This is a genomic window from Streptomyces sp. NBC_00390 (assembly GCF_036057275.1).
GTDB lineage: Bacteria > Actinomycetota > Actinomycetes > Streptomycetales > Streptomycetaceae > Streptomyces.
The window spans coordinates 6,186,416-6,414,150 of the sequence record NZ_CP107945.1 but is presented as its reverse complement, the minus strand read 5'-3'; the positions used below and the strand labels follow the sequence as shown (position 1 = coordinate 6,414,150).

Genomic DNA, 227,735 nt, shown 5'->3' with positions numbered 1-227,735 from the left:
CCTTCGCGGCCTCGGACAGCTTCACCGATGCCTGCAGCTCGGCATCGGCGTTGATGACCCGGGCGCGCCGCTCACGGTCGGCCTCGGCCTGTCGTGCCATCGACCGCTTCATGGCCTCCGGCAGCGACACATCCTTGATCTCCACCCGGTCGACCTGCACACCCCAGCCGACCGCAGGGCTGTCGATCATCAGCTCGAGCCCCTGGTTGAGCTTCTCGCGGTTGCAGAGCAGATCGTCCAGATCGCTCTTGCCGATGATGGAGCGCAGCGACGTCTGGGCCATCTGCGACACAGCGAAGCGGTAGTCCTCGACCTCGATGACGGCGTTGGCCGGGTCGATCACCCGGAAGTAGACGACCGCGTCGACCCGCACCGTGACGTTGTCCCGGGTGATGCCCTCCTGGGCCGGGATGGGCAGGGTCACGATCTGCATGTTCACCTTGCGCAGCCGGTCGACCCCGGGAACGATCATGGTGAATCCGGGCTGGCGGATCTGGTTCCGCAGCCGTCCGAGGCGGAACACGATGCCCCGTTCGTACTGCTTCACGACCTTCGCCGCCGCGGCCACGTACACCGCACACACCGAGGCGGCCGCCACACCGGCCACCAGCAGTTCCTCGACCATCGGGGCACCCCCTGTCGTCCGAGGTGGATATCGCGAGGATGACTACCACGGTATGTCCGTTATGCCCGGCGGGGCGAACCCTCATTCCCGCACCCCGCACTCGCGGCCGCCGGTACCGGCGCGCTGTCGGCCTCCGCCCCTCAGGCGCGCCCGCGGACCAGGGCGAAGAGTTCCGCCGTGCGCCGGCGGCGGACCCGGGCGACCACGGCCAGCAGGACGAAGAAGACGACCGGCGTCACCGCGTACTGCCCGTCGAACACCACGACCTGGGTCAGGAACGCCCCGATCATCAGTCCCATCAGGGCGAGCGCCGAGAGGCCGGACAGAACCGGGATCACGAGCGCGATCGCGCCGGCCAGCTCCAGGGCGCCGACGAGGTACATGTACCAGTCCCCGTAGCCGATCCTGTCGAAGCTCTCGGTCGCCGAGGAATGCGCGACGAGCTTCGGAGCAGCGCTCGCGACGGCGAAGAACAGCGCGAGCAAGATCTGCAGGGCACGCACCGCGACGTCCGTACGGCGCCCCGGCCCTGCGGCGGTGGTGGCAGTGGTGTTCGCAGTGGTGGTGGTCGTGGCAGACATCGTGGTCCCCTCCGGTGATTTCTCCCGCGCTCGGCAGCGCGTTCAGGAGGTGGACGATCGCGACGCCCAGGACTCATCGCTGTTCCGGAAAGCGGGTGCATGCTGGAAGGGAAGAGGCGATGACCATGCGTACCGGGAACGAGCCGATCACCGCGCGCAGTCCGCTGCGGCTGCGCTTCTGGCTGAGCCTGTGGGGCCTGATCTGGGCGGCCGGGGGCACGGCGGCCTTCGCACTCGCCGGGCGCCCGGGCTGGGCGGCGGCGTGCGGGGTGCTGCTCGTGATCGTGACCGTGGACCTGGCGTTGGTGCTGCGCCATATCCACCAGGGGCCGCACTACCAGCCGGGCCGCAACATCCCGCCGTACGAGCCCGACCACGGCTGATGCGCCGCCGCCGCGAGCGGCAGCGGCGTCAGGCCCCGCCGTCGAAGCCGGCTGCCTTCAGATATTCGGGCTTGGGGTCCAGCGCGGCCGCCAGGCGGAAGTGCCGCTTCGCCTGTTCCGGCCGTCCTGCGCGCTCGAACGTCCGGGCCAGTGCGAAGTGAGCGAAGGCGTTGTCCGGCTCCCGCTCCAGGACCAGCTCGAACTCGAGCTCTGCCGGACGCAGCTGTGCCGCGGCGAAGAAGGCCCTGGCACGCAGCAGCCTGGCCGCCGTGTTCTCTGGGTGGGCTGCGATGACCGAGTCCAGCAGCTTCACGGCACCACGCGGATCACGCGCGGCCAGCAACTGCTCGGCCGCGCGGAAGTCGATGACGTGCGTATCCGGGTTGCTGTTCGCCACGGAGGCATCCTTCCCTTCGACGCCCGGTTGCAACACCGCATCCGGCAACGCTATTCCGGCCGCGCCCCGGTGTCACGGCCGCCTGCGGATCAGCCGGCGGACACCGCCCGCCGGGAGAGCTCCTCCCACACCGTGCGGACCTGCGGTTCCAGCTTCTCCAGCGGTCCGTCGTTGTCGATCAGCAGATCGGCGACCGCCCGCCGCTCCTCACGGGTGGCCTGTGCCGCCATCCGCGCCCGGGCCTCGGACTCCGCCATGCCGCGCAGCCGCACCAGCCGGTCGAGCTGTGTCTCGGGGGCCGCGTCCACCACCACGACCAGGTCGTACAGCGGCGCCAGCTTGTTCTCGGTGAGCAGCGGTACGTCGTGGACGACCACGGCGTCCGCGCCCGCAGCGCCCTGAAGTTCCGTGGAGCGCGCGCCGACCAGCGGATGGACGATCGCGTTCAGCGTGGCGAGGCGCTCGGCGTCGGCGAAGACGATGGTGCCGAGCTTCGGCCGGTCCAGGGTGCCGTCCGGCGTCAGGATGCCGGTGCCGAAGGCGTCGACGACGGCCGCGAGCCCCGGCGTGCCGGGCTCGACGACCTCACGGGCGATCCGGTCGGCGTCGATCAGCACCGCCCCGTACGACACCAGTAGCCGGGACACTTCGCTCTTTCCGGCTCCGATTCCGCCGGTCAACCCCACGGTCAGCATGGCGGCAGCCTACGCGAGCCCCCTCAGGCCTCACCCTCGCGCTCCGCCAGGAAGCGCTCGAACTCGCGGCCGAGCTCGTCGGCAGACGGCAGGTCGACCGGCTCGGCGACCAGATTGCCCCTGGTCTCGGCGCCCGCCACCGCGTCGTACTGGTGCTCAAGGCCCTGTACGAGCGCCACGAGCTCTTCGTCGCCCTCGCCGATCTGGCGCTCGATCTCGGTCTGGGTACGGTGCGCCTCGGTGCGCAGTGTGTGCGCGACGGCAGGCAGCACCAGGCCCGTCGCGGCCGTGATCGCCTCCAGCGCGGTCAGCGCCGCGTCCGGGTACGAGGAGCGGGCGACGTAGTGCGGCACATGTGCGGCGACTCCCAGCACGTCGTGGCCGGATTCCATCAGGCGGTACTCCACCAGCGACTCGGCGCTGCCGGGGACCTGCGCCTCGTCGAAGGGGCTGCGGTGACCGGGCATGAGGTCCGTGCGGTTGCCGTGCGGGGTGAGGCCGACGGGGCGGGTGTGCGGAACGCCCATCGGGATGCCGTGGAAGTTGACAGCGAGCCGTACGCCGAGCCGCTCGACGATCTGGCGCACAGCGGCCGCGAAACGCTCCCACTCGACATCCGGCTCGGGGCCGGACAGCAGCAGGAACGGCGCGCCCGTCGCGTCCTGGACGAGCCGGACGTCCAGCGTCGGGGTCTCGTAGCCGGTCCAGCGGTCACGCCGGAAGGTGAGCAGCGGACGGCGGGCGCGGTAGTCCACGAGCCGGTCGTGGTCGAAGCGCGCCACCACCTGGTGGGGAAGCGAACCCAGCAGATTGTCGACGATCTGCTCGCCGGTCTCGCCCGCGTCGATGTAGCCCTCGAAGTGGTACAGCATGACCAGACCGGCCGACTCCTGCGCGAGCGCCATGTCGACGACCGCCAGACCCTTCGGCTCCCATTCGTACAAACCCTGCGGATCAAGCACGGATACCGCTCCTCCTCGTGTCCTCACAGAAGAACGCGTGGTCGAGCAGGTGCATTCCCTGTTCCGCCGCCGAACACCCCACCGGCGTGGCGCAGTTCGCCGGCGAAGCGGCCCGCGAACGCCGTAAGGCCCGCTCCCCCAGGGGGAGCGGGCCTTACGTCAGCTGTCTACCAGCCCGGGGTCAGAGCCTCAGCTCTGGCCGCCGGCCAGCTTCTCGCGCAGGGCGGCCAGCGCCTCGTCCGACGCCAGGGCGCCGGAGTTGTCGTCCGACTCCGAGGAGTACGAACCGCCGGACGCACCCGCCGGGGCACCGGCCGGAGCGGCGGGGCCACCCTCGGCAGCGGCGGCCTCGTCGGCCTCGCGGGACTTGATGACCTGGGCCTGGTGCTGCTCGAAGCGCTGCTGCGCCTCGGCGTACTGCGTCTCCCACGCCTCACGCTGGGTCTCGAAGCCGTCGAGCCAGTCGTTGGTCTCCGGGTCGAAGCCCTCGGGGTAGATGTAGTTGCCCTGGTCGTCGTAGGACGCGGCCATGCCGTACAGGGTCGGGTCGAACTCGACCGAGGCCGGGTCGGCACCGAAGGACTCGTTGGCCTGCTTCAGCGAGAGGCTGATGCGGCGGCGCTCGAGGTCGATGTCGATGACCTTGACGAAGATTCCGTCGTTGACCTGGACGACCTGCTCCGGGATCTCCACGTGGCGCTCGGCCAGCTCGGAGATGTGGACCAGACCCTCGATGCCCTCGTCGACGCGCACGAACGCACCGAACGGAACGAGCTTGGTGACCTTACCCGGGACGACCTGACCGATCTGGTGGGTCCGGGCGAACTGCTGCCACGGGTCCTCCTGCGTCGCCTTGAGCGACAGGGAGACACGCTCGCGGTCCATGTCCACGTCGAGAACCTCGACGGTGACTTCCTGGCCGACCTCGACAACCTCGGAGGGGTGGTCGATGTGCTTCCAGGAGAGCTCGGAGACGTGGACGAGACCGTCGACGCCACCCAGGTCCACGAAGGCACCGAAGTTGACGATCGAGGAAACGACGCCGGAGCGGACCTGACCCTTCTGCAGGGTGGTGAGGAACGTCTGGCGCACCTCGGACTGGGTCTGCTCGAGCCAGGCACGGCGGGACAGGACCACGTTGTTGCGGTTCTTGTCCAGCTCGATGATCTTCGCCTCGAGCTCCTTGCCCACGTAGGGCTGGAGGTCGCGGACGCGACGCATCTCGACGAGGGAGGCCGGCAGGAAGCCACGGAGGCCGATGTCGAGGATGAGACCACCCTTGACAACCTCGATGACGGTGCCGGTGACGATGCCGTCCTCTTCCTTGATCTTCTCGATGGTGCCCCAGGCACGCTCGTACTGGGCGCGCTTCTTCGAGAGGATCAGGCGGCCTTCCTTGTCCTCCTTCTGGAGAACAAGGGCCTCGATCTCGTCGCCGACCTTGACGACCTCGTTCGGGTCGACGTCGTGCTTGATCGAGAGCTCGCGGCTCGGGATGACACCTTCGGTCTTGTAACCGATGTCGAGCAGGACCTCGTCCCGGTCGACCTTCACGATGACGCCGTCGACGATGTCGCCGTCGTTGAAGTACTTGATCGTCTCGTCGATCGCGGCGAGGAAGGCTTCCTCGTTACCGATGTCGTTGACCGCAACCTGCGGGGTGGTGGCGGTGGTCTCGGTGCTGCTCGTCATGTGGGAAAGGGCTCCGGTACGGACATTGAAGTCGTAGGTACTGCTACGCCGAGAGCCCGTATCGCAGCTGCAGAAGCCGGACAGCTTAGGAAGCGCCGATCCAGAACTCCTGGTGGCGCCTCGTGAACCGAGGGATACATACAGATGCGAGCGCGGCCTGCTCCGTCTGAGGCGCGCAGGCCCGCAGCGCAACTTGTAGCATACGGGGGCAGCCGGGCATGGTCAATGCGCGAAGCCGCACAGCGGGGGCAGAACCCCCCAAACCCGGCACAACTCATGTTTGCCGAGGCCACAAAGGCTGACTCCGGCCGCCATCGGCGTGCTGCACGCAAACTACAACGACGGTGACGATGAGCCAAGATTTCGAACCGGAAGCCACCCGCCGTATTGCCGGGGATCCGGAGAGCAGCCGGGCCAGCCGCGGCTGGTGGGACCGCAACGCCGACGAGTACCAGCTGGAGCACGGCGCGTTCCTGGGCGACGACCGGTTCGTCTGGGGACCCGAGGGCCTGGACGAGGCGGAGGCCGCGCTGCTGGGACCCGCCGGGTCGCTGAAGGGCCTGGACGTCCTGGAGATCGGCGCGGGCGCGGCGCAGTGCTCGCGCTGGCTCGCCGCGCAGGGCGCCCGCCCGGTGGCACTGGACCTGTCCCACCGCCAGCTCCAGCACGCGCTGCGGATCGGCGGGGACGTCCCGCTCGTGGAGGCGGACGCGGGGGCGCTGCCGTTCCGGGACGGCAGCTTCGACCTGGCGTGCTCGGCATACGGCGCGGTGCCGTTCGTCGCCGACCCGGTGACGGTGTTCCGGGAGGTCAGACGAGTGCTGCGGCCTGGCGGGCGCTGGGTCTTCTCGGTCACGCACCCCATCCGCTGGGCGTTTCCCGACGAGCCGGGGCCGGAGGGGCTGTCGGTCGCCGCCTCGTACTTCGACCGCACCCCGTACGTCGAGCAGGACGAGGCGGGCCGCGCGGTGTACGTCGAGCACCACAGGACCCTGGGCGACCGGGTGCGGGACGTGGTGGCGGGCGGCTTCCGGCTGCTCGATCTGGTCGAGCCGGAGTGGCCCGCGTGGAACAGCCAGGAGTGGGGCGGCTGGTCCCCGCTGCGGGGCAGCCTCATCCCGGGGACGGCCATCTTCGTCTGCGAACGCGCGTGATCCGTCCCGAGGGGCTCGGGCTTCCCGTCCGCAGCGCGCTGCCCGCCCTTGAGGCGGCTCTCGAGGGGCACGGCGCCGCAGTGCTGTGCGCGCCGCCTGGCACCGGCAAGACGACGCTCGTACCGCTCGCGCTCGCGGAGCGCGGCGCCCGGGTCGTGGTCGCCGAGCCACGGCGCATCGCCGCGCGGGCCGCGGCGCGGCGGATGGCATGGCTGCTCGGGGAGCGGGTGGGCGGCCGGGTCGGGTTCACGGTGCGCGGGGAGCGTGCGGTGGGGCGGCAGACGGTCGTGGAGGTCGTGACCACCGGTGTGCTGCTGCAGCGGCTGCAGCGCGACCAGGAGCTGCCCGGCGTCGACGCGGTGATGCTCGACGAGTGTCATGAGCGGCATCTGGACGCGGACACGGTGGCCGCGTTCCTGCTGGACGTACGGGCCGCGCTGCGCCCGGAGCTGAAGCTGGTGGCCGCCTCGGCTACCACGGACGCGGCCGGGTGGTCCCGGCTGCTCGGTGACGCGCCGGTGGTGGCGGCCGAGGGTGTCGCCCATCCGGTGGAGGTGGTGTGGGCTCCCCCGGCGCGTCCGGTACGGCCGCCGCACGGGATGCGCGTCGATCCGGCGCTGCTGGCCCATGTCGCCTCGGTGGTGCGACGGGCGCTGGCCTCTCATACCGGTGACGTGCTGTGCTTTCTGCCCGGTGTCGGGGAGATCGCGCGGGTCGCCGGACTGCTGGCGGGTGTGGACGCCGAGGTGCTCCAGGTGCACGGGCGGGCCCCCGCGGCCGTGCAGGACGCGGTGCTCGCGGGCGGAACGGCCCGCCGGGTGGTGCTCGCGACCTCGGTCGCGGAGTCGTCGCTGACCGTGCCGGGCGTGCGGATCGTGGTCGACTCGGGTCTCGCGCGAGAGCCGCGCACGGACCATGCGCGCGGGCTGAGCGCGCTGACGACGGTCCGGGCCTCGCAGGCGGCGGCACGGCAGCGGGCGGGCCGGGCGGGCCGCGAGGCACCGGGGGCCGTGTACCGCTGCTGGTCCGAGGCGGAGGACGCCCGGCTGCCGAGGTTCCCCTCCCCCGAGATCAAGGTCGCGGACCTGGCGGCATTCGCCCTCCAGGCGGCGTGCTGGGGCGATCCGGCGGCCACCGGTCTCGCGCTGCTGGATCCGCCGCCGGCCGGAGCGCTGGCGGCCGCGCACTCCGTACTGACCGCGATCGGTGCGGTGGACGGCACCGGCCGGGCAACCGGGCGCGGCGTACGGATGTCCCGGCTCGGCGTGCACCCCCGGCTGGCCCGCGCCCTGCTCGACGGCTCCGACGAGGTGGGTGCGCGCCGGGCGGCCGAGGTGGTCGCGCTGCTGAGCGAGGAGCCGCCGCGGGAGTACGGCGACGACCTGGCCGCGGCCTGGCGCACGGCCCGCCGCGGGACGGACGCGTACGGTGCGCGCTGGCGCTCGGAGGTGCGGCGGCTGGAGTCGTCGCTGACGGGGGTGGCCGTCGGTGCCGCCGCCCCTCCCGGCGCGGACGAGCGGACTGCGGCGCATGGCCCCGCGGCGGCCGCCGAACCCACCGCGGCACCCCCGCTGGCCGGGGACGGCTCCGGGCCCGTGGCCGGTACCGCCCGGCACGCCACCGAGGACCGCAGGGACACGGCCGACGCCCGGCCGGCGGGAGGGGGCCCGGCCGATACGGACGGGCGCACTGCCCCGGGCAGCCACGCCTTCCGCGCGGGCGGCAGAGCGGTCGGGCAGGCAGCCGGCGGCGGGTGGCATGCCGCGGACGACATCGTCGCCGGGTTCGTCACGGCGCTCGCGTTCCCTGAGCGGGTGGCCCGGCAGCGGGGCGAGGGCGCGTATCTGATGGCGTCGGGAACCGGGGGCGAGCTGGGTGACGGATCACGGCTCGGCAGCGCTGAATGGCTGGCGGTCGCCGTGGCGGACCGGGCCGCGACCGCCGCGTCCGCGCGGGTGCGGCTCGCCGCCGTGATCGACCGCGACACCGCCTGCCGCGCCGCCTCCCATCTGCTCGGCAGGGGCGAGGAGGTCCACTGGGAGGACGGCGATGTCGTCGCCCGGGACGTGGAGCGGCTGGGCGCGGTGGAACTGTCCGTACGGCGGCTGAAGGAGCCCGGCCCCGCGCTCGTGCGCGAGGCCCTGCTGGAAGGACTCCGGCGCGAGGGCCTCGAGCTGCTGCGCTGGACGCGCGAGGCACAGGGGCTGCGCGAGCGGCTCGCATTCGTGCACGGCGTGCTGGGCGATCCCTGGCCCGATGTCTCGGACGGCGCCCTGCTGGACCGGGCCGGCGAGTGGCTCGAACCGGAGCTGTCCCGCGCCCGCCGGCGGGCGGACCTGGCCCGGATCCAGGCCGGCCAGGCGCTGCAGCGTCTGCTGCCGTGGGCGACGGGTGACGCGGCCCGGCTCGATGAACTCGCACCGGAGCGCATCGAGGTGCCGAGCGGCTCACGGATCCGGGTGGAGTACGGCGGCGGGCAGCCGGTGCTGGCGGTGAAGCTGCAGGAACTGTTCGGGCTGAGTCGGACACCGGAGGTCGCGGGTGTGCCCGTGCTGGTGCATCTGCTCTCCCCGGCGGGCCGCCCCGCGGCCGTCACCGCGGACCTGGCGTCGTTCTGGCGGGAGGGGTACCGGGCCGTGCGCGCGGAGCTGCGCGGCCGCTATCCCAAGCACCCGTGGCCCGAGGACCCCTCGACAGCGCAGCCGACCCGGCACACCACGGCGCGGCTCAACCGCTGACTGCCGGTTCGGGAGTCCGGGCGCCGGCCGCGGGGGCGGGGTCGTCCGGGCGGCGCGAGCGGGCCTCCAGCCACAGGGAGAGCGCAAGCAGTGAGCAGCCGAGTGCGACAAGACCCCACGGGAGGTGCGACGTCATCAGCAGCACCAGCTGCCGCTGGGAGCTGACGAGGGCGACGGTGTGGTCGAGGTAGTCCTCGCGCATCTTCACGTGCCCGGCGAACGCGGTGACCTTGTCCCGGCCGCCGAGCAGGGTGCCGCCGCGCAGCTCCTCCTTGTGGATCTCCTCGCCGTTCACGGGCGCTCCGGTGACCGGTTCGACCCAGAACATGCGCTTGGTGGTGTACCAGCGGGTGGTGCCGGTCTGTTTTTCCAGTGTGGTCGCGTCGACGCCGGGGATCGGCATCTTCTTCGGGTACGGCACCTTGGTCCACGCGATGGTCTGCTCGAAGTAGTAGACGTCCAGGCCGCGGAAGGTGCGGGTGCCCTTGTAGTGGATGGGGGCGGACGTACGGGTCTGGGCGTCGAAGTACTCGTAGTCCCGCTTCTCGGTGAGGAACGGCCACTTGAACTCGATGCCCTCGCGCCGCACCGCGTCGCCGTCGACGGCTTCGCCGGTGGCGTGCACGGGTGCCTGGCTGTGCGCGTCGAAGATGTAGCGCTCGGGGATCTGGGAGACCATCCTGCCGTCGGGTCCCTGTACATAGGAGAGGCCGTCCCAGACGACGACATCGCGGCCGGCGCTGCGTTCGATCTTCCGGGACTCCTCCACGTTGCCCTTGAGGGTCTGCACGATGGTGACCTTCTCGACCTCCTTCGCCTGGAGGGTGCCGTAGTCGAGGAGAGTCGCGGGCTTCGCCTCGAGCACCATCTCCTGGTACTGACCGGGCGGGATCTTGGCGAGCCGGGGGAAGGCGTACCAGCGCAGCAGGGGCCCGAGGGCGGCGCAGAAGACGGCGAGAGCGACGAGGACGAGGCTGGCTCGACGGCGCATGGCGGTGGCCCCTACTTCTTCGGACCGGGGACGGTGGTCAGCAGTGGCTTCGGCGAGGTTCCGCCCTCGGGAGCGCCGAGGCCGGTGACGGCGAGAACCAGCGCCAGGGCGGCGGCCAGCCCGATGGCAGCGGCGACGAGGGCGCGCATGCTCGGCCTCCCGGTGTGCTCGGATCTGATGCGGCGTCAGGTCTGAGGCACCGTAGCAACGCGGTCGTGAGATGAGAACAGGCAGCGCAGAACGCAGTGCACCGCCCCCGCGCCGGGTGGGGCGGGGGCGGTGCGGTGGCTCGGTGCGCGTCGGTCAGGCGGTCACGGTGCGGGGGGCGGTGTGGTCGGCGTGGGGGCCGGCGTCGGCTCGGCCGGGGCCGTCACCTTCAGCTCGATGTCGACGAACGCGCCCCCGGCGGTGGTGAGCCGGAGCAGGAAGGTGCCCTCGGTGCCGTCGGCGAAGATCTTCGGGAGCTTGAGGAGCCCGTCCGCGTCGGTCCGAAGCTCCGTCAGGGCACGGACCGGCTTGCCGTCGGCGTCCTTGAAGTACGGGCCCTTGTCGCCCGGGGCCGGGTCCTCCACCGAGGTGATCATGGTGGCGGTGACCGCGACGCCGGAGGCGACAGCGCCCTCGTAGGTGGCCTTGACCTCGACCTCACCGGCGAACTCGGCGCCGGGGGCCGCCGTCAGCGCCTCACTGCCGGTCCGTTCGACCTTGTCGGCCTCGCGCTGGGTGACGGTTGCACGGAAGGTGACGGCGGGCAGCGTGCGGCCCTCCACCACGGCGCGCACGGCGAAGGGGCCGGTCTTCTCCCCCGCGACCAGTGCGGGGGCGGCGACCGTGCCGTCGAGCCCCGTGATCAGCGCGATGTATGTCTTGCCGCCGGGGAACCGCGTGTCGGTGTTGCCGATGATCTCGAAACGGACGGGCTGCCTCGGAAGGCCGGCACCCGCGGCGTTCTCCACCCGGACCGTGGCGCGCTCGGTGAACTCGCGGCCGGCCATCGCGGTGAGCGTGCCGGTGCCCGCGTCCTCGATACGCGCGGGGCCTGCCGCGGCCGGAGGTTTCGTCGGCTTGGTGGTGCCGTTTCCGGGCTTCTCCGGCTTCGGGGGCGTCGGCTTCGAGCTCGGCGGGGTGCCGGGCCGGGTGCGCGGCGGTGCGGGCTTCGGGTCCGGCAGCGGGCCGGCGCTGTCGGGTCCGTCGCCCGGCGGTAGCACACCCGTGCGGTCCGGGACCTCGTGCGTGCCCCGCTTGTAGTACTCGAACCAGGACAGAACCGTCCGCAGGTACTCCCGCGAGTGGTTGTAGCCGAGGATCGCCTTTTCCAGGTCTTCCCTGACACCCAGGTCCCGGCCGCCGTGGCACAGGTAACGGCCGGCGGCGAGCGCCGCGTCGTAGATGTTGTTGGGGTCCTTGCGGCTGTCGCCGTTGGCGTCCTGGCCCCAGGTCGCCCAGGTGGACGGGATGAACTGCATCGGTCCGACGGCACGGTCGTGGACGCTGTCGCCGTCGTAGGCGCCGTTGTCCGTGTCCGAGATGTTGGCGAAGCCGACGCCGTTGAGCACCGGGCCGAGGATCGGCGAGTCGGTGGTGCCGTTGGCGTCGACCCTGCCGCCACGAGCCTGGCCGGACTCCACCTTGCCGATGGCCGCGAGCAGTTGCCAGGGAAGCCGACAGGAGGGGTCGGACGCCGCGATGGTCTGCTCGGCCTGCTTGTAGGCGGCGAGAACGGTGGCGGGGATGCCCGACTCCGTCGGGCCGTTCGCCTGCCGGCCGGCCGAAGAGTCCGGCTTGTCGGGAACGTTCAGCGGCGGGAGGTCCGTGTAGTACGGGGAGTTGCCGGTGACCGGGGTACCGGGCGGCGGGTTCGCCTCGGCCATCTCCAGGCTCTCGCCCGACGGGGCGTGCGTGACGCCGGGCGCCTGCGAGGCGGAGAGCGCCGCGACCGCGGCCGCGGCCACTGCGGTCGTCGTGGCCCCCTTGCGCAGTCGGCGGCCGAAATGCGCTGCCATACGTATGTTCCCTCCCCAGCGGCTCCGCGCTCCCCAGCGCGCATACCCAGCCGACCCTAGTGCAACGCCGGGCCCCGGAACACCGGCTCCTGACCGCCGTTCACCAGTTCGCCACGTCACGGTCCCCGGATCGCGGGCCCGGCGCGTCACGCATACTGGGCAGTGTTGATCAACAGCAGTCACAGGGGGCCGGGCCATGCCGTTCACACTCAGCCATGCCGCCGCCGTGCTGCCGGGTGTCCGGCGCACCGGCACGGGACGCGGTCCGCTGATCGCCTCGGCCCTCGTCATGGGCTCCTTCGCCCCGGACATGACGTACTTCGCCGCGAGCCTGCTGCCGGGTGCGATGACGTTCGGGACCGTGACGCATGGGCCGCTGGGTGTGGTGACCGTCGATGCCGCCATCACCGCGGCGCTCGTGGGGCTGTGGCTGATGGTCCGTGAACCGCTGGTGGCGCTTCTGCCGTACGGGTGGCAGGGGCGGGTGCACACGTTCGTGCGGGGGCGTTCGTGGCGGGGCCGCCCGCCGATAACCACGGCGCTCTGGTTCTACGTCGCGGCGGTGATCGGGGCGACGACACATGTCGTGTGGGACGCGTTCACCCATTTCGACCGGTGGGGCATGCGGGTCGCGCCGGTACTCGGTGAGGTCGTCGGGGGATTCCCCCTCTACACGTACACGCAGTACGGGAGTTCGGCGCTGGCCCTGATCGTCCTGGTCTGGTTCACGGCCTCGGCCCTGCGGCGCCTGCCGGCCACCGTGCCGCCCCTGAGCGTCCCTGTGCTCGGGCCCGGCGAACGCCGGGCCGCCGGGGTGCTGCTGGCGGTGTGCGTGCTGGCGGGGACGGTCCACAGGTGCGTGCGCTGGTACGTGTACCGGGGTGGCATCGACACGCCTTTGGACATCATCCCGACGGCCTGCTTCGGCGCGGGTGCGGGACTGGCGGTGGGGATCGTCCTGTACGGCGCCGCGGTACGGCTCCGGGAGCGGGACACGGCCGGCGCGAGCCGCTGAGGGCAGTGCGGCCGGGGCGGGCTGCTCGGCACGCCCGGCCCCCGGGAGATGCCGCACACCCCCGGGAGCCTGAACGCCGCCGTCGACTCAGTGCGCTGCCGACTCCCAGTCCGGGCCCACGCCCACCGAGACGTCCAGCGGGGCGCGCAGGGACGCGGCCGAGGCCATTTCCCGGCGGACCAGTGCCTCGACCTGCTCGCGTTCGCCCGGGGCGACCTCGAGCACGATTTCGTCGTGGACCTGGAGCAGCAGCCGGGACGAGAGCTTCGACTGAGCCAGTGCCTGGTCGACCTTGAGCATCGCGACCTTGACGATGTCCGCCGCCGTGCCCTGGATCGGCGCATTGAGCGCCATCCGCTCGGCCGCCTCGCGGCGCTGCCGGTTGTCGCTGTTGAGGTCCGGGAGATAGCGGCGGCGGCCGAGCATCGTGGCCGTGTAGCCGGTGGCCCGTGCCTCGTCGACGACGCGGCGCAGATAGTCGCGCACCCCGCCGAACCGCTCGAAGTAGGTGTCCATCAGCACCCGGGCCTCGGCCGGCTCGATGCTCAGCTGCTGCGAGAGCCCGAACGCCGAGAGGCCGTAGGCCAGTCCGTACGACATCGCCTTGATCTTGCGGCGCATCTCCGCGTCGACCGCCGGGCGCTCCACGCCGAAGACCTGGGAGGCGACGGTGGTGTGCAGATCCTCACCGGAGGTGAAGGCCTCGATCAGGCCTTCGTCCTCGGACAGATGGGCCATCACCCGCAGCTCGATCTGGCTGTAGTCCGCGGTCATCAGTGACTCGAAGCCCTCGCCGACGACGAAACCGCGGCGGATCGCGCGCCCCTCGTCCGTGCGCACCGGCACGTTCTGCAGGTTGGGGTCGGTGGAGGACAGCCGGCCGGTGGCCGCGACCGTCTGGCTGAAGGTGGTGTGGATGCGGCCGTCGGCGGCGATCGTCTTGATCAGGCCCTCGACCGTGGAGCGCAGGCGGGCCTGCTCGCGGTGGCGCAGCATGATGACCGGCAGCTCGTGCTCGGTCTGGGAGGCGAGCCAGGCGAGGGCGTCCGCGTCCGTGGTGTAACCCGTCTTGGTCTTCTTCGTCTTGGGAAGGTTCAGCTCGCCGAAGAAGACTTCCTGCAGTTGCTTGGGCGAGCCGAGGTTGAACTCGTGGCCCACCGTGGCGTGCGCCTCCTTGACCGCCTGCTGCACGGCGCCGGCGAACTGCTGCTCCATCGCCTCCAGATGCGCGTGGTCGGCGGCGATTCCGTGCCGCTCCATACGCGCCAGCAGCACGGAGACCGGCAGCTCCACGTCATGCAGCAGCCCACCCGCTCCGACCTCCGTCAGCTTCTCGCCGAAGGTCTCACCCAGATCGAGGACCGCCCTGGCCTGCGCCATCAGCGCATCGGCCTCGGCCTGCTCGTCGGTGCCGAAGGCAAGCTGCCCGTCGGCGGCGGGCGGGGCCAGCTCACGGTGCAGATATTCGACGGAGAGGGTGTCGAGCGCGAAGGACCGGCGGCCCGGCTTGACCAGATAGGCGGCGAGCGCGGTGTCCATGGTGACACCGGCGATGTCCCAGCCGTGCTCGGGGAAGACCCGCAGCGCCTCCTTGACGCTGTGCATGACCTTCGGCCGGGCCGGGTCGGCGAGCCACGCGGCGAAGGCCCGGTCGTCGGCCTCGTCCAGCCTGGTCGTGTCGAACCAGGCGGCGGCCCCGTCGGCCCCGGCGAGCGCGATCTCGCTGACGCTGCCGACGCCCAGCGCCCAGCTCGCGACGGTGGCCACGCCGAGCGGCTGCCCGCCGTGCCGCTCCAGCCAGCCTGCGAACTCGCCGGCGCCGAGCACGGTGCCGTCCAGCTCGACCCCGGCGTCCGGGACGGGGGCCTCGTCCTCCTCCGCGCCCGGGTCCACGGCGAGCAGCCGCTCGCGCAGGCTCGGGTTGCGGATCTCCAGAACCTCCAGGAAGCCCTTCAGCGCCGATCGGTCGTACGGCGCGCGCTCCAGGTCCGCGACCGCCCTGGGCAGTTCCACGTCCCGCACCAGCTCGGTGAGGTGACGGTTGAGCTTGACGGACTCCAGGTGGTCGCGCAGCGCCTGGCCCACCTTGCCCTTGACCTCGTCGGCGCGCTCGACCAGCTCGGCGAACGAGCCGAACTGGTTGATCCACTTCGTGGCCGTCTTCTCCCCCACCCCGGGGATGCCGGGCAGATTGTCGGACGGGTCGCCGCGCAGGGCGGCGAAGTCCGGGTACTGCTGCGGGGTCAGTCCGTACTTCTCCTCGACCTTCTCCGGCGTGAAGCGGGTCAGCTCCGAGACGCCCTTGGTCGGGTACAGCACGGTGGTGTGCTCGCTGACCAGCTGGAAGGAGTCCCGGTCGCCGGTGACGATCAGCACCTCGAAGCCGGCCGCCTCGGCCTGGGTGGCGAGGGTGGCGATGATGTCGTCGGCCTCGAAGCCCTCCACCGCGAACCGCACCGCGTTCATCGTGTCAAGGAGCTCGCCGATCAGCTCGACCTGCCCCTTGAACTCGTCCGGGGTCTTGGAGCGGTTCGCCTTGTACTCGGGGAAGTCCTGCGAGCGCCAGGTCTTGCGGGACACGTCGAAGGCGACCGCGAAATGCGTGGGCGACTCGTCGCGCAGCGTGTTCGCCAGCATGGACGCGAAGCCGTAGATCGCGTTCGTCGGCTGGCCGCTCGCGGTCGTGAAATTCTCCGCGGGCAGCGCGAAGAACGCCCGGTACGCCAGGGAGTGCCCGTCCATGAGGAGCAGGCGCGGTCGGTTGTCTGCGGTCTTCTTCGATGCTGTCTCGGCCACGACCCCGATCCTGCCACGTACCACTGACAATCCCGACCGGTCCGCCCCACGGCCCGACGGCCCGGGCGCGGGCGCACCGGCGGTGCGTGACAGGATCTGGGGCGTACAGCAGCAGACGACGCTCAAGGGAGAGCGCGATGGCCAGCAAGCCGCCCGCAGGGGATCCGGTCCAGGACGCACCGCAGGTCGCGGCCCCGCAGCACGCGGCGGCGGGCCTGCCTGCCATCGGGCACACGCTGCGCATCGCACAGCAGCAGATGGGTGTGCGCCGCACCGCGCAGACCCTGCTCCGGGTCAACCAGAAGAACGGCTTCGACTGCCCCGGGTGTGCCTGGCCGGAGGGCGACAAGCGCCATGCCGCGGAGTTCTGCGAGAACGGCGCGAAGGCGGTGGCCGAGGAGGCCACCCTGCGCCGGGTCACCCCGGAATTCTTCGCCGCGCACACCGTCGCCGACCTCGCCTCGCGCAGCGGCTACTGGCTGGGCCAGCAGGGCCGGATCACTGAGCCCGTGTATCTGCCCGAGGGCGGCGAGCGGTACGAGGCGGTCACCTGGGAGCGGGCGTTCGCGATCCTCGCCGAGGAGCTCGGCGCGCTGGGCTCCCCCGACGAGGCGCTGTTCTACACCTCGGGCCGCACCAGCAACGAGGCGGCGTTCCTGTTCCAGCTGTTCGCCCGCGAGTTCGGCACCAACAACCTGCCCGACTGCTCCAACATGTGCCACGAGTCCTCCGGCTCGGCGCTGAACGAGACGATCGGCATCGGCAAGGGCAGCGTCTCGCTGGAGGACCTGCACCAGGCCGACCTGATCATCGTGGCCGGGCAGAACCCGGGTACGAACCATCCCCGGATGCTGTCCGCGCTGGAGCAGGCCAAGTCGTCCGGCGCGAAGATCATCTCGGTGAATCCGCTGCCCGAGGCCGGCATGGAACGGTTCAAGAACCCGCAGACCCCGCGCGGCATGTTCAAGGGCGTCGCGCTGAACGACCTGTTCCTGCAGATCCGCATCGGCGGCGACCAGGCGCTGTTCCGGCTCCTCAACAAGCTGATCATCGGTACCCCGGGTGCGTTGGACGAGGAGTTCGTGCGCGAACACACCCACGGATACGAGGAGTTCACCGCCGCGGCCCGCGCCGCGGACTGGGACGAGACCCTCGCGGCGACCGGCCTCGGGCGCGCCGAGATCGAGCAGGCGCTGGCGATGGTGCTCGCCTCGAAGCGCACCATCGTGTGCTGGGCGATGGGGCTGACCCAGCACAAGCACGCGGTGCCCACCATCCGCGAGGTGGTCAACTTCCTGCTGCTGCGCGGCAACATCGGCCGCCCGGGCGCGGGCGTCTGCCCCGTGCGCGGCCACTCGAACGTGCAGGGTGACCGCACCATGGGCATCTTCGAGCGCCCCGCCCCGGCGTTCCTGGACGCGCTGGAGAGGGAGTTCGGCTTCGCCCCGCCGCGCCGTCACGGCCTCGACGTCGTCAGGTCCATCGAGGCGCTGCGCGACGGCCGGGCGAAGGTCTTCTTCGCCATGGGCGGCAATTTCGTCGGCGCCGGCCCGGACACCGAGGTCACCGAGGCGGCGATGCGCCGGGCCCGGCTGACCGTCCATGTCTCCACGAAGCTGAACCGCTCGCACGCCGTCACCGGCCGGCGCGCGCTGATCCTGCCGACGCTGGGCCGCACCGACAAGGACGTGCAGGCGAGCGGACGGCAGGTGGTGACCGTCGAGGACTCGATGGGCATGGTGCACGCCTCCCGCGGCAACCTCACCCCCGCAAGCCCGCATCTGCTGTCCGAGCCGGCGATCGTGGCCCGGCTGGCGCGCGCCGTGCTCGGCCCCGCGTCGCGCACGCCGTGGGAGGACTTCGAGAAGGACTACGCCACGATCCGCGACCGGATAGCCCGGGTGATCCCCGGCTTCGAGGACTTCAACGCGAAGATCGCCCGGCCGGGCGGCTTCACGCTGCCGCACGCGCCGCGCGACGAGCGGCGCTTCCCGACGGCCACCGGAAAGGCCAACTTCACGGCGGCCCCCGTGGAGTTCCCCAAGGTCCCGGCGGGCCGGCTGCTGCTGCAGACGATGCGCTCGCACGACCAGTACAACACCACGATCTACGGCCTCGACGACCGATACCGTGGCATCAAGGGCGGCCGCCGCGTGGTGCTGGTGAACCCGGACGACGCCCGCGAGCTGGATCTCGCGGACGGCTCGTACACCGACCTGGTCAGCGAGTGGAAGGACGGTGTGGAGCGCCGCGCACCCGGCTTCCGGGTGGTCCACTACCCCACCGCGCGGGGCTGCGCTGCGGCGTACTACCCGGAGACCAATGTGCTCGTTCCGCTGGAGTCCACCGCCGACACCAGCAACACCCCGGCGAGCAAGTCGGTGATCGTACGGTTCGAGCGCACGGCGGGTGCCTGACCGCCCGGGAACAGACCCTCCCGTCTAAGCGTTCGCTCAGGCATCTGATAAGACGGTGCCCACAGCACACACCCGCAGGAGATCGGAGCACGGCCCCATGGGCGAGCAGACCACCGTGAAGTTCCCGCAAGCGGTCATCGACGAGTACGCGGAGCTCGGCATCGACCTGCCCGCACTCTTCTCCGCGGGGACGCTCGGCACGCGCATGGGCGTGCAGATCCTGGAAGCCTCCGCCGACCGCGTCGTCGGCACGATGCCGGTGGAGGGCAACACCCAGCCGTACGGGCTGCTGCACGGCGGGGCCTCCGCGGTGCTCGCCGAGACGCTCGGCTCCGTCGGCTCGATGCTGCACGGCGGAATCACCAAGATCGCCGTCGGTGTCGACCTGAACTGCACCCACCACCGGGGAGTGCGCTCCGGCCAGGTCACCGGCGTCGCCACCCCGGTGCACCGCGGCCGGTCCACCGCCACCTACGAGATCGTGATCACCGACGAGCAGGACAAGCGGGTCTGCACGGCGCGGCTGACCTGCCTGCTGCGCGACGCCCAGGGCTAGGCTGCCGGGGCCCGGCCCCGCAGCCCGCAGGTGGGCCCGGGACGGCTCCCGGGCCCGCTCTCAGCCCGCCGCGGGCTGCGGCAGATACCCCTCGGCCTGCACCGAGAACAGCCGCTCGTACACGCCGCCGGCCGCCATCAGCTCGGCGTGCGTGCCCTGTTCGGTGATCCGGCCCCCGTCGAGCACCACGATCACATCGGCCTCCCGCACGGCACTGAGCCGGTGCGAGACCAGCAGGCTCGTCCGCCCGGCGCGGTGCGCCCGCAGCCTCGCATGCACCTCGTACTCGGCCCGCGCGTCCAGACCCGCGCTGGGCTCGTCGAGGATCAGCAGGTCCCTGCCCTGCCGCAGCAGCGCCCTGGCCAGCGCGAGGCGCTGCCACTGCCCTCCCGAGAGCGCCGTACCGGCCTCCGGGTCCTCGTCCTCGCCCTCCCCGTCGGCGAAGAAGATCCGGCTGAGCAGGGTGTCGTAGCCGCGTGGCAGGGCCGTGACCAGCTCGTGCGCACCGGCCAGTTCGGCCGCCTGCCGGACCCGGTCGTGGTCCCCCAGCAGCTCCAGCGCACCGACGCCGATGTTCTCCCGCGCCGTGAGGTCGTAGTTCATGAAGTCCTGGAAGAGCACGCCCATCCGGCGCCGCAGCTCGTCCGGGGCGATGTCCCGCAGATCCGTACCGTCCCAGTGGACCGAACCGCGCACGGGGTCGTAGAACCGGCACAGCAGTTTGATCAGGGTGCTCTTGCCCGCCCCGTTGAGGCCGACCAGCGCGAGCGACCGCCCGGACGGGATGAACAGGTTCACCCCCCGCAGCACCCACGGATGCCCGTCGTCGTAGCGGAACCACACGTCACGCAGCTCCACACCGCGCCGCAGCGCCGGCAGCTCGCGCACCTGGGCGGGGCCGGGTCCGCGCGGCGGGGCGAGATCGTCGGGGAGGGAGGTGATCTCCGTGTGGTACGAGAACATCAGCAGCGCCTCGTGCGCCTGCGCAATGCCTGCCACCAGGGCGACCAGGGCGCCCTGCACCCCGGCGACGGCCGCGACGAACGCCATCACGTCACCGGCGGTCAGCCGCCCCGCCACAGCCGCGCCGACGGCCCACACCAGCCCGCCGCCGGCCACCACGGCGGACAGAGCGGACAGAGCGCTCTGCGTGGCCGCGTCCTTGCGGTCCAGGCGGCGTTCGGCGGACTGGATGCGGGCGAGCTCGCCGAGCATCCGTTCCTTGAGGAAGGTACCGAGCCCGAACAGCCGCACCTCCTTCGCCGCCCGCTCCTCGGTCAGCAGCGCGGAGTAGAAGAGCTCCTTGCGCATCGCCGTCGAGGTCGCGGCCAACATCCCCACGCGCCGGCGCGACAGCCACAGCTGACCGGCCAGGACGGGCACCGCCGCGACCAGCACAAGCACCGCCATGACCGGGCTGAGGACGAACAGCGTGGCGAGCAGGCCGGCCAGGGCGACGGCGTGACGACCGGTCTCGGTCATGCCGCCGGTCACCGGCAGCAGGGAACCGCCGGACGCCTGGGCCGCCATCCGGAGCCGGTCGAGATGATACGGATCCTCGAACCGTGACAGGCCCTGGAAGCCGTTGACCGCGGTGTGCAGCCGGTCCTGCAGGAACCGGTCCATCCTGCGGCCCAGTTCACCGCGCAGGTACTCGGCCAGATGCGGCAGGAACCCGACCAGCAGCCCGAGCCCCGCGAGCCCCGCCGCATACCACAGAGTGCGCTCACCCCCGCCGGCCGTGAGGTCGTCGATCAGGAGCTTGGTCAGCCAGGCAGTCGCCGGCGGAACGAGCCCGCCCACCACCGCGACCGGCAGATGCCCTGCCCACACCCATGGGGCGGCCGCCCAGCAGTAGCCCCATGCGGTACGCAGATGGCTCCCGGTGCGCCCTGCCCGGGGCCCGCCCGTCACAGCGCGGGCGCCACGGCGGGCAGCTCCGCAACGGCGATGCCCGCCCGGACGATCAGCCCTTCGCCGTCCACCTGAAGGAACGTCGGGAACGCCTTGATGTCGACGGCCTTCATCAGCCTCTCGCCCTCCGCACCGGTGACCACCGTCTGCACGCCCTCCAGCAGCCCGGCCAGCTCGTCCGCGGGGGTACCGACCACGATCGCCGAGGCACCTGTTGCCGCCGCCGATGCGACGAACTCGGGCGCCTGTTCGTGGCAGGCCTCGCAGCCGACGGAGAAGAAGCCGACCGTGCGCGGCGATCCGCCGGTGTGCTCGGCGAGTTCGGGGACCCGCCGTCCGACGAGCTCGGCCACCGGGTCCAAGGCGCCCATCGGGCCGGCGGCCTTTGCCAGTTGCTCGAAGCGGCTCTCGTGCTCGCGCAGCCGGCGCAGCACGGCGAGGACGAGGACGAGCTGGAAGACACAGAGCGCGGTGAGGAGCACCAGCGCGACAACGAGAAAGGCCATCAGATACTCCAGTCAGCGGGCCGGCCGGAGGCGCCGGCCGGGTCGGTCCACCGGACAGCCCGGCGGTCAGCGAGCAATCGGCGCAAGCGCCAGCAGGTCGTCCATGCGCACCACCATCAGGGCCCCGACCGCCGCCGTGACGCCCGCGATCGCCAGCCCGCCCGGATGCACCGACCCGGGCGCGGACGTCACGGCCATGGCTGCGAGACCCACCGCCGCGACGGCGGCGAGCAGCGCGTTGCGGATCACATGCGGTATGCCGAGCGGCATGCTGGTGGCGCCGAAGCACCGGCACGGCACCTGCCGCCCGCCCCGCCGCGCGGCCAGGATCCCGGCGACGAACGCGCCGAGCAGGACCATCGCCAGGGCGAGCCCCGCGCCCGCCGTCGCGGGAACGGCCAGCAGCACGGCCGTGACCGCCTCGGCCACGACCGTAGCCACGGCCACGGGGGCGGACAGCCGGCGGGGGAAGAGCCGCAGCGCGGTCAGCGACGAGACGAACGCGTCGAAGGACCCGCGGCGCCAGGACTTCCCGGCAGCCGCGGCGGCAAAGACGAGGACCAGCAGGAGACGGGCCGCAAGCCCGATGTAGTACACGCTTCAGCTCCTTGGTGTCCGGCCCCGGAGAGGTGCCGGCCCGCCGGCGGGGGAGCTGCGGCGGACCGGCGGTTCATGCGTCGGATAAGCACGACGTCAGTTGCAGTACGTCCAGAACTGACAGGGCGTGCACCCCGTCGTACCACCGACGATGTGGCACAGCTTCCGGTAGGCCCGGTTGTGCGTGCAGTAGCAGAACTTGTAGAAGCTCGTGTCCGCCTGGGCGGTGGCGCTCGGAACCAGACGCTCCAGCGCCCGGTCGCCCATCTTCCGCAGCATTCCCGTCATCGGCCCTCTCCCTGTCTCAGCACTCGCCGGAGCGGTAGCAGGCCCCGCAGCTGCTCGTGCCACCGACGACGTGGCACAGCCGGCGGTAGTAGAACGGCCCGCTGCAGTAGCAGAACTTGTAGAAGCTCGTGTCGGCCTGGGCGGTGGTGCTGGGCACCAGACGCTCCAGCGCCCGGTCGCCCATCTTCCGCAGAATTCCCGTCATCGTTCCTCTCCTCCTAGCACTCACCGATGCGACGGCAGCCACCGCAGGCTCCGCCGTTGTACGGACACAGCCGCTCGTAGGAGAACGGCCCGCTGCAGTAGCAGAACCTGTAGTAGCCGACCTCCGCCCGGGCGGTGGTGCTGGGCACCAGACGCTCCAGAGCCCGGTCCCCGAGCTTCGTGAGAATTCCGTTCACGCACTCCCCTTCCGTTTCACTGATGGTGTGAATGTGGGTGCGGCTCAGGACCCTACGAGCGGCCCGTACAGCCGGCCGTACAGCAGAAATACAGCCACCGGACCGTTGGCAATGGCATGCAAGCGAAGACCCTGCGGGCAGGGGATTGACACCCGGCGCTCAGCCGCGCAAGATCCTGATCACCATCAAAGAGGCCTAAGACGGGGGTCGTTGCCCATGGGATGGTTCGCCGCCGCACTGTGCGCGCTCCTCATGACAGCCACACTTGCCACCGTACACATACGCAAATCATTTCTGGTCGTCGCGGTGCAGGGCAGCAGCATGGCGCCCACCCTGCGAGACGGAGAGCGGGTCGTCGTACGACGCCGTCCACTCGCCCGGGTCAGCCGCGGTGACGTCGTCGTCCTCAAACCACCGCACACCAGCGGCCCGTACGCCACCGACCACGACGGCGCCGGGTGGAACATCAAACGCGTCGCCGCAGTGCCGGGCGAACCCGTCCCGGACGGCACCGCGGGCGCCGGCCCGCGCACGACCGTGCCACCCGGATCCCTCGTCGTACTCGGCGACAACCCCGACAGCATCGACTCCCGCCACCGCGGCTTCTTCCCCGGCGACCAGCTCCTCGGGACCGCGGTACGCCGGCTCGGCGGCAGCCGGATATGAGAACCGCCGCGGACAGCGACTGTCCGAGACCCGAAGCCGTCACCTTCCGCACACTCGGCACACTCGAACTGCGCGTCGCGGGCGCCCCGGTCCGTATCGGCGCCGACAAACAACGCGTCCTGCTGGCCATGCTCCTCGCCCACGACGGGCGGGCCGTACCCGTCCCCGTGCTCATACGCGAGATCTGGGGCGACGACCCGCCACCGTCGGCCGTGGCCAACCTGCGCACCTACGTGATGCAGTTACGCCGCCATCTCCCGGCGGGCGAAGCGCGGCTTGCCACCTCCCGCTCCGGCTACGTACTGCGCGTCGACGACACCGACTTCGACATCCCCCGCTTCCGCGCCAAGGCCGCGGACGCACGCCGCGCCGTCGCCCAGCGACAACTGCCCGAAGCCGCCGAGCTCTACACCCAGGCACTGGCCCTGTGGCGCGGACTCCCCCTGGAGAACGTCACCCAGGGCCCGGCGCTGCGCGGATTCACCCAGCACCTCAGCGAGCTCCACCTGAGCATCGTGGAGGAACAGGTGGGCGTCGAGACCGCCCTCGGCCGCCACGGCACCGTCATCCAGCACCTGCGTCACGTCATCAAACTCCATCCGCTGCACGAACGGCTCCGCGGACGCCTCATGCTCGCCCTCTACAGCAACGGCGATGTGGCAGCAGCCCTCGGCGCCTTCACCGAAGCCCGCAACGCACTGCGCGAAGAACTCGGCATGGACCCGGGCGAGGAACTCTCCCGGCTCCACCGGGCCATCCTGCGCCGCGACCCGGCCCTGCTGCCCGGACCGACCGCCACCGGACCAGCCGGGCCCACCGGGCCCGCCGGATCCGCCGGGCCCCAGAGCATCCCCCGCCAACTCCCCCCGGAATCAACGGTGTTCGTCGGGCGGCAACGGGAGATCGCAGCCGCACACGAAGCCCTGCGCGCCGGCCCCACCACCACCGTCAGCGCACCGACCGTCGTCTTCCACGGCCAGGGAGGCTTCGGCAAATCGGCCCTCGCACTGGGCGTCCCACCCCCGCACATCCCCGACACCACCGCCGAAGCCTCCCTGCGCTACCAGTCCATGCTCGCCGGCCGCCGCCTGCTGATCGTCGCCGACAACGCGCTCGACGCCTCCCAGATCCGGCCCCTGATCCCGGCCAACAACGCCTGCGCCGTCCTCGCCACCAGCCGCTCCAGCCTGCCGACCCTCCTCGCCACCCGCATCGCCGTCGGCACCCTCGACGAAACGAGCTCCGTCCAGCTCCTGGCCCTGATCGGCACCGGCGAACGCTTCGCCCGCGAACACGACGCCACCGTCGAACTCGCCCGGCTCTGCGGCCACCACGCCCTCGCACTGCGCATCGCCGCGGCCCGTCTGGTCGCCAGACCCGAATGGTCACTCGCAGGCTTCGCCGGCCGGCTGCGCCACCGGGCCCAGCGCCTCGACGAACTCCAGGCCGAAGGCCTCTCCGTACGCGCCTGCATCGCCCAGAGCTACCGCCAACTCCTTCGCACCCCGCTCACCGGCCGCGCCCGCTCCGCACGCGCCTTCCAGCTCCTCGGCCTCTTCGACCACGACGAGTTCGACCTCACCGACGCGGCCGCACTGCTCGGCACCGACACCCGCCAGGCCGCCGGCGCACTCGACGAACTGGTCGACGCCCAGCTCATCGAACCCGTCACCGAGAACACCTTCCGCATGCACGAACTGATCCGCCTGTACGCCGCCGAACTCGCCACGCCCGCAGGCATGCTGCCGCACCGCCCCCTGCCGGCCGTGGCACGCCACAAACAGCCTTACAGCTCCAGCGCGTACGTCAGCAGCCCAAGGCCCGGAACCGGCTCCCAGTCCCGCTCCGGAGTGCGCACAAAACCCAGCCGGTGGTAGATCCGATGAGCGGCGTGCATGCCGCTCTGCGTCGACAGCACCAGCCGTACACACCCCGGAACGGCCCGCGCCCGCTCCACACACGTACGCACCAGCGCCTCGCCCGCACCACGGCCCCGCGCGCGCTCGGAGACCGCCAGCATCCGGAACTCCGCCTCGCCCGCCCCCGCGATGTCCGCCCACGGCCCGCCGTCCGGCACGAACGCGACCCCACCGACCACCGTGCCCGGCCCGTCGACCGCCACATACACCTCGGAACCCGCAGCCCGCCCCGCGACATCCCGCAGCACCGCCAGATACGGATCGTCCACGCCGAAATCCAGCAGACCACCCCGCAGATAGGCCTGCGCCGTCAGCTCACCCAGCTCGGCATGCTCCCCGGGCTCGATCCTCCTGATCGTGATGTCCATGCCCCGCAGTGTGCCACCCTCCGCACAACGAGACAGGGCCGGGAAACCCGAAGGAATCCCGGCCCCGCCACCCAGTCACCGAACCGTCAGGCCGCGCCCTCACCGAGGTACGCCGCACGGATACGGTTGTCGGCCAGCAGCTCGCCCGCCGGACCCGACATCGCGACCTCGCCCACCTCCAGGACATAGCCGCGGTTGGCCAGACCCAGCGCCTGCGTGGCGTTCTGCTCCACCAGCAGCACCGTCGTGCCCTGCTTGTTGATCTCCTCGATGATCTCGAAGATCTGCTGCACGATCAGCGGCGCCAGACCCATCGACGGCTCGTCCAGCAGCAGCAGCTCCGGCTTGCCCATCATGGCCCGGCCGATCGCCAGCATCTGCTGCTCACCGCCCGACAGCGTGCCCGCAAGCTGCGAACGCCGCTCCGCCAGACGCGGGAAGAGCGTGAACACCCGGTCCATCTCGGCGGAGTCCACCGAGGAGAACCGGTATGCACCCATCTCCAGGTTCTCGCGCACCGTCATCGTCGCGAAGACCCGCCGGCCCTCGGGCACATGCCCGACGCCGAACTGCACCAGCTCGTGCGACTTGATGCCGTCGATGCGCTCACCGCGCAACAGCACCTCGCCATGGCGCGGCTGAAGCATGCCCGAAATGGTGCGCAGCGTCGTCGTCTTGCCGGCGCCGTTGCCGCCCAGCAGGGCGACGATCTCGCCCTTCTTGACCGTCAGGTCGATGCCCTTCAGCGCCTCGATGGCGCCGTAGAACACCCGCATACCCTTCAGCTCGAGCAGCGTCTCCTCGGACGACCCGGGCGTGCCGGTGTCCTTCTGCAGCTCAGTCGTGGTGCTCACTTGCCGCTCTCCTCGTCCGACTCGTCGCCCGACGCCTCGCCGGCGGACGCACCGTCCGGCACGTCGTCGCCCGACGCGTCACCGTCCGAAGCCTCGTCCGACGCGACCGCCGAGACGTCCGAAGACGCCACCGACTCCTCCTCCGGCGCCGACCGCTGCTCCCCTATGGCCGCCTGGACCACCTCGGCGTCCTCCGCCGAAGCACCCAGATAGGCCTCGATCACCGCCGGATGCTGCTGCACCTCGCTCGGCGTCCCCTCGGCGATCTTCTTGCCGAAGTTGAGGACCATGACCCGGTCCGCCACCGACATCACCAGACGCATGTCGTGCTCGATCAGCAGCACGCTCACACCCAGCTCGGTGTTGATCCGGCGGATCAGCTGCTCCAGCTCCAGCTTCTCCGTCGGGTTCGTACCGGCGGCCGGCTCGTCCAGCAGCAGCACCTGCGGATCCGTCGCCAGCGCCCGCGCAATCTCCAGGCTCCGCTGGTCACCGTACGAGAGACTGCCCGCGATCTCGTTGAGCTTGTCCTCGAGACCCACGAACTTCAGCAGCCGGTGCGCCCGCTCGTCACTCAGACGCTCCGCCTTACGCGCGTTCGGCAGACCCAGCATGATCGACACCGGACCGGCCTTCAGCCGGGTCTCCGCCGCGATCTTCACGTTCTCCAGCGCGGTGAGCGCCCCGAACAGCCGGATGTTCTGGAACGTACGAGCCAGCCCGACCCGGTTCACCAGGTGCGGCTTGCTGCCCAGCAGCGACTTCTCGTCACCGTCCTTGGACCGGAAAACAATCCGGCCCTCCTGCGGCGTGTACGCACCCGTCAGCGAGTTGAACAGCGAGGTCTTGCCCGCACCGTTCGGCCCGATGACCGCCAGCACCTCACCACGCTGCATGTTCAGGTTGACATGGTCCAGGCAGGTCAGACCGCCGAACCGCAGCGTCACATCGGACGCCTGCAGCACCACGTCGCCACCGGCCGCCGGCTGCGTAGGCGCAGCCGCACCGTTCTTCACGTCGGTGGTCATCAGATCTTGCCTCCTGCCGGCTCGGTCATCGCGTCAGCGTCACCGAGGCCCTCTTCCGCCATCTTCAGCTCACGCTGCCTACGGCGCGAAGGCCAAAGACCCTGCGGCCGGTAGATCATCATGACCACGAGCAGCGCGCCCAGGTACATGTACCGGTCAGAGGGCTCCACCACGTCCTTGAGCGCCTCGGGCAGCCACACCAGGATCGCCGTACCCGCCAGCACACCCGGGATCGAACCCATACCACCGAAGATGACGTACGCCAGGATCAGGATCGACTGCAGCAGCGGGAACACCTCAGGGTTGATGTACCCGTACTTGCTGGTGAAGATCACACCCGCGACACCGGAGGTCGACGCACCGATCGCGAACGCCATCAGCTTGAACTGCACCGTGTTGACACCGTTCGCGGCAGCCGCGATCTCGTCCTCACGAATAGCGGTCCAGGCACGCCCCACCCTCGAGTGCTCGAGGCGCGAGAACAGAATGATCACCAGCACGATGAAGAAGACCAGCAGATACCAGTACGGCAGCGGCTTGATCGACCACTTGTACTCGAAGCCGGCAAGGTCGATCGAGAAGTCCGGGATCAGACGGGCACCCTGCGGGCCACCCGTGATGCCGTCAGCGTTCTTCGCGACCAGATAGATGATCTCGTGGAAACCGAGCGTCACGATCGCCAGATAGTCGCCCCGCAGCCGCAGCGTAGGAGCACCCAGCAGCAGACCACACGCCAGACACGTGAGAACCGCGACCGGAATCACCCAGAAGTTGTTCAGCACCACCGGCGGCTCGATCGGCAGCCGGCCCGTCCAGAACGCCGTCGAGTACGCGCCCACCGCGAAGAAGGCGAAGAACCCGAGGTCCAGCAGACCCGCCCAGCCGATCACCACATTCAGGCCGATCGCCAGCAGCGCGAAGATCGCGATCTGGTCCACCAGCACCGTCTGCCACATCCGCGTCAGACCCGACGGAATCACCAGAGCCAGGACCACAACCACCGTCAGCACGCCGTAGCGCATCCGCTTGTCGCTCTGGAAACGCGCCCGCAGCGAACCCAGCGGACCGCCCGAAGCCGCCTGCGCCGACGACTTCGCCTTCGAGAAACCACCCTTGATGGGCTCGGCGAAGAACTCACGCAGCGCCCAGATCGCGACCGCAACAGCCAGCCAGATCCACAGACTCGCACCCGTGAACGTCGACTCCAGCGAGAAGAACACATCGCGGGTGTTGCCCTGCTCACCCGTCATCACAGCCATCAGCAGACCCAGGGCGATCATCGCCCACAGCCGCGAGAACCGCTCAGTCCGGTACCACGCCGTACGACGGAGCTTCGCCGCCGCGGTCGGCGTCAGATTCTTGGAAGTCTCCACAGTGCTCATGCCGCCCTCCCCACTCGCTCACCGAGGATGCCCATCGGGCGGAACATCAGCACCAGGATCAGGACCACCATGGCCGAGACGCTGCGCCACTCGTCACCGAGCAGCGGCACCGTCATCGTCTCCACGATGCCGATCAGGATGCCACCGAACATCGCACCGCGAATGTTGCCGATACCGCCGACGACGGCAGCGGCGAACGCGGTGATGCCCGGGATGAAGCCCATCGTGTACGACACCTGGTTCAGGTTGGCGAACAGGAAGCCCGCCACACCGCCCATGACGCCGCCGACGATGAAGGTACGAGAGATGACCTTGTCGATGTTCACACCCATCAGACCGGCGACCTCGGCGTCCTGCGCCACCGCGCGGATGCCCTTGCCGAGCTTGGTGCGGTTCACCAGCATGTCCAGCGCGACCATCATGACCACGGCCGTTGCGAACTGCAGCATCTGAGTGATGTTCACACCCGCGCCGAAGATCGAGAAGACCTCGTGGTTGTCGTACATCTCCGGAAGCGGCAGCGGGTCACGCCCGAACAGCTTGCCGGCCAGGTTGTACAGGAAGAACGAGGCGCCGATCGCGGTGATCAGGAAGATCAGCCGCGGCGCACCACGTCTGCGTAGTGGTCGGTACGCAACCTTCTCCAGGCCGTACGCCGTGAAGCCGCCGAACAGCGCCGAACCCGCCATCGCGAGAGCGACGAAACCGATCGAGGCCAGGGCGGACGGGTTGTCCCCCGGATTGACCAGCTGAAGGACGATGAGGCTGCCATAGGCGCCGAGCATGAAGACCTCGCTGTGCGCGAAGTTGATCAGCTGCAGCACACCGTAGACAAGGGTGTAGCCGATGGCGATGACGGCATACAGCGAGCCGAGCATCACCCCTAGGACGAGATAGTCCCAGAATTCCTGAAGGGACATGGAGCAAGACTTCCTTGTGGGAGCTGAGCAAGCCGCTTCGCTCGTGGCGACGAGGGCGGATTGCGGGCGGAACTTTCTGAAAAGCGGGGGCTGTTACCGCACTTCGCAATCAGGGGCCGGGAGAACTTCCTCCTCCCGGCCCCCGATCACATGGCGTCAGCCACTCAAGCCTCGGCGTCAGCCGACCAGCTCGTTGACGTTGCCCTGGTACGCGATCTTGCCGCCCTTGACCTGGTACAGGTACACGTCCGTGCCCTTGAACTCACCGTTCTCGTCGAAGGAGAAGGTCTTCGTCAGACCCTTGTACGACGCCTTCGCCAGAGCGTCGCGCAGAGCCTCACGCTGGACATCGCCCTTCAGACCCTTGACCTGCTCAATGATCATGTTGGTGATGTCGTACGCCTCGGCGGAGTACGTACCGGGGGCCCGGCCGAACTCCTTCTGGTAGTCCGCGGCGAACTTCTTGGTGCCGGCCTCGACCGTGGCGTCGGTGCAGGGGCAGGTCAGGAACCAGTTCTCGGACGCGTCACCCGCGAGCTCGACGAACTTCGCGTCGTTGGAACCGTCACCCGAGATGCCCGCGCCCTTGTAGCCGGCGTCCTTGAGCTTCTTCGCGAACGGAGCCAGGTCCTGGTAGTAACCGGCGTAGATCAGGGCGTCGGCCTTCGAGTTGACGACGTCCTTCGCGGTCGCGCTGTAGTCCGGCGTCTTCTGCGGGACGGACTTCTTGACGACCTTGACGCCGGCTTCCTTCAGACCCTTCTCGGCCACACCGGCCAGGCCCACGCCGTAGTCGGTCTTGTCGTCGATCAGGTAGACCGTCTTCGCCTGGACCTTCTTGGCGAAGTACGTGGCCATCGCGGCACCCTGCATGTTGTCGTTGGGGACACCACGCAGGAAGCTCTTGAACTCGTTCTTCGGGTCGGTCAGCAGCGGGTTCGTGGCCGACGGGGAAACCGTCACCAGACCGGCCTCCGCGTACAGCGGAGAGGCCGTGTTGGTCGCACCCGAGAAGGCGGGACCGACAACCGCGACAACGCTCTCGTCGTCGATGGCCTTCTGCGCGGCGGCCGTGGCCTTGTCCGGCAGACCCTGGTCGTCCGCGGCGACGTACTCGACCTTGAAGTCGAGGTCGCCCTTGGCGTTCGCCTGCTCGATGGCCAGCTTCACACCGTTCTGCATGTTCTCGCCCAGTGCGACGTTGTCGCCGGAGAGCGGGCCCTGGAAAGCAATCTTGACGGCGTCGCCGCTGCCGGAGTCACTACCGCAACCGGTCAACGCCAGAGCACCAACAGCCAGCGGAATAGCCAGCTTGACGATGGTCTTGTTCAGCACTAGGAACCCCTCGGAGCCGCGCGAACGATCTTGTCTGTGAGGGAAGTTGCTCTTCCTTCACAGGACACCGCCAGTCCGTGCGGTGTGCGGGGAATGTAATCGGGCGATAAGGCACACGGATAGGTGACCGCCCGATGTGTGATCGCCCTGTGACCTGAGTCATGCGCCGGAAACAGAACACTCCTTACCGGCGACCGGACATGTCAGCCGCGATCCGCAACTTCCCGACAACTCACACACGATCTTCATCGCGGTGCTCCGGGAGAATCCGGAAGGACACCGGGCCGACCGGAAACATCCTGCTCAGCCGCCCTGTGGCGCACATCGGGGACTCGTGGCCTGCCGTCCCCACCGCCACCACACAATGGCCGGAACAGGCCGCCTCGCCGCTCCTCGTGCCCTTCGGAACAACCCCTCCGTCTCACCGGAGAGCGGTCACACCCCACTCGCCGACGTGCACGGAGACCCTGCACACCCACCGTGAGCGCAGTGCCACGCGCTGCCGATGTTGTGTTCGCGTCACTGTAGCGCGGAGCACACATGTATTCGGCCGGAAACAGCAAAGAGCCCCCGATCGCCCTCCCGCTCACCGAGCGGAACCGGACCGGGGGCCCTGCAAACCCTCCCACGAACGGGAGCCACCGCCAGGAGCTACTGCCCCTTCGCCGCCTTCTTCTCCTCGGCGTCCTCGATGACCGCCTCGGCAACCTGCTGCATCGACAGCCGCCGGTCCATCGACGTCTTCTGGATCCACCGGAACGCGGCGGGCTCCGTCAGCCCGTACTGCGTCTGCAGAATGCTCTTCGCCCGATCGACGAGCTTGCGCGTCTCCAGCCGCTGCGAGAGGTCGGCGACCTCCCTCTCCAGCGCCTTCAGCTCGGTGAACCGGGACACGGCCATCTCGATCGCCGGCACGACGTCACTCTTGCTGAACGGCTTGACGAGATACGCCATGGCCCCGGCGTCCCGGGCACGCTCGACGAGATCGCGCTGCGAGAAGGCGGTGAGCATGAGGACGGGGGCGATGGACTCCTCGGCGATCTTCTCGGCCGCGGAAATCCCGTCGAGGACGGGCATCTTCACGTCGAGGATGACGAGATCCGGCCGATGCTCCCGGGCCAGCTCCACGGCCCGCTGCCCGTCCCCGGCCTCGCCGACGACCGCGTACCCCTCTTCTTCGAGCATCTCTTTGAGGTCGAGCCGGATGAGCGCCTCGTCCTCCGCGATGACGACCCGGGTCGTCAGCGGCGGGACGTGCGACTTGTCGTCATCGGCGGTGGGCTGGGGCGACTCGGGGGCGGTCACGGGGGCTCCTTGGTACGGCGCATATACAGCTCCCCATGAGCCTACCGAGCTGCGGTAAGGTGGGGTCGCAGCTGGTCAAGGGTAACCTTCGATTACGCGAGCCCCGGTAGCCCAATTGGCAGCAGGCAATGGATTCAAAACCCATACAGTGTCGGTTCGAGTCCGACCCGGGGCACTTTTCCTTCGATTCCAAGGTCGCGAGCAGAATCGCGGATCTTCACGTGAACGTGTGATCACTCCGGGAATCACCTCAACGCCGGCGTCGACTCGGCCAGGCTCGGCCTTGTGTACGACTTGGAAACGCGCGAGCGGGCCCTGGCGCTTGTCGCCGAGGGACGCAGCGTGAACTCGGTGAGCAGAGAGGTTGGCGTTTCTCGGGCGGCCATCCGCTCCTGGCAGGTGCGACTCGGGCCTCTCAACCGTGACTTCCGCTGTCCCCGGTGCCGCGAGACGCCCGTTCTGCCCGAGGCCCCGGCTGCGTACTCCTATCTTCTGGGCCTCTACCTCGGCGACGGCTGCATCAGCGCGGCCCGCCGGGGCGTGTACTTCCTCCGCGTCGCCTGCGCCGATGCCTGGCCCGGCCTCATCGACGCCTGCGCCGAAGCCATGCAGACCGTGCTGCCCGACAACAAGGTGTTCCGTGTCCAGCGCCAGGGCTGCCAGAACGTCACCAGCCACAGCAAGCACTGGCCCTGCCTCTTCCCTCAGCACGGGCCGGGCAAGAAGCACGAGCGCAAGATCGCCCTCGAACCCTGGCAGCAGGAGATCGTCGACGCTCACCCGTGGGAGTTCATCCGTGGCCTGATCCACTCCGACGGCTGCCGGGTCACCAACTGGACCACCCGCATCGTCGACGGCGAGCGCAAGCGCTACGAGTACCCCCGGTACTTCTTCACCAATACGTCGACCGACATCATCGGGCTCTGCACGCGCACCCTCGACCGGCTCGGCATCGAGTGGAAACCGCTCAACCAGAGCCGCGCCGCCGTCACCATCTCCGTCGCCCGACGCGCATCCGTCGCACTCATGGACGCCCACATCGGGCCCAAGTACTGAGACCACCCCCTCGAACCCTCGGAACCGAAAACACGTGGCGGCCGTGCCATGCCTCGGGCAGGCTCCGCCACGATGAGCGATGAATCAGAGGACGAGTGGGCGTACGCGCCTGTCGGCACACTCAAGGGGCTGCTGCAACGGGGGCGGGGTCTGGGCGCGCTTGAGGCGGCGCACGGTCCGGGGTCGGCCGGTGAGCTGGTGTACGAGGGCATCCGGCAGGACTGGCGTTGGGACTCGGTGGACGACCGCCACGTCTATCTGGCCAGGCTGGTCCGGGATCTGGAGCTGTCGCCGGCGCCGGTCATTGCCCGGCTGACGGGCGATGAGGACGCCTGCGAGCAGGCCACACGCGTGCTGGAGCTGCTCGCGAGGTCGGGGTCGGGGTCGGGGTCGGGGTCGGGGTCGGTCGAGTCTCGGGAGGCTCTGCGGTCCTACGTCCGGGAGGGCGAGCACTGGGTGGACGTCCTGGAGTCGGTGGCGCGCAGCTGGCCGGTCGAGTGGTGGGACGATCTGGCCGATGTCGCGCGGGCCCGGCTCACCGGGGACGAGCCGCTGCTGTGGCGCTGTGAACCGTGGGTGCGCTGGCGTCCTCGGTTCGGGGTCGCCGCGCGGCCTGGCCCGCTGGGGGTGCATACGGTCGAGGTGGGTCCGAGCAGTGGCCGGCTGCTCGCTCTGCTTGCCGATCCTGGGGCGGCCGAGGGTGCGAAGGTCGGTGCTCTGAACGCGCTGGCCGGCCGCCCGCCGGAGTCGGCGCTGATGTGCTTGGTGCCGTCGCTGGGCACCTCGGACGGTGAGCGGCCTCTGCCGTTGCTTTCGCGGGCGGTCGAGCGGCTCGGTGCGCTTGCCGTTCCGGCCGCTCGTGAGTGGGTGGCGGACGGGCGGCCGTGGCTGGCCTGGATCGGGATCGAGGTGCTGGCCGAGCACGGCGAGGCTGTGGATCTGCCGTTGTTGTCGAGGGAGCTGGCCGTGCAGTGGGAGGAGCGCTGCTGGTGCGGTCCCAAGGTGCTGGCGGCCGGTCTGGCGCGGTTCGGTCCCGATGCGGCTGAGGCCGCTCCCGTGCTGCGCCGGTTCTGGTTGGGTACTCCGCATTCCTATGAGCGGCCGGCCTTTGTGAAGGCGTTGGCGGCCATCGATCCGGCGGGTCTGGATCGGGTGTACACGGAGTCGCTGTGGGACTGCGAGTCGGACGCGCGTCTGCTCGGTGTCGCTTCGGCGCCGGATGTGCCGTGGGTCCGGGAGCGGCTCGCTCGGCTGCGGGACGATCCGATGGAGGAGCCGGAGGTCAGGGTCGCGGCCGGGAGGCGGCTGGCGGGGGCGTGAGCCGAGCTGGGCGCGGGGTGCACGGCTGCTCGGCGGTGTGGTCTGTGTGGTGGGGCGTGCGGTGGGTTCGGCCGGTGGCGGGGAGCCCCGCCCGGGTGAGCCGCTTGCGCGGCTCCGGTGGGCGGTTCAGTGCTGTGTCACTTCACACGCATGTCACTTCACGCATGTCACTTCACGCATGTCACTTCAGGCATGTCACTTCAGGCTTTCGCCGATGTGGTGGACGCGGACCAGGTTCGTGGAGCCGGGGACTCCGGGCGGGGAGCCGGCTGTGATCACGACGATGTCGCCTTTCTGGCAGCGGCCGATCCGCAGGAGTTCTTCGTCGACCTGGGCGACCATCGCGTCGGTGGAGTCGACGTGGGGGCCGAGGAAGGTTTCGACGCCCCAGGTGAGGTTGAGCTGGGAGCGGGTGGCGGGGTCGGGGGTGAAGGCGAGGAGGGGGATCGGGGAGCGGTAGCGGGAGAGGCGTTTGACGGTGTCGCCGGACTGGGTGAAGGCGACGAGGAATTTGGCGCCGAGGAAGTCGCCGATTTCGGCGGCTGCGCGGGCGACTGCGCCGCCTTGGGTGCGGGGCTTGTTGCGGTCGGTGAGGGGTGGGAGGCCCTTGGCGAGGATGTCTTCTTCGGCGGCTTCGACGATGCGGCTCATGGTGCGCACGGTTTCGACGGGGTATTTGCCGACGCTGGTTTCGCCGGAGAGCATGACGGCGTCGGTGCCGTCGATGACGGCGTTGGCGACGTCGGAGGCTTCGGCGCGGGTGGGGCGGGAGTTGTCGATCATCGAGTCGAGCATCTGGGTGGCGACGATGACGGGTTTGGCGTTGCGCTTGGCGAGTTTGATGGCGCGCTTTTGGACGATGGGGACTTGTTCCAGGGGCATTTCGACGCCGAGGTCGCCGCGGGCGACCATGATTCCGTCGAAGGCGGCGACGATGTCGTCGATGTTGTCGACGGCCTGGGGTTTTTCGATCTTGGCGATGACGGGGAGGCGGCGGCCTTCTTCGTCCATGATGCGGTGGACGTCGTGGATGTCGTGTCCGGTGCGGACGAAGGAGAGGGCGATGACGTCGGCGCCGGTGCGCAGGGCCCAGCGGAGGTCTTCGACGTCCTTTTCGGAGAGTGCGGGGACGGAGACGGCTACGCCGGGGAGGTTGAGTCCTTTGTGGTCGGAGACCATGCCGCCTTCGATGACGGTGGTGCGGACGCGGGGGCCGTCGACTTCGGTGACTTCGAGGGTGACCTTTCCGTCGTCGACGAGGATGCGTTCGCCGGGTGTGACGTCGGCGGCGAGTCCGTGGTAGGTGGTGCCGCAGGTGTGGCGGTCGCCTTCGAGGGGTTCGACGGTGATGGTGAAGTCGTCGCCGCGTTCAAGGAGTACGGGTCCTTCGCGGAAGCGGCCGAGGCGGATCTTCGGGCCTTGAAGGTCGGCGAGGATGCCGACGTTGCGGCCGGTTTCGTCGGCGGCTTTGCGGACGTGGTGGTAGCGCTCTTCGTGGTCGGCGTAGGTGCCGTGGCTGAGGTTGAAGCGGGCGACGTCCATTCCGGCTTCGACCAGTGTCTTGATCTGGTCGTATGTGTCGGTGGCGGGGCCCAGGGTGCAGACGATCTTTGCTCGGCGCATATGTCGAGCCTATGGCTTACCCGCGGGTAGAGAATTGGCCGCGCGTGACTACTCAACAACCTTTGCGTGAAAGGTTATTGACAAGTGTTGAATTGTGCACGGGGGCGCTCCGATGAGCATGAGCGATTTCCCCGTGCACGTGCGTCTTACGAGGCGCGAATGGCATGCGCATGACGTGGGGGCGAGGCGGTGGCCGGTCACAGCCGGGGTGGGGTCATGATGAAGCGGGCGTTGACCTGGGCGTGGACGGTCTGGCGCTGGGGTTCGAGGTCGAGGGCGGGGGCCGCTGTTTCGGGGGTGGCTGCGGCGAACGCGGTGCGCATCATGGGGCCGGGGACCGGGGGTGTGCCGTAGGGGACGGCGTTCTCCGCGCCGAGGTCGGCGAGCTCGACGAGGGCGGCGAGTTGTGCGCCGAGTGCGCCGGCGTATTCGCGGGCCCGCTGGACTGCTTCGTGTACTGCTCGGCGGCGGGCTTCACCGTGGGCGGGTGAGTCGGGCCGCAGTGACCACCAGGGGCCGGTGACTCGGGTGAGTTCGAGGTCGGCGAGGCGGGTGGTGAGTTCGCCGAGTGCGGTGAAGTCGGTGAGTTCGGCGGTGATGTGGACGCTGCCGTGGTAGGCGCGGATTCGTTCGCCGCGGCCGTGCTGGGTGAGTTCCGGGCTGATGGAGAAGGCGCCGGTCTCGAGTTTTTCGACGGCGTCGCCGTAGGACTTGATCAGGTCGAGGACGTCGGTGTTGCGGCGGGTGAGGTCCTGGAGTGCGCTTGTGCGGTCCTTGCCGCGGGCGCTGACGGCGACCGAGACGGTGGCGATTTCGGGGTCGACCTCGAGGTGGGCTTCGCCGCGGACGGCGACCCGGGGCATTTCGGGGGTGCCGAAGGGCGGGGACGGCAGCGGTGGCCCGGGTGTGTCGGCGGTCATGGGCAGCTCCCTGGTTCCGGGCGGTCGAGGTGGCGGTCGGGGCCACTCTCGCATCTGTCGCGGTCAGCGGGAGGACACCGGATCGAAACCTGTCGGGGGTGTTGCGGCGGAGCGCTGTTGGGCCAGAATCTACGCGCGTTGTGCATCGAATCGAAGGAGACGAAATGCCCCTGAACCGTAGGACGTTCCTGGAGCGGTCGGCCGCCGCGGGTGCCGGTGTGGCCGTCGCCGTGGGTACGGCTGTGCCCGCTGCTGCCGACGAGCGGGGCGGGCAGGGCCATGGACGTCCGCCGAAGCGGTACTCCTTCACGGTCATGGGGACGACCGACCTGCACGGAAACGTCTTCAACTGGGACTACTTCACGGACAAGGAGTTCGACGACAAGGCGCACAACGATGTCGGTCTGGCGAAGATCTCCACGCTGGTCACGCAGATCCGCAAGGAGAAGGGGCGGCGCAACACGCTCCTCATAGACGCCGGTGACACGATTCAGGGCACGCAGCTGTCGTACTACTACGCCAAGGTCGACCCGATCACCGCGAAGCGCGGCCCGGTGCATCCGATGGCGCAGGCCATGAACGCGATCGGCTATGACGCGGCGGCGCTCGGCAACCATGAGTTCAACTACGGCATTCCGGTGCTGCGGAAGTTCGAGGAGCAGTGCGACTTCCCGCTGCTGGGGGCGAACGCGCTGGACGCGAAGACGCTGCGTCCGGCGTTCGCGCCGTACAGCATGCACCGGTTGTGCACCCCGCACGGCCGTGATGTGAAGGTGGCGGTGCTGGGTCTGACCAATCCGGGTATCGCGATCTGGGACAAGCAGAACGTCAGCGGCAAGATGGTGTTCCCGGGTCTGGAGGAGCAGGCGGCGAAGTGGGTGCCGAAGCTGCGCTCGATGGGTGCGGATGTGGTGATCGTGTCCGCGCATTCGGGCTCCAGCGGCACGTCGTCGTACGGTGACCAGCTTCCGTACGTCGAGAACGCCGCGGGTCTGGTTGCCGAGCAGGTGCCGGGGATCGACGCGATTCTGGTGGGTCATGCGCACACGGAGATCGCCGAGTACTTCGTGACGAACAAGGAGTCGGGCAAGCAGGTGGTGCTGTCCGAGCCGCTGAAGTGGGGCCAGCGGCTGACGCTCTTCGACTTCGAGCTGGTGTGGGGCAACGGCCGCTGGACGGTCGAGAAGGTCGGCGCGAAGGTGCTGAACTCGAACACGGTCGCCGAGGACGAGAAGATCACCCGGCTGCTGAGCGATGAGCACCGGAAGGTCGTGGCGTACGTCAACCAGGTCATCGGCACCTCCACGGCGGCGATGTCGACGGTCGCGGCGCCGTGGCGGGACGAGCCGATCATCGATCTGATCAACCATGTCCAGGCGGAGACGGTGAAGGCGGCGCTGGCGGGCGGTCAGTACGCGGCGCTGCCGGTGCTGTCGCAGGCGTCGTGTTTCTCGCGGACGGCGTCGATTCCGGCGGGGCAGGTGACGATCCGGGACGCGGCGGGTCTGTATGTGTTCGAGAACACGCTGGAGGCCCGGCTGCTGACGGGTGCGCAGTTGAAGGACTATCTGGAGTTCTCGGCGCGATACTTCGTGCAGACGCCGGCCGGTGCGCCGGTGGACACCGCCAAGCTGACGAACGCCGATGGCACGCCGGACTACAACTACGACGCCGTCTCGGGTCTGACGTACGACATCGACATCGCGCGGCCGGCCGGGTCGCGGATCGTGGATCTGTCGTTCGGGGGCGAGCCGATCGACCCGGCGGCGCAGTTCGTGCTGGCGGTGAACAACTACCGGGCGGCCGGTGGCGGCAACTTCCCGCATGTCGCGCGGGCCCAGCAGCTGTGGGCGAACTCGGAGGAGATCCGGAACACGATCATCAACTGGGTGAAGGCGGAGGGCACGGTCGATCCTGCGCAGTTCGCGTCGGTGGGCTGGAAGCTGACCCGGGAGGGTGTGCCGGTCTTCTAGCGCTGTTCGATCGGGATGAGCGGGGGCGCCTGGCCTGGAATGCCGGGCGCCTTGCGCGTTTCCATGCCGAAGCGGGTGAAGGCGGTGCGTCGGGGCAGCGGGTAGGGCTCCTTGCCGGTGAGGGAGTTGAGGATGGCGGCGCTGCGCCAGGCGGCGAGTGAGAGGTCGGGGGCGCCGACGCCGTGGGTGTGGCGTTCGGCGTTCTGTACGTAGGCGGATCCGGTCACGGCCGGGTCGAGGACGAGGCGGTACTCCTCGTCGATGAGGGGGCGGCCTGCGCTGTCGCGGAGCATGTAGGGCTCGAGTCCGGCGAGCAGGTGGCCCAGGGGGCGTTCGCGGTAGCCGGTGGCGAGGACGACGGCGTCGGTGATGAAGCGGGTGCGGGTGCCCTGCTGGGTGTGTTCGAGATGGAGTTCGATCTTGGTGGTGGCGACCCGGCCGGCGGTGCGCACGGTGACGCCGGGGGTGAGGACGGCATCGGGCCAGCCGCCGTGCAGGCTGCGGTGGTAGAGCTCGTCGTGGATGGCGGCGATGGTGTCGGTGTCGATGCCTTTGTGGAGCTGCCACTGGCGCGGGACGAGTTCGTTGCGCACCGTTTCGGGCAGGGCGTGGAAGTAGCGGGTGTAGTCGGGGGTGAAGTGTTCGAGGCCGAGTTTGGAGTATTCCATCGGTGCGAACGCCTCGGTGCGGGCCATCCAGTGGATCTTCTCGGCGCCGGCGGGCCGGGCGCGCAGCAGGTCGAGGAAGATCTCGGCGCCGGACTGTCCTGAGCCGATGACGGTGATGTGTTCGGCGTCCAGCAGCTGTTGGCGGTGGTCGAGGTAGTCGGCGGAGTGGAAGACGGGGGCGCTGGGGGCGTCGGCGAGCGGGCGCAGCGGGTCGGGGACGTAGGGCTCGGTGCCGATGCCGAGTGCGATGGAGCGGGTGTAGGTGCGGCCGAGTGATTCCGCGTTGCCGTCGGTGTCGAGCTGGGTGAAGTCGACTTCGAACAGGGAGCGTTCGGTGTTCCAGCGGACGGCGTCGACCTGGTGGGCGAAGTGGAGGCCGGGGAGGTGGTCCGCGACCCAGCGGCAGTAGGCGTCGTATTCGGTGCGTTCGATGTGGAACCGCTCGGCGAAGTAGAAGGGGAAGAGCCGGTCCTTGGAGCGCAGATGGCTGAGGAAGGACCAGCGGCTTGTGGGGTCGGCGAGGGTGACCAGGTCGGCGAGGAAGGGGACCTGGAGGGTGGCGCCCTTGATGAGCAGGCCGGGGTGCCAGTGGAAGGCGGGTGCCTGTTCGTAGAAGGCGGTGGCGAGGCCGCCGGGGACGCCGTGGGCGAGGGCCGCGAGGGAGAGGTTGAACGGGCCGATGCCGATGCCCACGAGGTCATGGGGCTGTTCGGGGTCGTGGGCGCCGGGGGCGGGCGTGCCGGTCATCGGGGGGTGCTGCCTTCCACGAGTGCGATGAGGGTTTCGAGGTCACCGGGGGTGGTGTGCGGGTTGAGGAGGGTGGCCTTGAGCCAGAGGCGGCCGTCGGCGTGGGCGCGGCCGAGGACGGCGCGGCCCTGGTTGAGGAGGGTGCGGCGGATGCCGGCGGTCTGTTCGTCGGTGGCTTCGGTGGGGCGGAACAGGACGGTGGTGAGGGTGGGCCGTTCGTACAGGGTGAGGCCGGGGTTCTTGTCGACGAGGTCGGCGAACTGTCCGGCGGCGGCGCAGGTGCGGTCGACGAGGTCGGCGAGTCCGCTGCGGCCGAGGGCGCGGAGGGTGACGGCGATCTTGAGGATGTCGGGTCTGCGGGTGGTGCGCAGGGAGCGGCCGAGCAGGTCGGGCAGTCCGGCGTCGGTGTCGTCGGCGGGGTTGAGGTAGTCGGCGGTGTGGCCGAGGGGTGCGAGGGCTGCTCGGTCGGGTACGGCGAGCAGTGAGGCCGCGACGGGTTGCCAGCCGAGTTTGTGCAGGTCGAGGGTGACGGAGTGGGCGCGGTCGAGTCCGGTGAGCAGGGCGCGGTGCCGGGCGGAGAACAGCAGTGGCCCGCCGTAGGCGGCGTCGATGTGGAGTTCGGCGCCGTGGCGTCGGGTGAGGGCGGCGATCTCGGGGAGGGGGTCGATGCGTCCGGTGTCGGTGGTGCCTGCTGTGGCGACGACGAGGAGGGGGCCGGGCAGGTCGGTGAGGGCTTCGTCGAGGGCGGCGGGGTCGAGGATGCCGGCGGGTGCGGGCACGGTGACGGGTTCGGGCAGTCCGATGAGCCAGGCGGCGCGGTGTACGGAGTGGTGGGCGGTGGCGCTGCAGATGACCTGGAGGGTGCGGTGGCGTTCGCGGGCGAGGAGCAGGGCGAGCTGGTTGGATTCGGTGCCGCCGGTGGTGACGAGGGCGTCGGGGTCGGGGCCGTGGGGATAGACCTCGGCGGCGAGGGCCCGGGTGACGGTGGCCTCGAGCTCGGAGGCGGCCGGGGCCTGGTCCCAGGAGTCCATGGACGGGTTGAGCGCGGATGCGGCGAGGTCTGCGGCGGCGGCCAGGGCGAGCGGCGGGGTGTGCAGGTGGGCGGTGCACAGAGGGTCGGCGGGGTCTGCGGCGCCGTGCGCGAGGGCGCGGACGAGGGTGTGCAGGGCGTCGTCGGCGCCGCTGCCGTTTTCGGGCAGGACGGTGCCGAGGGCGTGGCGCATGTGGGCGGCGACGGCCTGGGGTCCGCCTGCGGGAAGGGGTCCGCCCCGGCCGGCCGCGCCTTCGGTGAGCGCGTCGAGTACGACGGCGATCAGCGGGCGCAGGGCATCGGGGCCGGTGGTTCCTCCCGCGAGGGGTGGCGGCGTACTCATGCGGGGTCCTTCGGGCTCGTGCGCGGCGGTCGCACCACCCTGGTCGTGGACCGGGTGGGGCGGCCGTCGTGCACAACGAGCGTGACCCGAAAGTGGTATTGCTTTGCGGAGGACGGGGGTTGAGGGGCGGGGTGCTGGTATGTGGGGCTTTCCCCGCCCTGTTCCCTCCCGCTGCGGAGGCTGTGCCGCCGTACGGTTACGCCCCGCGTACCTCCAGGGCCCTGCGCAGGTCGTCCAGTTGGTCGGCGAGCTTGCGGCGCAGCGCCGGGATCATGTCCGCGTCGCGCAGGCAGTCCTGGCCCAGGCGCAGTGTGTCCGGGTCGACCGCGTGGGTGGGGAAGGCGTAGCGGCCGGCGGCTTCGGCGATGGCCGGGCCTCGGCGGGTGGCGAGGGCGACCGCGTCGGGGTAGTAGCGGGCGACGTACTCGCCTACCAGGTCGGCCTGTTCGGGCTGCCAGAAGCCCTGGGCGGTGGCGGCGAACAGGTAGTTGGACAGGTCGTCCGAGGCGAACATGGCGTGCCATGCGGCCGCCTTGGCCTCGGGGGTGGGCAGGGCGGCGCGGCAGCGGGCGGCGCCTTCCTGGCCGGTGGCGCTGGGGTCGCGGTCCAGTTCGGCGGCGATGGCGCGCTCGTCGGTGGCGCCGAGGACACACAGACGCTTGAGGATGCGCCAGCGCAGCTCGGGGTCGAGTTCGGGTCCGCCGGGGACACCGCCGTCGGCCAGCCATTCCTGGATCGGCTCGGGCTGGGCGACGGCGTCGATGAAGTGGCGTACGGCGGTGAGCCGCAGGCCCGGGTCGCTGCCGTCCTCGGTGCGGCGCAGCAGGGCGCGGCAGATGCCGGTGAGGGTGGCGAGTGCGGCGGCGCGCTGTCCGGCGGGGAGGTAGCGGTCGGCGATCTCGGTGGCGGCGAAGGTGAGGACGCCCTGGACGACGGCGAGGTCGCTCTCGCGCGGCAGGTGGGCGGCGGCGGCCTCCAGGTAGGCGGCGGGGGCCAGCTCGCCGTCGCGGACCATGTCGCGGGCGGCGTTCCACACGACGGCGCGGGTGAGCGGGTCGGGGATGCCGGAGAGAGAGCCGAGGGCGGTGGCCCAGGAGATGTCGTCGAGGCGGACCTTGGCGTAGGTGGTGTCGCCGTCGTTGAGTACGAGCAGGGCGGGGCGGCGGCCCGGGTGGGTGTCAGGTGCGCCGTGGGGCACGTCCACGTCGAAGCGGTCACGCAGCACGAGGGTGCCGGGGCTGACGGGGTCGGTGTCGTAGGCGCCGACGGTGATGCGGTGCGGGCGGCTGCCGGTGTGGCCGACGGCCAGCTGCCAGCCGCCGGGGGTGTCGGTGACGGTGGGGGCGAGGGTGTCGACGCCGGAGGTGCGCAGCCAGGCGTCGGCCCACGCGTGCACGTCACGGTCGGTGGCCTGGGCGAGGGAGTCGATGAAGTCGGCGAGGGTGGCGTTGCCGAACTTGTGCCGGGCGAAGTGGTTGTTGATGCCGGCGAGGAAGTCCTTCTCCCCCATCCAGGTCACGAGCTGGCGCAGGGCGGATGCGCCCTTGGCGTAGGAGATGCCGTCGAAGTTGAGCATCGCGGAGGCGGTGTCGGGGACGGCGTCCGGGTCGGGGGCGACGGGGTGGGTGGAGGGCCGCTGGTCGGCGTCGTAGCCCCAGGACTTGCGGGCGATGCCGAAGTCGACCCAGGTGTCGGTGAAGCGGGTGGCTTCGGTGAGGGTCTGGTAGCCCATGTATTCGGCGAAGGACTCGTTCAGCCAGATGTCGTCCCACCACGTGAGGGTGACGAGGTCGCCGAACCACATGTGGGCCATCTCGTGGGCGATGACCATGGCGCGGGTCTGGCGCTGGGTGTCGGTGACGGCGGAGCGGTGGATGAACTCGTCGCGGAAGGTGACCAGGCCCGGGTTCTCCATGGCGCCGGCGTTGAATTCGGGTACGAAGGCCTGGTCGTAGGAGTCGAAGGGGTAGGGCTCCTCGAACTTCTCGTGGTACCGGTCGTAGCACTGCGTCGTGATCTCGAACAGTTCGTCGGCGTCGGCGTCCAGGTAGGCGCCGAGGGAGCGGCGCACGTGGAGACCGAAGGGCAGTCCGGCGTGCTCGGTGCGTACGGTGTGCCAGGGGCCGGCGGCGACCGCGACGAAGTAGGTGGACAGCGGCGGGGTGGTGGCGCAGGTCCAGCGGCCGTTGCCGTCGTGTGCGGCGATGCCGTTGCCGAGGACGGTCCAGCCTTCGGGTGCGGTGACGGAGAGGTCGAAGACGGCCTTGAGGTCGGGCTGGTCGAAGGCGGCGAAGACGCGCTGGACGTCCTCCATGAACAACTGGGTGTAGACGTAGGCCTCGCCGTCGCTGGGGTCGGTGAAGCGGTGCATGCCCTCACCGGTGCGGGAGTAGCGCATGCCGGCTTCGACGCTGAGGCGGTGCTCGCCCGCGGTGAGGCCGGTGAGCGGGAGCCGGTTCTCGGTGAGCGAGGCGGGGTCGAGGGGCTGTCCGTCGAGGGTGACGCTGCGCAGGTCGGCCGGCTTGAGCTCGACGAAGGTGTCCCCGGCGGCGCGGGCCGTGAAGTGTATGACGGTTCGGGAGTCGAAGGTCTCTTCGCCGGTGGTGAGGTCGAGGTCGACCTCGTACCGGTGGACGTCGAGGAGACGGGCTCGGGTCTGCGCTTCGTCGCGCGTCAGTACGGACATGCCGCCCATGCTGCCGGATGGGCGGGGGGCGGCACAGGGGGGGACGGTTCGCTGTCAGCGCACTCCGGCGCCCGCATTCCGGGGTGTGCGCATGTCAGGGCTGCTGCGGATCGTGCGGCCGGGGGCCGGCAGGGGGCTTGTCGGCGATCTGCTCGTGGTGGCGGATGACCTCGGCGATGATGAAGTTCAGCAGCTTCTCGGCAAAGGCCGGGTCGAGCTTGGCGTTCTCCGCGAGCTGGCGCAGCCGCTCGATCTGACGGGCTTCGCGGGCGGGGTCGGCGGGCGGGAGGTGGTGCTCCGCCTTGAGGTGGCCGACCTGCTGGGTGCACTTGAAGCGCTCGGCGAGCATATGGACGACTGCGGCGTCGATGTTGTCGATGCTCTCGCGCAGGCGGGTCAGTTCGGCGCGTACGGTCTCGTCGATGTCCCTCGTGGTCATGGTCGTCGAGCTTACGTCGGTCCGGTGGTGAGGGTCGGCGGGTGTTCAGGGTCCGGGACGCGGTTCCTCCGGTTGCTCCGGTGCCCCGGTTGCCGGGGACTGCGGTGAGGCGCGTGCGGGAGGGGCAGGCCGGGCTCGGGCCTGCCCCTCCGCCGTGCTCGGGTGCGGGTGTTACAGCGTGGCCGCCGCGGACTTGATGGCGGCGGCGAAGGTGGACACCTCGGTGTAGACGCCGGGGTAGTCGGGCCGGGCACAGCCCTCGCCCCAGCTGACTATGCCGACCTGGATCCACGCTCCGGCGTTGTCCCTGCGGAACATCGGGCCGCCGGAGTCACCCTGGCAGGTGTCGACGCCACCCTGGGTGTAGCCGGCGCAGATCTCCTCGTTCGAGACGAGTTCCGGGTAGGACTGCTTGCAGGAGGCGTCGGAGACGAACGGGACCGTGGCCTTGTACAGGTAGCGCTGCTGGCCGCCGCCCTCCCTGCGGGCACCCCAGCCGGCGACGGTGAAGGTGCCGTTGTTGTACGCCGACGTCTCGGCGATCTTGAGGGTGGGCAGGTTGACGGGCTGGGCGAGTTTGATCAGGGCCCAGTCCTTGCCGGTGCCGTTGTAGCCGGGCGCCCGGAAGACCTTGGTGGACCTGACCTTGATGGCGCTGGAGCTCTGGAGGTCGACGACTCCGGCGGTGGCGGTGATGCTGGTGTTGTTGCCGGTGGCGCCGACGCAGTGGGCGGCGGTGAGGACGATCTGCTGGGTGTACAGCGCACCGCCGCAGCCCATGGAGAGCCGGACCATGAACGGGAACTCGCCCTGGGCGGCGCGCGTGCCCCCGACGACGGGCGGGGCGGCGGCGGAGGCCGAGGTGGGCTGGAGGCTGACTGCGGCGAGGACGACGGCGCCGGCCGCGGCGCATCTCTTGAGCACACGCAGAAGCTGCTTCAACGGACTGCCTTTCGTGGGGGGTTGAGGCGTACGCCGTTGACGGACCCACGCAGCGGACATCATTTCTGACATGGGCCCGACAAGACGTGAACCGGATTATGAACACCGGATCGCGGACGCCACAAGAAGCGCCTTTCGGCCATCTGCACGGGCGCCGCCTCAAGCGCCGGAAGGGAAGAACCAGCCCGAACCAGCCACCCCCGGCGCTGTGGGCACACGCTCACCACGAGCCCGCGCACCCGTAGAGTTGGAGCGGGACCGACCGTCGTGCAGGGGGTACGGGGACGTGGTGAACGGCAGCGAGGTCGCACACGGCTTTCCGCACCTCGACACCGTGCGGGCGGCGATCACCGCGCTGTACCGGCGGCTGTCTCCCGACGGCGTGCTCTCCTACGCGCCCAGCGTGCTCCCGGCGGATGTGGCCTTCAGCGACCACGACGATCTGCATCTCGGCGCCCAGCGCGTGGCCCGCGCCCTGGTGCACCATCTACGGCTGCCCGACGCCCGGATGATCGTGAGCTTCCGCGAGATGCAGCATGCGGCGAGTGTCGAACTGACTGCGGGACCCGAGTACTTCATCGAGCTGAACGACCGCTTCCGCACCCATCGCCGGGACATCGGCGCGGCTCTCGCCCACGAGATCATGCATGTGCTGCTGCACCGGCTCGGCCTGTCGTTCCCCGGCACCCGGGACAACGAGATCCTCACCGACACGGCCACCACCTACCTGGGGGCGGGCTGGCTGCTGCTGGACGCGTTCCGGGAGGACGACGTCTCCAGCCAGAAGCTCGGCTATCTCACGCCCGAGGAGTTCGGCTATGTGCTCGCCGAACGGGCGCTCGCCTTCGACGAGGACCCCGCGCTCTGGTTCACGAGCCCGCAGGGCTACCGCGCATACACCGCGGGACGCGCACAGGCACTGCGCGACGCCCGGCAGCCTCCGCTCACCGTGGCCGGCTGGACGGGCCGGCACCGCTACGCCAAGGACCGTCGCCAGGCCCTGGACCGCGCGGGCCACCCGGGCCCCGGCCCCGCGGCCTACGGCTTCGAGCACAGCCCGGACGGGCTGCGGGTCTCCTTCCCCTGCCCCACCTGCCACCAGCGCATCCGGCTGCCGGTGCGGGGCCGGGTGCGGGCGCGGTGCGGCCTGTGCCGGACGATTCTCGAATGCGACACCTGAGGGCTCTTCCGTAGGGTCGGAGCATGGAGGACGAACGGGTGAACGAACCGGCCGGCGCTCCGGCGGGCGATCCGGCGGCGGACGCGGCGCAGGATCTCTTCACCGCGCTGTACGACGGCGAGGACGCGGTGGTGCGGCTGCTGCGTGCCGGCGCGCAGGCGGACGGGACCGACGAGGAAGGCCGGACACCGCTGTATCTGGCGGCGGTCTCCGGGAAGGCGGGCGTCGTACGGCTGCTGCTGGCGGCCGGGGCGGATCCCGACCGGGCCTGCGGCGTCGACGAGGGTGATCTTCCGCTGTGCGGGGCGGCGGCCAACGGCCACACCGAAGCGGTACGGGCGCTGCTCGCCGCAGGTGCGCGGCCCGACCTGCGGGAGGCGTTCGACTTCACGGCGCTGGCGTGGGCGGCGGGGCAGGGCCATGAGCACGCGGTGGAGGCGCTGCTCGAGTACGGCGCCGATCCGGATCTTCCGGGCCCGGGCGGAGAGCCGCCGCTGGTGCTCGCCGCGCGGCGCGGCTCGCCGTCCACCGTGCGGGCACTGCTGGGCGCGGGGGCGAGCGCACATGCCGCCGCGCTGGAGGAGGCCCGCCAGTGGCTCGGCCGGGATGTGGAGCAGGAACTGCGGGACGGGCTCCTCGGCGCGTACGGGAGCGGACAGGAGACCCTGACACGCCGGGTCGAGGAGGACGGCGGGGTGACCGTCGTCGTCGACGTGCTGCGCGACGGCGTGCCGGGGGCGGGCAACGAGCGCCAGACCGGCCATGGGGCGATCGCCACGGTCCTGGAGCAGGAGCTGGGGATGCGTACCCCCTATGCGGAGCTCGCCGAGCGGGCGCTGCGCGACGGCCGCCCGGACTTCGACAACTGGTCCGAGCCGGCGACGGCGCTGTCGCGGCGGGGCGACGAGGAGACGTTCCGGGCGGCGGCCGCGGGCTGCGCGAGCGACGACCCGCTGCGCCAGGCGTTCGCGGCGGATGTTCTGGCCCAGCTGGGGTTCATGTACGGAGCCGGGCCGGCGGCGGAGGGCGCGACGGCGCCTGCGGACCCGGCGGACGGGCCCATGTCCACGCCGGAGGGCGCGCCGGGGTCCCCGGACGGGTCGCGGACAGGCAAGGCGCAGCCTGCCGCGGCGGCCGGTACGGACGTCTGGTGGGGCGGCGGGGACGACGCCGAGGACGTACGGCGTCCGTTCGCCGCGCGTGCGCTGCCGTTGTTGCGGGAGCTGGCCCGGGAGGCCCAGGACGCCGAGCTGATCCAGTCGGCCGTGCTCGGGCTCGGGCACCAGGGAGACCCGGCCGCGCTCCCGGAGATCCTGCGGCACGCCGGACATCCGGACCCGGAAGTGCGCTACCGGGTGGTGCTGGCACTCGCGGGGCTGGTGCCCGCCGGCCATGCGGACGGCATCGCCGCGCTGATCACACTGACCCGTGACGCGGACACACGCACCCGGGACTGGGCGACCATGGCCCTGGCGGCCGTGCCGGACGATACGCCGGACATCCGCGAGGCGCTCGCGGCCCGTACCGACGACGCGGACCCCGACACCGCGGCGGAGGCGGCGCGCGGTCTGGCGATGCGCCAGGATCCGCGTGCGGACGAGGTGCTGACCCGGTTGCTCGCGGAGGAGGATCCGGACGGCTTCGCGTACGGCACCGCGATGGAGGCGGTGGGTCACATCCAGGACGAGAGGCTGAGGCGGCGCCTGGAGGGTACGGTCCCGCGTCGACGCTGACCGCTGCCGGAAAGCCCCGGCCGTCCTGCGACGCCGCGCGGGACGACACACGCACGCGGGGCGCGGCACGGACCGCGCCGCAGCTGCCAGGGATGGCAGGGCCCGACCGGTGCGGCCGCGGGCCGGCTACCGCAGGCGCAGTGCTCCCGGCGCCCGTTCCTCGAAGACCATCACGAGCAGGTCGAAGACCGTCGGGCCCTGCCCGGCCCTCGCCCGGTCCAGTTCGTGCTCGATCGCGGCCCGGTTCGACGGGTGGGCGCGCCGCAGCCTGAGCTCCAGCTGCCGTACGGTCTCCTCGTGCCCCAGCACGCGGCGGGCCTGCTGGTGGTCGCGCCACTCGATGACGAAGTCGCCGTCGTCCGGCGTCCCCATTCCGCCGCTCAGGCAGTCGGCGAGTGCGTCGAGGTTGCTGCCGAAGTAGCCGCCCGGCCCGTTGACGGCTTCACCGATGGCCTTCCAGAAGCTGTCCAGGCCGGTGATCCCCGCCCCGTCGATCACATACGTCGCGGTCACGGGGCGGAGGATACCGGGCCGGGAGTGCCGGTCAGCAGTCGTGGTCGATGAGGTCGAAGGACGCGTAGTGGTCGGAGGTGTAGTAGTCCTCCTCGTACGCCTGGCCGGTGACGATGCGCCGGGCGCCGCGGGTGGAGGAGCCCGGGGTCTTGACCGTGTACTCGTGGTAGTAGCCGGAAGAGTGTGAGGGCAGGATGCCTTCGCGGTTCTGGAAGACGCTGCCGTCCTGCCGGTAGGGGAAGGGCCCGCCCCGGTCGATGAGGTCGAGCGTGGTGTGGGCCTGGGAGGGCAGGTCGGAGTAGCAGATGTCACCGACCGCGGTGGTGACGGCAGTTGCCTGTCCGCCGATGAGAAGTGTCGAGACGAGAGCGGCTGCGCCACCGAGGGCGGCTATCCGTGGGGGGATTCGCATGGCCACCATTGATGCGCGTAGAATTTGACGCGTCAATGACAAGTCTAGAGAATTCTCCGGGAGTTAACCGGATTCCGGATCAACGTACGGCCGCCTTCACCGGCCCTCCTCCCAACTACCCCACGCCGTACACCGGATGAGGCGCCTGAGCATCCGTCAGCAGTTTCCGTACAGCTCCGCCCGCCTCCGACGGTGTCCAGCGCGCCCCCTTGTCCACGGTGGGTCCCGGCCGCCAGCCCTCCATGACCGTGATCCGGCCCGCTTCCGCTTCGAAGACCCGGCCGCTGACTCCCTCGCAGCCGGCCGAACCCAGCCAGACCACCAGCGGGGACACGTTCGCCGGGTCCATCGCGTCGAACGCGCCTGCTTCCGGAGCCGCCATCGCCTCGGCGAAGGTCTGCTCGGTCATCCGGGTGCGCGCGGCCGGGGCGATGGCGTTGACCTGGACCCCGTACCTGGCCAGCTCGGCCGCCGCGACCAGGGTCAGCCCGACGATCCCGGCCTTGGCCGCCGAGTAGTTGCCCTGCCCGAGGCTGCCCAGCAGGCCCGCGCCCGAGCTGGTGTTGACGATCCGGGCCACCGGTTCGCGGCCTGCCTTCGCCTCGGCCCGCCAGTGCGCGGCGGCATGCTTCAGCGGCAGGAAGTGTCCTTTGAGGTGGACCCGCATGACGGCGTCCCATTCGTCCTCGTCGAGGTTGACGAGCATGCGATCGCGCAGGAATCCCGCGTTGTTGACGAGCGTGTCCAGCCGTCCGAAGGTGTCGACGGCGGCCGCCACCAGGGAGGCCGCTCCCCCGGTGGTGGCGACGTCGCCCGTGTGGGCCACGGCGGCGCCGCCGCCCGCGACGATCTCACCGACGACGGCCTGCGCCGGTCCGGCCGAACCCCCCGTACCGTCGGGGCCGACACCGAGGTCGTTGACGATGACCTTGGCCCCCTCGGCCGCGAAGGCGAGGGCGTGGGCGCGGCCGAGACCGCGTCCCGCTCCGGTCACGATCACCACACGCCCGCCACACATACCCGTCATCTCGTCTCTCCTTCACCGCTGTTGCCGGCTGTCGCGGCATCGAGGAAGGCGGGGCGCTCGCCTCCGCCGTGCACCAGGAGGGAGGCGCCGCTGATGTAGGCGGCCCGCTCGGAGGCGAGGAAGACGGCAGCTTCGCCGATGTCGGCCGGCTCGGCGAGCCGCCCGAGCGGCACCGTGCGGCCGACGGCCTCGACGCCGTCCGCGTCCCCGTAGTGCAGGTGGGACAGTTCGGTGCGGACCATGCCGACGACCAGAGTGTTGACCCGCACCTCGGGGGCCCACTCCACGGCCATCGACCGGGCGAGGCTCTCGAGGCCCGCCTTGGCCGCCCCGTACGCCGCCGAGCCCGGCGACGGGCGGCCCCCGCTGACGCTGCCGATCATCACGACAGAGCCACGGACCGCCCGCAGATGCTCCCGGGCGGCGAGCGAGGCGGTCAGCGGGGCGGTGAGATTGAGTTCGATCACCCGGGCGTGGCGGTCCGCGTCCGCCTGCGCGAGCAGCCGCCAGGGCGTGCCGCCCGCGTTGTTGACGAGGGCGTCGAGGCGGCCGTACCGGGCCGCCACCGTGTCGAAGAACGCCCCCACCGCGTCGCCGTCCCGAAGGTCGAGGGGCAGGAACTCGACGCCGGGGAGCGGGACTTCGGGCGGGCGGCGGGCGCAGACGACCACCGTGGCGCCCGCCCGCAGGAACGCCCTCGCGATGCCCCGGCCCACGCCCCGGGTCCCGCCGGTGACGACGGCGACCCTCCCCTCCAGCTCCATCGGCTGCTACCTTCCTCACCTAACAAACGTTTGGTGGAAAGGTAGATGATCCGCTCATGGCTGTCTCCACCGCAAGCCCCATGAAGGGCGTTTCCCTCGTCACGGTCGACTTCCCGCCCGTCAACGCCCTGCCCGTGCAGGGCTGGTACGAGCTCGCCGACGCGGTGCGCACGGCGGGGCGCGACCCCGATGTGCGGTGTGTGGTGCTGGCGGCCGCGGGCCGCGGCTTCAACGCGGGCGTGGACATCAAGGAGCTGCAGCGCGACGACGGGCACGCGGCGCTCATCGGGGCCAACCGGGGGTGCTACGAGGCCTTCGCCGCCGTGTACGAGTGCGAGGTGCCCGTGGTCGCGGCGGTGCACGGCTTCTGTCTGGGCGGCGGCATCGGCCTGGCCGGCAACGCGGACGTGATCGTCGCATCGGACGACGCCTCCTTCGGACTGCCGGAGCTCGACCGGGGCGCGCTGGGCGCCGCCACCCATCTGGCCCGGCTGGTCCCGCAGCACCTGATGCGTGCCCTGTACTACACCTCGCGGACGGTGACCGCACAGGAGCTGCACACCCACGGCTCGGTCTTCAAGGTCGTGCCGCGCGCCGAGCTGGCCGCGGAGGCACTGGCCCTCGCCGGGGAGATCGCCCGGAAGGACGGCACCCTGATCCGGCTGGCGAAGGCGGCCATCAACGGCATCGACCCCGTCGACGTACGCCGCAGCTACCGCTTCGAGCAGGGGTTCACCTTCGAGGCGGGCCTCAGCGGGGCCGCCGGCCGGGTCCGCGACACCTTCGGGAAGGAGGCCGAGAAGGCCACCAGGGAGGTCCGGGAATGAGCGACAAGACGATGACCGCGGACGAGGCCGTCGCCCGGCTGCGCAGCGGGATGACCCTCGGCATCGGCGGCTGGGGGGCGCGCCGCAAACCCATGGCGCTGGTGCGGGCACTGCTCCGTTCCGGGATCACCGATCTCACCGTCGTCTCCTACGGCGGACCCGACGTGGGTCTGCTCGCCGCCGCGGGCCGTATCCGCAAACTGGTCGCCGCCTTCGCCACGCTCGACTCGGTGCCCCTCGAACCGCACTTCCGGTCGGCCCGAGAGCAGGGCGCCTTCGAACTGGCGGAGTTCGACGAGGCGATGTTCATGTGGGGGCTGCACGCCGCCGCGAACCGGCTGCCGTTCATGCCGGTCCGGGCCGGGATCGGCTCCGACGTCATGCGGGTCAACCCGGGCCTGCGGACGGTGACATCGCCGTACGAGGACGGGGAGACGCTCGTCGCCGTGCCCGCCCTGCGCATGGACGCGGCGCTCGTCCACATGAACCGCGCCGACCGGCTCGGCAACGCCCAGTACCTGGGGCCCGACCCGTACTTCGACGACCTGTTCTGCGAGGCGGCCGACGAGGCGTACGTCTCGTGCGAGCGGCTGGTCGAGACCGCCGAGCTGGCCAAGGACGCGGCGCCGCAGACCTTGCTGATCAGCCGGCACAGTGTCACCGGGGTCGTCGAGACGCCGAACGGCGCGCACTTCACCTCCTGCGTCCCGGACCACGACCGCGACGAGGCCTTCCTGCGCCACTACGCGAGCACGCCCTGGCCGCAGTTCGCCGAGCGCTTCCTGCCCGGGGACGAAGGGGCCTACCAGCGGGCCGTGACCGCCTGGCACGAGGAGCGGACATGAGGACCGCCGGCCGTTCCGAGTACTGCGTCATCGCCTGCGCCGAGGCCTGGCGGGAGAACGGAGAGGTCCTGGCGAGCCCCATGGGGCTGATCCCGTCCATCGGTGCCCGGCTCGCCAAGCGGACCTTCTCCCCCGGACTGCTGCTCACCGACGGCGAGGCGATGCTCGTCGGCCTCGACGGGACGGCGGAGGGCTGGCTGCCCTACCGGCGCCATCTCGCCATGGTCACCGGCGGGCGGCGGCACGTCATGATGGGCGCCAGTCAGATCGACCGGCACGGCAACCAGAACATCTCGTGCATCGGCGACTGGCACCGGCCCGCGCGCCAGTTGCTCGGAGTGCGCGGCGCGCCCGTCAACACCCTCAACAACCCGGTCAGTTACTGGGTCCCCAGACATTCCACCCGGACCTTCGTCGAGCGCGTGGACATGGTCTGCGGTGTGGGCTACGACAACGCCGCCGCGGCGGGCCCTTCGGCGACGCGGTACCACCGCATCCCGCGGGTCGTCTCCGATCTGGGCGTCTTCGACTTCGAGACCCCCGACCGCGCCATGCGCATCGTGTCACTGCACCCCGGGGTGAGCCTCGACCATGTCCGTGAGGCCACGGGATTCGACCTGGCCGTCACGGGCGAGGTGCCGTGCACCCGCGAGCCGACACCCGACGAGCTGCGGCTCATCCGTACGGTGATCGACCCCGCGGGCCTGCGTGAACGGGAGGTCGCGTCCTGATGGAGACCGCACTCACCAGGCTCACCGGGGCGCGCCACCCGATCGTCCAGACCGGGATGGGGTGGGTGGCCGGGCCCCGGCTGGTGTCCGCAGCCGCGAACGCGGGGGCGCTCGGCATCCTCGCCTCCGCGACCATGTCCGTCCAGGAACTGCGCACGGCCGTCCGCGAGGTGGCGTCCCGCACCAAGGCGCCGTTCGGGGTCAACCTCCGCGCCGACGCCGGTGACGCGCGGGAGCGGGTGCGGATCATCGTCGACGAGGGCGTACGGGTCGCCTCCTTCGCCCTCGCACCCTCGCGGGAGCTGATCGTCGAGCTCAGGGACGCGGGCGTGGTGGTGATCTGCTCCGTCGGGGCACGCCGGCATGCGGAGAAGGTGGCGGCGTGGGGCGCGGACGCCGTCATCGTCCAGGGCGGGGAGGGTGGCGGTCACACCGGCGATGTGGCCACGTCCGTGCTGCTGCCGCAGGTGGTCGACGCCGTCGGTGTCCCGGTGATCGCGGCCGGCGGCTTCCACGACGGCCGCGGCCTGGTCGCGGCGCTGGCCTACGGCGCGGCGGGCATCGCGATGGGCACCCGCTTCCTGCTCACCGCCGAATCGACGGTGCCGGACGCGGTCAAGGCGCGCTATCTCGCCGCGACCGTCAGGGACATCACGGTCACCCGGGCCGTGGACGGCCTGCCGCACCGCATGATCCGTACGGAGCTGGTCGACTCCCTGGAGAGCAGCGGCCGTGCACGAACGCTGCTGCGCGCTGTCCGCCACGCCGCGGCCTTCCGGAGGCTCTCCGGTCTGTCCTGGTCCGCGATGGTCCGCGACGGCCTGGCCATGAAACACGGCAAGGACCTGGCCTGGAGCCAGGTCCTGCTCGCCGCGAACACCCCGATGCTGCTCCGGGCGTCCATGGTCCAGGGCCGCACTGACCTCGGCGTGATGGCTGCGGGGCAGGTGGCGGGCGTGATCGAGGATCTCCCGAGTTGTGAGGAGCTCATCGGCCGCGTGATGTCCGAGGCGGCCGGGGTGCTCGGCGCGCTGCCGGAAGCATCTCCCCCGCCCCGCCCCTTTCCCCCGCCCCGCCCCTTCCCGTGACCGGCGCTGTGCTCCGGGTCCCGGTACGGCCTCCGGCCGTGTCCGGGGTCGACGGACTGGTGATCACCGGCCCAGGGTCCCCCGGACGAAGTCCGGGGGAGTGCGAGGCGCGGGGTCCGGGGCGGAGCCCCGGCGCCCGCGCCAGGCGGCTACGCCGCCGTGCGGCGACCGCCCTGCGCACCGCCCCGCGCCGGGCGGCCACCCTGACGCGGCTGTCCTCCCTGACGGGGCTGTCCGGACCGAGCGCCCTGGCCGCCACCGCTGCCCTGCCCGTCGCGCCGGGCACGGCTGCGGCCGCCACCGGCCTGTCCGGGCGCCTGCGCCCGGCGCCGCTGCGGCCGCTGCTGCTGCGCCACCGGCTGCGGCACCTCGATGGTGACCGCCACGCCCGACGGCTCGCGCGCCCCCGTGAGGCGGGCCAGCTCCTCGTCGCTGGACTTGATCCTGGCGGTGCGCGGGCTGATCCCGGCGTCCGCCATCAGCCGGGTCATCTCACGGCGCTGCTCGGGCAGCACCAGGGTCACCACGCTGCCGGACTCGCCCGCCCGCGCGGTGCGACCGCCGCGGTGCAGATAGTCCTTGTGGTCGACCGGTGGGTCGACGTTGACGACCAGGTCGAGGTCGTCGACGTGGATGCCCCGGGCGGCGACGTTGGTCGCGACCAGCGCGCTGACCTGCCCGTTCTTGAACTGCTCCAGGGTGCGGTTGCGCTGCGGCTGCGAGCGGCCGCCGTGCAGGGCCGCGGCCCGTACGCCGTTGGCCAGCAGCCGCTTGGCGAACCGGTCGGCGGAACGCTTGGTGTCGACGAAGAGGATCACCCGGCCGTCGCGGGCGGCGATACGGAGGGCGACGGCCTTCTTGTCGGTCTCGTCCGCGATGTGCAGCACATGGTGCTCCATCGTGGTGACCGCACCCGCGGACGGGTCGACGGAGTGCACCACCGGGTCGGTGAGGAACATCCGCACGAGCCGGTCGATGTTCTTGTCCAGCGTCGCCGAGAACAGCATCCGCTGACCGTCCGCCTCGACCTGCTTGAGCAGCGCCGTGACCTGCGGCATGAAGCCCATGTCGGCCATCTGGTCGGCCTCGTCCAGGACGGTGATCGCGACCCGGTCGAGGACGCAGTCGCCGCGCTCGATGAGGTCCTTCAGCCGCCCGGGCGTGGCCACGAGGACCTCGGCGCCGCGCCGCAGCGCGCCCGCCTGCTTGTTGATCGACAGGCCGCCGACGACCGTGGCGATCCGCAGCTGCACGGAGGTCGCGTACGGCGAGAGCGCGTCGGTGACCTGCTGCGCGAGCTCACGGGTGGGTACGAGGACGAGCGCGAGCGGCGCCCTCGGTTCGGCGCGCCGGCCCGCGGTACGGGCGAGCAGCGCAAGCCCGAAGGCGAGGGTCTTGCCGGAGCCGGTGCGTCCGCGGCCGAGGATGTCGCGGCCGGCGAGCGAGTTCGGCAGCGTGGCGGCCTGGATCGGGAAGGGGTCGGTGACGCCCTGCGCGTCGAGGGTCTTCAGCAGGGCGGCCGGCATGTCCAGCTCACCGAACGCGTGGACGGCCGACAGCGCCGGGGTGATGGTTTCCGGCAGCGTGAATTCCTGTGGGGGCGTCGGCGCGGCCTTGCGGGCGGACGCCTTCCCGGAGCGCTGTGCGGGGACCCTCGCGCGGGAATTGGCAGGGCGCGTTCGTGCCGGGCGTTCGGAGCGGTTCATGCGGAATATGCCTTCCTGGGCCTGTGGACAGATGCGGCCGGGGCCCGCACCGAGCTCGGTGCGGGCCCCGGCCGCGTGCAAACGCGTCCAGCGATCAGGCCGGGACGATGTTCTCCGCCTGCGGGCCCTTCTGGCCCTGCGTGACGTCGAAGGTGACCTTCTGGCCTTCCTGAAGCTCACGGAAGCCCGAGGTGGCGATGTTGGAGTAGTGGGCGAAGACGTCGGCGCCGCCGCCGTCCTGCTCGATGAAGCCGAAGCCCTTTTCCGCGTTGAACCACTTCACGGTGCCAGTTGCCATGTCAATCTCCTAAAACAGGGGCAAGCCGGGAATTCACACCGCGTGAATTCCCCATCGCCGCAATGACCCCCATCCGGAGAAGCCGGAAACAAAACGTGCGCCTGAGGAAGCTTCCCGTCAGGCGCACACAAAGTTCATGGGTACCAAAACTGCAACTACGTCACCGTAGCACATGCCGCTGGGCCGCTGCCGCCACCGCCCCTGTTCCTCGTGTCCCGGCCCGCCGCCCGCACGGCTGACCGGGGCGGCGCCCTTACACCCGCTCGATGATCGTCACGTTCGCCTGGCCGCCCCCCTCGCACATCGTCTGCAGACCGAACCTCCCGCCCCTGCGCTCCAGTTCGTGCAGCAGCGTGGTCATCAGCTTCGCCCCCGTCGCACCCAGCGGATGCCCCAGTGCGATCGCGCCACCGTTGACATTGACCTTGTCCGGGTCCGCGCCCGTCTCCTTGAGCCATGCCAGCACGACCGGCGCGAACGCCTCGTTGATCTCGACGAGATCCATGTCGTCGATCGTCATGCCCGTCTTCTTCAGCGCATGCGCCGTCGCAGGGATGGGCGCCGACAGCATGCGGATCGGGTCCTCGCCGCGTACCGACAGATGGTGGATCCGGGCGCGGGGGGTCAGTCCGTGCTCCGCGACGGCCCGTTCGCTCGCGATCAGCATCGCTGCCGCGCCGTCCGAGACCTGGGAGGAGCAGGCCGCCGTGATGGTGCCGCCCTCCAGGACCGGCGGCAGGGCAGCCATCTTCTCCAGGGTCGTGTCGCGGCGCGGCCCCTCGTCCCTGGTCACGGTGGCGTACGCGACGGTCTCCCGGTCGAACCGGCCTTCGTCGATCGCGCGGACCGCCCGCTGGTGCGACAGGAGCGCGAACTCCTCCATGGCGCGCCGCGTGATCCCCCATTTCGCGGCGATCAGCTGGGCCCCGTGGAACTGGTTGACCGGGGCGTCCCCGTACCGGGCCCGCCAGCCCTCACTGCCCGCGAACGGCCCCTGGGTCAGGCCGAGCGGTTCGGCGGCCTGCCGGGAGGCGAAGGCGATCGGGATCTGGGTCATGTTCTGGGTGCCGCCCGCGACCACCAGGTCCTGGGTGCCGGACAGTACGCCCTGGGCCGCGAAGTGCACGGCCTGCTGAGAGGATCCGCACTGCCGGTCGACGGTCACACCGGGTACCTCCTCGGGCAGCCCGGCGGCGAGCCAGGAGGTGCGCGCTATGTCGCCGGCCTGCGGGCCGACGGTGTCGAGGCAGCCGAAGACGACGTCCTCGACGGCGGCCGGGTCGATTCCGGAGCGTTCGACCAGGGCGCGCAGCACGTGCGCGCCGAGGTCCGCGGGGTGGACGGCGGCGAGGCCTCCCCCTCGCCTGCCGACCGGGGTGCGTACCGCTTCGACGATGTAGGCCTCGCGCATGACGTCAACTCCCTGTCCGGCCGAGCCGGTCACGTTCGTACGGCGATCCCGTCCAGCACCATCGACAGGTACTGCCGGGCGATCTCTTCGGGGCTGTGCTGTCCGCCGGGCCGGTACCAGGACGCCGCGACCCACACCGTGTCGCGCACGAACCGGTAGGTGAGCCGGACGTCGAGGTCGGCGCGGAAGGCCCGTTCGGCGACCCCGCGCTCCAGCGTGCCGAGCCATGCCTTCTCGAACTTCTGCTGCGAGTCGGTGAGATAGGCGAAGCGCGGCTGGGCGGCCAGATGGCGGGATTCCTTCTGGTAGATGGCGACGGCGGCGCGGTGCCGGTCGATCTCCCGGAAGGACTCGGTGACGAGGGCCTCGATGGTCTCCCGGGGTCCCAGACCGGCGGCGAGCACGGCGTCGTACCCCTCCCACAGCTCGGTGAGGAAGGAGGAGAGGATCTCGTCGAGCATCGATTCCTTGGAATCGAAGTGGTAGTAGAGGCTGCCGGCGAGCATGCCGGCCGCGTCCGCGATCCTGCGGACGGTGGTGGCGTTGTAGCCCTGGGCGGCGAACACCTCGGCGGCGGTGTCGAGGAGTTGCTTGCGCCGGTCGGCCGGGGCGGCGGTCACCTGGTGCTGCTTCTTCGTGGGAGGCACACGACCATTGTGGTGCCAGGCCCGTTCAGGGCGGTCGTGCCGGGTACGCGACGAGCGCCCGGAGCGGCCTCAGGCATGCTGGCTGCTGACGGAGAGGACCTCGCCGGTCAGGTACGAGGAGTAGTCGCCGGCGAGGAAGACGATCACGTTGGCGACCTCCCACGGCTCTGCGTACCGTCCGAAGGCCTCGCGCGCGGTCAGTTCCTCCAGCAGTTCGGCCGAGGTGACCTTCACCAGGTGCGGATGCATTGCGAGGCTGGGTGCGACGGCATTGACCCGTACGCCGAACTCGGCCGCTTCGACGGCCGCGCACCGGGTGAGCGCCATGACGCCCGCCTTGGCGGCGGCGTAGTGGGCCTGGCCGGCCTGGGCCCGCCAGCCGGCGACGGAGGAGTTGTTGACGATCACGCCGCCGCGGCCGCTCGCACGGAAGGCGCGCAGGGCGGCACGGGTGCAGCGGAAGGTGCCGTTCAGGGTGACGTCGAGGACGCGGGCCCACTGGTCGTCGGTCATGTCGGCGAGGGCTGCGGTACCGCCGAGGCCCGCGTTGTTGACGACGATGTCGAGCCCGCCGTGCTCCTGGACCGCCCTGTCGAACAGGGCCTGGACCTGCGTCTCGTCGGTGACGTCGCACGGCAGCGCGGTGACCGCGCCGGCCCCGAACTCCCCGGCGAGCGCCGCCTCGGTCTCCTTCAGCCGGCGCGCATGGGCGTCGGAGGCAAGGATGCGCGCGCCCTCCTCAAGGAACCGGCGGGCGGTCGCGCCGCCGATGCCTGCGCCCGCGGCGGCGGTGATGACGGCGGTGCGGCCCGTCAGCAGGCCGTGCCCGGGTACGTACTGCGCCCTGTCGTTCCTCACATCGGCACGTTAACCTACCAAACACTTGTTAGGGAAGGATGGAGCATGGACCTCGACCTCTCCCCGGACGAGCGGGCCTTCCGCGCCGAGGCCCGCGCGTGGCTCGCCGAGCACGTCCCCGCAGGACCGCTCCCCTCCCTGGAGACCGAGGAGGGCTTCGCGGCGCACCGTGCCTGGGAGGCGCGGCTCGCGGCGGACCGCTGGTCGGTGATCTCCTGGCCCGAGCGGTACGGCGGCCGGGGTGCGGACCTCGTGCGCTGGCTGCTGTTCGAGGAGGAGTACTACGCGGCGGGCGCACCTGGCCGGGTCGCGCAGAACGGCATCCACCTGCTCGCCCCGACCCTCTTCGACCACGGCACCGAGGAACAGCGCGCACGCGTGCTTCCGTCGATGGCGAGCGGCGAGGTGATCTGGGCACAGGCCTGGTCCGAGCCCGAGGCCGGCTCGGATCTCGCCTCACTGCGCTCACGTGCCGTGCGCACGGACGGGGGCTGGCTGCTGAACGGTCTGAAGACCTGGTCCTCGCGGGCAGCCTTCGCCGACCGCGCGTTCGGCATCTTCCGTACGGATCCCGCTGCCCCGAGGCCGCATCAGGGCCTCACGTACATGATGTTCGACCTGTCGGCGTCCGGCGTGACGGTCCGGCCCATCGGCCGGCTCGACGGCAGGCCCGCATTCGCGGAGCTCTTCCTCGACGACGTGTTCGTGCCGGACGCGGACGTGATCGGCGAGCCCGGCGCGGGCTGGCGGATCGCGATGGCGGCAACGGGCAACGAGCGCGGGCTGACCCTGCGCTCGCCCGGCCGGTTCCTGGCCGCGGCGGACCGGCTCGTGCAGCAGTGGCACGCCTCGGCCCCGGCCGCGGACACGGCGCTGCGGGACCGGGTCGCGGACGCGGTGATCGGTGCCCGTGCGTACCAGCTGTTCACCTGGGCGAGCGCGGCGCGGTGCGCGGCCGGCGGGCGCATCGGTGCGGAGTCGAGCCTGAACAAGGTCTTCTGGTCCGAGTACGACATCGCCCTGCACGAGACGGCGCTCGACCTGCTGGGCACGGACGGGGAGTTGGCGGACGGCGCGTGGTCGGAGGGGTACGTCTTCTCGCTCGCCGGTCCGCTGTACGCCGGAACGAACGAGATCCAGCGCGACATCATCGCCGAGCGGCTGCTCGGCCTGCCGAAGGGCCGCCGCTGATGCGTTTTCTGCTGACCGACGAGCAACAGGCGTTCGCCCGTTCGCTGGACACGATGCTGACGGCCGCGGACACCCCCGCGACGGCGCGCGCCTGGGCCGCGGCAGAGCCGGGACCCGGGCGCGCGGTGTGGCAGCGCCTCGCCGGGGCGGGTGTGTTCGCGCTGGCCGTGCCGGAGGCCTACGAGGGGTCGGGACTGCTTCCCGTCGAACTGGCCGTCGCCTTCGTGGAGTTGGGCCGGCATGCGGTGGCGGGCCCGGTGGTGGAGACGGTCGCCGCGGCGGTGCTGGTCGCCGAGCTGGGCGATTCGGCCCTGGCCAAGCGGCTGCTGCCGGGCATCGCGGCGGGCGAGATCGCGGCGTCGGTGCTGCTGCCCGGCTCGGGGCCGTACGCCTTGGACGCGGATGCGGCGGACTGCGTCCTGGTGGTCGCCGCAGCCGGACCCCGGCCGGACCCCGGCCGCCCCGCGGTACCCGAGCTGCGCATCGCGCCCGGGCACGGGTCCGTACGGGCCTCGGTCGATCCCGTGCGGCGGCTGAGCGTTCCCCTGCCGGGAGGTGAGGTCCTGGCGGCCGGGGCGGAGGTGGCCGCCGCAGCCGCCCGGGCCGGGCAGTGGGCGCGGCTCGCCACGGCCGCCCAGTCGCTCGGTGTCGGGCTGGCGCTGTTGGACCGTACCGTCGCGTACGTCAAGCAGCGCACCCAGTTCGGTGCCGCCATCGGCTCCTTCCAGGCGGTCAAGCACCGGCTCGCGGACACGCTGATCGCCCTCGAGTTCGCCCGGCCCCTGCTGTACGGGGCTGCGCTGTCCATGGACGGGGCCGATGCCGCCGCCGCCAAGGTGGCGGCGGGCGAGGCCGCGTACACCGCCGCCCGCACCGCCCTCCAACTGCACGGCGCCGCCGGATACACCGAGGAACTGGATCTGTCCCTGTGGCTGCGCAAGGCACGGCCGCTGCGGGACGCCTGGGGCACGCCGGCGCAGTGCCGGGCCGCCGTGCTGGCCTGACCGGCTGCTCAGTCGTCGCCGGCCGCTCGGTCGTCGCTGCGCGGCGGGCTGTCGTCGTTGCCGCGCCGCAGGGTCCGCAGCCTCCGGCCCGGACGCCAGATCTGTACGACGAGTTCGTCGCCGTCGACCCTGGTCCGCACCACCTCGGCGAGCTCCGCCCGGAACAGATGGAACGGCTGCGGCTCGCCCGCCTCCTGCGTGAACGCCGCCTTGGCCTGCGGGTCGGTCACCTCGACCGCCCGCCCGGAGACACGGACGTCCCCGCCGTCCATGGAGGTGCCGCTGCCGGGGTTCGCCTGGACGGCGAACCTCGGGTCGCGGCGGAGATCCTGCGCCTTGCGGGAGTTCGGCATCATGCCGAGCCACAGCTCGCCGTGGCTGAACTTCACCTCCAGCCCGGACACCCGGGGCGAACCGTCCTTGCGGAGCGTCGCGAGGACGTGGTGCGTGTGCTTTTCGAAGCGCTGCTGTGCGGTCGCGGCGCAGTCCGGTTCCGCGGCCTGGAAGTCTGCCCAACGGGAGGTCATGCCCCCATGGAAGCGCGGATACCCGACATCCTCTGTCGTGTTCGGCCCGCGTGTCCCGGCCGGACGCCACGGCGGCGCGCCGGTGTTCGGGCAGGCACCCTCAGGGATGCACCCTGAGCGTGACCACCGCCGCGTGTCCGTCCGTACGCAGCACTCCGGGCGAGCGGTCCAGGACCGCCGCGTCGTACGGGTCGAGCGTCACGGGCTCATCGGCGCCGAGCAGCGTGGTGCCGTCCAGTGCGACGACCACCACGGCCGCGTCCGCCGGGACGGGGAGCAGCAGGGCGCCCCGCAGCACCGAGGTCAGCGCGGTGACGCGCCCTCTGCGGTACATCACGTTGAGATTGACGACGGGGCCTTCGAGCAGCCGTCCCGCGGTCGCGACGTCGCCGGGGAAGTCGTGCGGCGCGCAGCGCTCGCCGACGCGCAGGTACTCACCGCCGACGGTGAGATCCATACCGGCGCCCTCGACCACGGTCAGGGTCCGGTCCACGTCCGGGAACGCGGAGAACGGGCCGTCCGCACTCACGTCCGCGAGGCTGATCCGCCAGTCGAAGTCGTCCATCGGCGCGCCTGCGGGTGATACGGCGATCTCCCGGGTCACCCCGCCGCCGTTCTTCCACGGCACGGCCGTACGGCCTGCCGCCCGCAGGATCCTCATCGCACGATGCCCTGTGCCCTCGCCGCCGCCAGCCACTGCGGGAACTCGCCGACCAGCCGGTCGTACAGCTCCGCGTCGGGGACCTGGCGCGGGTCGAGCCCGGCGTGGAAGAAGCCGGCGTTGTCGACGGGCCGCTTGGCCGGTACGGCGAGTTCGTCGAGCTTGTGCAGGAAGTCGAACTGCGTACTGCGCTTGTTGCCGAAGCCGACGAACTGCCAGAACAACGGCAGACGCGCGGCCTTGCACAGATAGCGCTCCGCGGCGTGCTTGCTGATCGGGCCGCCGTCCGTCTGGAAGACGACAAGCGCGGGTGCCGTGGAGCCGCTGTCGAGGTAGTGGTCTATGACCGCGTCCATGGCCAGGTGGTAGCTGGTTCTGCCCATGTGGCCGAGGCCCGCGACGATCTCGTCGACCCGGCCCCGGTGGTTCTCCAGGGCGATGTCGGTGACGGCGTCGATGTCGGTGGAGAAGAAGACCACGGGCACCGAGCCGTCGTCGTCGAGATTGGCCGAGAGGCCCAGCACCCGGTCGGCGAGCCCCTGGACACTGCCGTCCTTGTAGTAGTCCTTCATGGAGCCCGAGTAGTCGAGCACCAGGTAGACGGCTGCACGCTGCCCGTGCAGGCCGTGCTTCCGGAGGGACACGCCGGCGCTCTTGTAGAGACTGACCAGGGCCGGTGCCCGCTCCTCGACCTTGCGGAGGCTGATGGCCGGTCCGGGGATGCTGGCAGTGGCCATGCGGGGCTCCGTTTCCTCACGTTCCTCACGCCGGAAGGCGACTCAGCGTACCCCCGGGCGGGCGGGGAACCCGCCGGGTTCCGTCTCGCACGGCGCCGCGCCTGCCCTGCCGCGGAACGGCAACGCGGCGCCTGCCCATGTCCGGTCGGGGACGTGGCAGGCGCCGCGTTCGTGTCCGCACGCCGTTGTACGAGACGTTCTGTTCGCGCCGCGGTCAGACCGTCAGCGCGCGGTCCGTCGGGCGGATCGGGGCCGGGAGCGCGCTCGTCCCCGTCAGGAAACGGTCCACGCCACGGGCCGCCGAGCGGCCCTCGGCGATCGCCCAGACGATCAGGGACTGGCCGCGGCCCGCGTCGCCGGCCACGAAGACGCCGGCCACGTTGGTGGCGAAGTCGGCGTCCCGTGCGACGTTGCCGCGCTCGTCCAGCTCCAGGCCGAACTGCTGGACCAGACCGTTCTCCTGGTCCGTACCGGTGAAGCCCATCGCCAGCGTCACCAGCTGCGCCGGGATCCGGCGCTCCGTGCCCGGCTTCTGCTCCAGCCTGCCGTCCTTGAACTCCACCTCGATGAGGTGCAGCGCCTGGACGTTGCCGTCCTCGTCGCCCTCGAAGTGGGTGGTGGAGACGGAGTAGACCCGCTCGCCGCCCTCCTCGTGCGCCGAGGTGACCTTGTAGAGCATCGGGAACGTCGGCCAGGGCTGGTTGGTGCTGCGCTCCTCACCGGGCCGCGGCATGATCTCCAGCTGGGTGACTGAGGCCGCGCCCTGGCGGTGGGCGGTGCCCACGCAGTCCGCGCCGGTGTCGCCACCGCCGATGACGACGACGTGCTTGCCCTCGGCGGTGATCGGCGGGGCCACGAAGTCGCCCTCGACGACCTTGTTGGCGAGCGGCAGGTACTCCATCGCGAAGTGGATGCCGTTCAGCTCACGGCCCGGGACCGGCAGATCACGCGAGACGGTGGCACCCGCGGCGATGACCACCGCGTCGTAGCGCCGGCGCAGGGCGTCGGCCGGCATGTCGCGGCCGATCTCCACCTCGGTACGGAACTTGGTGCCCTCCGCGCGCATCTGCTCGATACGGCGGTTGATGTGCACCTTCTCCATCTTGAACTCGGGGATGCCGTACCGCAGCAGCCCGCCGATGCGGTCGGCCCGCTCGTACACGACGGTGGTGTGGCCGGCCCGGGTCAGCTGCTGGGCGGCGGCCAGACCCGCCGGGCCCGAGCCGATGACCGCGACGGTCTTGCCGGACAGGCGCTCCGGCGCCTGCGGCCTGACGTCGCCCGTGTCCCACGCCTTGTCGATGATGGAGACTTCGACGTTCTTGATGGTGACGGCCGGCTGGTTGATGCCGAGCACGCACGCCGCCTCGCACGGAGCGGGGCACAGCCGCCCGGTGAACTCCGGGAAGTTGTTCGTCGCGTGCAGGCGCTCGCTCGCCGCCGCCCAGTCCCCGCGGTAGGCGTAGTCGTTCCACTCGGGGATCAGGTTCCCGAGCGGGCAGCCGTTGTGGCAGAACGGGATGCCGCAGTCCATGCAGCGGCCGGCCTGCTTGCCGATGATCGGCAGCAGCGAGCCGCGGACGTACACCTCGTTCCAGTCCTTGACGCGCTCACCGACGGGACGGGTCTCGGCGACCTCGCGCCCGGTGGTCAGGAAGCCCTTGGGGTCAGCCATTGGTCGCCGCCTCCATCATCTTCTCGGTGGTCTCCTGCTCGGAGAGACCGGCGAGCTCAGCGGCGTCCTTGGCGGCGAGCACTGCCTTGTACGTGGTCGGGATGATCTTGCTGAAGCGGTCCACGTTCACGGACCAGTCGGCGAGGAGCTTGTCCGCGACGGTCGAGCCGGTCTCCTCCTGGTGGCGGCGCACGACATCGTGCAGCCACTGCTTGTCGGCGTCGGACAGGGTCTCGATCGCCTCCAGGTTGCCTGCGTTGACGTTGTCCGGGTCGAGGTCGACGACGTAGGCGATGCCGCCGGACATGCCGGCCGCGAAGTTGCGTCCGGTCTCGCCGATCACGACCGCGTGTCCGCCGGTCATGTACTCGCAGCCGTGGTCGCCCACGCCTTCGGAGACCACCAGCGCTCCGGAGTTGCGGACGCAGAACCGCTCGCCGGTGCGACCCCGGAGGAACATCTCGCCGCCGGTCGCACCGTAGGCGATGGTGTTGCCCGCGATGGTCGAGTACTCGGCGAGGTGGTCGGCGCCGCGGTCCGGGCGGACGATGACACGGCCACCGGAGAGGCCCTTGCCGACGTAGTCGTTGGCGTCGCCCTCCAGGCGCAGCGTGACGCCGCGCGGCACGAACGCGCCGAAGGACTGGCCGGCCGAGCCGGTGAAGGTGATGTCGATGGTGTCGTCCGGCAGGCCCGCGCCGCCGAACCGCTTGGTGACCTCGTGTCCGAGCATCGTGCCGACGGTCCGGTTGATGTTGCGGATCGCGACCTGGCCGCGCACCGGCTGGGCGTCCTCGGCCGTGGCCGCGTTCAGCGCCTCGGCGGCCAGCTCGATCAGCTCGTTGTCGAGAGCCTTCTCCAGACCGTGGTCCTGCTCGACGATCTGGTGGCGCACCGCGCCCTCGGGCAGCTCGGGGACGTGGAAGAGCGGCTCCAGGTCCAGCCCCTGCGCCTTCCAGTGCTTCACGGCCCGCGCGGTGTCCAGCAGCTCGGCGTGGCCGACGGCCTCCTCGACGCTGCGGAAGCCCAGCTCGGCAAGGATCTCGCGGACCTCCTCGGCGACGAACTCGAAGAAGTTGACGACGAACTCCGCCTTGCCGGAGAACCGCTCGCGCAGCACCGGGTTCTGCGTGGCGATACCGACCGGGCAGGTGTCCAGGTGGCAGACGCGCATCATGACGCAGCCGGAGACGACGAGCGGCGCGGTCGCGAAACCGAACTCCTCGGCGCCGAGCAGCGCGGCGATGACGACGTCGCGGCCGGTCTTCAGCTGGCCGTCGGTCTGCACGACGATGCGGTCGCGCAGGCCGTTCAGCAGCAGCGTCTGCTGGGTCTCGGCGAGGCCGAGCTCCCAGGGGCCGCCCGCGTGCTTCAGCGACGTGAGCGGCGAGGCGCCCGTACCGCCGTCGTGGCCGGAGATGAGGACGACGTCCGCGTGGGCCTTGGAGACACCCGCGGCAACCGTGCCGACGCCGACCTCGGAGACCAGCTTCACGTGGATACGCGCGGCCGGGTTGGCGTTCTTGAGGTCGTGGATCAGCTGAGCCAGGTCCTCGATGGAGTAGATGTCGTGGTGCGGCGGCGGGGAGATCAGACCGACACCCGGGGTGGAGTGCCGGGTCTTGGCGATCCAGGGGTAGACCTTCTGGCCGGGCAGCTGGCCGCCCTCGCCGGGCTTGGCTCCCTGGGCCATCTTGATCTGGATGTCGTCCGCGTTGACCAGGTACTCGCTCGTCACACCGAAGCGGCCGGAGGCGACCTGCTTGATGGAGGACCGGCGCTCGGGGTCGTACAGACGCTCCGGGTCCTCGCCGCCCTCACCGGTGTTGGACTTGCCGCCCAGGTGGTTCATGGCGATGGCGAGGGTCTCGTGCGCCTCGCGCGAGATCGACCCGTACGACATGGCGCCGGTGGAGAAGCGCTTGACGATCTCGGAGACCGGCTCGACCTCGTCGATCGAGATGGGCTCGCGGCCGCTCTTGAAGCCGAACAGGCCGCGCAGCGTCATCAGGCGCTCGGACTGCTCGTTCACCCGGTCCGTGTACTTCTTGAAGATGTCGTAGCGGCGGTTGCGGGTGGCGTGCTGCAGCCGGAAGACCGTCTCCGGGTCGAACAGGTGCGGCTCGCCCTCACGGCGCCACTGGTACTCGCCGCCGATGTCCAGCGCGCGGTGCGCCGAGGCGATGCCGGAGGCCGGGTAGGCCTTGGCGTGCCGGGCGGCGACCTCCTTGGCGACGACCTCGAGACCGGCGCCGCCGATCTTGGAGGCGGTGCCGTTGAAGTACTTCTCGACGAAGCCCTCGTCGAGACCGACGGCCTCGAAGACCTGCGCGCCGCGGTAGGAGGCGACGGTCGAGATGCCCATCTTGGACATGACCTTCAGCACGCCCTTGCCGAGGGCGTAGATGAGGTTGCGGATGGCGTGCTCGGGCTCCAGGCCCTCGATGAAGGTGCCGGCGCGGACCAGGTCCTCGACCGACTCCATCGCCAGGTACGGGTTGACGGCGGCGGCGCCGTAGCCGATGAGCAGCGCGACGTGGTGCACCTCACGGACGTCACCGGCCTCGACCAGCAGGCCCACCTGGGTGCGCTGCTTGGTGCGGATGAGGTGGTGGTGCACGGCGGAGGTGAGCAGCAGCGACGGGATCGGCGCGTGCTCGGCGTCCGAGTGCCGGTCGGAGAGCACGATGAGGCGGGCGCCGTCCTCTATGGCGGCGTCGGCCTCGGCGCAGATCTCCTCGATACGGGCGGCCAGCGCGTCGCCGCCGCCGGAGACCCGGTAGAGGCCGGACAGCGTCGCGGCGGTCATGCCGGGCATGTCGCCGTCGGCGTTGATGTGGATGAGCTTGGCCAGCTCGTCGTTGTCGATCACCGGGAAGGGCAGCGTGACGCTGCGGCAGGACGCCGCGGTCGGCTCCAGGAGGTTGCCCTGGGGGCCCAGCGAGGAGAGCAGCGAGGTGACGAGCTCCTCGCGGATGGCGTCCAGCGGCGGGTTGGTGACCTGCGCGAACAGCTGGGTGAAGTAGTCGAAGAGCAGCCGGGGGCGCTCGGACAGGGCCGCGATCGGGGAGTCCGTGCCCATGGAGCCCAGCGGCTCGCCGCCGGTACGGGCCATCGGCGCCAGGATCACGCGCAGCTCCTCCTCGGTGTAACCGAAGGTCTGCTGGCGGCGGGTGACCGAGGCATGGGTGTGGACGATGTGCTCGCGCTCGGGGAGGTCCTCGAGCTCGATCTCGCCGGTCTCCAGCCAGTCCGCGTAGGGGTGCTCCGCAGCGAGGGCCGACTTGATCTCGTCGTCCTCGATGATGCGGTGCTCGGCGGTGTCGACGAGGAACATCTTTCCGGGCTGGAGGCGGCCCTTGCGGACGACCTTCGCCGGGTCGATGTCGAGGACGCCGACCTCGGAGGACAGGACGACGAGGCCGTCGTCGGTGACCCAGTAGCGGCCGGGGCGCAGACCGTTGCGGTCGAGGACCGCGCCGACCTGGGTGCCGTCGGTGAAGGTGACGCAGGCCGGTCCGTCCCAGGGCTCCATCATCGTGGAGTGGTACTTGTAGAACGCGCGGCGGGCCGGGTCCATGGAGTCGTGGTTCTCCCACGCCTCGGGGACCATCATCAGGACCGAGTGCGGCAGCGAACGGCCGCCGAGGTGGAGCAGCTCCAGGACCTCGTCGAAGGAGGCGGAGTCGGAGGCGTCCGGCGTACAGACCGGGAAGATCCGGTCCAGCGTCTCGCCTCCGAAGAGGTCGGACACGAGCTGTGACTCACGGGCGCGCATCCAGTTGCGGTTGCCCTTGACCGTGTTGATCTCACCGTTGTGCGCGACGAAGCGGTACGGGTGGGCCAGCGGCCAGCTCGGGAAGGTGTTCGTGGAGAACCGGGAGTGGACCAGGGCGACGGCTGTGGCGCAGCGCCGGTCGGACAGGTCCGGGAAGAACGGCTCCAGCTGGCCGGTGGTCAGCATGCCCTTGTAGACGATCGTGCGGGCGGAGAGCGAGGGGAAGTACACCCCGGCCTCGCGCTCGGCGCGCTTGCGCAGCACGAACGCCTTGCGGTCGAGTGCGATGCCCGTGTTCTCACCTCCCCCGGACTCCGTCCGGGAGGTGCCCCCAGCCACGAAGAGCTGGCGGAAGGCGGGCATGGTGGTGCGCGCGCCGCTGCCGAGCAGGTCGGGGGTGACCGGGACCTCACGCCAGCCGAGGACCTCAAGGCCCTCCTCGCCGGCGATCGTCTCGATCCGTGAGACGGCGGCCGTGGTCGCGTCGTCCCCCTCGGCGGGGAGGAAGGCGATGCCGACGGCGTACGCACCGGCCTCGGGAAGCTCGAAGGCGGTGACCTCACGGAGGAACGCGTCCGGGACCTGCATCAGGATGCCCGCACCGTCGCCGGAGTCCGGCTCGGAGCCGGTGGCGCCGCGGTGCTCCAGATTGCGCAGTACGGTCAACGCCTGCTCGACCAGCTCATGGCTGGCAACACCGGTGAGGGTGGCCACGAACCCGACGCCACACGCGTCGTGTTCGTTACGGGGGTCGTACATCCCCTGCGGTGCGGGGCGACCGTCCATGGGCGACCAGGCGTCGGAACGCATCGGCTCTCCCGTCGTCGTCGTGGCATGTAGCAGTGCCGAGGGACGACGTTGGCCCTCTGCGAAATTTCGTGCAGGTTACATGATGGAGTGCTTCTCGGAAAGTGGATAGGCCGTTCCAACATGCGGACACCGCGAGGCGGTGGGAGGGGGTCACCGCCGGACAGATCGATGTCCGGTGGACCATCGCAGACAGGCTTCGTTGCCCACAGCGTCTACGGCTCATGCCCGGTGGTGAGGGAATCGAAACAGCCGGGTAACGGCTACTTATGTTGTTCCCTGCATAGTGTCTCACCCCTGGCCTGATCCGCGGAGGGGATGTACGTCACAGGGTCGGTCACGCGGGCCATGAACGCCAGCCCACCAGGCACTGAGCAGGTGCCGGAGCGGCAGCCGGCCGCGGTTCCCGGCAGGCGGCGGCCCCTCGCGTGACGCCTCCGCCCGCGCCGCGGACCGACGGACAGCGGCAGGGCACACACACGCGTCGACCGGGGTGGGGCGCACATGCCGGGGCGCATCGCCCGTGGGCGTCGGCCGGGCGGGCGGGGGCCGCCCTGGCGGCCCCCGCCCGCCCGGCCGGGGTACACGTACGCAAGCGCGCGGCCCCGGGCGCAGCCGGACGAGGGCCGCTGCCCGGGTCGGACCGCGGCGGGGGCGCCGCCCAGGTCAGACGGCGGCTCCGATGAGCATCCCCAGGCCGTAGGTGAACGCCGCCGCCGCGCCGCCCAGGACCAGCTGCCGCAGCCCGCTGAACCACCAGTTGCGTGCCGTCACCCGGGCCACCAGCGCACCGCAGGCGAACAGCCCCGTCAGCGCGAGCAGCACGGCCGGCCACAGCGCGCTCGCTCCGAGCAGATACGGCAGCACCGGCAGCAGCGCGCCCAGGGCGAACGATCCGAACGACGAGACCGCGGCGACGGCCGGCGAGGGCAGGTCGTCCGGGTCGATGCCGAGCTCCTCGCGGGCGTGGATCTCCAGCGCCTGTTCGGGGTCCCTGGAGAGCTGCATCGCCACCTCGCGGGCGAGCGAGGGCTCGACGCCACGCGCCACGTACAGCGCGGCGAGCTCCTCCATCTCGTCGATCGGGTGCCCCAGCAACTGGCGGCGCTCCACCTCCAGTTCGGCCTGGACCAGCTCGCGCTGGGAGGCGACGGAGGTGTACTCGCCCGCGGCCATGGAGAACGCGCCGGCCGCGAGGCCGGCCAACCCCGTGACGACGATGGTCTGCTGGGAGACCGCGCCGCCCGCGACACCGGTCATCAGGGCCAGGTTGGAAACGAGCCCGTCCATCGCTCCGAACACTGCCGGACGCAGCCACCCGCCGTTGACATCACGGTGGGTGTGGTTGTCGCGGTGTGCAACGTGAAGTGTGGCTTCGGTTTCGATGACGGACACAGCTCTCCCCTTTTTTCCGGCAGCGGCCCTGCCTGCGCCGCTCCCCCTCTGCACCCTCGAAACTACGCACGACGTAAGGGGCGCGCTAGCAAGGCAGGCTTTACTTACTTGGAGTCAGGCGGGTGACAGAAACGTTTCTTCCGACTCGTGGGCCTCGGGAGGTGGCAGGAATCCACGAACACGCGCTCTGCGCGCGAAAGGGGTGACGCGTTGAGGCTGCCTGCATGCGATCCCGTCTCTGCCGAGTCGGCCGCGCTCCGGGAGCGAGCTCGCGGCGCACTGCTCGGGCTGGCCGTCGGGGATGCGCTCGGGGCGCCGGCGGAGAACATGCGGCCCTCCGAGATCCGCCGCAGATGGGGGCGTATCGAGGGCTTCGTGAGCGACGACCCGGCCGGCACGGACGACACCGAGTACGCGATCTTCTCCGGGCTGCTGCTCGCCCGGCACGGCTCGGCGCTCACCGTGGCGCATGTGGAGGCGGCATGGCACCACTGGATCGCGGATCTGGACGAAGGACCGTTCCGAGGGGCGGGGTTCAGCGAACGCGGCACCCTTGAGAATCTGCGCAGGGGCCTCGCCGCCCCCATCTCGGCCCAGCACCGGCACGCCTGGAGCGACGGTCTCGCCATGCGGGCGGCGCCCTTCGGCGTCTTCGCGGCCGGCCGGCCCGCCGAGGCGGCCCGGCTGGTCGCCATCGACGGCTGCGTCAGCCACGACGGCGAGGGCATCTACGGCGGCCAGGCCGTGGCCGCCGGAGTGGCCGCGGCGATGGCGGGCGCGGGCCCGGCCGGTGTGATCGGCGCGGCGCTGTCGGTGGTCCCCATGGACTCGTGGACCGCGCGCTCCATGCGCCGCGCCGTCGTCGCGGCAGGGCGGGGGGACTCCGACCACCGCACCCGCGAACGGACGGTCCGCTCCGCGGTCGTCATCGGCGGCTACCCGTGGACGGACCTCGCCCCGGAGGCGGTGGGGCTCGCGTTCGGCGCGTTCGCGGCGGCGCGGGGAGACTTCCGTACGTCCGTGCTCACGGCGGTCAACATGGGCCGCGACGCCGACACGACGGCGGCGGTGGCCGGCGCGCTGGCCGGAGCGATGTCCGGGGCCTCCGCGATCCCGGCCGAGTGGGCGGCGGCGATCGGTTCGGTCAGGGGAAGCTGTCTGCCCTCGATGGCGGGCTACCACGTCCTGGACATCGCGGACCTGCTCACTCCTGACGACGACACCGAGGCCCTGTCATGACCCCGCGTCCCCTGGACCCCGACGGCACCCAGCCCCTGCCGGCCTGCGCCCCCGACGACCGGACCACGGCGGCGCCGCCGGTCGCGGACCCCGGCGGCGGGCGTGCGGCGCCGGACGACGGCCGGCCGCCCGGCAACCCGCCGCCCGCACCGGCCGGCCGGGAACCCGGCGGGACGCCGGCCCCTGGTGACCCGCCCACGTCCGCGGCCGCCCTGGACGAGATGCACCGGACTCCGCGGGCACCGAGGGGCGCCGGGCCCGGCCGAACCCCCGACACCGTGGGGGACCACCGCACCCGCCCCGGTGACACGCCCGTTTCGGGCTGGGGGTATCTGCCCGGGGAAGCCGTCGGGGAGGCCGCCGTCGGGGACATCCCCCGGCTGCCGCCCCGGCCACAGGCGACGCCCGTGCACGTGTACGCCCCCGTGGCCACGGGGGCACCGGCCCGCGACCGTGCGGTGCCCGCCGCACCCGTCACCCACCGCGACCGGATCGAGGGACTGATCCTCGGGCTCGCCGCAGGGGACGCCGCCGGGTGGCCCGCCGCCCGGCACCGCGCCGCGCGGATGCCCGAGTGGACCCGCCGGCTCACCCGTGAGCTCGACACCTTCGCCGAGCAGAACGCGACGACCACCCTCCCCGTCCCCATCGCCCTCAACCAACCGCCCGAGCCGCTGCGCCTCGGTCCCTCGGACGACGCGGAGTGGGCCGCCTTCGCCGCCGGGACCGTACTCACCGCCGGAGGTGCGCTCTTCCGTGGTCTGCCCCCCGGCCGGCGTACGCGCGCCGCCATCGATCTCGCCTGGAACTCCCTGGCCGGCCAGGTCGCCGCCGCCGCCGAGAGCGCGCCCGAGGTCGAGGCCGCCGTACTCCCGCTGCGTGCGCGGATCTCGGTGCGCGCGGGGCTCGGCAACCTCGCCACCGGGCTGCGGCCGCCCGCCACCGGGCACGACAACCCCCACTACTTCGACGACGCCGCCTGTGTGAGAGCCGTTGTGCTCGCGGTCGTCCACACGGGCGACCCGGCCGCCGCCGCCGTGCTCGCCGAGTTCGACGCCCGGTACACCCAGGACGGGGACGGTGTGCACGGCGCCCGCGCCATGGCCGCCGCCGTGGCCGCCGCGCTCGGCGGGGCATCCGTCGACGACGCCGTCGACGCGGCGCTGGCCGAACTCCCCGAGTCCAGCGAGATCAGCCGCAACTCCCACCACGCGGTCAAGCTCGCGCGCGCCGCGGACGGCGCCTTCGAACTCGTCCCCCTCCTCGAGCACCAGATCGTCGACCACGTCTACAGCTACGGGATCGCCGCCGCCGAGACCGTCCCGGTCGCCCTCGCCGTCGCGACCGCCGCCCGCGGCCGGGTCGCCGAGGCCGTACCCGCGGCCGTCTGCCTGTCGCGGGTCGCCGACTCCGCCCCCGCGCTCGCCGGAGCACTCACCGGGGCGCTCGGCGGCGGGAACTGCGTACCCGTCACCTGGCGCGACGCCTGCCGCACCCTCGCGGGCTGCGCTCTCCCCCGGCTCGCCGGGACGGATCTCGTGGAACTCGCCGGGCTCCTGGCAGACACGGAACTGACCACTACTGGTGGACAATTCCGACATGACGACGACGACACTCGAGACGCTCGCACTCGATGACCGGATCACGGGAAGCCTCATCGGAGCGGCCGTCGGTGACGCGCTCGGCGGCCCCGTAGAGGGCTACACCCCTGAACAGATCGTGGAGCGGCACGGCGGCCGCATCCACGGAATCGTCGGCCCCTGGCACGGGGACCGGTGGCGTACGGCCCGCCCGATCGCCCCGTACCACAAGGGCGACGGACACATCACGGACGACACACTCATGACCCACGCGCTCATCCGGGTGTACACGGCGGTACGCGACCACCTCGACGCCTACGCCGTCGCCGACCACCTGGTCCCCGACCTGATCTCGAAACCCCGCTGGATCCCGGAGCTCGAGGCGGAGGCCCTCCCCCTGCAGCGGATCTTCCTGGCCGAGAAATGGCTGGTCAGCCGCCTCCACTACGGACACAACGACCCGCGTGAGGCGGGCGTCGGGAACATCGTCAACTGCGGTGCCGCGATGTACATGGCCCCCGTGGGTCTGGTCAACGCGGCGCATCCGACGGCCGCTTACGCCGAGGCCGTCGACATCGCGGGCGCGCACCAGTCCTCGTACGGGCGGGAGGCGGCCGGCGTCTTCGCGGCGGCGGTCTCGGCGGCGTGTGCCCCGGACGCCACCCCCACCACGGTGGTGGATGCCGCGCTGTCCCTGGCCAAGGACGGAACGCAGGCCGCCATCGAGTCGGTGGCCGAAGCAGCCGCCCGCCACACGGACTTCGAAGCGGCCCTGGTGCCGTTGCGGGCGGCGATCGCGCCCTTCGACACGGTCGGCCCCGACTACCGCACCCCGTCCATGGGCGCGCGCCGCCCGTCCCGGCTGCACTCCATCGAGGAACTGCCGATCGCGCTCGGCATGCTCCTGGTCAACGGCGGCGACTACAGCCGTACGGTGCTGTCGTCGGTCAACTACGGCCGTGACTGCGACTCGATCGCCACGATGGCGGGGGCGATGGCGGGCGCGCTTAACGGGGCGTCGGCGGTCCCGGAGGAGTGGGCGAAGCGGGTCGCCGAGGCGAGCCGTATCGACCTGCACGAACCGGCGGCGGCCCTCACGGCCGTGACCCGCGAGATCTACGCCCTGGACGTGGAACGCCGCCGGGCCCACGAAGCGGCGTTCGCCCGTCTGACGGACCCGCGATGAGTCTTCGCCTCACCTGGGTCCAGCCCGAGGATCTGATCGGCCATGAACTCCGCCAGGCGACGGAGGACGGCCGCGACGCCTCCGCCGTCCGCACCCGCTGGCTGCTCGCGGGCGGCGCCCTGTCCCCGCCGAGGGCGGGCGCGTCCCCGGACCCGGCCCCACCGGAACTCCGCGCCCTGGCGCTCGCGCTCCTGGACGAACTGGCCCATCTGCCGTCCCCCATGGCGGAGGCCGAGCCGGCCTCGCTGGCGGCGATCATGTCCGCATGTCCCGCCTGGCCCCCGAGCGGCGGCGGCTCCGGGCGCGAACGCCTCGCGGGCCCCCTGCATGCCGCCTGGCTGGGCCGGGCCGTGGGGTGCCTGCTCGGCAAACCCGTCGAGAAGCTCCCCCTGCCCGCCATCCGCGCCCTCGCCCGCGCCACCGGCAACTGGCCGCTTGCCACCTGGTTCACCGCCAGGGGCGTACCTGACGATCTTGCCGCCGCGCACCCCTGGAACCGGCGCAGTGCCGCGAACAGTCTCGCCGAGAACATCGACGGGATGCCCGAGGACGACGACCTCAATTACCCCCTCCTCGATCTGCTGCTCCTGCAGCGGCACGGCAGGGCGTTCACCACCGAGCAGGTCGCCCAGCTGTGGCTGGACGAGCTGCCGGCCGGGCGGACCTTCACCGCCGAGCGGGTCGCCTACCGCAATCTCCTCTCCGGTCTCGAACCCCCGCTCACCGCCACCCACCGCAACCCCTTCCGGGAGTGGATCGGCGCCGCCATCCGCGCCGACATGCACGGCTGGACCAATCCCGGCGACCCGGCGGCCGCCGCGGCGCAGGCGTACCGGGACGCGGCGCTCACGCACACCGCGAACGGCGTGTACAGCGCGATGTTCACCGCGGCCGCCGTCGCGGCAGCGGCCGGTGGCGGCGCCGACGTGCACCGGGCCATCGCGGTGGGCCTGTCCGTCGTACCGCCCCGCTCCCGGCTGGCCCGCGCCGTCCGCTTCGGCGTCGAAGCGGCCCGTACCGAGGCCGACTTCGACGACGCCGTGGACCGCATCCACACCGCCTACGGCTCCTACCACTGGGTCCATGCCGTCCCCAACGCCGCCCTGCTCGCCGCCGCCCTCACCCACGCCGACGGCGACTTCGGCGGCTCGGTCTGCCGGGCCGTTTCCGGCGGCCTCGACACCGACTCCAACGGTGCCACGGCCGGTTCGATCGCCGGACTGCTCGCCGCTCACCCCGACGCTCTGCCCGACCGCTGGACCGCCCCCCTCAAGAACCGGCTCGCCACCTCTGTCGCCGCCTTCGACGGCATCGGCTTCGACACCCTCGCGCAACTCACGCACCAGGAGGCTCTCCGCCCATGACCGGCATCGTGGTGCTCGGCAGCACCAACATGGATCTCGTCGCCTATGTCGCCCACGCCCCCAAGCGCGGAGAAACCGTCACGGGACGCGAGTTCCGTACGATCCCCGGTGGCAAGGGCGCCAACCAGGCGGTGGCCGCCGCCCGCGCCGGCGGCGAGGTCACCATGATCGGCGCGGTCGGCTCGGACGAGTTCGGCTCCCTGCTGCGCCACACGCTCGAGTCCTCCGGTGTCGACACCGATCTGCTCCGTACCGCCGAGGGCCCTTCCGGCACCGCCCATATCGTCGTGGACGACGACGGCGGCAACTCCATCGTCGTGATCCCCGGCGCGAACGGCACCGTCACCGCCCTCGCGCCCGGCGAAGAGGCCCTCATCGCCACCGCCGACACTCTGCTCCTCCAGCTCGAACTCCCCCTCAGCGCCGTGCTCGAGGGTGCCGAGGCCGCCCGCAGACACGGCGTGCGCACCGTTCTCACCCCGTCTCCCGCCCAGCCGCTGCCGCCGGAACTCCTCGCCGTCACCGATCTGTTGGTCCCCAACGAGCACGAGGCTGCCACCCTCGCGGGCCTCGCCGACCCGCACCAGGCGATCGTGGCACTGCTGCGACAGGTCCCCGAGGTCGTGATCACGCTCGGCCCGGCCGGCTGTCTCTACGCCACCCGGGACACGGCGAACCCCGTCACCGTGCCCGCCCCGAAGGTCACCGCCGTCGACAGCACCGCCGCCGGGGACACCTTCGTCGGCGCCCTCGCCGTCGCGCTCGGTGAGGGCAGACCGGTCCCCGAGGCCCTGACCTGGGCCTCGGCGGCAGCCGCCCTCTCCGTCCAACGCCCTGGAGCCACGTCGTCCATGCCCTACCGCACCGAGATCGACGCGGCCTCATGACCCCGCCGCTGCAGGGCCTGCGCGTCCTGGACCTCGCCACCCTCTTCGCCGGCCCGATGTGCGCCACCCTGCTCGGCGACTTCGGCGCCGAGGTGATCAAGGTCGAGCATCCCGCCAAACCCGACCCTTCCCGGGGGCACGGCCCGGCCAAGGACGGCGTCGGACTGTGGTGGAAGGTGCTGGGCCGCAACAAGCGGACCATCACCCTCGATCTGTCCACGCCCGGCGGCCGCGCGACCCTGCTGCGCCTGGCAGCCACCGCCGATGTCGTCGTCGAGAACTTCCGCCCCGGCACCCTGGAGAAATGGGGCCTCGGCTGGGAGGAGCTGAGCCATGCCAATCCCCGGCTCGTCCTGACCCGGGTCACCGCCTTCGGGCAGTTCGGCCCCTACTCCCACCGGCCCGGCTTCGGCACGCTCGCCGAGGCCATGAGCGGCTTCGCCGCCATCACGGGAGAGCCGCAGGGCCCGCCGACCCTGCCGCCGTTCGGTCTCGCCGACTCCATCGCCGCACTCGCCACCGCCTACGCGGTGATGACCGCGCTGACCGCTCGCGACACGACCGGCCGCGGCCAGGTCGTCGACATGGCGATCATCGAGCCGATCCTGGCCGTGCTCGGACCGCACCCGCTCTGGTACGACCAGCTCGGCTACCTCCAGCCCCGCACCGGCAACCGCTCCCGCAACAACGCCCCGCGCAACATCTACCGCACGGCCGACGGATGCTGGCTGGCCGTGTCCACCTCCGCCCAGTCCATCGCGGAACGCGTGATGCATCTGGTCGGACGCCCCGAACTCATCGACGAGCCCTGGTTCGGCACCGGAACCGGCCGCGCCGAACACGCCGACGTGCTCGACGAGGCCGTCGGCGGCTGGATCGCCCGGCAGACCCGCACCGACGCGCTGGCCGCCTTCGAGAAGGCCGAGGCCGCCATCGCGCCGGTCTACGACATCCGCGATGTCATGGACGATCCCCAGTTCCAGGCGCTGGACACGATCACCGAGGTCCCCGATCCCGAACTCGGGCCGCTGCGTATGCAGAACGTCCTCTTCCGGCTCTCCGACACCCCCGGCGCCATCCGCTGGGCCGGCCGCCCGCACGGCGCCGACACCGAAGAGGTCCTCGCCGAACTGGGTCTGACCCCCGCCGACATCACCGCACTCCGCATCCAAGGCGCGCTATGACTCTCCCCCTCACCTTGCTGTACGCCCCCGGTGACCGCCCCGACGTCGTGCACAAGGCCCTTGGCTCCGCAGCCGATGTCGTGATCGTCGATCTGGAGGACGCGGTCGGTCTCGGCCGCAAGGAGTACGCCCTCGCCGCCACGGCCGAACTCCTGTCCTCGCCCCAGCCCCTCCCGGTCCATGTCCGCATCAACACCCCCCATGACGTCGAGACCCTCGCCGGACTTCCGGGTCTCAGTGCGTTGCGTGTCCCCAAGGTCGCATACGCCACTGACATTCAGCAGATCGCGGCGCGGGCACCTGGCATCCCGCTGTACGCCCTGCTCGAATCGGCGCTCGCAGTCGAGCACGCGTACGCCATCGCCACCGCCCACCCGGCCCTGCACGGCATCGCGCTGGGCGAGGCCGATCTCCGCGCCGACCTCGGCGTACGCGGAGACACCGGCCTGGACTGGCCCCGCACCCGGACGGTGATCGCCGCGCGCGCCGCCGGTCTCACACCCCCGACACAGTCGGTCTTCCCCGACATCGTCGATCTCGACGGTCTCTACGAGTCCTGCACCCATGGCCGCGCCATCGGCTTCCTGGGCCGCGCGGCCATCCATCCCCGCCAGCTCCCGGTCATCGAGCGCGCCTTCCGGCCCACCCCGCACGAGATCGAGGCCGCGGAGGAGGTCGTCAAGGCGGCCGCCGCGGACGCGGGCGCGCTCGCCCTGCCGGACGGCCGTTTCGTCGACGCCGCGATCGTCGCGGCGGCACAGCGCACCCTCGCGCTCGCCCGGCGCGAGGAGTCCTGAGCGCCCGGCCGGGAACGCGAAGACCGCCGGAGCGATCACCTCCGGCGGCCTTGTGGCTCAAGCGGTACGGTCAGCTCTTCCCGGCCGACTCCGCGTCCGCGTCCTTCTGGGCGGCTTCCGCGGGCTCGGCGTCCGTGGGCCCGGCGTCCGCTGCGGCTTCGGCCGATTCCGCTCCGCCGGAGCCGCCGTCGCTGCCGGCGTCGCCGTCCCCGGCCGCCTTCGACGACGCCTTCGTCAGATCCGCGGCGGCCGGCTCGACGATCTCCTCGCGCCCCGGACGCCGTCGGGACGAGATCACGATGTACGCCACCGCCAGGGCGAAGACGATGATCGAGGTCCACACGTTCAGCCGCAGGCCCAGCACGTGGTGCGCCTCGTCGACCCGCATGTACTCGATCCAGCCGCGGCCCGTGCAGTACGCCGCGACGTACAGCGCGAACGCCCGGCCATGGCCCAGGGTGAAGCGCCGGTCGGCCCAGATGACCAGCAGCGCGACGCCGATGCACCACAGGGACTCGTACAGGAACGTGGGGTGGTACAGCCCGGCCTCGCGGTTCACGCCCTCGGTGATCTTGACGGCCCAGGGCAGATCGGTCTCCTTGCCGTACAGCTCCTGGTTGAACCAGTTGCCCCAGCGGCCGATCGCCTGCGCGAAGGCGATTCCGGGCGCGATGGCGTCCGCGTAGGCCGGAAGCGGGATGCCCCGGCGGCGGCAGCCGATCCAGGCGCCGACGGCGCCCAGCGCGATGGCGCCCCAGATACCGAGGCCGCCCTCCCAGATCTTGAAGGCGTCGACCCAGTTCTCACCCTCGCTGAAGTACAGCTGGTAGTCGGTGATCACGTGGTAGAGCCGGCCGCCGACCAGGCCGAAGGGCACGGCCCATACGGCGATGTCGGCCACGGTGCCGGCTTTGCCGCCCCGGGCGATCCAGCGCTTGTTGCCGTACCAGACGGCCACAAAGACGCCGATGATGATGCAGAAGGCATAGCCGCGCAGCGGGAGCGGTCCGAGGTGGATCACTCCGGTCGACGGGCTGGGAATGTAGGCAAGGTCCATGGCAGGACCGACGCTACCTTGCCGGGTGGACCGTACGGCAACCCACCCGGCAACGTCTGGGTAACGAGCGGTGGTTCAGGAGGCCGAGGCGGACGGGCTGCCGCCCACCCCTGCACCGGGGGCCGGACTGGGCCGTTCGGTGCCGGGTTTCTTGCCCTGGTTCGCCTCGTCGACCCACTTCTTCAGGTTGGGGACCGACATCTGCTCGCCGTTCTTCGCGGGGAAGATCGATTCCCCGTTGAGCAGCACGGTCGGTGTACCGCGGAAGCCGCCGTCCTGGAAGGCGGCGTTCGACTTGTTCACCCAGGCGTCGTGCCTGCCCTCGTTCACGCAGCTGCGGAACTCGGGGGTGTCCAGGCCCTCGACCTTGCCCGCGAGCTCGATCAGCTTGCCGTTGTCGGCGAAGGCGTCGACCGTCTCCTGCGGCTGATTCATGTAGAGCACGTCGTGGTACTCGGGGAACTTGCCGGCGTCCTGGGCGCACGCTGCCGCGTTCGCCGCGCGCAGCGAGCCGGTACCGCCCATGTTCCCGTCGATGATCGTGGCGAGGTGGTACTCGACCTTGATCTTCCCGGCCTGTTCCAGCTCGCGGATGGTGTCGCGCGCGGCGTTCTCGAACGCCGCGCAGGCGGGGCAGCGGAAGTCCTCCCACACGGTGAGGGTGGACGGGGCGTCGCTCGCGCCGACCGGGATCGCCAGCTGGTCCTTGCCCTGCACGCCGGCCGGGGCGAGCAGGGGACCCGAGTCGGACCCGCCGCCGGAGTCCTTTCCGGCATTGGCCGCGATCAGGCCCACCACGGCTGCCAGGCCCAGGACGCCCACCACTGCGCCGGCCACGATCAGCGTCCGGCGGCGCTTCTCGCGCGCCTTGTCCATCTCGCGTTCCTGCTGGAGCCGCTCGCGTGCGGACCGATTTCGTTCAGGTTTCTGACTCACACACCAGCAAACGAACCGGGGAGGCATGCAGCATGCCTCCCCGGTCGCCTTTCCACCCGTACGGGCTACGGCCGACCTGCAACGGGCGCGCGCTACGAGGAGCGGCGCACGCCCCGGGCGAGATCGCCCGCCAGTTCCCGTACGGCCTTGAGACCGGCGCTCTCGTCCGGTGCGTCGAGGATCCGCTTGACGAACGCGGATCCGACGATCACCCCGTCCGCGAAGGCCGCGACCTCGGCGGCCTGCGCCGCGTTGGACACGCCGAGACCCACGCAGACCGGAAGTTCGGTGGTGGCGCGGGTACGCCGTACCAGGTCCTGGGCCTGCTCGCCGACCGACTCACGGGTGCCGGTGACGCCCATCAGGGACGCGGCGTAGACGAATCCGGAGCCGGCCGCCGTGATCTTGGCCAGCCGGGCGTCCTTGCTGCTCGGGGCGACGACGAAAACGGTGGCGAGACCGTGCTTCTCGGCGTGCTCCCGCCACTGCCCGGCCTCCTCGACCGGCAGATCCGGCAGGATGCAGCCCGCGCCGCCGGCCTCTGCCAGCTCGGCGGTGAAGCGCTCGACGCCGTACCGGTCGACCGGGTTCCAGTACGTCATCACCAGGACGGGCCTGCCGGTCGCGGCGTGCGCCTCGCGGACGGTGCGCAGCACATCGGCGATCTTGACGCCGCCGCGCAGGGCGATGTCGTCCGCCGTCTGGATGACGGGGCCGTCGAGGACCGGGTCGCTGTGCGGCAGCCCGACCTCCACGATGTCGGCGCCCCCGTCCAGGACCGCCTTGACCGCCTCGATCCCTCCGTCCACGGTCGGGAAGCCGGCCGGGAGGTAGGCGATGAGCGCGGCCCGGTTCTCCCTCTTCGCCGCGGCGAGGGTGTCGCTCAGCAGCTTGATGTTCCCGCTCACTTCGCATCCCCCTGGATCTCGGCGGCGCCGTTCTCGGCGGAGGCGTCGGCCTCGACCTGGGCGTCGGTGTGGTACAGCCCGAAGTAGCGGGCGGCCGTGTCCATGTCCTTGTCGCCGCGGCCGGACAGATTGACCACGATCAGTCCCTCCTTGCCCAGCTCCCGGCCCACCTCGAGCGCACCGGCCAGGGCGTGCGCGGACTCGATGGCCGGGATGATGCCCTCGGTGCGCGACAGCAGCCGCAGCGCCTGCATGGCCTCGTCGTCGGTGACCGCGCGGTACTCCCCGCGGCCGATGTCCTTGAGGTACGAGTGCTCGGGGCCGATACCGGGGTAGTCGAGACCGGCCGAGATCGAGTACGGCTCGGTGATCTGGCCTTCCTCGTCCTGGAGGACGTAGGAGCGCGAGCCGTGCAGGATGCCGGGCTCGCCCGCGGTCAGCGTGGCCGCGTGCTCCCCGGTCTCCACGCCGTGGCCCGCGGGTTCGCAGCCGATCAGACGGACGCCGGTGTCCGGGATGAAGGCGTGGAACAGGCCGATCGCGTTCGATCCGCCGCCCACGCAGGCGATGGCGGCGTCGGGGAGGCGGCCCGCGCGCTCGAGGATCTGGCGCCTGGTCTCCACGCCGATGACGCGGTGGAAGTCGCGCACCATGGCGGGGAAGGGGTGGGGGCCCGCGACCGTACCGAAGAGGTAGTGGGTGCGGTCCACATTGGCCACCCAGTCGCGGAACGCCTCGTTGATGGCGTCCTTGAGGGTGCGGCTGCCGGACTTCACCGCGACGACCTCGGCGCCGAGCATGCGCATACGGGCCACGTTCAGTGCCTGGCGCTGGGTGTCGATCTCGCCCATGTAGATCGTGCACTCGAGACCGAACAGGGCGCATGCGGTCGCGGTGGCGACGCCGTGCTGTCCGGCGCCGGTCTCGGCGATGACCCGGGTCTTGCCCATCCGCCTGGTGAGCAGGGCCTGGCCGAGCACGTTGTTGATCTTGTGCGAGCCGGTGTGGTTGAGGTCCTCCCGCTTGAGGAAGACCCGGGCGCCGCCCGCGTGCTCGGCGAACCGGGGCACCTCGGTGAGCGCGCTGGGGCGGCCCGTGTAGTTGACCATCAGGTCGTTGAGCTCGGCGACGAAGGCCGGGTCGGCCTTGGCCTTGTCGTACTCGACGGCGACCTCGTCGACCGCGGCGACGAGCGCCTCGGGGATGAACTTGCCGCCGAAGGCGCCGAAGTAGCCCTCCGGGCCGGGAACCTGACCCTCCGGGTCAGGGATGAAGTAGTCGCTGGACATGGCGACAGTGCTCCTTGTCGGGGGCGGGGCCCCAGAAGTCTGGTGTGGTTGACACGGTATGCGCGCGGCGCCGTCGGCAAGGTGCTCCCTCTGAAGGGCAGGCCCCCAGGCCCCCGTACGGCCCACGGCCGTCTGCCAGGTCGCTCGCCGGACGGGCAGGATCTCCCGCCTGGGGGGCGGAGATCGTGCCCGGGAGGACGACGACCGGAGCGGCCGAATCAGGCGTGCGGGCGTTCGAGGCGGTTTCCGGGGGAGAGCCCCGGAATCCGCCGTCGTCGGCACCCTGCAGGGCGGTCCCGGGCAGAGTCCGGCCTCGGCCCCGCCTGCGACAGGCACACGCTTCCGGGCAGGGCCCGGAAACCCGGCCCCGTCGAGGACCGGGGCGTGAGGTCGCGGGCGAAGCCAGGAAACCGGACCCGGTCGCGGACGAGACACAGGATTCCCGGGCAGAGACCGGAGACCTGGACCGCCGACGACCGGGACGCGGGATCCGGGCGGAAGCCGGACCCGGCCCCTGGGGGCCTCCCCTGGACGTAGGTCCGGGGGAGGTCGGTTGCAGGGGTGCGGAGGGCGTCCCCCACGCCCGCCAGGGCGCAGGGGACCTTGGTGACGAAAGGCCGGGTGGGGGAGAACCCCTAGCGGCCGGCGCGCGCGGGCGCGCCGCGCCATCGCATTCCGTTGACCTGGCCCGGCTCGTCCCCGATCACGTAACGGACCCGCCGCCCGTGCACGCGCCGTGCCGGTGCCCGGCAGCCGCGCGGGCGGCATCCGCGGGCGAAACGCGCGTAGGGGTCACGCGACGCGTCCGGCCGCGCGCAGACCGCGGAACCGGCCGAGCCGGGGCTCGTCCGGGTCCGGGCGGGGGCGACGCGGGCGGCAGTCATCGCGGGGGTCAGTCCCTCCCGTGCCGCAGCGCCGGGTGGGCGCCCGCGGCAACCAGGTCGGCGACCGCCGACTTGGGGTCACGGCCGGTGACCAGGGACTCACCGACGAGTACGGCGTCGGCCCCCGAGTTGGCGTAGGCGATCAGGTCGTGCGGACCCCGCACACCCGACTCGGCGATCTTGACGATATGGGCCGGGATCTCGGGGGCGACCCGGTCGAAGGTGGACCGGTCGACCTTGAGCGTCCTGAGGTCCCGGGCGTTGACGCCGATGATCTTCGCCCCGGCCTCGACGGCCCGTTCGACCTCGTCCTCGTCGTGAACCTCGACGAGCGGGGTCAGCCCGATGGACTCGGCCCGCTCGATCAGGGAGACCAGAGCCTCCTGCTCCAGTGCGGCCACGATCAGCAGCACGAGGTCGGCGCCGTACGCACGGGCCTCCCACAGCTGGTACGCGGTCACGATGAAGTCCTTGCGCAGCACCGGGACGTCGACCCGGGCCCGGACGGCCTCCAGGTCGGCGAGCGATCCGCCGAAGCGGCGCTCTTCGGTGAGCACGGAGATGACGGCCGCGCCGCCCGCCTCGTAGTCCGCGGCAAGACCGGCCGGGTCGGCGATCGCTGCGAGGGCGCCCTTGGAGGGGCTGGAGCGCTTGACCTCGCAGATCACCTGTACGCCCTCGCCGCGCAGTGCGGCGACGCCGTCCTTGGCCGCGGGAGCCCTGGCGGCGCGCTCCTTGAGCTCGTCGAGGCTGACACGCGCCTGCCGCTCAGCCAGGTCGGCGCGCACACCTTCGATGATCTCGTCGAGCACACTCACGCGAGCGGCCCCCTTCCGGGACGGTGATGATGGTTCAGGATCAGCCATGTCGATGGTATCCGCAGGAGGGCGCCGGGCTCGCATCAGGCCGTCGTCCGTCCCACAGGCTGGGACTTCACGGCGCGAGTCCCGCACCGAACGGCAGGTTCCGCACCACGCTGAAGATCAGGACGACGCCGCCGACGGACCACCACCAGGCGCGCGGGAGCGAGATCCGCAGGGGCCTGGCCTGTACGGCGCGAATCAGCCACATCGCCCACACCACGGCGAAGATCACGTAGCCGGCGACGGCGACGGCATTGGCCCCGAGGGCGGTGGCCAGGTCCCCGTTGATGAACGCGTGGGCACTGCGCAGTCCGCCGCAGCCGGGGCAGTAGATCCCGGTGAACCGCACCAGCGGGCAGACCGGATAGTGCCCGGGTTCATTGGGGTCGACGGTGCCGACGTACGCGAAGGCCGCGGCGACCGAGACGATGGCGCCCACGGGCATGGCCACGCGACGCGCGAGCGGAACGTGTCGCGCTCCGGGTCCTCCTGCCGGGCGGGGCACCCCCCACGCCGGACCGCCCGCCGAGCCGGGGTGGTGCTCTCCGGGCACGTGCGCCTGCGACGGGGGCTCACCGGCAGGAACGGGCCCGCAGGCCGGTACCGCCCCGTGGTCGGGACCGCCGGAACCATGCGCCGTTCCGCGCTCGTGCACGGGCGCGGGCTCGTGCCCGGCCAAGGGAGCGTGCTCGGGCGCGGACGCAGGCCCAGGCTCGTGCGCGGGCTCAGCGCCCGGTGTCGAGCCCACGGGCCCAGGGTCCCGGTCGGTGGGGAAAGGCATGGCGTCCACCCCGTGATTCTCTCCGTCGGCACACGAAGGCGCAGCCCGGCAGCGCCGGGCTGCGCCCGATGAACAAGCCTGCGCGGCAGGGTCAGGCCGCGCTGCGGGCCTCGGCACCGGCGGCGCGGTCGCGGGCCTGGACCACGGAGTCCGGCTCCTTCGGCGTACCGAGGCCGGCCATCTTCATCGCGCCACCGACGACACCGCCGAGGAGGATGACGGCCATACCGGCCCAGAAGCCGAGCGGGCTGTCCGCCACCATGAAGACGCCTGCCACGCAGAAGCCGATGAGGGTGATGATGGAACCGGTCCAGGCGGCCGGGGTGTGTCCGTGGCTGCTGCCCGCCATGTGAATGCTCCTCGTATCTGGTGCTCTGGTGCTCTGTCGTGAGCTGGTGCGCTGTGCTGAGCCGGTCGCTCGCCCATCATTGTCCCGTACGGCAACGACGGCATGATCCGGGGGTCATCCTTCGCGCGTCGGATCCTCACCGTGGTCGAGAGCCCTCCAGAGGTCCTCGGGCCGGTCGGGGTCGACGGCCCGGACCTTGCGGGGCCGCGGGCTGCCGTCGCGCTCGTAGCGGCCGGACATGGCGGGCCACTGCTTGCCGTACCGCAGCGCGAGCAGGCCCGCGAGCAGGATCAGCAGTCCGCCGGCGGCCGTCACGTACGGCCAGGCCGTATGGGTGAGCCCATCGATGGCCGCGGCCGCGTCGCCGGTGGTCCTGGCCGCCTTCTCGTCGAGCGCTTCGCTGTCGGACGCGCCGAGCACGGCCGCGACGGCCGCGCCCGCGCCGCTCACGGCGAGCAGGGCGGAGACGAGCAGCCGGCCGCCGCTGCGGACCGCGAACACGGCGACGAGGGAAGCGAGACCGACGATCGCCAGTGCCGTGGGGACTCCGGTGACATCGCCGCCGTCGGCATCGAGCGGCACCTTTCCGCCGCCGACGGCTGCCGTGCCCTCGGCCCAGATCCGGCCGGCGGCGAGCAGGACGACGGTCGCACCGGCACCCCCGAGGAGCAGGGCAGCGGCCAGACTACGGCGGCTGCCGTCGGCGGTGGAGGCGGCCGCGGGACGGGGCTGGGGTACGGGTACAGCAGTCACGCGTCCACTATCCCCTACCGGTCCGCGTGAGAGTTCAGGCGGTTGGCCGTGTGGACGGCGCGCAGCACCGCGGCCGCCTTGTTGCGGCACTCGTTGTCCTCGCCGACCGGGTCGGAGTCGGCCACCACGCCCGCTCCGGCCTGCACATAGGCCGTGCCGTCGCGCAGCAGCGCGGTGCGGATGGCGATGGCGGTGTCCGAGTCGCCGGCGAAGTCGAGATAGCCGACGCAGCCGCCGTACAGACCACGGCGCGAGGGTTCGAGCTCGTCGATGATCTGCATCGCGCGGGGCTTGGGCGCGCCGGACAGGGTGCCGGCCGGGAAACAGGCGGTGAGGACGTCGAAGGCTGTGCGGCCGTCGGCGACCTTGCCGGTCACGGTCGAGACGATGTGCATGACGTGCGAGTACCGCTCGATGGACATGAAGTCGACGACCTCGACGCTGCCCGGCGCGCAGACGCGGCCCAGGTCGTTGCGGCCGAGGTCGACGAGCATCAGATGCTCGGCGCGCTCCTTCGGGTCGGCGAGCAGTTCCTCGGCGAGCGTCTGGTCCTCCTGCGGTGTGGCTCCGCGCGGCCGGGTCCCGGCGATGGGGTGGACCATGGCGTGCCCGTCCTCGACCTTGACCAGCGCCTCGGGGCTGGAGCCGACGACGTCGAAGCCGTCGAAGCGGAAGAGGTACATGTACGGGCTCGGGTTGGTGGCCCGCAGCACCCGGTAGACGTCCAGGGCGCTCGCCGTGCACGGGGTCTCGAACCTCTGGGACGGCACGACCTGGAAGGCCTCGCCGGCCCGGATGCGCTCCTTGATGTCCTCGACGGCCTCCTGGTAGTCCTTGCCGCCCCACAGCGCGGAGAACTCGGGAAGTTCGGAGGGCGGCAGCGCGGCGGGGGCTGAGGCCAGTGGCCGGGCGAGGTCCGCCTCCATGGCGTCGAGGCGGGCCACGGCGTCCGCGTGCGCCTCGTCGACGCCGGTGTCGCGGTCGTTGTGGTTGATGGCGTTGGCGATCAGCAGGACGGTGCCGTCCCAGTGGTCGAGAACCGCGAGGTCCGAGGTGAGCAGCATGGTCAGCTCGGGAAGCTTCAGGTCGTCCCGCTCGCCGGGGCCGATCTTCTCCAGCCGCCGCACGATGTCGTACCCGAGATATCCGACCATGCCTCCGGTGAACGGCGGCATGCCGGCACCGAGGTCGTGGGTGGGGGTACCGCCCACGCCGCCAGGCGTAGGGGGAGTGTGCAGGGTCTCCACGGTGGCGCGCAGGGCGGCGAGCGGGTCGCCTTCGACCGGGACGCCGACGGGCGGGGTGCCGAGCCAGTGTGCCTGGCCGTCCCGTTCGGTGAGCGTGCCGGCGCTGCGGACGCCGATGAACGAATACCGCGACCAGGAGCGCCCGTTCTCCGCCGATTCCAGCAGGAACGTGCCTGGGCGTTCGGCGGCGAGCTTGCGGTAGAGGCCGACAGGGGTGTCGCCGTCCGCAAGGAGCCGGCGGCTGACGGGGATGACGCGGCGGTCCCCTGCCAGCTTGCGGAAGGTCTCGAGATCCATGGCGCCCGACCCTACTCGCCGAGGGGCAGCACGTCGGCGTCGAAGCAGGTGCGGTCCCCGGTGTGGCAGGCGGCCCCGATCTGGTCGACCTTCACGAGCAGGGTGTCCGCGTCGCAGTCGAGGGCGACGGACTTGACGTGCTGGGCATGGCCGGAGGTGTCGCCCTTGACCCAGTACTCCTGGCGGCTGCGGGACCAGTACGTGCAGCGGCCGGTGGTCAGGGTGCGGTGCAGAGCCTCGTCGTCCATCCAGCCGAGCATCAGCACCTCGCCGGTGTCGTACTGCTGCGCGATGGCCGGGAGCAGACCGTCGGCGCTGCGCTTGAGGCGGGCGGCGATGGCGGGATCGAGGGCGCTTGCGGGGACACTGCTGGTCATGGGGCCATTGTGCCGTGTCGACCGGGCCCTTCGGGCGGTGCGTCCACTGGGCGGACCGGGCGCGCCGGTCGTACGCTGGCGACCATGTCGACCCATGCGAAGCGTGAACGACTTCTGCTCGCCGAACTGTTGGAGACGGCGGGCCCCGAGGCCCCCACCCTGTGCGAGGGCTGGCTGACCCGGGACCTGGCGGCCCATGTGGTGATGCGCGAGCGCCGTCCGGACGCGGCCGGCGGGGTGCTGATCAGCCTGCTGAGGGACCGTATGGAACGGGTGCGGGCGGAGTTCGCGGCCAAGCCCTACGAGGAGCTGATCCAGCTCATCCGTACCGGTCCGCCGCGTATGTCGCCCTACGGGATCAAGCCGCTCGACGAGGCCGCGAACACGGTCGAGTTCTTCGTGCACGCGGAGGACGTGCGCCGTGCACAGCCGGAGTGGACGCCGCGCGAGCTGGACCAGGTCTTCGAGAACGCGCTGTGGTCGCGGCTCGAGAAAGGGGCCCGGCTGCTGGGACGCAAGTCGCCGGTCGGTCTGGTGCTGCGCCGGTCGAACGGCCAGACGGCGGTGGCCCACCGCGGCGTCCCGGTGGTGACGGTGACCGCGGAGCCGGGCGAGCTGACGATGTTCGCGTTCGGGCGGCAGGACGCTGCGCGGGTGGACCTGGAGGGGGACAAGGACGCGATCGAACGGCTGCACACGGTCAGGCTGGGCGTGGGGATGTAGCGCCGCGGGCGGCAGGCTCCCGTTCCGGGGTCTTGGCGTCGGGGGCACGTCCGACGACGGGGAGGTCGGGAGTGCGCATCCGGACGGCGGCATGCTGATGGACGGTGGCCGCGGCGGTGGCGTGCAGGGCGGCCAGGGCGGGGCGAGGCCGCCGCCGTACGGTTCAGCGCGGCAGCTCGGCGCGGCGCAGGGTCCTCGCGCACAGCCCGTAGATCCCGCCTGCCGCGCAGACCGCCGCGCTGGCCAGGAAGACGGGTGTGGTGCCCCACAGGTCCACGGCGGCGCCGGTGACGGGGAAGCTCAGCGGGGCGAGACCGAGACTGAAGAGGGTGGCGAGCGAGGTGACCCGCCCGAGGTAGGCCGGGTCGGACTCGGTCTGCACAAGCGCGTTGCACAGGGTGCCGCTGAGCCCGGTGAGGAGACCGATCGTCACGGCGACGCCGACCGCGGCCACGACCGAGGGTACGAGGGCGAGGCCCGCCAGTCCGGTCGCGCCGACGGTCAGCACGAGTCCTTGGACGAGTCCGGCGCGCGGCAGCCGGCCCCGTACGGCGAGCATGAGGGCGGTCGCGCCGGAGCCGACGCCGAACCCGGCGAGGATCCAGCCCATGCCGGACGCGCCCCAGCCGCGTTCGTCGGCGAGCAGCGCGAGGCCGACGTTCAGCGGGCCGACGAAGCCCAGGTCACCGAGGGCGATGACGACGAGCAGCGGAGCGAGTACGCGGTGGCGGCGTACGTACCGCAGTCCGTCGGCCAGGTCGCGCCAGGCGGTGGCCCCTGACCGGCCGGCACCGTCGGCGGGCAGCGGGGTGATGCGTACGGCGAGCAGCAGCGGTACGGAGAGCACGAACAGCAGACCGGCCACGGCGAACGCGGTCACCGGGCCGCCGAGTGCCACCGCGATGCCGCCCAGCGGCGCACCGAGGACGGTGGCGGCCCGGGATGCGAGTGAGCGCATGCCCTGGATCCTGGCGAGCTGTCCTGGCGGGGCGATCCGGGGCGGCAGGGCGCCGACGGCCGGCATGAACAGGGCGTCGAGGACGCCGAAGACCACGGCGACGGCTGCGAGCAGCCACAGTCCGGGGGAAGTGACGAGCAGTGCGGCGGCGAGGCCGAGCACGATCAGGCTGCGGGCGGCGTCACTGGCGATGACGACCCGGCGCGGGCCGATGCGGTCGGCGATCACTCCTCCGCCGAGCATCAGCACGGCGCGCGGTACGGCGCTCACCGCCATGACCACGCCTGCCTGGGCGGGGCTGCCGCCGCGGGTGGCCGCCCAGGACAGAGCGAGGTAGTAGATGCTGTCGCCGACGGCGGATGCCGCATACGCGCCGAGCCAGCGCAGCACATTGCCGTCGCGGTAGGCGGGCCGCTCGACGGCCGGCGCCATGGGGGTGTGTACGGGGGTGCCCGCGGCGGACATACCGGTCGGGTCCTTTCAGGTCCTGGAACGGCACACCGTACACATGCACGCCGGCGCTCTCGCGGCCGGCAGTGCCGCCGGCCGCTCCGGCGCTCGTGGCTCAGCGCCGCCTGGCCCAGGGGGCGACCGGGAAGGGCGGCTTCGGCGGAGCCACGTCGAACGCGGCCTCGTGGAACGCCTCGCCGCCCGCGTACGGCGGTGGCGCGTCCGGGCGGCGGTGCGCACCGCGATGCCGGCGGGAACCGAGATACGCGAGCAGGAACCCGGTGGGAATGGTGACCAGGCCCGGCGTCTGCAGCGGGAACCAGTGGAAGTCGCTGTCGGGCAGGAGCGCGATCGGGGTGCCCGACACCGCCGGCGAGAACGCCATCAGGAAGGCGACGACCGGCAGCGTCCCGTACACCGCCCAGCGCACCCCGCCGGCCGTGAAGCCACGCCGGAACAGCGCGTACAGCAGCACCGGAGGCAGCACGGACGACGCGGCGGCGAACGAGAAGGCCAGCATCACCTGCGGATTGCGGCCGTACGTCTGGGCCGACAGCAGCACGGCCGCGGCACCGACCCCGGCCACCGCCCAGCGGGCGAACCGGACTTCGTGCGCCATGGAACGACGGCCGGCGCTCCGCCCGGGCCGGGCGAAGTCACGCGCCAGTGACGAGGCGGCGGCGAGCGTGATCCCGGCGACCGTCGAGAGTGTGGTGGCGAACACCGCGCAGGCCACCACCGCGAAGAGCATGCTGTGCCGCGGTCCGCCCGCTTCCGGGTCCAGCGCCGAAGTGACCAGCAGCAGGGCGGTGTTGCCGCCCGGGTCGGAGGCGTGCAGGAGCTTGCTGCCCACCAGCGCCGACGCGCCGAGCCCGATGACGACCACGCCGGTGCACAGCAGCGCCACCGGACCGACGGCCCAGCCCGTGGCGCGGCGTACGGACCGCGCGCCGCGCATCGGGTGCAGCCTCATGGTGATGTGCGGCATGCAGGCCGCGCCCAGTACGAGGGTGAGCAGGAAGCCGAGCAGGTCCAGCCGACCGGCGAGGTCGTGGCCGAACTGCAGACCCGGCAGGGCGTACGAGCCGCCCTGGCCGCTGCCTCGCTGCGCGGCGTCGAAGAGTGATGCGGGCGACCATCCGAAGCGGCTGAGCACCTGGCCTGCGAGCAGCAGTATGACGGCGACCACGACGAACGTCTTGAGGATCTGGATGTAGCCGGTGCCCCGCATCCCGCCGAAGGCGGAGTAACAGACCATCAGCGCGCCACAGGCGACGGTGCATCCGGTGAGTGCCCCGGCCGGCAGCCCGAACATTGCGATCATGATCCGGCCGGCCGTGGTCAGCTGGACCACGAGCAGCGGGAACAGGACCACCAGCGTGGCGATGCCCAGAGCGCGGCGTACGGAGGGATCGGCCAGGCGTTCGGCGAGGAAGTCGCCCAGCGTGTACACGCCCGTGCGGCGCAGCGGCCGGGCCAGCACCACCATCACCAGGGCCAGTGAGGCCACGCTGGCGCATGCGAAGAGAATGCCGTCGGCGCCGGTGAGGGCGACCGCGCCGGTGGTGCTGAGCAGGGTGGCGGCCGACACGTAGTCGCCGGCGACGGCGAGACCGCCGCCGACCGGGCCGAGCGCCGCGCCGCCCGCGTAGAAGTGCTCGGGGTCGTCCTGGTCGGCGGCGGCAACTCCGCACAGCAGCAGGGAGACTGCGACGAACGCGAGGAAGACGACGAGGGCCAGGGACCGGGCGTCGAACGAGGCGCTCACCGGCCGTGCTCCTTGACGGACACGGGCACGGCGGGCAGAGCGGACGGTGTCGGCATACGGGAGCCGGGAGAGTCATGGCGGGACATGCCCGTACGCCATCAGTACCGGTGCGGTGACGTACAGCAGTCGGCTCCGCCTCGATGCGCGCGCACAGCAGGAGGCCGGAGCGGGCTGTGCGGCGGCACACCCCTCGGCGCGTCAGCTGTCGAGGAGCCGCCGTGCCGCGAGCGCGAGCGACACCTCGACGGCGTCGGAGGGCCGGGACAGGAGTCGCCCGGTGATCTGCTCGAACCGGCGCAGCCGGTTGAGGACGGTGTTGCGGTGGCAGTAGAGCCGGGCCGCGGCGCGCTGCGCGGAGCCGTCCTCGTCGAGCCAGACCGTGAGCGTCTCCACGAGCAGTTCGCGGTCGGCCGGATCGACCCCGTCCAGCGGACCGAGTACGCGTTCGGCGAGCGCGGTGCCCAGTGCGGGTGACGACACGACGAGCGCGGCCGGCAGATGGTCGTCGAGCAGGACGACTCCGCCACCGCGAGGACAGGCGCGCAAAGCGGTGCCCGCGAGTCTGCGGGCGTCGCCGACCGCGGCGAGCCCTGTCACGGCGGAACTGACGCCGACCCGCACGCCCACGGGTGCGGTGAGCCGGGCGGCAAGGCCGGCGGGCGTGAGGGTCTCGGGGACGGCCGGATCCGGTCCCGTCCCACCGCGCACGGGACGTGGACCGCCACGGGCCGGCCTGGCTACGTCGTTCCCCTGTGCCGGACCGCGGTCCGCCTCGGTTCCGGATCTCCCCGCGGCGGGCGCCGACGAGGGTTCCCGGGCCTCCCTGACGGGACACCCGTGGGCCGACGGCACGCGGCCGGGCTCCGTGTCACCGGATCCGCCGCCCGTACCGCCTGCCGCGCGTCCGCCGCCGCGCGCGAGAACGAGAGGCGCCCCGGCTGCCGGTCCGCCGGACGCCCCGGTTCCCGCGCGGGCCGGCCCCGGCACATACGGAAGCAGCCTGTCGCACACGCCTTCCTCGGGCGCGTCGTCGAGCAGCACGACCGCCAGCTCCTCGTCCGCCGACGTGTGCCGGATCGCCCGGGTGCCCGGGGGCAGTGCCATCCGCGCGGGGTGCACCCCGGCGGCCGCGATGACCGCGTACCGCCCGTGCTCCGGCAGGTCCAGCATCGCCGCCGCGTCGGGGAGGTCCGTGATGCGCAGGGTGCCGTCCAGCAGTGCCGCCGTCATCAGCCGGAGCCGGTTCTCACGCCGCCACACCAGGTGCCGCTCCGTACGCCGGTAGGCCTCGGCGACGACGCCGCAGTGTTCGTCGACGAAGTTCCAGACATCCGCCGCGACATGGACGAGCAGTCGCACGTCGTCGGGGTCGTACCGGGCCGTCTCGTCCACCAGGTCCTGCCACACCATCGCGCCGCCGAGCCGGAACGCGTGCTGCACCGCCTCCAGCGGCAGGCCCTGCTCGGCCCGGTTCTCGCCGATCTGCCACGATGTGCGCAGGGCCGCGTCGCGGCACTCCCGCGGCCGGATCAGCGAACCGACGTTGTACCGCAGGGAGCGGTGGATCTCCTGCCACACCTCGTCGGCATCGGTCTCGAGCGCCGCCCGGTACGCCGGTTCCTGCGCGCGCAGCGCCGCGACCAGACGGCCGGTGAGCCCGGCGAGGTCGTCGACGAGCACCTGGGCCGCCCGGTGCAGTACGGCGGTGGCCTCCGCGTCGACCGGCGAGTGCCCCCGCAGCGAAGCGGCCGAGCGCGTACGGAGCCTGCGCACGCGCGGGCTCATGGCGTGGGACATGGCGTGGGACATGGCGGCGGCCTCCGCGGGAGTCGGCTCGCTCCGATGCGCCGGGACAGACAGCCGGACGGCACACCGAATGCTCCTGACCGCCGAGAATGGCATACCGCCCGGTCGGTACCCAGGGGTTTGCCGCATTCTCCTCATTACGGTCCTGCAACTGAGGCCCCGGTCGGGGGCAGACACACGACGTCCGGGCCGGTCGCGGTACGACCGGGCCCGGACGGGTGTTCAGCGGACCGGGTGACCGGACTCCCGCAGGGTGTCCTTGACCTGCGAGATCCGCAGGTCGCCGAAGTGGAACACCGACGCGGCCAGTACCGCGTCCGCGCCCGCCGCGATGGCCGGCGGGAAGTCCGCGAGCTTGCCCGCGCCGCCGCTCGCGATCACCGGCACCGTGACATGCCCGCGCACCGCAGCGATCATCTCGGTGTCGTAGCCGTCCTTGGTGCCGTCGGCGTCCATCGAGTTGAGCAGGATCTCCCCTGCGCCCAGCTCGGCCGCCCGGTGCGCCCACTCGACCGCGTCGATGCCGGTGCCCTTGCGGCCGCCGTGCGTGGTCACCTCGAACGAGCCGGACGCGGTACGGCGGGCGTCCACCGACAGCACCAGCACCTGGCGGCCGAAACGCTCGGCGATCTCGCGGATGAGGTCCGGGCGGGCGATCGCCGCGGTGTTGACCCCGACCTTGTCGGCGCCGGCCCGCAGAAGTTTGTCGACATCCTCCGCGCTGCGCACCCCGCCGCCGACGGTGAGCGGGATGAAGACCTGCTCGGCGGTGCGGCGCACCACGTCGTAGGTCGTCTCGCGGTTGCCGGACGAGGCCGTGATGTCGAGGAAGGTGAGCTCGTCGGCGCCCTCGGCGTCGTACAGCTTGGCCATCTCGACGGGGTCGCCCGCGTCGCGCAGATTCTGGAAGTTGACGCCCTTGACGACCCTTCCGTTGTCGACGTCCAGACAGGGGATGACTCGTACCGCGAGCGTCATACGGCACCTCCTCGGAAGGCCTCGACCTCGACCTCGACGACCAGACGGGGATCGACGAAGCCGGACACGATGATCATCGATGCGGCCGGGCGTACGGCACCGAGCAGTTCCTTGTGGGCGCGTCCGACCTCGTCGACGTCCCGCGCGTGGGTGAGGTACATCCGGGTGCGCACCACGTGCTCGCTGCCGAGGCCGAGCTCCTTCAGCGCGGCAAAGGCAGCCTTGAAGGCGTTGACGGCCTGCTCGTACGGGCCGCCGTCGATGACCGCGCCGTCCCTGACCGACGTGCAGCCCGACACCAGGACCAGGCCGCTGGGCAGCTCGACCGCGCGGGAGTACCCGAAGGCCTCTTCCCACGGGCCGCTGGAGTTCACGCGGCGGATGCCGTCGCTCATCGCGACGACACCGCCTCGAGCGCCTCCTCGAGGGTGAACGCCTTGGCGTACAGCGCCTTGCCGACGATCGCGCCCTCGACACCGTCCGGGACCAGCCCGGCGAGAGCCCTCAGGTCACCGAGGCTCGACACTCCGCCGGAGGCGACGACCGGCTTGTCGGTCGCGGCACAGACGCTCTTCAGCAGCTCCAGGTTGGGGCCCTGGAGCGTGCCGTCCTTGGCGATGTCGGTGACGACATAGCGGGCGCAGCCCTCGGAGTCGAGACGGGCCAGCGTCTCGTACAGGTCGCCGCCGTCACGGGTCCAGCCGCGGCCGCGCAGCGTGGTGCCGCGTACGTCGAGGCCGACCGCGATCTTGTCGCCGTGCTCGGCGATGACCTTGGCGACCCACTCAGGGGTCTCGAGGGCGGCCGTGCCGAGGTTGACCCGGGTGCAGCCGGTGGCGAGCGCCGCGGCGAGCGAGGCGTCGTCCCTGATGCCGCCGGACAGCTCGACCTTGATGTCCATGGCGCCCGCGACCTCGGCGATCAGCTCCCGGTTGTCGCCGGTGCCGAAGGCGGCGTCCAGGTCGACCAGGTGCAGCCATTCGGCGCCGGCGCGCTGCCAGGCGAGGGCGGCCTCGAGGGGGGAGCCGTAGGAGGTCTCCGTGCCGGACTCGCCGTGGACCAGGCGGACGGCCTGGCCGTCGCGGACGTCGACTGCGGGAAGGAGTTCGAGGTAGTTCGAAGGCATTACAGCGTCTCGATCCAGTTGGTCAGCAGCTGGGCGCCGGCGTCGCCGGACTTCTCGGGGTGGAACTGGGTGGCCCACAGCGCGCGGTTCTCGACCGCGGCCACGAAGGGCTCGCCGTGCGTGGCCCAGGTGACCTGGGGTGCCCGCATGGCGGGGTTGGTGATCTCGAGCTCCCACTCGTGCACCGCGTAGGAGTGCACGAAGTAGAACCTGGCGTCGGCGTCGACACCGGCGAAAAGCTCGCTGCCGGCGGGGGCTTCGACGGTGTTCCAGCCCATGTGGGGGACGATCGGGGCCTTCAGCGGGCCGACCGTGCCGGGCCACTCGTCGAGGCCCTCGTTCTCCACACCGTGCTCGATACCGCGGGCGAAGAGGATCTGCATGCCGACGCAGATGCCCATGACCGGGCGGCCGCCGGAGAGCCTGCGGTCGATGATCCATTCGCCGCGGGCCTTCTTCAGACCCTCCATGCAGGCGGAGAAGGCACCGACTCCGGGCACGAGGAGCCCGTCGGCGTTCATCGCCCTGTCGTAGTCACGGGTGATCTCGACATCGGCGCCGACACGGGCGAGCGCCCGCTCCGCGGAGCGGACGTTGCCGAACCCGTAGTCGAAGACGACGACCTTCTTGGGCTTCGATGCGCTCATTCCCAGATCCCCTGAATACGCAGGACACCGGCGACCAGACACATCACCGAGGCGATGGTCAGCAGGATGATCGGGCCCTTGGGCATCCCCTGCTTGGCGAAGGAGTACACACCGCCCGCGAGGAAGAGTCCGACAACGATGAGGATGGTGGACAGACCGGTCATGTTGTTTACAGGGCGCCCTTCGTGGACGGGAGGATGCCGGCAGCGCGCGGGTCGCGCTCCGAGGCGTACCGCAGCGCCCGCGCCAGGGCCTTGAACTGGCACTCCACGATGTGGTGGGCGTTGCGTCCGTACGGCACGTGCACATGCAGCGCGATCTGGGCCTGCGCGACGAACGACTCCAGGATGTGCCGGGTCATCGTGGTGTCGTAGGTGCCGATCATCGGCGCCATGTTCTCCGGCTCGGAGTGCACCAGATACGGGCGGCCGGACAGGTCCACGGTCACCTGGGCGAGCGACTCGTCCAGCGGCACCGTGCAGTTGCCGAAGCGGTAGATGCCGACCTTGTCGCCGAGGGCCTGCTTGAACGCGGCGCCCAGCGCGAGCGCGGTGTCCTCGATCGTGTGGTGCGTGTCGATGTGCAGATCGCCGTCGGTCTTGACGGTGAGATCGAACAGGCCGTGCCGGCCGAGCTGGTCGAGCATGTGGTCGTAGAAGCCGACCCCGGTGGCGACATCGACCTTGCCGGTGCCGTCGAGGTCGATCTCGACGACGACCGAGGTCTCCTTGGTGGTGCGCTCGACCCGTCCTACGCGGCTCATGACTCCTGCTCCTTCGGGGGTGTGGGGGTGGCCCCCACAGAACTCAGTAGTGCGCGAACCGCATCGAGGAACGCGTCGTTCTCTTCGGGCGTGCCGGCGGTCACTCGCAGCCAGCCGGGTACGCCGTTGTCACGGACCAGGACGCCCCGGTCGAGGATCTGTTGCCACACCTGCTGCGCGTCCTCGAAGCGGCCGAACTGCACGAAGTTGGCGTCGGACTCGGTGACTTCGTAGCCGATGGCCCGCAGCTCGGCGACCAGGCGGTCCCGCTCGGCCTTGAGCTGTTCGACATAGCTGAGAAGCGTATCCGTGTGCTCCAGCGCGGCCAGGGCGGTGGCCTGGGTGACGGCGGACAGGTGGTAGGGCAGCCGCACCAGCTGGACGGCGTCCACCACGGCCGGGTGGGCGGCGAGATAGCCGAGGCGCAGCCCGGCCGCTCCGAACGCCTTGGACATCGTGCGGGAGACGACCAGGTTCGGCCGGCCCTCGATCAGCGGCAGCAGCGAGGCGCGGTGGCTGAACTCGACATACGCCTCGTCGACCACGACCAGCGACGGCTTCGCTGCCTGTGCGGCCTCGTACAGCGCGAGGACCGTCTCGGCCTCGACCGCCGTACCCGTGGGGTTGTTGGGCGAGGTGATGAAGACGACGTCCGGGCGGTGCTCGGCGATGGCGGCCGTGGCGGTGGCGACGTCGATGGCGAAGTCGTCGTCGCGCGGGCCGGAGATCCAGCCGGTGCCGGTGCCGCGGGAGATCAGGCCGTGCATCGAGTACGACGGCTCGAAGCCGATCGCGATCCTGCCCGGCCCGGCGAAGGTCTGCAGAAGCTGCTGGATGACCTCGTTCGAGCCGTTGGCCGCCCAGACGTTGGCGAGCGCGACTTCGTGGCCGGTCGTACGCGTGAGGTAGCGCGCCAGCTCGGTGCGCAGTTCGACCGCGTCCCGGTCGGGGTAGCGGTTGAGCTCGCGGGCGGCGTCGCGCACGCGCTCGGCGATGCGCTCCACCAGCGGCTCGGGCAGCGGGTAGGGGTTCTCGTTGGTGTTCAGCCGGACGGGGACGTCGAGCTGGGGCGCGCCGTACGGGGACTTGCCGCGCAGCTCGTCACGGATGGGGAGGTCGTCGATGCCGATGCCGGCACCGGTGCTGGAGATGCTGTTCACTCGCCGGGCACCTTCCATCCGACGCTCTCGTCCTGTTCGCCCCCGGCACTGCTCTCGTCGAAACGTGCCTTCACGGCGGCGCCGTGCGCCGGCAGGTCCTCCGCCTCCGCCAGCGTGACCACGTGGTGGGCGACCTCCGCCAGCGCGTCGCGGGTGTAGTCCACGATGTGGATGCCGCGCAGGAAGGACTGCACGGACAGGCCGGAGGAGTGGCAGGCACAGCCGCCGGTGGGCAGGACATGGTTGGAGCCGGCGCAGTAGTCGCCGAGCGAGACCGGCGCCCACGGGCCGACGAAGATCGCGCCCGCGTTGCGGACCCGGTTCGCGACGGACGAGGCGTCCGCGGTCTGGATCTCCAGGTGCTCGGCGCCGTACGCGTCGACGACCCGCAGTCCCTCGTCCACACCGTCGACCAGGACGATCGCGGACTGCTTGCCGGTCAGGGCCGGGACGATCCGGTCCTCGACGTGCTTGGTGGCGGCGATCTGCGGCTCCAGCTCCCGCTGGACCGCGTCGGCGAGCTCGACGGAGTCGGTGACCAGGACAGCCGCGGCCAGCGGGTCGTGCTCGGCCTGGCTGATCAGGTCGGCGGCGACGTGGACCGGATCAGCGGTGGAGTCGGCGAGGATCGCGATCTCGGTCGGGCCGGCCTCGGTGTCGATGCCGATGCGTCCGGTGAAGTAGCGCTTGGCGGCGGCGACCCAGACATTGCCGGGCCCGGTGACCATGTTGGCGGGTGCGCACGACTCGGTCCCGTACGCGAACATCGCGACGGCCTGCGCGCCGCCGGCGGCGTACACCTCGTCGACGCCGAGCAGCGCGCACGCCGCGAGGATCGTCGGGTGCGGCAGTCCGCCGGCTGCATCCCCTTCGAAACGCGGCTTCTGCGGCGGCGACGCCAGCGCGATGGACTCGACGCCCGCCTCCTGGGCAGGGACGACGTTCATCACGACGGAGGAGGGGTAGACCGACCGGCCGCCCGGCGCGTACAGCCCGACACGCTGGACGGGCACCCACTTCTCGGTCACGGTGCCACCGGGCGCCACCTGGGTGGTGTGGTCCTTGCGGCGCTGCGCGCGGTGCACGGTCCTGGCGCGCCGGACGGACTCCTCCAGAGCGTCCCTGACCTGGGGGTCGAGCTGCTCCAGGGCTTCGGCGAGCGCGGCCGCGGGGACCCGCACCTGCGTGAGCCGCACTCCGTCGAACCGCTCCGCGTAGTCGATCAGCGCCGCGTCGCCCCGATGATGCACGGCCTCGCAGATCGGCCGCACCTTCTCCAGGGCGGCTTCCACGTCGAACTCGGCACGGGGCAGCAGGTCGCGCAGAGCGGCACCCTCCGGGAGGGCGTCACCGCGCAGATCGATTCGAGAGATCACGGATCCAATTCTCTCAGACCCGCTCCGACCTCTGGTCTTCCGTATCACTGGCTGATACATGCCTCAGTTGTTGACCATGACCACTAGCGTTCAGACCGCTACCCAGCGGGAACAACAGCTGTACGAGCCAACGAAGCGGAGGAGCGGCAGTGACCGAGCCGCCGGACGACGGTCCTCCGGGCGGACTGAGCCCGGCCGAACTGCAGATGTGGAACGCCTTCCGGAACGGAAGCGCCTTCGACCTCAGCGACACCGACCCCCTGCTGAACGACCCCTTCGCGCCGCGGCCCTGGGGTCCCGAGCGAAGTGTCCGCGCCTCCGTCGTCGCCCGGCTGCTGCTGAGCGGGCCGATGGCAAGACCCGGGCGCGTCGCGGCCCTCAAACTGCGCGGCGTGCAGATAACCGGCACCCTCAAGCTCGCGGGCGGCCGCATAGGCCCGTACGTGGAGCTGAACGGCTGCCGCTTCGAGAACGAACTGCTCATGCCCGAGGCGCACTTCACCACCGTGCGCATGATCGGCTGCACGATTCCGCGGATCGAGGGGGCGCGGCTGCGCACCGAGGGCGATCTGCATCTGCCGCGCTGCCGGGTGGACCACGGCATCCGGCTGACCGACGCCCAGATCGGCACGGACCTGCTGATCAACCAGATCCAGGTACGGCCCGACCGCCGGGGCCGCGCGATCACCGCCGACGGCATGTCGGTGGCGCAGGATTTACAGGCCGAACTGATCGAGACCTACGGCGAGTTCAGTCTGCGCGGCGCGAAGGTCGGCGTGTCGATGAGCCTGCGGGGCAGTCGGCTGCGGGCGGCGGCCGAGCGGCGGGCGCTGAACGCTCCGCAGCTGAGCGTGGAGCGGACGCTGTACATGACGGGCGCGTGGGTGAGCGAGGTCACCGGCAATCAGGGGGCCACTCCCCCGTTCGGTGTCGCGAGCCTCGGTAGCCCGTCACGCGGCACCCGGCTGCGGCCTTTCGAGTGCCATGGCGGGGTGCGGCTGGACGACGGGCGCTTCGGTGACGCGATCGACCTCGCGCGGGCTCGCTTCAGGCTCAGCCCGCTCGAGGAGCTGTCGCTGCGCCGGATCGCCACGCCCGAGCTGCGGTTCAACGCCGAGCGCCCGGAGGAGGGGCGCGTCGTCCTGAACGGCGCCAAGGTGGTGACGCTGATCGACCGGGCCTCCAGCTGGCCAGGACCCGGCGGCCTGGCGATGGGCGGCTTCGTCTACGAGAACCTGGTGCCGTACGAGGAGTTCCCGCTCGCGCGCCGGCTGGAGTGGGTGGCGTCGGCGACACCGGAGTACTCGCCGGAGCCGTACGAGCGGCTGGCGACCGTGCTGCGCAACAGCGGTGAGGACTCGGATGCGCGCGAGGTGCTGCTGGCCAAGCAGCGCCGCCGCCGCGAGACGCTGCCGCTGGCCGCCAAGCTCTGGGGGGTGCTGCAGGACTGGACGGTGGCCTACGGCTACCGGCCGGGCCGGGCCGCGCTGTGGATGGCGGTGCTGTGGGCGGCCGGCGCGGTGGCGTTCGCGCAGATCACCCCGGCACCGATCAAGCCCGGGGAGCATCCGCAGTGGAATCCCGCGCTGTACGCCCTGGATCTGCTGCTGCCGGTGATCAATCTCGGCCAGGACGGCTACTGGCGGATGGACGACGCGTGGCAGTGGGCGGCGGCGGCGCTGGTGCTGCTGGGCTGGATCCTCGCGACGACGGTGGCGGCGGGGGCGTCGCGGCTGCTGCGCCGCACCTGAGCGCTCACGCACCGGAAAGCCCTTGCCGCGCCACTTTCTTTACGGTCTCTTGGCTTTCGTCAGGACAACCATTCCGCCGCTACCAACTCTTCACAGCCGGCCCTCTGGCGCGCCGTTTCACCTGCGGTTTTCAATGGTCGACACCATGTCATTGCTCCGCGCCCTGATCCGCGCCGCGCGCATGATCCGTCATACGCCGCAGCTGTCCGACGGCCTGACGTCCGACGATGAGGTGCTGCTGGACGCGCCTGACGACCGGCTGGGCCCGGCGCTCGTCGCGGCTGCCCTGGGCGAGTACGAGCCGGCCGCGAAGCTGCTCGCGACGACCCGCGAGTCGGCGGAGTGGGAGAACCGCGACCGGTATGTGATGCGGCTCGCCGCCTTCGCGTACAACCGCGGCCAATGGCTCGGGGAGTGGCTCGGGGCCGCGCCCCACGACCCGGACGCGCTCGTCGTCAAGGCGGAGCTCGCGGTCCGCCGGGCATGGGAGTCGCCGGCGCGGACGGAGCGGCTGCGGGAGGTCGGCCCGCTGATCGACGCCGCGGCGGACGCGGAAGCGAGGGACCCGGTGCCCTGGCGCATCGCGCTCGACCACGCGCGCGGCGCGCATGCCACGCACACGGCGTTCGAGACGCTGTGGGAGCAGGCGGTGCGCCGCTCCTCGCACCACTACGGGTGCCATGTCGCCGCGCTGCAGTATCTGTCGGCGCAGTGGTACGGCTCGCACCGCGAGTGCTTCGACTTCGCCGAGCAGGCCGCCGCGGATGCGCTCCCGGGCTCGCTGGTGCAGGCGCTTCCGGTGCGTGCGGCCTTCGCCCAGCTACTGGGCGGCGAGGCCATGTCGTCCGTGCAGAGCGACCGGATCGATGCAGCGGCCGATCTGGCGATCACGCTCTCCGGCGACTACGCGGCCGGGGATGCGTGGCCGGCCGAGGTGCGCAACCTGCTGGCGTACGTACTGGTGGCGCGGGGGCGCTGGGCGGATGCCCTGGAGCAGTTCCGCCTGATCGGGCCGTATGCGACGTCCTTCCCGTGGATGTCGGTGACGGATGATCCGCTGGGGCAGTTCCTGCAGGCCAGGGACGGCGTGCGGATCGAGGTGGCCGCTGGGATGCCATTGCGTGGACGGGGCGGACGGAGCACTCTCGGCGAGCATTACCCTTATCGCCTGTGACGACCGCTCGCCTCCCCCTCTTCCCGCTGAACACGGTGCTGTTCCCGGGCCTCGTGCTGCCCCTGAACGTGTTCGAGGAGCGGTACCGCGCCATGATGCGCGAGCTGCTCAAGACGGACGAGTCGGAGCCGCGCCGCTTCGCCGTGGTCGCCATCCGCGACGGCCGCGAGGTCGCGCAGACTGCGCCCGGCATGCCCGACCCGACGGCGCTGCCCGAGCGCGGGCCTGCGGCGGGCTTCGGGTCCGACCCGATCCAGGCGTTCCACCGGGTGGGCTGTGTTGCGGACGCGGCAACGATCCGCGAGCGCGCGGACGGCAGCTTCGAGGTGCTCGCCACCGGTACGAACAGGGTCAAGCTGCTCTCGGTGGACGCGAGCGGGCCGTACCTGACCGCCGAACTGGAGGAGATCCCCGAGGAGCCGGGCGACGAAGCGGGGGCGCTGGCAGAGGGGGTGCTGCGGGCCTTCCGCAGCTACCAGAAGCGGCTCGCGGGCGCACGGGAGCGGTCGCTGTCGACGGGGGCCGACCTGCCGGACGAGCCGTCGGTCGTGTCGTACCTGGTCGCGGCCGCGGCGGTGCTCGACACCCCGGCGAAGCAGCGCCTCCTTCAAGCGCCCGACGCGGCGACGCGGCTGCGCGAGGAGCTCACGCTGCTGCGCTCGGAAACGGCGGTGCTGCGCCATCTGCCGTCGCTTCCGGCGGTCGATCTGACCCGGCAGCCGACGAGCCCCAACTGACGCGAGATACGACGCGAGGGACAACTGCCGTGGCGAAGAAGCAGAAGAAGCAAGCGGGAGGCACCCCCGCGACGGTGGCCCTGACGGCCGCGGGCACGCCCTTCACGCTCCACGCGTACGACCACGACCCGTCGTCCCCCTCGTACGGCGAGGAGGCGGCCCAGGCACTGGGCGTCTCCCCCGACCGGGTCTTCAAGACCCTGGTCGCGGACGTCGACGGCACTCTGACGGTGGCCGTGGTCCCGGTCGCGGGTCAGCTGGACCTGAAGGCCCTCGCAGCGGCGGTCGGCGGCAAGCGGGCCACGATGGCGGACCCGGCTGCGGCGGAGCGCACCACGGGATACGTGCGCGGCGGCATCTCCCCGCTGGGGCAGCGCAAACGCCTCCCCACGGTCCTCGACGCCTCGGCGGCGTCACACGCCACGATCTGCATCTCGGCGGGCCGCCGCGGCCTGGAGGTCGAGCTCTCCCCCGCGGACCTGGCCACCCTGACCGAGGCGACCCTGGCCCCGATCGGCCGCGGTTAGCCGCTCACTGCCGTCCCGCCCTCATCGAGCGCGACCGGACGAGGGGGCGCAGAGAGGGCCGGATCCACGGTCACGGGAACGGCGGGGGAAACGCCCCGGCCGGTCAGACGCCCCCGTCCTCCCACTCGGGCTCCGGGTCCCGGGGGCCGAACAGCGCCGTCAGGCCCAGGTGCACCACCATCGCCGACAGGGGCCATGCCAGCAGCGAGCCCCAGGCCTGGAGCTTCAGATAGGCGTCGAAGGTGACACCTTCGCCCACCTGCTGCGCGTGCTGGGCCACGTCCTGCGCGGGGCCGAACCAGACGCCCACACCCCAGGCCAGCAGCGAGCCCAGCAGTGCGCCCACCGCAAGGGCGATGACCAGGGCGACACCCCCGCGCCGGCGGAGCCAGACAGCCGTCGCGGCCGTGACGGCCCCGAACGCGACGCCCAGCAGGACGAAGGTTCCGTCCGCACCGATCGCCTCTTCGCCCTCCGTGTCCTTGAGGAAGACCGCCTCACCGTTGGAGACCAGCGGCACCTTCGGTGCCAGCCACAGCCACAGCAGGCCCATCACCACGCCGAGGACCGTCATGACCAGCACCGTCACGCCCGCGTCCAGCAGGTCCCGCTTGGAGTCGCCGTCCGGATCCGGGTCGGGCTTCTCGTACCCCTCGTACGGAGGCGGAGCGGGCGCCTGCCACGCGTTGTCGTTCTGCGGTGGCTGATGCGGCGGTGTCAGAGGTGCGGTCACCCCGCCATCGTGCCAGGCGGGCCGGGACGACGCCTCACCGGACTGCCGCCCGCCGGTACGCCCACGTCGCCACCGTCAGCGACACCACACCGACGGCCGCGCAGACCGCCAGGTCCAGGCCGACCGCCGGCCAGTGGGGACGGTTGTCGAAGGTCCGGGCCAGCGCCTCCACGCCGTACGTGGACGGCAGCAGGTCCCGCGCGTACCCGACCGGTCCCGGCAGCCGGTCGGCCGGCAGCACCCCCAGCAGCAGCGCCGCCGACATGCCCAGCTGGCCGAGCAGCGTCGCCAGTTCCTGGCGCGGTGCGAGCAGCCCGAGCGCCGCGCCGAGCCCGGCGAGCGCCGCCCCGGACAGCGGGATGACCGCGGCCAGCACCCACAGATGGGTCATCGGCAGCTGGAAGAGCACGCTGCCGGCGACCGCCGTGACCAAGGTCCCCGGCACCGTGAAGGAGGCGTACGCCCCGGCCGCGCCGAGCACCACCGCCGCGGGCGGCACCGGCAGCGTCGCGTAGTGGTCGAGGCCGCCCCCGGCCCGCAGCTGCCCGAAGTACTGCGCGAGCAGGTTCAGCGCGACGAAGGCGACGACGAGCACGCTCGCGCCCGCGACGACCGCCCGCGCCTCCGCGCCGCCGTCGACGACGCCACGCATCAGGACCATGATCCCGACGGACTGGAAGGTGGCCACGAACAGCAGCGGTATCCGGGCCACCCGAGCCCGTGACAGCTGCGCCCGGTACACAGCGGCCAGCGCCGGCAGCAGCCGTGCCCGCGGCGCCAGCGGCGCGGCGCCCCCGTCCTGCGGCGGCGTCACCGCGCTCCCCGTCCGTGTCATGGCCTGCGTGGCCACCGTCTCTGCGGCGGACCCGATGCTCACGCCTTGACCAGCCCCTTCGTCGCGTTCCCCCCGAGTGCCAAGTACACGTCCTCCAGGCTGGGCGTGGCCAGCGTGAAGTCGTCGAGCGCCGCGAACGCCGCCCCGCCCGTCACCGCGGCGACCGCGGCCCGCGCCTCCTCCGGTGCCAGCCGCAGCACCCAGCGCCGCCCGGACTCCTGCGCGATGTCGCGCAGGGCTGCGACCTCGGGAACCTCCAGCGGTGCGCTCTCGCGCCACACCAGTTCGACCCGTACCTCTCCGGCGACGCGCTCCTTGAGCCCGGCCGGGGTGTCGCAGGCGATCACCCGGCCCCGCTCGAGCACCGCGACCCGGTCGAGGACGGTCTCGGCCTCGATGACGTTATGGGTGACGAGGACCACGGTCGTCCCGTTCCCGGCCCGGCGCCGGTCGACCGCGGCCCACACCGCGCGCCGCGCGACGGGGTCCATGCCGGTCGTCGGCTCGTCCAGGACGAGCAGTGACCGCTCCCCGACGAGCGTCGCCGCGAAGCAGGCGAGCCGCCGCTGGCCGCCGGACAGCTTCTTCAGCGGGCGCCCGGCGAGCCCGGTCAGCCCGAGCTCCTCCAGCACGTCGTCCCGCGCGGCCCGCGCCCGCTGTGCGGTGAGCCCGCGCAGCCGGCCGGTCGTCTCGGCGGCGAGCGACACGGTCAGTTCGTCGAGTGCTGTCGATTCCTGTCCGAGGTAGCCGATGAGCCGGGCCGCCCGCTCGGGGTGTCGCACCAGGTCGTGGCCGAGCACCTCGACACCGCCCGAGTCCGGGCGCATCAGTCCGGTCAGCTGGCGTACGAGCGTGGACTTGCCGGCGCCGTTCGGTCCGAGCAGCCCGAAGATCTCGCCGCGCCCGACATCGAGGCTGATCCCGTCGGTGGCCCGCACCTCGGGTGTCCCCGGCGTCCCCCGCCTGCCACGCGCGGCGGGGTACGTCTTGACCAGATCCCGCACCACGCACACCGTACTCACGAGGTACGAGACTACGGGGTCCGGCCGCCCCGGATGCCCTCGGGCCCCGCCTGCTCCCCCGCCGGGGTGTGTTCGGCGGCCGCCCGTACATCGATCTCGCGCCAGAATCCGGCCCGGATCGCATAGCGGTCGTGCTCGTCGATCTGGTCGTCCTTGTGGGCAAGCAGCCCGAAGCGGGCCGCGTAGCGCAGCAGTTCACCGTCGATGCGGTGCGGGATGCGCGGGTACATGGTGGACAGCTTCTGCACATGGCCGGATTCCGGCAGCCGTTCCATCCAGCGCCGGGCGAAGACCTGACCCACCTCGAAAGGGTCGCCGCCGACGGTGGTGATGTCCTCCTCCCGGTCGGCCCAGCGCTGCTCGGCGCTGGTGAGCTGGGCCAGCGTCGGCAGGGACGCGGTCTCCGCCGGCTCGCCGAGGGGGCCGCCACCGGGCCGCTCCACCCAGCCCCGGTCGGACGACCAGCGCAGTGTGGCGCCGGCCGCGGGCGGGGAGGGGTGCTGTCCGGGACCACGCAGTCCGGCCAGGTCCTTGGGAGTGGGGACATGGGTGGACACACCCTTGGGAGCGGCGGGGGCCGGGGCGGGCGCGGCACCGTTCTCCACCGGCGCGGGCTGCGAGCCGTTGCGGACGGCGTCCGCGGCGCGCTCGGCGGACGCGGCGAGCGCCGACTCGGGCAGCGGCGCGGAGAGGATCGCCGCGATCTCGGGACGGGGTGCGGGCGGCGGGGCGCAGATGCCGGTGAGTTCCTTGGCCCGTACGGCACGGGTGATCCAGGCCCGGTCGAGCACCCGCCGTTCGTCCGCCTCGGCGACGAGATCCTCCGACTGGTTGTAGTCGCCGTCGGCGGCCTGGACGGCCCACAGATGCACGGCGACCCCGTGCTCCTTCGCGGACATGAGTCCGGGCAGCAGATCACCGTCGCCGGTCACCAGCACCACGTCCGAGCAGGCGCGATTTCTGGCCAACTCGGTGAGCTCGGCATGCATGGCGGCGTCCACGCCCTTCTGCGCCCAGCGGCCGTCGCTGCGGGTCAGCGCACCGAGTCGCACGGTGACGCGCGGCATGACGCGCATCCTGCGGTGTTCGGGCTGCGGGACCCGGTCGGGGGCGCCGTCGAACCAGTAGATGCGCAGCAGGGGGCGGGTGGTGTCCGCCTCGGCGAGCTCCCGTAGTCCCTGGATGAGAGCCGCGTGGTCGACAGTGATCCTGGAACGTGCCGGTTCTCCCGCGAGAAGGCTCGCGGCCGCGCCCAGCAGATATCCGGCGTCCACCAGGACGACGCAGCGGTCCACGCGTTCCACCCTCTTTCGGGAACTTCTCTCGGGGAACTGCTCTCGGCAAGCTTCGGAATCGGGGAAGGTTCCGGATCGGGGATTGTTCCGGGTTTCCGTCGAGTCTGCCCGACCACGGGAGGGTTAACGGCCGGAACTCGATCATCGGCGTGGCGAATCCCCCGGCCCCTACCCCCGATAACCGGTTACTACACACCGTAATGATCCAAAATGCGCCGGTTGTTCGCCTATGTGAGTCTGGTCGCGGCCCTGGCCCCTAGACCCCGCAGGAGGCACCACCATGGCCAAGAACAAGAACCGAGAACGCAGTCAGAAGTCCTCGCCGGCCGAGCGCGGCCAGCAGCAGGCCGCCAAGTCGTCCATGGAGGCCCAGTCCGAGCAGCGCGCTTCGCAGGTCACCCCCGCCGACATAGCCCACAAGGGCCGGCAGAAGCGCTTCGGCCACAACTGAGCGCGCACGCCGACCGCGTCGAGCACAGCCACAGAAGGGGCGCACCCGCGACGGCGGGTGCGCCCCTTGTGTACGGGCTCGACTTCTCTGCGGACCGCGGGAATCAGCCGGCCAGGCAGGACGGGCCGAGCAGCACCTTGAGATCACCGAAGAGGGCGGGGTCCGGCTGCACCCGGTGCCGGTCGAGCCGTAGCACCGTGGTCTTGCGGGGCCCCTGGAGCTTGATCCGCACCTCGGTGTTGCCCTTGTGGTGGCTGAGGATCTCTCCCAACCGGGTGATCATCGGCGGGGTCACCTTGACGGTCGGGATGGTCACGACCACCGGGGCGTTCGTACCGGCCGACGACAGGTCGGGAACCATCAGTTCCATCGCGACGAGCCGCGGAATGTCCTCGCGCTTGTCGAGCCGCCCCTTGACGAAGACCACGGTGTCCTCGACCAGCTGGGTCGACACCAGCTGGTACGTCGCCGGGAAGAACATGCACTCGATCGAGCCGGCCAGGTCCTCGACGGTGGCGATCGCCCAGGCGTTGCCCTGCTTGGTCATCTTGCGCTGCAGGCCGGAGATGATGCCGCCGATGGTCACGACCGCGCCGTCGGCGTGCTCACCGCCGGTGAGCTGGGAGATCCCGGCGTCCGTCTTGTCGGACAGGACGTGCTCCAGGCCGAAGAGCGGATGGTCGGACACATAGAGGCCGAGCATCTCGCGCTCCTGCGCGAGGAGGTAGGACTTCTCCCACTCCACGTCGGAGAACTCGACGTCGAGCCCGAAGCCCGGCTCCTTGGTGTCCTCCTCGCCCATGCCGCCGAAGAGATCGAACTGGCCCTCGGCCTCCTTGCGCTTGACCGCGACCACGTTGTCGATCATCGGTTCGTGGTGGGCGACCAGACCCTTGCGGGTATGGCCCATCTCGTCGAAGGCGCCCGCCTTGATCAGCGATTCGACGGTCCGCTTGTTGCAGACGACCGCCTCGACCTTGTCGAGGAAGTCGGGGAAGGACGAGTACTTCCCCTTGGCCTTGCGGGACCTGATGATCGACTCGACGACGTTCGTACCGACGTTACGCACGGCTGAGAGGCCGAACAGGATCACGTCGTCGCCCTGCGCGGCGAAGTTCGACTCGGACTCGTTCACATTGGGCGGCAGGACCTTGATGCCCATGCGGCGGCACTCGTTCAGATAGACGGCCGACTTGTCCTTGTCGTCCTTGACCGAGGTGAGCAGCGCCGCCATGTACTCGGCCGGGTAGTTCGCCTTGAGGTACGCGGTCCAGTAGGTGACCAGTCCGTACGCCGAGGAGTGCGCCTTGTTGAAGGCGTATCCGGCGAACGGCACCAGGACGTCCCAGAGCGCCTGGATCGCCGCATCGCTGAAGCCGTTCTTACGGGCACCGGCCTGGAAGATGCCGAAGTTCTTCTCCAGCTCCTCCGGCTTCTTCTTGCCCATCACGCGACGGAGGATGTCGGCCTCGCCGAGCGAGTACCCGGCGACGATCTGGGCGGCCTTCTGCACCTGCTCCTGATAGACGATCAGGCCGTAGGTGAGGCCCAGGACCTCCTTGAGCGGCTCCTCGAGCTCCGGGTGGATCGGGGTGATCTCCTGGCGGCCGTTCTTGCGCTCGGCGTAGTTCGTGTGCGAGTTCATGCCCATCGGGCCCGGCCGGTACAGGGCCGAAACGGCGGAGATGTCCTCGAAGTTGTCGGGCTGCATCTGGCGCAGCAGCGAGCGCATCGGGCCGCCGTCGAACTGGAACACGCCGAGCGTGTCACCACGGCAGAGCATTTCGTACGTCTTGGGGTCGTCGAGCGGGATCTCCAGCATCTCCAGCTTGACGCCCTTGTTGGCCTCCACCATTTTCACGGCGTCGTCCATGATGGTGAGGTTCCGCAGACCCAGGAAGTCCATCTTGAGCAGGCCGAGCGACTCGCACTGGGGGTAGTCCCACTGCGTGATGGTCACGCCGTCCGTGTGCCTGACCCAGATCGGGGCGTGGTCGACGATGGGCTCGCTGGACATGATCACGCCGGCCGCGTGGACGCCCATCTGCCGGACGAGGCCCTCGACGCCCTTGGCGGTGTCGATGACCTTCTTCACGTCCGGCTCGTTCTCGTACATCCCCCGGATCTCACCCGCCTCGTTGTAGCGGGGGTGGGAGGGGTCGGTGATGCCGCTGAGGTCGATGCCCTTGCCGAGGACGTCGGCGGGCATGGCCTTGGTGAGGCGGTCGCCCATCGCGTAGGGATAACCCAGCACACGGGCCGAGTCCTTGATCGCGTTCTTCGCCTTGATCTTTCCGTACGTGCCGATCATGGCGACCTTGTCGGCGCCGTACTTCTCGGTCACGTACCTGATCACTTCGACGCGCCGGCGCTCGTCGAAGTCGATGTCGACATCGGGCATGGAGACACGCTCGGGGTTGAGGAACCGCTCGAAGATCAGCCCGTGCTCGATCGGGTCGAGGTCGGTGATCCCCATGGCGTACGCGACGATCGCGCCGGCCGCCGAACCACGGCCGGGGCCCACCGCGATGCCCTGCTTCTTGGCCCACATGATGAAGTCGGCGACCACCAGGAAGTAGCCCGGGAATCCCATCTGGATGATGATGTCCATCTCGTAGTCCGCCTGCTTCTGGCGGTCCTCGGGGACACCTCCGGGGTAGCGGCGGTTCATGCCGCGCCGCACTTCCTCCTTGAACCAGGTGACCTCGGTGTAGCCCTCCTCCGGGATGTCGAACTTCGGCATGAGGTTCTTCGCCTCGAACATGCCGGTGGTGTCGATCTGCTCCGCGACCAGCAGCGTGTTGCGGCAGCCCTCCTGCCAGGCGTCCGACGAGTCGATGGCGTACATCTCGTCGGTCGACTTCAGGTAGTAGCCGGTGCCGTCGAACTTGAAGCGGTCCGGGTCCGAGAGGTTCTTGCCGGTCTGGATGCACAGCAGCGCGTCGTGGGCGGTCGCCTCGTGCGCATACGTGTAGTGCGAGTCGTTGGTGACGAGCGGCGGGATGCCGAGCTTCTTGCCGATCTCCAGCAGTCCGTCACGGACGCGGCGCTCGATCTCGATGCCGTGGTCCATCAACTCCAGGAAGTACCGGTCCTTGCCGAAGATGTCCTGGTACTCGGAGGCGGACTTCAGGGCCTCGTCGAACTGACCGAGGCGCAGCCGGGTCTGGAGCTCGCCCGAGGGGCAGCCGGTGGAGGCGATGAGCCCCTCGGACCACTGGGCGATCGTCTCCTTGTCCATCCGCGGCCACTTCTGCAGCCAGCCCTCGGCGTACGCGTCCGACGACAGCCGGAAGAGGTTGTGCAGTCCGGTCTTGTTCGCCGCCCAGATCGTCTTGTGGGTGTAACCACCGGAACCGGAGACGTCGTCCCGCTTCTGGTGGGGCTGGCCCCACTGGATCTTCCGCTTGTTCCGCCGGGACTCGGGGGCGACATAGGCCTCGATACCGATGATCGGGGTGACTCCGGCCTTCTTCGCGGAGTGGAAGAAGTCGTACGCGCCGTGAAGGTTGCCATGGTCGCTCATGGCGATGTGCGTCATGCCCATCTCGTTGCAGGCATTGAACATGTCCTTGAGCCGCGCGGCACCGTCCAGCAGCGAGTACTGGGTGTGGACGTGAAGGTGCGTGAAGGGCGGCTTGGTCACGGCGGAAGGCCTCCGGAAGACACTGCGGCGCAGAGCGCCTCGATGGGGTGGTCGGGCGAGGGTGGGCGGTGGTCGACGGGCTGAGGACAGTCTGACGGGACAGCCTGGAAGTCTACGTCTCCGCACCGACAATTCAGGGGCGGTGGCGCGATGGGGGTCCCCCGGACGAAGTCCGGGGAGCCTCGACGAGGGGCGGTGGCCGGACGACGGAAGGGCGGGCACTCCCGAGTACCGTCGCGCGTTGGACGGGGCGGAAAGCCTGTCCCGTTTGTCATGCACCAGGAGGCACCCAGCGATGTCGGTACCGCGACCCGCCAAGGTCACAGCTGAAGAGCGCGGCGAGCAGATCCTCGCCGTCTTCGACACCGCCTTCGGGGCGCTCCTGGCGGCCGATCCGGCCGCCTTCCAGGTCAAGTTCCGCAAGATGGCGGCGTCGGCGTTCGCCTTCTACCGGGGCACGGCATGCCTGTTCTACAGCGACCTGGGCGAAGAGCAGCACGGCGGCCCGTATCTGGACGAACGGACCGGCCGGGTGTGGATCCACGGCGATCTGCACGCGGAGAACTTCGGCACGTACATGGACGCCAACGGCCGGCTGATCTTCAACGTCAACGACTTCGACGAAGCCTATGTGGGCCCCTTCACCTGGGACCTCAAGCGCTTCGCCGCCTCCGTCGCCCTGATCGGCTACACCAAGGCGCTGAGCGACGACCAGATCACCGAGCTGGTGCGGATCTACGCCGCCGCCTACCGCGAGCGCGTCCACGCCCTCGCCACCGGCGCCAAGAACGACGAGGTGCCGCCCTTCACCCTCGACACGGCCGAGGGCCCGCTTCTGGACGCGCTGAGGGACGCACGCTCGCTCACCCGCTTCGGCCTGCTGGACTCGATGACGCAGATCCGCGACTTCGAGCGCCGCTTCGCGCCCGGCGGAGGCTCCATCGAGCTGGACGCTGCCACCCGGTACAAGATCCTGGCCGCCTTCGACGGCTATCTGGAGACGCTGCCCGAGTCCAGCCTGGACCGCCCGGACTCCTACCGCGTCAAGGACGTGGTGGGGCGTCGGGGCATCGGGATCGGCTCGGCCGGCCTGCCGTCGTACAACATCCTGCTGGAGGGCCACACGGACGCCCTCGAGAACGACGTCGTGATCTACATGAAGCAGGCGCAGACCCCCGCGGTCTCCCGCCACATCGGCGACGAGCAGGTGCGGGGCTACTTCCAGCACGAGGGCCACCGCACGGTGATCTCGCAGCGCGCGCTCCAGTCCCACGCCGACCCCTGGCTGGGCTGGACCGAGCTGGACGGTGCGGGCCAGCTGGTCGCCGAGGTCTCTCCGTACGCGGTGGACCTGGACTGGTCGGACATCGACGACCCGCTGGAGATCGCGGCGGTCGTCGCGGACCTCGGCAGGGCGACGGCCACGATGCACGCCGCCGCGGACGACGAGAGCGGTCACTCGCTGGTGCCGTTCTCGACCGAGCGGGCCATCGACGCCGCGATCGCCGCCGACGAGGAGGGCTTCGGCGAGATGCTGGTCGACTTCGCGCACAGCTACGGGGCCCGCGCCCGGCTCGACCACCAGATCTTCGTGGACCTGTTCCGCAACGACCGCATCCGCTAGGCCCTGGCCGGGGGCTCCGGCGAGGCGACCCCTTTAAGGAGCCCTTACAGCGAACCGTGGCACACTCGCGAACGATGGACATCACAGGAATGCAGCTCAGGGGGCTACGGGCAGCGGTCTTCACGGCACTGGTCGTGACGCTGTCCGCCGCCTCCCATGTGGTGCTGTCCCGGGTCCCGCTTCCGCTGACGACCGTCGCCGGGCTCTTCGCGGCGGTCTTCGCCGTCGCCTTCGCCCTCGGCGGCCGGGAGCGGAGCTACTGGCGGATCGCCGGTCTGCTGATCCCGCTGGAACTGGCCGCGGACACCGTCTTCACCGCGGGCCAGCACGCCTGTTACGGCTCCGCGGGCGGCCCGGTCACCGGTTCGCTGCGCTCGGTCGGCCTCGACATGCTGTGCGGCGGCACAGCCATGGGCGTCCCGCTGCCCGGTGTGGCCGCGCCCGACAGCGGTGCGGCCGCCCTGCTGAACTCCCCCGCGCCCGCGCTGCCCTGGCTGCTGCTCGCCGCCCATGTCTCGGTCGGACTGCTGGCCGCGGCCTGGCTGCGGCGCGGCGAGGCCGCTCTGGCCTCCTTGGTACGCACGGTGGGGGCGTTCGCCTTCCGGCCGCTGCTGCTCGCGGTCGCCGCGGCGCGCGGCACCGTCGGACCGCTGCGCCCGTCTGCGGGCCGCGCGCCGGGCCCGGCCCGGGCGGCATCCCGTACCCGTCTGTTCGTGCACTCCGTCGGACGGAGGGGACCGCCGCGCACGGCCGCCGTTCCCGGCTGAGCCCGCAGCAGTCCCCCCTTTCCGTATTCCTCGCGTACCGCGACGCCGGTACGTATCACCCGGAGTCATCACCATGAGTGCACGCAACAACCAGGCCAACAAGGCAGCTGCCCGCGAGCGGCTGCGCCAGGAGCGGGAGCGCCAGGCCAAGAAGGACAAGACCCGCCGCCAGCTGATCGTCATCGCCTCCACCATCGGCGTGCTGGCGGCCGCCGGCGGGATCAGCTACGGCATCATGCAGGCCAACAAGCCGTCCCACTGGGAGTCGGCCGCGAAGCAGAGCAGCGTCACCGCGCCGAAGAACACCACGGGCGAGAACGGCACGACCGTCGTCATCGGCAAGCCGTCCGCGAAGAAGACCCTGGAGCTCTACGAGGACTCGCGCTGCCCGGTCTGCGCGAGCTTCGAGCAGGCGGTGGGCGAGACGGTCGAGAAGGACGTGGACGCCGGCAAGTACAAGGTCAAGTACATCGGCGCGACCTTCATCGACGGTGAGAAGTCCATCAACGGCGAGGGCTCCAAGAACGCTCTCAGCGCGCTGGGCGCCGCTCTGAACGTCAGCCCCGAGGCGTTCACGGCGTACAAGTCGGCGCTCTACTCCGCGAAGTTCCACCCGCAGGAGAGCGACGACAAATTCGCGAAGGACTCGTATCTGATCGAGGTGGCCGACTCGGTGCCGGCGCTGAAGAACAATGCCGAGTTCCGCAAGAACGTCGAGCAGGGGACCTTCGACGCCTGGGCGATGAAGATGTCCGCGGAGTTCGACAAGAGCAAGGTCGGTGGCACGCCCACGCTGAAGATGGACGGCAAGAAGCTCACCGTCGGTCCGCAGGAGAATCCGCCGCTGACGGTCGAGCAGTTCAACACGGTGGTGAACGAGGCCCTCAAGGGCTGAGCCCCCACACCGGCCGAAAAAGGCTGGAACAGCCGAAAGAACCGCATCACGGTCATGGCCGGCGGACCGCCGGGCGACCTCCCGGTTGACCGCTTCGGATGGGCGGGCGAACTTTTTACGTTCGCCCGCCCATTCGACGTACCGATCAGTAGTCTGATCGGCCGTGACCAGTCGATTTTCCCCAACTCCGAGCCGCCGCACGGTCGTCAAGGCCGCGGCCGCCACCGCTGTAGCCGCACCCGTCATCGCGGCCGCCACCTCCGGATCCGTCGCTTCGGCGGCCGACCAGGGACCCGCGTTCCTTCACGGCACCGCCTCGGGCGACCCGCTGCCCGACGGCGTACTGCTGTGGACCCGCATCACGCCGAGCCCCGACGCCGTGCCGGGCTCCGGCAAGGGCGCCGACACCGAAGTGATGTGGGAGGTCGCCGAGGACAAGGCGTTCACCCGCATCACGGCCCGGGGCACGGCCACCTCGAAGGCAGCCTCCGACCACACCGTCAAGGTGGATGTCAGGGGCCTGCGCCCGGCAACCGTCTACTACTTCCGCTTCACCGCCGGTTCGGCCGCCTCCCCGGTCGCCCGCACCCGCACCGCGCCGGCCACCGACGCCACCACGTCCGGGGTGCGCTTCGGCGTGGTCTCCTGCGCCAACTGGGAGTCGGGTTACTTCTCGGCGTACCGGCATCTCGCGGCCCGCAGCGACCTCGACGCGATCCTGCATCTCGGTGACTACATCTACGAGTACTCGACCGGCAGCTACCCGGCCGAGAAGTACGTCGTACGGCAGCACGAGCCGCGCCACGAGATCGTCAGCCTGGCCGACTACCGGCTGCGCCACGCCACGTACAAGTCGGACCAGGATCTGCAGGCGCTGCACGCCGCACACCCGCTGATCGCGATATGGGACGACCACGAACTCGCCAACGACGCCTGGTCGGGCGGGGCGGAGAACCACACTCCGGGCAGCGAGGGCGAGTGGGCGGCCCGGGCCACTGCCGCCAGGCAGGCGTACTTCGAGTGGATGCCCGTGCGCGCGTCGACCGAGGGCACGGTCTACCGCCGGCTGCGCTTCGGCAAGCTCGCCGACCTTCATCTGCTGGACCTGCGTTCCTTCCGGTCGCAGCAGTCGAGCGTCGGCAACGGCGATGTGGACGACCCCGCACGCACCATCACCGGGCGGGCGCAGCTGGACTGGCTCAAGGCGGGACTGGCCTCCTCGGACACCGCATGGCGGCTTGTCGGCACCTCGGTGATGATCTCGCCGGTCGCGTTCGCCTCGCTCCCCGCCCATCTGCTGGGTCCGATAGCCGGGCTGCTCGGGCTGCCCGCCGAGGGTCTCGCCATCAACGTCGACCAGTGGGACGGCTACACGGACGACCGGAAGGAGCTGCTGAAGCACCTGACGGACCGCGGGATCAAGAACACCGTCTTCCTCACCGGCGACATCCACATGGCGTGGGCGAACGACGTTCCGGTCAAGGCGGCGACGTATCCGCTGTCGCAGTCGGCGGCGACCGAGTTCGTGGTGACCTCGGTGACCTCCGACAACCTGGACGACATCCTGCATGTCGCGCCGGGCACCGTCTCGCTGGTCGCCTCCACCGCGATCAAGGCCGCCAACCGCCATGTGAAGTGGCTGGACATGGACAGCCACGGCTATGGCGTTCTCGATGTCACGGCCGAGCGCTCGCAGATGGACTACTACGTCCTCTCCGACCGGACGCAGAGCGGCGCGACCACCAAGTGGGCGCGCTCCTACCGCACGCTGAACGGAACGCAGAAGGTCGAGCGCGTGAACCAGCCGGTGCTCTGACGGCGATTTTCAGCCACTCGACGCACTGTTAACGCACGATCACATCGCCACGACGGGTGGTGTTTTCCGCAGCCCTAATGCGGACACACCACCCGTCGTCGTATCCCCCTTCGTTACAGGCTGATTTCAGCCCCTGCGCATGGCCGAAGCTTTTCTCCCCCATGTCCGCAATTCATCGAAGATTGATTGGGCTTGATCGATTCTCATCAAGATCTGACATGCACCCGTAATCTCCCCGCGGTGGCCAGTAAAGGCCCCCTCACAACCCCCCGCGAGGAGACACGATGCGTGCTCTTGCCCGTATATCCCCCCGTTTGCGTCACCGCGCACTCGGTACGGCAATCATGGCCGGAACCCTGGTCATTGCCCCTCTCTCCACCACCGGCAGCGTCGCCGTTGCCAAGGCACCCGTCGCCTCCACCGCCGAGGACTGCGCCAAGGGCACCGCGAGCGCCACCGCCCGTGAGAAGCGCCCCGGATCCGCCCACGCCCATGAGCCCAACGAGGTCACCGAGGCCAAGGCCAAGGCCATGGACGCGGACCTGAAGAAGAGACTCGGGTCCGCCCGCAGCAGCAGCCGCGGCTTCTCCGCCACCGCCACGACCAGCATCCCGGTCTACTTCCACGTCATCCACAGCGGCACGACCGGCAAGCTCACCGCCACCCAGATCAACAACCAGCTCGCGGTCCTCAACGCTGCCTACGGCGGCCAGGGCACCGGCAACACCGACTCGGGCTTCCGGTTCACGCTGGCCGGTACGGACTACACGGACAACGCGACCTGGTACAACCTCAGCTCCGGTTCCACCGCGGAGAAGAACATGAAGTCCACGCTGCGCAAGGGCGGCGCCGGCGCGCTGAACTTCTACACCGCCAACCTCGGCGGTGGCCTGCTCGGCTGGGCGACCTTCCCGTCCTCGTACAATTCCAGCCCGTCCATGGACGGTGTGGTGGTCCTCGACACCTCGCTGCCCGGCGGCTCCGCGACCAACTACGACGAGGGTGACACCGCCACCCACGAGGTCGGCCACTGGCTGGGGCTTTACCACACCTTCCAGGGCGGCTGCAACGGCAACGGCGACTACGTCACCGACACCCCCGCCGAGAAGAGCGCGGCCTACGCCTGCCCGACCGGCCGTGACACCTGCACCAACAAGACCGGTGTGGACCCGATCCACAACTTCATGGACTACACGTACGACGCGTGCATGTACCAGTTCACGGCTGGTCAGGTGCAGCGGATGAAGGACCACTGGTCCGCATACCGCGCGGGCTGACAAGTCCGTCCCCTACCCTGGCGCCATGCATGCGCCGGGGGACGTGATCGACGGGCGGTTCGAGCTGATCCAGCGGCTCGGCAGCGGAGGAATGGGCACGGTGTGGCGGGCTCGCGACACCGTGCTCCACCGCGAAGTCGCCCTCAAGGCAGTGAGATCCGACGCCGGAGCGTCCGGTGCCGTACGCGAGCGCGTGCTCCGTGAGGCCCGGGCGCTCGCGCGGCTCAGCCACCCGCATGTGGTGACGATCCATCACATCGCCGACGCAGAACCCCATCCGTGGATCGTGATGGAGCTGGTGGAGGGCACGACCCTCCAGGACCGGCTCGCCGACGGCCCACTGGCCCCGGCGGAGGCTGCGCGGATCGGCCGCCAGGTGCTCTCGGCCCTCCGCGCGGCACACACCGCGGGCATCCAGCACCGGGACGTGAAGCCCGCCAACGTCCTGCTGCGCGCCGACGGCAGCGCCGTCCTCACCGACTTCGGGATCGCGGCGCTCCAGGGCTCGGCCTCACTCACCGCCACCGGCGAGCTGATCGGCTCGCCCGAGTACATCGCCCCGGAACGCGTCCGCGGCAGCGACGACGACCCGGCCTCCGACCTGTGGTCGCTGGCACTGGTCATGTACGTGTGCGTGGAAGGTGTCAGCCCGCTGCGCCGGGGGACCACGCTGGCCACGCTGGCGGCCGTGCTCGACGAACCGGTACCACCGCCCGTCCGGTCAGGGCCGCTTGCACCGGTGTTGCAGGCGGTGCTTGTGCGGGATCCGGCGGCGCGGCCGGACGCGGGCCGACTGGAGGCGATGCTGGCACAGGCGGAGTCCGGGGCAACCCCTCACTGGGCGCAGCCGACGATGACGGCGCCGGTGCCGCCAGGGCCCGTACCGCCCGTCCCGACCCTGCTGGACAGCCCCCGCCCCACCGTTCCCCAACCGCCGCTGCCGCCCCGGACACCGGAACGGCAGCCGGGCCGCACCTCCGTGGTGGTGGCCGTGATCGCGGTGGCGGTCGCCGTCACCGCCGCCACCGCGCTCGTGTTCGCGCTGCGCGATTCCGGACGGAACACCTCGGGCGGCACCGCCGGCGGCAAGGGCAGTACGGCTCCGCCCACTTCTGGGCCGAGTACGCCCAAGAGCTCCACCCCGACCCCGACGGCCACGCCCACTCCGACACCCACTCCGACGCCGAGCCCGAGCCCCACGCCCACGCCCAGCACCGAACCGCCGCCGCCCTCCGGACAGTGGATCGCCCAGCTCTTCTCCGAACCGGTGGGCTCGGGCACCGCCGCGCGGGACCGCAGGCTCGCCGAAGTCCGCGAGACCGTCCCTGAGGCCGTGTACGTACGCAGCGGCGACTACGCCTCTCTGCGTGCGGGCTTCTGGGTGATCTACGCACCGGGCCCGTTCACGGACGGCCGGGCGGCGCTCACCTTCTGTGCGGAGCGCGGCCGGACCTCCGCGAACACCTGCATCGGCCGCTATCTGAGCACGAGTTCGGCCGACCTCACCCTGCAGTGCCGCCCGCCCGCCGCGGCCCCGAGCGGCCGCTGCACCCGTTCCTAGCGCTCCCCGAGCGAATCCAGGAAGCCGAGCGCCACCCGCCAGGTCTGCTCGGCGGCGTCCTCGTCGTAGTCCGACAGATCCGGGTCGGTGTACAGGTGCCCAGCGCCCGGGTAGCGGTGGACCTCGACGTCCGCTCCGGCCTTCCCCATCTGGAGATACCAGGCCGTCAGCCAGTCATGCGGCTCGAACGGGTCCGGGTCGGCGACATGCAGCTGCACCGGCAGCTCGTCGACCGACGCGTCGTCCGCGATGTCGGACGTGCCGTGCAGCAGTAGCAGTCCGCGGGCCTTCTCGTCGCCGAACGCCAGGTTCTGCGCGATGGCCGCGCCGAGCGAGAAGCCCGCGTAGACGAGGCCGCGCTCGGAGAGCGGAGCGGCCGCCAGGATCGCCCGCTTCAGCAGCTCTTCGTGGCCGGTCTCCTCCCTGAACGCACGGGACTCCTCGAGGTCGTCGAAGACCCGGCCGTCGAACAGATCGGGCGTCCACACCTCGTGACCTGCGGCCCGAAAGCGCTGGGCGGCCGCCTCCACGGCCGGACGCAGACCATATGTCGAATGGAAAAGCATGATGTCCATGCGGTCAGGTTACGTTCGTAGGCATGGAGAACGTGCTGCGTCCGTTGTTGGTCATCGGCGGCTCGGTCGTGCTCACGCTGTTCGTGGGATGGCTGACCGACCTGCTGCTGCGCCGGGCCGATGCCCGGCACAGCGAGACACCGCTGTGGGGTCTGCTGCGCCGCTGCCGGGTCCCGCTCCAGTTCGCGCTCGGCGCGGCCCTGCTCAGAGCTACGTTCCCGCAGGCGCAGATCCGGTTCGTCCAGGAGCACCGGTGGGGCTCCGGGCAGGTGCTCACGCTCGTGCTGATCGGGGCCTCGGCCTGGCTGGTCGTACGGATCGCCACGGCCGTCGTCGAGTCGACCTACGCGCGCTACGCCACCGCGACCCGTGACCCGGCCCGGCTCCGCCGGGTGCGGACCCAGGTGACGCTGATCCAACGGGTCGTCATCGCGGTGGCGGGGGTGGTCGCGGTCGCGGCGATGCTGCTGTCGTTCCCCGCCATGCGTACGGTCGGTGCCTCGATGCTGGCGTCGGCCGGTGTGCTCGGCATCGTCGCCGGTATCGCGGCCCAGTCGACGCTGGGCAATCTCTTCGCGGGTCTGCAGATCGCGTTCGGTGACATGGTGCGCATCGGTGACACCGTGGTGGTGGACGGCGAGTGGGGGACCGTCGAGGAGATCACGCTCACCTTCCTCGCCGTACGGACCTGGGACGAGCGCCGGATCACCATGCCCGTCTCGTACTTCACCGGCAAACCGTTCGAGAACTGGTCGCGCGGCGGGGTGCAGATGACCGGCACGGTCTTCTTCCATCTGGACCACTCCGCACCCGTTCCCGAGATGCGGGAGAAGCTCCAGGACATCCTGCGGGAGTGCCCCGCCTGGGACGGCCGCGACTGGTCCCTCGCCGTCACGGACACCACACCCAGCACCCTGGAGGTCCGGGCGGTGGTCACCGCAAAGGACTCCGACGACATCTGGACGGTACGGTGCGTGGTGCGCGAGCAGATGATCGCCTGGATCTGCGACCACCATCCGTACGCGCTGCCGCGGATCGCCACGTCGCAGGCGCTGCCGCCGCCCCGCCGGCCCGCCCTGGCCGACGAGCCTTCGGCGCGGACCGGCCGCGGCTAGGGGACTGTCCGGGCGGGCCCCCGGAGGCTCAATGGCCGCGTTCCGCGCCGCCGTTCACCTGGATGACCTGCGCAGTGATGTGGGCGGCGGCGGGTGAGGCGAGCCAGCGCAGCGTCTGGGCGACATCCCCTGGGTGGCCGACCCGCCCGGTGCAGGTCTCCGCGATGAGCTCGGCGCGCCGCTCCTCGGGGAACGGCCCGCCGAAGAAGTCCGTCTCCTCGATGTAGCCGGGCGCCACCACGTTCACGGTGATGCCGCGCGGCCCGAGCCGGCGGGCCAGCTGGAAGGCGTACGGATGCAGGGCGGCCTTCGCGGCGGCGTACGGAGCCGGGCCGGAGCCCCGGTACGCGGCGATCGACCCGACGAACAGCACCCGGCCGCCGGGGGTCGCCAGATGGTCCTGGAGGGCCTCGGTGAGCAGCGCGGCGGTGAGGGTGTTGAGCTTGAAGTTGACGGCCCAGTCGTGGGCGACGGCGTCCAGCGGATCCAGGTGCGCGGGGCGTTCCTCGAGTGTGCCGTTGCCGCCCGCGCTGTGCACCAGCACGTCGACCGCGCCGTACTCCCGCTCGATGAACTCCGCGGCCCGCCTGACGTCCCCGGGCTCGCTGAGATCCGCCGCGCAGTGACCGGCGCCGGGCAGCCGCCCGGCGGCCCGCGCAAGGACCGTCCCGCGCCGGCCGAGCAGCACGACCTGCTCCCCGTCCGCGGCGAACGCCTCCGCCGCCGCGAACCCGATCCCGGTCCCCCCACCACTGATCACAACGGTGCGCGCCATGGCTCGGATCCTACCCAGGGCCCTCGGTGCCGGCCGTGCGTGCAGGGCCGTCGTGGTCAGGCGGGGGTGGTGGTGCCGGCTGCGGGGAGCGAGCGGATGCGGTCGGGGGTCGCTAACGTCGGATTCGTGATCTCAACGCCGAAACGTCTCGCCTGGGCGGTCGAGCAACTGGCCGTCCGGCCGACCGACCGTGTGCTGGAGATCGGCTGCGGCCGCGGTGTCGCCGTCGCGCTGGTGGCCGAACGCCTCGTCACGGGCAGCATCACCGCGATCGACCGCTCGGCCCATGCCGTCGCGGGCGCCCGCCAGCGCAACGGCGCTCATCTCGCCGCCGGGCGGGCCGAGCTGCGGCACACCGCTCTCGTCGAGCTGCCGCAGGGCCCCGAGCGCTACGACAAGATCTTCGCGGTCAACGTCAACGTCTTCTGGATGAGCGCGGCAGCCCGTGAGCTGAGCCTGGTACGGAACCTGCTCGCCCCGCTCGGCACGTTCTCGCTGTTCTACGAGCCGCCGGAGCCCGCCGGGGCGGCCAAGCTCGAGACCGTCCTTCTTCCGAAGCTGAACTGGCCCGGAGCCATCACCGTCACGGTGCAGGAGCACACCGGCCGCTCCACACTGCTGGGTATCCACGTCAGCGTGGAGTGACGGGGTGAGCCGCCGCGGCCCGCAGGATCCGAAGGAAGGCTCTACAGCTCGCGCCGCATCGCCAGATGCGCGATCCCGGCGTCCAGGAACTCGTCCCCGTACGCGACGTACCCCAGCCGCTCGTAGAAGCCCGTCGCTTGCGTCTGCGCGTGCAGGTCCACCGCCGCCAGGCCACGCTCCCGGGCCGCGTCCTCGATCGCCCGTACCAGCGCCGCGCCGATACCGAGGCCACGGGCCGCCCGGGTCACCGCGAGGCGGCCGAGTGAGCCGACCGAGGCGTCGCCGCCGGTCTTGCCGGCCGCGGCCGGTCCGTGCAGCAGCCGACCGGTGCCCAGCGGGCCGTCGGGCCCTACGGCCAGGACATGGACGGTGTCCGCGTCCGGCGCGTCATAGGCGTCGTACTCGATCTCCTGCGGCACGTTCTGCTCGGCGACGAAGACTTCCTTGCGGACCGAGAAGCACGCCTCCCGGTCGGCCGGGCCGGTCGCCACCCGCACCACGACACCGCTCACGCGCTCTCCGCCGCGATCTTGTCCAGAGCCTGCTGCAGATCGTCCGGGTAGCTGCTCCCGAACTCGACCCACTGGCCGTCCGAGGGGTGCTCGAAGCCCAGCCGCACCGCGTGCAGCCATTGCCGGGTCAGCCCCAGCCGCTTGGCCATGGTGGGGTCGGCACCGTACGTCGTGTCACCCACACAGGGGTGACGGTGCGCGGCCATGTGCACCCGGATCTGGTGCGTGCGCCCGGTCTCCAGCTTGATGTCCAGCAGGGACGCCGCCCGGAACGCCTCGATCAGGTCGTAGTGCGTGACGGACGGCTTGCCCTCGGCCGTCACGGCCCACTTGTAGTCGTGCTGGGGGTGGCGGCCGATGGGGGCGTCGATCGTCCCGCTCAGCGGGTCCGGGTGCCCCTGCACCAGCGCGTGGTAGCGCTTGTCGACCGTGCGGTCCCGGAACTGCTGCTTCAGCAGCGTGTAGGCCCGCTCCGACTTGGCGACCACCATCAGCCCGGAGGTGCCCACGTCCAGGCGGTGGACGATGCCCTGCCGCTCGGCCGCACCGGACGTCGAGATGCGGTATCCGGCGGCCGCGAGCCCCCCGATCACCGTGGTCCCGCTCCAGCCAGGGCTGGGGTGCGCGGCCACGCCGACCGGCTTGGCGATCACGACGATGTCGTCGTCGTCGTGCACGATCTCCATGCCCTCGACCGGCTCGGCCACGATCTGCACCGGCGCGGGCGCCTGCGGCATCTCCACCTCGAGCCAGGCACCACCGCGCACCCGTTCGGACTTGCCGACGACCGAGCCGTCGACCTGCACCTTTCCGGCAGCGGCAAGCTCGGCCGCCTTCGTACGGGAGAACCCGAACATCCGGGAGATGGCGGCGTCCACACGCTCGCCCTCCAGGCCGTCGGGTACGGGCAGGGTGCGGACCTCGGGAATTACACTCACCCGTCGAGTATGCCTTGTCAGTCCTTGTGGACGGTGCCGTCGGGGTCCAGCCCCTTGAAGGACAGCAGCACGATCAGGACTCCGCCGCAGACGATCGCGGAGTCCGCGAGGTTGAACACGGCGAAGTGCGCGGGCGCGATGAAGTCCACGACCGCGCCCTTGAAGACGCCGGGCGAGCGGAAGATCCGGTCGGTGAGATTGCCGAGAGCGCCACCGAGCAGCAGTCCGAGGGCGATCGCCCAGGGCAGGCTGTAGAGCTTGCGCGCCAGCCGGACGATCACGACGATCACAGCCGCCGCGATGACCGTGAAGATCACCGTGAAGGCCTCGCCGATACCGAACGCGGCGCCCGCGTTCCGTACCGCCTCGAACCTGAGCAGATCGCCGATGATCTCGATGGGTTCATGGTGCTCCAGCTTGGCCACCACGATCATCTTGCTGACGAGGTCGAGCAGATACGCCACCACGGCCACGGCGAACAGCACCGCGATCTTGCGCTTGCCCTTGGGCTGCTCGGCGGGAGCCGCAGCCTCGTCGTCCACATCCGGCGTACCGATGATGCGCTCCGCCTCTGCCACGTGAGTCCCTCAACCTAGGTGCCTGACTGTGCACGAGGGTACGACACCCGCACAGGGCCCCGACCGGGGACTCAGCCTCGCCGCTCCTGCTTCTGCTTGCACTCGACGCACAGGGTCGCGCGCGGGAAGGCCTGCATACGGGCCTTTCCGATCGGATTGCCGCAGTTCTCGCAGAGTCCGTACGTGCCCGAGTCGAGCCGCTGCAGCGCCCGCTCGCTCTGCTCCAGGCTCTCCCGGGCGTTCGCCGCGAGCGCCATCTCGTGCTCGCGTGTGATGTTCTTCGTCCCGGTGTCGGCTTCGTCGTCGCCCGCGCCGTTGCCGGAATCCCGCATCAGACCGGTCAGGGCCACCTCGGAGGCGGTGAGCTCGGCGTTCAGCCGGGTCACCTCGCTCTCGAGCCCGGCTCGCGCCGCGGAGACCTCGTCGTCGGTCCACGGGTCCTCGCCGGGCCGTACGGCGAGCTCGCCCGGCGATACCGCGCCCACTGCGCGGGCCGTGGGCACAGCCACCGCACTCTTGGTCTTCTTCGCTCCCACCGTTCTGGCTCCTGTCTGCTTCGCGGCCTGGGCGGCCGCCCCCTCGGCCGCGGGTGCGGCCTTTTTCGCGGCCATGGCGGCCGCGGCCTTTGTGGCAGTCGCCCTCTTGGCGGTCGCCTTCGTCGTCTGCGCCTTACGGGGCGCCGACGCGGTCCTGCCTGCCGCAGTGTCCTTGGCCGGGCTCTTTCCCGTGCTCCTGGCAGCGGCCTTTCTGGTGGTTGCCTTCTTCTCGGCCGTCTTCTTCGCGGCCGGCTCCTTGTCGACCGTCCTGTTGTCGACCGTGCTCGTGTCGACGGAATTCGTGTCGACGGTCTTCTTGTCGACGGACTTCTTGCCGGCTTTCTTGTCGACCGACTTCTTGCCGACCGTCCTCCCGGCCTTCTCGGCGGTCTTCTTAGCGTTGGTCTTCTTCGTTGCCACGGTCTTCCTCGCGGCGGTGCTCGTCCTCCCGCCCGCGCCTTTGCCCACCGCCTCAGCGGCGGTGGACCGTGCGGACGCCGACTTCTCGGCTGTCTTCCTCGCCACCATGGCCGCGGCCCCTTCACATATTGTGATCTTGCTCGCGAATCGTGCTGGGACGATAAATCGACCCCAGTCCCGCGGCAACGGGGCACGCCGCCGATTCGACCCGCCCCGGGCTGCGACACGGCGGGCCTGCATCCGTTGTGCCCAGCTCCCCGCCCTGTAATCGCGGCCCGCCGCTCCATCGGACCCCGCGGGGCGGCGTGTGGCCATTCGGGTCATGTACGCGGCCCGGGGCTGCCCGCCTGCGAGCCGCGGGCAAAAGCGGTCGGCCGTCCCCGGAGGGGCCCGTACACTGGGCGAAGCGAAAGGCGTGGATGGGGACGAGTAGCGTCGTACGCAGCCATGAGCGACCCGGGGACGGTGAGAGCCCGGGGGCGAGCGCGATGTGAAGCATCACCCCGGAGCCGCCGGAAGAAAGCCAGCAGGTGAGTAGACCCGGCGTCGCGGCCCCAATGAGGGGGCGGTGCCGTGTGCGCCGCCAAGGAGGGTGGTACCGCGGGAGCGAGGGCTCTCGTCCCTCCGACGGAACGACGAACAGTCCCCGCCGGAGGAGACCGCCGATGACACCGCCGCAGTACCGCCAGGTGCCCGCCCAGGTCGACCTGCCCGCGCTCGAGCACGCCGTGCTCGACTTCTGGCGCGAGAGCAAGGTCTTCGCCAAGAGCCTCGAGCAGTCCGAGGGCCGCCCGGAGTGGGTGTTCTACGAAGGCCCGCCGACGGCGAACGGCATGCCCGGTGCACACCACATCGAGGCCCGCGTCTTCAAGGACGTCTTCCCGCGCTTCCGCACCATGCGCGGCTACCACGTCGCCCGCAAGGCCGGCTGGGACTGTCACGGCCTGCCGGTCGAGCTCGCCGTCGAGAAGGAGCTCGGCTTCTCCGGCAAGAAGGACATCGAGGCCTACGGCATCGCCGAGTTCAACGCCAGGTGCCGGGAGTCGGTGACCCGGCACACGGACGCCTTCGCCGAGCTGACGAACCGCATGGGCTACTGGGTCGATCTCGACGACGCCTACCGGACGATGGACCCCTCGTACATCGAGTCGGTGTGGTGGTCGCTGAAGGAGATCTTCAACAAGGGTCTGCTGGTCCAGGACCACCGCGTCGCCCCCTGGTGCCCGCGCTGCGGCACCGGTCTGTCGGACCACGAGCTGGCGCAGGGCTACGAGACGGTCGTGGACCCCTCGGTCTTCGTCCGCTTCCCGCTGACCTCCGGCCCGCTGGCCGGCGAGGCGGCGCTGCTGGTGTGGACGACCACTCCCTGGACGCTCGTGTCCAACACGGCCGTGGCCGCGCACCCCGAGGTCACATACGTCGTCGCGACGAACGGCGAGGAGAAGCTCGTCGTCGCCCAGCCGCTGCTGGAGAAGGCGCTCGGCGAAGGCTGGGAGGCCACCGGCCGGACCTTCACGGGTGCCGAGATGGAACGGTGGACGTACGACCGTCCCTTCCAGCTCGTGCCCTTCGACCAGCCGGCCCACTTCGTCGTCAACGCCGAGTACGTGACGACCGAGGACGGTACGGGTCTGGTCCACCAGTCCCCGGCCTTCGGCGAGGACGACCTGAAGGTCTGCCGCGCCTACGGGCTGCCGGTCGTGAACCCGGTCCGCCCCGACGGGACCTTCGAGGAGGACGTACCGCTGGTCGGCGGCGTCTTCTTCAAAAAGGCGGACGAGGCGCTCACGGCCGATCTGCAGGCGCGCGGGCTGCTGTTCAAGCACATCCCGTACGAGCACAGCTACCCGCACTGCTGGCGCTGCCACACGGCGCTGCTCTACTACGCGCAGCCGTCCTGGTACATCCGCACCACCGCCATCAAGGACCGGCTGCTCGCGGAGAACGAGAACACCAACTGGTTCCCGGACTCGGTCAAGCAGGGCCGTTTCGGGGACTGGCTGAACAACAACATCGACTGGGCGCTGTCCCGCAACCGCTACTGGGGCACGCCGCTGCCGATCTGGCGCTGCGAGGAGGGCCACCTCACCTGCGTCGGCTCGCGCGCCGAGCTCACCGAGCTGACCGGCACGGACCAGTCGGGGCTGGATCCGCACCGACCGTTCATCGACGAGGTCGCGTTCCCCTGCCCGACCTGCCAGGAGACGGCGACCCGTGTCCCGGAGGTCATCGACGCCTGGTACGACTCGGGATCGATGCCGTTCGCGCAGTGGGGCTACCCGTACAAGAACAAGGAGATCTTCGAGAAGCGCTACCCCGCGCAGTTCATCTCGGAGGCGATCGACCAGACGCGCGGTTGGTTCTACACGCTGATGGCGGTCGGCACGCTGGTCTTCGACAAGTCGTCGTACGAGAACGTGGTGTGCCTGGGCCACATCCTCGCCGAGGACGGCCGCAAGATGTCCAAGCACCTGGGCAACATCCTGCAGCCGATCCCGCTGATGGACCAGCACGGCGCGGACGCGGTGCGGTGGTTCATGGCCGCGGGCGGTTCGCCCTGGGCCGCCCGCCGGGTGGGCCACGGCACCATCCAGGAGGTCGTGCGAAAGACCCTGCTGACGTACTGGAACACGGTGGCCTTCCAGGCGCTGTACGCCCGTACGTCCGGCTGGGCGCCGTCGGCGGCCGACCCGGCGCCAGCCGACCGCACGGTCCTGGACCGCTGGCTGCTCAGCGAGCTGAACGCGCTCGTGGACCAGGTGACGCAGGCGATGGAGGCGTACGACACCCAGCGCGCCGGAAAGCTGCTGTCCTCGTTCGTCGACGACCTGTCGAACTGGTACGTGCGGCGCTCGCGCCGCCGCTTCTGGCAGGGCGACAAGGCGGCGCTGCGCACGCTGCACGACGTCGTCGAGACGGTGACCCGCCTGATGGCTCCGCTGACCCCGTTCATCACCGAGCGGGTGTGGCAGGACCTCGTCGTCCCGGTGTCCCCGGAGGCTCCGGAGTCCGTGCACCTGTCGAGCTGGCCCGCGGCCGACCTGTCCGCGATCGACCCGGCCCTCTCGTCGCAGATGGCGCTGGTCCGCCGGCTGGTCGAGCTCGGCCGTGCGACGCGTGCGGAGTCGGGCGTGAAGACCCGCCAGCCGCTGTCCCGGGCACTGGTCGCGGCGTCGGGCTTCGAGTCGCTCTCCCCCGAACTGCACGCGCAGATCACGGAGGAGCTGAACGTCTCGTCCCTGGCGTCCCTCTCCGAGGTCGGCGGCTCGCTGGTGGACACCACGGCCAAGGCGAACTTCCGCGCGCTGGGCAAGCGCTTCGGGAAGGGCGTCCAGGACGTCGCCAAGGCGATCGCGGCGACGGATGCGGCGGCCCTGTCGCTGGCCCTGCGCGAGGGCACGGCCACGGTCGAGGTCGACGGCTCGCCGGTGACGCTCTCCCCCGACGAGGTCATCATCACCGAGACGCCCCGCGAGGGCTGGTCGGTGGCCTCCGACGCGGGTGCGACGGTCGCACTCGACCTGGAGATCACCCCGGAGCTGCGGCTGGCGGGCCTTGCCCGCGATGCCATCCGCCTGATCCAGGAGGCCCGCAAGAACAGCGGCCTGGACGTCGCGGACCGGATCGCCCTGCGCTGGAGCTCCACGGACGAGGAGGTCACCTCGGCGCTGGCGGACCACGCGGCGCTGATCGCGGACGAGGTGCTGGCGACGGACTTCGCGACGGGCGAGGGCGACGAGTCGTACGGGGAGCCGTTCACCGACGAGGGCCTGTCCCTGACGTTCCGCCTCCGAAAGGCGTGAGCACGGCTGCGTAACGGGCCCGGCAGCGTCTGCTGCCGGACCCGTCGGCTTTCCCTACCCCGAAGGCGGCGCCCACCCCTGGGGCCGGGCGCCGCCTTCGGGCATGTCCAGGGCTCCGCCCTGAACCCCGCGCCTCAAACGCCAGGCGCGACCACGTACGCCCGCCTGACACCCCCCAGTCAGAGCTCCGGCCCGAACCTTGACTCCCCACCCGCCTGTGGGGCTCGATATCGCCCGCAGGAGGGATCGGCCCGTCATGCGTGCGAGGCCCCCACCCAGGCCCTGCGGGCGGAGGAGGCGCCCCCGCACCGGCGTCGGCGCCGGGCCACGGCACGAAGCCGCCACGCGTGGGGGTGCGGGTGCCTCAGCGCCCGCCCAGACCCTTCCCCCAAGGCGCCGCCAGGCCGTGGAAGAGGGCCGGCTGGGGACGGAGCCTGCCGCAGGCGCCCCACCCCGCCCACGGCAGAGGGCCGGGTCCGGAGACGTTCAACGTCCCGGGCCCGGCCCTCAGTGCCGACGGCTACGCGCGCTTACGCGCGAGCGGCCGTCAGTTGTCGTCCTCGTCGATCAGGAAGCCCCGCATCGGCGACGGTGCCTGCTGCATCGGCTGCGGCGCCTGCGGCCGCACCGGTGCCATCGGCTGGGTCATCGCCGGCGACATCTGCTGCTGGCCGCCGTACGACGGGCCGCCCGAGGACGGACCGTGGCCACCCATGGTCTGCCCCATCGACTGCCCCATGGACGGGCCGCCACCCATGGTGTGACCCATCGCACCCGCACCGGCCGGAGCCATCGACGGGGACGGCGGCAGCGAAGCGGCCGCAGGCGTGCGCGGCGGGGCCAGCGAGTCGTCCGCCTGGGTCTCCAGCTGGCGCAGCTGGCTCTCCAGGTAGGACTTCAGTCGCGTGCGGTACTCGCGCTCGAAGCCGCGCAGGTCCTCGACCTTGCGCTCCAGCGTGGCGCGGGCCGACTCCAGCGAGCCCATCGCGACGCGGTGCTTCTCCTGCGCGTCCCGCTCGAGCGCGTCCGCCTTGGCGCGCGCGTCGCGCTCCAGGCCCTCGGCGCGCGAGCGCGCCTCGCCGACGATCTTGTTGGCCTCGGAGCGGGCCTCGGCGATCGCCTGGTCAGCGGTCTGCTGGGCAAGGGACAGCACTCGGGCCGCGCTGTCACCGCCCGGACCCTGCTGCGGCATGCCGGGGCCACCCATGGGACCGCCCATGGGACCGCCCTGCATGGGGCCACCCATGGGACCGCCCATCGGGCCGCCCTGCATGGGGCCGCCCTGCATCGGGCCGCCCATGCCCTGCGGGCCGCCGTGGCTGGGACCGGCTGGCAGCTGCGGAGCACCACCGGGCAGCTGGGGCGGACCCATCTGCGGGGGCTGCTGCTGGACCGGCGGTCCGGATATGGCGGCGGGCACCGGAGCGCCCGGACCTCGGCCGTCCTGCGGCTCCGGCGGCTTGCGCATGGCCTGCTGCTGCTGGTTCTGCGCGGCGGCACGCGTGGCGGCGGCCAGCTTCGCGCGGAGGTCCTCGTTCTCACGCAGCAGACGCGTCAGCTCGGCTTCGACCTCGTCGAGGAAGGCATCGACCTCGTCCTCGTCATAGCCTTCTCGGAGGCGGACGGTCGTGAACTGCTTGTTCCGCACGTCCTCGGGGGTCAGCGGCATCTCTTCTTCACCTCTACGTAGTCGTCGGCAGTCGGCAGGACCGTATCGCTCATACCTGGCTCGCAAAGTTGTTAACGATGGAGATCAGGATGTAGACGATGATCATCAGAACGAAGAAGGACAGGTCGAGTGCCACGCCCCCGAGACGCAGCGGCGGAATGAACCGCCGCAGAAGCTTGAGCGGTGGATCGGTGACAGTGTAGGTGGCCTCAAGTACGACCACCATCGGCTTGCCGGGCTGCCATGAACGTGCGAACTGGAAGACGTAGTCCATGACCAGCCGGAAAATCAGCACGATGAGGAAGCACATCAGCGCGATGTAGACCACATCCAATGCGACGCCCATCCCGCGCTTCCCTCTCCCCTGGCTCTCGTGTTCCGGCCTTGCGGCCGGGTCGTTCCGGTGTCGTTTCTCAGCTCTGGTTGAAGAATCCGCCCTCAGCGATGCGGGCCTTGTCCTCCGCCGTGACATCGACGTTAGCAGGAGACAACAGGAACACCTTCTGCGTCACCCTCTCAATGCTGCCATGCAGACCGAAGACGAGTCCCGCGGCAAAGTCGACAAGTCGCTTCGCATCCGTGTCGTCCATCTCAGTCAGGTTCATGATCACCGGGGTGCCCTCGCGGAAGTGTTCCCCGATGGTACGGGCCTCGTTATAGGTCCGTGGATGCAGCGTGGTGATGCGGTACGGCTCCCGCTCGGACACGACCTTCGGCATGATCACGGGCGCGTTCTTCTCCAGGCTCGGGCGTTCAGGTGTGATGGATGCCACGGGGGCGATTCGCGCCGGGCGCCCGCTCTCGACGGGAAGAGGTACTGGATCACGCTGCACGGGCGGCGTCACCACCCGTACCGGCTCCTCCCGCTCCACCTGATGCGGGGGCTGGTGCCGCCGGTGCTCACGCTCCGGCTCCGGCTCGGGTTCGAAGTCGTCGTCGGGGTCGAAGCCCCTGCCGTCGTACCCATCGTCCTCCACGAGGCCGAGGTAGACCGCCATCTTGCGCATCGCGCCGGCCATTCTCTGAGTCCTCCGCTCTGTGGTGGATCGGCATTGTCACCAAGTGCCCGCGATCCACACGGTCTGCCCGCTTTTGGGCGGTAATGACCATATTTTCTACTGTGGTCCGACTTGCTTCGCGACGTTACCCGAGCCGGGGTCGGACTCCGAGTACCGCAGTGCCGACGCGCACATGTGTCGCTCCTGCCGCCACGGCCTGTTCGAGGTCCGCACTCATCCCTGCTGACACCATGTTCGCAGCAGGATGGCCCGCGCGCAGGCTTGCCGAGATTTCCATCAGCCGCTCGAACGCGGCCCGTTGCCGTCCCGCGTACGGTCCGGCCAGCGGCGCGACGGTCATCAGTCCGCCCAGCCGCAGCCCCGGCGAGCCGTCGATCGCCGCGGCCAACTCCTCGACGCCGCCCGGCGCCACACCACCGCGGCCTCCGGCGTCCCCCGACTCCGCGTCGAGCGCCACCTGGATCAGGCAGCTCAGTTCACGCTCCGCTCGCACCGCGGCAGCAGACAGTGACGAAGCGAGCTTGAGGCGGTCGACAGACTGCACAACGTCGGCATAACTCGCCACAGAACGGACCTTATTGGTCTGCAACTGACCGACGAAGTGCCAGACGAGATCCAGATCGGCGCATGCCGCTGCCTTCGGGGCAGCGTCCTGATCACGGTTCTCCGCCACATGGCGAGCGCCCAACTCGTGGAGGAGACGCACATCTTCGGCGGGATAGGTCTTGGTGACCACGATCAGGGTCACCTCCTCGCGCTTGCGGCCCGCGGCCGCGCACGCGGAGGCGATACGTTCCTCCACCGCCGCCAGGTTCGCAGCGAGTTCGGTTCTGCGGTCCGTCATCTCTCTCAGTCCAGCCAGACATATCCGGCGAGCCGCCCGGTGGTGCGGTCGCGGCGGTACGAGTAGTGGTCTTCCGATTCCAGTGTGCAGACGGGCGACGCCTGCCGGGCGCGCACCCCGAGCGCCTCGAGCTGGGCGTGCACCCCGGCGGTGACATCGACGGCCGGCGTACCCCAGCTGGTCTCGGACCAGGCGGCGGGTTCGACTGCGGCCACGTCTGCCCGCATCTGCTCGGGCACTTCGTAACAGCGACCGCAGACGGCCGGCCCGGTGCGGGCGACGATCCGTTCCGGTTCGGCTCCGAGAGACGTCATCGCCGCGACCGTCGCCGGGACGATGCCGGCGATCATTCCGGGCCGCCCTGCGTGCGCCGCACCCACGACCCCCGCGACCGGGTCGGCGAGCAGTACAGGGGTGCAGTCCGCGGTGAGCACGGCGAGTGCGAGACCGCGTCGCGCGGTGACCAGGCCGTCCACCGCCGGGGGGTCCATGGTGGTCCACGGCCCGTCCACCTCGGCGACGTCGTTGCCGTGGACCTGGTTCATCCACACCACCCCGGCGGGATCGAGGTCCAGCGACTTCGCGGCGATCGTCCGGTTGGCCCGTACGGCCTCCGGTTCGTCGCCGACCGCTCCGCCGAGGTTGAGCTCCTCGTACGGAGCGGCGCTCACCCCGCCCCACCGGTCGGTGAAGGCGAAGTGCGCGCCGCTCCCGTGTATCGCGTCGTGCTGCACTGTCACTTCAGGAAGTCCGGGACATCCAGCTCTTCGGCCTGGGTGTCGTACGGACGGGCCGAGGGAACCTGCGGGGATCCGCCCGGGCCGAGGTCGTTCGCCGCGGTGGCCGGCTCGGCCTGGAGCGCGGGCTCCTCGCGGACCGGAACGGAGCCGAGGCCCGACGCACGGGAGCTCTCGGCGCGGGACGGGGCCGCCGGCTCCTCGCGCTTGGCCGACGCGGAGCCGATCACGTTCTCCCGGCGGGTCGGCGGCTGTCCGCCGTCGAAGCCGGCCGCGATGACCGTGACCCGGACCTCGTCCCCGAGCGCGTCGTCGATGACGGCGCCGAAGATGATGTTCGCCTCGGGGTGGGCCGCCTCGCTGACCAGCTGGGCGGCCTCGTTGATCTCGAAGAGACCGAGGTCCGAACCACCGGAGATGGACAGCAGCACACCGCGGGCGCCGTCGATGGACGCCTCCAGCAGCGGCGAGGAGATCGCCATCTCGGCGGCGGCCACCGCGCGGTCGTCACCGCGGGCCGAGCCGATGCCCATGAGCGCCGATCCCGCCTCGGACATCACGGACTTGACGTCGGCGAAGTCGAGGTTGATCAGGCCGGGTGTCGTGATGAGATCCGTGATGCCCTGGACACCCGACAGAAGCACCTGGTCCGCGGACTTGAACGCGTCCAGCACGCTGACCTGGCGGTCCGAGATGGACAGCAGCCGGTCGTTGGGGATCACGATGAGGGTGTCGACCTCTTCCCGGAGCTCGGCGATGCCGTCCTCCGCCTGGTTCGCGCGCCTGCGGCCCTCGAAGGTGAACGGACGGGTGACCACGCCGATCGTCAGCGCGCCCAGCGAGCGGGCGATGTTCGCGACCACGGGTGCGCCGCCGGTGCCGGTGCCACCGCCTTCACCGGCGGTGACGAAGACCATGTCGGCCCCCTTGAGGACCTCTTCGATCTCCTCGCGGTGGTCCTCTGCCGCCTTGCGACCGACTGCCGGATTGGCTCCGGCACCGAGGCCCCGGGTGAGTTCACGGCCGACGTCGAGCTTCACGTCGGCGTCGCTCATCAACAGCGCTTGCGCGTCCGTGTTGATCGCGATGAACTCGACACCCTTGAGACCGACCTCGATCATTCGGTTGATGGCATTGACACCACCGCCGCCGACACCGATGACCTTGATGACTGCGAGGTAGTTCTGCGGTGCTGCCACGTCGAAGGCCTCTCGCCTCGAGTTACGTGTCGCCGCCTCGCTGGGCTGCGCTGCGACGACTGATGTCGAATGGGGACGGCCCGACCAGCCTGACTGCCGACCCGAACCCTAACGCTGAAGTTTAGGGTTACCAGTGTGTCTGTTCCCTGGACTCTTCCGAACAGGACACTAAGTCGACAAGTGGCGCGCGTTCAACGAACACGCCGAACCTCCCGTTTTTCTTTTCACCCTATGTGATCACGCTGTGCCATGACCAACCAGGGTGTTGGCCAGCACGAATGTGCGTCAACTATCCGATACGGATGGCGCCGTGGGGGCGCTCACATCGAAGTGGCGGGCCTTGGGCGCGGCTTTCATCAGCGCGACGAGTGAGCGGGCCTTCGCCGCGCCGTCCTCCGAGCTGCCCCACACGACGGTGCGATCCCCGCTCAACTCCAGGGAGATGGCGTCGTACGAGCGCACGGCGATGACCCGGGTGTCGGCGGCGACGGATGCCGGGACATCCGCGCGGACCCGAACCGCCTCGGCCACCAGCCGGTCGGACCCGAAGCGCTTCAGACTCGGGGAGCCGTCGGCCGCCAGCTCCAGCACGGGTACGCGCTTGGGCGCCTTCAACGGGTCCACGGTCGCGAATCGGACGCTTTTCGCGTCCACTTCGACGTAGTTCGATCCCTTTTTCAACAGCAGAACCGGCTGCCGTTCGGTCACCTTCAGATCGATTCCGTGCGGCCACGACCGGGTCGCTTCCACCGAGTCGACCCGGGGCAGCTTGTCCCGCAGCCGGGCCTCAATGGCGTCCGTGTCGACGGAAATGAGGGGCGTCCCGAGCGGCACGGCGGCCACGGCCTCCACTTCGCGCTCACTCAGCTCGTCCGTGCCGGTGGTCCGCACCCGCTCGGCGCGCAGCCAAGGGGAGCCGTACAGCACCCAGATCGTCGCCGCGCCCAACAGGGCCACGGCGAGGGCGATCAGCAGGGAGCGCGGTCCCGGCACTCGCAGCCGGCCCCTCGGAGCCCCGCCCAGGGGCGAGCGGGCCGAACCGTCCCCGGTGTTCGGGGGTTTGTGTGCACCGTGTTCGGCGGTGGTCGGTCCGGCCACGCTCCCCTGCCTTCTCACGCCTTGCGGCGTGCCGCAATCGCCTCGTACACCATTCCGACAAGCAGATCATCTGCATCCCGGCGGCCGAACTCCGCGGCCGCGCGGGACATCTCGTACAACCGGTGCGGATCGGTAAGTACCGGAAGCACATTGCCCTGGACCCACTCAGGGGTGAGTTCGGCGTCGTCGACCAGCAGTCCGCCGCCGGCCTTCACCACCGGCTGGGCGTTCAGCCGCTGTTCGCCGTTGCCGATCGGCAGCGGTACGTACGCGGCGGGCAGCCCCACTGCGGAGAGTTCGGCGACGGTCATGGCGCCCGCACGGCACAGCATCATGTCGGCCGCGGCGTACGCGAGATCCATCCGGTCCACGTACGGTACCGGGACATACGGCGGCATGCCGGGCATGTTGTCCACGCGCGGCAGTTCGTTCTTCGGGCCGACCGCGTGCAGGACCTGGATACCGGACTGCTGGAGCACCGGGCCGATCTGCTGGATGACCTCGTTGAGCCGGCGTGCGCCCTGCGATCCGCCTGAGACCAGCAGCGTCGGCAGGTTGGGATCGAGCCCGAAGGCCGCACGTGCCTCGGGCCGCACCCGGGCGCGGTCCAGCGTCGCGATGGAGTGGCGCAGCGGGATGCCGATGTAGCGGGCGTTCCGCAGCTTGCTGTCCGGAGTGGCGACGGCGACCCCGGCGGCGTACCGCGACCCGATCTTGTTGGCGAGTCCGGGGCGGGCGTTGGCCTCATGGACGACGATCGGCACTCCGAGGCGCTTGGCGGCCAGATAGCCGGGCAGCGCGACATAGCCGCCGAAGCCGACGACACAGTCCGCCTTGGTCCGCTCCAGGATCTGCTCGGCGGCCTTGATCGTGCCGCGCAGCCGTCCGGGGACGGTGATCAGCTCGGGTGTGGGCTTGCGCGGCAGCGGAACGGCAGGGATGAGCGCCAGCTCGTAGCCGCGCTCGGGTACGAGCCTGGTTTCCAGGCCCCGCTCCGTGCCGAGGGCCGTGATACCCACGGTCGGGTCCTGCCTTCGCAGTGCGTCCGCGAGGGCGAGCGCGGGCTCGATGTGGCCGGCGGTCCCCCCACCGGCGAGTACGACATGCACCGAAATTCACCGCTCTCCGGACGGACGCTGCTTGACGCGCCGTCTCATCGTCTTCCATCTCACCCCGGGCCTCCGCATGGCCAGGGCCGCTTTCGCGGCGGGATCCTCTCGCGCGAAGGCGATCAGCAGCCCGACGGCGAACATCGTCGGCAGCAGTGCCGATCCTCCGTAGGAGAACAGCGGCAGCGGGACTCCGGCGATCGGCAGCAGGCCGAGCACCGCACCGATGTTGACCACGGCCTGGGCCGTGATCCAGGTGGTCACACCTCCCGCTGCGTACCTCACGAAGGGGTCCTCCGTGCGTCCGGCCACGCGGATACCCGCATAGCCTAGAGCCGCGAACAGAGCGAGCACCGACAGAGTCCCCGCCAGACCCAGTTCCTCACCGGCGATGGCGAAGATGAAATCGGTGTGCGGTTCGGGTAGTTGGCCCCATTTTTCCACACTTGCACCGAGACCGGAACCGAACCATCCGCCGGAGGCAAGAGCATAGATGCCGTGCACGGCCTGCCAGCACTCGCCTTTGGGGCCGAGATCGATGGCGCCGACGCAGAACAGCCTCGACATCCGGTTCTCATTGGTTCTGATCAGTACGAAACCGACGAAAGCGGCGACGGCCAGTACGCCGGCGAAAAGGCGGGTGGGGGCTCCCGCCAGCCACAGCAGACCGAAGAGAATCGCGGTCAGGATGATGGCGGTGCCCATGTCACCGCCGAGCATGATCAGACCGAGCAGCAGGAACGTGACCGGGACGAGCGGCACGAGCAGGTGCTTCCACTGGGTCAGCAGCCGCTTGTCCTGCTTGCGGGCGAGCAGGTCCGCGCCCCACAGGATCAGCGCGAGTTTGCCGAACTCACTGGGCTGGAGCTGGAACGGGCCGCCGAGGTAGAGCCAGTTCTGGTTGCCGTTGACCGAATGCCCTATCCCGGGGACCTGGACGAGGACCATCAGGAAGACCGCGCCCACCAGGAGGGGATAGGAGAGCGCCCGGTGCAGTTTGACGGGCATCCGGGAGGCGAGCAGCAGCAGCACGGCACCGATGACGGCGGCCAGGAACTGTTTGCGGAAGAAGTACGTGGCGGGCAGCGAGAGCTCGAGCGCCTTGATGATCGAGGCGGAGTAGACCATCACCAGGCCGAGCACGGTGATCAGCAGGCTGCTGCCGAGGATCACGTAGTACGCGGTCAGCGGCCGGTCCCAGGCCCGCCGCGCCTGCTCGTACAGCCGCCGGATCCCGCTGCCGCGGGGCGGCCGCGGCGCGCCGGACCCGGAGGCGTTCCCGCCCCGGGCCGCCGGCAGTCGCCGCACAGCGGCTCCGCCCCTGCCGCGCAGGGCCACACCGGCCGGGCCGGCGAGGGCGGGCACAGGTACGGGTACGGGAACGAGAAGGCCCCCGAGGGCCCTCCAGGCGCCCGCGAGGGGGCGCCGCCGAGCCGCCGGGAACAGGCCCCTGGACCGGGTGGTGCCGTCGGCGGCGAGGGGCGCGGCTTCGCTGTGCGGACCCACGCCGGGAGGGGCCGTTCGCCCGGCCTCCGGCGCCTGGGGCACATGCCTGGCCGGGAGGCCACCGTCGGCGAAGGCGCCGGCGTCGACCGGGCCGTTCCGCTGAGCCGAGGGCACGCGCCCGGCCCGGGCCTCACGCACGGCCTCACCGGGCGCGGCCGCGCCCGGTGCGGTGACGGAGTCAGCAGGCACGGGTGGAGTCGGCCGCCCGGTCCGGGGCGCCGCAACGGGCCGTGTGCCCGCATGACGCGGTACCGGGTCGGGAACGCCCGCCTCGGGTGCAGATGCCCCGGGACGGGGCGGATTGGCCGGCATGGTCGCTGTCCCCTCCAGTCGTGCCTGGCGCGCTGCCGGGAATCCTGGGCGGCGCGGAGGTGGGCCGGTCAGGCGCGCTCGTCGGCGAGGGCGCGGACCGCGTCCGCGAAGGCCTCGCCTCGCTTGTTGTAGTTGGCGAACATGTCCATCGAGGCGCACGCCGGGGCCAGCAGAACCGTGTCTCCCGGCCGGGCGAGCTGCGCCGCTTCGCGGACCGCCGCGGACATCGCCCCAGTGTCGGTCCGGTCGAGCTCGACGACCGGGACTTCGGGCGCGTGTCGCACGAGGGCTTCCCGGACGAGAGCGCGGTCCGCCCCGATCAGCACCACACCGCGCAGCCGCGGTGCGGACTTCTCGACGATCTCGTCGAAGGTCGCGCCCTTGGCAAGTCCCCCCGCGATCCACACGATCGGGTCGTAGGCGGCCAGAGAGGCTTCCGCGGCATGGGTGTTGGTGGCCTTGGAGTCGTCGATGTACGTGACGCCCGCGACCTCCTCGACGCGCTCGATGCGGTGCGCGTCAGGGCGGAAGTTGCGCAGCCCCTCGCGTACCGCGGCCGGTGCGACGCCGAACGCCCGCGCAAGCGCCGCCGCCGCAAGGGCATTGGCGATGTTGTGCGGGGCGGGCGGGTCGATGTCCGTGACCTCGGCGAGTTCCTGGGCCTGCTTGTGACGGTTCTCGACGAACGCCCGGTCCACCAGGATCCCGTCCACGACGCCGAGTTGGGAGGGGCCGGGCGTGCTGAGGGTGAAGCCGATGGCTCGGCAGCCCTCTTCGACGTCCGCCTCGCGCACCAGGTCCTCGGTGGCGGGATCGGCGACGTTGTAGACGCAGGCGACCGAGTTGCCCTCGTAGATCCGGCCCTTGTCGGCGGCGTACTCCTTCATGGAGCCGTGCCAGTCGAGATGGTCGGGTGCGAGGTTGAGCACGGCGCCGGAGTGGGCGCGCAGCGAGGGCGCCCAGTGCAGCTGGTAGCTGGAGAGTTCGACGGCGAGCACGTCGTACGGCTCGTCGCCGGTGACCACGTCGATGATCGGGGTGCCGATGTTGCCGATCGCGGCGGTACGCAGCCCCGCGGCCGACAGGATCGAGGCGAGCATCCGCGTCGTGGTCGTCTTGCCGTTGGTACCGGTGATCGCGAGCCACGGAGCGGCGTCCGGGCCGCGCAGCCGCCAGGCGATCTCGACATCGCCGACGACGTCCACACCCGCCTGGGCAGCGGCTGCGAAGAGCGGGCTGGACGGCTTCCAGCCGGGCGAGGTGACGACGAGGTCGGTCCCCTCGGGCAGGGTCTGCGCGTCGCCGAGGCGCACGGTGATCCCCAGCTCGGCCAGTTCGGCCGCGCGGGCGCGGTGCTCCTCGCTGTCGCCGCCGTCCACGACGGTGAGCGATGCACCGAGGCCGGTCAGGGCGCGGGCGGCGCTGATGCCGCTCACGCCGAGACCCGCGACGGTGATCCGCTTGCCCTGCCAGTCCCGGTCACTCACTTGTCGGCTGCCCATCCTGCGTAGAAGAGCCCCAGACCCACGATGACGCACATGCCCTGGATGATCCAGAAGCGGACCACCACAAGGACCTCGGACCACCCCTTGAGTTCGAAGTGGTGCTGGAGCGGCGCCATCCGGAAGACACGCTTACCGGTCATCTTGAACGAGCCGACCTGAATGACCACGGACATGGTGATCAGGACGAAGAGTCCGCCGAGGAGGGCCAGCAGGAGTTCCGTACGGGAGCAGATCGCCAGACCCGCGAGCGCTCCACCGAGCGCGAGCGAACCGGTGTCGCCCATGAAGATCTTGGCGGGTGAGGTGTTCCACCACAGGAAGCCGAAGCAGGAGCCCATCAGGGCGGAGGCGACGACCGCGAGATCGAGCGGATCCCGTACCTCGAAGCAGGCGTTGGGGTTGGTCAGCGTGACGGCGTTGGCGCAGGACTCCTGGAACTGCCAGAGCCCGATGAAGGTGTACGCGCCGAAGACCATCACCGAAGCGCCGGTGGCCAGGCCGTCCAGGCCGTCGGTCAGATTCACGCCGTTGGACATCGCGAGAATCATGAACAGCGCCCAGATGACGAACAGCACCGGGCCGATCGACCAGCCGAAGTCCGTGATGAACGACAGCTTGGTGGAGGCGGGGGTCTGGTGGCGGCTGTCGGCGAACTGCAGCGACAGCACGGCGAAGGCGATACCGACGATCAGCTGGCCGGCCATCTTCGCCTTGGCCCGCAGACCGAGCGAACGCTGTTTGACGATCTTGATGTAGTCGTCCAGGAAGCCGACAAGGCCCATGCCCGCCATCAGGAACAGCACCAGCACACCCGAGAAGGTCGGGTCCTCACCGGTGATGACCTTGGCGAGCGCGTACGCGACGAGCGTGGCCAGGATGAAGGAGATGCCGCCCATGGTGGGCGTGCCCTTCTTGCTGCCGTGGCTGCGCGGGCCGTCGTCGCGGATGAACTGCCCGTATCCCTTGCGGGCCAGCAGCTTGATCAGCAGCGGGGTACCGATCAGGGTCAGGAAGAGACCGATGGCTCCCGCGAAGAGGATCTGCCTCATCGGACGGCACCCTCACCCTCGAGCAGAGCCTCGGCGACCCGCTCCAGTCCCACCGCCCTGGAAGCCTTCACCAGCACGACGTCTCCCGGGCGCAACTCACTGCGCAACAGGTCGACAGCCGCCTGCGCGTCGGACACGTGCACCGACTCCTCACCCCACGAACCCTCGTTATAAGCGCCCAGCTGCAACCAGGCCGCTTCCCTGCCCCCGACCGCCACGAGCCTGCTGACGTTGAGCCGGACGGCAAGCCGTCCGACCGCGTCGTGCTCGGCGAGCGCCTCGTCCCCGAGCTCGGCCATCCTGCCCAGCACCGCCCACGTACGACGCCCCTTGCCCATGGCGGCCAGCGCGCGCAGCGCGGCACGCATGGACTCGGGGTTCGCGTTGTAGGCGTCGTTGACGACCGTCACGCCGTCCGGACGCTCGGTGACCTCCATGCGCCAGCGGGAGAGGGTGCCCGCCTCGGAGAGCGCACGGGCGATCTCGTCGACGGACATGCCCAGCTCATGGGCGACGGCGGCCGCGGCGAGCGCGTTCGACACGTGGTGCTCACCGTACAGCCGCATGGTCACGTCACTGCACCCGGTGGGTGTGTGGAGTGTGAAGGCAGGCTGTCCGAGCTCCGTGAGCCGGACATTCTCCGCGCGTACGGCGGCGTCCGCGGACTCGCCGAAGAGCAGCACACGGGCCTTTGTCCGGGATTCCATGGCCCGCACCAGCGGGTCGTCGGCATTGAGGACGGCGACGCCGTCGGCCGGGAGGGACTCGACCATCTCGCCCTTGGCCTCGGCGATCTGCTCGCGCCCGCCGAACTCGCCGATGTGGGCGGTGCCGACGTTGAGCACCAGGCCGATCCTGGGCGGGGTGAGCTCGGTGAGGTACCGGATGTGGCCGATGCCGCGTGCCCCCATCTCCAGGACGAGATGCTCGGTCTCCTCGGTGGCGCGCAGCGCGGTGAGCGGCAGCCCGATCTCGTTGTTGAGGGAGCCCGGTGTCCAGACCGTGGGCGCCTTCTGCTGGAGCACCTGGGCGATCAGGTCCTTGGTGCTGGTCTTGCCGGCCGAGCCGGTCAGCGCGACGACCTGGGTGCCGAGCCGTTCGACGACGGCACGGGCCAGCCGCCCGAGGGCGCTCTGTACGTCGTCGACGACGATGGCGGGCACGCCCACCGGGCGGGCGGCCAGCACGGCAGCCGCACCCGCCGCCACCGCGCGCTCCGCGTAGTCGTGGCCGTCGACGTTCTCGCCGTGGAAGGCGGCGAAGAGACTGCCGGGTTCGACGGCTCGGGAGTCGATCACGACAGGCCCGGTGACCCGGGCGCCCGGATCCGGTATGTCGTACGTCTGCCCGCCGACGATTTCGGCGATCTCGGCGAGGGTGAGGGCGATCACTGGGTCATCCCTGACTGTTCTCGTGCTGATGGGCGCGGCGTGCTGCGTTTTCGATGGCTGCGCGAAGGACCTCACGGTCGTCGAACGGGCGGACCACTCCGGCGATGTCCTGGCCCTGCTCATGCCCCTTGCCGGCGACCAGCACGGTGTCGCCGGGCTCCGCCCGGGCGACGGCCGCGGCGATGGCCGCGGCCCGGTCGGCCTCGACCAGGACGTCACCGCGCTCGTGGATCGGCACCTCGGCGGCGCCCGCGAGCATCGTGGCGAGGATCGCCAGCGGGTCCTCGGAGCGGGGGTTGTCGGAGGTCAGTACGGCGGTGTCGGCGAGCCGCGCTGCGGCGGCGCCCATCGGGCCGCGTTTGGTCGTGTCGCGGTCGCCGCCGCAGCCGAGCACGATGTGCAGCCGGCCCTCGGTGACCTTGCGCAGGGAACGCAGGACCGATTCGACGGCGTCGGTCTTGTGGGCGTAGTCGACGACCGCGAGGTACGGCTGGCCCGCGTCCACGCGCTCCAGACGGCCCGGTACGCCGGGAACGGCCGCGACGCCGTCTGCGGCGGTCTGCGGGTCGATGCCGGCGACGGCGAGGGTGACGACGGCGGCCAGTGTGTTGGCGACGTTGAACGGACCCGGCAGCGGTGCCGTCGCGCGTACCCGCTCGCCCCGTGGGCCGACCGCGGTGAACGAGGAGCCGTGCGAGCCGACCTCGACGTCCTCGGCGCGCCAGTCGGCGTCCGGGTGGCCCTCCGCGGAGAAGGTGGTGACCGGGACGGACGCCTCCTTGACCAGCCTGCGGCCGTACTCGTCGTCGAGGTTGACGACCGCGGCCCTGCTGCGCTTGGGCGTGAACAGCTGCGCCTTCGCCTGGAAGTAGTCCTCCATGCCGGAATGGAACTCCATGTGCTCCGGGCTGAGGTTGTTGAAGACGGCGATGTCGAAGACACAGCCGTCGACCCGGCCGAGCACGAGGGCGTGGCTGGAGACCTCCATCGCGACCGATTCGACGCCGCGCTCGCGCATGACGGCGAACAGGGCCTGGAGGTCGGTGGCTTCCGGGGTGGTGCGCTCGGACTTGATGCGCTCGTCGCCGATTCGCATCTCGACCGTGCCGATCAGGCCGGTGGCGCGGCCGGCCGCACGGAGCCCGCCCTCGACGAGATACGCCGTGGTGGTCTTGCCCGAGGTACCGGTGATACCGATCTGGAGCAGGGCGTCGCCGGGGCGGCCGTAGATCTCGGCGGCGAGTTCGCCCATCCGGCCGCGCGGGTTCTCGGTGACCAGGACCGGCAGGCCGGTGGCCGCCGCGCGCTCCGCGCCCGCCGGGTCGGTGAGGATCGCGCCGGCCCCGAGGTCGGCCGCCTGGGCGACGAAGTCGGCGCCGTGGAGGCGGGCGCCGGGGAGGGCGGCGTACACGTCACCGGGGCGTACCGCCCGCGAATCGTGGGTGATGCCGGTGACCGCGCCGGAACCGGGCGGCTCGACCTCCAGACGGTCGGCCAGCACCCCGAGAGGGGTCGGGCGGACCTCGGCCGGACGGGGCGGGGCGGTTCGGTACTGATCAGCGTGTGGCACGGCGGTGAGCGTACCGGGCGGAATGGGCCGGGGGGAAAAAGAGGGGGTCCCTGCCGGGCGGTCGCCGGGTCGGTCCTCGTCGGGAGTGATTGCTCTCACTGTGGTTCCTCCGGTCATTCGCCGGGGTCGAAGGTGACGGGGAGCCGGGCCGGTGCCTTGCCGGTCGGTGCGATCTGCAGGGACTTCAGCGAGAACTCCATGACCTTCTGGTAGACCGGACCGCAGATCTGGCCGCCGAAGTAACTCCCCTTGGTGGGGTTCTGGATCGCGCAGTAGACCGTGATCTCCGGCTTGTCCGCGGGCGCGAATCCGGCGAAGGACGCCGTGTAGCCCCTGTAGCGGCCGAGCTCGGGGTCGACGCGGTTGGCCGTGCCGGTCTTGCCCGCGACGCGGTAGCCGGGGATGCGGGCCTTGGTGCCGGTGCCTTCCCGGTCGTCGACGACGGACTCGAGCATGGTGGCCAGTGTCCGCGCGGTCTGCTCGCTGACCACGCGGTTCTTCTCGGGCGCGGGGGCCGCGACGAACTGCCCGTCGGGGCCCCGGGTGCCGCGGATCAGGGTGGGCTCGATGCGTACACCGCCGTTGGCGATGGTCGAGTACACGGAGGCGGCCTGCATGGCGTTCAGCGACAGACCCTGACCGAACGGGATCGTGTACTGCTGCGAAGTGGACCACTTCTGCGGCTTGGCGAGGATGCCGGGGGTTTCGCCGGGGTACTCGAGCCCGGTCGGGCGGCCGATGCCGAACTTGCGCAGGTAGGAGTGGAGCACCTGGTTCGCCTCGGCCTGTGTCTTCCCGAGCTGCCCGGTCGCCAGGATCGTGCCGAGGTTGCTGGACTTGGCGAGTACGCCGTTGAGCGTGAGGTACCAGGTGGGGTGGTCGATGTCGTCCTTGAACAGCCGGTCGCCGCGGTGCAGCCGGTTGGGTACGACGACATGGGTGCCGGGGGTGGCGGCCTTCTCCTCCAGGACGGCGGCCATGGACATCACCTTGGCGGTGGAGCCGGGCTCGTACACGTCCTGGAGCGCGGCGTTGCCCATGGCCGCGGAGTTGGCCTGGCCGAGGTCGTTGGGGTCGAAGCCAGGGGCGTTGGCCATGGCGAGCACCTCGCCGGTGCGGGTGTTCTGCACGATCACATAGCCGCGGTCCGCCTTTGACTTGCCCACCTGCTCCGAGATGGCCTTCTGGGCGGCCCACTGGATGTCGCGGTCGATGGTCAGCTCGACGTCGGAGCCGGGGACGGCGGGCACCTCGCGGGAGCCTGCGGTGGGGACGCGGCGGCCACCGGACTGGGCGTATGTGATCTGGCCGTCCTCGCCGGCGAGCGTCTTGTCGAGCATGGACTCGACACCGCCGCCGCCGCGGTTCTCGGCGTTGACGTAGCCGAGTATCCCGGCGGCGAGATCGCCGTTGGGGTAGACGCGCTTGCTGCTCGGCTCCTGGAAGATGCCGGCCAGCACATTGGCGCCGGGTCCGCCGGTCCGCCTGTCGGCGGCGGCCTCCTCGGCGTAGATGCCCTTGAGGTCCTTGATCTGGTTCCAGACCTGGGGGGTCTGGCGGCGGGCCAGCACGGCGTAGCGGGACTTGGGCGCCTTGAGCTTCTTCGTCAGCTCGGCGACGTCCTTGCCGAGGATCGGGGCGAGCAGCGCGGCCGCCTGTTCCGGCGCGTCCTCGGCCTTGCTCTCCTTCGGCGTGAACATCTTCGGGTCGGCGGTGATGTCGTGCGCGTCGACGCTGATGGCGAGTGCGATACCGGCCCGATCGGTGATCTCGCCGCGTTCCGCGGCGAGTTTGTGGCTGAGGTAGCGGTTCTTCTCGGCCTTGGCCGCATAGGCGCTCCCGTCGACGGCCTGCACCTGGAGCAGCCGCACCACGAACACCAGCATGACGAGGGTGAGGCCGAGGCTGACCAGCCGCAGCCGGGGACGCGGGCTGCCGAGGCGGAGCGTGCGGGCGGCCGGGCGCGGGCGGCGCGGCGCCGGGCGTACGGACGGCTGCCTCGAGGGCCGCCTGGCGGGGCCCGGCACCCGGCGGCGCGGAGGTTCCTTGCGGGGCACTGCGTCACCTGCCGGGGAGGGTCGGGGTCGGCTTCGGGGACGTACGGGGGGCGGGGGCGGACACGGGCGGCGCAGAGGCCGCGGATGCGCGCGTCTGCGGGGCTGCTGAACGGGGTGCCTGGGTGGCGGCAGGGGGCGTCGCCGGTGGCCGGGCGGAGCCGGGGGCGGCCGCGGAGGGGGCGGCGGCCGCGGGAGAGGCCGTCGGGGCGGCGGCCGCGGGTGCGGGTGAGGCCGTCACGGAAGGGGCCGCGGGCGACGCGGAGGCCAGAGGCGTGGGATCGGGGATCGCCTGTGCGGTGGCCTCGTCGGGTACGCCGTGGATTTTGCCGTCGGGTCCGAGGAAGGCGGGGTTGCCGCCGGGCACCATGCCGAGCTCCCGGGCCCGCCGCTCCAGCGCGTCCGGCGCGGAGCGGCTGTCCACGTCCCGCTGCAGCGCCTGTTCCTGGTCGGTGAGGTCGGTGGTCCGCTTCTTGAGTTCGCTCAGCTTGAACGATCCCTGGTTGAGCGAGGAGTTGAGCAGGAGAAGAGTGATCAGCCCCCCGGACAGCAGGAGCACGACCAGCAGGACGAAGGGTGTACGGGCGGCGGTGCTCGGCCCGGACGGCATCAGCCGCGCGAGCTGCGCGGCCTTCCCCTTCAGCTGCTTGGCCGCTGTGCTCAAGGTGTCCTCCGCATCGCCGCGCCGCCCGTCGTGCACCCCGCCCCGTACACCCCCGCGCCGCTCACGACACGTCCTCCCGGATGCGCTCTGCTCCCCTCAGACGCGCGGGAGCCGCCCGGCGGTTCTCGGCCACCTCTTCGTCGGTGGGCAGTTCCGCACCGCGTGTCAGCAGCTTGAGCCGGGGCTGGTACTGCTCCGGGACGACAGGCAGTCCGGGCGGCGCCGTGTTCGCGGCACCGGCCGCGAAGACCTGCTTGACCAGCCGGTCTTCCAGCGAGTGGTACGACAGGACGGCGATCCGGCCGCCGACGGCGAGCGTCCCGACCGCGGCCGGCACGGCCCGTTCGAGAACGCTGAGCTCGCCGTTCACCTCGATCCGCAGGGCCTGGAAGGTGCGCTTGGCCGGATTGCCGCCGGTGCGCTTGGCCGCCTGCGGCAGTGCGTCCCGGATCAGCTCGACGAGCCGCGCGCTGTTGGTGAAGGGCTCCTTCTCCCGCTCCCGCACGATCGCCGAGACGATCCGCTTGGCCTGCTTCTCCTCGCCGTACGAGCGCAGGATCCGCACCAGCTCGCCCGCCGGGTAGGTGTTGAGCACTTCGGCCGCGCTCATGCCCGTCGTCTGGTCCATGCGCATGTCGAGCGGGGCGTCCTGGGCGTACGCGAAGCCCCGGTCGGCCTCGTCCAGCTGCATGGAGGAGACACCGAGATCGAAGAGCACACCCTCGACGCGCGGGACGCCGAGCCGGGCGAGGACCTCGGGAAGTTCGTCGTAGACGGCGTGCACCAAGGTCGCCCGGTCGCCGAACGGTGCGAGCCGCTCACCCGACAGGCGCAGTGCCTCCCTGTCCCGGTCGAGTGCGATCAGACGTGCCTCGGGAAACTGCGTGAGCAGCGCCTCACTGTGACCGCCGAGTCCGAGGGTGCAGTCGACGACGACCGCACCCGGCCTCTGCAGGGCCGGGGCCAACAGGTCCAGGCACCGCTGGAGCATCACCGGGACGTGTCGGGTGTGGCTCATGCGCCCTCTCAGGTACGGCGCGGGCGGGGCATGGCCGGGCCGTGCGTACGCCGCGCACGCGGAAAATCTTGCGGGAGACCACCAGATGTGCCGATGGCGTCCGTGAACTCGCGTCACTTTAGTCCACCGGTCCGGCCGGTCAATCAACCGGCGAGCGCGTCGCGTGGGCCGCCGTTCCACACTTGTGGGTTACCTCACAACAACGCACGTTGACGGTCTTTGTCCGCTCTCACAACGGGCCGGGACGCGTTGTGCCCAGTACCTTCATTGCCATGTCGACTTCTGCGCACAAGTCCGCCGAGCCGGTTCCCACAGGCGGGACGGTCACAGACCGACTCGTCGAAGCCAACCTGCGCTACGCCGCCGAGTTCCAGGACCCCGGGATGGACGCGCGGCCGGTGCTCCAGGTCGCCGTGGTCGCCTGCATGGACGCCCGGCTCGACCTGCACGCCGCGCTGGGCCTGGAACTGGGCGACTGCCACACCATCCGCAACGCCGGCGGCGTGGTCACCGATGACGTGATCCGTTCACTGACCATCAGCCAGCGGGCGCTGGGCACGCGCAGCGTGATACTGGTCCACCACACCGGCTGCGGTCTGGAGAAGATCACCGAGGACTTCCGGATCGAGCTGGAGGAGGAGGTCGGCCAGCGTCCGGCGTGGGCGGTCGAGGCGTTCCGCGACGTGGAGCAGGACGTACGGCAGTCGATGCAGCGGGTGCGCACCTCACCGTTCCTGCTGCACACGGATGACGTCCGGGGCTTCGTCTTCGATGTCACGAAGGGTGTACTGCGGGAGATCGACCCCGCTGAGTGACCGGTCAGGCACTCGACAATTGAACCAAACCCGGCATATCCCTCCCAGTTATCCACAGGCGAGTGACACAACGCGGTAACGCCAACAAGAATGCGGGTGAGACATCCCTCCGGAACCCCTCCGGAGGCGGTGTCCGTGTTTCGGGGTGGGCCGTGCTGTGTCAGGCACCGGCCCTAGAACGGGCCGAGGAGGGCCGGGTGACGACCTATGACGATCGAGCGAGCCTCACAGATCTGACCACCACAGCGGAGCGTGTCCGCAGGTCGGTGGAGAGTGTGATCGAGGGCAAGCCTGAGGTCGTACGGCTTTCGCTGACCGTGTTGCTGGCGGAGGGACATCTGCTGATCGAAGATGTCCCCGGCGTCGGCAAGACGATGCTGGCCAAGGCACTTGCACGCTCCATCGACTGCTCGGTGCGGCGTATCCAGTTCACGCCGGATCTGCTTCCGTCCGACATCACCGGTGTGTCGATCTTCGACCAGCAGCGACGCGACTTCGAGTTCAAGCCCGGCGCGATCTTCGCCCAGATCGTGATCGGCGACGAGATCAACCGCGCTTCGCCCAAGACGCAGTCCGCGCTGCTGGAGTCCATGGAGGAGCGCCAGGTCACCATCGACGGGCACAGCTACGAGCTGCCCAACCCGTTCATGGTGGTGGCGACGCAGAACCCGGTGGAGATGGAGGGCACCTACCCTCTCCCCGAGGCGCAGCGCGACCGTTTCATGGCGCGGGTGTCCATCGGCTACCCGAGTGCGGCGGCCGAGCTGCAGATGCTCGATGTCCACGGCGGCGTCAACCCGCTGGACGACCTGCAGCCGGTGGCGCACGCCCACGAGATCGTGAAGCTCATCGAGGCGGTGCGCCAGGTCCACGTGGCCGAATCCGTGCGGCGGTACGCGGTGGAACTGGTGGCTGCCACCCGTAACCACCCGGACCTCAGACTCGGCGCGTCCCCGCGCGCGACGCTGCATCTGCTGCGTGCCGCGAAGGCGTCGGCCGCACTCAGCGGCCGTGAGTACGCCCTGCCGGACGATGTGCAGGGCCTGGCCGTGCAGGTGCTGGCGCACCGCCTGCTGCCCACCGCACAGGCGCAGCTGAACCGCCGCACCGCCGAGCAGGTCGTGCTCGACATCGTGCAGCGCACCCCCGTGCCCACGTCCGGCAGCCCGGACGGCGCCTATGTGGCGGGCGGGCAGCAGCAGCCGCTCTACGGCCAGCAGCCCGGCGCCCGGCGGCTGTGATGTCGGCCCAGGGTCCCGCCGCCCCCGACGGCCACGAAGACAGCAAGGACAAGGGCGGTGTGAAGGCGGCTCTGGGCGGGCTGACCACGCGGGGCCGATCCTTCCTCGCCGCAGGGGTGGCGGCCGCCGCATGCGCGTATGTGCTCGGGCAGGCCGATCTGCTGCGGGTCGGCCTGCTGCTCGCCGTACTGCCGTTGCTGGCCGTGCTGGTGCTGTACCGCACCCGCTACCGGGTCGCGGCCAGCCGGCGGCTCGCGCCTGCCCGGGTGCCCTCCGGCTCCGAGTCCCGGGTGCACCTTCGGATGGACAATGTCTCGCGGATGCCCACCGGGCTGCTGATGCTCCAGGACCACGTGCCGTACGTGCTGGGGCCACGCCCCCGGTTCGTGCTGGACCGGGTGGAGGCGGGCGGCCGGCGCGAGGTGTCCTACCGTGTCCGTTCCGACCTGCGCGGGCGTTATCCGCTCGGCCCGCTGCAGCTCAGGTTGAGCGACCCGTTCGGGATGTGCGAGCTGACCCGCTCCTTCAGCGCGTTCGACACCCTCACCGTCATCCCCCGGACCGAGGCGCTGCCCGCGGTGCGCCTGTCCGGCGAGGCGTCCGGGTACGGCGACGGGCGCCAGCGCTCGCTCGCCCTGGCCGGTGACGACGACGTGATCCCCCGCGCCTACCGCCACGGAGACGATCTCCGCCGGGTTCACTGGCGCTCCACCGCGCGCTACGGCGAGCTGATGGTGCGCCGCGAGGAGCAGCCGCAGCGGTCCCGCTGCACGGTGCTGCTCGACACCCGGGCCAAGGCCTATCAAGGCTCGGGACCGGACTCGGCCTTCGAGTGGGCGGTCTCCGGCGCGGCATCGGCCCTGATGCACCTGCTGGAGCGGGGCTTCGCCGTCCGGCTGCTCACGGACACCGGTGCCTCCGTGCCCGGCGAGGGCTCCGACGGCTTCGCCGGCTCGTCCCAGGAGTCCGCGGCCTCCGCGGGCACGATGATGGACACCCTCGCCGTCGTGGACCACTCCGACGGTGGCGGACTGTCGCGCGCGTACGACGTGCTGCGCGGCGGCAACGAAGGTCTGCTGGTCGCCTTCTTCGGCGACCTTGACGACGAACAGGCCGCGATGGCGGCCAGGATGCGCCGGCGCAGCGGTGCGGCGGTCGCCTTCGTGCTGGACAGCGGGACCTGGGTGACCGGCGGTGCGGTGGCGGGCGCGGTCGACGAAAGGCTGCAACAGCTGCGCGAAGCGGGCTGGACGGCGCTCGCGGCGCCGCCAGGGGCGCCGCTGGCCGATCTGTGGCAGCAGGCGGGCCGGCAGTACACCGACTCGCCCGGCGCCGGTACGAACGGGTTCACGGGGGGTTGGTCATGAGCGGTCGCGGAAGGCTCGCGCTGTGCGCCTTCGCCGCCACCCTGATGACGGCGGCGTCACTGCTGCCGCTGGTCGATTCGGCGGGCTGGCTGGTGCAGGCGGCGTTCCTGCTGGCGATCCAGTGCGGCGTCGGCGCACTCGTCCTGCGGGTGCCGCTGGCCCGGCCCCTGACGGTGGCGGCGCAGGCGCTGGCGGCGCTGCTGCTGCTCACCGCGGTGTTCGCCCATGAGAAGGCACTGCTGTGGGTGCTGCCGGGCCCGGAGGCGTTCGAGCAGTTCTCCCGGTTGCTGACGACGGGCGCGGACGACGTGGGCCGCTATGCGAGCCCGGCCCCGGCGACCGACGGCATCGAGCTGATGCTGATCGGCGGTGTGCTGCTGATCGGTCTCGCGGTGGACGCGCTCGCGGTGACGTACCGCAGCGCGGCCCCGGCCGGTCTGCCGCTGCTCGCGCTCTACTCGGTGGCCGCCGGACTCTCCGGCGGCGCGAGCTGGATCTGGTTCCTCCTCGCGGCCTGCGGCTATCTGGTGCTTCTGCTGGCCGAGGGCCGCGACCGGCTCTCCCAGTGGGGGCGCGTCTTCGGCGGCGCGCCGCCGGGCCAGGCGCGTACGCCCGGCGGGTTCGCCGGTGGCAGCAGCCAGGCCACGGCGCCGGTCCGCACGGGGCGCCGGATCGGCGCGCTGGCGCTCGGTGTCGCACTGGCGGTCCCGGCGGCGCTGCCCGCCCTGAACGGCGGGCTGCTCGGCGGCGTGGGGAACGGCCCCGGCTCGGGTCCGGGCGGTGGCGGCACGATCGACGCGGTGAACCCGCTGGTCGCGCTCGACGACAGTCTGAAGCAGTCGGAGAACCGCGAGGTGCTGCGGTACCGGACGAACGCGCCCGCCCTCAAGGACATGTATCTGCGGATCGTCGCGCTCGACAAGTTCAACGGCACCGCGTGGAGTTCCTCCCAGCGCAGCGTGGGGAGCGTGCCGGAGCGGCTGCCCGAGCCCCCCGGGCTGAGCCCGGCGGTCGCCGTCACCGAGGTCAGGACGAACCTGTCCGCGGCCAAGACCTACCGGCAGAGCTGGCTGCCGCTGCCCTATCCGGCGACCAAGGTGGCCATCGACGGGAACTGGCGTTTCGAGCCCGTGGGACGCGGCCTGGTCGGTGACCGGAAGCAGACCACCTCGGGCGTGCAGTACTCGGCGAACAGCCTGGTGGTGCGGCCGACGCAGGACCAGCTGGTCGACGCCCCGCCCGCATCCGCCGCCCTGCGGCGTGAGTTCACGCAGGTGCCCGACGCACTGCCGGACGACGTCAGGCGGACCGCGCAGAAGGTCACCAAGGGCGCGACGAACGACTGGGAACGGGCCGTGGCGCTGCAGGACTGGTTCGCCGAGGACGGCGGATTCGTCTACGACACCAAGGTGCAGTCGGGTACGGGCGCCAGGGCGATCAGCCGCTTCCTGCAGCAGAAGGAGGGCTTCTGCGTCCACTTCTCGTTCTCGATGGCGGCGATGGCCCGGACGCTGGGCATCCCGGCCCGGGTCGCCGTGGGATTCGTGCCCGGAACCCCGCAGTCGGACGGCACGGTCTCGGTCGGTCTGCGTGATGCGCACGCCTGGCCGGAGCTGTACTTCGAGGGCGTGGGCTGGACGCGTTTCGAGCCGACCCCGAGCCGTGGCAACGTCCCCGACTACGCGCGGCCGCAGGCCCCTTCAGGCTCCCCCAGCGACCCGGCGCAGCCCGAGGAGCAGGAGTCCTCGGCGCCGTCGGTGGCCCCGACCGACCGGGGCGCCTGCCCCGAGCCGGAGCGGCGCCTCGGCGAGTGCGGCGCTGCCGCTCCCCGTGACATCGAGCCGCCCGAGGCCGGCGACTCAACGCTGGGCACGGTGCTGACCGTGGGTCTGAGCGTGGTGGGAGCAGCGCTGGTGCTGCTGCTTCCACTGCTGTGGCGGCTCAGGACTCGCGCCCGCAGGCTGACCCCGAGTGTGCGCAGACCTGCGAAGGCGGCGGCCGACGACGAGGTGTCCGCCGAGGGCTTCGCGACACCGGCCACCGCGGGTCGTACGGACGTGGACGACCCGGGCAGGACGCTGGCCGTCTGGCAGGAGGTCAACGACACGGCCTGGGACTTCGGTATCTCGCCCGACGAATCGCAGACGCCGCGCAAGGCGGCGGCCCGCATCGTCCGGCTGGGCAAGCTGGAGGACGAGCCCGCGGCAGCGGTGCACCGGATGGCCCGCGCGGTGGAACAGGTGCTGTACGCCCCGTCCCCCCGCCCCGTCACCGGTCTTGCGGAGGACGCCCGCCGGATCCGTGAGGGCCTGCGGGAGGCGGCGGACTTCAGGACCCGCACGCGGGCTCTGCTGCTGCCTCCGTCATCGGTCCGGGTGGTGTGGGCCCTCTCGGAGGGCTGGGCCACGCTCACGGACCGCTGGAGCCCTCGCCGCCTGGGCCTGGACCGCTGGACGGGGAGGCTGCGTCTGCCGTCCCGCCAGCGAGGCTGACGGCGGCCGTACGGGGCGGGCGGGTGTCCGGCACCCGCCCGCCCTGTACGCGCTCACAGGAGCACGACCGGCCCCGTCCGTACGTGCAGCCCGCACACCCCGGCGTGGAGCGCAACCCGGTCGCTTGGGGATGCGCCGGATGACGTGACCGAACTCGGTCCGAGATCCCCGGAGCACGTGTCCGGAGCCGGGTCGGGGGGGGTCCGAGGCCGGACACCGCAACGGGTGAGGGGCGACGCCGGAAGCGTCGCCCCTCACCCGTTGCGGTACGTATGTGGTCCGCGGCCTCGGTCCCCGCGGTGCTCAGTGGCCCTGTTCGTCGCGGCGGCGCTGCCACCGCTGTTCGATCCGGTCCAACATCGACCTGCGCTGATGGGACTGCCGGCGTGGAGCCGGATCCCCAGGGGTCTGCTGCTCGCCCGGTTTCGGCGCCTTGCGCCAGCCGGTGACCGCCAGGACCGCACAGCCGAGCATGACGAGGAAACCCACCACGCTGATCCAGATCTGCTGGGCGACCATTCCGGCCATGAGGAGCGCGATACCCACCAGGAAGCCTGCGACTGCCTGGTAGACCCGTCGCCGGGTGTACGTACGCAGCCCGCTTCCCTCAAGCGCTGTCGCGAACTTGGGATCTTCGGCGTACAGCGCTCGCTCCATCTGCTCGAGCATTCGCTGCTCGTGCTCCGAGAGCGGCACGGAGTCCTCCTAGTCGTCGGTCGCGGGGGCGACCGGTATGCGGCCCTTTCAGGATAGGCAGGGTTTCGCCCCCGTGAAACCCACCCACTCGCCATTCGCCGGTCCGGGCCGCCATGCCGGACAGATGCTGAGGCGTTGATTCCCCAACAGCCCGTCCGCCATGCCGGATGGTGTCCCCCGATCATACGGGGCGAACGCCACGAACGGAGGGTCTGTGGCGTACTCCATCTGCCGCTGCGCCGCTGATCAGCCCCGCTTCTCGCCCAGTACGTGCAGCTGGGTCGCGACCGAGTGGAACGCCGGGAGCTCGGCGGCCGCCGCCTCGAGCTTCAGCAGGGCGTCCAGAGCTCCCGGCTCGGTGTCCACCAGAACGCCCGGAACCAGATCGGCGAAGACCCGGACACCGTGCACGGCACCCACCTCGGCGCCGGCGGCCACAACGGCCTCGCCGAGCTGCTCGGCCGTGAAGCGCCGCGGGATCGGGTCACCGGCGCCCCAGCGGCCGTCGGGGTCCGTGAGCGCGCGCCGGGCCTCGGTGAAGTGACCGGCGAGCGCGCGGGCGAGGACCGCGCCGCCGGTTCCGGCCGCGAGCAGGCTGAGCGCTCCGGCGGGGCGCAGCGCGTCCACCGCGTTGCGCACGCCCTCGGCCAGATCGTCCGCGTACTCCAGGACTCCGTGGCACAGCACGACGTCGTAGCCTCCGCGCTCGACGACGTCGAACAGGCCGTGGATATCGCCCTGGACGCCGTTGACCCGCTCGGCGACTCCCGCCTCGGCAGCCCGCCGCTCGAGCGCGAACAGCGCGTTCGGACTGGGGTCGACGACCGTGACCCGGTGGCCGAGCCGGGCGACGGGCACCGCGAAGTTGCCGCTGCCGCCGCCGGTGTCGAGGACGTCCAGGGCGTCCTTCCCGGTCGCCTTGACCCGGCGGTCGAGCGCCTCCTCGAGGATGTGCCAGACCACGGCGGTACGGAGAGAGGCGCGGGGTCGCATCGGGTCCGACACGGCAGTTGACTCCTCGGGCTGTGTGCTGGTGAAGACGCAGCCCACCCTATTGCCTCCGACGGCCTTGCCCGGGCCTTGGTCTCACCCCACGGCGCCCTCCGTGCCGGGCCGCTCCGGCTGGTCGGCACGGGGCTGGGGCAGCACGGGCTGAAGCACCAGCAGCCGCTCGACCAGGCGCAGGAACATGGCCGCGTCGCGCAGCAGGTCGTCCGCGTCGCGCGTGCTGGCGGCGCCCTGGATGCCGGCCTCGGCGCGGGCCCGCCGGGTCGCGCCGGAGGCGAACAGCAGGCTCCACTCGGCCAGCTCGGGAGCTATTTCGGGAAGCACTTCCCAGGCGCTCCTTATGCGCTGCCTGCGACGGGGGCCGGTCTCGGGGCGGCCACGGGCCGCGAGCACCGCGGCAGCGGTGCGCAGCGCGGCGAGATGGGCCGTGGCATACCGCTCGTTCGGCTGGGTGAGGGTGGCGGCCTCGTCCAGGCCCGCGCGGGCCTGGGCGAGCAGATCGAGGGCGGCGGGCGGCGCCGAGGCCCGCCGCAGGACGGGGTGCATGTCGTGCGCCGGTCCGGTCAGTGAGGGGGCAGGGCCGGTGGCGCGGCGCCGAGCTGCGGCTGCTGCGGAGTAGCTGGCCATGACGAACCTCCTGTCGTCGTGTGACGGCACTGTGGCCGTATGTGTCCATCGTGAAGGCCACCACTGACAATCGGCTCTGACCTGCGACTTTCCTGGTGAGGTGGCGGGCGGCGGCACCGGCTAAGGTGAAATGCAGGAGCAGGCGGGACCCGGGAGCCGGCATGCGCGGACATCGCAGCGACCCGCCGCCCGACAGTGCGCAGCAACTCCTGGTCACCCTTGGGCAGCTCGTCGACCAGGCGCTGGAGCGGATCAAGCTCCAGCAGGCGCGCGTCGAGCTGGCCATGGCCCTTCAGCGCCACATGCTCCCGCCCGGGCTGCCGGAGCTGCCCGGTCTGCACATCGCGGCCCGCTACACGCCCTCACGGGACGGCCTCGACGTGGGCGGCGACTGGTACGACGCCTTCGTGATGAAGGACGGGTCCCTGGCGCTCGCGATCGGCGATGTGCAGGGCCACGACGTGGAGGCCATCGCGTTCATGGGGCAGGTACGCACCACCATGCGGGCCCTCGCCCAGGCGACGAGCGATCCGCGAGAAGTGCTCAGCGGCGCCAACGACCTGCTGATCTCGATGGGTTGCGGCCTCTTCGCGACCTGCTGCTTCATGCGCTTCGACCCGGTCACCCGCGATCTCACGGTGTCCCGGGCCGGCCATGTCCCGATGGTCTGGGCCACTGCCGGCGGTGGCTACGGCGTCGCCCTCGACAGCGGAGGTCCGCCTCTGGGCATCGTGGCGGGTGTGCGCTATCCGGTGACGCACCGACGGCTGCTGGAGGCAGGGGTCGTGGTCCTGGTCACCGACGGGGTCGTGGAAGGACCCGACTATCCGATGGAGGCGGGTCTGGCCGAGGTGGCCCAGCTGGTACGCGCGGGCTTCGACGCAGCCCCCGACGTGCTGGCCCACGCGGTGGTCAAGGTGGCCGACATGACGGGACACCGTGACGACGCCGCCGTGCTCGTGGTCCGCTACGACGGCCCGCCTGAGCCGCTCTGACCGCTCTGCGCATCCTGAGTCGCCGTGGGTCCGCCGAGGGCGCAAACTGCTGACGTGCGCACTGCGGAGATCGGCCGTTACGGTTCTGCTGCCCTGCGCATCCTCGCCGTTGCCGCCGTCTACTACGGGTCCGCCCGGCTGGGACTGCTTCAGCAGCTCGTGCGCGGGCAGGTCACGCCGCTGTGGCCGCCGACCGGTGTCGCACTCGCCGGCCTGCTCTTCTTCGGTCTGCGCGTCTGGCCCGGCATCGCACTCGGGGCGTTCCTGGTCAATCTGACCATCGGCCCTTCGGCCGTCGGCGTGCTGGCCATCGCAGCCGGCAACACCCTGGCGCCCGTCTGCGCGTACCTGATGCTGGGCCGGGCCGGGTTCCGTGACGAACTGGACCGGCTGCGGGACGTACTGGCGCTGATCTTCCTCGGAGCGCTGGCCGGGATGCTGGTCAGCTCGACGGTGGGCACTTCGGTGCTCGTGTACTCCGGGGCGCTGGAGCAGAGCGAATTCTGGCCGGCCTGGTCGGTGTGGTGGACCGGCGACGCCATGGGGGTCCTCGTGGTCACCCCGTTCCTGCTCCTCCTGCGCAGGGCCCGGTGGCCACTGACCGCCCGGCCCGCCCGCTGGATCGAGGCGGCGGCACTGCTGGCGACCACGGCCTCCGCGACGGTTCTCGCGACGAGTACGAGCAGCAGTTCCCTGCTCTTCCTGGTCTTCCCCTGCCTGATCTGGGCCGCTTTCCGCTTCCAGCTGGCCGGCGCCGCGCCGTGTGCGCTGGTGGTGTCGACGCTGGCGATCCACGCGGCGGCCGTGAGGTCCGGACCGTTCGCGGGTGGGGACCTGTTCTCGAACATGGTCACTCTGCAGGCCTTCAACGGTGCGGCGGCGCTGACCGCCCTGCTGCTGGCTGCGGTCATCACCGAGCGGAACGAGACCCACGACGAGATCGAACGGGTCTGTGCACGGCTGTCCGAGATCGTGTCCCGCATCGAGCCCCGCGCGGGGTGGAACGACTTCCCGCCCGCCGAGGGCGGAACCCGGCCCCGTCCGCCCGAACGCGGGCGCTGACCCCGGGTTTTGCTTCACACCCGGGTTCGGGGGTAGTTTTTGAACTGACCAGTCAGTTCAAAGGGGGAAGTGGGGTGGGGGACGTGGACAGCCCGCACGGGGCGGCCGTCACCGCCGAGGGCTTCGGACTCAAGGGCCCGCGCGGATGGACGTTCCGCTCGGTGAGCATCGATGCGGCACCCGGCACGCTCGTGGCGATCGAGGGGCCCTCGGGTTCGGGGCGGACCTGTCTGCTGCTCGCTCTCACCGGGCGGATGCGTCCGACCGAGGGCCGGGCCGAGGTGGGCGGTCTGCCGCTGCCGCGCAAGATGGCCGCGGTGCGCCGGATCAGCGCACTCGGCCCGGTTCCCGGGGTCAGCGAGCTCGACCCGGCGCTGACCGTCGCCGAACACCTGCGGGAACGCGCCCTGCTGCAGCGGCGGTACGACGGCTCGCTGCGCGCCCTGTTGCGCCCGCGCGCCGAGCGGGCCGCCGAGGCCCGCGGCCGCATCGATGCGGCGCTGGAGGCCGCCGGGCTGGACCTGGCCACGCTGCCCAAGCAGGAGCGGACCTCGGTACGCGATCTGGAGCGGCTCGAGGGGCTGCGGCTGTCCGTCGCGCTCGCCCTGATCGGCCGGCCGCGGCTGCTGGCCGTCGACGACACCGACCTCAAGCTGTCCGACGCCGACCGGGCCGAGGCGTGGGCGCTTCTGCGCCGCGTCGCCGAGGGCGGCACGACCGTGCTCGCGGTGTGCAGCCAGGCCCCGGAGGGCACGACGGTCGTCCGCACGACGGCAGGACAGGACATCCCCGCCGCCGATGCGGACGCCGAGGCCGGTTCCGAGGCCGGTTCCGGGACCGGCGCGCAGGCCGTGGTGCCTCCCACGCAGCCCGAGTCCGAGGCCGGCACGAAGTCCGACACCGAGGCCGGGGCCGAGACCTGCACCGAGGTCGAAGCCGGGTCCCGGTCCGAGGCCGCCGTCGAGTCCAGGCCCGACACCGAGCCCGAGGCCGACACCGAGCCCGAGAACGGCACCGGGACCGAGAACGGCACCGGGACAGGGTCCGGTGACGCATCCCCGCCGGAGTCCGGCAGCGGCCCGGACAGCGGCAGCGAGGGCACGGGCAGGTCCGCCGCCGACATCCGTACGAAGGACACGAACGAGGAGGGGGCGGCCGATGCGTTCGCCGAAACTGGCCGCGCTTGAGCTGAGGCGCTTCGGCAGGGGAAAGCTGCCGGGTGCCGCGCTCGTCGCGGTCCTGCTGCTGCCGCTGCTCTACGGCGCCCTGTACCTGTGCTCCTTCTGGGACCCCTACAGCCGGCTCGACAAGATCCCTGTCGCGCTCGTCAACGAGGACAAGGGCGCCACCGCCGACGGCAAGAAGATCGCCGCCGGTGACGAGATCACCAAGAAGCTTCGCGAGAGCGGCGTCTTCGAGTGGCACGAGGTGGGTGACGCGGAGGCCCGCAAGGGCGTCGAGAACGGCACGTACTACCTCTCGCTGACCATGCCGAAGGACTTCAGCCGCCGTATCGCCTCCAGCTCCGGCGACTCGCCGGAGACCGGAGCGCTGAAGGTCCGTACGAACGACGCCAACAACTACATCGTCGGACAGATCTCGCGGACCGTCTTCACCGAGGTGCGCACGGCCGCGTCCACCGACGCGTCCCGCTCGTTCCTCGACCGGATCTTCATCTCTTTCTCCGACATCCACGGGGCGACCGAGAAGGCCGCCAAGGGTGCCGACAAGCTCAAGGACGGTGTGGGCAAGGCCAAGCAGGGCTCGAAGGACCTCGCCGACGGGCTCAAGGACGCCAAGGACGGCAGCGGAAAGCTGGCCGGCGGGTTGACCCGGCTCACCAAGGGCGCCGCCGGCCTCGAGTCCGGCTCCCGGCAGGTCGCCGACGGCACTCAGGAGCTCGCCGACAAGGTCAACACGTACGCCAACGGCATCCGCCCGTACCTCAAGGACAACGGCAGGCTGATCGGGGACTCGGCCCTTCTGGTCGCCGACACCTCCCAGGCGGTCCGCCGCAACCTCGACGAGCTGGTCAAGGCCGCACCGGGCACGGCGGCCGCCGCCCATGCGTCGGCCGACGAGCTCGGCGAGCTCTACGGGACGCGCTGCGAGCAGGAGTTGCTCCCCGACCCTGCGTTCTGCCCCGCGCTCAAGCGGGCGAGGGACACGGCCTCCGATGTCGCCGGGATCGCGGACGACGTCAACGCGCTGGTGAAGGACAACAGCGGCGATCTCAAGAAGCTGGACGGGCATCTCCAGAAGCTGGAGAAGCAGGCGCGGGATCTCGCCGAACGGGCTCCCCGCCTCAACGAGGATCTGGAGTCGACCGTCCGCGACATCAACAAGCTCAACGCGGGCGCCCACAAGGTCGCCAAGGGCGCCGGCGATCTGCACACCGGACTGACCAGTGCCAGGACGGGGTCCACCGACCTCGACTCGGGTGTCGGCAAACTCAAGAAGGGCGCGGGTGACTTGGACGGCGGGCTGTTCCGGCTCAAGGACGGTTCCACCGAGCTGGCCGGCGGGCTGAACGACGGCGTGGACAAGATCCCCGACTACGACAAGCAGGAACGCGACCGCCGCACCGAGGTGATGGCCGATCCGGTCCAGCTGGCCGCCCAGTCCCTGCACAAGGCCCCCAACTACGGCACCGGTTTCGCTCCGTACTTCATCCCGCTCTCGCTCTGGGTCGGCTCGATGGTCGCGTACATGATCATCCAGCCGCTCAACCGCCGCGCACTCGCCGCCGGTGCCTCCGCCTGGCGGATCGCCCTGGCCGGGCTGCTGCCGGTGGCCGTGATCGGTCTGCTGCAGGTCGCCGCCCTGATGTCGGTGCTGCACTGGGGCATGGGTCTGAAGCTCGCGTACGCCGCCGGGGCCGTCGCGTTCCTGGGGCTGGTCGCCTGCTGCTTCGCGGCGATCATCCAGTGGCTGAACGCCCGTTTCGGGGCCGCGGGCCGGATCCTGGTCCTCGCGGCGCTGATGCTCCAGCTGACCTCGGCCGGCGGCACGTATCCGGTGCAGACCAGCCCGGCGTTCTTCAACTGGATCCATCCCTTCCTGCCGATGACGTACGTCGTGGAGGCGCTGCGCAGGCTGATCACGGGCGGCGGGCTCGGACCGGTGTGGCAGGCGTGCGCCGTGCTGGCCGCCTTCACCGCGGGAGCGCTCGCGCTGACCGCCGTCTCCGCCCGGCGCAAGCAGGTGTGGACGCTGGACCGGCTGCATCCGGAGCTGAGCCTGTGACCGCGCTGAAACCTGTGAGAATCGATCTCATGGACACCAGCACCAGACGCCGGGCCACCCGCGCCAAGCTCTACGAGGCAGCGGTCACACTCATCGCCGAACAGGGCTTCTCCGCCACGACGGTGGACGAGATCGCCGAGCGCGCCGGGGTGGCCAAGGGCACGGTCTACTACAACTTCAAGAGCAAGACCGAGCTCTTCGAGGAGCTGCTGCGCTACGGCGTCGGGCTGCTGACCGCCTCGCTGCAGCAGGCCGCCGACGAGACACAGGAGCGCGGCGGCTCCAAGGTCGAGGCGCTGGACGCGATGATCAGGGCCGGTCTGGTCTTCATCGACCGCTATCCGGCCTTCACCCAGCTGTACGTCGCCGAGCTGTGGCGGACGAACCGGGCCTGGCAGTCGACGCTGCTGGTCGTGCGGCAGGAGGCGGTGGCCGTCGTCGAGACGGTGCTGCGGGAGGGGGTCGAACGCGGCGAGCTGAGCCCGGAGATCGACATTCCGCTCACTGCCGCGGCACTGGTCGGGATGGTGCTGGTGGCGGCGCTGGACTGGCAGGCGTTCCAGCGGGAGCGCTCGCTGGACGATGTGCACGGGGCGCTGTCCCTGCTGCTGCACGGGCGGGTGAGCGGCCGCCGGGACTGAGCCGCCGCGGGCCCCGCCGGTGCGGCTGCGCCCGCGGCCCGGAGACATGAATGCGCCGGTCCGGTGACGGCTCGATCCCCCCGAGCCTCGCCGGACCGGCGCATTCCCCCGTGTCCCCGTTCCCCTGTCCCCGTTCCCTCCCTGTTCCCCCTCGTCCCCCGTGGTCCGAAGAGCCCGGTCCCCGCTGTTCCCCCGCGGTCATGGGCTCTTCGTCGTGCACCCCGTTCCGGCAGGGGAGCCGCGCCGTTCCGCCGCCCCGTGTCGTCGGTGCCGGCGCCGCGCCCCTTCCGTGGTCCCCACTCTTCCGTCTGCGCAGGCCCGAACCCATCCGCCCCGGTACTCATCTCCCCAGCTAGGTACGGATACTCAGCCGTCCGTACTCATGCCCACCCGCCCGCGGCGGCGGGTGGTTACGATCGCGTCCGTGTCCGTACTCCCTCTCGTCTTCACCAGCGGCTGGGCCAGCGGGATCAACGCCTACGCCGTGGTCCTGCTGCTCGGCGTCTTCGGCGCGACCGGACTGACCGACGAGGTGCCCGAGTCACTGCAGCGCACCGATGTCCTGGTCGCCGCGGGTGTGCTGTTCCTGTGCGAGGCGGTGGCGGACAAGATCCCGTACGTGGACTCGATATGGGATGCCGTCCACACGGTGATCCGGCCGGTGGCCGGTGCGGTGGTGGCCGCGCTGCTGGCGGGCGAGAGCGGGTCGCTGCCGGAGCTCGCGGCGGGTGCGGTCGGCGGTTCGACGGCGCTGATGAGCCATCTCGTCAAGGCCGGCACCCGGATGGCTGTCAACACCTCGCCCGAGCCGTTCAGCAATATCGCCGTGAGCACGGCGGAGGACCTGGGCGTCGCCGGGATCATCACCTTCGCGATGTTCCATCCTGTCGCCGCGGCGGTCATCGCGGCCACGCTGCTCGCCCTGGGCATCGTGACAGTGGTCTTCCTGGCCGGCCGGATCCGGCGCTTTCTGCGGCGCAGGGCCCAGCGCCGCGAGGAGAAGCGGCTCGTGCGCACGGGAGTTGTCCACCGGCCTCCGCAATGAGCGCCGGTGGCGGTCGCCCCGTCGCAGCCGTCACGGACAGCGACACCGGACAGCGGTCACCGACGCCCCCGGCCCGGTGCGCCACAGGCGGAGTACTAGGGTCGCGGACATGGCACGGATTGCGGTGATCGGCGCCGGGATGGGCGCGATGGCGGCTGCTGCCCGGCTGGCCGTGGCAGGCCACCGGGTGACGGTGTACGAGCGGTCGGCGACCCACGGCGGCGCGGTGGGCCGCTTCGAACGGGACGGGTTCCGCTTCGACACCGGGCCGGGTCTGCTCCATCTGCCCGCCGTATGGCGGGACTTGTTCGTCAAGACCGGCAAGGAGCCGCTCGAGCAGTGCGTCGAGCTCGTCCAGGTCGACCCCGCGAGCCGGCACCTGTTCGCCGACGGCACGGACGCAACTCTGCCGAACGTCTCGCGGGCCGGGATCGTCTCCGCCCTGGACACCGCGCTGGGTGCGGGCATGGGCGAGCGATGGGGCGAGTTCCTGGGCCGCGCCCGGGACGCCTGGGAGCGTTCGCGCCGCCCGCTGCTGGAGGAGCCGCTGCCCGCCGACCGGGCACGCGTCGCCCAGGATCCCTACCCCGCGCTGCGCCAGGGCCTGATGCGGCGCACCGCCCGCACGCTCGGCGAGGTCGGCAGCCGGGAGCTGCGCGATCCCCGTCTGGCGGCTCTCCTGGACAGCCATGCCCTCGCGTACGGTCTCGATCCTCGCTCGGCACCCGCCTCCGCCGCCGTGCTGCCGTACATGGAGCAGACCTTCGGCAGCTGGTACGTGAAGGGCGGCATCCGGGCGCTCGCGGACGCGGTGTACGAGCGGTGTGTGGCCCGGAAGGTGGAGTTCGTCTTCGGTGCCGCCGTCACGGAGGTGCTGGAGAAGGACGGCCGCGCGGTCGGCCTGGGGCTGGAGCACGACGGCCCGGTGGAGGCGGACCTGGTGGTCGCCGGAGCACCGGTGCCCGCGCTCTTCCGCGACCACGTGGTGCCGTGGGTGCGCCAGGACGAGTGGCCCGCGTGGCAGTCGGCCGTGCGGACGGGCCGGGTCACCGTACTGCTGGCCCTGCGGGGCGCCCGGCCGGCAGAGGCGGTGCACCGCACCGTGGTGCATGCACCGGACTCGGCGGCCGAGTGGGACGCGCTCGCCGCCGGCCGGCCGGCCCGACGGCCCACGGTGACCGTGCTGCGCCCCGACGATCCGCTGCTGCGCCCCGACGACGCCCACGAGACGGTCACGCTGACCGCCACCGTGCCCGGTGAGCTGGGGGGCGAGGACTCCTGGGCGGCGGCTGCCGACGCGTTCGCGGACCGGATGGTGGAAGCGGCCCAAGCGGCGGTGCCCGACCTGCGCGACCGGATCCTGTGGCGCGAGGTGCGCACCCCGGCCGACACCGGCCGTGACACCGGGGTCCGTGAGGTCCCGGCCCCGGCCCTGGCGGGCGCGCGCGGCGCCTTCCTGCCCGCGTCCAACAGCTCCGCGACGCCCGGCCTGTACTTCGCGGGCGGCTGGTCGCACCCGGGCGGCGGTCTGCCCCACGCGGGTATGTCGGGCGCCCTGGTCGCGGGCCTGATCGTGGAGGGAGCGGCTTTCCGCGGCTCCCAGTGACAGCGGGGCGTGGCGGCGTCCGGCTCACGCCCGGCCCGTGACGCGCCCGGGCGGGGGCCCGCCGGCTTCAGAAGCGGTACTGCTGCTCGTTGTAGGCGTCGTAGTCGTACTGGGCCGGCTGGTCCTGCGGCATCGGCGGGACGTACTGCTCGCCCTCGCGCTGCTGCGGCACCCAGACACCCCCGGGCGGGGTCTCGTAGTACTGCTGCTGCGCGTACGGGTCGGCCGGCTGCGTGTACTGCTGCTGGCCGCCGTAACCGTCGTACGTTCCGTAGGCGTTGTACTGCTGCTGGCCTCCGGCCGCGTACGGATCCGCGTACGCGGCGTACTGCTGCTGCGCGTAGTCGTACTGGCCCTCGGGGGCCGGCTGCTGCTGCCCGTAGTCCCCGTAGGCGTCGTACGCCGCGTACCCCTCGCCGTACTGGGCGTAGTTCCCGCTCTCGCTGCGCTCACGCTCGGCCGTGTACGCATCGGCCGTGTAGATGCCGTACTCGCCCGTGTCCTCGGGCATCGGCCGCGTCTGATAGACCTCGGGCTCGCCCTGCTCCCCCGGGTCCGTCCGCTCCATCGCCTCGTCGTCCGGCTCGTACGTGAGGTCGGACACCTCCAGCGTCGGTTCGCGCATGGCCGCTGCGTCCCGCGGCGCGGCCATCTTGCGGCGCCTGCTGACGCCCGGACCGCCGCCCAGCGCCCAGCCGGTCGAGAAACCGCGGCGGAAGGAGAGCGTCACGTAGGTCTGGCCTATCGCGAAGGCGATCGCGCCCAGCGCGATCACCAGCACCGACGGCATCAGGACACCGAGGACCACGCCGAGGAACCCGGCGAAGGCGAGCAGGCGGTAGCGCAGCCTCGCCTTGTACTGCAGCAGTACCTCACCGAGCAGCCACAGCGCGACGATGCCGAACGCGATGTAGAGGACCGTCCAGCCCATGCCCGCCCCTCTCCAGCGGCCGCCGCCCCGGTGCGGGGCGGGTACGACCGGTCACGACTGCTCGTGCAGTCCGAGATTCTCGTAGATTTCGAGCGTCGCCGTGGAGTTGTTGAGGGTGATGAAGTGCAGTCCGGGGACACCCTCGCTGAGCAGCCTTGCGCAGAACTCCGTCGCGAACTCGATGCCAATGGAGCGTACAGCGGCCGGATCGTCCTTGACGGAGAGGATCCTCTCTTTCAGTCCGGGCGGGAACGAGGCATTGCTGAGCTCGGCGAACCGCTCCAGCTGCCTGACGCTGGTGAGCGGCATGATCTCGGGGATGATCGGGGTCTCGCAGCCCGCGGCGGCGACCCGGTCGCGCAGGCTCAGATAGTCCTCGGCCTGGAAGAACATCTGGGTGATCGCATAGTCGGCACCGGCACGGCACTTGTCCACGAAGTGCCGGATGTCCTCTTCCCAGTCGGTGGAGCGCGGATGCATCTCAGGGAAGGCGGCGACGCCGACGCAGAAGTCCCCGGACTCCTTGATCAGCCGGACCAGGTCCGCGGCGTACTCGACACCGGCGGGGTGCTTGACCCACTCGCCCATCGGATCACCCGGCGGGTCTCCCCGGACGGCGAGGATGTTGCGGATCCCCGCGTCCGCATACTGACCGATCATGTTCCGCAGTTCGGCGATGGAGTGATTCACCGCCGTGAGATGGGCGACCGGGGTCAGTGTGGTGTCCGCGGCGATCCGCTCGGTCGCCTTGACCGTGCCCGCCCTGGTGGAGCCGCCGGCACCGTAGGTCACGGAGACGAAGTTCGGGGCCACCGCCTCGACCCTGCGCAGCGCGTTCCACAGGTTCCGCTCGCCCTTTTCCGTTTTGGGCGCCCAGAATTCGAACGAGTAGGAGGTCTTGCCGGTCGCGAGCAGTTCACGCACCGTCAGTGCGTGATCCGTCCTGGTCGAAGCTGTGCCGAGGGCCATACCGGCAGGTTAGCCACGGTCCGCCGGTCCCCCAACAGGATCAGGGAAATATGCCGCTTTTGTCGGGCTCCTGTCCACCCATCGGACACTTTGCGGACACCAGGGGGCGTGCGGCGACTCCCATTACGCGTCCCTTGACGTCACGCGTCCTGCGTTACGCGCCCCTTCACGCGCTCCGCTCCCTGATCCGCTTGGCAAGGTCCGCCGTCGCGGAGCCCGGATCACCGGCCTCGGTGATCGCCCGTACGACGACGATCCTGCGTGCACCGGCATCCAGCACCTGGTCGAGGTTGCCGGCGTCGATCCCGCCGATGGCGAACCAGGGACGGTCACTCCCGATCCCGGCCGCGTACCGCACCAGGTCGAGGCCGGGGGCGTGCCGGCCGGGCTTGGTGGGGGTGGGCCAGCACGGGCCGGTGCAGAAGTAGTCCACGCCGGGCTCGGCCGCAGCGGCGGCCACCTCGGACTCGGCGTGGGTGGAGCGGCCGATGATCACCTCGTCGCCGAGGACGGCCCGTGCGGCCGGGACGGGCAGATCGCCCTGCCCGAGGTGGAGCACGTCCGACCCGATGGCATGCGCGACGTCGGCCCGGTCGTTGACCGCCAGCAGCTTGCTGTGCCGGCGGCAGGCGTCGGCGAAGACCTGGAGGTGCTCCAGCTCCTCACCCGCCTCCATGCCCTTGTCGCGCAGCTGCACGATGTCCACCCCGGCCGCCAGCACCGCGTCCAGGAACGCGGGCAGATCCCCCTGGCGCTTGCGCGCGTCCGTGCACAGATACAGCCGGGCGTCGGACAGCAGAGCGCGTGCGGTGGACATGAGCGGTTCCCCCCATGGGTGAGTGGTGTACGGGCCGGACCGGCCGGCCCGTACACCACGGTCGGCGGATCGGATCAGACGGCGAGCGCCTGGGCCCGGCGCTTCACCTCCGTGCCGCGATTCTCGCCGAGCGCCTGCGCGGGGGTGCCCGGCAGGGTCGGGTCCGGAGTGAAGAGCCACTCCAGCATTTCTTCGTCGGAGAAGCCGTCGTCCCGCAGGAGCGTCAAGGTCCCGGAGAGGCCCTTGACGACCTTCGTGCCGTCGATGAAGGCGGCCGGCACCTGAAGCGTCCGGTTCTCACCGCGGCGCACGGCGATCAGCTGGCCCTCCTTGACCAGCTGCCGCACGCGCGTCACCTCGACATCGAGCATTTCCGCGATGTCCGGCAGGTGAAGCCAGGCGGGGACGAGGGCATCGATCTTTGCGTCAATCTCGGTCACAGGACAAGCCTGCCATCCGGGACTGACAGTCGGTAGCCGGAAGCTATCCGACAGCCGCCTTCAGAGGGACGGACGGGTCCGCCGCCCGCCCCGCGTCGAGGCGCGCGCCGGACTGGATGAGCTTGCGGCCCTGCGCCAGGTCGCGGGCCCTGCCGACGGCCAGCAGGGCGACCAGCGCACCGTCGCGCAGCCACAGCACCGACCAGGTGTCCTGGGTCCGGTCGCCACGCCACAGCAAGGCGTCGGCCGCGGCGTGATGACCGGCGTACTGCACGAAGCGCCCGAACTGCTCGGACCAGAAGTACGGCACCGGGTCGTAGACCTCCGGCTCCGCGCCGCGGGCGTCGGCCATGACATTGGCGGCGACGGTACGCGGACCCTGGAGCGCGTTGTCCCAGTGGTGCACCAGCAGCCGTTCGCCGTAGCGCCCGGAGGGGAAGGAGGCGCAGTCCCCGACGGCGTACACGTCGGGCACGGATGTGCGCAGATACCGGTCGGCCTCGACTGCGCCGTCCGCGCCGAGAGTGATTCCCGAACCGGCGAGGATGCCGGTGGCGGGCCGGGCACCGACGCCGACGACGACCGCGCCGGCCGGGATGTGGCGCCCGTCGGCCAGGGCGACGGAGCCCTCCTCGATCGCGGCCACGCGAGCGCCGGTGACCAGTTCGACGCCGTAATCGGCGTACCACTCGGCCATCGGGGCGGCCACCTGCGCGGGAAGCGCACCGGCCAGCGGCCGGTCGGCGGCCTCGAGAACGGTGACCGCGCAGCCTGCCTCGCGGGCGGCCGTCGCGAACTCGGCACCGATCCAGCCCGCGCCCACGACCACGATCCGGTGCTGCTCCGCCAGGACCGGGCGCAGCCGCGCCGCGTCGTCGAGGGTGCGCAGCAGATGCACCCCGGGCACCCCCTCGGTGCCGGGGAGGGTGATGGGCTCCGCGCCCGTCGCCAGCACCAGGACGTCGTACGGAACGGGCCCGGCGGCCGTGTCCAGTTCATGCGCCGCGGGGCGCACGCCGGTCACCTCCACACCCAGCCTCAGCTCGACCTCGAGCGCCTCGAAGTCGACGTCGAAGGCCGAGCCCTCGGCCTTGCCGAGCAGGACCGCCTTGGAGAGCGGGGGCCTGTCGTACGGCTGGTGGGGTTCGGCACCGATGAGGGTGACGGGGCCGGTGAAGCCCGCCTCGCGCAGGGCCACCGCGGTCTGCACGCCGGCCATGCCCGCGCCGACGACCACCACTCGCCGTACGCCCTGTGCTGTCTGCTGCTCGCTCACCCGACAACCTTACGTACCTGACGGTTCGTCAGGAGGGTTCTTGCTTCAGGACCTGCTGGACGGCGCTCGTCCAGCCGCCCTTCCGGAAGGGCCCGGATCCGGCCCTCTTCCTCGTGGTACGTGACCCCTGGTCCGGGTTCGGGCACGGTCCGAGGACCGGTCCGCCAAGGCTGCCGGCAGGAGTCCGCGGACGGCCTCGGCAGGGCTTCGGCTCCCTTACTTCGCTTCGGGACGTGGGGCTAAGGTGGCCACCGTAAAGCACTCGCGGGAGCCCGGACGGACCGGGCTGAGAGGGAGGCTGGCCGGCCTCCGACCGTACGAACCTGATCCGGGTCATGCCGGCGAAGGGAGGGGCTGGACGCCCATGTCTCGTTCACCAGACGTCCTTGTCATCGGGGGCGGAATCATCGGTCTGGTCACGGCCTGGCGGGCGGCGCAGCGCGGACTGCGTGTGACCGTCGCCGATCCGCAGCCCGGCCGCGGCGCCGCACAGGTCGCGGCCGGCATGCTCGCCGCCGTCACCGAACTCCACTACGGCGAGCAGACCCTGCTCGCCCTCAACCTCGAATCCGCGCGCCGCTACCCCGCGTTCGTCGCCGAAATCGAGGACGCCGCCGGCGAGCGGGTCGGCTACCGCGCCTGCGGCACACTCGCCGTCGCCCTCGACTCCGACGACCGCGCGCATCTGCGCGAACTGCACGCCCTGCAGCGCCGGTCGGGCCTCGATTCGCAGTGGCTGACGGGCCGCGAGTGCCGCCGCCTCGAGCCGATGCTCGCACCCGGTGTGCGCGGCGGCCTTCGGGTGGACGGTGACCACCAGGTCGATCCGCGGCGGCTGGCGGCGGCTCTGCTCAAGGCCTGTGAGCGGGCCGGCGTCGAACTGCGCCGTACGTGGGCCGAACGCCTCGTGGTGGTCGGCGACCGGGCGGTGGGCGCGACGCTCGCCGACGGGTCGGAGCTCGGCGCGGACCAGGTGGTGCTGGCGGGCGGCAGCCTGAGCGGCCGGCTGGCGGGCGTACCGGACGATGTGCTGCCCCCGGTGCGGCCGGTGAAGGGCCAGGTGCTGCGGCTGACCGTACCGCGCGCGTACGCGCCGTTCCTGTCGCGCACCGTGCGGGCGGTGGTGCGCGGCAGCCACGTCTATCTCGTGCCGCGCGAGGACGGCGAGCTGGTCGTCGGCGCGACCAGCGAGGAGCTCGGCTGGGACACGACCGTCACCGCGGGCGGGGTGTACGAGCTCCTGCGCGACGCCCACGAGCTCGTGCCCGGGATCACCGAGCTGCCCCTCACCGAGACGCTCGCCGGGCTGCGGCCGGGGTCCCCCGACAACGCCCCGCTGCTCGGCCCGACCGCTCTGCCCGGTCTGCTGCTGGCCACCGGCCACCACCGCAACGGGGTGCTGCTCACGCCGGTCACCGGCGATGCGCTGTCCGCCGCGCTGACGGACGGCGAACTGCCGCACGAGGCCCGCCCCTTCACGCCCCGCCGCTTCTCCCCCGTCCCCCAGGAGCAGCCCGCATGAACGTCTCCGTACTGAAGGTGTCCGTCAACGGCGAGGCCCGCGAGTGCGCCGCCGGCACCACTTTGGACGCGCTCGTCGCCGCGCTCACGGCCGCCCCGTCCGGGGTCGCCGCCGCCGTCAACGAGACCGTCGTGCCGCGCAGCCGGTGGGCGGGCACCCGGCTCGGCGACGGAGACCGCGTCGAGGTCCTCACCGCCGTGCAGGGGGGCTGACGCCATGGCCGACGACCGTCTCACCATCGGCGGAACCACCTTCACCTCCCGCCTGATCATGGGCACGGGCGGAGCGCCCAGCCTCGATGTGCTCGAACGTTCCCTGGTCGCGAGCGGCACCGAACTGACCACCGTTGCCATGCGCCGTCTCGACCCGACCGTCCAGGGCTCGGTGCTGTCCGTCCTGACCCGGCTGGGCATCCAGGTGCTGCCGAACACGGCGGGCTGTTTCACGGCCGGCGAGGCGGTGCTCACGGCCCGCCTCGCCCGCGAGGCCCTCGGCACCGACTGGATCAAGCTCGAGGTCGTCGCGGACGAGCGCACGCTGCTCCCCGACCCGGTCGAGCTGCTGGACGCGGCGGAGGTCCTGGTCGACGACGGGTTCACGGTGCTGCCGTACACGAACGACGATCCGGTGCTCGCGCGGAAGCTGGAGGACGTGGGCTGTGCGGCGGTCATGCCGCTGGGCTCACCGATCGGGTCCGGCCTCGGCATCCGCAATCCGCACAACTTCGAGCTGATCGTCGAGCAGGCGCGGGTACCGGTGGTGCTGGACGCGGGGGCGGGCACCGCTTCGGACGCGGCGCTGGCGATGGAGCTGGGATGCGCGGCGGTGATGCTGGCGTCGGCGGTCACGCGGGCGCAGGAACCGGTGCTGATGGCGGAGGCGATGCGGCACGCCGTGGAGGCCGGGCGCCTGGCGTACCGGGCCGGCCGGATCCCGCGGCGCCACTTCGCCGAGGCGTCCTCGCCCCACGAGGGGCGTGCGGCACTGGATCCGGAGCGGCCGGCGTTCTGAGGCGGGACGGCTCCGCTCCCGGGCGGACCCGGGAGCGGGGCCCGGGACCGCTGCACGCTGTCACAGCTCGGCTTCAGTACCGCTGCGGTCCTGCCAGACCCGTAAACCCCTGTCCGTCACGGATCGTAGACTCGACGGCGTGGATACGACCCTTCAGGACCCCCTCGTCGGGCAGGTGCTCGACGGCCGCTACCGAGTCGATGAGCGCATCGCCGTCGGCGGCATGGCCACGGTCTACCGGGCCGTCGACACCCGTCTCGACCGGGTGCTCGCCCTCAAGGTGATGCACCCCGACCTCGCCACCGACGCCTCCTTCGTGGAGCGCTTCATCCGAGAGGCCAAGTCCGTGGCGCGGCTGGCCCACCCCAATGTGGTGGCGGTCTTCGACCAGGGAGCCGAGGGCGCGTACGTCTATCTGGCGATGGAGTACGTGGCCGGGTGCACGCTGCGCGACGTGGTGCGCGAGCGCGGGGCGCTCCAGCCGCGCGCCGCGCTCGACATCCTGGAGCCCGTGCTCGCGGCGCTCGGCGCCGCGCACCGGGCCGGGTTCGTGCACCGGGACATGAAGCCGGAGAACGTGCTGATAGGGGACGACGGCCGGGTGAAGGTCGCGGACTTCGGCCTCGTACGGGCGGTCGGCTCGGTGACCAACACCTCCGGCACGGTGCTCGGCACGGTCTCCTATCTCGCTCCCGAGCAGATCGAGCACGGCACCGCCGACACCCGCGCGGACGTGTACGCCTGCGGCGTCGTCCTCTACGAGATGCTGACCGGCACGAAGCCGCACACCGGTGACACACCGGCCCAGGTGCTCTTCCAGCACCTGAACGAGGACGTCCCGGCGCCCTCCGCACGCTTTCCCGGCCTCGCCGTCGAGCTCGACGAGCTGGTGTCGAGCGCCACGGCCCGCAACCCCGATGTGCGCCCGTACGACGCGGTGGCGCTGCTGGCCCAGGTACGGGGGGCGCGGGCGGCACTCAGCGAGGAGCAGCTGGACGCGGTGTCGCCGCAGGCGCTCGCCGGCGAGGGCGGCGTCCTGGCGGCGGCGCCCTCCGAGGACCGTACGGATGTGATCCCGCGGGTGGTGCCGCACGAGGAGCCGGGGGCCAGTCACACCGCCCGGCTGGCCATGCCGTCGGCGCCGCCGTCCGCACCGCCACGGCCGGCCCGCCCTGCCGTCCCCCGGCGGGGTGTGATCGCGGCGGTGGTCGCGGTACTGCTGGCCCTCGGGATCGGCACGGGTGTCTGGTACATCAACTCAGGACAGTTCACCCGCGTCCCGGCACTGATCGGCAAGACCGAGCAGGACGCCAGGCAGGCGCTGAAGAAGGCCGGACTCGAGGTGAAGCAGGTCCGCCGCGACTTCAGCGAGACGGCGGCACGCGGCACGGTCATCAGGTCCGAGCCCGGCACGAACGAGCGCATCCGCGGCAACGGCTCGGTGACGATCATCGTCTCGCGCGGCCCGGAGATCGTGAAGGTCCCCGAGCTGAAGGGCAAGCCGCTCGCCCAGGCGCAGCGCGAGCTGCGCAAGGTCGGACTCGCGCCGGGCGTGATCACCAAGCGGTTCGACGACGGGGTCCCGCAGGGCGCCGTGATCAGCACGGAGCCGGGCGCGGGCAGCGGCCGCAGCCCCGACACCGCGGTCTCACTGGTGGTCAGCAAGGGCACCCCGATCGACGTCCCGGACGTGACCGGGGAGTCCGTCCAGGACGCAACCAGCACGCTGGAGGACGCCGGGCTGAAGGTCAAGGTCGCCGCCGAGCAGATCCACTCGCCCGAGGACGCGGGCACGGTCGCGCGGCAGTCGGCGGGCGAGGGCAGCCGGCTCGCGCGCGGTGACACCGTCACGCTGACCGTCTCCAAGGGCCCGCGGATGATCGAGGTCCCCGATGTCGTCGGCGACAACGTGGACGACGCCACCAGCGCCCTGGAATCGGCAGGCTTCGAGGTGGAGGTCGAGAAGAACTTCCCGTTCCTCGGCGACGAGGTCGCGAGCCAGTCCGTGGCGGGCGGCGACGAGGCTCCCGAGGGCAGCACGATCACGATCAAGACCAAGGGACTGTAGCCGGATGCGCAACCCCGTCGGCGGCCATGTCCCCGTGGCCGGCGGTCTGGCGAGGACCGGGCTCGCCTACGCCCGGGAGCTGGAGGCGGAGACCGTCCAGGTCTTCGTCGCCAATCCGCGGGGGTGGGCGACGCCCGCAGGCAACCCCGCGCAGGACGAGCTGTTCCGCGCCGAGTGCGCCGCCGACTGCATGTCCGCGTGGGTCCATGCCCCGTATCTGATCAACTTCGGCTCGCACACCGAGGCCACGGCCGAAAGGTCGGTGGAGTCGCTGCGGCACTCGCTGCGCAGGGGGCGCCAGATCGGGGCGCGGGGCGTCGTGGTCCACACGGGCTCGGCGACCGGAGGCCGCTCCCGCGAGGTGGCGCTGGCGCAGGTCCGGGAGCGGATGCTGCCGCTGCTGGACGAGCTGACGCACGACGACGATCCGTTTCTGCTGCTGGAGTCGACGGCGGGCCAGGGCTTCTCGCTCTGCTCGAAGGCCTCGGACTTCGGTCCGTACTTCGATGCCCTTGACCACCATCCCAAGCTGGGCGTCTGTCTGGACACCTGTCATGTCTTCGCGGCCGGTCACGATCTGACCGGGCCGGACGGGATGACCCGGATGCTGGACCAGCTGGTGGACACGGTCGGCGAGGGACGGCTGAAGCTGATCCACGCCAATGACTCGAAGGACGTGGCGGGGGCGCACAAGGACCGTCACGCGAACATCGGCGCGGGTCACATCGGCGAGGAGCCGTTCCGCGCGCTCATGTCCCACCCGGCGACGGAGGGGGTGCCGCTGATCATCGAGACCCCCGGTGGCAAGGAAGGGCACGCGGCCGACGTGGCACGGTTGAAGAAGCTTCGCTGATTCCGCCCCTCTGAGGGAATACCCCTGGGGGGTATATCGTTCCTACTGTCGGCAGGAACCGCTACCTGACGATGGGGGCACAGCCATGGAGCACGACACGCACACCGGGCACACCGCGCAGCACGCGCCCCACGAGCACCACCGCCCCGGACCCGTCAGCTGGCCTGCGGCCGCCCGGGCCACCCTGCACTGCCTCACCGGATGCGCCATCGGCGAGGTGCTCGGCATGGTCATCGGTACGGCGCTGGGCTGGGGCAACGCCCCGACGATGATCCTCGCGATCGCACTGGCGTTCCTCTTCGGCTACACCCTGACCCTCTGGGCGGTCACACGCGCGGGACTGGGCCTGAAGGCCGCCATCGGCGTCGCACTCGCCGCCGACACCCTCTCGATCATCGTGATGGAGACCGTCGACAACGGCGTCCTGCTGCTCGTCCCCGGCGCGATGGACGCCCACCTCTCGGACGGACTGTTCTGGAGCACCCTGGCCCTGGCCTTCTTCGCCGCCTTCCTGATCACCACACCCGTCAACAAGTGGCTGATCGGCCGCGGCAAAGGCCACGCCGTGGTCCACCGGTACCACCGCTGACGCCGGGGCCACGATCCGCCCCGACGGACGAGGGATCCGCCCTTACAGCTCGGGACCCTCCCCCGGCTCCTCCTGGTACGAGTAGCGCTGCTCGCGCCACGGGTCGCCGATGTTGTGATAGCCGCGCTCCTCCCAGAAGCCGCGGCGGTCGGCGGTCATGTACTCCACGCCCCGGACCCATTTGGGTCCCTTCCAGGCGTACAGATGCGGGACCACGAGCCGCAGCGGAAAGCCGTGCTCCGCAGTGAGCAGCTCACCGTCCTTGTGGGTGGCGAACATCGTGCGCTCGGCGAGGAAGTCGGAAAGCCGGAGATTGGCGCTGAAGCCGTACTCGGCCCACACCATGACATGGGTGACGGCCGGGGCCGGCGGGGCGAGTTCGACGATCGTCCGGGCGGGCACACCGCCCCATTCGGCTCCCAGCATGCTGAATTTCGTGACGCAGTGCAGATCGGCGACGACGGTGGAAAAGGGCAGTGCCGAGAATTCCTCGTGATTCCAGCAGCGCTTGTCACCGTCGGCGGTGGCGCCGAAGACCCTGAACTCCCAGCGGTCCGGCTTGAACTTGGGTACGGGGCCGTAGTGGGTGACCGGCCAGCCTCGCTGCAGTCGCTGTCCCGGCGGAAGCCCGGACTCCTCTGATGCGCGGTATTCCCGGCTTTCCGGCTGACCCATGCCATCAATGGTGACAGACCAGCAGGGGTGGTCATGACCAGGTCTGGGCCGATTCGGGCAACTCGTAGTAAGGAGGCACTTACTGGACTGCCCCCGATCACGGTGCGAGGATGCGCCCACCTGCCCAGTCACACGCGCGGAAGGAGCCTCTGCGATGCAGGGCGATCCCGAGGTCATCGAGTTCCTCAATGAGCAGCTGACTGCCGAATTGACCGCGATCAACCAGTATTTCCTGCACGCGAAGATGCAGGAGAACTTCGGCTGGACGAAGCTCGCCAAGTACACCCGGGCCGAGTCCTTCGACGAGATGAAGCATGCGGAGGTCCTGACCGACCGCATCCTCTTTCTCGAGGGCCTGCCGAATTACCAGCGGTTGTTCCATGTGCGCATCGGGCAGACGGTCACCGAGATGTTCCAGGCCGACCGGCAGGTCGAGGTGGAGGCGATCGACCGCCTCAAGCGGGGCATCGAGGTCATGCGCACCAAGGGCGACATCACATCGGCGAACATCTTCGAGTCGATCCTCGCGGACGAGGAGCACCACATCGACTATCTCGACACCCAGCTCGAGCTGGTGGAGAAGCTCGGTGAGGCGCTGTACATCGCCCAGCTGATCGAGCAGCCGGAGAGCTAGAAGCTGCCGGGCGGCCGTCGGGCGGATCAGGCCTCAGGCGGCTTCGCCGAGTTCACGGCCGGACTCGGGGTCGGCGGTCAGGACGACGGCGCCGTTGCCCTGGTCGAGCAGTTCACGGCGGGGGCAGGCGCCCCGGCCGAGGATCCCCTGGATCCTGCGTACGCACGATCCGCAGTCGGTGCCGGCCTTCGAGACGGACGCGATCTGGCGGGGGGTGCAGGCGCCGGCCGCCGCGTGCTCCTTGACCTGCTTCTCCGTGATGCCGAAGCACGAGCAGACGTACACGCGGTTCACCTCCCGGCGGGATGAAGCGGATCGACGGTGCGGAATCGATGGGGCGCCGTCCCGACTAATCGGTGAGGCTAACCTAACCTTACCCGCCGCTCGCGGAAGTCAAAAGCCCTGAATATGCCGCTGGGGCGTGGATCACATCGATCCACGCCCCAGCGTTGTTGATCCCTCACTACTGGTCGCGGTACATCTCCGCGACCAGGAAGGCCAGGTCCAGCGACTGGCTGCGGTTCAGCCGGGGGTCACAGGCCGTCTCGTAGCGCTGGTGCAGATCGTCGACGAAGATCTCGTCGCCGCCGCCCACGCACTCGGTGACGTCGTCACCGGTGAGCTCGACATGGATGCCGCCCGGGTGGGTGCCCAGCGCCTTGTGGACCTCGAAGAACCCCTTGACCTCGTCGAGCACGTCGTCGAAGCGGCGGGTCTTGTGGCCGGAGGCCGCCTCGAAGGTGTTGCCGTGCATCGGGTCGGTCACCCAGGCGACGGTCGCACCGGAGGCGGTGACCTTCTCGACCAGCTCCGGGAGCTTGTCCCGGACCTTGTCGGCGCCCATGCGGACGATGAAGGTCAGCCGGCCCGGCTCGCGGTCCGGGTCCAGGCGGTCGATGTACTGCAGCGCGTCGTCGACCGTGGTGGTGGGGCCGAGCTTGATGCCGATCGGGTTGCGGATCTTCGACGCGAACTCGATGTGCGCGCCGTCCAGCTGACGGGTGCGCTCGCCGATCCAGACCATGTGGCCCGAGACGTCGTAGAGTTGCCCCGTGCGCGAGTCCACGCGGGTCAGCGCCGACTCGTAGTCCAGCAGCAGCGCCTCGTGGGAGGCGTAGAACTCGACCGTGCGGAACTCCGCCGGGTCGGTGCCACAGGCCTTCATGAAGTTCAGCGCGTTGTCGATCTCGCGGGCGAGCTGCTCGTAGCGCTGGCCGGACGGGGACGACTTCACGAAGTCCTGGTTCCAGGCGTGCACCTGGCGCAGGTCGGCGTAACCACCGGTGGTGAAGGCGCGCACCAGGTTGAGCGTCGAGGCGGAGGCGTTGTACATCCGCTTGAGGCGCTCGGGGTCCGGGAAGCGGGCCTCTTCGGTGAAGTCGAAGCCGTTGACGGAGTCGCCCCGGTAGGTCGGGAGCGTGACGCCGTCGCGGGTCTCGGTCGGCTTGGAGCGCGGCTTGGAGTACTGGCCGGCGATCCGGCCGACCTTCACGACCGGCACGGACGCGGCGTACGTCAGCACCGCACCCATCTGGAGCAGGGTCTTGAGCTTCGCGCGGACGTGCTCCGCGCCGACGGCGTCGAAGGATTCGGCGCAGTCGCCGCCCTGCAGCAGGAACGCCTCACCACGGGCGACGGCTCCCATACGGGCGCGCAGCTGGTCGCATTCGCCCGCGAAGACGAGCGGGGGATAGCTCGCGAGGTCCGCGATCACATCGCGCAGAGCCTCGGCATCGGGGTACTCGGGCTGCTGCGCCGCGGGCAGGTCTCGCCAGGTCGCCATGGCGGCGACGGCTTGGGAATCAGCGTTCACGGTCACCACTCAACAGTACGTGGTCCCGCGGACCGGGACCGTCGGCGCCCGCCTGGTGAGACAGACCGGTCGGAACCGTCTCACCACGGCGTCCCGTACGGCTGCAGGGCACGCCGGGTCATGCGCTAAGATCCGCGTCATGTTCGCGCTGCAGACCCAGAGCTGGTGGTGGACCGCATTCCGGCGGCCCACCTCCTGATCGCGCGCACACCGATCGCGAAGGCCGCCCGAGGGGCGGCCTTCAGTGTTTCCCGGACCGTGATCCGGAAAGCGGCGGCCGTTCCTCCCACTCGGAAGGAACCATCCGATGCCCATCAGCAGACTCCTCGACGACGACTGCCCGCCCTTCGCCCTGCTGCGCCGCCGCACACCGGGCCGTGACCACGACACCGTCGAGGTACTGATCGGCCGGGTCCATACGGCCGAGCGCCTCGCCGACATCCCGGTCACCGACCGTCCCTCGCTCGCCCTGGTCCCGTTCCGCCAGATCGCGGAACGCGGCTTCGACGTACGCGACGACGGCACGCCGCTGTCGGTGCTGGTCGCCGACGAGTGCCAAGAACTGCCGCTCGCCGAGGCCCTCGAGGTCCTGCCGAAGCATGCCGTACAGGTGGAGGACGGAAGCTTCGACGTCGGCGACGAGGAGTACGCCGGCATCGTCCGCCGGGTCGTGGAGGACGAGATCGGCCAGGGCGAGGGCGCGAACTTCGTCATCCGCCGCACCTTCACCGGACAGATCCCCGGCTTCGGCCGGGCCGACGCGCTGGCGCTGTTCCGGCGGCTGCTGGCGGGCGAGCGGGGCGCGTACTGGACCTTCGTCGTGCACACGGGCACGAGGACGCTCGTCGGCGCGAGCCCCGAGGTCCATGTGCGGATGAGCGGCGGCACGGTCGTGATGAACCCCATCAGCGGTACGTTCCGCTATCCGCCCGAGGGTCCGACCCCCGAGGCGCTGCTCGGCTTCCTCGCCGACCGCAAGGAGCGCGAGGAGCTCTCCATGGTCGTCGACGAGGAGCTGAAGATGATGTGCACCGTGGGCGACATGGGCGGCGTCGTGATCGGGCCGCGGCTCAAGGAGATGGCCCATCTGGCGCACACCGAGTACGAGTTGCGGGGCCGTACGTCGCTGGATGTGCGGGAGGTGCTGCGGGAGACCATGTTCGCCGCCACGGTGACCGGATCCCCGGTACAGAACGCCTGCCGGGTCATCGAGCGCCATGAGGTGGGCGGCCGCGGCTACTACGCGGGCGCGCTGGCGCTGATCGGCACGGACGCGGGCGGTTCGCAGACCCTCGACTCCCCCATCCTGATCCGTACCGCCGACATCGACGCCGCGGGCGGGCTGCGGGTGCCGGTCGGCGCGACACTGGTGCGGCACTCCGACCCGGCGGGCGAGGTCGCCGAGACGCACGCCAAGGCGGCCGGCGTACTGGCCGCTCTGGGGGTGCGGCCCGGCCGCGGGGACGAGCAGCAGGCCGTGCCGCGCCTTGCCGAAGATCCTCGGGTACGGGAGGCACTCGACGCCCGGCGCGCCGATCTCGCGCCGTTCTGGCTGCGGATGCAGGACCGGTCCGCGCCGACCGGCAGGCGCGCCCTGGTCGTCGACGGCGAGGACACGTTCACCGCGATGCTGGCGCATCTGCTGCGTTCGACCGGCCTGGAGGTGACCGTGCTGCGCTACGACGAGCCGGGCCTGCAGGAGCGCGTGCGCGCGCACGACGGGCCGGTGGTGCTCGGCCCCGGCCCCGGTGATCCGGCCGACGCGGACGACCCGAAGATGCGCCTCCTCAGGACGCTCACCGCCGAGTTGCTGCGCGAGCACGGCAGCGGGCTGCTGGGGGTGTGCCTCGGCCATGAGCTGATCGCGGCGGAACTGGGCCTGGACATCGTCCGCAAGGACGCGCCGTACCAGGGTGCGCAGGAGCGGATCGAGTTCTTCGGCCGCGAGGAGACGGTCGGCTTCTACAACAGCTTCACGGCGCGCTGCGACGAGACGGCGGCGGCGCGGCTGCTGGCGCGGCACGCGGTGGAGGTCAGCCGGGACGGGGTGACGGGCGATGTCCACGGGCTGCGCGGAGAGGCGTTCGCCTCGGTGCAGTTCCACCCCGAGTCGGTGCTGACGCTGGACGGCGCGGGCATCGTGGCCGAACTGCTCGCGGGGGTTCCCCTGGGGCAGCGGTAACGGGCCGGCCCGAACGCCTACGGCGCAGCGGGGACCAACACGTTCTCGCTGCGCCGTCCGGCCATGTGGTCCTCGATGTTGCGGACCGTCGTCGCGACGATCTGGCCGACCGCGTCCTTCGTGTAGTACGCCTGGTGCGAGGTCACCAGGACGTTCGGGAACGTCATCAGGCGGGCGAGCGTGTCGTCCGTGACGGCCTCCAGGGACTTGTCGAGGAAGAACAGTCCGGCCTCCGCCTCGTACACATCGAGTCCGACGCCCGTGAAGCGGCCCTTGCGCAGTTCGGCGACGAGGGCGTCGGTGTCGATCAGGCCGCCGCGACTGGAGTTCACCAGGATCGCGTCGTCCTTCATCGCACGCAGCGCCTCGGCGCCGATCAGACGCCGGGTCCCGGGCAGCAGCGGCACATGCAGGCTGATCAGATCGGCGGCGGCGAACAGCTCCTGCTTCTCGACGTACTTCATGCCGAGCCCGACGCAGGCGGGGTTCTCGGTGATGTCCCAGCCCAGCAGTCGCATGCCGAAGCCGTGGGCGATCCGGGTGAAGGCCTCGCCGATCCGGCCGGTGCCGAGCACCCCGGCGGTGCGGCCGTGCAGGTCGCGGCCCATCAGGCCGTTCAGCCGGAAGTCGAAGTCGCGGGTGCGGCCCGCGGCCCGGACGATGCGCCGGTTGACGGCGAGCGCGAGGGCCCAGGCGAATTCCGCGACCGAGTGGGGCGAGTAGGACGAGACCCGGGCGACGGTGAGGCCGAGCCGCTCGGCGACGTCGAGATCGATGTTGTTGAAGCCGGTGGAGCGCTGGGCGATCATCGTCGTCCCGCCGACGGCGAGGGTCTGCAGCACCTGGGCGCTCAGCCGGCAGTTCACGCTCGTGGAGATCGATTCGTGGCCGGCGGCGATGGGGGCCGTGTCCTCGGTGAGGAAGACGTCCAGACAGTGGATCCCGTGGTGCCCCTTGAACGCCTTTTCGAGGAGAGGCTGCTCGTCGGCCTGGACACCGAAGGCTAGGATTTCCATGGTTTCTCCCGGAGTACGATGCCATGGGCCGGATGTCGCGAACGGCTCCGGACTGTCGCGAACATACGGCCCACGGCTCACGGACGCGTCCCGCCCTGCCGCTCTCCGGGTCAGCCGAAGAAGACGCCGACCTCCTGGTAGAGCGCGGGCTCGACCGTCTTCAGCCTGGCCGTCGCCTCGGCGATCGGCACCCGCACGATGTCGGTGCCCCGCAGCGCGACCATCTTTCCGAAGTCCTCCTCCCGCACGGCGTCGATCGCGTGCAGCCCGAAGCGGGTGGCCAGCCAGCGGTCGAAGGCGCTCGGGGTGCCACCGCGCTGGACATGGCCGAGGACCGTGGTGCGGGCCTCCTTGCCGGTACGGCTCTCGATCTCCTTGGCCAGCCACTCCCCGACACCGGAGAGCCGGACATGGCCGAACGAGTCCAGGGAGCCGTCCTTGAGCACCGCCTCGCCGTCCTTGGGCATGGCACCCTCGGCGACCACCACGATCGGGGCGTAACTGGCCTTGAAGCGGGAGGTCACCCAGGCGCAGACCTGGTCGACGTCGAAGCGCTGCTCGGGGATGAGGATGACATTGGCGCCGCCGGCCAGCCCGGAGTGCAGGGCGATCCAGCCGGCGTGACGGCCCATCACCTCGACCACGAGAACCCGCATATGGGACTCGGCAGTGGTGTGCAGCCGGTCGATGGCCTCGGTGGCGATGCCGACCGCGGTGTCGAAGCCGAAGGTGTAGTCGGTCGCGGACAGGTCGTTGTCGATGGTCTTGGGCACCCCGACGCACCTGATGCCGAACTCGTCGTGCAGCCGCGCCGCGACGCCGAGCGTGTCCTCGCCGCCGATCGCGACCAGGGCGTCCACCTCGTGCTTGACGAGGTTCTCCTTGATCCGGCGGACGCCGTTCTCCACCTTGAACGGGTTGGTTCGCGACGAGCCGAGGATGGTGCCCCCGCGGGGCAGGATGCCGCGTACGGCGGGGATGTCGAGGGGGAGGGTGTCGCCTTCGAGGGGCCCTCGCCAGCCGTCCCGGTAGCCGACGAACTCGTACGCGTACTCCTGCACACCCTTGCGGACGAGTCCGCGGATGACCGCATTGAGGCCGGGGCAGTCGCCGCCCCCGGTCAGTACTCCGACGCGCATGGAAAACTTCCCTTCACCTGGTGAGCGTGATGACCGTCACGCTAATGGTGATCCAGGTCACTCAGGGATGGGGCGAACGGTCAATTCCTGTACGTCACACGTCGGTTGACCGACCGTCTTTCACTCGTACGGGTAAGGCCCGCGGCCGGGCTCGCCAACTCGGGCCCCCCAGGCGGCCGGACGGTCAGGCGTCGTCCAGGCCGCGCTCGATCGCATACCGCACCAGCTCCACGCGGTTGTGGAGCTGGAGCTTGCCGAGCGTGTTCTGGACATGGTTCTGGACCGTGCGGTGCGAGATGACCAGCCGCTCGGCGATCTGCTTGTACGACAGCCCCTTGGCGACCAGCCGGAGTACCTCGGTCTCCCGGTCGGTCAGCTGCGGCGCCTTCGGCTCGCCGGGCCCGACGGACGGGACGGGCTCGGAGGCGAGGCGGCGGTACTCGCCGAGCACCAGCCCCGCGAGGCCCGGCGTGAAGACGGGGTCGCCGACCGCGGTGCGCCGCACCGCGTCCGTCAGTTCCTCCGTGCTGGCCGACTTCAGCAGATAGCCGGTGGCGCCGGACTTCACCGCCTCCAGGACATCCGCGTGCTCACCACTGGCGGACAGCACCAGGACCCGCAGCGCGGGCAGCGAGCCGACGAGCTCCTTGCACACCTGGACGCCCGGCATCCCGGGCAGGTTCAGGTCGAGCACGAGCACGTCCGGCACGACGGCGCCCGCACGGCGCACCGCCTGCGGACCGTCGCCCGCCGTGGCGACGACGTCGAACCCGGCCGCGGCCAGGTCGCGGGCGACCGCGTCCCGCCACATCGGGTGGTCGTCGACGACCATCACCTTGATCGTCTGCTGGTCCGTCATGTGCCTGCCTTCCCCCGTGGAACCTTCAGTTCGACTTCTGTGCCCTGACCCGGGACCGAGATCAGCTCGGCGGTCCCGCCGAGGTCCCGCAGCCGGCCGCGGATGGACATCGCGACCCCCATCCGCCCCTCCCCCTCGGCCTGCGCCAGCCTGCCGTCCGGGATGCCCGGTCCGTCGTCCCGGACCGTCACCACCACCTCGTCCGGCCAGTCCTCGACCAGGATCCAGGCCTGGGCGTCCTCGCCGGCATGCCTGCGGACATTGTCCAGGGCGGCGCCGACGGCTGCCGCCAGTTCGCGTGCCGCGGGCGCATCGAGCAGCACCGGGGCACCCGGCTCGGACAGGGTCACCTTCGACCCGGCGTGCGAGGCGAGCAGGGTGCGCAGATCGTGCGGGCGCGCCGGCTCGTCGTCGTCGGGCACCTCCACGACCCGTACGACGGCTCCCTGCGACTCGTCCTCCGAGACACGGGATGCGGTCACCAGGCCGCCCGCGACCAGGGTGCGCAGGGCCACCTCCTGCTCGCCCGCCATCCGGCCGAGCTCGGCGGCCTCGCCGCCCAGCGCCGTACCGCGCCGCTGCACCATGGCCAGCACCTGGAGCACGCTGTCGTGGATGTCCCGGGCCAGGCGCTCCCGCTCGCGGGTCGCGGCCTCGATCTCCAGGGCGCGGGCGAGGGTGCGCTCGGAGGCGCGGGCCACCTCGACGACGTATCCGATGGCGATGGAGGCGACCCAGACGAGCAGGACGTTGTGGAACGTGTCCCGGCTGGGCTCACCGCGCTCGACGATGTTGGCGACCGCGACGAAGGACGAGGCGACCCCGGCCCAGCGCCAGCCGCCCTTGATGGCGAAGGCGAGGACCGAGCCCGCCGTCCATATCGACGGCAGGGTCGGGCCGTCGACCTGCTGGGCGTGGGCGTCGGCGAGGGGCGTGAGCATGATGCCGGTGAGGGCGATCGTCAGATCGGCGACCAGGAAGCCCTTGGTGCAGCTCGCCGCGCCCGTCACCTTGTGGAGCGTGGCGAGCGTCCAGACGGACATCACCGCGAGAAACGCGATCGCGATCCCGGGGCGCTCGAAGTTCTGCCGGGTGAAGAGGAACAGCAGTACCGCGTAGATCATCGTCAGGACGCGGTACGCGGTCAGGGCACGCCACAGCGGCACCTCCACCGACATCCGCACGACACGCTCGCGCCTGGCCATCTCCCTACCCCACCCCTGACCGACGGCGCGGCTAGGCAGCCGGCCGGTGCGACTTCTTCTGGGCCTTCTCGGCCTCCGCGCGGGCCGTCTTCTCGGCCTTCTCGGCCTCGGCGATCTGGCGCTTGGCGGCCGTCGCGTAGATGTCCACGTACTCCTGGCCCGAAAGCTTCATGATCTCGTACATGACCTCGTCGGTCACCGAGCGCAGGATGAAGCGGTCGTGCTCCATGCCGTGGTAGCGGCTGAAGTCCAGCGGCTTGCCGATCCGGATCCCCGGGCGCATGAGCTTGGGGATCACCTTGCCGGGCGGCTGGATCTTCTCGGTGTCGATCATCGCGACCGGGATCACCGGCGCGCCGGTGGCGAGCGCCACGCGCGCGAGGCCCCCGGGCTTGCCGCGGTAGAGGCGGCCGTCCGGGGAACGGGTGCCCTCCGGGTAGATCCCGAAGAGACCCCCGGACTCGATGACCTGGATACCGGCCTTGATCGCCGCCTCGCCGGCGCCGCGGGCGCCCGAGCGGTCCACCGGCAGCTGTCCGACGCCCTTGAAGAAGGCGGCGGTGAGCTTGCCCTTCACACCCGGCGAGGTGAAGTACTCGGCCTTGGCGATGAAGGTCACCTTGCGGTCGAGGACCGCCGGGAGGAAGAACGAGTCCGAGAACGACAGGTGGTTGCTCGCGAGGATGGCGGGCCCCTCGGCGGGAATGTTCTCCAGACCCTCCACCCAGGGCCTGAAGGCAAGCTTCAGCGAGCCTCCGATGGAGAACTTCATTGCGCCGTACATCAACTCGGGTGCCTCCTGTGTGCTGTCGAACAGACCCTAACCCGTGGTGGGCCCGGCGCCGCCGCCCCGGGGTCGGCCGGAGTACGGACGGCCCTGGTCGGTGTCGGTCCGGTCGCGTACCGTGAAGTACACCCTTCGACCCACATGCAATGTCCTCACGAACGGGAGACCCTGGTGCCGGTCGTTCCTGGAGCCGAGCCGTACCGCCATGTCGGCGGCGACGTCGGCGTCCTCCTCTGTCATGGGTTCACGGGTTCCCCGCAGTCGCTGCGCCCCTGGGCCGAGTATCTGGCGGAGCGCGGGCTCACGGTGTCCCTGCCGCTGCTGCCCGGTCACGGCACGCGCTGGCAGGACATGCAGGTGACCGGCTGGCAGGACTGGTACGCGGAGGTGGACCGCGAGCTGCGGTCCCTGGTCGAGCGGTGCAGCCGGGTCTTCGTCTTCGGTCTGTCCATGGGCGGGGCGCTGACGCTGCGGCTCGCCGCCAAGCACGGTGACGCGATCGCGGGCATCGTCGTGGTCAACCCGGCCAACAAGGTGTGGGGGCTTGCCGCGCACACGCTTCCGGTGGTGCGCCACCTGGTGCCCTCCACGAAGGGCGTGGCCAACGACATCGCCAAGCCGGGCGTCGACGAGGGCGGGTACGACCGCACGCCGCTGCACGCCGCGCACACCCTGCGCCAGTTCCTGAAGCTGGTCGACGGCGAGCTGGCGCAGGTCACCCAGCCGATGGTGCTGCTGCACAGCCCCCAGGACCATGTGGTGCCGCCCGCCGACTCGGCCAGGATCCTCAGCCGGGTCTCCTCGACGGACGTCACCGAGATCCTGCTGGAACAGAGCTACCACGTGGCGACGTTGGACCATGATGCGGAGCGGATCTTCGAGGAGAGTCACGCCTTCATCGAGCGGCTCGCTCCGGGTGCCGGGACCATCGGGTCCTCCGCGCAGGGAGTCTTGGGAGGGAGCACGACCGGTGGCTGAGCAGCACGACGCGGACCGCGAGCCGCAGCCGATCGACGAGGAGGCCGCATGGGCGGCCATCATCGCCGGTTACGGCGACGAGCCGGCCGACCCGCCGGGCGCCAAGCCGTTCAAGTCCGTGGAGGACCTCGCCCTGCTCGAGGAGAAGGCGAGCCGGCCGGACGACTCCGAGGAGCCGGAGGCGGACCGGCCGGCGCTCGGCAGCTCGATCACCTTCGCGCCCGGGGTCGGCGGCCCGCGCGACTACCAGCTGGACCAGGCCAAGGACGACGACCTCGACGAGACGGACGAGGGCCACTTCGTGCCCCCGGAGCCGCCGCCCCTGCCTGAGGCGGACGTCACGTCCAAGTTCGCCTGGCTCGCGGTGGTCGGCGGCCCGGTCCTGATGCTGATCGCGGTGCTGCTCCAGTGGGACATGACGTGGTGGCTGACGACGCTGTGCATCGGCGGCTTCCTGGGCGGGTTCGCGACGCTGGTGGCCCGGATGTCCCACGGCGACGACGAGGACGACGACCCGGGCCGCGGCGCGGTGGTCTGAGTTCCGGTTGCGGTTCGGGCCCGGTGCCAGGATCCGGGCCCGGGCACCGCGTCACTCCCCCGCAGGGATGCGCAGGGCCGCCAGGACCGGGAGGTGGTCCGTGGCGGCCCTGAGGTCGCGGTCCGTGATGCCCATCAGGCCGCTGGGGACTCCGCAGGCCAGGACCTCCACGCCGCTCGTGGCGAAGATCGCGTCGATGCGCTGGTGAGGGTCGGCAGGGGTGGAGGTGTACTCGCCGCCCCAGGGGCCGGCAGCCCAGCAGTCCTGGAGCTCGGCCGCCAGTCGGATGAAGCTCCGCCCGCCGGGGCGCTCATTGATGTCGCCGGCCGCGATCGCGTGCGGGGTCTCAAGCGCGGCCAGCCGGTCCAGCAGCATCCCCGCCTGGGCGTAGCGCTCGTCGGTCTGCAGGCTCAGATGGCAGCTGAGCAGCCCGATCCGGGCTCCCCCGATCCGTACCACCGCGGTGGCGAAGCCCCGTCGGTGCAGACCGGGGGTGAGCGGCAGCAGCACGTCCTCGGTCCGCTCCACGGTCGCCCGCAGCGAGCACAGCAGCATCGGCCCGGCCGCCGTCGCGCCGCCGGAGAGCATCACCAGCTCGCTCCTGGCCGCGAGGCGCGCCGCGTGCTTGCGCCAGCGGAAGAATCTGGGGGCCTCCTGGACGAACACCAGATCGGGACGGCACGCGCGGATCACCCGGGCCAGTGCCTCCTCGTCGTCCCGCATCGAGCGGATGTTGTAGGAGAGGACCCGGATCACCACCGAACCGTCCGGCTCGGTACGGGAGTTGGGCAGCGTACGCGCCGTGCTCATCACCATGCGGATCAACATACGACGGTGCCCGCCGCAACCCCAGAGGGCGCGGCGGGCACGGTGCCGTACGGGTGGTTCAGCCCTGGCGCGCCAGGTCCGCCGCGCCCACCAGGCCGGCCTTGCCGCCCAGCTGGGCGGCGAGCACCTGGGCGTGCGGACGGAACTTGCCGCCCACCAGCCAGCGCCGGAAGGACTTGCGGATCGGGTCGAGGACCAGCTCCCCTTCGTCGGAGACGCCGCCGCCGACGATGAACGCCGAGGGGTCGAAGAGCGAGGCCAGGTCGGCCAGGCCCGCGCCCGCCCAGCGCGCCAGCTCGCGGAACGAGTCGAGCGCGACGGCGTCGCCCTGCCGGGCGGCCTGGCTGATGTGCTTGCCCTGGATGCCCTCGACGGTGCCGTCGCCGAGCCCGAGGAGCACCGTGGCGTTCTCAGGGGTGGCGTTGGCGCGCTGCTTGGCGTACCGCACCAGGGCGCGGCCCGAGGCGTACTGTTCCCAGCAACCCTGGCTGCCGCAGCCGCACAGCAGACCGTCCGGAACCACCCGGATGTGGCCGAACTCCGCGGCCACGCCGAAGCGGCCGCGGCGCAGCTTGTTGCCGATGATGATGCCGCCGCCGAGGCCGGTGCCGAGGGTGATGCAGATGACGTCCTCGTGACCCTGGCCCGCACCGAAGCGGTACTCGCCCCAGGCGGCGGCGTTCGCGTCGTTCTCGACCACGACGGGAAGGCCGACGCGCTGCTCGACCTTGTCCTTGAGCGGTTCGTGGCGCCAGTCGATGTTCGGAGCGAACAGGACGGTGGCACGCTTGTCGTCCACATAGCCGGCGGCGCCGATGCCGACGGCCTCGATGTCATGCCCCTCGCCGGCCCCGGCGACGGCCGAGCAGATCGCGTCGACGATGCCCTCGGGAGTCGACGGGGTGGGCACCTTGTGCGTCTCGAGAATGGTGCCCTCTTCGTCGACCACTCCCGCCGCGATCTTCGTGCCGCCGATGTCGACGCCGATGGTGAGTCCCATGTGTCCCTCAGTTTTCGGTCGAGCCCCGCTACGGCCAACCGTACCCGAGGGCGGGCACGGCCTCGTCAGTCCAGGTCGATGTGCTCGCTCGACGCGGGTCCCTCGTCACGCGGGTCGCGGTCGTCCTCGGCGGCGGTCGGCCCCTGCGTCCAGCGTCGCTCATGGCCCTCGACAGCGGATCGATAAGCGGCGAGCAGCTCGTTGCCGGCGGCGGCGAGGTGGTCGAAGACATGGGGGTTGCGCTCGATGACCGGCTCGACGGCGGACCTGGCCTGGTCGACCAGCTGCTGTACGGCGCTCTGGGCGGCCATGCCCGGCAGCGAGGTCTGGAACGCGGAGACCTTGTCGGCGACCGCTTCGAGGAGCTTCTTCAGTTCCTCGGCGGCCGAGCCCGGCTGGGCCCCGTACTGCGCGCGGCGACGGGCCTTCTCCGCCTGGAGATCCTCCTCGCACGCCGTCGCCCAGGCGTCGTCGTCGACGGCGGGACGCTCAGTGGGATCACTCATGGCGTACTCCTGCGGCAGGACTGAGGGTTTGTACGCTCGACGTTACCCGAATGGGGGTACTGCGTTCAGCGACCGCGGGGCCACAGATCGGGGTCAGGCGTGAAGCGGACCCGCAGTACGCCCTTCTCGAGCGCCGCGCCCGCCACGGTGCAGCGCCGCAGCGCGGACGGCAGCGGGAAGATCCTCCGGAAGGGCCCGACCGTGATGAGGAGTTCATCCCCACGGCGGACCAGGGCGAGCTCCTCCTTGACGGCCCCGGGCAGCCGGAGGTGCAGGACGAGGGTGCCGTCGTCGACGGGGTCCGGTTCCCCGGGGAGGACCCCGTTGCGGCCGTGCCAGTGGTTGTCGGTGTCCGCGAGCGCCTCGATCTGCCTGGCCCGTTCGACGGCCGTCGCGTGGACGTCCTCGACCCACCAGGGGTCCGGGCCGCGCTCCTCGCGGTCCCAGTGGAGGGCCAGGACGAGCGAGCCGAGGCGCGCGTCGTCCTCGGTGTGGAAGTGGCTCTCGTGGGAGGCGCAGTTCGCCTCGGTCTCCAGGAGCGCGAGATCGTCAAGGCCGCGCGGGTCACGGCCGAGATGGGGCATTTCGCAGACCTGCGCCGGGCCTCGTGCGACCCAGTCGGTCACCCACTGGTCCAGGCACTTGCGCTGCTGGGCGGCGAGCCCGGCCGCCCACGTGTCGGGCGAGCCCTCCGGGACGCAGCGGTTGGCCACGATCATCTCGACGTCCAGGCCGTGCAGGCTCAGCCCGGCGCGAGCCGTGCGCAGGGCGTCCGCGGCGGCGGGACCCGGCTCGGCGACCACGGTCACATTGGTGTTCGAGGATTCGATCACCGACTGGACACCGGCCAGCTCGGTGTCCCAGCGCTCGGCCGTCTCGTACAGCCACTGCGCAGGCATCGGTACGCCGGCGAGCTGGGCGAGCATCGGCCGCAGCGCCCTGGCGGCCTGCCGCTCACGCGGCAGCAGCCGACGCAGATAGCGGCGCAGCTGGTCGGGCAGGGCCAGCAGGGCGATGGTCTCGCGCAGTGGCGGCATGTCGACGACGGCGACGTCCCAGGGACCGCGGGCCGCGACCGTGAGCGCCCGCAGCAGCGCGAACTGCTCGCTGCCGGGCAGGTCGGTCAGCTCCTCGTCCTCCAGTGGCCGGGCGCCCAGCAGATCGAGCGCGGCGGAGCTGCGTTGCTGGAGGGAGAGGAACTCCGCCCGGAAATCGGCTCCGGGCTCGATACGGGCGGCCCACAGCATGTCCGCGACCGCGGCCGGGGCGTCCACCCTGCCGGTGACGGGTGCGCCCAGAACCTCGCCCGGCTCTGCCGACAGCAACAGCGTGCGCTTGCCGGCCCGGGCCGCGGCCAGTGCGGTGGCTGCGGCGACGGTGGTACGGCCCGCGCCGCCGAGGCCGGTGACGAGGACCCGGCGCATCAGGCGGCGGCGCCGCTCTCGACTCGCTTCTTCAGACCGGCGAGGGCGCGGTCGATGATGACCTTCTCGGCCTTGCGCTTGATCATGCCGAGCATGGGGATCTTGACGTCGACGGTGAGCTGGTAAGTGACCTCGGTGCGGTCGCCGCCGCCGACCGGTGCGAGGGCATAGGAGCCGTCGAGGGCACGCAGCATCTGGGACTTCACCAGGGTCCAGCTGACCTGGTTCTCGCCGTTCCAGGTGTACGCGAGGGTGTGGTCGTCCTTGATCGCTCCGGCGTCCAGCACCAGCCGGACCTGCTCCGCGCGGCCATCGGCGTCGCGGGCGAGCACCTCGGCCTCCTTCACCTCGCCTGTCCATTCGGGATAGCGGGCGAAGTCGGAGATCACTCCCATGACATCGGCCGGCGCCGCATCGATCGTGATGCTCGAGCTGGTGTGTTCCGCCATCGCTGCGGCTCCTCACATGCGGTACGGCCGGGAGTGGTGTGGTGGTGTGCAGGCTATCGCGACCGGGCGGCCCGTCAGTGACGGGCCCGGGTCACCATGTCAGGGACCAGGGACGTCCGGTGGAGGCGAAGTGTCCGACGTTGACGCACTCGGTCGCGTCGATGCGCATCCGGCGGACGAGGGGCTGGTGGACGTGCCCGAAGAGGGCGTACCGCGGCCGGGTGCGCCGGATGGCGTCCAGCAGTGCACGGCTGCCGCGCTCGAAGCGGCGTGCGACCGTGTCATAGGTCAGTTCGGGTACCTCGGGCGGGATGTGGGAGCACAGCACATCGACCTCGCCGACCGCCTCGATCTTGGCGGCGTACTCCTCGTCGGAGATCTCGTAGGGCGTACGCATCGGGGAACGCAGTCCGCCGCCGACGAAGCCGAAGAGGAGGCCGCCGATCTCGGCACGTTCACCGTCCAGCACGGTGGTGCCGGGGCGGGCGTACTCGGGCCAGAGTGTCGGGATGTCGACATTGCCGTAGGTGGCGTACGTCGGTGTGGGAAAGGCGGCGAACAACTCGGCGTACTGACGGCGCACCGCGGACTCGATGGCGCTCTCGCGGTCCATCCCGAGCTCGGCCCAGAGCCTGCGGCCCAGCTCACGTGCCTCGTCGAAGCGCCGCGCGGTACGCAGCTCCACGATCAGATCGGCGTTCTCGACGCCGAAGAGGTCGGGGAAGATGCCGCGCGAGTGATCGGCGTAGTCGAGGAAGAGCACCAGGTCGCCGAGGCAGATCAGGGCATCGGCGCCGTCACCTGCGGTCGCGAGGTCTTGTGCATTGCCGTGCACGTCACTGACCACATTGACTCGCATGCCACGCATGACGATCACCCTAGAGCGCAGGTTTACCGCTTGGGTGGAGGGGGGTGGACCTGCGGTTGCTTCCGGGTCGGTACGGCGTGGACTACCCTGCGCGAAGTACATCCATGAACGTGTGACGCAGCGAACATCTGGCCGGGACCCCCTATCGGGAACCCAGTACTGGTGGGTAACGTCCGGGCAGTCCAGTCGTGCTCGCCCCCACCCGAGCACCTGCCCGATCTTGGACCGCAGCCGGTGCATCACACAGAGCCGTGGCGCCGGAGCCCGATGAGGAGCAGCAGTCTTGCGCGAGTTCAGCCTTCCGGCCCTGTACGAGGTCCCTGCAGACGGCAACCTGACGGATCTCATCCGCCGCAATGCCACGCAGCATCCCGATGTCGCCGTCATGAGCCGCAAGGTCGCCGGTGCCTGGACCGATGTCACCGCGCCTCAGTTCCTGGCCGAGGTACGGGCCGCCGCCAAGGGCCTGATCGCCGCCGGCGTCCAGCCGGGCGACCGGGTCGCGCTCGTGTCCCGCACCCGCTACGAGTGGGTGCAGCTGGACTTCGCGATCTGGAGCGCCGGCGCCGTCACCGTCCCTGTGTACGAAACGAGTTCGGCCGAGCAGATCCAGTGGATCCTCAGTGACTCCGGCGCGGTCGCGGTGATCGTGGAGAGCTCGGCGCACGCCGCCGCCGTCGAGTCGGTGCGTGCATCGCTGCCGGCCGTCAAGCATGTGTGGCAGATCGAGCAGGGTGCGGTCGAGGAGCTCACCGCCGCGGGGGCGGAGGTCTCCGAGGAGACGGTGGACGAGCGCAGCGCGGCGGCCAAGGCCGACGACCCGGCGACGATCGTCTACACCTCGGGCACCACCGGCCGCCCCAAGGGCTGTGTGCTCACCCACCGCGCCTTCTTCGCGGAGTGCGGCAACCTGGTCGAGCGCCTCAAGCCGCTGTTCCGTACGGGCGAGAGCTCGGTGCTGCTCTTCCTGCCGGCCGCCCACGTCTTCGGCCGCATGGTCGAGATCGCGGCCGTCATGGCACCGATCAAGCTCGGCTGCGTGTCGGACATCAAGAACCTCACCGACGAGCTGGCCGGCTTCCGGCCCACCCTGATCCTCGGTGTGCCGCGCGTCTTCGAGAAGGTCTACAACTCCGCGCGGGCGAAGGCCCAGGCGGACGGCAAGGGCAAGATCTTCGACAAGGCCGCCGACACGGCGATCGCCTACAGCCGGGCCACCAGCACTCCGCAGGGTGCACCGCTCGGCCTGAAGATCAAGCACAAGGTCTTCGACAGGCTCGTCTACAGCAAGCTGCGAGCGGTGCTGGGCGGGCGCGGCGAGTACGCGATCTCCGGCGGCGCGCCGCTGGGCGAGCGTCTCGGCCACTTCTATCGTGGCATCGGCTTCACGGTCCTGGAGGGCTACGGCCTGACCGAGTCGTGTGCGGCGACCGCGTTCAGCCCGTGGGACCGGCAGAAGATCGGCACGGTGGGCCAGCCGCTGCCGGGCTCGGTGGTGCGGATCGCGGACGACGGCGAGATCCTGCTGCACGGTGAGCACATCTTCCAGGGCTACTGGAACAACGAAGCCGCGACGGCGGAGGCGCTGACCGACGGCTGGTTCCACACCGGCGACATCGGCACCCTGGACGAGGACGGCTACCTCGCGATCACGGGCCGCAAGAAGGAGATCCTGGTCACCGCGGGCGGCAAGAACGTCGCTCCCGCGGTGATCGAGGACCGCATCCGCGCCCATGCGCTGGTCGCGGAGTGCATGGTGGTCGGCGACGGGCGCCCGTTCGTGGGCGCGCTGGTCACCATCGACGAGGAGTTCCTCGGCCGCTGGGCCGCGGACCACGACAAGCCGGCCGGTTCGACGGCGGCGGCGCTGCGCGACGACCCGGAGCTGCTGGCCGAGATCCAGAAGGCGGTGGACGACGGCAACGCGGCCGTCTCCAAGGCGGAATCGGTGCGGAAATTCCGCATTCTCTCCTCCCAGTTCACTGAAGAGGCGGGCCACATCACGCCGTCGCTGAAGCTGAAGCGCAATGTGGTGGCGAAGGACTTCGCGGACGAGATCGAGGGTCTCTACCGGGGCTGAGCGGGATCGCTTGCACCCGGGGCGCCGCCCCCGGACCCCCGCGCCTCGATCTCCCCCGGAATTCGTTCGGGAGCACCTCCAAGAGCTTGATGTGCTCCCCGCAGCCTTTGCGCGTCGGGCTGATTTTCGCCCGCAGGGCGGGAGTCGGCCCGTCCGGCGTTCGAGGACACTCCCCCTGCGGGCGTGGGAGGGCCGAGCAGCGGAACAGCTCTGCGCAGCGGCCGTCCCGCACGTGCTGTCACGCGTCCTCCGCGAGGATCCTGGCCATGTTCCGCTCGGCGAGTGCGGTGATGGTGACGAACGGGTTCACGCCCAGCGAGCCGGGGATCAGGGCACCGTCGGTGACATACAGCAGTGAACTCCCCTTCACCCGGCCCCAGTCGTCCGTCGCGCGCCCCAGCACGCAGCCGCCCAGCGGGTGGTACGTGAAGTCGTCGGCGAAGATCCGGTTGCCGCCGAACAGGTCGTAGCGGTGGATCGTCGCGTTCGCCCGGTTGATGCGGTCGAACAGCGACTTCGCCGCGGTGACCGACGGCTGGTTCTGCGACCGGCTCCAGTTGAGTTTCGCGGAGTCGCTCGCCGCGTCGTACGTGAAGGTGCCGCGTTCGGGGTTTTTGGTGATCGCCAGGTAGAGGCTGATCCAGTGCTCGAACCCCATGGGCAGCGGCGCGATCTCGGCGAAGACCGGATGCGTGGGGTTCGACCAGTCGTCGATGCCCATGGCCGGCATCGTGGCCTGGTTCGCCCCGACCGTGTCCCACACGTGCATCGCACGGCCGGTCATCAGGTTGCCGTTGTGGCCCCAGCCCCGGCCCACGTCCTGGCCGAGGCCGGGCAGTGCGCCCGTCTCCCGGGCGCGCAGCAGGATCTCCGTGCTGCCGAGGCTGCCCGCGCCGAGGAAGAGCTGCCGGCAGCCGACTTCGACGGTCCTCGCGACCCGGCCCGAGGCATCCGTCTCGTCGACGGTGAGCACAAAGGTGCCGTCCGGTTCCCGGCGTACGGCCCTGACCCGGCTCAGCGTCCTGACGGTGACCTTCCCGGTGCCGAGCGCCTGGGCGAGATAGGTCTTGTCGACGCTGCGTTTGCCGTGGTTGTTGCCGTAGATGACCTCCCCGGCGAGCGCCGACTTCACCGCCTGGCCCGCTGCTTCGCGCTGCATGTGGCCGAAGTCGTAGACGCTGGGCACGAAGACGGTCCGCAGTCCGGCGTTGTGCGCGTGCCTGCGGGCGATCCGCGAGAAGCGGTACCACTCGGTCGCCTCGAACCACGCCGGGTCCACGGTGTTGACGCCCAGCATCTGCCGGGCGCGGGGGAACCAGGTGCCGTACATCTGGTCGGCATCGACCTGGGGCAGCACCTCGGTGAAGTACGCACGTGGCGGGGTCACCGCCATCCCGCCGTTGACCAGGGATCCGCCACCGACCCCCCGTCCCACGAACACGGACATGTCGGCGTACCGGACCCGGTCGAGCACGCCGGGGTAGGGGCTGATGTTCTTGTTGACGACGTCCAGCCACAGGAAGGTGGCCAGCGGCGCCTCCGTGCGGGTGCGGAACCACATGGACCGCCGGTCGGGCGCGCTCGTACTGCAGAAGACCTTGCCGTCCGGACCCGGGGTGTTCCAGAGCCGGCCCATCTCGAGGACGAGGGTGTCGATCCCCGCCTCGCCGAGGCGGAGCGCGGCGACTGCCGCTCCGTAGCCGGAACCGACGACGACAGCGGGTGCGTAGTCGGTGGCCGGGGGCTCCACGGCGGATGCCGCGGAGAGACCGATGCGGGTGAAGCCGAACGCGGAAGCCGCCTGCAGGGCAGCGATGCCCAACAGGTGACGTCGCGTCAGATTTGGTGTCATGTCCGGAGCATGGGCGGAATTTCATGCTCCGCCCAGGTCCCGCACACCCCGGAACTGATGATCCGTCAAAAAGTGTTGACGCAGCTCAGGGAAGTGTTCAGGTGCCCGGCCCGGGACGGGTCAGAGCAGCGTTCTGAGCTTCTCCGCCAGCAGGTCCCAGCGCCACTTCTCCTCGACCCAGGCCCGGCCGCGCTCCCCCATCCGCCGTCGCAGGTCCGGGTCCTCGAGCAGCGTCACGATCCGCTCGGCGGCCGCCGCCTCGTTGCCGCCGGCCACCACCCAGCCCGTCTCACCGTCGAGCACGGCGTCCGGCGCTCCGCCCGAGTCGCCTGCCACCACCGGCAGCCCGGTCGCCGACGCCTCCAGGTACACGATGCCGAGGCCCTCGACGTCCAGTCCGCCCCTGCGGGTGCGGCACGGCATGGCGAACACATCGCCCGCCCCGAAGTGCGCCGGCAGCTCCGCCCAGGGCACGGCCCCGGTGAAGTGCACGGACCCGGCGACCCCGGTGCTGTCGGCGAGCGCGCGCAGGTCCTTCTCGTACGGACCGCCGCCCACGATCAGCAGCACCGCGTCGGGCACCCGCGCCAGGATTGCGGGCATCGCGAGGATCAGGGTGTCCTGCCCCTTGCGCGGCACCAGCCGCGACACGCACACCACGACCGGCCGGTCGCTCAGCCCGAGCCTGCTGCGGATCTCGTCGCCGCCCGAACCGGAGTGGAAGGTCTTCTCGTCCACACCGGGCGGCAGCTGGACCATGCGCCCGGCCGCCGCCGGGGTCAGGGCCGCGGCGATACGCGAACGCGTGTACTCGCCCAGGTAGGTGATCGTGTCCGTGCCCTCGCCTATCCGGCGCACCAGCTGCCGGGACACGGGCAGCTGCGCCCAGCCCGCCTCATGGCCGTGCGTCGTGGCCACCAGCCGCCGTGCGCCCGCCTTGCGCAGCGCGGGCCCCATCAGCCCGAGCGGGGCCGCCGCCCCGAACCACACGGACTCGCACCCGTGCTCGCGCAGCAGGTCCACCGCCCGGCGGGTGACGCGCGGCGTCGGGAGCAGCATCGTGGTGCGGTCCCGCACGACGGTGAACGGCTGCTCGGCGTCGAAGGCCGCGGTCGCCTCGATGCCTTCGCTGCTGTGCTTCCAGGTGGAGGCGTAGACGACGATCCGATCCGGGTCCAGCCGCAGCGCCATGTTGTGCAGGAACGCCTGGATGCCGCCGGGCCGCGGCGGGAAGTCGTTGGTCACGATCAAGGTCTTGTGCATCGCCGACGACAGTACCGAACGGCCCCGCCTCACCGCTCCCGGCCTTCCCCGACCGGCATCATGGGCACCCACCGATCCCGTACGGAACGGATGCGATGCTCATGGCGGACGCAGCCGGCGCGCGGTCCCCCGGCCGCCTGTGGATCCTCGCCTGGCTCCTCACCAGGACCGCCCTGCTGCTCTGCGTCTTCAATGCGGTCACGGTCCCGGGCCCGGACGTCACCCTCGATGTCTCGGTGATCTACCAGGGCTGGTACGAGGTGCTCAGGGCCGGTACGTATCCGCTGGACGACGTCACCTGGCAGTACCCGCCCGGCGCCGCTCTCGCCATCGGCTCCCCCGCCCTGCTGCCGTTCCTGCCCTATCCGGCCGCCTTCTTCGTCCTCGCCCTGCTGTGCGATCTGCTGGTCCTGTGCATGCTGCGGCACGCGGAACGCCACGGCGGCGGGCGCGCCCGCTGGACCTGGATCGTGGGCCTGCCGCTCCTCGGCCCGACCGTGTACGCCCGCTACGACGTGATGGTGACCGCCGTGGCGGTGGCCGCGCTCCTCGCCGGAGCCCGCCGGCCCCGCGTGCTCGGGGCGCTGGCCGGTCTCGGGGCACTGCTGAAGGTCTGGCCGCTGCTGCTGCTCGTGGGCACCGCGCGCGGGCTCACGACCCGGCGCTCCTGGACGGCCGCGGCGGCAGCGGCGGGCGGGCTCACCTTGCTGCTGTGCGCTGCGATGCCGGGCGGGCTGGCCTTTCTCACCTTCCAGCGCGACCGCGGCACGGAGGTCGAGTCCCTGGGTGCGCTGGTCTTCCATGTGGCGCGGCACTTCGGCTGGCCGGGGCAGGTGGTGCTCAGCTACGGGTCGGTCGAGTTCAGCGGCCCGTACGTGCCGCTCGCCGGCTCGGTCGCGCTGGGGCTCTCGGTGGTCTCGTTCCTGTGGCTGGCCGTGTGGCGGCTGCGGGCGCGCGGGGCCGGGCCCGGCACGGTGTGCGACGCGGCCTTCGCCGCCGTGCTGCTGTTCACCGTCACCAGCCGGGTGATCAGCCCGCAGTACCTGGTCTGGCTGGTGGGCCTGGCCGCGGTGTGCCTGGTCCACGCGGAGAGCCCGATGGTGCGGCCGGCACGCCTGGTGCTGGCCGCGAGCGCGGTCACACTGCTGGAGTTCCCGGTGTGGTTCGGCCATGTGGTGGCGAGCGATGCGCTCGGGGTGCTGCTGCTCGTGCTGCGCAACGGGCTGCTGGTCGCCGCGGCGCTGATCGCGTGCGCACGGCTGTGGCGCCGGACGGTCCCCGGCCCCCCGCAAGTCGTCAGTCCAGCCGCTCGTGCAGATAGTCCCGCCACAGCGAGGTGAACTCCTGCAGCGTCGTGCCCAGCACTTCACCCAGCGCCCTCTCCACCGAGCCGTCCCGGTGCTCGGCGCCCCCCACGGACGTGTAGAACGCCGTGAGCGCCTCTTCGCCCCAGCGGTCGGCGATCAGCTCGCAGGCCAGCCAGCCGCCCTCGTACGCGCGCGCCAGGGCCTTGGCGTCCCCGCCGAAGGCGAACTCCTCGTCGGACGGCAGCTCCGCGGGAACATCACCGCCCCGGACCGCGTCCCGCAGGTCCGGGGCGCTCTCGCCGGCGGAGCGGCCGACGCCGCGGTAGGCGGCCCAGTCCGCGAAGCCTTCGGAGAGCCACATGGGTGTGGCGGCGGACGTGTGCGCCCGGGTGGCGACATGGGTGGTCTCATGCGTCAGGACGACCCGCCGGCCGAACTCGCCGAGCGCCGCGTACGCGTCCGGGTTGACGATCACCCGATCGGCCGACGAGGCTCCGGAGGGTCCCCTCTCCCCGGTGGTGACCGCGGCGATGCCCCGGTACCCCGCCGCCGGGGCGCCCAGCAGCCTGCCCATGGCCTCCACGGACGAGGGCACGAGCACGACGACCCGGCGGATCCACTTCGAGGGCCAGGCGGCCGAGACGGCGGGCACGGCGCGATCCGCGGCCGCCGCGAGGGCGCGCAGATGCCTGCCGTCCTGGCCCACGCCGAGGACGAGGCTGCGGCTGCCCCGTACCACCTGGACATCGCCCTGCTGCCACAGCTGCTGGGAGCTGCCGGTGCCCGCGCGGTCGGATGTGACGTACCAGCGGCCGCCGTCCGCACGCAGCTCCAGCGTGCGCGAGGTGGTCACCGGGGCGGAGTCGTAGCCGGCGAACCGGTAGCGCAGCTCGGTGTCGGCGACGGCGCGCGTGCCCTGGTGGCGCACGCCCTTGATGCGGTACTCCCAGGTGCTCAGCGGCACGTCCTCGAGCTGGTCGAACTCCTTGCGCTGCCGGGCGCGCAGCGTGGCCGCCGCCGGGTCGAGAGCGGCCAGATACCCGTCCAGGTCATGGCGGAGCACGGCGTTGGCGCGGTCGTCCAGCGTCTCCTGGATGCCCCGCAGCGTGGTGTCCGCCCGGTCGGGGGCGGCGGTGCAGCCGGACACCAGCAGCAGCGCGGCGAGACCGAGTCCCGCCGTACGCCGTATCGCCGCGCGCCTGGTGCGCCGTGCGTGCCTCTGACCTGCCACCCTGCCGATCGTACGGAACACGCGGGTGAAGGGGCGGGGAAAGCGGCGGGGTCCGGCCCGCGGGGCGGTTCAGACCCGGGTGACGGCGTGGACGGGCATCATGCCGACCGGGTCGTAGCGGACGGAGGCCCCCGGATAGGGCGCGTGCACCACCCGGCCGTTGCCGACGTACAGGGCGACATGGCTGGCGTCGCTACGGTACGTGACGATGTCACCCGGCCGGGCCTCGGACAGCGGCACCCGCCGGCCGGCGTTCGCCTGCGCCTGCGAGGTACGCGGCAGGCCCACGCCGGCCTGGGCGTACGACCACTGGACAAGCCCCGAGCAGTCGAAGCCGGAGGGACCGCTGGCCCCCCACACGTACGGCCGGCCGATGGCGCTACGGGCCGACAGCACCGCGGCGCCGGCGTGCGGGGAACCGGGCCCCAGGCCCGGCACGTCGGGCAGCATCAGGTCGCGGCCCGACCGGGAGGCGCGGTCGAACGCCGCCCGCTCGGCGTCCGGCAGGGAGTTCAGCAGTCGGCGGGCCTCGCCCAGCTTGCGCTCCACGGCGCGTTTGTGCCGTGCCACAGCGGCACGGCTGCGCTCCAGCTCCAGCAGATCGCGCGAGGCCTCGGCGCGCTCCTGCCCGAGGTCGCGCTGTGCCCGCCGCAGATCGCGCAGCGCGGTGGCCTGGCGCTCGGTGATGCGGTCCAGGGTCTGCGCCGCCTCCAGGTAGCTGTCAGGGTTCTCGGAGAGCAGCAGGGCGAGGGCCGGGTCCATCCCGCTGGAGCGGTACTGGGCACCGGCCACCGAACCCAGCATGTCCCGCATGCCGTTGATGCGCTCCTGGCCGCGGGCGACGCGGTCCTGGGCGTGCTCGACCTCCTCGCGCAGCTGCGTCACGCGCTCGCCGGCCCTGTTGAAGCGCTCGGTGGCCCGCTCCGCCTCCTCGAAGAGCCGGTCGAGCCTGGCGCGGGTGGCTGCCGCGGAGTCCCGCGGGTCGGCGCCGGCGGGTGCGGCGCCGAACGCCGCCGCGGCCGTTGCCGCCGCGGCGGACAGGACAGTGACCCGGGCCCCTCGGGTGAGGCCGGACTGTGCGGGTCGGCGATGGGACACCACAGGCCGCGCTCCCTTCCGCAGGTACTGGTGACAGTGCGCGGCAGAGAGTAACCGGGCGACCACGCGGCGGCCAAAGAGCGCACCGGGCACACAAAGTGACGCCCCGCCGGAGACCACAGGTCACCGGCGGGGCGCGTCGTCAGCAGGGTCTGACCGAATTCCCCCGTTCGGGCGGGCGTGAACGCCTTCCGAACGATTCGTCAGACACGCACGCCGAACATGTACGGCATGTTGTTGATCGACTCGTAGCGCACGCTCGCACCGGGCTTGGGCGCGTGCAGCACCTGGCCGTTGCCGGCGTAGAAGCCCACGTGGTGCAGGTCACCGTAGAAGAACACCAGGTCACCCTGCTGGAGGGCGCTCTGCGAGGAGATGCGGGTGCCGATGTTGGCCTGGGACTGGGAGGTCCGCGGTATGGAGACACCGGCCTGCGCGTACGCCCAGGAGGTGAGGCCGGAGCAGTCGAAGGAGCTCGGGCCGGAGGCGCCGTACACGTACGGCGAGCCGATCTTGGACTGGGCGGCGGAGAACGCGGCAGCTGCGCGCTGCGAGGCGGGGACGGCGTTGCCGAGGTCCGCTCGCGAACTGGCGCGGTTGGCACGGGAGTCGTCGGCGGAGAGCGCGGCCCGCTCCGCCGCGGTGAGGGAGTTCAGCAGCTTCTGCGCGGCGGCGAGCTTGTTCTGGACTTCCTTCTTCTTGTCGCCGAGCTCCTTGCGGGTGTCCGCGAGGTCGCCGAGCTTCTCCTTGGCCTCCTGGCGCTGCTGCGCGAGGGTGCGCTGCTTGGCCTGGATCTCCTGGATCGCCTCGGTCTGCTTGGCACCGAGCTGGTCGAGGGCCGAGGCCTTGTCGAGGTAGGTGTCCGGGTCGCCGGAGAGGAAGAGCTGCACGGAGGGGTCGATGCCGCCGGTGCGGTACTGGGCGCTCGCGACCGAACCGAGACTGTCCCGCAGGGTGTTGAGCTCTTCCTGACCTCGCGCGACCTTGTCCTGCAGCGCGTCGATCTGCTTGTCGAGCTTCTCCTGCTGCTCCTTGGCCCCGTTGTACTTCTCGGTGGCCTTCTCCGCCTCTTCGTAGAGCTTGTCGACCTTCTCCTTGACCTCGCTCTTGCTCGGCTTCGGTTCGGCCTGGGCGGTCTGGGCGGTCAGGGCGACAGCCGCAGCGGCGGTCGCGGTGAGCACGGTCACGCGGGTGCGGCTCGGCTGCTTGGGTCGACGGTGGGACGCCACGAAGGCGAGCTCCTTCTTCCTCGAGCCGCCTACCGGGCTGTGGGGGGTTCAATCCCCGGCGTCCGCGCGTCGGATCCCCCGGGGGAAAAAGGGGCGAACTACGCGAACTCGGCGGTGCCTTCGCTGTCGCCCCGGATGGGCGATCAACCGCGCGAAGGTTCGAGGCCAGACCTTAGTGACCTTCTTGTGATCAGTTCAAATCCTCACGAGAAAATTCTTGCCCGCCACGCGCATTCTTTACTTGCATCACACGCGTAGTAATGGTCACTTGACGCAACGTCCCACTCGCGATGGCACAAATTCGGGCATATATGACGGGAGTTACGAGAGCCGCGAAAGCCGCTTCAGCAGCAATGCGGACGCGACCGGGCGGGCGCCCGCCTTGGCCACTCCGTCGGCGACCTCACGGTCGGTGGAGACCACCACCACCGGCCGGCCGGGCGGCTCGGCCCGCACCAGCTGACGGATCAGCTCGTCCGCGGTCACCCCCGGCTTGGAGAACAGCACCCGCACTCCGCGCGGCGGCGCCAGCAGCACCGGAGCGGCCAGCTCCGCGCCGTCGAACACGCAGGTGATCTCCGCGCCGGTCTGGGCGGCGAGCACGGAAAGACCGCCCAGCAGCCGCAGCCGCTGCTTCTCCAGCGGCATCGTCGGATAGCCGGTCTTGGTGACGTTGTAGCCGTCGATCACCAGATGCGCCTGGGGCAGTGCGAGCAGCTGGTCGAGCAGGGCCGGATCGGTCTCGGACAGGGCCCGTGCCGCGATGTCCTTGGGCGACATCCTGCCGGGCTCCACGGCGTCCACGGTGTCCGCCGGATGGATCCCGGCCGGCGGCAGCGCCAGCTCGCGACGCAGCCCCTGGGCCGCGTCCAGGACCGTGTCCAGCAGCAGCCGCAGCCGCATGTCCTCGATGGAACGCCCCTCACGGGCGGCCCGGCGGCCCGCCTCGACCGCGGCCTCCGCCTCTGCCAGCCGCGCCTTGAGCCGCCGGCTCTCGCTCTCGGCGGCCGACACCTGGGCGGCGGCCTGCGCCTTGATCGCGTCGGTCTCGCCCGCCGTACGACGCAGGGCGGCCTCACCGCGCTTCACATCGGCCTGGGCGCTGCGCAGTTTGCGGTGCAGCGACTCGGCTTCCTTGCGGGCGGCGTCCAGTTCGGCACGCAGCCCCTCGGTCTCGCTCCTGATCTGGCCGCGCGCCTCGGCGAGCTCCGCGCGCAGCCGCTCCAGCTCGCGCCGGCCCTCTTCGTCGGCGCGCTCGGCGTCGGCGCGCTGGGCCTCCTCGCCCGCGGCGGCGACCAGTTTCACCCACCCGACGGGACGCAGGACATAGGCCGCGGCCGCCACATCGACGGGATCGGCTGCCGCGGGAGGGGGTCCGGACTCGAGCGCCTCGGCCAGCTCGGGCTGGGCTTTTCCGATCCGCTCGCCGATGCGCTGGCGGAAGACCGGGTCGCTCTCCAGCGCGGCGGCCATCGCATTGCCGGCGAACTTGGCGCGCCGGGTGGGGGTGAAACGGGCGTACTGCCGCAATTGGGACGGCAGTTCGGCCACCGTCAGGCCGCCGAACGCGTCCGAGACCAGGGCGACGACCCGCCGCCGCACACTTTCCGGCAGCGGGCGGTCGAGCGCCTCGGCAGCGCCACCGGCCGCATCGGCCGGCTCAGCGCCGCTGTGTGGCTGCTCCACCATCCGTCACCCCTACTGCCTGTCGTCTGCCCGCTGCCCGGGCCGCTGCTCAGGAAGCCGCGCCCGGCCTGTCCACCAGTTCGATCTGATCCACCGCGTTGCACCAGCGGCAGCGGACCGATTCGATGGTCTCACTGACCACCTCGCGCTCCTCCACCTTCGATTCCCCGGCCAGGTCCAGATGCACGTACTCGACGACCTTCGACGAGCGCGTGACATCGAAGCGGGTCAGGTTGCCGCACAGTGTGCAGCGCCACCGGGTCTCGGGGGTCGGCGAGGGAACCGTCGTCATCGTGCCGTCCTTCTTCGTGGTGCGGATGCGGGTGCCGCGGTGCGCCGTCGAACTGCGGATGTACTGCCCGTAACCCTACGGCCTCGCGGGTACCCGGTGTCGCGGCGAGGCACTCTGTGCCGGTCGGTCCACCTACGGCATGATCTGTCCGTGATCGATTGGTGGGGTGCGATCCGGAACACGGCCAAGGGGCCCGCCGTGACCTACGGCGCGATCGCCGTCTGCTGCGCGGTCTTCCTCGTCAGCCCGGTCTCCGGACTCAATCCGGTGTACGGCACGGGCGACCGTTTACTCGTCGCACAGAGCGCGTACTTCGAGCAGTGGGGCGTGATCCCGGCCGAACTGCTGAAACGCTCCCCGCACGCCCTGCTCACCCCGCTCACGGCCCTGTTCGTCCACGGCAGCTGGCTGCATCTGCTGGGGAACATGCTGTTTCTCTTCGTCTTCGGCGCGATGGCCGAGGAGCGGATGGGCCGGCTGCAGTTCGCCCTGTTCTATCTGGGCACCGGCTATCTCGCCCTGCTGGTGTACGCGGCCGTCAACGCCGATTCGGCGCAGACCCTGGTGGGGGCGTCCGGGGCGATCTCGGGCGTGCTCGGCGCCTTCCTGTTCCTCTTTCCGAAGGCCCGCGTCACCAGCCTCTTCCCGTTTCTGTTCTTCCTGCCGCTGCGGTTCCCCGCCTGGGTCGTGCTGATCTTCTGGTTCGGGCTCCAGTGGCTGGCCGCGAGGAACGCGGGCAGCGGGCCCGGGGTCGCCTATCTGGCACATCTGGTGGGGTTCTCGGCGGGCTTTCTCTTCGCCTGGGGCCGGTTCCGCAGTGGGACTAGAGTGAAGGCCCAAGCAGCGGCCACCGAGGGAGAACGCCAACCGTGATCACCGCGATCGTGCTCATCAAGACCAGCGTGGACCGCATCCCCGAGATCGCCGAGTCGATCGCCGCGCTGGACAGCGTCAGCGAGGTCTTCTCGGTGACCGGCACGTACGACCTGATCGCCATGGTCCGTGTGGCCAAGCACGACGACCTGGCGGACGTCATCCCGGGCAGCATCAGCAAGATCCCGGGCGTCGAGGCCACCGACACGCATGTCGCGTTCCGCACCTACTCCCAGCACGACCTGGAGGCGGCGTTCGCCATCGGCCTGGACGCCTGACGCCTCGCGCACTGCGGGGCGAGCACCCGCCCCGCAGTGGCGCGACGACAGCGAGCCCGCGCCGAAGGCGCGGGCTCGTCGGATCCGGGGCAGCCCCGAGCGTCACACGGCCGGGACGCAGCGGCCGTCCTCCGTGCGGTACGTCCACTTCGCACCCTCGCGCACCAGCTCCCGCACCGCCCGGACGAAGCGTTCGACATGCTCGTCCGGCGTCCCCGCGCCGAAGCTGACGCGGATCGCGTTCAGCGACCGCCCCCCGGCCGCCTCGGGGGCGCCGCACTCGCCCGGGTCCTCGGTCTCACCGCCCAGGAGCGTACGCACGAGGGGGTGGGCGCAGAACAGGCCGTCGCGCACCCCGATGCCGTACTCGGCCGACAGCGCCGCCGCGAAGTGCGAGCTGTTCCAGCCGTCGACGACGAACGAGATGACGCCGACGCGCGGGGCATCGGCGCCGAACAGGGAGAGCACCCGCACCTCGGGCACCTCGGCCAGCCCCTCCCGCACCGTTGCGATCAGCTGCTGCTCCCGTGCCACCAGCGCGTCGAAGCCCGCTTCGGTCAGCGCCCTGCACGCCGATGCGATGGAGTAGACGCCGATGACGTTCGGCGAACCGGCCTCGTGGCGCGCGGCCGTGGTGTGCCACTCGACGTCCACGCCGCCGTCCGTGCCCCGCGCGACCGTGCGCGAGGCACCGCCTCCCGCGAGGTACGGCTCCGCCTCCCGCAGCCAGTCCGCGCGCCCGGCGAGCACGCCGGAGCCGAACGGCGCGTACAGCTTGTGCCCGGAGAAGGCGACCCAGTCCACATCCAACTCCCGTACCGACACGGGGTGGTGGGGCGCGAGCTGGGCGGCGTCGAGGACGATCCGGGCGCCGTGGGCGTGAGCCACGGCCGCGAGCTCCTTCACCGGCCACAGTTCACCGGTCACATTGGACGCGCCGGTGACGCAGACCAGGGCGGGCCCGTCCGTGTCCTGAGCGGATGCGGTCCGGTCGGCGAGCGCCCGCTCCAGGGTGGTGACGGCCTCTTCGGGAGTGCGCGGCGCGTCCAGGAAGGTCACCTGGGCCTGACGCCAGGGCAGCAGGGAGGCGTGGTGCTCGGTCTCGAAGACGAACACCCGGCAGCCGGCGGGGAGCACGGAGGCGAGCAGGTTCAGCGAGTCGGTGGTGGAGCGGGTGAAGACGACCTGATCGCCGTCGCGGCAGTCGAGGAAGTCGTGGACGGTCGCCCGGCTGTTCTCGAACAGGTCCGTGGACAGCTGCGAGAGGTAGCCGGCGCCACGGTGCACGCTGCCGTAGTACGGGGCGTACGCGGCCACGTCGTCCCACACGCGCTGCAACGCGGGTGCGCTCGCCGCGTAGTCGAGGGCGGCGTAGACGGCTTCGCCGCCGGTCACCAGCGGAACGGTGACGTCCCGGCCGAGGACCGGGAGCGGGGCGGCACAGCAGGGGTCGGCAACGGCGTCAGGGGTGGCAACGGCGGCGTTCGGGCATGCGGACATGGCGGTATCTCCCGGCAGGAAAAGGCGAATCGGCTTCAAGAACACCCGGATCACGGGTGTGCCTCAACGCACGGACACGACCGTGCGGAGGGTGTGCTGAAGAAGGGGCTACGCGCCCTATCGCATTCGCTTGCTCACGAGACTGCTCCCTTGAGGACCAGGACCCCGGGGCTGTGACATCCGACGATGTCCAGGGGTCCGCGCTTGCCACAGACCTCGCTGCCTGCGACCTGGTCTTCACCCGGGGCACCCCGCCACGGACGGAGGGTTGCCGGACAGCGGGCCGGGGCCTCGTCGCTGTCACTCATGACCTGCCGAAGAAACTACGCGACGTGATCGCCGTCCCGCAACCCGTGTCCGGATTCCGGGACGGCCAGGGGACGGCAGCCCACGGCGGCGTCCGCCGCCAGGCCCTGCGACACCTCACTGTGTTGTCGAAGTCGCCCAAGTACGTCCAGTACGAGGGCGACCTCCCGCGGCCTCGGCCCCGGCGGGCCCGGGGAGACCCCAGGCATCCGCCGCCGGCCGATCCTCGAAGATCGCCCGGACAGGGCTCAGGCGTTGCTCACGGAGACCCAGCGGTCCAGTGCGGCCTTGGCCGCTCCCGAGTCGATGGACACGGCCGCCTTGTCCATGCCGGCCCGCAGCTGCTGCGCGAGCGGGCCGTCGCCCGGCTCCAGGGCCACCAGCGCGGCCGCCGCGTTCAGCAGCACCGCTTCGCGGACCGGACCGGTCTCGCCGCCGAGCAGCCGCCGCGCGACATCCGCGTTGTACGAGGCGTCCGCGCCGCGCAACGCCTCCACGGGCACCAGGTCGATGCCCACGTCGCGCGGGTCGAAGGCCTCCTCGCGCACCGCGCCGTCCCGTACCACCCACACCTTGGACGTGGCGGTGGTGGTCAGCTCGTCCAGACCGTCGTCGCCGCGGAAGACCAGCGCGGACGAGCCCCGTTCGGCCAGTACACCGGCCAGGATCGGCGCCATCCGGGCGTCCGCGACACCGGTCGCCTGGGCCTTGACCCGCGCCGGGTTGGTGAGCGGACCGAGGAAGTTGAACACGGTGCGGATGCCCACCTCCTTGCGGGTGGCCGCCACATGCCGCAGCGCCGGGTGGAACTTGACCGCGAAGCAGAAGGTGATGCCGGCTTCCTCGGCGACCTCGGCGACGCGCCGCGGGGTGAGCTCCAGATTGACCCCGAGCTTCTCCAGGACGTCGGAGGCGCCGCTCGCGGACGAGGCCGCGCGGTTTCCGTGCTTGACGACCTTCGCGCCCGTACCGGCGACGACGATCGCCGACATCGTGGAGATGTTCACCGTCTTGGCCCCGTCGCCGCCGGTGCCGACGATGTCGACGCTGGGGCCTGGCACCTCGATCAGGTTGGCGTGCGCGTACATGGTCCGCACGAGGCCGGTGATCTCGTCGACCGTCTCGCCCTTGGCGCGCAGCGCGACCACGAAAGCGGCGATCTGCGCGTTGGTGGCCTCGCCGCTGAGGATGCGGTCCATCGCCCATGCGGTGGCGTCCGCGCTCTGGTCACGGTTGTCGAGGAGTGCGTTCAGCACGCCGGGCCAGGAGTGGTCCGCCACGCTGTTGCCGCCGACCGGGGTCACAACGTTCATGGTCCGCTCCAGGGTCCACAGCCGATAGGGATGGGTCCACCCTATCCAGGTGCGGGCACAGCGAAGAGCCCCGTCCGACGAATGGACGGGGCTCCAGCTGTGGCGACCTTCAGGTCAGGTGATCAGTGGTGGCCGTGGCCGCTGGTGATCTCCTTGTACTCCTCGGCGGTGGGCTTGGCGATCTGGTTCTCCTCGCCGTAGTAGCCCTTGCTGAGCTTGGCGCGCAGCTTCTCGGAACGCTTCACCTTGCGCTCGACGCCGTTCTCGTCGACCGTCGGGCCGATCTCGGCCGGCTTGTACTGCTCGTGCGCGGTGAGCTTGTACAGGTCGCCCTGCGAGAGCGGCTCGTGGATCTCGACGAACTCACCGTGCGGCAGGCGCTTGATGATGCCGGTCTCGCGACCGTGCAGCACCTTGTCCTTGTCGCGACGCTGCAGGCCCAGGCAGATCCGCTTGGTGAGGATGAACGCGAGGACCGGTACGACGAAGTAGGTGATGCGGACGAACCAGGTGATCGCGTTGATCGACATGTTGAAGTGCGTGGCGAAGATGTCGTTACCGCCACCCAACAGCATGATCACGTAGCCGGTGACCCAGGCGACACCCAGCGCGGTCCGGGTCGGCGCGTTGCGCGGCCGGTCCAGGATGTGGTGCTCGCGCTTGTCGCCGGTGATCCAGGACTCGATGAACGGGTAGACCGCGATCGCTCCGAGGACCAGACCGAAGACCACCAGCGGGATGAACACACCCAGGACGAGGGTGTGGCCCCACAGATTGATCTCCCAGCCAGGCATCACACGGACCAGACCCTCGGCGAAGCCCATGTACCAGTCGGGCTGGGCACCGGTGGACACCATGTCCGGGCGGTACGGGCCGAGCGCCCACACCGGGTTGATCGTGAAGGTCGCCGCGATGAACGCGATGACACCGAAGACCAGGAAGAAGAAACCTCCGGCCTTGGCCATGTAGACCGGCAGCAGGGGCATGCCGACCACGTTCTTGTTCGTCTTGCCGGGACCCGCCCACTGCGTGTGCTTGTGGTAGAAGACCAGGATCAGGTGCGCCACCACGAGGCCGAGCATGATGCCCGGCAGCAGCAGGATGTGGATCGAGTAGAACCGGGCCACCATCTCGTGGCCGGGGAACTCGCCGCCGAACAGGAAGAACGACAGATACGTGCCGACGATCGGCGTGGCCAGGATCGCGCCCTGGGTGAAGCGGACACCCGTGCCGGACAGCAGGTCGTCGGGGAGCGAGTAGCCGGTGAAGCCGGTGAACATGCCGAGGACGAACAGCAGGAAGCCGAACAGCCAGTTGATCTCACGCGGCTTGCGGAACGCGCCGGTGAAGAAGACGCGCATCATGTGCACGAACATCGCGGCGAGGAAGATCAGCGCGGCCCAGTGGTGGATCTGCCGGATGAGCAGACCGCCGCGGACGTCGAAGCTGATGTGCAGGGTCGAGGCGTAGGCCTCGGTCATGCGGATGCCCTGCATCGGCACGTACGAGCCGTGGTACTCGACCTCGTTCATGCTCGGGTGGAAGAACAGCGTCAGATACACACCCGTGAGGATGATGATGATGAAGCTGTAGAGCGCGATCTCGCCGAGCATGAACGACCAGTGGTCCGGGAAGATCTTCCGCATGTTGGCCTTGGCCAGGGAGTAGATCCCGAGCCGGCCGTCCGCCCAGTCGGCCACCCGCTCGCCGGCGGGCGCCTTCTTCTTCGTGTCTGTTGCAGTACTCATCCGCGCTCCCAGAAGGCAGGACCGACGGGCTCTTCGAAGTCGCCCAGCGCCTCGAGGTTGCCTTCGGCGTTGACGCCGATCTGCAGCTGCGGAAGCGGGTGACCGGCCGGACCGAAGATGACGCGGGCGCCGTCGGAGAGGTCGAAGGTGGACTGGTGGCACGGGCAGAGGACGTGGTGCGTCTGCTGCTCGTACAGGCTGATCGGGCAGCCGACATGGGTGCAGATCTTGGAGAAGGCCACGATGCCGTCGACCGACCACTCCAGCTCTTGCTTGTCCTTGATGTCCTCCGGCTGGATGCGGACGACCATCACGGCAGCCTTGGCGATCTGGTTGTTGAAGTCGTGGCTGGACTCCTCCAGGCCCTCGGGCATGACGAAGGTGAGCGAACCGACCACGACGTCCTCGGGGCGCAGCGGCTCGTTCGTGTTCATGTTGATGAGCTCTTTGCCCTTGGCCCACAGGGTCTTGCGGAGCTTGTTCTCCGGCAGCGGACCGAGCTCGCGCAGCAGCACCACACCGGAGAGCGGCACCATGGCCAGCGCCCCGAACATGGTGTTGCGGATGAGCTTGCGCCGGCCGATGGCGGAATCCGCGGCACCGTCGGCGAAGTCGGCCATGACCTTGGCCTTGACCTCGGGGTCGGCCTCGATCGGGTGGCGGTCGTCCGGGGTCTCCACGTCGGACATCAGGGTGCGGGCCCAGTGGACCGCGCCCGCGCCGATGCAGAAGAGCGCGATGCCAAGCGTCGTACCCAGCGCGAAGTTCAGCGCGCTGATGTGACCGAGCGGCCAGATGTACACGATCGTGTCGACGCCGATGGTCACGAACGAGGCGATGAAGCCGATCGTGGCCAGCATCGACAGCGTGAACATGAAGGCAACGGCACGCTCGGAGCGCCTCGCGGCACGCTCGTCGATGTCCTGGATGCGCGGCTTGTGAGCCGGCAGTCCCGGGTCGGCGAACGGGGAGTCCTCCGTGCGCTGGGCTACGGCAGCGCCGCCGTGGGCCGCGCCGTGCGCGGCGTCCTGCTCTGCGGGCAGGTTCTCGTCTGGAATCTCTTGGCTACTCATGACTTCTTGGCCTTAGCGGTGTGGGCCGCGACCCAGATGGCAACAGCGATCAGCGAGCCGAGACCGAAGATCCAGCCGAACAGACCCTCGGCCACGGGGCCGATGCCGCCCAGCGCGAAGCCGCCGGGGGTTGGGGTCTCGTCACTGTTCACGGTCTTGACGTACGCGATGATGTCGCGCTTCTCCTGCTCGGGCAGCGTGGTGTCCGGGAAGGACGGCATGTTCTGCGGGCCGGTCTGCATGGCCTCGAAGAGGTGCTTCGGGCTGACGCCGTCCAGGCTCGGGGCGTACTTGCCGTCGGTCAGCGCGCCGCCTTCACCGGTGAAGTTGTGGCACTGGGCGCAGTTGTTGCGGAACAGCTCGCCACCCTTGGCGATGTTCGCGCCCGCCGGGTTGTACTGCTTCTCGGTCGGCGTGATCGGACCGGCTCCGAGCGAGGCGACGTACGCCGCGAGCTGGTCGATCTGCGCCTGCGAGTAGATGACCGGCTTCTTCGGCACCTGCGCGCCGGGCTGCTGGGCGGGCATACGGCCGGTGGCGACCTGGAAGTCGACGGCTGCGGAGCCGACGCCCACCAGGGACGGGCCGTCGGTGGTTCCCTGACCGCCCGTACCGTGGCAGCTGGCGCAGCCGACGGTGTAGAGCTTCTGGCCCTCCTTGATGGCGAGGGACTGGGCGGTCTCATCGGCCTGCGCCTTGTCCGCGGGTGCGAACGCGGCGTACAGCCCCCCAGTGGCCGCCAGCGCGAAGAGTAGGACGACGACCGCCGCCAGCGGATGGCGTCGTCGTACGGAGAGCTTTTTCACGGATTACCCCGGTGTCAGGATTTTCTGCGTCGATGCTTCTGGACTATGTCTGCTTCAGACGGCGGGTGCCGTCCGCGCCGATTACTTGATCATGTAGATCGTGGCGAAGAGGCCGATCCAGACGACATCGACGAAGTGCCAGTAGTAGGACACGACGATGGCGGCGGTTGCCTGCTCGTGGGTGAATCGCCGGGCCGCGTAGGTGCGGCCGAGGACCAGCAGGAAGGCGATGAGACCGCCCGTCACATGCAGGCCGTGGAAGCCGGTGGTCAGGTAGAACACCGAGCCGTACGGGCCGGACGAGAGGGAGAGCCCCTCGTGCTTGACCAGCTCGGTGTACTCGTAGACCTGGCCGCCGATGAAGATGGCACCCATCACGAAGGTGATGATGAACCACGTCCTGAGCTTCTTCACATCGCCTCGCTCCGCGGCGAAGACGCCGAGCTGGCAGGTGAGGGAGGAGAGCACCAGGATCGTGGTGTTGGTCGCCGAGAACGGGAAGTTCAGGAACGAAGCCTGCTCTGTCCAGTACTCGGCACCCGTCACCGATCGCAGGGTGAAGTACATCGCGAAGAGGGCCGCGAAGAACATCAGCTCGGAACTCAACCAGATGATGGTTCCGACACTGGTGAGGTTCGGCCGATTGACCGTCGGGTGCGCGTGCCCGGTTTCTACTGTCGTTGCTGTCGCCACGACCGACATTATGTCGGTCGCTTATCCCGCCCTCACTCCGGGGGGTGCCGTTCGGTGTGTTCCTGGTCCGTGTCCAGCCCGAACGGCCCATCGAAGGCCTGTCCGAACCGGTGTTGACCGGGAGTCGGAGCGAGTAGCATCCGCGCCAGAACACATGCATCTGCACCTGATCGAACGAGGCGGAGGAACCATGCAGTCGAGCGCCACGGTCCTGGTCTACAGCGACGACGCCAACACGCGCGAGCAGGTCAGACTGGCGGCGGGACGCAGGCCGGCCGCGGATCTGCCGCCCGTCGAGTTCCTCGAGTGCGCGACGCTGCCGGCGGTCCTGAAGGCCCTGGAGGAGGGCGGCGTCGATGTGTGCGTGCTGGACGGCGAGACGGTTCCGGCGGGCGGTATGGGGGTCTGCCGGCAGATCAAGGACGAGATCTTCAACTGCCCGCCCGTGCTGCTGCTGATGGGCCGCCCGCAGGACGCCTGGCTCGCGACCTGGAGCCGTGCGGAGGCGGCGGTGACCCTGCCGGTGGACCCGGTCGAGTTCGCCGACGCGCTGGCCGCGCTGCTGCGCAGCCGGCTCGCCGTGGACTGCTGAGAACCGCTGGGGACCGCTGGGGACCGCCTGCCGAAGACAGGGGGCAGGCTCAGACCTGGGGCCGCAGCCGTGCCGCTTCCGCGAAGCCGCTGGTGTCCTGGGTGCCGCCGGTCAGGGCGCTGCCCTGCTGCCACCTGCTCCAGGACAGATTCCAGTCGCCGAAGCCGTTTCCGAAGCCTTCCATCATGTTGCCGAAGCTGTTGACGACCTGGACGATGTCGCCTTCCCGGACGGTCTTGAAGAACCAGGCGGCGTTGGCGGTCGACATCCCGGTGCAGCCGTGGCTGACGTTCGCGACGCCCTGTGAGCCGACGGACCAGGGCGCGGCGTGGACGTACTCGCCGCTCCAGGTCACCCGGGTGGCGTAGTAGACGGGCAGGTCGTACGACTCGGAACTGCCCTCGGCTATGCCGATGCTGGTACCGCGCATCCGTACGAAGTACTCCTTGCCGAGCACGACCTTGATGCCGTTGCGGGTGGAGAAGCCGGGCTTGCCGGTGGTCACCGGAATGGTATTGATCACTTCGCCGTTGCGCTTGACCACCATGGAGTGCGCCGCGGCGTCGGTTATCGCCTCGACGCGGTCCCCGATGGTGATGCTCAGCGCTTTCGAACGGCCGCCGTAGAGTTTGCCCGCGACCTTGACACCCTGCAGGTTGCTGGTGGCCCGGACCTTCGCTCCGGTGGGCCAGTACTCCTTCGGGCGGTAATGCAGGGTCTTGTCGTCCACCCAGTGCCAGGCGCCTTCGACCGCGGGCTTCGAGGTGACCTTGAGGGCGCGTTCGACCACACGCCGGGCCTCCTTGCCCGTGACGGCGGAGTTGAGGGTGGCGGTGACCGGCTGGCCCACGCCGTACGTGCCCGTCTTGGGGCCGAACTGAGCCGTGAGGAAGTGCTTGGCGGGCGCGGTCTCGAAGGTGAGGGTCCGGGCGCCGGGGGCGCCGTCCTCGTCCTCCGTGGACACCTTGACGGTGTATTTGGCACCTGCCGACAGCGGGGCCGTGGAACGCCAGCGGGCGCCGTCCGCGGAGAGTTCGCCCGCGAGGTGGTGCCCCGCGTCGTCGGTGACGGTGACGTCGGTGATCCGGCTGCTGTCACTCTTGGCGGTGACTTCGAGCGGCTTGTCCGGATTCGCCTTCGAGCCGCTTCGGGGGGCGTTGAACGCGACCTGCTGTGCCGCGTCGTAGGGCTCGCCGGCCAGCGGATTGTCATCGGACCCGCCGCACGCGGTCGCTACCAGCCCGAGGGCCACGAGGAGCACGGTGCAGCTGAAGACGGTGCGGAAGTGCGGCGTGTGGTTCATAAGCACACGCTATGAACAGCTGTCAGCAGCGGCGCGCTGGATGACTCCAAACGAGGGGCCCGGATTCCCTCTTCTGGAGTGGGGAATCCGGGCCCGTCCCGCGTTGTGCGGATGCAGTGCTACTGGTTCTGGCTCTCACCGCGGTAGTACTCGAACACCCAGCCGAAGAGGCCGATCAGAATGACGGGGATCGAGAAGTACAGCAGCCACCAGCCGATCGCGACACCGAGGAAGGCGAGCGCACCGCCGACACCCAGCGAGAGCGGCTGCCAGCTGTGCGGGGAGAAGAAGCCGACCTCGCCGGCCTCGTCCGCCACATCGGCTTCCTTGTTGTCCTGGGCCATCTCGTCGACGCGCCGGGCCGTGAAGGCCAGGTAGTAGCCGATCATGATGCTCAGGCCGAAGGCCAGGAACAGCGCGGTGGTACCGGCCGGCTCCTTCGACCAGACGCCGTACAGGATGGCGACGGCCAGAATGAAGACGCTCAGCCAGAGGAACATCTTGCCCTGGATCTTCACTTGCTCTCCTCCTTGCCACCGGCGAGCACGCTGGCGCCGTGGCCGCCGTGCTCGAGCTGGTCGAGAGCCGCGATCTCCGGGTGGTGCAGATCGAACGCCGGGGATTCACTGCGGATCCGCGGCAGGGTGAGGAAGTTGTGCCGCGGCGGCGGGCAGGACGTCGCCCATTCGAGCGAACGGCCGTAGCCCCACGGGTCGTCGACCTCGATCTTCTTCCCGTACTTGGCGGTCTTCCAGACGTTGTACACGAACGGCAGGATCGACAGACCGAGCAGGAACGAGGCGATCGTCGAGATCGTGTTCAGCGCGGTGAAGCCGTCGGCGGCGAGGTAGTCCGCGTAACGACGCGGCATGCCCTCGGCACCCAGCCAGTGCTGCACCAGGAACGTGCCGTGGAAACCGATGAACAGCGTCCAGAAGGTGATCTTGCCGAGCCGCTCGTCCAGCATCTTGCCCGTGAACTTCGGCCACCAGAAGTGGAATCCGGCGAACATCGCGAAGACCACGGTGCCGAAGACGACGTAGTGGAAGTGCGCGACGACGAAGTACGAGTCGGAGACGTGGAAGTCCATCGGCGGCGAGGCCAGGATCACGCCGGTGAGACCACCGAAGGTGAAGGTGACCAGGAAGCCGATCGTCCAGAGCATCGGTGTCTCGAACGACAACGAGCCCTTCCACATGGTGCCGATCCAGTTGAAGAACTTCACACCGGTCGGAACCGCGATGAGGAACGTCATGAAGGAGAAGAACGGCAGCAGCACACCGCCGGTGACGTACATGTGGTGCGCCCACACGGTCACCGACAGACCGGCGATCGCGATGGTCGCGCCGACCAGACCGATGTAACCGAACATCGGCTTGCGGCTGAAGACCGGGATGATCTCCGAGACGATGCCGAAGAACGGCAGGGCGATGATGTACACCTCTGGATGGCCGAAGAACCAGAAGAGGTGCTGCCAGAGCAGGGCACCGCCGTTGGACGAGTCGAAGATGTGCGCACCGAACTTGCGGTCCGCCTCCAGCGCGAAGAGAGCGGCGGCCAGCACCGGGAAGGCCAGCAGGACCAGCACACCGGTCAGCAGCACGTTCCAGACGAAGATCGGCATCCGGAACATCGTCATGCCGGGAGCGCGCATGCAGATGATCGTGGTGATGAAGTTGACCGAGCCGAGGATGGTGCCGAAGCCGGAGAAGGCCAGACCCATGATCCACATGTCGGCGCCTGCACCCGGCGAGCGGACCGCGTCCGACAGCGGGGAGTAGGCGAACCAGCCGAAGTCGGCCGCACCCTGAGGGGTGAGGAAGCCGGCCACCGCGATGAGCGAGCCGAAGAGGTACAGCCAGTAGGCGAACATGTTCAGCCGCGGGAACGCCACATCGGGCGCGCCGATCTGCAGCGGCATGATCCAGTTGGCGAATCCGGCGAACAGCGGCGTCGCGAACATCAGCAGCATGATCGTGCCGTGCATCGTGAACGCCTGGTTGAACTGCTCGTTCGACATGATCTGCGTGCCGGGGCGGGCGAGCTCGGCGCGCATGAAGAGCGCCATCACACCGCCGATGCAGAAGAAGAAGAACGACGTGACCAGGTAGAGCGTGCCGATGGTCTTGTGGTCGGTGGTGGTAAGCCACTTCACCACGACATTGCCGGGCTGCTTGCGCCGTACCGGCAGCTCGTTCTCGTACGAGTCGTCAGCTGCTTCGGCGGCACCCTGAGGTTCGTTGAGGATGCTCACAGTTGGTTCTTCTCCGCATTCCTGGCCGGGTCCGTCTGCTCAATGCCTGACGGGATGAAGCCGGTCTGCCCCTTCTCGGCAAGCTCCTTCAGGTACTGCTGGTAGCGCTCCGGAGAGACCACCTTGACGTTGAAGAGCATCCGGGAGTGGTCGACGCCGCAGAGCTCGGCGCACTTCCCGAAGAAGGTGCCCTCCCGGCTCGGCGTCACCTCGAAGACGTTGGTGTGACCGGGGATGACGTCCTGCTTGAACAGGAAGGGGACCACCCAGAAGGAGTGGATGACGTCACGGGAGGTCAGGATGAACCGGACCTTCTCGCCCTTCGGCAGCACCAGGGTCGGACCCGGGTTGCCCGTCTGGGGGTTCCGGTCTCCGGGGATGCCGGCGTCGTAGACGCCCTCCGCACCCGCGGGGAAGTCGTTGGTGTACTTGTCCGGAATCGCGTTCAGTTCCTTCTGGGCCTGAGCGTCACCGGTGGCGGGGTTGCCGTCCACGTCCTCGAGGTAGTTGAAGCCCCAGCTCCACTGGTAGCCGACCACGTTGATGGTGTGGGCGGGCTTGTCGGAGAGAGCGAGGAGCTTCGTCTCATCACGTGCGGTGAAGTAGAAGAGCACCGAAACGATGATGATCGGAACCACGGTGTACAGCGCCTCGATGGGCATGTTGTACCGGGTCTGCGGAGGTACCTCCACCTTGGTGCGGCTGCGCCGGTGGAAGACGATGCTCCACAGGATCAGGCCCCACACCAGCACACCCGTGGCGAGCGCCGCCGCCCACGAGCCCTGCCAGAGGGAGAGGATCCGTGGAGCCTCCTCCGTCACCGGGGTGGGCATACCGAGGCGGGGGAAGTCTTGCCAGTTGTACGAGCAACCGGTGGCTGTCGCCAGGATCAGGCCCGCAAGCAGCACCTGCGGCAGCTTCCGCCGCATCGGGCGCCGCGACGAGCGGTCGGAGCCGTTGGGACTCACGTAGCGCCTTCCCGAGAGTCTCGGCCCGCGCGACCGGCTGCGGCCGTCTCGCTGGTCGGTCGCCGGCCCTGACGCGGGCAGGGGTTTGGATGTTTATGCGGACCAAACCCTACTGGACGCTATTTGGGGTCGCGCGGGGAGGGTGCCCAACGCGCCGTCCGACACCCCGAAGGGATGGCTGAGCCTTTCGGGGGACGTCCCATGGACCCTGGAATGCCCGCTTCCGGCAGTCATCTGACGGCCTCTTGGCAACAGGAGTTAGCGTGGGGCGTGGCCTACTTCGACACCGCTTCATCAGCTCCTTTGCACCCCGTCGCCCGGCAGGCGCTCCAGGCGTCCCTGGACGAGGGCTGGGCGGATCCGGCCCGGCTCTACCGCGAGGGGCGGCGCGCCCGGCTGCTGCTTGACGCCGCACGGGAGGCCGCCGCCGAGGCCGTCGGGTGCCGCCCGGACGAACTCGTCTTCACCCCTTCGGGGACGGCCGCGGTCCATGCCGCGGTCTCCGGCGCCCTCGCGGGCCGGCGGCGTGTCGGCCGCCATCTCGTCCTCTCCGCGGTCGAGCACTCCTCCGTACTGCACGCGGCGGCCATGCACGCGGCGGACGGCGGCACCGTGAGCGAGGTCCCGGTGGACCGGTCAGGGGCGGTGTCCTCGGATGTCTTCGCCGCCGAGCTGCGCGGCGACACGGCGCTCGCCGCGCTGCAGTCCGCCAACCACGAGGTCGGCACCGAGCAGCCGGTCGCACAGGTGGCCGAGGCCTGCCGGGCGCTCGGGGTGCCGCTGCTGGTGGACGCGGCGCAGTCGCTGGCCTGGGGGCCGGTGGAGGGTGCCTGGTCGCTGCTGGCGGCAAGCGCGCACAAGTGGGGCGGCCCGGCGGGCGTCGGCCTGCTCGCCGTACGCAAGGGCGTACGTTTTGCCCCGCAAGGTCCCGCGGACGAGCGGGAGTCGGGGCGCTCGGCCGGCTTCGAGAACATCCCGGCGATCGTCGCGGCGGCCGCCGCGCTGCGGGCGGTGCGGGCCGAGGCCGCGGAAGAGGCGGCGCGGCTGCGGGCCCTGGTGGACTCGATCCGCACGCGGGTGCCCGAACTGGTCCCGGATGTGGAGGTGGTGGGCGATCCGGTGCACCGCCTCCCCCACCTGGTGACGTTCTCCTGTCTCTATGTCGACGGAGAGACCGTGCTGCACGAGCTGGACCGGGCGGGGTTCTCCGTGTCGTCCGGCTCGTCGTGCACCAGCAGCACGCTGACGCCGAGCCATGTGCTGCGGGCGATGGGAGTGCTGTCGGAGGGCAATGTCCGCGTCTCGCTGCCGCCGGGCACACGGCGGGAGGACGTGGAAGGGTTCCTGGAGGTGCTGCCGGCGGTGGTGGCCGGGGTACGCGAACGTCTCGGCGCGCCGGTCGGCGCGTCCGGCGGGGGCACCGAGTCGTCCCTCGTCGTGGACGCGGTCGGAAAGCTCTGCCCCGTCCCGGTGATCGAGCTGGCGAAGGTGATCGGGGACGTACCGGTCGGGGGCACCGTGACCGTGCTCGCGGACGACGAGGCGGCGCGCCTGGACATCCCGGCGTGGTGCGAGATGCGGGGCCAGGAGTACGTCGGGGAGCGGGCGGCGGAGCGGGGGGTGGCGTACGTGGTGCGGCGGGTGTCGTAGGGAGCGGGTTGCGGAGCGCTGAGCGGGGTCGGGTACGGCCCCCGGTCACGCCTCGGCCGCCGGAAGGGCTTGGATCAGCCCCACCGGCGGCCGAGGCGCAAGGACGAGGGGGACGGCGCCCCTCAGGTCAGGCCAGGTGTCCGCGGACGTCGGATGCCGCGTCGTCGCCGTACGCCTTCGTGAAACGGTCCATGAAGTGCGCACGCCGCAGCGTGTACTCCTGGGTGCCGAGCGTCTCGATGACCAGCGTGGCCAGCATGCAGCCCACCTGCGCCGCGCGCTCCAGGCTCACACCCCAGCTGAGGCCGGACAGGAAGCCCGCGCGGAACGCGTCACCGACACCCGTGGGGTCGACCTTGGCGTCCTCCTCCGGGCAGCCGACCTCGATCGTGTCGATGTCCGTGCCCTCGATGCGCACACCGCGCGAGCCGAGGGTGGTGACGCGGTGGCCGACCTTGCCGAGGATCTCCTCGTCGCTCCAGCCGGTCTTGGACTCGATGAGTCCCTTCTCGTACTCGTTGGAGAAGAGGTACTCGGCTCCGTCGAGCAGTATCCGGATCTCGTCGCCGTTCATCCGGGCGATCTGCTGCGAGAAGTCCGCGGCGAACGGGATGCCCCGCGAGCGGCACTCCTCGGTGTGGCGCAGCATCGCCTCGGGGTCGTCCGCGCCGATCAGTACGAGGTCCAGGCCGCCGACCCGGTCGGCCACCGACTTGAGCTCGATCTGCCGTGCCTCGCTCATCGCGCCGGTGTAGAAGGAGCCGATCTGGTTGTGGTCGGCGTCGGTCGTGCACACGAAGCGCGCGGTGTGCAGCACCTCGGAGATACGGACGGAGGTGGTGTCCACACCGTGCCGGTCGAGCCACGCGCGGTACTCGTCGAAGTCGCTGCCGGCCGCGCCGACCAGGATCGGCCCGGTGCCCAGCTGGCCCATGCCGAAGCAGATGTTCGCGCCGACACCGCCCCTGCGCACATCGAGGTTGTCGACCAGGAAGGAGAGGGAGACCGTGTGCAGCTGATCCGCGACCAACTGGTCGGCGAAGCGGCCGGGGAAGGTCATGAGGTGATCGGTGGCGATGGAGCCGGTGACTGCGATACGCACGGGAAGGCGCTCCTGGGGAGGGCTGGCAGTGACAGTTCACGCTACCGGGTTCGCGGCCCGTAACCGAACCACGGAAACTACCCGATAGTAGGGCTTTTTTACTGGAGCCCCAGGTGCATACGGTGCGGCTATGACGAAGCAAAGCGCCCTGCGCGAGCCGCGAGAGTCCGAGATGAGCCTGGCCCAGCTGCGCGGTGACTGCGCACGCATGGCGCCGCACTGGGTCGTCCCCGCCATCACGGCGCCCGCACCCGTATCCCCTTCGCTCATCCACGGTGTCGTGGTGCCGGCCGCGTCGGCACGACTGGTCGGCTCGATGTCCATATACGGCGACTGAACCGGCGCCGTTCACGGCACAGCACACTCGCGCGACGCTCCGGCGCGCGGGAGGGAACCGCACGCTCCCCCGCTCCGTCCCATCCGTGCCCTCCCCAGCACAGGGCACGAGACAAGGAGCGATGCGGTGAGCAGCACGGAGAACACCACGCACGACACCCCGCGCCGTCGGCGTTCCCCGCTCGTCGTCGCCTCGGTGGCGGCCGCGGTGCTCGTCGCCGGCGGTGGCGGGGCGTACTTCGCGACCGCCGGCTTCGGCGGCTCCGGCGCCCCGGACGCCAGGAGCGGTGCTCCCGGCGGCGACAACGATCCGCCCCCGCTCGCTCTGGACGGCTACACGGAGAGGGGCGGGGCAGGCGGTATCGCCCCCGGCGAGCCGGACCCGTCCGGCGGCCCGGTCCGCTACAAGGCCGCGGGCGACCTGCCCGACGGCCCGGAGGACGCCGCCGTCCACAGGGCGAGCGGCACGGTCACCGAGGCGGAGGTGACCCGGCTGGCCAGGGCGCTCGGGCTGCCCGGCACACCACGTCTGGTGGGGCCGACCTGGAAGATCGGGGCGGACAAGGACGGTTCGGGGCCGCTGCTCCAGGTCGGCAAGGACGCTCCGGGCACCTGGACGTTCGCCATGTTCGGCGCGTCACCGAGCGGCGACAACTGTCTGAAGGGCAAGTCCTGCCCGTCGGGCGGTGACACCCCGAACGGCAACACTTCCGGGGACACCGCAGGTCAGGCGGTGAGCGAGGAGGCCGCGAAGAAGGCGGCGGCCACGGTGCTCGACGCGGTGGGCCAGGGCAAGGCCGATCTGGACGCGAAGCAGCTGATGGGCGCGGTACGGGTGGTGAACGCCGACCCGGTGGTGGGCGGGCTGCCGACCTACGGCTGGGCGACGGGGATCCAGGTCGGCCCGGACGGAGACGTGGTCGGCGGCAGCGGCCTGCTCAAGAAGCCCGAGAAGGGCGACAGCTATCCGGTGATCTCCGCCGAGGACGCGCTGAAGCAGCTGAACGAGGCCGGTTCCGACCCCGTGCGGATCGGCGGCTGCGCCACACCGGTCCCGGCGGAGGGCGAGAAGCGGCAGGACGGCGAGCTCAAACCGTCGGCGCCCTGCGGGCCCGAGGGTGCCAAGGCCGAACCCGAGCAGGTGACGGTCAGCAAGGCCGTCTTCGGGCTCGCCGCGCAGTATGTGGAGGGCCGCCAGACGCTGGTGCCGTCGTGGCTGTTCGAGGTGGCGCCGAAGGACGCCGGCCCGCCGTTCACGATCACGCACCCGGCGGTGGCCCCGAAGTTCCTCACCGCGCCCGAGCCGCCGCAGCGGGACATCACCCCGACCGAGCCCCCGAAGGACCCGGCGGCGCCCGGGGACGGGATGAGCCTCACCTCGTACAGCGTGAGCGGCGACGGGCGGACGCTGTCGCTGACGTTCTGGGGCGGTGTGTGCAGCGACTACACGGCGAAGGCCACCGAGAACAGCAAGACGGTGCGGGTCCGTGTCGTGGAGACGAATCCCGACCCCAAGCGGGTCTGTATCGCCCTCGCCAAGGAACTGACGGAGTCGGTGACCCTGGACAAGCCGCTGGGCGACCGGAAGGTCGTGCGGGCGGACACGGGTGAGGCGGTGCCCCGGAAGCGCTGAGGGCGCGGGCAGATACACCGAAGGCGGCGGTCCCGGACGGGGACCGCCGCCTTTCCGTGGCTCGACCTAGCTGAACGAGTCTCCGCAGGCGCAGGAGCCCGTGGCGTTCGGGTTGTCGATGGTGAAGCCCTGCTTCTCGATGGTGTCCACGAAGTCGATCGACGCACCACCCAGGTACGGGGCGCTCATGCGGTCGGTGACGACCTTCACGCCGTCGAAGTCCTTGACCACGTCACCGTCGAGCGAACGCTCGTCGAAGAACAGCTGGTATCGCAGACCGGAGCAGCCGCCGGGCTGAACGGCGACGCGCAGCGCCAGGTCGTCACGGCCTTCCTGGTCCAGCAGGGCCTTGACCTTGGCCGCGGCGGCGTCGGACAGGAGGATGCCGTCGTTCACCTTGGTGGTCTCGTCCGATACGGACATCTGCTTCTCTCCCGGGTAGTACGGAGACTGCTTGCCGACGGTTGCAACCGGCGGGGACCCGGATTCATTCCGGGCGAGCCCTAGTCTTTCCCTTTCATGCTCGCACACCGGCCGAGGTGGGACACCGACCTGTCGACAGGGGGTGCGTCACATCGACGCTATGGACATCGTCAAAGTGACGTGAAGCGGTTATGATAGATAACGTCAAATAGACGAAAAGGTCTGTCTGCAGAGAAGAAAGGGTGCGTGTCGTGACCACCGCCCAAACCCGCCCTGAGCTCGACGTCCAGCCGACGCCGCTCGCCCTGCTGCTGCTCGGCCGCGAAGCCGACCCCAGGAGTGAGCGCGGCGTGGAGTGCCCCGGCGACCTGCCGTCGCCGTCCGACCCGGACCTGGTGGCGCGCGCCCGTGCGGCCAAGGAGAAGCTCGGCGACAAGGTCTTCGTCCTCGGCCACCACTACCAGCGTGACGAGGTCATCCAGTTCGCGGACGTCACCGGGGACTCCTTCAAGCTGGCGAGGGACGCCGCGGCACGTCCGGAGGCCGAGTACATCGTCTTCTGCGGTGTGCACTTCATGGCGGAGTCGGCGGACATCCTCACCACCGACGACCAGAAGGTCGTCCTGCCCGACCTGGCGGCCGGCTGCTCGATGGCCGACATGGCCACGGCCGAGCAGGTCGCCGAGTGCTGGGACGTGCTGACCGAGGCAGGCGTCGCCGAGCAGGTCGTGCCGGTGTCGTACATGAACTCCTCCGCGGACATCAAGGCCTTCACCGGCAAGCACGGCGGCACGATCTGTACGTCGTCGAACGCCAAGCGCGCGCTGGACTGGGCCTTCGAGCAGGGCGAGAAGGTCCTCTTCCTGCCGGACCAGCACCTGGGGCGCAACACGGCCGTCCGGGACATGGGGATGTCGCTGGACGACTGCGTCCTCTACAACCCGCACAAGCCGAACGGCGGGCTCACGGCAGAGGAGCTGCGCGCGGCGAAGATGATCCTGTGGCGGGGCCACTGCTCGGTGCACGGCCGGTTCTCGCTGGACTCGGTCAACGATGTCCGCGAGCGGATCCCGGGCGTGAACGTCCTGGTGCACCCCGAGTGCAAGCACGAGGTGGTGGCCGCCGCCGATTACGTCGGCTCGACGGAGTACATCATCAAGACGCTCGAGGCGGCGCCGGCGGGCTCCAAGTGGGCCATCGGCACCGAGCTGAACCTGGTCCGCCGCGTGGCGAACGCGCACCCGGACAAGGAGGTCGTCTTCCTCGACAGGACGGTCTGCTTCTGCTCCACGATGAACCGCATCGACCTGCCGCACCTGGTCTGGGCGCTGGAGTCGCTGGCGGACGGCAAGCTGGTGAACCGTATCCAGGTCGACCCGGAGACGGAGAGCTTCGCGAAGCTGGCACTCGAGCGGATGCTGGCGCTGCCGTAGCCGCACACGTACACACGGGAACGTACTCCTCCCCCGGCCCGCGCACGGGCCGGGGGAGTTGTGTGCGGCCACGGCCCCTCGATCGCTTCCCCCGCGCCCGCACACTCGGCCCGCCGCCGCTGACGCCGTACCCGATCTCGCAGAAGCCGACGAACACGGCGAACGCGAGCACGGACTGCCCGGTTCTCATGGCATCTTCGTTTCCGATTCCTTCGGACTCTTCGCCGATGCTTGAGCAGTGGCCGGACGCCCCGGGAAGGGCGTCCGGCCACTGTTCCTCACTCGCCGCCCGTCATTTCCCGCGGGGCCGACCCCCGTGCAGGTGAGCTCACTTGCCGCTCTGCGGTGCGGGAATGACCGAACGCGGAAGCCCCCGCAGCCGCAAGTGGCGGCTACGGGGGCTACGTTCGGGTACGGCCAGGGGCTCAGGCGCCGACCGGCTGGGGGTCCGCTTCGTCCGAAGGCTCGGGGGCCTGCGGGGTGGACTCGCCCGACGTCGCCGCGCTCTTCGCGGCACGCTTGGCACGGCGGCGCTCCTTGCGGAGTTCCACCATCGCGTACAGCGTCGGGACCAGCAGCAGCGTCAGCAGCGTCGACGTGATCAGACCGCCGATCACCACCACCGCCAGCGGCTTGGCGATGAAGCCGCCCTCGCCCGTG

At 70.8% G+C, this 227,735-nt stretch carries 207 protein-coding genes, 1 tRNA gene and 2 riboswitches (2 of these 210 running past the window's edge); of the genes, 72 read left to right on the top strand and 136 right to left on the bottom strand.

The genetic code is table 11. From position 1 onward, the window contains the following. Together OHS70_RS28335 and OHS70_RS28330 are read right to left on the bottom strand one after the other, a co-directional pair. Positions 1–625, bottom strand: the 5' portion of a protein-coding gene (locus OHS70_RS28335; protein WP_328401913.1) for a slipin family protein. 446 nt of this gene lie to the left of the window's left edge; 625 of the gene's 1,071 nt are visible here — the first part of the coding sequence; it begins with the start codon at positions 623–625; its stop codon lies beyond the left edge, outside the window. A gap of 140 nt (positions 626–765) precedes the next feature. Continuing rightward, complete coding sequence (locus OHS70_RS28330) at positions 766–1,206, bottom strand: DoxX family protein (RefSeq protein ID WP_328401911.1); 441 nt, start codon at positions 1,204–1,206, stop codon at positions 766–768. 125 nt (positions 1,207–1,331) lie between these two features. Here OHS70_RS28330 and OHS70_RS28325 point away from each other — a divergent pair, with 125 nt between their 5' ends. Next, the gene (locus tag OHS70_RS28325) at positions 1,332–1,589 is read left to right on the top strand and encodes a DUF6343 family protein (RefSeq protein WP_328405958.1); all 258 of its coding nucleotides are present in this window, start codon (positions 1,332–1,334) and stop codon (positions 1,587–1,589) included. Between the two features lie 28 nt (positions 1,590–1,617). Here the strand turns inward: OHS70_RS28325 and OHS70_RS28320 are convergent, their stop codons facing one another. The 4 genes from OHS70_RS28320 to rpsA form a co-directional block, all read right to left on the bottom strand. Then, a complete protein-coding gene (locus OHS70_RS28320) occupies positions 1,618–1,986 on the bottom strand; it encodes a tetratricopeptide repeat protein (RefSeq protein WP_328401909.1) in 369 nt (122 codons plus the stop codon). Positions 1,987–2,075: 89 nt separating this feature from the next. Next, positions 2,076–2,681, bottom strand: a complete 606-nt coding sequence (gene coaE / locus OHS70_RS28315; protein ID WP_328401907.1) for a dephospho-CoA kinase — start codon at positions 2,679–2,681, stop codon at positions 2,076–2,078. Between the two features lie 23 nt (positions 2,682–2,704). Beyond that, positions 2,705–3,643, bottom strand: coding sequence for a PAC2 family protein (locus OHS70_RS28310; protein ID WP_328401905.1), 939 nt, complete (start codon positions 3,641–3,643; stop codon positions 2,705–2,707). 189 nt (positions 3,644–3,832) lie between these two features. Then, a complete protein-coding gene (gene rpsA / locus OHS70_RS28305) occupies positions 3,833–5,335 on the bottom strand; it encodes a 30S ribosomal protein S1 (protein WP_328401903.1) in 1,503 nt (500 codons plus the stop codon). Between the two features lie 350 nt (positions 5,336–5,685). Here rpsA and OHS70_RS28300 point away from each other — a divergent pair, with 350 nt between their 5' ends. Both OHS70_RS28300 and OHS70_RS28295 read left to right on the top strand, forming a co-directional pair. Then, entirely contained in the window at positions 5,686–6,489 is an 804-nt protein-coding gene (locus OHS70_RS28300; protein WP_328401901.1) for a class I SAM-dependent methyltransferase, read from the top strand. Further along, the gene (locus OHS70_RS28295) at positions 6,486–9,227 is read left to right on the top strand and encodes an ATP-dependent RNA helicase (RefSeq protein WP_328401899.1); all 2,742 of its coding nucleotides are present in this window, start codon (positions 6,486–6,488) and stop codon (positions 9,225–9,227) included. Before OHS70_RS28300 ends, OHS70_RS28295 begins: the two co-directional genes overlap by 4 nt. On the opposite strand, the gene OHS70_RS28290 is transcribed toward OHS70_RS28295, so the two are convergent. From OHS70_RS28290 to OHS70_RS28280, 3 genes are all read right to left on the bottom strand, one after another. Beyond that, positions 9,217–10,218, bottom strand: a complete 1,002-nt coding sequence (locus OHS70_RS28290) for a DUF3068 domain-containing protein (protein ID WP_328401897.1) — start codon at positions 10,216–10,218, stop codon at positions 9,217–9,219. The genes OHS70_RS28295 and OHS70_RS28290 overlap by 11 nt on opposite strands. Before the next feature lie 11 nt (positions 10,219–10,229). After that, a complete protein-coding gene (locus OHS70_RS28285; RefSeq protein ID WP_328401895.1) occupies positions 10,230–10,367 on the bottom strand; it encodes an SPW_0924 family protein in 138 nt (45 codons plus the stop codon). A gap of 162 nt (positions 10,368–10,529) precedes the next feature. Continuing rightward, positions 10,530–12,221 carry a lytic transglycosylase domain-containing protein gene (locus OHS70_RS28280; RefSeq protein WP_328401893.1) on the bottom strand — a complete coding sequence of 564 codons (1,692 nt, stop codon included), beginning with the start codon at positions 12,219–12,221 and terminating at the stop codon, positions 10,530–10,532. Between the two features lie 196 nt (positions 12,222–12,417). Between OHS70_RS28280 and OHS70_RS28275 the strand changes: the two genes are divergently transcribed. Further along, on the top strand, positions 12,418–13,236 hold the full coding sequence (locus tag OHS70_RS28275) for a DUF4184 family protein (protein WP_328401892.1): 819 nt from the start codon (positions 12,418–12,420) through the stop codon (positions 13,234–13,236). An 87-nt stretch (positions 13,237–13,323) separates the two neighbouring features. Here OHS70_RS28275 and polA read toward each other — a convergent pair whose 3' ends face one another. Continuing rightward, positions 13,324–15,978: a DNA polymerase I gene (polA, locus tag OHS70_RS28270; protein ID WP_328405956.1), complete on the bottom strand. Its 2,655-nt coding sequence runs from the start codon at positions 15,976–15,978 to the stop codon at positions 13,324–13,326. A gap of 191 nt (positions 15,979–16,169) precedes the next feature. Between polA and OHS70_RS28265 the strand changes: the two genes are divergently transcribed. After that, on the top strand, positions 16,170–18,449 hold the full coding sequence (locus OHS70_RS28265; RefSeq protein WP_328401890.1) for an FdhF/YdeP family oxidoreductase: 2,280 nt from the start codon (positions 16,170–16,172) through the stop codon (positions 18,447–18,449). A 97-nt stretch (positions 18,450–18,546) separates the two neighbouring features. After that, positions 18,547–19,005 carry a PaaI family thioesterase gene (locus OHS70_RS28260; RefSeq protein ID WP_328401888.1) on the top strand — a complete coding sequence of 153 codons (459 nt, stop codon included), beginning with the start codon at positions 18,547–18,549 and terminating at the stop codon, positions 19,003–19,005. Between the two features lie 60 nt (positions 19,006–19,065). On the opposite strand, the gene OHS70_RS28255 is transcribed toward OHS70_RS28260, so the two are convergent. The 6 genes from OHS70_RS28255 to OHS70_RS28230 all read right to left on the bottom strand — a co-directional run bounded on the left by OHS70_RS28255 (position 19,066) and on the right by OHS70_RS28230 (position 22,711). After that, on the bottom strand, positions 19,066–20,919 hold the full coding sequence (locus OHS70_RS28255) for an ABC transporter ATP-binding protein (RefSeq protein ID WP_328401886.1): 1,854 nt from the start codon (positions 20,917–20,919) through the stop codon (positions 19,066–19,068). Continuing rightward, complete coding sequence (locus tag OHS70_RS28250; protein WP_328401884.1) at positions 20,916–21,425, bottom strand: hypothetical protein; 510 nt, start codon at positions 21,423–21,425, stop codon at positions 20,916–20,918. Before OHS70_RS28250 ends, OHS70_RS28255 begins: the two co-directional genes overlap by 4 nt. A 66-nt stretch (positions 21,426–21,491) precedes the next feature. Next, complete coding sequence (locus tag OHS70_RS28245) at positions 21,492–22,022, bottom strand: MauE/DoxX family redox-associated membrane protein (RefSeq protein ID WP_328401882.1); 531 nt, start codon at positions 22,020–22,022, stop codon at positions 21,492–21,494. A 96-nt stretch (positions 22,023–22,118) separates the two neighbouring features. After that, on the bottom strand, positions 22,119–22,310 hold the full coding sequence (locus OHS70_RS28240; protein WP_328401880.1) for a hypothetical protein: 192 nt from the start codon (positions 22,308–22,310) through the stop codon (positions 22,119–22,121). A gap of 16 nt (positions 22,311–22,326) precedes the next feature. Then, a complete protein-coding gene (locus OHS70_RS28235) occupies positions 22,327–22,515 on the bottom strand; it encodes a hypothetical protein (RefSeq protein WP_328401878.1) in 189 nt (62 codons plus the stop codon). 13 nt (positions 22,516–22,528) lie between these two features. After that, positions 22,529–22,711, bottom strand: a complete 183-nt coding sequence (locus OHS70_RS28230; protein ID WP_328401876.1) for a hypothetical protein — start codon at positions 22,709–22,711, stop codon at positions 22,529–22,531. A 252-nt stretch (positions 22,712–22,963) separates the two neighbouring features. Here OHS70_RS28230 and OHS70_RS28225 point away from each other — a divergent pair, with 252 nt between their 5' ends. Beyond that, entirely contained in the window at positions 22,964–23,377 is a 414-nt protein-coding gene (locus OHS70_RS28225; protein WP_328401874.1) for a S26 family signal peptidase, read from the top strand. After that, entirely contained in the window at positions 23,374–25,254 is a 1,881-nt protein-coding gene (locus tag OHS70_RS28220) for an AfsR/SARP family transcriptional regulator (RefSeq protein ID WP_328401872.1), read from the top strand. The genes OHS70_RS28225 and OHS70_RS28220 overlap by 4 nt, the downstream gene beginning before the upstream one ends. Here the strand turns inward: OHS70_RS28220 and OHS70_RS28215 are convergent. From OHS70_RS28215 to OHS70_RS28185, 7 genes are all read right to left on the bottom strand, one after another. Beyond that, a complete protein-coding gene (locus OHS70_RS28215) occupies positions 25,164–25,664 on the bottom strand; it encodes a GNAT family N-acetyltransferase (RefSeq protein WP_328401870.1) in 501 nt (166 codons plus the stop codon). The genes OHS70_RS28220 and OHS70_RS28215 overlap by 91 nt on opposite strands. Before the next feature lie 86 nt (positions 25,665–25,750). Beyond that, positions 25,751–26,440 carry an ABC transporter ATP-binding protein gene (locus tag OHS70_RS28210; RefSeq protein WP_328405954.1) on the bottom strand — a complete coding sequence of 230 codons (690 nt, stop codon included), beginning with the start codon at positions 26,438–26,440 and terminating at the stop codon, positions 25,751–25,753. A 74-nt stretch (positions 26,441–26,514) separates the two neighbouring features. Next, on the bottom strand, positions 26,515–27,546 hold the full coding sequence (locus tag OHS70_RS28205; RefSeq protein WP_328401868.1) for an ABC transporter ATP-binding protein: 1,032 nt from the start codon (positions 27,544–27,546) through the stop codon (positions 26,515–26,517). Then, a complete protein-coding gene (locus OHS70_RS28200; RefSeq protein WP_328401866.1) occupies positions 27,546–28,928 on the bottom strand; it encodes a branched-chain amino acid ABC transporter permease in 1,383 nt (460 codons plus the stop codon). The genes OHS70_RS28205 and OHS70_RS28200 overlap by 1 nt, the downstream gene beginning before the upstream one ends. Continuing rightward, positions 28,925–29,848 (bottom strand): branched-chain amino acid ABC transporter permease, encoded by a 924-nt coding sequence (locus OHS70_RS28195; RefSeq protein WP_328401863.1) that lies wholly within the window; start codon positions 29,846–29,848, stop codon positions 28,925–28,927. Before OHS70_RS28195 ends, OHS70_RS28200 begins: the two co-directional genes overlap by 4 nt. Positions 29,849–30,025: 177 nt before the next feature. After that, on the bottom strand, positions 30,026–31,183 hold the full coding sequence (locus tag OHS70_RS28190) for a branched-chain amino acid ABC transporter substrate-binding protein (RefSeq protein WP_328401861.1): 1,158 nt from the start codon (positions 31,181–31,183) through the stop codon (positions 30,026–30,028). A gap of 651 nt (positions 31,184–31,834) precedes the next feature. Further along, entirely contained in the window at positions 31,835–32,488 is a 654-nt protein-coding gene (locus OHS70_RS28185; protein ID WP_328401859.1) for an ANTAR domain-containing response regulator, read from the bottom strand. 100 nt (positions 32,489–32,588) lie between these two features. On the opposite strand from OHS70_RS28185, the gene OHS70_RS28180 reads away from it, so the two are divergent. The 3 genes from OHS70_RS28180 to OHS70_RS28170 all read left to right on the top strand — a co-directional run bounded on the left by OHS70_RS28180 (position 32,589) and on the right by OHS70_RS28170 (position 34,864). Next, a tRNA-Leu gene (locus tag OHS70_RS28180) sits at positions 32,589–32,663 on the top strand. 110 nt (positions 32,664–32,773) lie between these two features. Continuing rightward, positions 32,774–33,544 carry a helix-turn-helix domain-containing protein gene (locus tag OHS70_RS28175; RefSeq protein ID WP_328401857.1) on the top strand — a complete coding sequence of 257 codons (771 nt, stop codon included), beginning with the start codon at positions 32,774–32,776 and terminating at the stop codon, positions 33,542–33,544. A 72-nt stretch (positions 33,545–33,616) separates the two neighbouring features. Continuing rightward, positions 33,617–34,864 carry a hypothetical protein gene (locus OHS70_RS28170; protein WP_328401855.1) on the top strand — a complete coding sequence of 416 codons (1,248 nt, stop codon included), beginning with the start codon at positions 33,617–33,619 and terminating at the stop codon, positions 34,862–34,864. Positions 34,865–35,059: 195 nt separating this feature from the next. Here OHS70_RS28170 and pyk read toward each other — a convergent pair whose 3' ends face one another. Together pyk and OHS70_RS28160 are read right to left on the bottom strand one after the other, a co-directional pair. Continuing rightward, the gene (gene pyk / locus OHS70_RS28165) at positions 35,060–36,487 is read right to left on the bottom strand and encodes a pyruvate kinase (protein WP_328401853.1); all 1,428 of its coding nucleotides are present in this window, start codon (positions 36,485–36,487) and stop codon (positions 35,060–35,062) included. Between the two features lie 197 nt (positions 36,488–36,684). Then, positions 36,685–37,407, bottom strand: coding sequence for an SIMPL domain-containing protein (locus OHS70_RS28160; protein ID WP_328401851.1), 723 nt, complete (start codon positions 37,405–37,407; stop codon positions 36,685–36,687). A gap of 164 nt (positions 37,408–37,571) precedes the next feature. On the opposite strand from OHS70_RS28160, the gene OHS70_RS28155 reads away from it, so the two are divergent. After that, positions 37,572–39,380 (top strand): bifunctional metallophosphatase/5'-nucleotidase, encoded by a 1,809-nt coding sequence (locus tag OHS70_RS28155; protein WP_328401849.1) that lies wholly within the window; start codon positions 37,572–37,574, stop codon positions 39,378–39,380. Here OHS70_RS28155 and OHS70_RS28150 read toward each other — a convergent pair. The 5 genes from OHS70_RS28150 to OHS70_RS28130 all read right to left on the bottom strand — a co-directional run bounded on the left by OHS70_RS28150 (position 39,377) and on the right by OHS70_RS28130 (position 46,235). Continuing rightward, a complete protein-coding gene (locus OHS70_RS28150; RefSeq protein WP_328401847.1) occupies positions 39,377–40,795 on the bottom strand; it encodes a lysine N(6)-hydroxylase/L-ornithine N(5)-oxygenase family protein in 1,419 nt (472 codons plus the stop codon). The two genes, OHS70_RS28155 and OHS70_RS28150, sit on opposite strands and share 4 nt — an antisense overlap. Continuing rightward, positions 40,792–42,168: a pyridoxal phosphate-dependent decarboxylase family protein gene (locus tag OHS70_RS28145; protein ID WP_328401845.1), complete on the bottom strand. Its 1,377-nt coding sequence runs from the start codon at positions 42,166–42,168 to the stop codon at positions 40,792–40,794. The genes OHS70_RS28150 and OHS70_RS28145 overlap by 4 nt, the downstream gene beginning before the upstream one ends. Before the next feature lie 196 nt (positions 42,169–42,364). After that, complete coding sequence (gene pepN / locus OHS70_RS28140; RefSeq protein WP_328401843.1) at positions 42,365–44,854, bottom strand: aminopeptidase N; 2,490 nt, start codon at positions 44,852–44,854, stop codon at positions 42,365–42,367. 94 nt (positions 44,855–44,948) lie between these two features. Beyond that, positions 44,949–45,293, bottom strand: coding sequence for a chorismate mutase (locus OHS70_RS28135; protein ID WP_328401841.1), 345 nt, complete (start codon positions 45,291–45,293; stop codon positions 44,949–44,951). Between the two features lie 171 nt (positions 45,294–45,464). Beyond that, positions 45,465–46,235: a S1 family peptidase gene (locus OHS70_RS28130; protein ID WP_328401839.1), complete on the bottom strand. Its 771-nt coding sequence runs from the start codon at positions 46,233–46,235 to the stop codon at positions 45,465–45,467. A gap of 286 nt (positions 46,236–46,521) precedes the next feature. Here OHS70_RS28130 and OHS70_RS28125 point away from each other — a divergent pair, with 286 nt between their 5' ends. Together OHS70_RS28125 and OHS70_RS28120 are read left to right on the top strand one after the other, a co-directional pair. Next, positions 46,522–47,415 (top strand): hypothetical protein, encoded by an 894-nt coding sequence (locus OHS70_RS28125; RefSeq protein ID WP_328401837.1) that lies wholly within the window; start codon positions 46,522–46,524, stop codon positions 47,413–47,415. A 23-nt stretch (positions 47,416–47,438) separates the two neighbouring features. Beyond that, entirely contained in the window at positions 47,439–49,148 is a 1,710-nt protein-coding gene (locus OHS70_RS28120) for an ankyrin repeat domain-containing protein (protein WP_328401835.1), read from the top strand. Positions 49,149–49,274: 126 nt separating this feature from the next. Here OHS70_RS28120 and OHS70_RS28115 read toward each other — a convergent pair whose 3' ends face one another. The 4 genes from OHS70_RS28115 to OHS70_RS28100 form a co-directional block, all read right to left on the bottom strand. Beyond that, positions 49,275–49,661: a barstar family protein gene (locus OHS70_RS28115; RefSeq protein ID WP_328401833.1), complete on the bottom strand. Its 387-nt coding sequence runs from the start codon at positions 49,659–49,661 to the stop codon at positions 49,275–49,277. A 31-nt stretch (positions 49,662–49,692) separates the two neighbouring features. Then, entirely contained in the window at positions 49,693–50,073 is a 381-nt protein-coding gene (locus tag OHS70_RS28110) for a ribonuclease (RefSeq protein ID WP_328401831.1), read from the bottom strand. A gap of 115 nt (positions 50,074–50,188) precedes the next feature. Continuing rightward, positions 50,189–51,100 (bottom strand): SDR family oxidoreductase, encoded by a 912-nt coding sequence (locus OHS70_RS28105; protein WP_328401829.1) that lies wholly within the window; start codon positions 51,098–51,100, stop codon positions 50,189–50,191. After that, positions 51,097–51,864, bottom strand: a complete 768-nt coding sequence (locus OHS70_RS28100) for an SDR family oxidoreductase (RefSeq protein ID WP_328401827.1) — start codon at positions 51,862–51,864, stop codon at positions 51,097–51,099. Before OHS70_RS28100 ends, OHS70_RS28105 begins: the two co-directional genes overlap by 4 nt. A gap of 56 nt (positions 51,865–51,920) precedes the next feature. Here OHS70_RS28100 and OHS70_RS28095 point away from each other — a divergent pair, with 56 nt between their 5' ends. Genes OHS70_RS28095 through OHS70_RS28080 form a run of 4 tightly spaced genes read left to right on the top strand, consistent with a single transcriptional unit; the run spans position 51,921 to position 55,355 of the window. Further along, positions 51,921–52,691: an enoyl-CoA hydratase family protein gene (locus tag OHS70_RS28095; protein ID WP_328401825.1), complete on the top strand. Its 771-nt coding sequence runs from the start codon at positions 51,921–51,923 to the stop codon at positions 52,689–52,691. Beyond that, positions 52,688–53,536, top strand: coding sequence for a CoA transferase subunit A (locus OHS70_RS28090; RefSeq protein WP_328401823.1), 849 nt, complete (start codon positions 52,688–52,690; stop codon positions 53,534–53,536). Before OHS70_RS28095 ends, OHS70_RS28090 begins: the two co-directional genes overlap by 4 nt. After that, positions 53,533–54,267 (top strand): CoA-transferase subunit beta, encoded by a 735-nt coding sequence (locus OHS70_RS28085; RefSeq protein WP_328401821.1) that lies wholly within the window; start codon positions 53,533–53,535, stop codon positions 54,265–54,267. Before OHS70_RS28090 ends, OHS70_RS28085 begins: the two co-directional genes overlap by 4 nt. Continuing rightward, on the top strand, positions 54,267–55,355 hold the full coding sequence (locus tag OHS70_RS28080; RefSeq protein ID WP_328401819.1) for an NAD(P)H-dependent flavin oxidoreductase: 1,089 nt from the start codon (positions 54,267–54,269) through the stop codon (positions 55,353–55,355). Before OHS70_RS28085 ends, OHS70_RS28080 begins: the two co-directional genes overlap by 1 nt. A 149-nt stretch (positions 55,356–55,504) precedes the next feature. Here OHS70_RS28080 and OHS70_RS28075 read toward each other — a convergent pair whose 3' ends face one another. From OHS70_RS28075 to OHS70_RS28055, 5 genes are all read right to left on the bottom strand, one after another. Next, positions 55,505–57,061, bottom strand: a complete 1,557-nt coding sequence (locus tag OHS70_RS28075; RefSeq protein ID WP_328401817.1) for a DEAD/DEAH box helicase — start codon at positions 57,059–57,061, stop codon at positions 55,505–55,507. Between the two features lie 94 nt (positions 57,062–57,155). Beyond that, a complete protein-coding gene (locus tag OHS70_RS28070) occupies positions 57,156–57,359 on the bottom strand; it encodes a cold-shock protein (RefSeq protein ID WP_020871138.1) in 204 nt (67 codons plus the stop codon). Positions 57,360–57,612: 253 nt separating this feature from the next. Next, positions 57,613–58,770 (bottom strand): acetyl-CoA C-acetyltransferase, encoded by a 1,158-nt coding sequence (locus OHS70_RS28065; protein ID WP_328401815.1) that lies wholly within the window; start codon positions 58,768–58,770, stop codon positions 57,613–57,615. Positions 58,771–58,799: 29 nt separating this feature from the next. After that, positions 58,800–59,417, bottom strand: a complete 618-nt coding sequence (locus OHS70_RS28060; RefSeq protein ID WP_328401813.1) for a TetR/AcrR family transcriptional regulator — start codon at positions 59,415–59,417, stop codon at positions 58,800–58,802. Between the two features lie 69 nt (positions 59,418–59,486). Continuing rightward, complete coding sequence (locus tag OHS70_RS28055) at positions 59,487–60,275, bottom strand: SDR family oxidoreductase (protein ID WP_328401811.1); 789 nt, start codon at positions 60,273–60,275, stop codon at positions 59,487–59,489. Positions 60,276–60,320: 45 nt separating this feature from the next. Here OHS70_RS28055 and OHS70_RS28050 point away from each other — a divergent pair, with 45 nt between their 5' ends. Together OHS70_RS28050 and OHS70_RS28045 are read left to right on the top strand one after the other, a co-directional pair. Continuing rightward, on the top strand, positions 60,321–61,466 hold the full coding sequence (locus OHS70_RS28050; RefSeq protein ID WP_328401809.1) for an acyl-CoA dehydrogenase family protein: 1,146 nt from the start codon (positions 60,321–60,323) through the stop codon (positions 61,464–61,466). Beyond that, a complete protein-coding gene (locus OHS70_RS28045; RefSeq protein ID WP_328401807.1) occupies positions 61,466–62,470 on the top strand; it encodes an acyl-CoA dehydrogenase family protein in 1,005 nt (334 codons plus the stop codon). The genes OHS70_RS28050 and OHS70_RS28045 overlap by 1 nt, the downstream gene beginning before the upstream one ends. An 8-nt stretch (positions 62,471–62,478) precedes the next feature. Here OHS70_RS28045 and OHS70_RS28040 read toward each other — a convergent pair whose 3' ends face one another. From OHS70_RS28040 to OHS70_RS28015, 6 genes are all read right to left on the bottom strand, one after another. Continuing rightward, on the bottom strand, positions 62,479–62,997 hold the full coding sequence (locus tag OHS70_RS28040; protein ID WP_328401805.1) for a pyridoxamine 5'-phosphate oxidase family protein: 519 nt from the start codon (positions 62,995–62,997) through the stop codon (positions 62,479–62,481). 100 nt (positions 62,998–63,097) lie between these two features. Continuing rightward, positions 63,098–63,658 carry a HutD/Ves family protein gene (locus OHS70_RS28035; RefSeq protein ID WP_328401803.1) on the bottom strand — a complete coding sequence of 187 codons (561 nt, stop codon included), beginning with the start codon at positions 63,656–63,658 and terminating at the stop codon, positions 63,098–63,100. Beyond that, positions 63,655–64,395, bottom strand: a complete 741-nt coding sequence (locus tag OHS70_RS28030) for a vWA domain-containing protein (RefSeq protein WP_328401801.1) — start codon at positions 64,393–64,395, stop codon at positions 63,655–63,657. Before OHS70_RS28030 ends, OHS70_RS28035 begins: the two co-directional genes overlap by 4 nt. Before the next feature lie 214 nt (positions 64,396–64,609). Continuing rightward, on the bottom strand, positions 64,610–66,070 hold the full coding sequence (locus OHS70_RS28025; RefSeq protein WP_328401799.1) for a glutamate synthase subunit beta: 1,461 nt from the start codon (positions 66,068–66,070) through the stop codon (positions 64,610–64,612). After that, entirely contained in the window at positions 66,063–70,658 is a 4,596-nt protein-coding gene (gene gltB, locus OHS70_RS28020; protein WP_328401797.1) for a glutamate synthase large subunit, read from the bottom strand. Before gltB ends, OHS70_RS28025 begins: the two co-directional genes overlap by 8 nt. Positions 70,659–71,321: 663 nt before the next feature. Beyond that, the gene (locus tag OHS70_RS28015) at positions 71,322–72,050 is read right to left on the bottom strand and encodes a VIT1/CCC1 transporter family protein (protein ID WP_328401795.1); all 729 of its coding nucleotides are present in this window, start codon (positions 72,048–72,050) and stop codon (positions 71,322–71,324) included. Between the two features lie 210 nt (positions 72,051–72,260). Between OHS70_RS28015 and OHS70_RS28010 the strand changes: the two genes are divergently transcribed. Genes OHS70_RS28010 through OHS70_RS27980 form a run of 7 tightly spaced genes read left to right on the top strand, consistent with a single transcriptional unit; the run spans position 72,261 to position 80,287 of the window. Next, the gene (locus tag OHS70_RS28010; protein WP_328401793.1) at positions 72,261–73,289 is read left to right on the top strand and encodes an ADP-ribosylglycohydrolase family protein; all 1,029 of its coding nucleotides are present in this window, start codon (positions 72,261–72,263) and stop codon (positions 73,287–73,289) included. Continuing rightward, positions 73,286–74,926 (top strand): ADP-ribosylglycohydrolase family protein, encoded by a 1,641-nt coding sequence (locus OHS70_RS28005; RefSeq protein ID WP_443062671.1) that lies wholly within the window; start codon positions 73,286–73,288, stop codon positions 74,924–74,926. The genes OHS70_RS28010 and OHS70_RS28005 overlap by 4 nt, the downstream gene beginning before the upstream one ends. Further along, positions 74,889–76,055 (top strand): ADP-ribosylglycohydrolase family protein, encoded by a 1,167-nt coding sequence (locus OHS70_RS28000; protein WP_328401791.1) that lies wholly within the window; start codon positions 74,889–74,891, stop codon positions 76,053–76,055. The genes OHS70_RS28005 and OHS70_RS28000 overlap by 38 nt, the downstream gene beginning before the upstream one ends. Then, positions 76,052–77,419: an ADP-ribosylglycohydrolase family protein gene (locus OHS70_RS27995; RefSeq protein WP_328401789.1), complete on the top strand. Its 1,368-nt coding sequence runs from the start codon at positions 76,052–76,054 to the stop codon at positions 77,417–77,419. The genes OHS70_RS28000 and OHS70_RS27995 overlap by 4 nt, the downstream gene beginning before the upstream one ends. After that, entirely contained in the window at positions 77,416–78,306 is an 891-nt protein-coding gene (gene rbsK / locus OHS70_RS27990) for a ribokinase (RefSeq protein WP_328401787.1), read from the top strand. The genes OHS70_RS27995 and rbsK overlap by 4 nt, the downstream gene beginning before the upstream one ends. Continuing rightward, on the top strand, positions 78,303–79,490 hold the full coding sequence (locus OHS70_RS27985; protein WP_328401785.1) for a CaiB/BaiF CoA transferase family protein: 1,188 nt from the start codon (positions 78,303–78,305) through the stop codon (positions 79,488–79,490). Before rbsK ends, OHS70_RS27985 begins: the two co-directional genes overlap by 4 nt. Next, the gene (locus OHS70_RS27980; protein ID WP_328401783.1) at positions 79,487–80,287 is read left to right on the top strand and encodes an HpcH/HpaI aldolase/citrate lyase family protein; all 801 of its coding nucleotides are present in this window, start codon (positions 79,487–79,489) and stop codon (positions 80,285–80,287) included. Before OHS70_RS27985 ends, OHS70_RS27980 begins: the two co-directional genes overlap by 4 nt. 70 nt (positions 80,288–80,357) lie before the next feature. Here OHS70_RS27980 and lgt read toward each other — a convergent pair whose 3' ends face one another. The 11 genes from lgt to hisI form a co-directional block, all read right to left on the bottom strand. Next, entirely contained in the window at positions 80,358–81,344 is a 987-nt protein-coding gene (lgt, locus tag OHS70_RS27975; RefSeq protein WP_328401781.1) for a prolipoprotein diacylglyceryl transferase, read from the bottom strand. Positions 81,345–81,419: 75 nt separating this feature from the next. Next, a complete protein-coding gene (locus OHS70_RS27970; protein ID WP_443062670.1) occupies positions 81,420–82,307 on the bottom strand; it encodes a DsbA family protein in 888 nt (295 codons plus the stop codon). A 65-nt stretch (positions 82,308–82,372) separates the two neighbouring features. After that, positions 82,373–83,188, bottom strand: a complete 816-nt coding sequence (trpA, locus tag OHS70_RS27965; RefSeq protein WP_328401777.1) for a tryptophan synthase subunit alpha — start codon at positions 83,186–83,188, stop codon at positions 82,373–82,375. Further along, on the bottom strand, positions 83,185–84,477 hold the full coding sequence (gene trpB, locus OHS70_RS27960; RefSeq protein ID WP_328401775.1) for a tryptophan synthase subunit beta: 1,293 nt from the start codon (positions 84,475–84,477) through the stop codon (positions 83,185–83,187). Before trpB ends, trpA begins: the two co-directional genes overlap by 4 nt. 635 nt (positions 84,478–85,112) lie before the next feature. Beyond that, positions 85,113–85,361 (bottom strand): tryptophan biosynthesis modulator TrpM, encoded by a 249-nt coding sequence (gene trpM / locus OHS70_RS27955; protein ID WP_328401773.1) that lies wholly within the window; start codon positions 85,359–85,361, stop codon positions 85,113–85,115. Positions 85,362–85,369: 8 nt separating this feature from the next. Continuing rightward, positions 85,370–86,179 carry an indole-3-glycerol phosphate synthase TrpC gene (gene trpC / locus OHS70_RS27950; protein WP_328401771.1) on the bottom strand — a complete coding sequence of 270 codons (810 nt, stop codon included), beginning with the start codon at positions 86,177–86,179 and terminating at the stop codon, positions 85,370–85,372. A 115-nt stretch (positions 86,180–86,294) separates the two neighbouring features. Next, entirely contained in the window at positions 86,295–86,669 is a 375-nt protein-coding gene (locus OHS70_RS27945; RefSeq protein WP_443062766.1) for a DUF2752 domain-containing protein, read from the bottom strand. A gap of 427 nt (positions 86,670–87,096) precedes the next feature. Then, positions 87,097–87,354 carry an HGxxPAAW family protein gene (locus tag OHS70_RS27940; RefSeq protein WP_328401769.1) on the bottom strand — a complete coding sequence of 86 codons (258 nt, stop codon included), beginning with the start codon at positions 87,352–87,354 and terminating at the stop codon, positions 87,097–87,099. Between the two features lie 114 nt (positions 87,355–87,468). Next, positions 87,469–88,107, bottom strand: a complete 639-nt coding sequence (locus tag OHS70_RS27935; protein ID WP_328401767.1) for a TIGR02234 family membrane protein — start codon at positions 88,105–88,107, stop codon at positions 87,469–87,471. A gap of 14 nt (positions 88,108–88,121) precedes the next feature. Then, complete coding sequence (locus tag OHS70_RS27930) at positions 88,122–89,651, bottom strand: anthranilate synthase component I (RefSeq protein ID WP_328401765.1); 1,530 nt, start codon at positions 89,649–89,651, stop codon at positions 88,122–88,124. A gap of 11 nt (positions 89,652–89,662) precedes the next feature. Beyond that, positions 89,663–90,028 carry a phosphoribosyl-AMP cyclohydrolase gene (gene hisI, locus OHS70_RS27925; protein WP_328401763.1) on the bottom strand — a complete coding sequence of 122 codons (366 nt, stop codon included), beginning with the start codon at positions 90,026–90,028 and terminating at the stop codon, positions 89,663–89,665. Between the two features lie 84 nt (positions 90,029–90,112). On the opposite strand from hisI, the gene OHS70_RS27920 reads away from it, so the two are divergent. Then, positions 90,113–90,751, top strand: coding sequence for a TIGR03085 family metal-binding protein (locus tag OHS70_RS27920; RefSeq protein WP_328401761.1), 639 nt, complete (start codon positions 90,113–90,115; stop codon positions 90,749–90,751). 163 nt (positions 90,752–90,914) lie between these two features. On the opposite strand, the gene OHS70_RS27915 is transcribed toward OHS70_RS27920, so the two are convergent. From OHS70_RS27915 to hisD, 11 genes are all read right to left on the bottom strand, one after another. Then, positions 90,915–92,174, bottom strand: a complete 1,260-nt coding sequence (locus tag OHS70_RS27915) for an MFS transporter (protein ID WP_328401759.1) — start codon at positions 92,172–92,174, stop codon at positions 90,915–90,917. Between the two features lie 100 nt (positions 92,175–92,274). After that, entirely contained in the window at positions 92,275–93,927 is a 1,653-nt protein-coding gene (locus tag OHS70_RS27910) for a sodium/solute symporter (RefSeq protein ID WP_328401757.1), read from the bottom strand. A gap of 198 nt (positions 93,928–94,125) precedes the next feature. Then, complete coding sequence (locus OHS70_RS27905) at positions 94,126–95,736, bottom strand: PucR family transcriptional regulator (RefSeq protein ID WP_328401755.1); 1,611 nt, start codon at positions 95,734–95,736, stop codon at positions 94,126–94,128. A gap of 219 nt (positions 95,737–95,955) precedes the next feature. After that, the gene (gene hisF, locus OHS70_RS27900) at positions 95,956–96,711 is read right to left on the bottom strand and encodes an imidazole glycerol phosphate synthase subunit HisF (protein WP_328401753.1); all 756 of its coding nucleotides are present in this window, start codon (positions 96,709–96,711) and stop codon (positions 95,956–95,958) included. Further along, a complete protein-coding gene (locus OHS70_RS27895; protein WP_328401751.1) occupies positions 96,708–97,106 on the bottom strand; it encodes a Rid family hydrolase in 399 nt (132 codons plus the stop codon). The genes hisF and OHS70_RS27895 overlap by 4 nt, the downstream gene beginning before the upstream one ends. Then, a complete protein-coding gene (gene priA / locus OHS70_RS27890; protein WP_328401749.1) occupies positions 97,103–97,837 on the bottom strand; it encodes a bifunctional 1-(5-phosphoribosyl)-5-((5-phosphoribosylamino)methylideneamino)imidazole-4-carboxamide isomerase/phosphoribosylanthranilate isomerase PriA in 735 nt (244 codons plus the stop codon). The genes OHS70_RS27895 and priA overlap by 4 nt, the downstream gene beginning before the upstream one ends. Further along, a complete protein-coding gene (gene hisH / locus OHS70_RS27885; RefSeq protein ID WP_328401747.1) occupies positions 97,837–98,484 on the bottom strand; it encodes an imidazole glycerol phosphate synthase subunit HisH in 648 nt (215 codons plus the stop codon). The genes priA and hisH overlap by 1 nt, the downstream gene beginning before the upstream one ends. Beyond that, a complete protein-coding gene (locus OHS70_RS27880; RefSeq protein ID WP_328401745.1) occupies positions 98,481–98,648 on the bottom strand; it encodes a hypothetical protein in 168 nt (55 codons plus the stop codon). The genes hisH and OHS70_RS27880 overlap by 4 nt, the downstream gene beginning before the upstream one ends. Before the next feature lie 5 nt (positions 98,649–98,653). After that, positions 98,654–99,247, bottom strand: a complete 594-nt coding sequence (hisB, locus tag OHS70_RS27875; RefSeq protein WP_328401743.1) for an imidazoleglycerol-phosphate dehydratase HisB — start codon at positions 99,245–99,247, stop codon at positions 98,654–98,656. Next, positions 99,244–100,377 carry a histidinol-phosphate transaminase gene (locus OHS70_RS27870; RefSeq protein ID WP_443062765.1) on the bottom strand — a complete coding sequence of 378 codons (1,134 nt, stop codon included), beginning with the start codon at positions 100,375–100,377 and terminating at the stop codon, positions 99,244–99,246. The genes hisB and OHS70_RS27870 overlap by 4 nt, the downstream gene beginning before the upstream one ends. A gap of 26 nt (positions 100,378–100,403) precedes the next feature. Beyond that, positions 100,404–101,783: a histidinol dehydrogenase gene (gene hisD, locus OHS70_RS27865; protein WP_328401739.1), complete on the bottom strand. Its 1,380-nt coding sequence runs from the start codon at positions 101,781–101,783 to the stop codon at positions 100,404–100,406. Between the two features lie 149 nt (positions 101,784–101,932). Between hisD and OHS70_RS27860 the strand changes: the two genes are divergently transcribed. The 4 genes from OHS70_RS27860 (at position 101,933) to ybaK (ending at position 105,972) form a co-directional block, all read left to right on the top strand. Further along, positions 101,933–103,534: an oxidoreductase gene (locus OHS70_RS27860; RefSeq protein WP_328401737.1), complete on the top strand. Its 1,602-nt coding sequence runs from the start codon at positions 101,933–101,935 to the stop codon at positions 103,532–103,534. A 133-nt stretch (positions 103,535–103,667) separates the two neighbouring features. Then, positions 103,668–104,708 carry a hypothetical protein gene (locus OHS70_RS27855; RefSeq protein WP_328401735.1) on the top strand — a complete coding sequence of 347 codons (1,041 nt, stop codon included), beginning with the start codon at positions 103,668–103,670 and terminating at the stop codon, positions 104,706–104,708. After that, complete coding sequence (locus OHS70_RS27850; protein ID WP_328401733.1) at positions 104,705–105,445, top strand: LON peptidase substrate-binding domain-containing protein; 741 nt, start codon at positions 104,705–104,707, stop codon at positions 105,443–105,445. Before OHS70_RS27855 ends, OHS70_RS27850 begins: the two co-directional genes overlap by 4 nt. A 29-nt stretch (positions 105,446–105,474) precedes the next feature. Further along, the gene (gene ybaK / locus OHS70_RS27845) at positions 105,475–105,972 is read left to right on the top strand and encodes a Cys-tRNA(Pro) deacylase (RefSeq protein ID WP_328401731.1); all 498 of its coding nucleotides are present in this window, start codon (positions 105,475–105,477) and stop codon (positions 105,970–105,972) included. Between the two features lie 103 nt (positions 105,973–106,075). Here ybaK and OHS70_RS27840 read toward each other — a convergent pair whose 3' ends face one another. From OHS70_RS27840 to OHS70_RS27825, 4 genes are read right to left on the bottom strand one after another with little or no spacing between them, the layout of a single operon-like run. Beyond that, complete coding sequence (locus tag OHS70_RS27840) at positions 106,076–106,705, bottom strand: ABC transporter permease (RefSeq protein ID WP_328401729.1); 630 nt, start codon at positions 106,703–106,705, stop codon at positions 106,076–106,078. A 34-nt stretch (positions 106,706–106,739) separates the two neighbouring features. Next, a complete protein-coding gene (locus OHS70_RS27835) occupies positions 106,740–107,540 on the bottom strand; it encodes an ABC transporter permease (RefSeq protein WP_328405948.1) in 801 nt (266 codons plus the stop codon). A 38-nt stretch (positions 107,541–107,578) separates the two neighbouring features. Beyond that, positions 107,579–108,553: an ABC transporter ATP-binding protein gene (locus OHS70_RS27830; protein ID WP_328405946.1), complete on the bottom strand. Its 975-nt coding sequence runs from the start codon at positions 108,551–108,553 to the stop codon at positions 107,579–107,581. A gap of 20 nt (positions 108,554–108,573) precedes the next feature. Beyond that, positions 108,574–109,866: an NYN domain-containing protein gene (locus tag OHS70_RS27825; protein WP_328401727.1), complete on the bottom strand. Its 1,293-nt coding sequence runs from the start codon at positions 109,864–109,866 to the stop codon at positions 108,574–108,576. A gap of 271 nt (positions 109,867–110,137) precedes the next feature. Between OHS70_RS27825 and OHS70_RS27820 the strand changes: the two genes are divergently transcribed. Further along, positions 110,138–110,308: a hypothetical protein gene (locus OHS70_RS27820; RefSeq protein WP_328401725.1), complete on the top strand. Its 171-nt coding sequence runs from the start codon at positions 110,138–110,140 to the stop codon at positions 110,306–110,308. 103 nt (positions 110,309–110,411) lie between these two features. On the opposite strand, the gene dnaE is transcribed toward OHS70_RS27820, so the two are convergent. After that, positions 110,412–113,954, bottom strand: a complete 3,543-nt coding sequence (gene dnaE, locus OHS70_RS27815) for a DNA polymerase III subunit alpha (RefSeq protein ID WP_328401723.1) — start codon at positions 113,952–113,954, stop codon at positions 110,412–110,414. A 295-nt stretch (positions 113,955–114,249) separates the two neighbouring features. On the opposite strand from dnaE, the gene OHS70_RS27810 reads away from it, so the two are divergent. The 6 genes from OHS70_RS27810 to OHS70_RS27785 all read left to right on the top strand — a co-directional run bounded on the left by OHS70_RS27810 (position 114,250) and on the right by OHS70_RS27785 (position 121,894). Next, positions 114,250–115,578, top strand: a complete 1,329-nt coding sequence (locus OHS70_RS27810) for a DUF2252 domain-containing protein (RefSeq protein WP_328401721.1) — start codon at positions 114,250–114,252, stop codon at positions 115,576–115,578. Positions 115,579–115,652: 74 nt separating this feature from the next. Further along, positions 115,653–116,345 (top strand): hypothetical protein, encoded by a 693-nt coding sequence (locus tag OHS70_RS27805; RefSeq protein WP_328401719.1) that lies wholly within the window; start codon positions 115,653–115,655, stop codon positions 116,343–116,345. A 73-nt stretch (positions 116,346–116,418) separates the two neighbouring features. Beyond that, positions 116,419–117,240, top strand: coding sequence for a DsbA family protein (locus OHS70_RS27800; protein WP_328401717.1), 822 nt, complete (start codon positions 116,419–116,421; stop codon positions 117,238–117,240). Between the two features lie 163 nt (positions 117,241–117,403). Next, entirely contained in the window at positions 117,404–119,056 is a 1,653-nt protein-coding gene (locus OHS70_RS27795; protein WP_328401715.1) for an alkaline phosphatase D family protein, read from the top strand. A 344-nt stretch (positions 119,057–119,400) separates the two neighbouring features. Further along, entirely contained in the window at positions 119,401–120,333 is a 933-nt protein-coding gene (locus tag OHS70_RS27790) for a zinc metalloprotease (RefSeq protein WP_443062669.1), read from the top strand. Positions 120,334–120,358: 25 nt separating this feature from the next. Next, positions 120,359–121,894, top strand: coding sequence for a serine/threonine-protein kinase (locus OHS70_RS27785; RefSeq protein ID WP_328401711.1), 1,536 nt, complete (start codon positions 120,359–120,361; stop codon positions 121,892–121,894). Here the strand turns inward: OHS70_RS27785 and OHS70_RS27780 are convergent. Beyond that, positions 121,891–122,469 carry a dienelactone hydrolase family protein gene (locus tag OHS70_RS27780; protein ID WP_328401709.1) on the bottom strand — a complete coding sequence of 193 codons (579 nt, stop codon included), beginning with the start codon at positions 122,467–122,469 and terminating at the stop codon, positions 121,891–121,893. The two genes, OHS70_RS27785 and OHS70_RS27780, sit on opposite strands and share 4 nt — an antisense overlap. A 23-nt stretch (positions 122,470–122,492) precedes the next feature. On the opposite strand from OHS70_RS27780, the gene OHS70_RS27775 reads away from it, so the two are divergent. Continuing rightward, on the top strand, positions 122,493–123,584 hold the full coding sequence (locus tag OHS70_RS27775) for a mechanosensitive ion channel family protein (protein ID WP_328401707.1): 1,092 nt from the start codon (positions 122,493–122,495) through the stop codon (positions 123,582–123,584). Positions 123,585–123,612: 28 nt separating this feature from the next. Here the strand turns inward: OHS70_RS27775 and OHS70_RS27770 are convergent, their stop codons facing one another. Further along, positions 123,613–124,359 carry an SDR family NAD(P)-dependent oxidoreductase gene (locus OHS70_RS27770; protein WP_328401705.1) on the bottom strand — a complete coding sequence of 249 codons (747 nt, stop codon included), beginning with the start codon at positions 124,357–124,359 and terminating at the stop codon, positions 123,613–123,615. Between the two features lie 126 nt (positions 124,360–124,485). Between OHS70_RS27770 and OHS70_RS27765 the strand changes: the two genes are divergently transcribed. Continuing rightward, positions 124,486–125,004 carry an SAM-dependent methyltransferase gene (locus OHS70_RS27765; RefSeq protein WP_328401703.1) on the top strand — a complete coding sequence of 173 codons (519 nt, stop codon included), beginning with the start codon at positions 124,486–124,488 and terminating at the stop codon, positions 125,002–125,004. Between the two features lie 41 nt (positions 125,005–125,045). On the opposite strand, the gene OHS70_RS27760 is transcribed toward OHS70_RS27765, so the two are convergent. The 4 genes from OHS70_RS27760 to OHS70_RS27745 all read right to left on the bottom strand — a co-directional run bounded on the left by OHS70_RS27760 (position 125,046) and on the right by OHS70_RS27745 (position 128,096). Then, positions 125,046–125,516 (bottom strand): GNAT family N-acetyltransferase, encoded by a 471-nt coding sequence (locus OHS70_RS27760; RefSeq protein WP_328401701.1) that lies wholly within the window; start codon positions 125,514–125,516, stop codon positions 125,046–125,048. Next, entirely contained in the window at positions 125,513–126,454 is a 942-nt protein-coding gene (locus OHS70_RS27755) for an RluA family pseudouridine synthase (protein ID WP_328401699.1), read from the bottom strand. The genes OHS70_RS27760 and OHS70_RS27755 overlap by 4 nt, the downstream gene beginning before the upstream one ends. Before the next feature lie 17 nt (positions 126,455–126,471). Further along, on the bottom strand, positions 126,472–127,032 hold the full coding sequence (gene lspA, locus OHS70_RS27750; RefSeq protein WP_328401697.1) for a signal peptidase II: 561 nt from the start codon (positions 127,030–127,032) through the stop codon (positions 126,472–126,474). Between the two features lie 71 nt (positions 127,033–127,103). After that, positions 127,104–128,096, bottom strand: coding sequence for a TraR/DksA family transcriptional regulator (locus OHS70_RS27745; protein WP_328401695.1), 993 nt, complete (start codon positions 128,094–128,096; stop codon positions 127,104–127,106). A gap of 557 nt (positions 128,097–128,653) precedes the next feature. Between OHS70_RS27745 and ileS the strand changes: the two genes are divergently transcribed. Further along, on the top strand, positions 128,654–131,791 hold the full coding sequence (ileS, locus tag OHS70_RS27740) for an isoleucine--tRNA ligase (RefSeq protein ID WP_328401693.1): 3,138 nt from the start codon (positions 128,654–128,656) through the stop codon (positions 131,789–131,791). A 547-nt stretch (positions 131,792–132,338) separates the two neighbouring features. Here ileS and OHS70_RS27735 read toward each other — a convergent pair. The 16 genes from OHS70_RS27735 to rsmH all read right to left on the bottom strand — a co-directional run bounded on the left by OHS70_RS27735 (position 132,339) and on the right by rsmH (position 150,535). Next, positions 132,339–133,460 (bottom strand): DivIVA domain-containing protein, encoded by a 1,122-nt coding sequence (locus OHS70_RS27735; protein ID WP_328401690.1) that lies wholly within the window; start codon positions 133,458–133,460, stop codon positions 132,339–132,341. Positions 133,461–133,509: 49 nt separating this feature from the next. Beyond that, positions 133,510–133,806: a YggT family protein gene (locus OHS70_RS27730; RefSeq protein WP_328401688.1), complete on the bottom strand. Its 297-nt coding sequence runs from the start codon at positions 133,804–133,806 to the stop codon at positions 133,510–133,512. A gap of 67 nt (positions 133,807–133,873) precedes the next feature. Then, entirely contained in the window at positions 133,874–134,479 is a 606-nt protein-coding gene (locus tag OHS70_RS27725) for a cell division protein SepF (RefSeq protein ID WP_328401686.1), read from the bottom strand. Positions 134,480–134,603: 124 nt separating this feature from the next. After that, positions 134,604–135,323 (bottom strand): YggS family pyridoxal phosphate-dependent enzyme, encoded by a 720-nt coding sequence (locus OHS70_RS27720; protein WP_328401684.1) that lies wholly within the window; start codon positions 135,321–135,323, stop codon positions 134,604–134,606. A 5-nt stretch (positions 135,324–135,328) separates the two neighbouring features. Further along, positions 135,329–136,063 carry a peptidoglycan editing factor PgeF gene (gene pgeF / locus OHS70_RS27715; protein WP_328401682.1) on the bottom strand — a complete coding sequence of 245 codons (735 nt, stop codon included), beginning with the start codon at positions 136,061–136,063 and terminating at the stop codon, positions 135,329–135,331. Continuing rightward, positions 136,060–137,259, bottom strand: coding sequence for a cell division protein FtsZ (gene ftsZ, locus OHS70_RS27710; protein ID WP_328401680.1), 1,200 nt, complete (start codon positions 137,257–137,259; stop codon positions 136,060–136,062). The genes pgeF and ftsZ overlap by 4 nt, the downstream gene beginning before the upstream one ends. Before the next feature lie 285 nt (positions 137,260–137,544). After that, on the bottom strand, positions 137,545–138,357 hold the full coding sequence (locus OHS70_RS27705) for a cell division protein FtsQ/DivIB (RefSeq protein ID WP_328401678.1): 813 nt from the start codon (positions 138,355–138,357) through the stop codon (positions 137,545–137,547). A gap of 14 nt (positions 138,358–138,371) precedes the next feature. Further along, positions 138,372–139,466: an undecaprenyldiphospho-muramoylpentapeptide beta-N-acetylglucosaminyltransferase gene (murG, locus tag OHS70_RS27700; protein WP_328401676.1), complete on the bottom strand. Its 1,095-nt coding sequence runs from the start codon at positions 139,464–139,466 to the stop codon at positions 138,372–138,374. A 6-nt stretch (positions 139,467–139,472) separates the two neighbouring features. Next, positions 139,473–140,831 (bottom strand): putative lipid II flippase FtsW, encoded by a 1,359-nt coding sequence (gene ftsW / locus OHS70_RS27695; protein WP_443062764.1) that lies wholly within the window; start codon positions 140,829–140,831, stop codon positions 139,473–139,475. Between the two features lie 521 nt (positions 140,832–141,352). Further along, positions 141,353–142,786 carry a UDP-N-acetylmuramoyl-L-alanine--D-glutamate ligase gene (murD, locus tag OHS70_RS27690; protein ID WP_328401674.1) on the bottom strand — a complete coding sequence of 478 codons (1,434 nt, stop codon included), beginning with the start codon at positions 142,784–142,786 and terminating at the stop codon, positions 141,353–141,355. Continuing rightward, complete coding sequence (gene mraY / locus OHS70_RS27685; protein ID WP_328401673.1) at positions 142,768–143,838, bottom strand: phospho-N-acetylmuramoyl-pentapeptide-transferase; 1,071 nt, start codon at positions 143,836–143,838, stop codon at positions 142,768–142,770. Before mraY ends, murD begins: the two co-directional genes overlap by 19 nt. Further along, positions 143,835–145,229, bottom strand: a complete 1,395-nt coding sequence (locus OHS70_RS27680) for a UDP-N-acetylmuramoyl-tripeptide--D-alanyl-D-alanine ligase (RefSeq protein WP_328401671.1) — start codon at positions 145,227–145,229, stop codon at positions 143,835–143,837. The genes mraY and OHS70_RS27680 overlap by 4 nt, the downstream gene beginning before the upstream one ends. Positions 145,230–145,233: 4 nt before the next feature. Beyond that, a complete protein-coding gene (locus OHS70_RS27675) occupies positions 145,234–146,898 on the bottom strand; it encodes a UDP-N-acetylmuramoyl-L-alanyl-D-glutamate--2,6-diaminopimelate ligase (RefSeq protein WP_443062668.1) in 1,665 nt (554 codons plus the stop codon). Positions 146,899–146,912: 14 nt separating this feature from the next. Then, entirely contained in the window at positions 146,913–148,856 is a 1,944-nt protein-coding gene (locus OHS70_RS27670; RefSeq protein ID WP_328401667.1) for a peptidoglycan D,D-transpeptidase FtsI family protein, read from the bottom strand. 4 nt (positions 148,857–148,860) lie between these two features. Further along, positions 148,861–149,517 (bottom strand): FtsB family cell division protein, encoded by a 657-nt coding sequence (locus tag OHS70_RS27665; RefSeq protein ID WP_328401665.1) that lies wholly within the window; start codon positions 149,515–149,517, stop codon positions 148,861–148,863. Between the two features lie 61 nt (positions 149,518–149,578). Further along, on the bottom strand, positions 149,579–150,535 hold the full coding sequence (gene rsmH, locus OHS70_RS27660) for a 16S rRNA (cytosine(1402)-N(4))-methyltransferase RsmH (protein WP_328401663.1): 957 nt from the start codon (positions 150,533–150,535) through the stop codon (positions 149,579–149,581). 272 nt (positions 150,536–150,807) lie between these two features. Here rsmH and OHS70_RS27655 point away from each other — a divergent pair, with 272 nt between their 5' ends. The 4 genes from OHS70_RS27655 (at position 150,808) to OHS70_RS27640 (ending at position 156,450) form a co-directional block, all read left to right on the top strand. After that, positions 150,808–151,350: a beta-class carbonic anhydrase gene (locus OHS70_RS27655; RefSeq protein ID WP_328401662.1), complete on the top strand. Its 543-nt coding sequence runs from the start codon at positions 150,808–150,810 to the stop codon at positions 151,348–151,350. 197 nt (positions 151,351–151,547) lie between these two features. Then, positions 151,548–152,591, top strand: a complete 1,044-nt coding sequence (locus OHS70_RS27650) for an AAA family ATPase (RefSeq protein WP_328401660.1) — start codon at positions 151,548–151,550, stop codon at positions 152,589–152,591. Next, positions 152,591–153,958 (top strand): DUF58 domain-containing protein, encoded by a 1,368-nt coding sequence (locus OHS70_RS27645; protein ID WP_328401658.1) that lies wholly within the window; start codon positions 152,591–152,593, stop codon positions 153,956–153,958. Before OHS70_RS27650 ends, OHS70_RS27645 begins: the two co-directional genes overlap by 1 nt. Further along, positions 153,955–156,450: a transglutaminase TgpA family protein gene (locus OHS70_RS27640; protein WP_328401656.1), complete on the top strand. Its 2,496-nt coding sequence runs from the start codon at positions 153,955–153,957 to the stop codon at positions 156,448–156,450. The genes OHS70_RS27645 and OHS70_RS27640 overlap by 4 nt, the downstream gene beginning before the upstream one ends. A gap of 303 nt (positions 156,451–156,753) precedes the next feature. Here the strand turns inward: OHS70_RS27640 and OHS70_RS27635 are convergent, their stop codons facing one another. From OHS70_RS27635 to OHS70_RS27625, 3 genes are all read right to left on the bottom strand, one after another. Further along, entirely contained in the window at positions 156,754–157,146 is a 393-nt protein-coding gene (locus OHS70_RS27635) for a DUF3040 domain-containing protein (RefSeq protein WP_328401654.1), read from the bottom strand. Positions 157,147–157,392: 246 nt separating this feature from the next. Next, positions 157,393–158,151 (bottom strand): methyltransferase, encoded by a 759-nt coding sequence (locus OHS70_RS27630; RefSeq protein WP_328401653.1) that lies wholly within the window; start codon positions 158,149–158,151, stop codon positions 157,393–157,395. Positions 158,152–158,232: 81 nt separating this feature from the next. Then, the gene (locus OHS70_RS27625; RefSeq protein ID WP_328401651.1) at positions 158,233–158,781 is read right to left on the bottom strand and encodes an SAV_6107 family HEPN domain-containing protein; all 549 of its coding nucleotides are present in this window, start codon (positions 158,779–158,781) and stop codon (positions 158,233–158,235) included. 161 nt (positions 158,782–158,942) lie between these two features. Here OHS70_RS27625 and OHS70_RS27620 point away from each other — a divergent pair, with 161 nt between their 5' ends. The 7 genes from OHS70_RS27620 to OHS70_RS27590 all read left to right on the top strand — a co-directional run bounded on the left by OHS70_RS27620 (position 158,943) and on the right by OHS70_RS27590 (position 167,376). After that, the gene (locus tag OHS70_RS27620) at positions 158,943–159,776 is read left to right on the top strand and encodes a PP2C family protein-serine/threonine phosphatase (RefSeq protein ID WP_328401648.1); all 834 of its coding nucleotides are present in this window, start codon (positions 158,943–158,945) and stop codon (positions 159,774–159,776) included. 54 nt (positions 159,777–159,830) lie between these two features. Beyond that, positions 159,831–160,838, top strand: coding sequence for an MASE1 domain-containing protein (locus OHS70_RS27615; RefSeq protein WP_328401646.1), 1,008 nt, complete (start codon positions 159,831–159,833; stop codon positions 160,836–160,838). Positions 160,839–160,921: 83 nt separating this feature from the next. Then, positions 160,922–162,025, top strand: coding sequence for an ATP-binding cassette domain-containing protein (locus OHS70_RS39155; protein WP_443062667.1), 1,104 nt, complete (start codon positions 160,922–160,924; stop codon positions 162,023–162,025). Further along, positions 161,997–164,084, top strand: a complete 2,088-nt coding sequence (locus OHS70_RS27605; protein WP_328401644.1) for a YhgE/Pip domain-containing protein — start codon at positions 161,997–161,999, stop codon at positions 164,082–164,084. The genes OHS70_RS39155 and OHS70_RS27605 overlap by 29 nt, the downstream gene beginning before the upstream one ends. A gap of 29 nt (positions 164,085–164,113) precedes the next feature. Beyond that, entirely contained in the window at positions 164,114–164,725 is a 612-nt protein-coding gene (locus OHS70_RS27600; protein WP_328401642.1) for a TetR/AcrR family transcriptional regulator, read from the top strand. Between the two features lie 424 nt (positions 164,726–165,149). Next, entirely contained in the window at positions 165,150–165,770 is a 621-nt protein-coding gene (locus OHS70_RS27595) for a DUF4126 domain-containing protein (protein WP_328401640.1), read from the top strand. Positions 165,771–165,879: 109 nt separating this feature from the next. Then, positions 165,880–167,376: a phytoene desaturase family protein gene (locus OHS70_RS27590; RefSeq protein ID WP_328401638.1), complete on the top strand. Its 1,497-nt coding sequence runs from the start codon at positions 165,880–165,882 to the stop codon at positions 167,374–167,376. 67 nt (positions 167,377–167,443) lie between these two features. Here the strand turns inward: OHS70_RS27590 and OHS70_RS27585 are convergent, their stop codons facing one another. From OHS70_RS27585 to OHS70_RS27565, 5 genes are all read right to left on the bottom strand, one after another. Next, positions 167,444–168,307 (bottom strand): hypothetical protein, encoded by an 864-nt coding sequence (locus OHS70_RS27585; protein ID WP_328401636.1) that lies wholly within the window; start codon positions 168,305–168,307, stop codon positions 167,444–167,446. A 51-nt stretch (positions 168,308–168,358) separates the two neighbouring features. Next, positions 168,359–169,276, bottom strand: coding sequence for a methylenetetrahydrofolate reductase [NAD(P)H] (gene metF, locus OHS70_RS27580; RefSeq protein ID WP_328401634.1), 918 nt, complete (start codon positions 169,274–169,276; stop codon positions 168,359–168,361). A 166-nt stretch (positions 169,277–169,442) separates the two neighbouring features. Next, the gene (thiE, locus tag OHS70_RS27575; protein ID WP_328401632.1) at positions 169,443–170,093 is read right to left on the bottom strand and encodes a thiamine phosphate synthase; all 651 of its coding nucleotides are present in this window, start codon (positions 170,091–170,093) and stop codon (positions 169,443–169,445) included. Between the two features lie 74 nt (positions 170,094–170,167). Beyond that, positions 170,168–170,533, bottom strand: coding sequence for an Rv2175c family DNA-binding protein (locus OHS70_RS27570; protein WP_328401630.1), 366 nt, complete (start codon positions 170,531–170,533; stop codon positions 170,168–170,170). A gap of 43 nt (positions 170,534–170,576) precedes the next feature. After that, positions 170,577–171,752 (bottom strand): NAD(P)/FAD-dependent oxidoreductase, encoded by a 1,176-nt coding sequence (locus tag OHS70_RS27565; protein WP_328405942.1) that lies wholly within the window; start codon positions 171,750–171,752, stop codon positions 170,577–170,579. Positions 171,753–172,063: 311 nt separating this feature from the next. Then, a riboswitch (TPP riboswitch) is annotated at positions 172,064–172,176 on the top strand. On the opposite strand from OHS70_RS27565, the gene thiO reads away from it, so the two are divergent. From thiO to OHS70_RS27535, 6 genes are all read left to right on the top strand, one after another. Continuing rightward, on the top strand, positions 172,174–173,331 hold the full coding sequence (gene thiO, locus OHS70_RS27560; protein ID WP_328401628.1) for a glycine oxidase ThiO: 1,158 nt from the start codon (positions 172,174–172,176) through the stop codon (positions 173,329–173,331). (Overlaps the previous riboswitch by 3 nt.) Next, positions 173,328–173,543 carry a sulfur carrier protein ThiS gene (thiS, locus tag OHS70_RS27555; RefSeq protein WP_328401626.1) on the top strand — a complete coding sequence of 72 codons (216 nt, stop codon included), beginning with the start codon at positions 173,328–173,330 and terminating at the stop codon, positions 173,541–173,543. Before thiO ends, thiS begins: the two co-directional genes overlap by 4 nt. Positions 173,544–173,547: 4 nt before the next feature. Continuing rightward, positions 173,548–174,342 carry a thiazole synthase gene (locus OHS70_RS27550; protein WP_328401624.1) on the top strand — a complete coding sequence of 265 codons (795 nt, stop codon included), beginning with the start codon at positions 173,548–173,550 and terminating at the stop codon, positions 174,340–174,342. A gap of 139 nt (positions 174,343–174,481) precedes the next feature. Continuing rightward, on the top strand, positions 174,482–176,410 hold the full coding sequence (pknB, locus tag OHS70_RS27545) for a Stk1 family PASTA domain-containing Ser/Thr kinase (protein ID WP_328401622.1): 1,929 nt from the start codon (positions 174,482–174,484) through the stop codon (positions 176,408–176,410). Positions 176,411–176,414: 4 nt separating this feature from the next. Then, the gene (locus tag OHS70_RS27540) at positions 176,415–177,263 is read left to right on the top strand and encodes a deoxyribonuclease IV (protein WP_328401620.1); all 849 of its coding nucleotides are present in this window, start codon (positions 176,415–176,417) and stop codon (positions 177,261–177,263) included. 85 nt (positions 177,264–177,348) lie between these two features. After that, positions 177,349–177,852, top strand: a complete 504-nt coding sequence (locus OHS70_RS27535; RefSeq protein ID WP_328401618.1) for a DUF4396 domain-containing protein — start codon at positions 177,349–177,351, stop codon at positions 177,850–177,852. A gap of 42 nt (positions 177,853–177,894) precedes the next feature. On the opposite strand, the gene OHS70_RS27530 is transcribed toward OHS70_RS27535, so the two are convergent. After that, positions 177,895–178,527: a sulfite oxidase-like oxidoreductase gene (locus OHS70_RS27530; protein WP_328401616.1), complete on the bottom strand. Its 633-nt coding sequence runs from the start codon at positions 178,525–178,527 to the stop codon at positions 177,895–177,897. Positions 178,528–178,681: 154 nt separating this feature from the next. On the opposite strand from OHS70_RS27530, the gene bfr reads away from it, so the two are divergent. Next, positions 178,682–179,161, top strand: coding sequence for a bacterioferritin (gene bfr / locus OHS70_RS27525; protein ID WP_328401614.1), 480 nt, complete (start codon positions 178,682–178,684; stop codon positions 179,159–179,161). Between the two features lie 33 nt (positions 179,162–179,194). Here bfr and OHS70_RS27520 read toward each other — a convergent pair whose 3' ends face one another. Both OHS70_RS27520 and OHS70_RS27515 read right to left on the bottom strand, forming a co-directional pair. Continuing rightward, positions 179,195–179,455, bottom strand: coding sequence for a (2Fe-2S)-binding protein (locus tag OHS70_RS27520; RefSeq protein ID WP_328401612.1), 261 nt, complete (start codon positions 179,453–179,455; stop codon positions 179,195–179,197). Between the two features lie 169 nt (positions 179,456–179,624). Beyond that, complete coding sequence (locus OHS70_RS27515; protein WP_443062763.1) at positions 179,625–180,944, bottom strand: class II 3-deoxy-7-phosphoheptulonate synthase; 1,320 nt, start codon at positions 180,942–180,944, stop codon at positions 179,625–179,627. 337 nt (positions 180,945–181,281) lie between these two features. Here OHS70_RS27515 and OHS70_RS27510 point away from each other — a divergent pair, with 337 nt between their 5' ends. Beyond that, positions 181,282–183,156 (top strand): anthranilate synthase family protein, encoded by a 1,875-nt coding sequence (locus tag OHS70_RS27510; protein ID WP_328401610.1) that lies wholly within the window; start codon positions 181,282–181,284, stop codon positions 183,154–183,156. Positions 183,157–183,173: 17 nt separating this feature from the next. Here OHS70_RS27510 and OHS70_RS27505 read toward each other — a convergent pair whose 3' ends face one another. From OHS70_RS27505 to OHS70_RS27485, 5 genes are all read right to left on the bottom strand, one after another. Continuing rightward, on the bottom strand, positions 183,174–184,172 hold the full coding sequence (locus tag OHS70_RS27505; protein ID WP_328401608.1) for a 2-hydroxyacid dehydrogenase: 999 nt from the start codon (positions 184,170–184,172) through the stop codon (positions 183,174–183,176). Between the two features lie 110 nt (positions 184,173–184,282). Continuing rightward, positions 184,283–185,311, bottom strand: coding sequence for a 6-phosphofructokinase (locus tag OHS70_RS27500; RefSeq protein ID WP_328401606.1), 1,029 nt, complete (start codon positions 185,309–185,311; stop codon positions 184,283–184,285). Positions 185,312–185,495: 184 nt separating this feature from the next. Next, positions 185,496–186,170, bottom strand: coding sequence for a response regulator transcription factor (locus tag OHS70_RS27495; protein WP_328401604.1), 675 nt, complete (start codon positions 186,168–186,170; stop codon positions 185,496–185,498). Then, positions 186,167–187,375 (bottom strand): MacS family sensor histidine kinase, encoded by a 1,209-nt coding sequence (gene macS, locus OHS70_RS27490; protein WP_328401602.1) that lies wholly within the window; start codon positions 187,373–187,375, stop codon positions 186,167–186,169. Before macS ends, OHS70_RS27495 begins: the two co-directional genes overlap by 4 nt. Positions 187,376–187,406: 31 nt before the next feature. Further along, positions 187,407–188,147, bottom strand: a complete 741-nt coding sequence (locus OHS70_RS27485) for a lysophospholipid acyltransferase family protein (protein WP_328405938.1) — start codon at positions 188,145–188,147, stop codon at positions 187,407–187,409. Between the two features lie 186 nt (positions 188,148–188,333). Between OHS70_RS27485 and OHS70_RS27480 the strand changes: the two genes are divergently transcribed. Continuing rightward, positions 188,334–189,140 (top strand): alpha/beta hydrolase, encoded by an 807-nt coding sequence (locus OHS70_RS27480; protein WP_328401600.1) that lies wholly within the window; start codon positions 188,334–188,336, stop codon positions 189,138–189,140. Next, a complete protein-coding gene (locus tag OHS70_RS27475; RefSeq protein WP_328401598.1) occupies positions 189,133–189,678 on the top strand; it encodes a hypothetical protein in 546 nt (181 codons plus the stop codon). Before OHS70_RS27480 ends, OHS70_RS27475 begins: the two co-directional genes overlap by 8 nt. 51 nt (positions 189,679–189,729) lie before the next feature. Here the strand turns inward: OHS70_RS27475 and OHS70_RS27470 are convergent, their stop codons facing one another. The 6 genes from OHS70_RS27470 to OHS70_RS27445 form a co-directional block, all read right to left on the bottom strand. Next, positions 189,730–190,494 carry an endonuclease/exonuclease/phosphatase family protein gene (locus OHS70_RS27470; RefSeq protein ID WP_443062666.1) on the bottom strand — a complete coding sequence of 255 codons (765 nt, stop codon included), beginning with the start codon at positions 190,492–190,494 and terminating at the stop codon, positions 189,730–189,732. A 70-nt stretch (positions 190,495–190,564) separates the two neighbouring features. Next, on the bottom strand, positions 190,565–191,506 hold the full coding sequence (locus OHS70_RS27465; RefSeq protein WP_328401596.1) for an ROK family glucokinase: 942 nt from the start codon (positions 191,504–191,506) through the stop codon (positions 190,565–190,567). Between the two features lie 65 nt (positions 191,507–191,571). Continuing rightward, complete coding sequence (locus tag OHS70_RS27460) at positions 191,572–192,012, bottom strand: DUF5304 domain-containing protein (RefSeq protein WP_328401594.1); 441 nt, start codon at positions 192,010–192,012, stop codon at positions 191,572–191,574. 65 nt (positions 192,013–192,077) lie between these two features. After that, positions 192,078–193,436: an ArsA family ATPase gene (locus tag OHS70_RS27455; protein ID WP_328401592.1), complete on the bottom strand. Its 1,359-nt coding sequence runs from the start codon at positions 193,434–193,436 to the stop codon at positions 192,078–192,080. Continuing rightward, entirely contained in the window at positions 193,436–193,885 is a 450-nt protein-coding gene (locus OHS70_RS27450) for an SRPBCC family protein (protein WP_328401590.1), read from the bottom strand. Before OHS70_RS27450 ends, OHS70_RS27455 begins: the two co-directional genes overlap by 1 nt. 91 nt (positions 193,886–193,976) lie before the next feature. After that, positions 193,977–194,744, bottom strand: coding sequence for a metallophosphoesterase family protein (locus OHS70_RS27445; protein ID WP_328405934.1), 768 nt, complete (start codon positions 194,742–194,744; stop codon positions 193,977–193,979). A 292-nt stretch (positions 194,745–195,036) separates the two neighbouring features. On the opposite strand from OHS70_RS27445, the gene OHS70_RS27440 reads away from it, so the two are divergent. Further along, the gene (locus tag OHS70_RS27440; protein ID WP_328401588.1) at positions 195,037–196,833 is read left to right on the top strand and encodes an AMP-dependent synthetase/ligase; all 1,797 of its coding nucleotides are present in this window, start codon (positions 195,037–195,039) and stop codon (positions 196,831–196,833) included. Positions 196,834–197,071: 238 nt separating this feature from the next. Here the strand turns inward: OHS70_RS27440 and OHS70_RS27435 are convergent, their stop codons facing one another. Together OHS70_RS27435 and OHS70_RS27430 are read right to left on the bottom strand one after the other, a co-directional pair. Further along, on the bottom strand, positions 197,072–198,685 hold the full coding sequence (locus OHS70_RS27435) for a GMC oxidoreductase (RefSeq protein ID WP_328401586.1): 1,614 nt from the start codon (positions 198,683–198,685) through the stop codon (positions 197,072–197,074). A gap of 120 nt (positions 198,686–198,805) precedes the next feature. Continuing rightward, complete coding sequence (locus OHS70_RS27430) at positions 198,806–199,948, bottom strand: glycosyltransferase family 4 protein (RefSeq protein WP_328401584.1); 1,143 nt, start codon at positions 199,946–199,948, stop codon at positions 198,806–198,808. Between the two features lie 95 nt (positions 199,949–200,043). Here OHS70_RS27430 and OHS70_RS27425 point away from each other — a divergent pair, with 95 nt between their 5' ends. Beyond that, the gene (locus tag OHS70_RS27425) at positions 200,044–201,288 is read left to right on the top strand and encodes a glycosyltransferase 87 family protein (RefSeq protein ID WP_443062665.1); all 1,245 of its coding nucleotides are present in this window, start codon (positions 200,044–200,046) and stop codon (positions 201,286–201,288) included. Here the strand turns inward: OHS70_RS27425 and OHS70_RS27420 are convergent. The 5 genes from OHS70_RS27420 to OHS70_RS27400 all read right to left on the bottom strand — a co-directional run bounded on the left by OHS70_RS27420 (position 201,245) and on the right by OHS70_RS27400 (position 206,791). After that, a complete protein-coding gene (locus OHS70_RS27420; protein WP_328401580.1) occupies positions 201,245–202,486 on the bottom strand; it encodes a hypothetical protein in 1,242 nt (413 codons plus the stop codon). The two genes, OHS70_RS27425 and OHS70_RS27420, sit on opposite strands and share 44 nt — an antisense overlap. A 69-nt stretch (positions 202,487–202,555) precedes the next feature. Further along, a complete protein-coding gene (locus OHS70_RS27415) occupies positions 202,556–203,587 on the bottom strand; it encodes a C40 family peptidase (protein WP_328401578.1) in 1,032 nt (343 codons plus the stop codon). A 200-nt stretch (positions 203,588–203,787) separates the two neighbouring features. After that, a complete protein-coding gene (locus OHS70_RS27410; protein ID WP_328401576.1) occupies positions 203,788–204,813 on the bottom strand; it encodes a C40 family peptidase in 1,026 nt (341 codons plus the stop codon). A gap of 321 nt (positions 204,814–205,134) precedes the next feature. Beyond that, on the bottom strand, positions 205,135–206,499 hold the full coding sequence (locus OHS70_RS27405; RefSeq protein ID WP_328405932.1) for an NYN domain-containing protein: 1,365 nt from the start codon (positions 206,497–206,499) through the stop codon (positions 205,135–205,137). A 49-nt stretch (positions 206,500–206,548) separates the two neighbouring features. Further along, complete coding sequence (locus OHS70_RS27400; protein WP_328401574.1) at positions 206,549–206,791, bottom strand: hypothetical protein; 243 nt, start codon at positions 206,789–206,791, stop codon at positions 206,549–206,551. 150 nt (positions 206,792–206,941) lie between these two features. Here OHS70_RS27400 and OHS70_RS27395 point away from each other — a divergent pair, with 150 nt between their 5' ends. Together OHS70_RS27395 and OHS70_RS27390 are read left to right on the top strand one after the other, a co-directional pair. Continuing rightward, a complete protein-coding gene (locus OHS70_RS27395) occupies positions 206,942–207,664 on the top strand; it encodes a rhomboid family intramembrane serine protease (protein WP_328401572.1) in 723 nt (240 codons plus the stop codon). After that, positions 207,661–207,942: an Lrp/AsnC family transcriptional regulator gene (locus OHS70_RS27390; RefSeq protein ID WP_328401570.1), complete on the top strand. Its 282-nt coding sequence runs from the start codon at positions 207,661–207,663 to the stop codon at positions 207,940–207,942. The genes OHS70_RS27395 and OHS70_RS27390 overlap by 4 nt, the downstream gene beginning before the upstream one ends. A gap of 102 nt (positions 207,943–208,044) precedes the next feature. Here the strand turns inward: OHS70_RS27390 and OHS70_RS27385 are convergent, their stop codons facing one another. From OHS70_RS27385 to ctaE, 6 genes are all read right to left on the bottom strand, one after another. Further along, positions 208,045–209,442 carry an aminotransferase class V-fold PLP-dependent enzyme gene (locus tag OHS70_RS27385; protein ID WP_328401568.1) on the bottom strand — a complete coding sequence of 466 codons (1,398 nt, stop codon included), beginning with the start codon at positions 209,440–209,442 and terminating at the stop codon, positions 208,045–208,047. A gap of 195 nt (positions 209,443–209,637) precedes the next feature. Continuing rightward, positions 209,638–209,754: riboswitch (SAM riboswitch) on the bottom strand. Positions 209,755–209,996: 242 nt separating this feature from the next. Then, positions 209,997–211,061, bottom strand: a complete 1,065-nt coding sequence (trpD, locus tag OHS70_RS27380) for an anthranilate phosphoribosyltransferase (protein ID WP_328401566.1) — start codon at positions 211,059–211,061, stop codon at positions 209,997–209,999. 122 nt (positions 211,062–211,183) lie between these two features. Further along, positions 211,184–212,809 (bottom strand): cytochrome bc1 complex cytochrome b subunit, encoded by a 1,626-nt coding sequence (gene qcrB, locus OHS70_RS27375; RefSeq protein WP_328401564.1) that lies wholly within the window; start codon positions 212,807–212,809, stop codon positions 211,184–211,186. After that, positions 212,806–213,882 (bottom strand): cytochrome bc1 complex Rieske iron-sulfur subunit, encoded by a 1,077-nt coding sequence (gene qcrA / locus OHS70_RS27370; RefSeq protein WP_328401562.1) that lies wholly within the window; start codon positions 213,880–213,882, stop codon positions 212,806–212,808. The genes qcrB and qcrA overlap by 4 nt, the downstream gene beginning before the upstream one ends. Then, complete coding sequence (gene qcrC, locus OHS70_RS27365) at positions 213,879–214,688, bottom strand: cytochrome bc1 complex diheme cytochrome c subunit (RefSeq protein WP_328401560.1); 810 nt, start codon at positions 214,686–214,688, stop codon at positions 213,879–213,881. Before qcrC ends, qcrA begins: the two co-directional genes overlap by 4 nt. Before the next feature lie 81 nt (positions 214,689–214,769). Then, positions 214,770–215,390: an aa3-type cytochrome oxidase subunit III gene (gene ctaE / locus OHS70_RS27360; RefSeq protein ID WP_328401558.1), complete on the bottom strand. Its 621-nt coding sequence runs from the start codon at positions 215,388–215,390 to the stop codon at positions 214,770–214,772. Between the two features lie 181 nt (positions 215,391–215,571). On the opposite strand from ctaE, the gene OHS70_RS27355 reads away from it, so the two are divergent. Further along, positions 215,572–215,973, top strand: a complete 402-nt coding sequence (locus tag OHS70_RS27355; protein WP_328401556.1) for a hypothetical protein — start codon at positions 215,572–215,574, stop codon at positions 215,971–215,973. A 49-nt stretch (positions 215,974–216,022) separates the two neighbouring features. Here the strand turns inward: OHS70_RS27355 and OHS70_RS27350 are convergent, their stop codons facing one another. From OHS70_RS27350 to ctaC, 4 genes are all read right to left on the bottom strand, one after another. Further along, positions 216,023–217,276, bottom strand: a complete 1,254-nt coding sequence (locus OHS70_RS27350) for a L,D-transpeptidase (protein ID WP_328401554.1) — start codon at positions 217,274–217,276, stop codon at positions 216,023–216,025. Positions 217,277–217,395: 119 nt separating this feature from the next. Then, a complete protein-coding gene (locus OHS70_RS27345) occupies positions 217,396–217,794 on the bottom strand; it encodes a cytochrome c oxidase subunit 4 (protein WP_328401552.1) in 399 nt (132 codons plus the stop codon). Next, a complete protein-coding gene (gene ctaD / locus OHS70_RS27340; protein ID WP_328401550.1) occupies positions 217,791–219,530 on the bottom strand; it encodes an aa3-type cytochrome oxidase subunit I in 1,740 nt (579 codons plus the stop codon). Before ctaD ends, OHS70_RS27345 begins: the two co-directional genes overlap by 4 nt. Further along, entirely contained in the window at positions 219,527–220,498 is a 972-nt protein-coding gene (gene ctaC / locus OHS70_RS27335; RefSeq protein WP_328401548.1) for an aa3-type cytochrome oxidase subunit II, read from the bottom strand. Before ctaC ends, ctaD begins: the two co-directional genes overlap by 4 nt. A gap of 270 nt (positions 220,499–220,768) precedes the next feature. Here ctaC and OHS70_RS27330 point away from each other — a divergent pair, with 270 nt between their 5' ends. Further along, positions 220,769–222,148 (top strand): cysteine desulfurase/sulfurtransferase TusA family protein, encoded by a 1,380-nt coding sequence (locus OHS70_RS27330; protein WP_328401546.1) that lies wholly within the window; start codon positions 220,769–220,771, stop codon positions 222,146–222,148. A gap of 127 nt (positions 222,149–222,275) precedes the next feature. On the opposite strand, the gene OHS70_RS27325 is transcribed toward OHS70_RS27330, so the two are convergent. Next, positions 222,276–223,250, bottom strand: coding sequence for a carbohydrate kinase family protein (locus tag OHS70_RS27325; RefSeq protein WP_328401544.1), 975 nt, complete (start codon positions 223,248–223,250; stop codon positions 222,276–222,278). Between the two features lie 130 nt (positions 223,251–223,380). Here OHS70_RS27325 and OHS70_RS27320 point away from each other — a divergent pair, with 130 nt between their 5' ends. Beyond that, entirely contained in the window at positions 223,381–223,587 is a 207-nt protein-coding gene (locus OHS70_RS27320; protein WP_328401542.1) for a hypothetical protein, read from the top strand. A gap of 126 nt (positions 223,588–223,713) precedes the next feature. After that, a complete protein-coding gene (locus tag OHS70_RS27315) occupies positions 223,714–225,219 on the top strand; it encodes a hypothetical protein (protein ID WP_328401540.1) in 1,506 nt (501 codons plus the stop codon). A gap of 66 nt (positions 225,220–225,285) precedes the next feature. On the opposite strand, the gene erpA is transcribed toward OHS70_RS27315, so the two are convergent. Next, positions 225,286–225,642, bottom strand: a complete 357-nt coding sequence (erpA, locus tag OHS70_RS27310) for an iron-sulfur cluster insertion protein ErpA (RefSeq protein WP_328401538.1) — start codon at positions 225,640–225,642, stop codon at positions 225,286–225,288. 242 nt (positions 225,643–225,884) lie between these two features. Between erpA and nadA the strand changes: the two genes are divergently transcribed. Next, positions 225,885–227,075, top strand: coding sequence for a quinolinate synthase NadA (gene nadA, locus OHS70_RS27305; RefSeq protein WP_328401536.1), 1,191 nt, complete (start codon positions 225,885–225,887; stop codon positions 227,073–227,075). A 425-nt stretch (positions 227,076–227,500) separates the two neighbouring features. Here the strand turns inward: nadA and OHS70_RS27300 are convergent, their stop codons facing one another. Next, on the bottom strand, positions 227,501–227,735 hold the final stretch of the coding sequence (locus OHS70_RS27300; RefSeq protein WP_328401534.1) for an efflux RND transporter permease subunit. 2,903 nt of this gene lie beyond the right edge of the window; the window shows 235 of its 3,138 coding nt (coding positions 2,904–3,138); the start codon falls outside the window, past its right edge — the gene reads right to left on this strand; it ends in the stop codon at positions 227,501–227,503.

What these genes read in the sequence shown, in the direction of transcription:
- OHS70_RS28330 (WP_328401911.1), bottom strand. Translation starts at nt 1,206, where the DNA reads ATGTCTGCCACGACCACCACCACTGCGAACACCACTGCCACCACCGCC.
- OHS70_RS28325 (WP_328405958.1), top strand. Translation starts at nt 1,332, where the DNA reads ATGCGTACCGGGAACGAGCCGATCACCGCGCGCAGTCCGCTGCGGCTG.
- coaE (WP_328401907.1), bottom strand. Translation starts at nt 2,681, where the DNA reads ATGCTGACCGTGGGGTTGACCGGCGGAATCGGAGCCGGAAAGAGCGAA.
- rpsA (WP_328401903.1), bottom strand. Translation starts at nt 5,335, where the DNA reads ATGACGAGCAGCACCGAGACCACCGCCACCACCCCGCAGGTTGCGGTC.
- OHS70_RS28300 (WP_328401901.1), top strand. Translation starts at nt 5,686, where the DNA reads ATGAGCCAAGATTTCGAACCGGAAGCCACCCGCCGTATTGCCGGGGAT.
- OHS70_RS28290 (WP_328401897.1), bottom strand. Translation starts at nt 10,218, where the DNA reads ATGCGCCGTCGAGCCAGCCTCGTCCTCGTCGCTCTCGCCGTCTTCTGC.
- OHS70_RS28285 (WP_328401895.1), bottom strand. Translation starts at nt 10,367, where the DNA reads ATGCGCGCCCTCGTCGCCGCTGCCATCGGGCTGGCCGCCGCCCTGGCG.
- OHS70_RS28280 (WP_328401893.1), bottom strand. Translation starts at nt 12,221, where the DNA reads ATGGCAGCGCATTTCGGCCGCCGACTGCGCAAGGGGGCCACGACGACC.
- OHS70_RS28275 (WP_328401892.1), top strand. Translation starts at nt 12,418, where the DNA reads ATGCCGTTCACACTCAGCCATGCCGCCGCCGTGCTGCCGGGTGTCCGG.
- polA (WP_328405956.1), bottom strand. Translation starts at nt 15,978, where the DNA reads ATGGACGGGCACTCCCTGGCGTACCGGGCGTTCTTCGCGCTGCCCGCG.
- OHS70_RS28265 (WP_328401890.1), top strand. Translation starts at nt 16,170, where the DNA reads ATGGCCAGCAAGCCGCCCGCAGGGGATCCGGTCCAGGACGCACCGCAG.
- OHS70_RS28260 (WP_328401888.1), top strand. Translation starts at nt 18,547, where the DNA reads ATGGGCGAGCAGACCACCGTGAAGTTCCCGCAAGCGGTCATCGACGAG.
- OHS70_RS28250 (WP_328401884.1), bottom strand. Translation starts at nt 21,425, where the DNA reads ATGGCCTTTCTCGTTGTCGCGCTGGTGCTCCTCACCGCGCTCTGTGTC.
- OHS70_RS28240 (WP_328401880.1), bottom strand. Translation starts at nt 22,310, where the DNA reads ATGACGGGAATGCTGCGGAAGATGGGCGACCGGGCGCTGGAGCGTCTG.
- OHS70_RS28235 (WP_328401878.1), bottom strand. Translation starts at nt 22,515, where the DNA reads ATGACGGGAATTCTGCGGAAGATGGGCGACCGGGCGCTGGAGCGTCTG.
- OHS70_RS28225 (WP_328401874.1), top strand. Translation starts at nt 22,964, where the DNA reads ATGACAGCCACACTTGCCACCGTACACATACGCAAATCATTTCTGGTC.
- OHS70_RS28220 (WP_328401872.1), top strand. Translation starts at nt 23,374, where the DNA reads ATGAGAACCGCCGCGGACAGCGACTGTCCGAGACCCGAAGCCGTCACC.
- OHS70_RS28215 (WP_328401870.1), bottom strand. Translation starts at nt 25,664, where the DNA reads ATGGACATCACGATCAGGAGGATCGAGCCCGGGGAGCATGCCGAGCTG.
- OHS70_RS28210 (WP_328405954.1), bottom strand. Translation starts at nt 26,440, where the DNA reads ATGCGGGTGTTCTACGGCGCCATCGAGGCGCTGAAGGGCATCGACCTG.
- OHS70_RS28205 (WP_328401868.1), bottom strand. Translation starts at nt 27,546, where the DNA reads ATGACCACCGACGTGAAGAACGGTGCGGCTGCGCCTACGCAGCCGGCG.
- OHS70_RS28200 (WP_328401866.1), bottom strand. Translation starts at nt 28,928, where the DNA reads ATGAGCACTGTGGAGACTTCCAAGAATCTGACGCCGACCGCGGCGGCG.
- OHS70_RS28195 (WP_328401863.1), bottom strand. Translation starts at nt 29,848, where the DNA reads ATGTCCCTTCAGGAATTCTGGGACTATCTCGTCCTAGGGGTGATGCTC.
- OHS70_RS28170 (WP_328401855.1), top strand. Translation starts at nt 33,617, where the DNA reads ATGAGCGATGAATCAGAGGACGAGTGGGCGTACGCGCCTGTCGGCACA.
- pyk (WP_328401853.1), bottom strand. Translation starts at nt 36,487, where the DNA reads ATGCGCCGAGCAAAGATCGTCTGCACCCTGGGCCCCGCCACCGACACA.
- OHS70_RS28160 (WP_328401851.1), bottom strand. Translation starts at nt 37,407, where the DNA reads ATGACCGCCGACACACCCGGGCCACCGCTGCCGTCCCCGCCCTTCGGC.
- OHS70_RS28155 (WP_328401849.1), top strand. Translation starts at nt 37,572, where the DNA reads ATGCCCCTGAACCGTAGGACGTTCCTGGAGCGGTCGGCCGCCGCGGGT.
- OHS70_RS28150 (WP_328401847.1), bottom strand. Translation starts at nt 40,795, where the DNA reads ATGACCGGCACGCCCGCCCCCGGCGCCCACGACCCCGAACAGCCCCAT.
- OHS70_RS28145 (WP_328401845.1), bottom strand. Translation starts at nt 42,168, where the DNA reads ATGAGTACGCCGCCACCCCTCGCGGGAGGAACCACCGGCCCCGATGCC.
- pepN (WP_328401843.1), bottom strand. Translation starts at nt 44,854, where the DNA reads ATGTCCGTACTGACGCGCGACGAAGCGCAGACCCGAGCCCGTCTCCTC.
- OHS70_RS28135 (WP_328401841.1), bottom strand. Translation starts at nt 45,293, where the DNA reads ATGACCACGAGGGACATCGACGAGACCGTACGCGCCGAACTGACCCGC.
- OHS70_RS28120 (WP_328401835.1), top strand. Translation starts at nt 47,439, where the DNA reads ATGGAGGACGAACGGGTGAACGAACCGGCCGGCGCTCCGGCGGGCGAT.
- OHS70_RS28110 (WP_328401831.1), bottom strand. Translation starts at nt 50,073, where the DNA reads ATGCGAATCCCCCCACGGATAGCCGCCCTCGGTGGCGCAGCCGCTCTC.
- OHS70_RS28105 (WP_328401829.1), bottom strand. Translation starts at nt 51,100, where the DNA reads ATGACGGGTATGTGTGGCGGGCGTGTGGTGATCGTGACCGGAGCGGGA.
- OHS70_RS28100 (WP_328401827.1), bottom strand. Translation starts at nt 51,864, where the DNA reads ATGGAGCTGGAGGGGAGGGTCGCCGTCGTCACCGGCGGGACCCGGGGC.
- OHS70_RS28095 (WP_328401825.1), top strand. Translation starts at nt 51,921, where the DNA reads ATGGCTGTCTCCACCGCAAGCCCCATGAAGGGCGTTTCCCTCGTCACG.
- OHS70_RS28090 (WP_328401823.1), top strand. Translation starts at nt 52,688, where the DNA reads ATGAGCGACAAGACGATGACCGCGGACGAGGCCGTCGCCCGGCTGCGC.
- OHS70_RS28085 (WP_328401821.1), top strand. Translation starts at nt 53,533, where the DNA reads ATGAGGACCGCCGGCCGTTCCGAGTACTGCGTCATCGCCTGCGCCGAG.
- OHS70_RS28080 (WP_328401819.1), top strand. Translation starts at nt 54,267, where the DNA reads ATGGAGACCGCACTCACCAGGCTCACCGGGGCGCGCCACCCGATCGTC.
- OHS70_RS28075 (WP_328401817.1), bottom strand. Translation starts at nt 57,061, where the DNA reads ATGAACCGCTCCGAACGCCCGGCACGAACGCGCCCTGCCAATTCCCGC.
- OHS70_RS28070 (WP_020871138.1), bottom strand. Translation starts at nt 57,359, where the DNA reads ATGGCAACTGGCACCGTGAAGTGGTTCAACGCGGAAAAGGGCTTCGGC.
- OHS70_RS28065 (WP_328401815.1), bottom strand. Translation starts at nt 58,770, where the DNA reads ATGCGCGAGGCCTACATCGTCGAAGCGGTACGCACCCCGGTCGGCAGG.
- OHS70_RS28050 (WP_328401809.1), top strand. Translation starts at nt 60,321, where the DNA reads ATGGACCTCGACCTCTCCCCGGACGAGCGGGCCTTCCGCGCCGAGGCC.
- OHS70_RS28045 (WP_328401807.1), top strand. Translation starts at nt 61,466, where the DNA reads ATGCGTTTTCTGCTGACCGACGAGCAACAGGCGTTCGCCCGTTCGCTG.
- OHS70_RS28040 (WP_328401805.1), bottom strand. Translation starts at nt 62,997, where the DNA reads ATGACCTCCCGTTGGGCAGACTTCCAGGCCGCGGAACCGGACTGCGCC.
- OHS70_RS28035 (WP_328401803.1), bottom strand. Translation starts at nt 63,658, where the DNA reads ATGAGGATCCTGCGGGCGGCAGGCCGTACGGCCGTGCCGTGGAAGAAC.
- OHS70_RS28030 (WP_328401801.1), bottom strand. Translation starts at nt 64,395, where the DNA reads ATGGCCACTGCCAGCATCCCCGGACCGGCCATCAGCCTCCGCAAGGTC.
- OHS70_RS28025 (WP_328401799.1), bottom strand. Translation starts at nt 66,070, where the DNA reads ATGGCTGACCCCAAGGGCTTCCTGACCACCGGGCGCGAGGTCGCCGAG.
- gltB (WP_328401797.1), bottom strand. Translation starts at nt 70,658, where the DNA reads ATGCGTTCCGACGCCTGGTCGCCCATGGACGGTCGCCCCGCACCGCAG.
- OHS70_RS28005 (WP_443062671.1), top strand. Translation starts at nt 73,286, where the DNA reads ATGACCCCGCGTCCCCTGGACCCCGACGGCACCCAGCCCCTGCCGGCC.
- OHS70_RS28000 (WP_328401791.1), top strand. Translation starts at nt 74,889, where the DNA reads ATGACGACGACGACACTCGAGACGCTCGCACTCGATGACCGGATCACG.
- OHS70_RS27995 (WP_328401789.1), top strand. Translation starts at nt 76,052, where the DNA reads ATGAGTCTTCGCCTCACCTGGGTCCAGCCCGAGGATCTGATCGGCCAT.
- rbsK (WP_328401787.1), top strand. Translation starts at nt 77,416, where the DNA reads ATGACCGGCATCGTGGTGCTCGGCAGCACCAACATGGATCTCGTCGCC.
- OHS70_RS27985 (WP_328401785.1), top strand. Translation starts at nt 78,303, where the DNA reads ATGACCCCGCCGCTGCAGGGCCTGCGCGTCCTGGACCTCGCCACCCTC.
- OHS70_RS27980 (WP_328401783.1), top strand. Translation starts at nt 79,487, where the DNA reads ATGACTCTCCCCCTCACCTTGCTGTACGCCCCCGGTGACCGCCCCGAC.
- lgt (WP_328401781.1), bottom strand. Translation starts at nt 81,344, where the DNA reads ATGGACCTTGCCTACATTCCCAGCCCGTCGACCGGAGTGATCCACCTC.
- OHS70_RS27970 (WP_443062670.1), bottom strand. Translation starts at nt 82,307, where the DNA reads ATGCCTCCCCGGTTCGTTTGCTGGTGTGTGAGTCAGAAACCTGAACGA.
- trpB (WP_328401775.1), bottom strand. Translation starts at nt 84,477, where the DNA reads ATGTCCAGCGACTACTTCATCCCTGACCCGGAGGGTCAGGTTCCCGGC.
- trpM (WP_328401773.1), bottom strand. Translation starts at nt 85,361, where the DNA reads ATGACTGCCGCCCGCGTCGCCCCCGCCCGGACCCGGACGAGCCCCGGC.
- OHS70_RS27945 (WP_443062766.1), bottom strand. Translation starts at nt 86,669, where the DNA reads ATGCCCGTGGGCGCCATCGTCTCGGTCGCCGCGGCCTTCGCGTACGTC.
- OHS70_RS27940 (WP_328401769.1), bottom strand. Translation starts at nt 87,354, where the DNA reads ATGGCGGGCAGCAGCCACGGACACACCCCGGCCGCCTGGACCGGTTCC.
- OHS70_RS27930 (WP_328401765.1), bottom strand. Translation starts at nt 89,651, where the DNA reads ATGGATCTCGAGACCTTCCGCAAGCTGGCAGGGGACCGCCGCGTCATC.
- hisI (WP_328401763.1), bottom strand. Translation starts at nt 90,028, where the DNA reads ATGACCAGCAGTGTCCCCGCAAGCGCCCTCGATCCCGCCATCGCCGCC.
- OHS70_RS27920 (WP_328401761.1), top strand. Translation starts at nt 90,113, where the DNA reads ATGTCGACCCATGCGAAGCGTGAACGACTTCTGCTCGCCGAACTGTTG.
- OHS70_RS27915 (WP_328401759.1), bottom strand. Translation starts at nt 92,174, where the DNA reads ATGTCCGCCGCGGGCACCCCCGTACACACCCCCATGGCGCCGGCCGTC.
- OHS70_RS27905 (WP_328401755.1), bottom strand. Translation starts at nt 95,736, where the DNA reads ATGTCCCACGCCATGTCCCACGCCATGAGCCCGCGCGTGCGCAGGCTC.
- hisF (WP_328401753.1), bottom strand. Translation starts at nt 96,711, where the DNA reads ATGACGCTCGCGGTACGAGTCATCCCCTGTCTGGACGTCGACAACGGA.
- OHS70_RS27895 (WP_328401751.1), bottom strand. Translation starts at nt 97,106, where the DNA reads ATGAGCGACGGCATCCGCCGCGTGAACTCCAGCGGCCCGTGGGAAGAG.
- priA (WP_328401749.1), bottom strand. Translation starts at nt 97,837, where the DNA reads ATGCCTTCGAACTACCTCGAACTCCTTCCCGCAGTCGACGTCCGCGAC.
- hisH (WP_328401747.1), bottom strand. Translation starts at nt 98,484, where the DNA reads ATGAGCGCATCGAAGCCCAAGAAGGTCGTCGTCTTCGACTACGGGTTC.
- OHS70_RS27880 (WP_328401745.1), bottom strand. Translation starts at nt 98,648, where the DNA reads ATGACCGGTCTGTCCACCATCCTCATCGTTGTCGGACTCTTCCTCGCG.
- hisB (WP_328401743.1), bottom strand. Translation starts at nt 99,247, where the DNA reads ATGAGCCGCGTAGGACGGGTCGAGCGCACCACCAAGGAGACCTCGGTC.
- OHS70_RS27855 (WP_328401735.1), top strand. Translation starts at nt 103,668, where the DNA reads ATGGTCGACACCATGTCATTGCTCCGCGCCCTGATCCGCGCCGCGCGC.
- OHS70_RS27835 (WP_328405948.1), bottom strand. Translation starts at nt 107,540, where the DNA reads ATGACACGGACGGGGAGCGCGGTGACGCCGCCGCAGGACGGGGGCGCC.
- OHS70_RS27820 (WP_328401725.1), top strand. Translation starts at nt 110,138, where the DNA reads ATGGCCAAGAACAAGAACCGAGAACGCAGTCAGAAGTCCTCGCCGGCC.
- OHS70_RS27810 (WP_328401721.1), top strand. Translation starts at nt 114,250, where the DNA reads ATGTCGGTACCGCGACCCGCCAAGGTCACAGCTGAAGAGCGCGGCGAG.
- OHS70_RS27805 (WP_328401719.1), top strand. Translation starts at nt 115,653, where the DNA reads ATGGACATCACAGGAATGCAGCTCAGGGGGCTACGGGCAGCGGTCTTC.
- OHS70_RS27800 (WP_328401717.1), top strand. Translation starts at nt 116,419, where the DNA reads ATGAGTGCACGCAACAACCAGGCCAACAAGGCAGCTGCCCGCGAGCGG.
- OHS70_RS27790 (WP_443062669.1), top strand. Translation starts at nt 119,401, where the DNA reads ATGGCCGGAACCCTGGTCATTGCCCCTCTCTCCACCACCGGCAGCGTC.
- OHS70_RS27785 (WP_328401711.1), top strand. Translation starts at nt 120,359, where the DNA reads ATGCATGCGCCGGGGGACGTGATCGACGGGCGGTTCGAGCTGATCCAG.
- OHS70_RS27780 (WP_328401709.1), bottom strand. Translation starts at nt 122,469, where the DNA reads ATGGACATCATGCTTTTCCATTCGACATATGGTCTGCGTCCGGCCGTG.
- OHS70_RS27775 (WP_328401707.1), top strand. Translation starts at nt 122,493, where the DNA reads ATGGAGAACGTGCTGCGTCCGTTGTTGGTCATCGGCGGCTCGGTCGTG.
- OHS70_RS27770 (WP_328401705.1), bottom strand. Translation starts at nt 124,359, where the DNA reads ATGGCGCGCACCGTTGTGATCAGTGGTGGGGGGACCGGGATCGGGTTC.
- OHS70_RS27745 (WP_328401695.1), bottom strand. Translation starts at nt 128,096, where the DNA reads ATGGTGGCGAGGAAGACAGCCGAGAAGTCGGCGTCCGCACGGTCCACC.
- ileS (WP_328401693.1), top strand. Translation starts at nt 128,654, where the DNA reads ATGACACCGCCGCAGTACCGCCAGGTGCCCGCCCAGGTCGACCTGCCC.
- OHS70_RS27735 (WP_328401690.1), bottom strand. Translation starts at nt 133,460, where the DNA reads ATGCCGCTGACCCCCGAGGACGTGCGGAACAAGCAGTTCACGACCGTC.
- OHS70_RS27730 (WP_328401688.1), bottom strand. Translation starts at nt 133,806, where the DNA reads ATGGGCGTCGCATTGGATGTGGTCTACATCGCGCTGATGTGCTTCCTC.
- OHS70_RS27725 (WP_328401686.1), bottom strand. Translation starts at nt 134,479, where the DNA reads ATGGCCGGCGCGATGCGCAAGATGGCGGTCTACCTCGGCCTCGTGGAG.
- OHS70_RS27720 (WP_328401684.1), bottom strand. Translation starts at nt 135,323, where the DNA reads ATGACGGACCGCAGAACCGAACTCGCTGCGAACCTGGCGGCGGTGGAG.
- murD (WP_328401674.1), bottom strand. Translation starts at nt 142,786, where the DNA reads ATGGGCAGCCGACAAGTGAGTGACCGGGACTGGCAGGGCAAGCGGATC.
- mraY (WP_328401673.1), bottom strand. Translation starts at nt 143,838, where the DNA reads ATGAGGCAGATCCTCTTCGCGGGAGCCATCGGTCTCTTCCTGACCCTG.
- rsmH (WP_328401663.1), bottom strand. Translation starts at nt 150,535, where the DNA reads ATGAGCCACACCCGACACGTCCCGGTGATGCTCCAGCGGTGCCTGGAC.
- OHS70_RS27655 (WP_328401662.1), top strand. Translation starts at nt 150,808, where the DNA reads ATGTCGACTTCTGCGCACAAGTCCGCCGAGCCGGTTCCCACAGGCGGG.
- OHS70_RS27645 (WP_328401658.1), top strand. Translation starts at nt 152,591, where the DNA reads ATGTCGGCCCAGGGTCCCGCCGCCCCCGACGGCCACGAAGACAGCAAG.
- OHS70_RS27640 (WP_328401656.1), top strand. Translation starts at nt 153,955, where the DNA reads ATGAGCGGTCGCGGAAGGCTCGCGCTGTGCGCCTTCGCCGCCACCCTG.
- OHS70_RS27625 (WP_328401651.1), bottom strand. Translation starts at nt 158,781, where the DNA reads ATGGCCAGCTACTCCGCAGCAGCCGCAGCTCGGCGCCGCGCCACCGGC.
- OHS70_RS27620 (WP_328401648.1), top strand. Translation starts at nt 158,943, where the DNA reads ATGCGCGGACATCGCAGCGACCCGCCGCCCGACAGTGCGCAGCAACTC.
- OHS70_RS27605 (WP_328401644.1), top strand. Translation starts at nt 161,997, where the DNA reads ATGCGTTCGCCGAAACTGGCCGCGCTTGAGCTGAGGCGCTTCGGCAGG.
- OHS70_RS27600 (WP_328401642.1), top strand. Translation starts at nt 164,114, where the DNA reads ATGGACACCAGCACCAGACGCCGGGCCACCCGCGCCAAGCTCTACGAG.
- OHS70_RS27590 (WP_328401638.1), top strand. Translation starts at nt 165,880, where the DNA reads ATGGCACGGATTGCGGTGATCGGCGCCGGGATGGGCGCGATGGCGGCT.
- OHS70_RS27585 (WP_328401636.1), bottom strand. Translation starts at nt 168,307, where the DNA reads ATGGGCTGGACGGTCCTCTACATCGCGTTCGGCATCGTCGCGCTGTGG.
- metF (WP_328401634.1), bottom strand. Translation starts at nt 169,276, where the DNA reads ATGGCCCTCGGCACAGCTTCGACCAGGACGGATCACGCACTGACGGTG.
- thiE (WP_328401632.1), bottom strand. Translation starts at nt 170,093, where the DNA reads ATGTCCACCGCACGCGCTCTGCTGTCCGACGCCCGGCTGTATCTGTGC.
- OHS70_RS27565 (WP_328405942.1), bottom strand. Translation starts at nt 171,752, where the DNA reads ATGGCCGGCGTGCAGACCGCGGTGGCCCTGCGCGAGGCGGGCTTCACC.
- thiO (WP_328401628.1), top strand. Translation starts at nt 172,174, where the DNA reads ATGTCTCGTTCACCAGACGTCCTTGTCATCGGGGGCGGAATCATCGGT.
- thiS (WP_328401626.1), top strand. Translation starts at nt 173,328, where the DNA reads ATGAACGTCTCCGTACTGAAGGTGTCCGTCAACGGCGAGGCCCGCGAG.
- OHS70_RS27550 (WP_328401624.1), top strand. Translation starts at nt 173,548, where the DNA reads ATGGCCGACGACCGTCTCACCATCGGCGGAACCACCTTCACCTCCCGC.
- OHS70_RS27540 (WP_328401620.1), top strand. Translation starts at nt 176,415, where the DNA reads ATGCGCAACCCCGTCGGCGGCCATGTCCCCGTGGCCGGCGGTCTGGCG.
- OHS70_RS27535 (WP_328401618.1), top strand. Translation starts at nt 177,349, where the DNA reads ATGGAGCACGACACGCACACCGGGCACACCGCGCAGCACGCGCCCCAC.
- OHS70_RS27530 (WP_328401616.1), bottom strand. Translation starts at nt 178,527, where the DNA reads ATGGGTCAGCCGGAAAGCCGGGAATACCGCGCATCAGAGGAGTCCGGG.
- bfr (WP_328401614.1), top strand. Translation starts at nt 178,682, where the DNA reads ATGCAGGGCGATCCCGAGGTCATCGAGTTCCTCAATGAGCAGCTGACT.
- OHS70_RS27515 (WP_443062763.1), bottom strand. Translation starts at nt 180,944, where the DNA reads ATGGCGACCTGGCGAGACCTGCCCGCGGCGCAGCAGCCCGAGTACCCC.
- OHS70_RS27510 (WP_328401610.1), top strand. Translation starts at nt 181,282, where the DNA reads ATGCCCATCAGCAGACTCCTCGACGACGACTGCCCGCCCTTCGCCCTG.
- OHS70_RS27505 (WP_328401608.1), bottom strand. Translation starts at nt 184,172, where the DNA reads ATGGAAATCCTAGCCTTCGGTGTCCAGGCCGACGAGCAGCCTCTCCTC.
- OHS70_RS27500 (WP_328401606.1), bottom strand. Translation starts at nt 185,311, where the DNA reads ATGCGCGTCGGAGTACTGACCGGGGGCGGCGACTGCCCCGGCCTCAAT.
- OHS70_RS27495 (WP_328401604.1), bottom strand. Translation starts at nt 186,170, where the DNA reads ATGACGGACCAGCAGACGATCAAGGTGATGGTCGTCGACGACCACCCG.
- macS (WP_328401602.1), bottom strand. Translation starts at nt 187,375, where the DNA reads ATGGCCAGGCGCGAGCGTGTCGTGCGGATGTCGGTGGAGGTGCCGCTG.
- OHS70_RS27485 (WP_328405938.1), bottom strand. Translation starts at nt 188,147, where the DNA reads ATGAAGTTCTCCATCGGAGGCTCGCTGAAGCTTGCCTTCAGGCCCTGG.
- OHS70_RS27470 (WP_443062666.1), bottom strand. Translation starts at nt 190,494, where the DNA reads ATGGTGATGAGCACGGCGCGTACGCTGCCCAACTCCCGTACCGAGCCG.
- OHS70_RS27465 (WP_328401596.1), bottom strand. Translation starts at nt 191,506, where the DNA reads ATGGGACTCACCATCGGCGTCGACATCGGCGGCACGAAGATCGCGGCG.
- OHS70_RS27460 (WP_328401594.1), bottom strand. Translation starts at nt 192,012, where the DNA reads ATGAGTGATCCCACTGAGCGTCCCGCCGTCGACGACGACGCCTGGGCG.
- OHS70_RS27455 (WP_328401592.1), bottom strand. Translation starts at nt 193,436, where the DNA reads ATGCGCCGGGTCCTCGTCACCGGCCTCGGCGGCGCGGGCCGTACCACC.
- OHS70_RS27450 (WP_328401590.1), bottom strand. Translation starts at nt 193,885, where the DNA reads ATGGCGGAACACACCAGCTCGAGCATCACGATCGATGCGGCGCCGGCC.
- OHS70_RS27445 (WP_328405934.1), bottom strand. Translation starts at nt 194,744, where the DNA reads ATGCGAGTCAATGTGGTCAGTGACGTGCACGGCAATGCACAAGACCTC.
- OHS70_RS27435 (WP_328401586.1), bottom strand. Translation starts at nt 198,685, where the DNA reads ATGACACCAAATCTGACGCGACGTCACCTGTTGGGCATCGCTGCCCTG.
- OHS70_RS27430 (WP_328401584.1), bottom strand. Translation starts at nt 199,948, where the DNA reads ATGCACAAGACCTTGATCGTGACCAACGACTTCCCGCCGCGGCCCGGC.
- OHS70_RS27425 (WP_443062665.1), top strand. Translation starts at nt 200,044, where the DNA reads ATGCTCATGGCGGACGCAGCCGGCGCGCGGTCCCCCGGCCGCCTGTGG.
- OHS70_RS27400 (WP_328401574.1), bottom strand. Translation starts at nt 206,791, where the DNA reads ATGACGACGGTTCCCTCGCCGACCCCCGAGACCCGGTGGCGCTGCACA.
- OHS70_RS27385 (WP_328401568.1), bottom strand. Translation starts at nt 209,442, where the DNA reads ATGTCCGCATGCCCGAACGCCGCCGTTGCCACCCCTGACGCCGTTGCC.
- trpD (WP_328401566.1), bottom strand. Translation starts at nt 211,061, where the DNA reads ATGAACGTTGTGACCCCGGTCGGCGGCAACAGCGTGGCGGACCACTCC.
- qcrB (WP_328401564.1), bottom strand. Translation starts at nt 212,809, where the DNA reads ATGAGTACTGCAACAGACACGAAGAAGAAGGCGCCCGCCGGCGAGCGG.
- qcrA (WP_328401562.1), bottom strand. Translation starts at nt 213,882, where the DNA reads ATGAGTAGCCAAGAGATTCCAGACGAGAACCTGCCCGCAGAGCAGGAC.
- ctaE (WP_328401558.1), bottom strand. Translation starts at nt 215,390, where the DNA reads ATGTCGGTCGTGGCGACAGCAACGACAGTAGAAACCGGGCACGCGCAC.
- OHS70_RS27355 (WP_328401556.1), top strand. Translation starts at nt 215,572, where the DNA reads ATGCAGTCGAGCGCCACGGTCCTGGTCTACAGCGACGACGCCAACACG.
- OHS70_RS27350 (WP_328401554.1), bottom strand. Translation starts at nt 217,276, where the DNA reads ATGAACCACACGCCGCACTTCCGCACCGTCTTCAGCTGCACCGTGCTC.
- OHS70_RS27320 (WP_328401542.1), top strand. Translation starts at nt 223,381, where the DNA reads ATGACGAAGCAAAGCGCCCTGCGCGAGCCGCGAGAGTCCGAGATGAGC.
- erpA (WP_328401538.1), bottom strand. Translation starts at nt 225,642, where the DNA reads ATGTCCGTATCGGACGAGACCACCAAGGTGAACGACGGCATCCTCCTG.